The 210,310-nt window shown below is 66.6% G+C and carries 202 protein-coding genes, 3 tRNA genes and 1 pseudogene (1 of these 206 only partly in view); 111 read left to right on the forward strand and 95 right to left on the reverse strand.

Annotated elements, in window-relative coordinates; translation table 11 throughout:
* From BRO63_RS32740 to BRO63_RS32770, 7 genes are all read right to left on the reverse strand, one after another.
* Positions 1-26 carry the start of a dipeptide ABC transporter ATP-binding protein gene (locus BRO63_RS32740; protein WP_088143679.1) on the reverse strand. The gene continues 1,702 nt to the left of window position 1, outside the view, so only the first 26 of its 1,728 coding nucleotides appear in the window; the start codon lies at positions 24-26; the stop codon falls past the left edge of the window.
* Between the two features lie 7 nt (positions 27-33).
* Complete coding sequence (locus BRO63_RS32745; protein WP_088143680.1) at positions 34-960, reverse strand: ABC transporter permease; 927 nt, start codon at positions 958-960, stop codon at positions 34-36.
* A gap of 10 nt (positions 961-970) precedes the next feature.
* A complete protein-coding gene (locus BRO63_RS32750; protein ID WP_088143681.1) occupies positions 971-1,942 on the reverse strand; it encodes an ABC transporter permease in 972 nt (323 codons plus the stop codon).
* A 117-nt stretch (positions 1,943-2,059) separates the two neighbouring features.
* Positions 2,060-3,667 (reverse strand): ABC transporter substrate-binding protein, encoded by a 1,608-nt coding sequence (locus BRO63_RS32755; RefSeq protein ID WP_088143682.1) that lies wholly within the window; start codon positions 3,665-3,667, stop codon positions 2,060-2,062.
* A gap of 351 nt (positions 3,668-4,018) precedes the next feature.
* Positions 4,019-5,407, reverse strand: coding sequence for a GTPase/DUF3482 domain-containing protein (locus BRO63_RS32760; protein ID WP_088143683.1), 1,389 nt, complete (start codon positions 5,405-5,407; stop codon positions 4,019-4,021).
* Positions 5,400-6,842 (reverse strand): DUF2868 domain-containing protein, encoded by a 1,443-nt coding sequence (locus tag BRO63_RS32765; protein WP_088143851.1) that lies wholly within the window; start codon positions 6,840-6,842, stop codon positions 5,400-5,402. Before BRO63_RS32765 ends, BRO63_RS32760 begins: the two co-directional genes overlap by 8 nt.
* An 87-nt stretch (positions 6,843-6,929) precedes the next feature.
* Positions 6,930-7,820, reverse strand: coding sequence for a helix-turn-helix domain-containing protein (locus BRO63_RS32770; protein ID WP_088143684.1), 891 nt, complete (start codon positions 7,818-7,820; stop codon positions 6,930-6,932).
* Positions 7,821-7,968: 148 nt separating this feature from the next.
* Here BRO63_RS32770 and BRO63_RS32775 point away from each other — a divergent pair, with 148 nt between their 5' ends.
* The gene (locus tag BRO63_RS32775) at positions 7,969-8,862 is read left to right on the forward strand and encodes a DMT family transporter (RefSeq protein ID WP_088143852.1); all 894 of its coding nucleotides are present in this window, start codon (positions 7,969-7,971) and stop codon (positions 8,860-8,862) included.
* A 49-nt stretch (positions 8,863-8,911) separates the two neighbouring features.
* On the opposite strand, the gene BRO63_RS32780 is transcribed toward BRO63_RS32775, so the two are convergent.
* The 12 genes from BRO63_RS32780 to petA all read right to left on the reverse strand — a co-directional run bounded on the left by BRO63_RS32780 (position 8,912) and on the right by petA (position 17,523).
* The gene (locus BRO63_RS32780; protein WP_088143685.1) at positions 8,912-10,108 is read right to left on the reverse strand and encodes an aminotransferase class V-fold PLP-dependent enzyme; all 1,197 of its coding nucleotides are present in this window, start codon (positions 10,106-10,108) and stop codon (positions 8,912-8,914) included.
* A gap of 17 nt (positions 10,109-10,125) precedes the next feature.
* Entirely contained in the window at positions 10,126-10,599 is a 474-nt protein-coding gene (locus BRO63_RS32785) for a RidA family protein (RefSeq protein WP_088143686.1), read from the reverse strand.
* Positions 10,600-10,695: 96 nt separating this feature from the next.
* The gene (gcvA, locus tag BRO63_RS32790) at positions 10,696-11,610 is read right to left on the reverse strand and encodes a transcriptional regulator GcvA (protein ID WP_088143687.1); all 915 of its coding nucleotides are present in this window, start codon (positions 11,608-11,610) and stop codon (positions 10,696-10,698) included.
* A 134-nt stretch (positions 11,611-11,744) separates the two neighbouring features.
* Positions 11,745-11,820: transfer RNA gene (locus tag BRO63_RS32795), tRNA-Asn, on the reverse strand.
* A gap of 167 nt (positions 11,821-11,987) precedes the next feature.
* Positions 11,988-12,194, reverse strand: a complete 207-nt coding sequence (locus BRO63_RS32800) for a sulfatase (protein WP_088143688.1) — start codon at positions 12,192-12,194, stop codon at positions 11,988-11,990.
* Between the two features lies 1 nt (position 12,195).
* Positions 12,196-13,104 (reverse strand): GAF domain-containing protein, encoded by a 909-nt coding sequence (locus tag BRO63_RS32805; RefSeq protein WP_256943454.1) that lies wholly within the window; start codon positions 13,102-13,104, stop codon positions 12,196-12,198.
* A gap of 70 nt (positions 13,105-13,174) precedes the next feature.
* A tRNA-Thr gene (locus BRO63_RS32810) sits at positions 13,175-13,250 on the reverse strand.
* A 67-nt stretch (positions 13,251-13,317) separates the two neighbouring features.
* Complete coding sequence (locus BRO63_RS32815; protein ID WP_088143690.1) at positions 13,318-13,767, reverse strand: ClpXP protease specificity-enhancing factor; 450 nt, start codon at positions 13,765-13,767, stop codon at positions 13,318-13,320.
* 12 nt (positions 13,768-13,779) lie between these two features.
* Positions 13,780-14,391, reverse strand: a complete 612-nt coding sequence (locus tag BRO63_RS32820) for a glutathione S-transferase N-terminal domain-containing protein (RefSeq protein ID WP_006388039.1) — start codon at positions 14,389-14,391, stop codon at positions 13,780-13,782.
* Between the two features lie 152 nt (positions 14,392-14,543).
* A complete protein-coding gene (locus tag BRO63_RS32825; protein WP_088143691.1) occupies positions 14,544-15,395 on the reverse strand; it encodes a cytochrome c1 in 852 nt (283 codons plus the stop codon).
* Between the two features lie 23 nt (positions 15,396-15,418).
* Positions 15,419-16,807, reverse strand: coding sequence for a cytochrome b (locus tag BRO63_RS32830; RefSeq protein ID WP_088143692.1), 1,389 nt, complete (start codon positions 16,805-16,807; stop codon positions 15,419-15,421).
* Positions 16,808-16,881: 74 nt separating this feature from the next.
* Positions 16,882-17,523 (reverse strand): ubiquinol-cytochrome c reductase iron-sulfur subunit, encoded by a 642-nt coding sequence (petA, locus tag BRO63_RS32835; RefSeq protein ID WP_088143693.1) that lies wholly within the window; start codon positions 17,521-17,523, stop codon positions 16,882-16,884.
* Between the two features lie 140 nt (positions 17,524-17,663).
* On the opposite strand from petA, the gene mscL reads away from it, so the two are divergent.
* Positions 17,664-18,110 carry a large conductance mechanosensitive channel protein MscL gene (gene mscL / locus BRO63_RS32840; protein ID WP_088143694.1) on the forward strand — a complete coding sequence of 149 codons (447 nt, stop codon included), beginning with the start codon at positions 17,664-17,666 and terminating at the stop codon, positions 18,108-18,110.
* Between the two features lie 120 nt (positions 18,111-18,230).
* Here mscL and BRO63_RS32845 read toward each other — a convergent pair whose 3' ends face one another.
* Complete coding sequence (locus tag BRO63_RS32845) at positions 18,231-18,992, reverse strand: aldolase (protein WP_088143695.1); 762 nt, start codon at positions 18,990-18,992, stop codon at positions 18,231-18,233.
* A 144-nt stretch (positions 18,993-19,136) separates the two neighbouring features.
* Between BRO63_RS32845 and BRO63_RS32850 the strand changes: the two genes are divergently transcribed.
* Entirely contained in the window at positions 19,137-20,165 is a 1,029-nt protein-coding gene (locus BRO63_RS32850) for an AraC family transcriptional regulator (RefSeq protein WP_088143696.1), read from the forward strand.
* A 33-nt stretch (positions 20,166-20,198) separates the two neighbouring features.
* Here BRO63_RS32850 and BRO63_RS32855 read toward each other — a convergent pair whose 3' ends face one another.
* From BRO63_RS32855 to BRO63_RS32865, 3 genes are all read right to left on the reverse strand, one after another.
* Entirely contained in the window at positions 20,199-21,530 is a 1,332-nt protein-coding gene (locus tag BRO63_RS32855) for an MFS transporter (protein ID WP_088143697.1), read from the reverse strand.
* Positions 21,531-21,580: 50 nt separating this feature from the next.
* On the reverse strand, positions 21,581-22,207 hold the full coding sequence (locus BRO63_RS32860) for a glutathione S-transferase family protein (protein WP_088143698.1): 627 nt from the start codon (positions 22,205-22,207) through the stop codon (positions 21,581-21,583).
* A 269-nt stretch (positions 22,208-22,476) separates the two neighbouring features.
* On the reverse strand, positions 22,477-23,253 hold the full coding sequence (locus BRO63_RS32865) for a Nif3-like dinuclear metal center hexameric protein (RefSeq protein ID WP_088143699.1): 777 nt from the start codon (positions 23,251-23,253) through the stop codon (positions 22,477-22,479).
* A 19-nt stretch (positions 23,254-23,272) separates the two neighbouring features.
* On the opposite strand from BRO63_RS32865, the gene BRO63_RS32870 reads away from it, so the two are divergent.
* Positions 23,273-24,433: a trypsin-like peptidase domain-containing protein gene (locus BRO63_RS32870; RefSeq protein ID WP_088143700.1), complete on the forward strand. Its 1,161-nt coding sequence runs from the start codon at positions 23,273-23,275 to the stop codon at positions 24,431-24,433.
* Positions 24,434-24,459: 26 nt separating this feature from the next.
* Here the strand turns inward: BRO63_RS32870 and BRO63_RS32875 are convergent, their stop codons facing one another.
* From BRO63_RS32875 to BRO63_RS33000, 26 genes are all read right to left on the reverse strand, one after another.
* Entirely contained in the window at positions 24,460-24,828 is a 369-nt protein-coding gene (locus BRO63_RS32875; protein WP_088143701.1) for a helix-turn-helix domain-containing protein, read from the reverse strand.
* A gap of 77 nt (positions 24,829-24,905) precedes the next feature.
* Positions 24,906-25,697: a twin-arginine translocase subunit TatC gene (gene tatC, locus BRO63_RS32880; protein WP_088143702.1), complete on the reverse strand. Its 792-nt coding sequence runs from the start codon at positions 25,695-25,697 to the stop codon at positions 24,906-24,908.
* Positions 25,694-26,218: a Sec-independent protein translocase protein TatB gene (gene tatB, locus BRO63_RS32885; RefSeq protein ID WP_088143703.1), complete on the reverse strand. Its 525-nt coding sequence runs from the start codon at positions 26,216-26,218 to the stop codon at positions 25,694-25,696. Before tatB ends, tatC begins: the two co-directional genes overlap by 4 nt.
* Positions 26,219-26,289: 71 nt before the next feature.
* Entirely contained in the window at positions 26,290-26,520 is a 231-nt protein-coding gene (tatA, locus tag BRO63_RS32890) for a Sec-independent protein translocase subunit TatA (RefSeq protein ID WP_088143704.1), read from the reverse strand.
* Positions 26,521-26,534: 14 nt separating this feature from the next.
* Positions 26,535-26,903: a histidine triad nucleotide-binding protein gene (locus BRO63_RS32895; RefSeq protein WP_088143705.1), complete on the reverse strand. Its 369-nt coding sequence runs from the start codon at positions 26,901-26,903 to the stop codon at positions 26,535-26,537.
* Positions 26,904-26,920: 17 nt separating this feature from the next.
* On the reverse strand, positions 26,921-27,271 hold the full coding sequence (locus BRO63_RS32900; protein WP_088143706.1) for a phosphoribosyl-ATP diphosphatase: 351 nt from the start codon (positions 27,269-27,271) through the stop codon (positions 26,921-26,923).
* Positions 27,268-27,672 (reverse strand): phosphoribosyl-AMP cyclohydrolase, encoded by a 405-nt coding sequence (hisI, locus tag BRO63_RS32905; protein ID WP_088143707.1) that lies wholly within the window; start codon positions 27,670-27,672, stop codon positions 27,268-27,270. The genes BRO63_RS32900 and hisI overlap by 4 nt, the downstream gene beginning before the upstream one ends.
* Before the next feature lie 135 nt (positions 27,673-27,807).
* The gene (gene hisF, locus BRO63_RS32910) at positions 27,808-28,626 is read right to left on the reverse strand and encodes an imidazole glycerol phosphate synthase subunit HisF (protein WP_088143708.1); all 819 of its coding nucleotides are present in this window, start codon (positions 28,624-28,626) and stop codon (positions 27,808-27,810) included.
* Positions 28,623-29,363 carry a 1-(5-phosphoribosyl)-5-[(5-phosphoribosylamino)methylideneamino]imidazole-4-carboxamide isomerase gene (gene hisA, locus BRO63_RS32915; protein ID WP_088143709.1) on the reverse strand — a complete coding sequence of 247 codons (741 nt, stop codon included), beginning with the start codon at positions 29,361-29,363 and terminating at the stop codon, positions 28,623-28,625. The genes hisF and hisA overlap by 4 nt, the downstream gene beginning before the upstream one ends.
* Before the next feature lie 57 nt (positions 29,364-29,420).
* Positions 29,421-30,119 (reverse strand): imidazole glycerol phosphate synthase subunit HisH, encoded by a 699-nt coding sequence (gene hisH / locus BRO63_RS32920; RefSeq protein WP_088143710.1) that lies wholly within the window; start codon positions 30,117-30,119, stop codon positions 29,421-29,423.
* A gap of 34 nt (positions 30,120-30,153) precedes the next feature.
* A complete protein-coding gene (gene hisB, locus BRO63_RS32925) occupies positions 30,154-30,741 on the reverse strand; it encodes an imidazoleglycerol-phosphate dehydratase HisB (RefSeq protein ID WP_013390948.1) in 588 nt (195 codons plus the stop codon).
* Position 30,742: 1 nt separating this feature from the next.
* On the reverse strand, positions 30,743-31,831 hold the full coding sequence (gene hisC / locus BRO63_RS32930; protein ID WP_088143711.1) for a histidinol-phosphate transaminase: 1,089 nt from the start codon (positions 31,829-31,831) through the stop codon (positions 30,743-30,745).
* Positions 31,828-33,132, reverse strand: coding sequence for a histidinol dehydrogenase (hisD, locus tag BRO63_RS32935; RefSeq protein WP_088143712.1), 1,305 nt, complete (start codon positions 33,130-33,132; stop codon positions 31,828-31,830). The genes hisC and hisD overlap by 4 nt, the downstream gene beginning before the upstream one ends.
* Positions 33,133-33,185: 53 nt before the next feature.
* Complete coding sequence (gene hisG / locus BRO63_RS32940; protein ID WP_088143713.1) at positions 33,186-33,863, reverse strand: ATP phosphoribosyltransferase; 678 nt, start codon at positions 33,861-33,863, stop codon at positions 33,186-33,188.
* The gene (gene murA / locus BRO63_RS32945; protein ID WP_088143714.1) at positions 33,860-35,125 is read right to left on the reverse strand and encodes a UDP-N-acetylglucosamine 1-carboxyvinyltransferase; all 1,266 of its coding nucleotides are present in this window, start codon (positions 35,123-35,125) and stop codon (positions 33,860-33,862) included. Before murA ends, hisG begins: the two co-directional genes overlap by 4 nt.
* A complete protein-coding gene (locus BRO63_RS32950) occupies positions 35,125-35,370 on the reverse strand; it encodes a BolA family protein (protein WP_013390953.1) in 246 nt (81 codons plus the stop codon). Before BRO63_RS32950 ends, murA begins: the two co-directional genes overlap by 1 nt.
* A 5-nt stretch (positions 35,371-35,375) precedes the next feature.
* Complete coding sequence (locus BRO63_RS32955) at positions 35,376-36,188, reverse strand: ABC transporter permease (RefSeq protein WP_088143715.1); 813 nt, start codon at positions 36,186-36,188, stop codon at positions 35,376-35,378.
* The gene (locus tag BRO63_RS32960) at positions 36,185-36,997 is read right to left on the reverse strand and encodes an ABC transporter ATP-binding protein (RefSeq protein WP_088143716.1); all 813 of its coding nucleotides are present in this window, start codon (positions 36,995-36,997) and stop codon (positions 36,185-36,187) included. Before BRO63_RS32960 ends, BRO63_RS32955 begins: the two co-directional genes overlap by 4 nt.
* Before the next feature lie 167 nt (positions 36,998-37,164).
* Positions 37,165-37,794 carry an MlaC/ttg2D family ABC transporter substrate-binding protein gene (locus tag BRO63_RS32965; RefSeq protein ID WP_088143717.1) on the reverse strand — a complete coding sequence of 210 codons (630 nt, stop codon included), beginning with the start codon at positions 37,792-37,794 and terminating at the stop codon, positions 37,165-37,167.
* Between the two features lie 39 nt (positions 37,795-37,833).
* Positions 37,834-38,652, reverse strand: a complete 819-nt coding sequence (locus BRO63_RS32970; protein ID WP_088143718.1) for an MlaA family lipoprotein — start codon at positions 38,650-38,652, stop codon at positions 37,834-37,836.
* 81 nt (positions 38,653-38,733) lie between these two features.
* Entirely contained in the window at positions 38,734-39,231 is a 498-nt protein-coding gene (mlaD, locus tag BRO63_RS32975) for an outer membrane lipid asymmetry maintenance protein MlaD (RefSeq protein WP_088143719.1), read from the reverse strand.
* A 12-nt stretch (positions 39,232-39,243) separates the two neighbouring features.
* The gene (gene mlaE, locus BRO63_RS32980) at positions 39,244-40,032 is read right to left on the reverse strand and encodes a lipid asymmetry maintenance ABC transporter permease subunit MlaE (RefSeq protein ID WP_088143720.1); all 789 of its coding nucleotides are present in this window, start codon (positions 40,030-40,032) and stop codon (positions 39,244-39,246) included.
* Entirely contained in the window at positions 40,029-40,865 is an 837-nt protein-coding gene (locus BRO63_RS32985; protein ID WP_088143853.1) for an ABC transporter ATP-binding protein, read from the reverse strand. Before BRO63_RS32985 ends, mlaE begins: the two co-directional genes overlap by 4 nt.
* A 242-nt stretch (positions 40,866-41,107) precedes the next feature.
* Entirely contained in the window at positions 41,108-42,169 is a 1,062-nt protein-coding gene (locus BRO63_RS32990; RefSeq protein ID WP_088143721.1) for an NAD(P)H-dependent flavin oxidoreductase, read from the reverse strand.
* An 18-nt stretch (positions 42,170-42,187) separates the two neighbouring features.
* Positions 42,188-43,165 carry a Bug family tripartite tricarboxylate transporter substrate binding protein gene (locus BRO63_RS32995; protein ID WP_013390962.1) on the reverse strand — a complete coding sequence of 326 codons (978 nt, stop codon included), beginning with the start codon at positions 43,163-43,165 and terminating at the stop codon, positions 42,188-42,190.
* 25 nt (positions 43,166-43,190) lie between these two features.
* A complete protein-coding gene (locus BRO63_RS33000; RefSeq protein ID WP_088143722.1) occupies positions 43,191-44,408 on the reverse strand; it encodes a YbfB/YjiJ family MFS transporter in 1,218 nt (405 codons plus the stop codon).
* Positions 44,409-44,473: 65 nt separating this feature from the next.
* Here BRO63_RS33000 and BRO63_RS33005 point away from each other — a divergent pair, with 65 nt between their 5' ends.
* Entirely contained in the window at positions 44,474-45,346 is an 873-nt protein-coding gene (locus tag BRO63_RS33005; RefSeq protein ID WP_088143723.1) for a LysR family transcriptional regulator, read from the forward strand.
* 35 nt (positions 45,347-45,381) lie between these two features.
* Here the strand turns inward: BRO63_RS33005 and BRO63_RS33010 are convergent, their stop codons facing one another.
* From BRO63_RS33010 to BRO63_RS33025, 4 genes are all read right to left on the reverse strand, one after another.
* Positions 45,382-46,020 carry an OmpW/AlkL family protein gene (locus BRO63_RS33010; RefSeq protein WP_088143724.1) on the reverse strand — a complete coding sequence of 213 codons (639 nt, stop codon included), beginning with the start codon at positions 46,018-46,020 and terminating at the stop codon, positions 45,382-45,384.
* Positions 46,021-46,214: 194 nt separating this feature from the next.
* Positions 46,215-47,681: a glutamate synthase subunit beta gene (locus BRO63_RS33015; protein ID WP_088143725.1), complete on the reverse strand. Its 1,467-nt coding sequence runs from the start codon at positions 47,679-47,681 to the stop codon at positions 46,215-46,217.
* An 8-nt stretch (positions 47,682-47,689) separates the two neighbouring features.
* Positions 47,690-52,429 (reverse strand): glutamate synthase-related protein, encoded by a 4,740-nt coding sequence (locus BRO63_RS33020; RefSeq protein ID WP_088143726.1) that lies wholly within the window; start codon positions 52,427-52,429, stop codon positions 47,690-47,692.
* A gap of 365 nt (positions 52,430-52,794) precedes the next feature.
* Positions 52,795-53,556, reverse strand: a complete 762-nt coding sequence (locus BRO63_RS33025) for a hypothetical protein (RefSeq protein WP_088143727.1) — start codon at positions 53,554-53,556, stop codon at positions 52,795-52,797.
* A 234-nt stretch (positions 53,557-53,790) separates the two neighbouring features.
* Here BRO63_RS33025 and fghA point away from each other — a divergent pair, with 234 nt between their 5' ends.
* From fghA to rpoH, 3 genes are all read left to right on the forward strand, one after another.
* Positions 53,791-54,657 (forward strand): S-formylglutathione hydrolase, encoded by an 867-nt coding sequence (fghA, locus tag BRO63_RS33030; RefSeq protein ID WP_088143728.1) that lies wholly within the window; start codon positions 53,791-53,793, stop codon positions 54,655-54,657.
* Positions 54,658-54,750: 93 nt separating this feature from the next.
* On the forward strand, positions 54,751-55,440 hold the full coding sequence (locus tag BRO63_RS33035; RefSeq protein ID WP_088143729.1) for a hypothetical protein: 690 nt from the start codon (positions 54,751-54,753) through the stop codon (positions 55,438-55,440).
* A 208-nt stretch (positions 55,441-55,648) separates the two neighbouring features.
* Positions 55,649-56,533 (forward strand): RNA polymerase sigma factor RpoH, encoded by an 885-nt coding sequence (gene rpoH, locus BRO63_RS33040; protein ID WP_054455457.1) that lies wholly within the window; start codon positions 55,649-55,651, stop codon positions 56,531-56,533.
* A gap of 344 nt (positions 56,534-56,877) precedes the next feature.
* Here the strand turns inward: rpoH and cpdA are convergent, their stop codons facing one another.
* Entirely contained in the window at positions 56,878-57,717 is an 840-nt protein-coding gene (cpdA, locus tag BRO63_RS33045; protein WP_088143730.1) for a 3',5'-cyclic-AMP phosphodiesterase, read from the reverse strand.
* A 184-nt stretch (positions 57,718-57,901) separates the two neighbouring features.
* Between cpdA and BRO63_RS33050 the strand changes: the two genes are divergently transcribed.
* Entirely contained in the window at positions 57,902-60,616 is a 2,715-nt protein-coding gene (locus BRO63_RS33050) for a cation:proton antiporter (RefSeq protein WP_088143731.1), read from the forward strand.
* 42 nt (positions 60,617-60,658) lie between these two features.
* Here BRO63_RS33050 and BRO63_RS33055 read toward each other — a convergent pair whose 3' ends face one another.
* Positions 60,659-61,471 (reverse strand): NUDIX hydrolase, encoded by an 813-nt coding sequence (locus BRO63_RS33055; protein WP_088143732.1) that lies wholly within the window; start codon positions 61,469-61,471, stop codon positions 60,659-60,661.
* A gap of 290 nt (positions 61,472-61,761) precedes the next feature.
* Between BRO63_RS33055 and coxB the strand changes: the two genes are divergently transcribed.
* The 5 genes from coxB (at position 61,762) to BRO63_RS33075 (ending at position 65,936) form a co-directional block, all read left to right on the forward strand.
* The gene (gene coxB, locus BRO63_RS33060) at positions 61,762-62,919 is read left to right on the forward strand and encodes a cytochrome c oxidase subunit II (RefSeq protein ID WP_054455449.1); all 1,158 of its coding nucleotides are present in this window, start codon (positions 61,762-61,764) and stop codon (positions 62,917-62,919) included.
* Between the two features lie 104 nt (positions 62,920-63,023).
* Entirely contained in the window at positions 63,024-64,631 is a 1,608-nt protein-coding gene (gene ctaD, locus BRO63_RS33065) for a cytochrome c oxidase subunit I (protein WP_088143733.1), read from the forward strand.
* A 31-nt stretch (positions 64,632-64,662) separates the two neighbouring features.
* Positions 64,663-64,788 carry a cytochrome oxidase small assembly protein gene (locus tag BRO63_RS34375; protein ID WP_013390977.1) on the forward strand — a complete coding sequence of 42 codons (126 nt, stop codon included), beginning with the start codon at positions 64,663-64,665 and terminating at the stop codon, positions 64,786-64,788.
* 9 nt (positions 64,789-64,797) lie between these two features.
* Positions 64,798-65,022, forward strand: coding sequence for a DUF2970 domain-containing protein (locus BRO63_RS33070; protein WP_043541919.1), 225 nt, complete (start codon positions 64,798-64,800; stop codon positions 65,020-65,022).
* A gap of 38 nt (positions 65,023-65,060) precedes the next feature.
* On the forward strand, positions 65,061-65,936 hold the full coding sequence (locus tag BRO63_RS33075; protein WP_042795688.1) for a cytochrome c oxidase subunit 3: 876 nt from the start codon (positions 65,061-65,063) through the stop codon (positions 65,934-65,936).
* A 101-nt stretch (positions 65,937-66,037) separates the two neighbouring features.
* Here the strand turns inward: BRO63_RS33075 and BRO63_RS33080 are convergent, their stop codons facing one another.
* On the reverse strand, positions 66,038-66,238 hold the full coding sequence (locus BRO63_RS33080) for a twin transmembrane helix small protein (protein WP_006224570.1): 201 nt from the start codon (positions 66,236-66,238) through the stop codon (positions 66,038-66,040).
* Positions 66,239-66,277: 39 nt separating this feature from the next.
* Between BRO63_RS33080 and BRO63_RS33085 the strand changes: the two genes are divergently transcribed.
* The 5 genes from BRO63_RS33085 to BRO63_RS33105 all read left to right on the forward strand — a co-directional run bounded on the left by BRO63_RS33085 (position 66,278) and on the right by BRO63_RS33105 (position 70,383).
* Positions 66,278-67,084, forward strand: coding sequence for an SURF1 family protein (locus BRO63_RS33085; protein ID WP_088143734.1), 807 nt, complete (start codon positions 66,278-66,280; stop codon positions 67,082-67,084).
* A gap of 90 nt (positions 67,085-67,174) precedes the next feature.
* Complete coding sequence (locus BRO63_RS33090; RefSeq protein WP_088143735.1) at positions 67,175-67,756, forward strand: SCO family protein; 582 nt, start codon at positions 67,175-67,177, stop codon at positions 67,754-67,756.
* Between the two features lie 62 nt (positions 67,757-67,818).
* Complete coding sequence (locus tag BRO63_RS33095; protein WP_088143854.1) at positions 67,819-68,853, forward strand: COX15/CtaA family protein; 1,035 nt, start codon at positions 67,819-67,821, stop codon at positions 68,851-68,853.
* 13 nt (positions 68,854-68,866) lie between these two features.
* The gene (gene cyoE / locus BRO63_RS33100) at positions 68,867-69,760 is read left to right on the forward strand and encodes a heme o synthase (RefSeq protein WP_088143736.1); all 894 of its coding nucleotides are present in this window, start codon (positions 68,867-68,869) and stop codon (positions 69,758-69,760) included.
* A 17-nt stretch (positions 69,761-69,777) separates the two neighbouring features.
* Positions 69,778-70,383 carry an SCO family protein gene (locus BRO63_RS33105; protein ID WP_088143737.1) on the forward strand — a complete coding sequence of 202 codons (606 nt, stop codon included), beginning with the start codon at positions 69,778-69,780 and terminating at the stop codon, positions 70,381-70,383.
* 18 nt (positions 70,384-70,401) lie between these two features.
* Here BRO63_RS33105 and BRO63_RS33110 read toward each other — a convergent pair whose 3' ends face one another.
* Positions 70,402-70,620: a DUF3717 domain-containing protein gene (locus BRO63_RS33110; RefSeq protein ID WP_059376882.1), complete on the reverse strand. Its 219-nt coding sequence runs from the start codon at positions 70,618-70,620 to the stop codon at positions 70,402-70,404.
* A gap of 131 nt (positions 70,621-70,751) precedes the next feature.
* On the opposite strand from BRO63_RS33110, the gene BRO63_RS33115 reads away from it, so the two are divergent.
* The 6 genes from BRO63_RS33115 (at position 70,752) to BRO63_RS33140 (ending at position 77,596) form a co-directional block, all read left to right on the forward strand.
* Positions 70,752-71,432 carry a glycine zipper 2TM domain-containing protein gene (locus tag BRO63_RS33115; protein WP_088143738.1) on the forward strand — a complete coding sequence of 227 codons (681 nt, stop codon included), beginning with the start codon at positions 70,752-70,754 and terminating at the stop codon, positions 71,430-71,432.
* Between the two features lie 44 nt (positions 71,433-71,476).
* Positions 71,477-72,259 carry a PhaM family polyhydroxyalkanoate granule multifunctional regulatory protein gene (locus tag BRO63_RS33120; protein ID WP_088143739.1) on the forward strand — a complete coding sequence of 261 codons (783 nt, stop codon included), beginning with the start codon at positions 71,477-71,479 and terminating at the stop codon, positions 72,257-72,259.
* 75 nt (positions 72,260-72,334) lie between these two features.
* On the forward strand, positions 72,335-73,708 hold the full coding sequence (gene glmU / locus BRO63_RS33125) for a bifunctional UDP-N-acetylglucosamine diphosphorylase/glucosamine-1-phosphate N-acetyltransferase GlmU (protein WP_088143740.1): 1,374 nt from the start codon (positions 72,335-72,337) through the stop codon (positions 73,706-73,708).
* Complete coding sequence (locus tag BRO63_RS33130; RefSeq protein ID WP_088143741.1) at positions 73,681-75,093, forward strand: MFS transporter; 1,413 nt, start codon at positions 73,681-73,683, stop codon at positions 75,091-75,093. Before glmU ends, BRO63_RS33130 begins: the two co-directional genes overlap by 28 nt.
* Positions 75,094-75,218: 125 nt before the next feature.
* A complete protein-coding gene (locus BRO63_RS33135; protein ID WP_088143742.1) occupies positions 75,219-76,541 on the forward strand; it encodes a UDP-glucose dehydrogenase family protein in 1,323 nt (440 codons plus the stop codon).
* Complete coding sequence (locus tag BRO63_RS33140) at positions 76,538-77,596, forward strand: glycosyltransferase family 4 protein (protein ID WP_088143743.1); 1,059 nt, start codon at positions 76,538-76,540, stop codon at positions 77,594-77,596. The genes BRO63_RS33135 and BRO63_RS33140 overlap by 4 nt, the downstream gene beginning before the upstream one ends.
* A gap of 12 nt (positions 77,597-77,608) precedes the next feature.
* Here BRO63_RS33140 and BRO63_RS33145 read toward each other — a convergent pair whose 3' ends face one another.
* The gene (locus tag BRO63_RS33145) at positions 77,609-78,097 is read right to left on the reverse strand and encodes an Lrp/AsnC family transcriptional regulator (RefSeq protein ID WP_088143744.1); all 489 of its coding nucleotides are present in this window, start codon (positions 78,095-78,097) and stop codon (positions 77,609-77,611) included.
* A gap of 152 nt (positions 78,098-78,249) precedes the next feature.
* On the opposite strand from BRO63_RS33145, the gene glmS reads away from it, so the two are divergent.
* The 12 genes from glmS to BRO63_RS33205 all read left to right on the forward strand — a co-directional run bounded on the left by glmS (position 78,250) and on the right by BRO63_RS33205 (position 95,855).
* Positions 78,250-80,082 carry a glutamine--fructose-6-phosphate transaminase (isomerizing) gene (gene glmS, locus BRO63_RS33150; RefSeq protein ID WP_088143745.1) on the forward strand — a complete coding sequence of 611 codons (1,833 nt, stop codon included), beginning with the start codon at positions 78,250-78,252 and terminating at the stop codon, positions 80,080-80,082.
* A gap of 588 nt (positions 80,083-80,670) precedes the next feature.
* Positions 80,671-81,930 carry a nucleotide sugar dehydrogenase gene (locus BRO63_RS33155; RefSeq protein ID WP_088143746.1) on the forward strand — a complete coding sequence of 420 codons (1,260 nt, stop codon included), beginning with the start codon at positions 80,671-80,673 and terminating at the stop codon, positions 81,928-81,930.
* A gap of 39 nt (positions 81,931-81,969) precedes the next feature.
* Positions 81,970-84,450, forward strand: coding sequence for a hypothetical protein (locus BRO63_RS33160; protein ID WP_088143747.1), 2,481 nt, complete (start codon positions 81,970-81,972; stop codon positions 84,448-84,450).
* Positions 84,447-86,501, forward strand: a complete 2,055-nt coding sequence (locus BRO63_RS33165; protein WP_088143748.1) for a glycosyltransferase — start codon at positions 84,447-84,449, stop codon at positions 86,499-86,501. The genes BRO63_RS33160 and BRO63_RS33165 overlap by 4 nt, the downstream gene beginning before the upstream one ends.
* A gap of 41 nt (positions 86,502-86,542) precedes the next feature.
* A complete protein-coding gene (locus BRO63_RS33170) occupies positions 86,543-87,697 on the forward strand; it encodes a polysaccharide biosynthesis/export family protein (RefSeq protein ID WP_088143749.1) in 1,155 nt (384 codons plus the stop codon).
* Between the two features lie 7 nt (positions 87,698-87,704).
* Positions 87,705-89,045: an ABC transporter permease gene (locus tag BRO63_RS33175; protein ID WP_088143750.1), complete on the forward strand. Its 1,341-nt coding sequence runs from the start codon at positions 87,705-87,707 to the stop codon at positions 89,043-89,045.
* Between the two features lie 9 nt (positions 89,046-89,054).
* Positions 89,055-89,771 carry an ATPase gene (locus tag BRO63_RS33180; RefSeq protein WP_088143751.1) on the forward strand — a complete coding sequence of 239 codons (717 nt, stop codon included), beginning with the start codon at positions 89,055-89,057 and terminating at the stop codon, positions 89,769-89,771.
* A complete protein-coding gene (locus tag BRO63_RS33185) occupies positions 89,749-90,924 on the forward strand; it encodes a sugar ABC transporter (protein WP_143218542.1) in 1,176 nt (391 codons plus the stop codon). The genes BRO63_RS33180 and BRO63_RS33185 overlap by 23 nt, the downstream gene beginning before the upstream one ends.
* The gene (locus BRO63_RS33190) at positions 90,917-92,821 is read left to right on the forward strand and encodes a Vi polysaccharide transport protein VexE (protein ID WP_088143752.1); all 1,905 of its coding nucleotides are present in this window, start codon (positions 90,917-90,919) and stop codon (positions 92,819-92,821) included. Before BRO63_RS33185 ends, BRO63_RS33190 begins: the two co-directional genes overlap by 8 nt.
* A 12-nt stretch (positions 92,822-92,833) precedes the next feature.
* On the forward strand, positions 92,834-94,054 hold the full coding sequence (locus tag BRO63_RS33195) for a pectate lyase family protein (RefSeq protein ID WP_088143753.1): 1,221 nt from the start codon (positions 92,834-92,836) through the stop codon (positions 94,052-94,054).
* Positions 94,055-94,237: 183 nt separating this feature from the next.
* Positions 94,238-94,498: a helix-turn-helix domain-containing protein gene (locus tag BRO63_RS33200; RefSeq protein ID WP_088143754.1), complete on the forward strand. Its 261-nt coding sequence runs from the start codon at positions 94,238-94,240 to the stop codon at positions 94,496-94,498.
* A gap of 4 nt (positions 94,499-94,502) precedes the next feature.
* A complete protein-coding gene (locus tag BRO63_RS33205) occupies positions 94,503-95,855 on the forward strand; it encodes a type II toxin-antitoxin system HipA family toxin (protein WP_088143755.1) in 1,353 nt (450 codons plus the stop codon).
* A 26-nt stretch (positions 95,856-95,881) separates the two neighbouring features.
* On the opposite strand, the gene BRO63_RS33210 is transcribed toward BRO63_RS33205, so the two are convergent.
* Complete coding sequence (locus tag BRO63_RS33210) at positions 95,882-96,649, reverse strand: AraC family transcriptional regulator (RefSeq protein ID WP_088143756.1); 768 nt, start codon at positions 96,647-96,649, stop codon at positions 95,882-95,884.
* Between the two features lie 92 nt (positions 96,650-96,741).
* Here BRO63_RS33210 and BRO63_RS33215 point away from each other — a divergent pair, with 92 nt between their 5' ends.
* Positions 96,742-97,881: an MFS transporter gene (locus tag BRO63_RS33215; RefSeq protein ID WP_088143757.1), complete on the forward strand. Its 1,140-nt coding sequence runs from the start codon at positions 96,742-96,744 to the stop codon at positions 97,879-97,881.
* A gap of 55 nt (positions 97,882-97,936) precedes the next feature.
* Here the strand turns inward: BRO63_RS33215 and BRO63_RS33220 are convergent, their stop codons facing one another.
* Positions 97,937-98,431, reverse strand: coding sequence for an Ohr family peroxiredoxin (locus BRO63_RS33220; protein ID WP_179215276.1), 495 nt, complete (start codon positions 98,429-98,431; stop codon positions 97,937-97,939).
* 289 nt (positions 98,432-98,720) lie between these two features.
* Here BRO63_RS33220 and BRO63_RS33225 point away from each other — a divergent pair, with 289 nt between their 5' ends.
* On the forward strand, positions 98,721-99,371 hold the full coding sequence (locus BRO63_RS33225; RefSeq protein WP_256943457.1) for a DUF1629 domain-containing protein: 651 nt from the start codon (positions 98,721-98,723) through the stop codon (positions 99,369-99,371).
* On the opposite strand, the gene BRO63_RS33230 is transcribed toward BRO63_RS33225, so the two are convergent.
* The gene (locus BRO63_RS33230; RefSeq protein ID WP_256942826.1) at positions 99,368-100,117 is read right to left on the reverse strand and encodes a Crp/Fnr family transcriptional regulator; all 750 of its coding nucleotides are present in this window, start codon (positions 100,115-100,117) and stop codon (positions 99,368-99,370) included. The genes BRO63_RS33225 and BRO63_RS33230 overlap by 4 nt on opposite strands.
* A 140-nt stretch (positions 100,118-100,257) precedes the next feature.
* On the opposite strand from BRO63_RS33230, the gene BRO63_RS33235 reads away from it, so the two are divergent.
* The 3 genes from BRO63_RS33235 to BRO63_RS33245 are packed head-to-tail and all read left to right on the forward strand — an operon-like array spanning position 100,258 to position 103,190.
* On the forward strand, positions 100,258-101,481 hold the full coding sequence (locus tag BRO63_RS33235; RefSeq protein WP_373557811.1) for an ABC transporter substrate-binding protein: 1,224 nt from the start codon (positions 100,258-100,260) through the stop codon (positions 101,479-101,481).
* A gap of 5 nt (positions 101,482-101,486) precedes the next feature.
* Positions 101,487-102,401: a 3-keto-5-aminohexanoate cleavage protein gene (locus tag BRO63_RS33240; protein ID WP_088143759.1), complete on the forward strand. Its 915-nt coding sequence runs from the start codon at positions 101,487-101,489 to the stop codon at positions 102,399-102,401.
* A gap of 12 nt (positions 102,402-102,413) precedes the next feature.
* Positions 102,414-103,190: an SDR family oxidoreductase gene (locus BRO63_RS33245; protein ID WP_088143760.1), complete on the forward strand. Its 777-nt coding sequence runs from the start codon at positions 102,414-102,416 to the stop codon at positions 103,188-103,190.
* 47 nt (positions 103,191-103,237) lie between these two features.
* On the opposite strand, the gene BRO63_RS33250 is transcribed toward BRO63_RS33245, so the two are convergent.
* Complete coding sequence (locus BRO63_RS33250; RefSeq protein ID WP_088143761.1) at positions 103,238-104,686, reverse strand: DUF1254 domain-containing protein; 1,449 nt, start codon at positions 104,684-104,686, stop codon at positions 103,238-103,240.
* Positions 104,687-104,724: 38 nt separating this feature from the next.
* Positions 104,725-105,960, reverse strand: a complete 1,236-nt coding sequence (locus tag BRO63_RS33255; protein ID WP_088143762.1) for a cation:proton antiporter — start codon at positions 105,958-105,960, stop codon at positions 104,725-104,727.
* Between the two features lie 270 nt (positions 105,961-106,230).
* Between BRO63_RS33255 and BRO63_RS33260 the strand changes: the two genes are divergently transcribed.
* The 3 genes from BRO63_RS33260 (at position 106,231) to BRO63_RS33270 (ending at position 108,507) form a co-directional block, all read left to right on the forward strand.
* Positions 106,231-107,214 carry a TerC family protein gene (locus BRO63_RS33260; protein ID WP_088143763.1) on the forward strand — a complete coding sequence of 328 codons (984 nt, stop codon included), beginning with the start codon at positions 106,231-106,233 and terminating at the stop codon, positions 107,212-107,214.
* 23 nt (positions 107,215-107,237) lie between these two features.
* The gene (locus tag BRO63_RS33265) at positions 107,238-107,657 is read left to right on the forward strand and encodes a universal stress protein (protein ID WP_088143764.1); all 420 of its coding nucleotides are present in this window, start codon (positions 107,238-107,240) and stop codon (positions 107,655-107,657) included.
* 70 nt (positions 107,658-107,727) lie between these two features.
* On the forward strand, positions 107,728-108,507 hold the full coding sequence (locus tag BRO63_RS33270) for a fused MFS/spermidine synthase (RefSeq protein WP_088143765.1): 780 nt from the start codon (positions 107,728-107,730) through the stop codon (positions 108,505-108,507).
* 35 nt (positions 108,508-108,542) lie between these two features.
* Here the strand turns inward: BRO63_RS33270 and BRO63_RS33275 are convergent, their stop codons facing one another.
* A complete protein-coding gene (locus BRO63_RS33275) occupies positions 108,543-110,564 on the reverse strand; it encodes a C1 family peptidase (protein WP_088143766.1) in 2,022 nt (673 codons plus the stop codon).
* A gap of 178 nt (positions 110,565-110,742) precedes the next feature.
* The gene (dkgB, locus tag BRO63_RS33280) at positions 110,743-111,546 is read right to left on the reverse strand and encodes a 2,5-didehydrogluconate reductase DkgB (protein ID WP_088143767.1); all 804 of its coding nucleotides are present in this window, start codon (positions 111,544-111,546) and stop codon (positions 110,743-110,745) included.
* A gap of 122 nt (positions 111,547-111,668) precedes the next feature.
* Here dkgB and BRO63_RS33285 point away from each other — a divergent pair, with 122 nt between their 5' ends.
* Positions 111,669-112,568 carry a LysR substrate-binding domain-containing protein gene (locus tag BRO63_RS33285; protein WP_088143768.1) on the forward strand — a complete coding sequence of 300 codons (900 nt, stop codon included), beginning with the start codon at positions 111,669-111,671 and terminating at the stop codon, positions 112,566-112,568.
* A 4-nt stretch (positions 112,569-112,572) separates the two neighbouring features.
* On the opposite strand, the gene BRO63_RS33290 is transcribed toward BRO63_RS33285, so the two are convergent.
* From BRO63_RS33290 to BRO63_RS33300, 3 genes are all read right to left on the reverse strand, one after another.
* On the reverse strand, positions 112,573-113,517 hold the full coding sequence (locus tag BRO63_RS33290) for an ornithine cyclodeaminase family protein (protein WP_088143769.1): 945 nt from the start codon (positions 113,515-113,517) through the stop codon (positions 112,573-112,575).
* 91 nt (positions 113,518-113,608) lie between these two features.
* Entirely contained in the window at positions 113,609-114,541 is a 933-nt protein-coding gene (locus tag BRO63_RS33295) for an N-carbamoyl-D-amino-acid hydrolase (RefSeq protein WP_179215283.1), read from the reverse strand.
* Between the two features lie 254 nt (positions 114,542-114,795).
* Positions 114,796-115,221 carry an Lrp/AsnC family transcriptional regulator gene (locus BRO63_RS33300; RefSeq protein WP_088143770.1) on the reverse strand — a complete coding sequence of 142 codons (426 nt, stop codon included), beginning with the start codon at positions 115,219-115,221 and terminating at the stop codon, positions 114,796-114,798.
* A 124-nt stretch (positions 115,222-115,345) separates the two neighbouring features.
* Between BRO63_RS33300 and BRO63_RS33305 the strand changes: the two genes are divergently transcribed.
* Positions 115,346-116,386: an ornithine cyclodeaminase gene (locus BRO63_RS33305; protein ID WP_088143771.1), complete on the forward strand. Its 1,041-nt coding sequence runs from the start codon at positions 115,346-115,348 to the stop codon at positions 116,384-116,386.
* An 87-nt stretch (positions 116,387-116,473) separates the two neighbouring features.
* On the opposite strand, the gene BRO63_RS33310 is transcribed toward BRO63_RS33305, so the two are convergent.
* From BRO63_RS33310 to panB, 3 genes are all read right to left on the reverse strand, one after another.
* Positions 116,474-116,686, reverse strand: a complete 213-nt coding sequence (locus tag BRO63_RS33310) for a DUF1059 domain-containing protein (protein WP_088143772.1) — start codon at positions 116,684-116,686, stop codon at positions 116,474-116,476.
* A 194-nt stretch (positions 116,687-116,880) separates the two neighbouring features.
* Positions 116,881-117,990, reverse strand: a complete 1,110-nt coding sequence (locus BRO63_RS33315; RefSeq protein ID WP_088143773.1) for a YcjF family protein — start codon at positions 117,988-117,990, stop codon at positions 116,881-116,883.
* 55 nt (positions 117,991-118,045) lie between these two features.
* Positions 118,046-118,891, reverse strand: coding sequence for a 3-methyl-2-oxobutanoate hydroxymethyltransferase (panB, locus tag BRO63_RS33320; RefSeq protein ID WP_088143774.1), 846 nt, complete (start codon positions 118,889-118,891; stop codon positions 118,046-118,048).
* A gap of 320 nt (positions 118,892-119,211) precedes the next feature.
* On the opposite strand from panB, the gene BRO63_RS33325 reads away from it, so the two are divergent.
* Positions 119,212-120,204: a hypothetical protein gene (locus BRO63_RS33325; protein WP_088143775.1), complete on the forward strand. Its 993-nt coding sequence runs from the start codon at positions 119,212-119,214 to the stop codon at positions 120,202-120,204.
* The gene (locus BRO63_RS33330) at positions 120,201-121,325 is read left to right on the forward strand and encodes a glycosyltransferase (protein ID WP_088143776.1); all 1,125 of its coding nucleotides are present in this window, start codon (positions 120,201-120,203) and stop codon (positions 121,323-121,325) included. Before BRO63_RS33325 ends, BRO63_RS33330 begins: the two co-directional genes overlap by 4 nt.
* Positions 121,326-121,350: 25 nt before the next feature.
* On the opposite strand, the gene BRO63_RS33335 is transcribed toward BRO63_RS33330, so the two are convergent.
* The 3 genes from BRO63_RS33335 to BRO63_RS33345 form a co-directional block, all read right to left on the reverse strand.
* Positions 121,351-123,273 (reverse strand): bifunctional metallophosphatase/5'-nucleotidase, encoded by a 1,923-nt coding sequence (locus BRO63_RS33335; RefSeq protein WP_088143777.1) that lies wholly within the window; start codon positions 123,271-123,273, stop codon positions 121,351-121,353.
* A 170-nt stretch (positions 123,274-123,443) separates the two neighbouring features.
* Entirely contained in the window at positions 123,444-124,553 is a 1,110-nt protein-coding gene (locus tag BRO63_RS33340; protein ID WP_059377025.1) for an S-(hydroxymethyl)glutathione dehydrogenase/class III alcohol dehydrogenase, read from the reverse strand.
* Between the two features lie 29 nt (positions 124,554-124,582).
* Positions 124,583-124,873: a metal-sensing transcriptional repressor gene (locus BRO63_RS33345; protein WP_041652083.1), complete on the reverse strand. Its 291-nt coding sequence runs from the start codon at positions 124,871-124,873 to the stop codon at positions 124,583-124,585.
* Between the two features lie 210 nt (positions 124,874-125,083).
* Between BRO63_RS33345 and hutC the strand changes: the two genes are divergently transcribed.
* The 7 genes from hutC to BRO63_RS33380 all read left to right on the forward strand — a co-directional run bounded on the left by hutC (position 125,084) and on the right by BRO63_RS33380 (position 133,491).
* Positions 125,084-125,827: a histidine utilization repressor gene (hutC, locus tag BRO63_RS33350; protein ID WP_179215277.1), complete on the forward strand. Its 744-nt coding sequence runs from the start codon at positions 125,084-125,086 to the stop codon at positions 125,825-125,827.
* Positions 125,824-126,426 carry a HutD/Ves family protein gene (locus tag BRO63_RS33355; protein WP_088143778.1) on the forward strand — a complete coding sequence of 201 codons (603 nt, stop codon included), beginning with the start codon at positions 125,824-125,826 and terminating at the stop codon, positions 126,424-126,426. The genes hutC and BRO63_RS33355 overlap by 4 nt, the downstream gene beginning before the upstream one ends.
* A gap of 200 nt (positions 126,427-126,626) precedes the next feature.
* Positions 126,627-128,306, forward strand: coding sequence for a urocanate hydratase (hutU, locus tag BRO63_RS33360; RefSeq protein ID WP_088143779.1), 1,680 nt, complete (start codon positions 126,627-126,629; stop codon positions 128,304-128,306).
* 66 nt (positions 128,307-128,372) lie between these two features.
* Entirely contained in the window at positions 128,373-129,791 is a 1,419-nt protein-coding gene (locus tag BRO63_RS33365) for a purine-cytosine permease family protein (protein WP_088143780.1), read from the forward strand.
* 27 nt (positions 129,792-129,818) lie between these two features.
* A complete protein-coding gene (gene hutH / locus BRO63_RS33370) occupies positions 129,819-131,348 on the forward strand; it encodes a histidine ammonia-lyase (protein WP_088143781.1) in 1,530 nt (509 codons plus the stop codon).
* A gap of 26 nt (positions 131,349-131,374) precedes the next feature.
* The gene (hutI, locus tag BRO63_RS33375) at positions 131,375-132,592 is read left to right on the forward strand and encodes an imidazolonepropionase (RefSeq protein WP_088143782.1); all 1,218 of its coding nucleotides are present in this window, start codon (positions 131,375-131,377) and stop codon (positions 132,590-132,592) included.
* Between the two features lie 149 nt (positions 132,593-132,741).
* Positions 132,742-133,491 (forward strand): carbon-nitrogen hydrolase family protein, encoded by a 750-nt coding sequence (locus BRO63_RS33380; RefSeq protein ID WP_088143783.1) that lies wholly within the window; start codon positions 132,742-132,744, stop codon positions 133,489-133,491.
* A 7-nt stretch (positions 133,492-133,498) separates the two neighbouring features.
* Here BRO63_RS33380 and BRO63_RS33385 read toward each other — a convergent pair whose 3' ends face one another.
* Positions 133,499-134,908 carry an MFS transporter gene (locus BRO63_RS33385; RefSeq protein ID WP_088143784.1) on the reverse strand — a complete coding sequence of 470 codons (1,410 nt, stop codon included), beginning with the start codon at positions 134,906-134,908 and terminating at the stop codon, positions 133,499-133,501.
* A 182-nt stretch (positions 134,909-135,090) separates the two neighbouring features.
* Here BRO63_RS33385 and BRO63_RS33390 point away from each other — a divergent pair, with 182 nt between their 5' ends.
* Positions 135,091-136,068 (forward strand): tripartite tricarboxylate transporter substrate-binding protein, encoded by a 978-nt coding sequence (locus BRO63_RS33390; RefSeq protein WP_088143785.1) that lies wholly within the window; start codon positions 135,091-135,093, stop codon positions 136,066-136,068.
* A 28-nt stretch (positions 136,069-136,096) separates the two neighbouring features.
* Here BRO63_RS33390 and BRO63_RS33395 read toward each other — a convergent pair whose 3' ends face one another.
* Positions 136,097-137,047 carry a LysR family transcriptional regulator gene (locus BRO63_RS33395; protein WP_088143786.1) on the reverse strand — a complete coding sequence of 317 codons (951 nt, stop codon included), beginning with the start codon at positions 137,045-137,047 and terminating at the stop codon, positions 136,097-136,099.
* Between the two features lie 122 nt (positions 137,048-137,169).
* Between BRO63_RS33395 and BRO63_RS33400 the strand changes: the two genes are divergently transcribed.
* The 3 genes from BRO63_RS33400 to BRO63_RS33410 are packed head-to-tail and all read left to right on the forward strand — an operon-like array spanning position 137,170 to position 140,134.
* Positions 137,170-138,150 carry a Bug family tripartite tricarboxylate transporter substrate binding protein gene (locus tag BRO63_RS33400; protein ID WP_088143787.1) on the forward strand — a complete coding sequence of 327 codons (981 nt, stop codon included), beginning with the start codon at positions 137,170-137,172 and terminating at the stop codon, positions 138,148-138,150.
* A 26-nt stretch (positions 138,151-138,176) separates the two neighbouring features.
* Positions 138,177-139,370: a M20 aminoacylase family protein gene (locus BRO63_RS33405; RefSeq protein WP_088143788.1), complete on the forward strand. Its 1,194-nt coding sequence runs from the start codon at positions 138,177-138,179 to the stop codon at positions 139,368-139,370.
* Positions 139,371-139,396: 26 nt separating this feature from the next.
* Complete coding sequence (locus BRO63_RS33410) at positions 139,397-140,134, forward strand: phosphoribosyltransferase (protein WP_088143789.1); 738 nt, start codon at positions 139,397-139,399, stop codon at positions 140,132-140,134.
* A gap of 27 nt (positions 140,135-140,161) precedes the next feature.
* On the opposite strand, the gene BRO63_RS33415 is transcribed toward BRO63_RS33410, so the two are convergent.
* From BRO63_RS33415 to sorA, 3 genes are all read right to left on the reverse strand, one after another.
* Entirely contained in the window at positions 140,162-141,853 is a 1,692-nt protein-coding gene (locus tag BRO63_RS33415) for an MFS transporter (RefSeq protein WP_088143790.1), read from the reverse strand.
* A 147-nt stretch (positions 141,854-142,000) separates the two neighbouring features.
* Positions 142,001-142,339: a SorB family sulfite dehydrogenase c-type cytochrome subunit gene (gene sorB, locus BRO63_RS33420; protein ID WP_088143791.1), complete on the reverse strand. Its 339-nt coding sequence runs from the start codon at positions 142,337-142,339 to the stop codon at positions 142,001-142,003.
* A 10-nt stretch (positions 142,340-142,349) separates the two neighbouring features.
* On the reverse strand, positions 142,350-143,585 hold the full coding sequence (sorA, locus tag BRO63_RS33425; RefSeq protein ID WP_088143792.1) for a SorA family sulfite dehydrogenase catalytic subunit: 1,236 nt from the start codon (positions 143,583-143,585) through the stop codon (positions 142,350-142,352).
* A 124-nt stretch (positions 143,586-143,709) separates the two neighbouring features.
* On the opposite strand from sorA, the gene BRO63_RS33430 reads away from it, so the two are divergent.
* Positions 143,710-144,105 (forward strand): DUF2809 domain-containing protein, encoded by a 396-nt coding sequence (locus tag BRO63_RS33430; RefSeq protein WP_088143793.1) that lies wholly within the window; start codon positions 143,710-143,712, stop codon positions 144,103-144,105.
* A gap of 79 nt (positions 144,106-144,184) precedes the next feature.
* On the opposite strand, the gene BRO63_RS33435 is transcribed toward BRO63_RS33430, so the two are convergent.
* Positions 144,185-144,400: a hypothetical protein gene (locus tag BRO63_RS33435; RefSeq protein WP_013391054.1), complete on the reverse strand. Its 216-nt coding sequence runs from the start codon at positions 144,398-144,400 to the stop codon at positions 144,185-144,187.
* A gap of 237 nt (positions 144,401-144,637) precedes the next feature.
* Between BRO63_RS33435 and BRO63_RS33440 the strand changes: the two genes are divergently transcribed.
* The 4 genes from BRO63_RS33440 to BRO63_RS33455 all read left to right on the forward strand — a co-directional run bounded on the left by BRO63_RS33440 (position 144,638) and on the right by BRO63_RS33455 (position 146,422).
* Positions 144,638-145,369, forward strand: coding sequence for a TenA family transcriptional regulator (locus tag BRO63_RS33440; RefSeq protein WP_054455904.1), 732 nt, complete (start codon positions 144,638-144,640; stop codon positions 145,367-145,369).
* A 71-nt stretch (positions 145,370-145,440) separates the two neighbouring features.
* Positions 145,441-145,740, forward strand: coding sequence for a 2Fe-2S iron-sulfur cluster-binding protein (locus BRO63_RS33445; protein WP_054455328.1), 300 nt, complete (start codon positions 145,441-145,443; stop codon positions 145,738-145,740).
* A gap of 5 nt (positions 145,741-145,745) precedes the next feature.
* On the forward strand, positions 145,746-146,075 hold the full coding sequence (locus tag BRO63_RS33450) for a ferredoxin (RefSeq protein ID WP_088143794.1): 330 nt from the start codon (positions 145,746-145,748) through the stop codon (positions 146,073-146,075).
* A complete protein-coding gene (locus tag BRO63_RS33455; RefSeq protein WP_088143795.1) occupies positions 146,072-146,422 on the forward strand; it encodes a 2Fe-2S iron-sulfur cluster-binding protein in 351 nt (116 codons plus the stop codon). The genes BRO63_RS33450 and BRO63_RS33455 overlap by 4 nt, the downstream gene beginning before the upstream one ends.
* Positions 146,423-146,532: 110 nt before the next feature.
* Here BRO63_RS33455 and BRO63_RS33460 read toward each other — a convergent pair whose 3' ends face one another.
* Together BRO63_RS33460 and BRO63_RS33465 are read right to left on the reverse strand one after the other, a co-directional pair.
* On the reverse strand, positions 146,533-147,252 hold the full coding sequence (locus tag BRO63_RS33460; protein ID WP_088143796.1) for a GntR family transcriptional regulator: 720 nt from the start codon (positions 147,250-147,252) through the stop codon (positions 146,533-146,535).
* A 79-nt stretch (positions 147,253-147,331) separates the two neighbouring features.
* The gene (locus tag BRO63_RS33465) at positions 147,332-148,075 is read right to left on the reverse strand and encodes a sulfite exporter TauE/SafE family protein (protein ID WP_088143797.1); all 744 of its coding nucleotides are present in this window, start codon (positions 148,073-148,075) and stop codon (positions 147,332-147,334) included.
* Positions 148,076-148,302: 227 nt separating this feature from the next.
* Here BRO63_RS33465 and BRO63_RS33470 point away from each other — a divergent pair, with 227 nt between their 5' ends.
* The 4 genes from BRO63_RS33470 to BRO63_RS33485 all read left to right on the forward strand — a co-directional run bounded on the left by BRO63_RS33470 (position 148,303) and on the right by BRO63_RS33485 (position 153,011).
* Positions 148,303-149,835, forward strand: a complete 1,533-nt coding sequence (locus tag BRO63_RS33470) for a hypothetical protein (RefSeq protein ID WP_088143798.1) — start codon at positions 148,303-148,305, stop codon at positions 149,833-149,835.
* Between the two features lie 176 nt (positions 149,836-150,011).
* On the forward strand, positions 150,012-151,472 hold the full coding sequence (locus tag BRO63_RS33475) for an aldehyde dehydrogenase family protein (protein WP_088143799.1): 1,461 nt from the start codon (positions 150,012-150,014) through the stop codon (positions 151,470-151,472).
* A gap of 39 nt (positions 151,473-151,511) precedes the next feature.
* Positions 151,512-151,991 (forward strand): GlcG/HbpS family heme-binding protein, encoded by a 480-nt coding sequence (locus tag BRO63_RS33480; RefSeq protein WP_013391063.1) that lies wholly within the window; start codon positions 151,512-151,514, stop codon positions 151,989-151,991.
* 12 nt (positions 151,992-152,003) lie between these two features.
* Entirely contained in the window at positions 152,004-153,011 is a 1,008-nt protein-coding gene (locus BRO63_RS33485; protein WP_088143800.1) for a 2Fe-2S iron-sulfur cluster-binding protein, read from the forward strand.
* A 10-nt stretch (positions 153,012-153,021) separates the two neighbouring features.
* Here BRO63_RS33485 and BRO63_RS33490 read toward each other — a convergent pair whose 3' ends face one another.
* Positions 153,022-153,459, reverse strand: a complete 438-nt coding sequence (locus BRO63_RS33490; protein ID WP_088143801.1) for a universal stress protein — start codon at positions 153,457-153,459, stop codon at positions 153,022-153,024.
* 241 nt (positions 153,460-153,700) lie between these two features.
* On the opposite strand from BRO63_RS33490, the gene ssuE reads away from it, so the two are divergent.
* The 9 genes from ssuE (at position 153,701) to BRO63_RS33535 (ending at position 161,438) form a co-directional block, all read left to right on the forward strand.
* Positions 153,701-154,321 carry an NADPH-dependent FMN reductase gene (gene ssuE / locus BRO63_RS33495; RefSeq protein WP_088143802.1) on the forward strand — a complete coding sequence of 207 codons (621 nt, stop codon included), beginning with the start codon at positions 153,701-153,703 and terminating at the stop codon, positions 154,319-154,321.
* Between the two features lie 3 nt (positions 154,322-154,324).
* Entirely contained in the window at positions 154,325-154,816 is a 492-nt protein-coding gene (locus BRO63_RS33500) for an ABC transporter permease subunit (protein WP_088143803.1), read from the forward strand.
* Complete coding sequence (locus BRO63_RS33505) at positions 154,813-155,709, forward strand: ATP-binding cassette domain-containing protein (RefSeq protein ID WP_088143804.1); 897 nt, start codon at positions 154,813-154,815, stop codon at positions 155,707-155,709. Before BRO63_RS33500 ends, BRO63_RS33505 begins: the two co-directional genes overlap by 4 nt.
* 63 nt (positions 155,710-155,772) lie before the next feature.
* Positions 155,773-155,988 (forward strand): TOBE domain-containing protein, encoded by a 216-nt coding sequence (locus tag BRO63_RS33510; protein WP_006227327.1) that lies wholly within the window; start codon positions 155,773-155,775, stop codon positions 155,986-155,988.
* 123 nt (positions 155,989-156,111) lie between these two features.
* On the forward strand, positions 156,112-157,539 hold the full coding sequence (locus tag BRO63_RS33515) for a DUF3300 domain-containing protein (protein WP_088143805.1): 1,428 nt from the start codon (positions 156,112-156,114) through the stop codon (positions 157,537-157,539).
* Between the two features lie 5 nt (positions 157,540-157,544).
* On the forward strand, positions 157,545-158,411 hold the full coding sequence (locus tag BRO63_RS33520) for a DUF2950 family protein (protein WP_088143806.1): 867 nt from the start codon (positions 157,545-157,547) through the stop codon (positions 158,409-158,411).
* A 174-nt stretch (positions 158,412-158,585) separates the two neighbouring features.
* Positions 158,586-159,566: a YVTN family beta-propeller repeat protein gene (locus tag BRO63_RS33525; RefSeq protein WP_179215279.1), complete on the forward strand. Its 981-nt coding sequence runs from the start codon at positions 158,586-158,588 to the stop codon at positions 159,564-159,566.
* A 103-nt stretch (positions 159,567-159,669) separates the two neighbouring features.
* Positions 159,670-160,428 carry a polysaccharide deacetylase family protein gene (locus BRO63_RS33530; RefSeq protein ID WP_088143808.1) on the forward strand — a complete coding sequence of 253 codons (759 nt, stop codon included), beginning with the start codon at positions 159,670-159,672 and terminating at the stop codon, positions 160,426-160,428.
* A gap of 2 nt (positions 160,429-160,430) precedes the next feature.
* Positions 160,431-161,438 (forward strand): sterol desaturase family protein, encoded by a 1,008-nt coding sequence (locus BRO63_RS33535; protein WP_088143809.1) that lies wholly within the window; start codon positions 160,431-160,433, stop codon positions 161,436-161,438.
* A 79-nt stretch (positions 161,439-161,517) separates the two neighbouring features.
* On the opposite strand, the gene BRO63_RS33540 is transcribed toward BRO63_RS33535, so the two are convergent.
* Complete coding sequence (locus tag BRO63_RS33540) at positions 161,518-162,021, reverse strand: acyl-CoA thioesterase (protein ID WP_013391074.1); 504 nt, start codon at positions 162,019-162,021, stop codon at positions 161,518-161,520.
* A gap of 50 nt (positions 162,022-162,071) precedes the next feature.
* Positions 162,072-163,538 (reverse strand): DUF1254 domain-containing protein, encoded by a 1,467-nt coding sequence (locus BRO63_RS33545; protein ID WP_088143810.1) that lies wholly within the window; start codon positions 163,536-163,538, stop codon positions 162,072-162,074.
* 296 nt (positions 163,539-163,834) lie between these two features.
* On the opposite strand from BRO63_RS33545, the gene fdnG reads away from it, so the two are divergent.
* The 7 genes from fdnG to BRO63_RS33585 all read left to right on the forward strand — a co-directional run bounded on the left by fdnG (position 163,835) and on the right by BRO63_RS33585 (position 173,009).
* Positions 163,835-166,903 carry a formate dehydrogenase-N subunit alpha gene (gene fdnG / locus BRO63_RS33555; RefSeq protein ID WP_143219536.1) on the forward strand — a complete coding sequence of 1,023 codons (3,069 nt, stop codon included), beginning with the start codon at positions 163,835-163,837 and terminating at the stop codon, positions 166,901-166,903.
* Between the two features lie 10 nt (positions 166,904-166,913).
* Complete coding sequence (gene fdxH / locus BRO63_RS33560) at positions 166,914-167,813, forward strand: formate dehydrogenase subunit beta (RefSeq protein ID WP_088143812.1); 900 nt, start codon at positions 166,914-166,916, stop codon at positions 167,811-167,813.
* The gene (locus BRO63_RS33565; protein ID WP_088143813.1) at positions 167,806-168,438 is read left to right on the forward strand and encodes a formate dehydrogenase subunit gamma; all 633 of its coding nucleotides are present in this window, start codon (positions 167,806-167,808) and stop codon (positions 168,436-168,438) included. The genes fdxH and BRO63_RS33565 overlap by 8 nt, the downstream gene beginning before the upstream one ends.
* A gap of 140 nt (positions 168,439-168,578) precedes the next feature.
* Positions 168,579-169,523: a formate dehydrogenase accessory protein FdhE gene (fdhE, locus tag BRO63_RS33570; RefSeq protein ID WP_088143861.1), complete on the forward strand. Its 945-nt coding sequence runs from the start codon at positions 168,579-168,581 to the stop codon at positions 169,521-169,523.
* Positions 169,523-170,959 (forward strand): L-seryl-tRNA(Sec) selenium transferase, encoded by a 1,437-nt coding sequence (selA, locus tag BRO63_RS33575; protein ID WP_088143814.1) that lies wholly within the window; start codon positions 169,523-169,525, stop codon positions 170,957-170,959. The genes fdhE and selA overlap by 1 nt, the downstream gene beginning before the upstream one ends.
* Positions 170,956-172,890 (forward strand): selenocysteine-specific translation elongation factor, encoded by a 1,935-nt coding sequence (gene selB / locus BRO63_RS33580; RefSeq protein ID WP_088143815.1) that lies wholly within the window; start codon positions 170,956-170,958, stop codon positions 172,888-172,890. The genes selA and selB overlap by 4 nt, the downstream gene beginning before the upstream one ends.
* A gap of 23 nt (positions 172,891-172,913) precedes the next feature.
* A tRNA-Sec gene (locus BRO63_RS33585) sits at positions 172,914-173,009 on the forward strand.
* Between the two features lie 14 nt (positions 173,010-173,023).
* Here the strand turns inward: BRO63_RS33585 and BRO63_RS33590 are convergent.
* Together BRO63_RS33590 and BRO63_RS33595 are read right to left on the reverse strand one after the other, a co-directional pair.
* Entirely contained in the window at positions 173,024-173,563 is a 540-nt protein-coding gene (locus tag BRO63_RS33590; RefSeq protein ID WP_088143816.1) for a TlpA disulfide reductase family protein, read from the reverse strand.
* 31 nt (positions 173,564-173,594) lie between these two features.
* Positions 173,595-174,695, reverse strand: a complete 1,101-nt coding sequence (locus BRO63_RS33595; protein WP_088143817.1) for a transglutaminase-like domain-containing protein — start codon at positions 174,693-174,695, stop codon at positions 173,595-173,597.
* A gap of 139 nt (positions 174,696-174,834) precedes the next feature.
* Here BRO63_RS33595 and selD point away from each other — a divergent pair, with 139 nt between their 5' ends.
* On the forward strand, positions 174,835-175,899 hold the full coding sequence (gene selD, locus BRO63_RS33600) for a selenide, water dikinase SelD (RefSeq protein ID WP_088143818.1): 1,065 nt from the start codon (positions 174,835-174,837) through the stop codon (positions 175,897-175,899).
* A gap of 15 nt (positions 175,900-175,914) precedes the next feature.
* Here selD and BRO63_RS33605 read toward each other — a convergent pair whose 3' ends face one another.
* Together BRO63_RS33605 and BRO63_RS33610 are read right to left on the reverse strand one after the other, a co-directional pair.
* A complete protein-coding gene (locus BRO63_RS33605) occupies positions 175,915-177,981 on the reverse strand; it encodes an LTA synthase family protein (RefSeq protein ID WP_088143819.1) in 2,067 nt (688 codons plus the stop codon).
* Between the two features lie 99 nt (positions 177,982-178,080).
* Positions 178,081-178,998: a LysR substrate-binding domain-containing protein gene (locus tag BRO63_RS33610; protein ID WP_088143820.1), complete on the reverse strand. Its 918-nt coding sequence runs from the start codon at positions 178,996-178,998 to the stop codon at positions 178,081-178,083.
* Positions 178,999-179,169: 171 nt separating this feature from the next.
* On the opposite strand from BRO63_RS33610, the gene BRO63_RS33615 reads away from it, so the two are divergent.
* A complete protein-coding gene (locus BRO63_RS33615) occupies positions 179,170-179,382 on the forward strand; it encodes a DUF2917 domain-containing protein (protein WP_088143862.1) in 213 nt (70 codons plus the stop codon).
* Between the two features lie 23 nt (positions 179,383-179,405).
* Complete coding sequence (locus BRO63_RS33620) at positions 179,406-180,059, forward strand: 2-hydroxychromene-2-carboxylate isomerase (RefSeq protein WP_088143821.1); 654 nt, start codon at positions 179,406-179,408, stop codon at positions 180,057-180,059.
* 241 nt (positions 180,060-180,300) lie between these two features.
* Here BRO63_RS33620 and BRO63_RS33625 read toward each other — a convergent pair whose 3' ends face one another.
* Together BRO63_RS33625 and adh are read right to left on the reverse strand one after the other, a co-directional pair.
* Positions 180,301-180,678, reverse strand: coding sequence for a DUF779 domain-containing protein (locus BRO63_RS33625; RefSeq protein WP_088143822.1), 378 nt, complete (start codon positions 180,676-180,678; stop codon positions 180,301-180,303).
* 57 nt (positions 180,679-180,735) lie between these two features.
* On the reverse strand, positions 180,736-182,265 hold the full coding sequence (gene adh / locus BRO63_RS33630; RefSeq protein WP_054455268.1) for an aldehyde dehydrogenase: 1,530 nt from the start codon (positions 182,263-182,265) through the stop codon (positions 180,736-180,738).
* A 307-nt stretch (positions 182,266-182,572) separates the two neighbouring features.
* Between adh and BRO63_RS33635 the strand changes: the two genes are divergently transcribed.
* The 8 genes from BRO63_RS33635 to BRO63_RS33670 all read left to right on the forward strand — a co-directional run bounded on the left by BRO63_RS33635 (position 182,573) and on the right by BRO63_RS33670 (position 191,408).
* Positions 182,573-184,438, forward strand: coding sequence for a sigma-54-dependent Fis family transcriptional regulator (locus tag BRO63_RS33635; protein WP_088143823.1), 1,866 nt, complete (start codon positions 182,573-182,575; stop codon positions 184,436-184,438).
* 164 nt (positions 184,439-184,602) lie between these two features.
* Positions 184,603-185,040, forward strand: a complete 438-nt coding sequence (locus BRO63_RS33640) for a MaoC family dehydratase (protein ID WP_088143824.1) — start codon at positions 184,603-184,605, stop codon at positions 185,038-185,040.
* A gap of 10 nt (positions 185,041-185,050) precedes the next feature.
* Positions 185,051-185,443, forward strand: coding sequence for a MaoC family dehydratase (locus BRO63_RS33645; RefSeq protein ID WP_088143825.1), 393 nt, complete (start codon positions 185,051-185,053; stop codon positions 185,441-185,443).
* A gap of 39 nt (positions 185,444-185,482) precedes the next feature.
* Entirely contained in the window at positions 185,483-186,460 is a 978-nt protein-coding gene (locus tag BRO63_RS33650) for a Bug family tripartite tricarboxylate transporter substrate binding protein (protein ID WP_088143826.1), read from the forward strand.
* 37 nt (positions 186,461-186,497) lie between these two features.
* Entirely contained in the window at positions 186,498-188,576 is a 2,079-nt protein-coding gene (locus tag BRO63_RS33655) for a 3-hydroxyacyl-CoA dehydrogenase NAD-binding domain-containing protein (RefSeq protein ID WP_088143827.1), read from the forward strand.
* A 35-nt stretch (positions 188,577-188,611) separates the two neighbouring features.
* On the forward strand, positions 188,612-189,856 hold the full coding sequence (locus BRO63_RS33660) for a CaiB/BaiF CoA transferase family protein (protein ID WP_088143828.1): 1,245 nt from the start codon (positions 188,612-188,614) through the stop codon (positions 189,854-189,856).
* Positions 189,853-190,239 (forward strand): Zn-ribbon domain-containing OB-fold protein, encoded by a 387-nt coding sequence (locus tag BRO63_RS33665; RefSeq protein ID WP_088143829.1) that lies wholly within the window; start codon positions 189,853-189,855, stop codon positions 190,237-190,239. The genes BRO63_RS33660 and BRO63_RS33665 overlap by 4 nt, the downstream gene beginning before the upstream one ends.
* Complete coding sequence (locus BRO63_RS33670) at positions 190,236-191,408, forward strand: thiolase (protein ID WP_088143830.1); 1,173 nt, start codon at positions 190,236-190,238, stop codon at positions 191,406-191,408. The genes BRO63_RS33665 and BRO63_RS33670 overlap by 4 nt, the downstream gene beginning before the upstream one ends.
* 9 nt (positions 191,409-191,417) lie before the next feature.
* Here the strand turns inward: BRO63_RS33670 and BRO63_RS33675 are convergent, their stop codons facing one another.
* Genes BRO63_RS33675 through BRO63_RS33690 form a run of 4 tightly spaced genes read right to left on the reverse strand, consistent with a single transcriptional unit; the run spans position 191,418 to position 194,698 of the window.
* The gene (locus BRO63_RS33675) at positions 191,418-192,281 is read right to left on the reverse strand and encodes a LysR family transcriptional regulator (RefSeq protein WP_088143831.1); all 864 of its coding nucleotides are present in this window, start codon (positions 192,279-192,281) and stop codon (positions 191,418-191,420) included.
* Between the two features lie 18 nt (positions 192,282-192,299).
* Entirely contained in the window at positions 192,300-193,088 is a 789-nt protein-coding gene (trpC, locus tag BRO63_RS33680; RefSeq protein ID WP_088143832.1) for an indole-3-glycerol phosphate synthase TrpC, read from the reverse strand.
* Positions 193,085-194,116, reverse strand: a complete 1,032-nt coding sequence (gene trpD, locus BRO63_RS33685; RefSeq protein ID WP_054455246.1) for an anthranilate phosphoribosyltransferase — start codon at positions 194,114-194,116, stop codon at positions 193,085-193,087. Before trpD ends, trpC begins: the two co-directional genes overlap by 4 nt.
* A 12-nt stretch (positions 194,117-194,128) precedes the next feature.
* On the reverse strand, positions 194,129-194,698 hold the full coding sequence (locus BRO63_RS33690; RefSeq protein ID WP_088143833.1) for an anthranilate synthase component II: 570 nt from the start codon (positions 194,696-194,698) through the stop codon (positions 194,129-194,131).
* A 540-nt stretch (positions 194,699-195,238) separates the two neighbouring features.
* Between BRO63_RS33690 and BRO63_RS34105 the strand changes: the two genes are divergently transcribed.
* The 15 genes and pseudogenes from BRO63_RS34105 to BRO63_RS33760 form a co-directional block, all read left to right on the forward strand.
* Positions 195,239-195,592: a hypothetical protein gene (locus BRO63_RS34105; protein ID WP_128457255.1), complete on the forward strand. Its 354-nt coding sequence runs from the start codon at positions 195,239-195,241 to the stop codon at positions 195,590-195,592.
* A 228-nt stretch (positions 195,593-195,820) separates the two neighbouring features.
* A complete protein-coding gene (locus BRO63_RS33695) occupies positions 195,821-196,567 on the forward strand; it encodes a hypothetical protein (protein WP_088143834.1) in 747 nt (248 codons plus the stop codon).
* Positions 196,568-196,686: 119 nt separating this feature from the next.
* Entirely contained in the window at positions 196,687-196,899 is a 213-nt protein-coding gene (locus BRO63_RS33700) for an AlpA family transcriptional regulator (protein ID WP_003050427.1), read from the forward strand.
* A gap of 42 nt (positions 196,900-196,941) precedes the next feature.
* The gene (locus BRO63_RS33705; protein WP_003090095.1) at positions 196,942-197,817 is read left to right on the forward strand and encodes a ParA family protein; all 876 of its coding nucleotides are present in this window, start codon (positions 196,942-196,944) and stop codon (positions 197,815-197,817) included.
* Positions 197,801-198,070: a hypothetical protein gene (locus tag BRO63_RS33710; protein ID WP_003050422.1), complete on the forward strand. Its 270-nt coding sequence runs from the start codon at positions 197,801-197,803 to the stop codon at positions 198,068-198,070. The genes BRO63_RS33705 and BRO63_RS33710 overlap by 17 nt, the downstream gene beginning before the upstream one ends.
* Complete coding sequence (locus BRO63_RS33715) at positions 198,063-199,736, forward strand: ParB family protein (protein WP_088143835.1); 1,674 nt, start codon at positions 198,063-198,065, stop codon at positions 199,734-199,736. The genes BRO63_RS33710 and BRO63_RS33715 overlap by 8 nt, the downstream gene beginning before the upstream one ends.
* Positions 199,737-199,750: 14 nt before the next feature.
* Entirely contained in the window at positions 199,751-200,311 is a 561-nt protein-coding gene (locus tag BRO63_RS33720; RefSeq protein ID WP_003090097.1) for a DUF2857 domain-containing protein, read from the forward strand.
* Positions 200,312-200,314: 3 nt separating this feature from the next.
* Positions 200,315-201,547 carry an STY4528 family pathogenicity island replication protein gene (locus tag BRO63_RS33725; protein WP_088143836.1) on the forward strand — a complete coding sequence of 411 codons (1,233 nt, stop codon included), beginning with the start codon at positions 200,315-200,317 and terminating at the stop codon, positions 201,545-201,547.
* A 419-nt stretch (positions 201,548-201,966) separates the two neighbouring features.
* Entirely contained in the window at positions 201,967-202,761 is a 795-nt protein-coding gene (locus BRO63_RS33730; RefSeq protein WP_003050396.1) for a PFL_4669 family integrating conjugative element protein, read from the forward strand.
* The gene (locus BRO63_RS33735) at positions 202,758-203,285 is read left to right on the forward strand and encodes a DUF3158 family protein (protein WP_003050393.1); all 528 of its coding nucleotides are present in this window, start codon (positions 202,758-202,760) and stop codon (positions 203,283-203,285) included. The genes BRO63_RS33730 and BRO63_RS33735 overlap by 4 nt, the downstream gene beginning before the upstream one ends.
* A 73-nt stretch (positions 203,286-203,358) precedes the next feature.
* Positions 203,359-203,811: a single-stranded DNA-binding protein gene (locus BRO63_RS33740; protein WP_003050391.1), complete on the forward strand. Its 453-nt coding sequence runs from the start codon at positions 203,359-203,361 to the stop codon at positions 203,809-203,811.
* A gap of 276 nt (positions 203,812-204,087) precedes the next feature.
* Positions 204,088-206,112 carry a DNA topoisomerase III gene (locus BRO63_RS33745; protein ID WP_088143837.1) on the forward strand — a complete coding sequence of 675 codons (2,025 nt, stop codon included), beginning with the start codon at positions 204,088-204,090 and terminating at the stop codon, positions 206,110-206,112.
* A 289-nt stretch (positions 206,113-206,401) separates the two neighbouring features.
* Positions 206,402-207,544, forward strand: a pseudogene (locus tag BRO63_RS33750) (DNA topoisomerase); the annotation flags it as partial.
* Positions 207,545-208,079: 535 nt separating this feature from the next.
* Entirely contained in the window at positions 208,080-209,681 is a 1,602-nt protein-coding gene (locus tag BRO63_RS33755) for a DNA cytosine methyltransferase (protein ID WP_088143838.1), read from the forward strand.
* Positions 209,682-209,925: 244 nt separating this feature from the next.
* Positions 209,926-210,310 (forward strand): hypothetical protein (locus BRO63_RS33760; protein ID WP_088143839.1); only part of this gene is annotated, 385 nt, incomplete at its 3' end.

Raw genomic sequence — 210,310 nt, forward strand, 5'->3', positions numbered from 1 at the left:
ATGTCTTCGATGTTCAACAGGGCCATGGCTTCCTCAGCGCAGCTTGGGGTTGAGCGCGTCGCGCAGCCAGTCGCCCAGCAGGTTGACCGACAGCACCAGCGCCACCAGCGCGATGCCGGGGAAGATGGAGATCCACCACATGCCCGAGAACAGGTAGCTGTTGCCGATGCGGATCAGCGTGCCCAGCGACGGCGCCGTGGGCGGCACGCCCACGCCCAGGAACGAGAGCGTGGCTTCGGTGATGATGGCGATGGCCAGGTGGATGGTGGCGATGACCAGCACTGGTCCCATGACGTTGGGCAGGATGTGCCGGCGCAGGATGGTGATGGGGCCGATGCCGATGAGGCGCGCCGCCTGCACGTATTCCTTGTTGCGTTCCACCAGCGTGGAGCCGCGCACGGTGCGGGCGTACTGCACCCAGCCGGAGATGCCGATGGCGAAGATCAGCACATACAGCGCGAGCTGGTCGTGCATGTCGCGCGGCAGCAGGCCGCGCGCCACGCCGTCGATCAGCAGCGCCACCAGGATGGCCGGAAACGACAGCTGCACGTCGGCGATGCGCATGATGAAGCTGTCCACGCGGCCGCCGGCATAGCCGCTGATGAGGCCCAGGGTCACGCCCAGCACCATCGAGAACAGCACGGACGCGAAGCCCACCAGCAATGACACGCGCGATCCGTACAGCACCGCCGACAGGATGTCGCGGCCCTGGTCGTCGGTGCCCAGCAGGAAGTCGGGGCTGCCGCCCTCTTCCCAGGACGGCGGCGTGTTGGCGTCCATGATGCTCAAGGAAGCCAGGTCGAAGGGGTTGTGTGGCGCGACGACGGGCGCGAACAGCGCGCCCAGCAGGATGGCCAGCGTGACGATCGCGGCGATGATGGCGCCGGGGGAACGCTTGAAGCTGTGCCAGAGGTCGCTGTCGGCGGCGCGGGCGAAGAAGGGAGCGATGCGAGCAATCATGATGAGTCCTTTATTTGCTCTGCACGCGCAGACGCGGGTCCACGGCGAAGTACAGCAGGTCCACGACCAGGTTGATGACCACGAACATGAAGGCGATAAGAACCAGATAGGCCGCCATGACGGGGATGTCCACCATGCTGATGGCCTGGATGAACAGCAGGCCCATGCCAGGCCACTGGAACACGGTTTCCGTGATGATGGCGAAAGCGATGATGGAGCCCAGCTGCAGTCCGGTGATGGTGATGACGGGCACCATGGTGTTCTTCAGCGCATGGCGGAAATTTATCAGCCGTTCCGGCAGGCCGCGGGCGCGCGCGAACTTGATGAAGTCGGCGCGCAGCACTTCCAGCATTTCGGCGCGCACCAGCCGCATGATCAGCGTCATCTGGAACAGCGCCAGCGTGATGGCGGGCATGATCAGCGCCAGCCAGCCTGATTTGGTCAGGAATCCCGTGGTCCACCATCCCAGGCTGACCACGTCGCCACGCCCGAAGCTGGGCAGCCATCGCAGCTGCACGCCGAAGACCAGGATCAGCAGGATGCCGATGAGGAAGGTGGGCAGCGAGATGCCGGCCAGCGAAATCGCCATGAAGGCCTTGGACAGCACGCCATGGCGCTTGAGCGCGGTATAGATGCCCATGGGTATGCCCAGGGCTAGCGCCATCACGGCGGATACGAAGGACAGTTCCAGCGTGGCCGGCATGCGTTCTTCGAGCAGTTCGCTGACGGGCCGGCGGTGGCGGTACGACATGCCGAAGTCGCCGCGCACGGCGTTGGCCACGAAGTGCGCGTACTGCACCACGAAGGGATCGTCCAGGCCCAGCTGTTCGCGCAGTTCCGCGCGTTGTTCAGGGGTGGTGTCCTGGCCCACCATGCTGGCTATCGGATCGCCCACATAGCGGAACATGGCGAACGCGATCAGCGCCACCGTCAACATCACCAGCACCGACTGGATAAGCCGTTGCGCAATAAAGGAAAGCATTATCGGGAGCCCTCGGATTCAGATGACGCCGGGCCGCGTTTCCCTCGGATAGTGGGAACCGGGGCTGGGCCGGGCGCGCCCGGGCGGCATGCGCCGCCCGGGGCTCGCGTCGCCGGTTTACGGCAGGACGACGTCGCGCAGGTCGAGCACGTCGTCGGCGCGCTGAATGACCTGGATGTTGTCCTTCACGCCCCAGGACATGGGCTGCTGGTGCAGCGGCAGGTAGCCATAGTCGTTGCGCACGATCTCGAAGGCTTCCTTGATCATGGCGTTGCGCTTGGCCTGGTCGGTTTCGACGCCGATCTTGTCGGTGAGCTCATCGACCTTCTTGTTGCAGTAGCCGCCCAGGTTGAACTGGCCCGCCGCCGTCTTGGCATTGCGGCACGAGGTCAGGTTCAGCAGCGTGTTGTGCGCGTCGGTGGAGCTCGGCGTCCAGCCCAGCATGTACATGCTGGTCTGGTTGCCGGCCTGCAGCAGGATCTTGCCGAAGTACTTCGACTTGGTCTGCGCCAGCAGGTTGATCTTGATGCCCACGCGCGCCAGCATGCCGGCTACGGCCTGGCAGACCTTTTCGTCGTTGACGTAGCGGTCGTTCGGGCAGTCCATGGTGACCGTAAAGCCCTTGGGATAGCCGGCTTCGGCCAGCAGCTTCTTGGCGCGTTCGGGATCCGGCTTGTACGGCGCGCCGAAGGAATCGTCATAGCCGTTGATGGCGGTGGCGATGAGCGAGCCCAGCGGCTTGGCTGCGCCGCGCATGATCTTCTCGTTGATGGCCTTGGTGTCCACGGCCAGCACCACGGCTTCGCGCACCTTCGGATCCTTGAAGGGGTTCTTGCCCTTCACGTCCGAGAACAGCAGCTCGTCGCGGTCCTGGTCCATGCCGATAAAGATGGCGCGCGCTTCCGGCGCGGTCAGCGGCTTGACGCCCTTGGCGTCTTCGAGCCGTTTCCAGTCCTGCACGGGCACCGGCTGCACCAGGTCCATTTCGCCCGAGATCAGGGCGGCCACGCGCGTCGCTTCCTGCGTGATGGGCTGGAAGATGACTTCGTCGACGTTGGTCTTGATGTTCTTGTTCCAGTAGCCGTCGTAGCGCTTGAGCACGGTTTTCACGTCGGGCTGGCGCGAGGCCAGCATGAAGGGGCCGGTGCCGTTGGCATTCAGGTTGGCATAGTTGCCCTGGTTGTCGCCCTTGACGTTGGTGGCTTCGGTGGTCTTGTTCTTTTCCGACCAGGACTTGCTCATGATGTACAGGAACACCCATTCGCGCGGCAGGATGGGGTTGGGCGTGGGCGTGGTGACTTCGATGGTGTAGTCATCCACCTTCTTGATGTCCGATGCCTTGGCGCCGTAGCCCTTCATGTCGGAGCCCGGGGTCAGGCTGCGCTTCCAGGAGAAGATGACGTCGTCAGCCGTGAACGGCGAACCGTCGTGGAACTTCACGCCCTTGCGCAGCTTGAACACCCACTTCGTGGGTTCGGGGTTTTCCCAGCTTTCCGCCAGTAGCGGAGTCAGTTTCAGGTTGCCGTCGTAGCCGGCAAGCGTTTCGTAGATGTTGCCCTGAAAGCCGAGCGTGAACGTTTCGTTCAGGGCCATCGGATCCATGGACGTCGCATCGCCTTGATAGGACCAGTGAAAGGTCTTGGCGGCCGCGCCGGCGCTGAATGCCAGCGATGCGGCGATGGCAGCGGCGAGCGCAGCTTGCTTCAGGTGGGGAAAAGTACGCATAGCCCTCATGCTCCGTGTGGTGCGCGGATAGCGCGACAGAAGTGACAGGGCCCCGGCCCCATGGGGATCCGGGGCATGGCGTTGCTGCTTACGACGAAAAACGGATTGGGGTCTGGCGGGACGCAGCGCGAGCTGCGTGCGCGCCGGTGATGGCGCTGCCGGGAATCACTGCGTAGGACTTCGACTTCACGATAGACCCAACCCCTTTGTGATTATCATGACGGGGACAGACCCGCGCCTATCGAATCTTATAGACGCATTCGTTTAAGCGTCAATCGGTTTGGATTGGGGTTAGTACTTGCTTGCCGGCGGCGTGGAATGGTGCGTTTGGCAAGGCTGGCGGCTGTGGGCTCAGGCGCCGGGCGGCGGCGCGTCGGCAAGGGTTTTCGCCAATTCGCGCACCACGCGCTTGCGGCGGTCGCTGTCTTCGTAGTGCTCGCCCAGGGCCGACCACTCGGGCCGGCTGCGGGCTTCTTTCAGCGCTTCGGGCAAGGGCCCTTTGCGCCAGGCTTCGTCCTCCGGATGGTCTAGCCTCAATGGCTCGCGCGCGGCATGGCCGCGGCGCTCCAGCGCTTCGATCAGTTGCCGCTGGCGCAGGGCCAGAAGACGCAGTACCGCGTCATCGACGCTGATCTCGCGCCAGCCGCGCAGCTTGCCCGCCACGCGCTTGCCCAGCTTTTCCACACCTTGCCACAGGCCGCCGGCGGCGGCGCCGATCAGCATGCCGGTGCCCAGGCTCAAACCCGCGCTGAACAGGTCCACCGCCGCGCCGGCCATGGCGCCTGCGGCCGCGCCCATGCCTACCTGCACGCCCATGTCCTTCAAGGCCTGGGGATGGAACAGGTCCATGCCCCAGCGCTCGCCTTGCAAGGGCAGCGCATCATCGGTGAAGTCCGTCGCGCGGAAGTTGTAGAGCGCCAGCAGGGCGTTGACGCAGGTCTGCTCGCGTTGGCGCACCTGGTCGCGCAGCTTGCCCGAGGCGGCCGCGAGCGCCGCGTCGTCGCTGGCGCTGGAGACGTGCAAGGCCGCCACGTCGATCAACAGATCGGCCAGCAATTCGTAGGCGGCGCCACGGCGCGCGCGGCGCTGCTCGGACAGGTTGGCGGACAGCCGGGCCAGCGCGGCGGCGTGGCGGTCCAGCAGCACGCCGAGCTTGGCGTAGAGCTGCTGTTCGCCATCCAGCGGCGGCGCGACGGTGTCGAACTCAACGACTGCGTGCAGGCCCAGCCGGGCCATGGCGGCACGCCATTCGTCGGCGCGGTGCGCGGGCGCGTTGACGAAGTTCAGCACAGGGAGCAGGGGCCGGCCGCAAGCGGCCAGGATGGCGAGTTCGTCGCGGTGCTTGCCCAGCACCGGGTCGCGCGCGTCGATGACGTAAAGCGCGGCGTCGCAGTCCAGCATCTTGGCCAGCACGCGGGCTTCCTGTTCGTAGCGGCCGTGCGCCTCGGGCGTGTCCAGGAAGCGGCGGATGCGCGCCGGTCCGTCCAGGCGTTCCTGCGGGCTGTCGAGTTTTTCCAGGTACTCCAGCAACGAGATGCTGTCTTCCATGCCCGGCGTGTCGAACCATTCGAGCACGGCCCGCCCTTCGAGCCGCAGGCGCGCGCCTTCCACGTGGCGGGTGGTGCCGGGGCGGTCGGCCACTTCACCGAAGGTGGTGTCGCGCGTCAGCGTGCGCAGCAACGAGGTCTTGCCGGTGTTGGTATGGCCGACCAGCGCGATCTTGATGATGTCCTCAGCCATGGCCGGACTCCAGCCACGCGAGCGGCGGCATGGGCGCCTGCAGCACGGCGTCGGCGGGCAGGCCCAGCGCCAGCAGGCGTTCGCGCCATAACGAGGCGCGGGTGGCGGGGGTATCGGCGTCCGCGCGCGGCGTGACCAGCCAGATGCGCGTCTGTTCCGCGTGCGCCGCCAGTTCGGCGATCAGCGACAGCGTGCCGCGGTCCGGCGTCTGCCGCGCATCGCAGGCGATCAGCAGGCGCGTGGCGGCCTGGCCGGCCAACGCGTCCAGCACGCGGTTGCGCTCTTCGCGGGTATCCAGATTGCCCGCCTGCTGGATGCCCGCGGGCATGTCGGCGGGTGGCCAGGCCAGGTCGGGCGGCAGCTCCAGCCCCAGCAGCACGGGCTGGCCGCCCAGGCCCGCGAGCGGCGGCGCGCCGACGCGCGGTTCGTGCAGGGGATCCACGGGGCGGTCTATGCCGGTGGACTGGGCGGGCGGCTCCAGGCGGTCGCGCAACGCGGCGTAGCCAGGCAGCGAGAGATCGATGCCCAGGCCGCGCAGGGCGCGCAGCGATCCCGCCACGCACAGGGCGCCGGCCAGCAGACGCGGCAGGATGCCGTAGACCACCAGCACGCCGATCAGCCAGAGCGACCACTGCGCCTGCGCCGCGGCGGGCAAGGCCTGTGCGCCGTCGCTGGCGCGGATCATGGCCGCATCCGGCATCGGAAAGCCCAGTTGCGCCGGCAGCCAGCCGATGGCCTGCGTCAGGCGCACGAAGGTGTCGGGCGCCAGCAAGGTGGTGGCCCAGATGAAGCGGTAGCTGGCGGTGGACAGCACGGCCAGCAGGACCGCCAGCGCTGCGCACAAGGCCGTCAGCCACAACAGGTGGCTGATGCTGCCGAACAGCCAGCGCAAGGCGCCTGCGCGGGCCAGCAGGTTGAGAAAGGCCTGCGGCACCAGCGCGCTGTCGGGGCCGCGGGCCAGCTTGCGCGTGGCCCAGAGCCAGAGACGTCCCAGTCCCGTGACGGAGGATGCCCGCAGCAGGAAGCTGGCCAGCCAAAGCAGGAAGGTGAGCGCATGCAGACCCAGCAAGGCGCCCAGCGCCCACAGCACATTGACTGGGCGAGAGCCGTCGCCCAGGGCGCCGAGCGCGGCGCCCGCGCCGGAAATCGCGGCCAGCAGGAACAGCGCGACCAGCATGGCGAGCGCGCTGCGGCGCCATGTGTCGACCAGGGGAATGAGGTTCTCGCGTTGCGCCAGCAGCGCGGCGCGGGCCAGGATGCGCGCGGGCAGATCGACGTCCAGCTGGCGCACGCGCCGCACCGCGCTCGCGTCTTCCAGCGGTCCCCAATGCGCTTCGCGCAGGCGGATCAGCTCCGCCAGCCAGTGCGTGCGCAAGGGGCCGGCGCCGAGGGGTTCAGCCGTGGGGTTGGAATCGCGAGAGGTCGTAGACGGCATCGCGTCAGGCAGCGGTACGGTCAGGCCCTGGGGGCGGTGGGCCATTGTAGACCGGGCGGACCGGGAAACGGGGCCGCAGCGCTTGTATCAGTGTCTGGCGCGGGCGCCGCGGTACTGTCCGGGCGTGACGCCGACGGCGTCGCGGAAGACCCGCGCCAGATGGCTGGCGTTGCCGAAGCCGCTGGCCTGGGCGATGCCGGCCAGATCGCCCTTGCCGGCCGCCAGCAGCTTGCGCGCATGCGCCAGCCGGCGCGCCCGCACCCACGCGTGCGGCGGCTCGCCGAAAGAGGTGTGGAACATGCGGGCGAAGTGGTAAGTGGATAGCGCCGCCACGCCTGCGAGTTCGTCCAGCGTTAGCGGTTCGGCCAGGTGCGCGTCCACGTAGTCCATGATGCGCCGGCGCACGGCGGGCGCCAGGCCGCCACGCAGCGTCGCCGCGGACTTGCGCGCCACGCCCTGGTTCAGCAGATGGTGCAGCACGGTCTCGGCCGCGCTGCTGGCCGCCAGCCGGTCGGCGGGCTGGTTCCAGTCGGTGCCCAGCAGCTGCCGGCAGACGTCGATCAGCGATTCGTCGTGGATGTAGGTGCGGTCGCGCAGTTCCAGCGTGCGGGGTTCGCAGTCCAGCCGCATGACGGCTTCGCGGGCCAGGCGTTCCGGAGCGATGTACAGGTGCAAGAATTGCACGCTGTCGTTCATGCTCCAGCGCGAGTAGTGCTCCGAGGGCAGCACGCAGAATTTGCCGGCGCCGCCGTGCAGCCTGTCCTGGCCCAGGCGGAACGACTTGTCGCCGCCGTGCAGATAGAGCGACAGGGTGTGATGGCCCGGGTTGTCGTAGCCCATGGTCTCGTGGGCGCTGCGCGACCATTGCGAGATGGCGATGCCCTCGCCCAGCGCGGCGGCGCGCCCCAGCGTCGCGGTGGAGCCCGCCAGGGTGCGGAAGACGGAGAAATCGGCCGGGGCCGAAGCGACGGTAGCCATATGAGTGGAATGCTACTGCGATCTCGCGCGCGGCGCGCGCGCGCGGGAAGAAAACCGCAAGAACCGGCAATCGTCGCCGGCCGGGCGGGCGCAAACTGGATTCCCGGGCGGTTTTCCGGACCGTCGCTCCTTGTTTCAGCACCGCATCGTGAACCTCTTCCTGTATTTCCTCACCGTCGTCATCTGGGGCACCACCTGGATCGCCATCAAGCTGCAGCTGGGCGTGGTGGCGATTCCCGTCTCCATCTTTTACCGGTTCGCGCTGGCCGGCCTGATCCTGTTCGCGGCCCTGGCGCTGACCCGCAAGCTGCAGAAAATGGACCGTCGCGGCCACTGGCTGTGCGTGGGCCAGGGCCTGTGCCTGTTCTGCCTGAACTTCCTGTGCTTTTACACGGCGACCCAGTGGATTCCCAGCGGCCTGGTGTCGGTGGTGTTTTCGGCGGCGACGCTATGGAATGCGCTGAATGCCCGCCTGTGGTTCGGCACTCGCGTCGCGCCGCGCGTGATGGTGGCCGGCGCGTTGGGCTTTTCCGGCCTGGTGCTGCTGTTCTGGCCCGAACTGGCGGGGCAGGAGGCCAGCCATGAAACCCTGCTGGGCCTGGGCTTTGCACTGCTGGGTACGTTCTGCTTTTCGACGGGCAACATGCTGTCGTCGCTACAACAGCGCGCCGGCATCCGGCCCTTGACCGGCAACGCCTACAGCATGCTCTATGGCGCAGCCATCCTGCTGGCGGGCTGCCTGGCGGCGGGCCTGCCGTTCGAGTTCGATAGTTCGGCCTCGTACGTGGGCGCCCTGCTCTACCTGGCGATTCTCGGATCCGTGGTTGGCTTCACCGCCTATCTGACGCTGGTGGGGCGCATGGGGCCGGCGCGCGCCGCCTACTGCACGGTGCTGTTTCCGGTCGTGGCCCTGAGCGTGTCCACCTTTGCCGAAGGCTATCAGTGGACGGCGCCGGCCCTGCTGGGCCTGGCGCTGGTAATGCTGGGCAACTTGCTGGTCTTCACGAAGTGGACGCCGTTCGCGCGGCGCATGGCGGCTTGAGGGCTACCCCAGGGGCTGTCCATACGAAAAGGATACGTGCGCAGGCCAGCTATCGGGCCAGGGCGCGCAGTCCCTCGAGCAGCCGGTCGATTTCCGCGTCGTTGGTCAGATAGCTGACCGAGGCCCGCGCAATCTGCGTCAGGCCGCGCGCCTGCATGTCCAGCGGGGTATAGGACACGCCGTTGCTGCCGATGGTGATGCCCTGCGCCGCCATGGCGCGTTGCACGGATACGGCGTCCTGGTCGGCGAAGTTGAAGGACACCAGGCCCGAGCGTTCGCGGCCCTGGTCCAGCACCGTGATGCCGGGGATGGTTGCCAGTTCGGTCCGCAGGGCCTGGGCCGTGGCGGCGATGCGCGCGCGGATGGCCGGCAGGCCGATGTCCAGGGCTTCCTGCAAGGCGTTGGCCAGGCCGCAGCGCAGCGCCAGCGAGGCCTCCGCCGATTCCAGGCGGGCGGCGTCCTGGCGCAGCATGGGCTCGCCGTCCACGCCCAAGGGCGCGGAATGAGTGTCGACGAAGGCGGGCGTGAGCCGGTCCAGGAAAGCGCGCCGCACATACAGCAGGCCGGTGCCGCGCGGACCGCGCAAGGCCTTGCGCCCGGCCCCGCTCAACACGTCGCAGCCAATTTGCGCCACGTCCACCGGCAACTGGCCGACGGCCTGCGCCGCATCCACGAAGTACGGGATGCCGTGGCGGCGCGCCACGCTGCCGACGGCGGCGGCGGGATTGATCAGGCCGCCATTGGCCGGCAGCCAGGTCAGCGCAATCAGGCGCACCCGTTCATCCAGCATGGCCTCCAGCGCCTGCGCATCGACGCAGCCGCTATCGTCCGAAGGAATGGTCTCCAGCGTGGCGCCGGCACGCTGCGCCGTGAGCCGCATGGTGGCCAGATTGCCGCCCCATTCGTGACGGCCCACCAGGATGCGGTCGCCGGCGCGCCATGGTTCCAGCGCCGCGAAAGCCGCGCCCCAGCCGGGGGAGTTGCCGCCGGTCAGCGCGATTTCGCCTGGGTCCGCGTTGAGCAGCCGGGCCGCCAGCGCGCGGGCCTTTTCGGTCAGTTCCCGGGATGTGACGCCCGCTTCCATCGGACCCTGCGTGGCTTCGCGCTGCAGATGCGCGTGGATGGCTTGCAGTGTCGCGGCCGAGGGCAGCGATGCGCCGGCGTGATTGAAGTGGACAGTGGTTTGCGTGCCCGGCGTGTGGGCGCGCAACGCTTCCACGGCGCTGGGGGTCAAGGGGGCGGACATGGCGGCTCCGGCTGGAATCAGGCTTGCGTGAGCGCGATGACGGCTTCGATCTCGACCGACACGCCCTGCGGCAGGGACGCCACGCCGACGGCGCTGCGCGCATGGCGGCCGGCGTCGCCAAAGACCTCGACCATCAGGTCCGAGGCGCCGTTGGCGATGGCGCTCTGGCGGTTGAATTCCGGGGTGCTGGCCACGAATACCCCCAGCCGCACCACGCGGGCCACGCGGTCCAGCCTGTCGCCGGTGGCGGCGGCGATCTGCGACAGCAGGCCCAGCGCCGACAGGCGCGCCGCTTCCACCCCGTCGGCATCGGAAACCTGGTCGCCCAGGCGGCCCAGATAGGCGGCCTTGCCGTCCTTGCGGGAGATCTGGCCGGAGATGTACAGCAGATTGCCTTCCTGCACGAAGGGCACGTAATTGGCGGCGGGCGCGGCGGCGGCTTCGAGGGTCAGGCCAAGTTCGGCCACGCGGCCGGAGATCGAGCGGGTCATGAGGGGCTCCAGATATGGAAAGGAAGGGCAAGCCTCATGCTATCGGCCGCTGCCGGCCCTGACCAATCAATTTTCGCGCAGTACACATGAGTAAAACTAATGTGTGTCGTCCTGCTGCGCGGCAGCCTGCGCCAGCCATGCGTGGAAGCGCTCTGCCGCGTCGCCAAGTGCGCCGCGCGGCGTCACGAACCACCAGCCGATGCGGGGAGCTTCGAGCGCGGCGTCCGGCAGGGCCTCCACCAGCGCGCCGCTGGCGAGCTGGGCGGCGATAAGGCGGTGGCGCCCCATCGCCATGCCTTGCCCCGCCAGCGCGGCTTCCACGACGATGTTGTAGTCGTGCAGGCGCACGGGCCGAACGCCGCCCAGGTCCACGCCATGATGCCGGGCCCAGGCGTCCCATTCGAAGGGATGGCGAGCATGCGAGGCCAGCAACGGGAATCGCAGCAGATCCTGCGGCGTGCGCGGGCGTTTCCTGCCCGCGATCAGCGCGGGTGCGCAGACCACCGACAGCCGCTCCGCCATGATCAGCCGCGCCCGCACGCCGGGCCACACGCCGCGCCCATAGCGGATGGCGACGTCGACCTCGCCGCCCGCAACGTCCGCCAAGCCGATATCGGGCTGCAATTGGAGATCGATGTCGGGATGGGCGGCGGCGAACGCCGCCAGGCGCGGCGCCAGCCAGCGCGTGGCGAACGAGGCCAGCAGCCCGACGCGCAGCGTCTGCCGCGCCATTTCGGGCGCTCGGACCTCGTCGGTACCCTGGCGCAGCAGCTCGAAGGCCGCATGCACGCGCTCGTAATAGGCCTGACCCGCCGCGGTCAGCGCCACGGCGCGGGTGCGCCGCTCGAACAGCGTCACGCCCAGTTCCGTTTCCAGGCGCTGGATATGGTGGCTGATGGCGCTCTGCGTCACGAAGAGTTCCTGCGCGGCCAGGGAAAAGCTCATGCGCCGCGCGGCCGCTTCAAAGGCGCGCAGGGAAACCAGGGCAGGCAGGGATCGCGCGGAACGCATAGGGACAGGCGAAGTCGTGACGAGGGAATGCGCATCATCGTACGCCGCGCACGCCTCGGCAAACAGGCCGCGTGCGCCGCGTTCCAATGCAAAAGGCCCGCAACAAGTTGCGGGCCCTTCAGTACTGCATTCTTTGGCTCCCCGAGCTGGGCTCGAACCAGCGACCTGCGGATTAACAGTCCGTCGCTCTACCGACTGAGCTATCGGGGAACAGGTAGAGGGGGCGAATTATGCACAAAAAAACGGAAGAATGCAAAACGGGGCGGACGCAACGCGTCGACGCGCTGAATATTTGCCTGTCTCACCAGGACGCGAGTGCATGCAGTGGGCATCTGCCGTATCGAAAAGCAGCCAAACCGGGCGCAGTACAAGTGGGGTCAGGCAGGAGCGATTCCTCTCAGCGGCGACGGTGGGCCAGCTTCTTCAATGGCCCCTTGCCGGATACCCGTGCTTCCACTGGTAATGGCACGTAACCCGTATTCGGTGAGTATCAGTTCCCGAACCTGGATTACCGCGCCCGGCCGGGAAATTAGCCGGGATCCCTTGAAGAATGCTTCAGGTTTCTTGCTGGTGGCAGCGTTCATATCAATACCTTTTGCTGACGAAGTCGCTGATCGCTTTGGTGCCGGTGCCTACGATTTCCGCAACGTCGTTGCGTTCGAAAAGCGCACGGTCGCTCGAGTCCAGGTAGATCACGCCTATGGGATGTTGGCCTGAACGGTCCAGGACGGGCACCGCCATAGCCGAATAGCGGCCGGGTCCAAGACGGCGGGCCTGGGCCGCGGTATACCCCCATTCAAGCACTAGTGCCGTGCGGAGTTGATCTTCCGTTCTGTGCTGGCTGGACATCACCAGTGGTGTCTTGCTGCGGACAGCTCTGCCCGCGATGCCGGTGTGCACGGGAAAGGTTCGTCCTGCACCCTCGCCGCCAGCGCCCGCGTAGTTGATGATCTGCTCGATTTCCTGCGGTTCATGAACGGGAGGAACGACCCGGTGGAAGGTGGTGCGAAGGTCGGTTCCACATTTGCGCTTGTCGCACCATTCGGCAAGCATGGTGTGCATCGTGGAGACTGCTGCATCGAGACCTTCGTGGACGGCGTCCGGTCCATCCATGTCGTCTTCGGCGCGTGCAGCAGCCACGCGAACCAGCGCAGCCAGAATCAGCCAGACGCTGGTGGCGGCTGTCAGGCCGAACATCCAGGGCTCAAACAGCGGTTCGCGCCAGCTCTTCACCGCGGCGGTTCCGGCGACGAGGAGTGGCGGCCCGTTGAACAGGACTTCTCTAGGCCACCTCTTTTGCCAGAGGCGCTTTTGCCGCACGCCGGGGAGATGATTTGTCTGCATGGGGAACCGCGCCTCCTGAGGCCAGAACTTGGCGCGATTGTAGGCAGCGATTTCGAGGAAAAGCCGGTTTTCGGGATACGGGATCGCGTAAATAGGACAAAGCGCAATGGGCTGGCTTGGCCCCAGGTTTTCCGTTCCTGAAGCAGGCAATAAAAAACCCGCGCCGTCATAGCCGGAGCGGGTTTTCAGACCGCCCGTGGACGGATCTGCATCTGGAATTTGGTGCCGGTGAAAGGAATCGAACCCTCGACCTTCTCATTACAAGTGAGCTGCTCTACCAACTGAGCTACACCGGCGCTGCGTGCCAGGGGCACGCGAAGGGCTGCATTGTAATGAAAAAAACGCAGACCTTGCGTGGGCGCCTTATTTGACGATGGTCAGGCGCGGACGCTTGGGTTCGTCGTCGTCTCCGCCGTCGTCGCCGGGGGCGGCGTCGGCGTCGGAGCCTTCGGGCGCGGCGGTGGCCGTCGCGCCCTGGGCGCCTGCTTCCGGCGGTTCGTAGGGCTGCACTTCGAAGCCCATGCCGGCGCCGGTTTCGCGCGCGTAGATGGCGCTGACGGCGCCCACCGGAACGTAGACGTTTTCGGTCACGCCGCTGAAGCGGGCCTGGAATTCGATGAATTCGTTGCCCAGCGTCAGCCGGTTGGTGGCCAGCGTGCCCACGTTCAGCGTGATCTGGCCGTCGCGCACATGGGCGACGGGCACCATGGTGTGCTCGTCGACCTGCACGGTGATGTAGGGCGTGTAGCCGTTATCGGTGCACCATTCGTGCAGCGCGCGGATCAGGTACGGTTTGGTCGAAGTTTCACCCATCACGCAACAGCCTTAGCGACGCATCACTTTTTCCGAAGGCGTCAGCGCTTCGATGTAGGCCGGACGCGAGAAGATGCGTTCGGCGTACTTTTGCAGCGGAGCCGCGTTCTTGGGCAGTTCGATGCCGTAGTGGTCCAGGCGCCACAGCAGCGGAGCCACGGCCACGTCGAGCATGGAGAATTCCTCGCCCAGCATGTACTTGTTCTTCAGCAGCATGGGGGCCAGCTGGGCCAGGCGGTCGCGGATGTTCTGGCGGGCGTTGGCCAGCTTCTTCTCGTCGGGCTTGGCGCTGCGGTCTTCCAGCGTCGAGACGTGGACGAACAGTTCCTTCTCGAAGTTGTAGAGGAACAGGCGGGTGCGGGCGCGCATGACCGGGTCGGCGGGCATCAGCTGGGGATGCGGGAAGCGCTCGTCGATGTACTCGTTGATGATGTTCGACTCGTACAGAACCAGGTCGCGTTCGACCAGAATGGGCACTTGACCGTACGGGTTCATCACCGAGATGTCTTCGGGCTTGTTGTACAGGTCGATGTCGCGGATCTCGAAATCCATGCCTTTTTCGAACAACACGAAGCGGCAGCGTTGCGAAAACGGACACGTGGTTCCGGAATAGAGCACCATCATGGCGGTAAGTCCTTTATTGAAAAACGAAAGGCCAGCGCCTTAATCTAGCAGGCGCTGGCCCCAATTGCCAGGCGGGATAGGCGTACAGCCCTATCCGCCGATTCCGTCCCTATTTGTAATAAGTGACGGATAAACCTGGCGGGGCGTTGCGGTTAGCGCACGTGTTTCCAGTACGAGGCATTGAGGCGCCAGGTAACCAGGAAGAACAGCAGCAGGAACAACATGACACCGACGCCGAGACGGACGCGGAATGTCTGGACGGGTTCGGCCATCCAGGACATGAACGCGGTCAGGTCGGCGACGTCGTTGTCGTATGTTGCGACTTGGGCCGGGTTGGCGGCCTTGAATTTGGCATCGAAGGTGGCATGGCCGTGGTAGTTGGCTACCGGTTCGGCCTTGACCGTGGCAAAACCCTGTGCATCGTACACCGTGGTGACGCGTTCCCAGGTTTTGGGGGCGTCCGCCTTGCCTTCGACCTCGTGCATGGCGACGGTCGTGAGTTCGCGCGGACCCTGCACTTCCCAGAGGGCGTGGGGCATGCCCACGGCCGGGAAGACCAGGTTGTTCCAGCCCGTGGCGCGCGACGTGTCGCGGTAGAAGGTGCGCAGGTAGGTGTAGATGTAGTCGGCGCCCGAGGGGCCGGCGTTCACGGATTTGGCGCGCGCGATCACGGACAAGTCCGGGGGCGTCGTGCCGAACCACTGCTTGGCGTCCTTCGGGGTCATGGCGACGTTCATCATGTCGCCGACCTTTTCGCCGGTGAACAACAGGCTTTCCTTGATTTGCTGGTCGGTCAGCCCGATGTCCTTGAGCTTGTTGTAGCGCATCGAGGACGCGCTATGGCAGTTCAGGCAGTAGTTGACGAACAGCTTGGCTCCGTTCTGCAGCGACGACATGTCGTTGACGCGGTACGGGGCCTTGTCCAGGGGGTAGCCGCCTCCGGCGGCAAGGGTAACGGTACACGTGAGCATCAAGGCCACGGCACCAATCAGCTTCTTGATCATGGTTAATCCGTTATCTGGTGGGCTCAGTGGGCGTGGAACGTGACGCGCTCGGGCACTTTCTTGAAGGTGCCCAGGCGGCTCCATACCGGCATCAGGAAGAAGAATGCCAGGTACAGCAGCGTGCCGATTTGCGACGTGATGTTCAACGGCGGACTGGGCGGCTGCGTACCGATGTAGCCGAGCACCAGGAAGTTGACCATGAAGATGCCGTAGATCCACTTGTGCCAGGTGGGGCGGTAGCGGATCGACTTGACCGGCGAATGGTCCAGCCACGGCAGGAAGAACAGGATGACGACCGTGCCGCCCATGGCGACCACGCCCCAGAACTTGGCGTCGATCACGCGCAGCAGCACGGCCACGACGATCAGGATGCCGGGGACGGCGATGCGCATGAAGCCCTTCAGGTTGCTCTTGACCAGCAGCGCGATGGCGCCCAGCACGGAAGCGCCCGCCAGCACCCAGGTGAACTCGTCGGTGGTGGCGCGCAGCATCGAGTAGAACGGCGTGAAGTACCAGACCGGCGCGATGTGCGGAGGTGTTTTCAGCGAGTCAGCAGGGATGAAGTTGTTGAACTCGAGGAAGTACCCGCCCATTTCCGGTGCGAAGAACACGATGAACGCGAACACCAGCAGGAAGCCGGCCACGCCCATCAGGTCATGCACGGAGTAGAACGGGTGGAACGGGATACCGTCCTTCGGGCGGCCGTACTTGTCCTTCGGGCCTTGCTTGATCTCGATGCCGTCCGGGTTGTTCGAGCCGACTTCGTGCAGCGCCACCAGGTGGGCCGCGACCAGGCCCACCAGCACCAGCGGGATGGCGATGACGTGGAAGGCGAAGAAGCGGTTCAGCGTGGCGTCCGACACGACGTAGTCGCCGCGGATCCAGATGGACAGCTCAGGACCGATGAAGGGAATGGCCGCGAACAGGTTCACGATCACCTGCGCGCCCCAGTAGGACATCTGGCCCCAGGGCAGCAGGTAGCCGAAGAAGGCTTCCGCCATCAGACAGAGGAAGATCGCGACGCCGAAGATCCACACCAGCTCGCGCGGCTTGCGGTAGGAACCGTAAAGCAGCCCGCGCAGCATGTGCAGGTACACGACGACGAAGAACATCGACGCGCCGGTGGAGTGCATGTAGCGCACCAGCCAGCCCCACGGGACTTCGCGCATGATGTATTCGACGGACTGGAACGCGCGTTCGGCGTCCGGCTTGTAGTGCATGACCAGGAAGATGCCGGTCACGATCTGGAGCACCAGCACCAACAGGGCCAGTGAGCCAAAGAAGTACCAGAAGTTGAAGTTCTTCGGTGCGTAGTACTCGGACAGATGGGCTTTCCAGGTGGAGGTCACCGGGAAGCGCCGGTCCAGCCAGCCCAACAGGCCTGTCGTCTCGACGGTTTTCTCGCCAGCCATGTAACGGCTCCTTCTCTCACGTGGCGTAATGCGGATTTACTTACGTAGTTCGGGAAAAAAGCACGACGCGCGCGTCAGGCCTTGTTGTCTTCATCGACGCCCACGATGATGCGGGTGTCGCTGAGATATTGGTACGGCGGGACTTCGAGGTTGTCGGGAGCGGGCTTGTTCTTGTAGACACGGCCGGCCAGATCGAAGGTGGAGCCGTGGCAAGGACAGAGGAAACCGCCCTGCCAGTCGGCGCCCAGGCCGCCACCGCCGCCCGTCTCGAAGTGCGAGGTGGGCGAGCAGCCAAGGTGGGTACAGATGCCGACGCAGACGAAGAGTTCGGGCTTGCGTGAACGGCCTTCGTTTTCGGCGTATTTGGGAGTGAAGCCGGGACGCTTGGAATCAGGATCGGCCAGCAAGGCGTCCTGGGTCTTGAGACCGGCAAGCTGTTCAGGAGACCGGTGGATGATCCAGACCGGCTTTCCGCGCCATTCAACCGTCTTCATGGTGCCGACGGGAATGTCGCCGACGTCCACTTCAACGGGAGCCCCGGCAGCGCGGGCTTTTTCGGAGGGAGAAAACGTGCTCACAAGCGGCACTGCCGTTGCGACACCTGCTACGCCACCCACAGCACAGGCGGTGGTAACCCAGAAACGTCGCGAAGGATCGGGTGGCAGGTTGGGATCAACCGCACCGTCATCATCGTGCACCAGCGTATCCTGACTCATCTTCCTATCCTTGTTGATGCGCCCGCTCTACGAGTAGCATCACTTCTGCGGCATCGGGTTCGCGGGAATTTGTAACAACATAGCAACCGCGTATTATAGCGCCAGCCCACTCACGGGCGTATCACGAAGGGAGTGCTTTTATGAGCAAAGCGACTGGTTTCGTCAAAGAATTCCGAGATTTCGCTGTCAAAGGCAACGCAGTGGACCTGGCGGTCGGTGTCATCATCGGCGCGGCGTTCGGCAAGATCGTCGATTCGCTGGTCAGGGACATCGTCATGCCGCTGGTCAACTTCATACTCGGCGGTTCGGTCGATTTTTCGAACAAGTTCCTGGTCCTGTCGATGCCGGCCGGCTACAACGGACCGATGACTTTCGCGGAACTGACCAAGGCGGGCGCCAACGTATTTGCGTGGGGCAACTTCGTCACCATCATCATCAACTTCGTGTTGCTGGCGTTTGTGATCTTCTGGATGGTCAAGGCCATCTACAAGGCCCGCACCAAGGCCGAGGAAGCGCCGGCACCCGCCGCGACGCCGGAAGACGTGGCGCTGCTGCGCGAAATCCGCGATCTGCTCAAGAAGCCCTGATCCGACGCTGCCGCAGGTCCGGGATCCGCGCAAGCGCGGATCCGGGCCGCGGCAGGCGGACGTTCCCGCCGGCGCACGCCGGCTGCGCTGAACGATCCGCTGCTTGTTCTCCCCCTGGTTCTATTCCGCGGCCATTTGCCGCTGCACGCGGCGCGCAAACATGGCGAAGCTTGCACGCACGATGCTGGGCTTCAACAGGAAGTCATGCGACTCGGCGGCCAGCGCATCATTCACCGGTTTCACTTCGCCATAGGCGGCCGCCGCCTGCAGCTGATTGCGGGCGGCGCGTTCGATCAGCACCGACAGGTACAGCGCTTCCTCGATGCACGAGCCCGCCGCCAGAAAACCGTGGTTGGCCAGCAGGATGCTGCGCTTGCCGCCCAGCGCCGCCGAGATGATCTCGCCTTCCTGGTCGGCGATGGGCAGGCCGGGCCATTCCTTCAGATGGGCGCAGTCGTTGTGGAACGGCGTCGCGTCCATGTGCGCGACGACTAGCGGCTGCCCCGTCATGGACAGCGTCGAAACATGGGGCGGGTGCGTGTGGATGATGCACTGCACGTCGGGGCGTTGGCGATAGACCCAGAAATGGAAGCGCACGGCCGGGTTGGGCGTGCCCGGGCCGTCGAGCACCTCCATGTCTTCGTTGATGCGGATGACCGAGGCCGGAACGATCTCGTCGAATGCCTGGGCCAAGGGTGTCGTCAGGAATGTGCCATCGGCCTGGCGCACCGTGATCTGGCCCGCCAATGTCTCCGAATGGCCTTCGCTGGCGAGAATGCGGCAGCTCAGCGCCACCTTTTCCTCTACGCTCCAGTTCCCGAAGTCGAGCTTGTTCGCGGAGCGCGCAAAGAAGGCGTCGGCATGGGCTTGTTTTTCCAGCATGGGGTCTCCTTGGGATAATGGCTCAATTACACGCCCGCCTCCGTCGCCCGCGATTGACCGATCACGAACGAGGGTTGACTCAATGCGACAGGAAGACGGGCGCTTTTCGGCCAGTGTTGGCCGGCCCGACAGAGTGTTCCGAGCATGCCACGCGCCAGCCAGACAGTGAATCCATCCGCCCGGCCCGCCTGTTCCGAGGCGGATCTGAACTTTGCGCCTCAGTTCCGCCCCTTCTATGCGCAGGAGATCGCCGGCTACGAGCGCGAGCTGGACAAGCTGGTGCTGCCGGGCGAATTCCGGGCCCTGACGGAGCAGCCCAGGCTGCAGCTGCAGGCCTGTAGGCTGCGCGCGGGCGGGCTGGTGGTGAGCCTGGAGTCCACGCCGATCAGCGTGCACCACCGCGCGGAGCATGCGGCCGATCTGGAGCATGCGGAGTTCCTGGCGAGCTTCGTGATCGCGGGGCACGGCGTCATCGTGCAGAACGAGGCCACGCTGCCGCTGGAGCCGGGCGACATCATCTTCCGCACGACCGCGCTGCCGTCCGAGATCCGCATGTATACCGATTCGCGCATCGTGGTGGTCAAGGGGCCGTTGTCGCGCCTGCTGGGCGCGCACAGCCTGGCGATGTCGCAGTTCACCGCGCAGCGCGGCGTGGCCGCCCTGCCCATGGTGCAGACCGCCCATCGCTGCCTGCACCATGTGTTCTTCGACAAGTCGGAATCGAATCCCACGTCCTCGCTTTTTGCCGAGCAGGCGCTGCTGGCGCTGCTGGCCTCGATCTACACCAGCCAGGCGCTGGAGAAGATACCGGGCGACGCGCGCGCGCCCGCCGACAACTGGCAGGTGCTGGCGAGCTACATCGATGCCCACATTACCGATCCGGAACTGTCGGTGCAGGCGGTGGCGGACGTGCTGCGCGTCACTACGCGCTGGGTGCACCGGCTGTTCAAGATGCGCTCGCTGCAATACACCAGCTATGTGCGCGAGCGCCGCCTGCAACTGGCCAGGGAGGCGCTGGAGGACCCGCGGCGCGCGCACGTAGAGGTCAAGGAGATCGCTGCGTCTTGTGGCTTTCAGCACGCCAGCCATTTCATCCGCCGCTTCCATGAACGCTTCGGCATGTCTCCCGCGCTGTACCGCAAGACGGCCAGAAGCGGCAGCGGCGGCGCGTAGTTCCGCGCCGCCTGCTCTTGCTGCTTCTGCGTGTCAGCCGCGGCGCAGATCCTGCGGCGTGGGCTTCATGAGAAACGCCGACGTGCCCGCGACGATGCCGAGGAAGGCCAGATAGACGCCGACGGGAAGAATGCTGTCGAACTTCTGCACCAGCGTGGCCGAGATCAGCGGCGCGAGCCCGCCGCCTATCGCCGCGGAGAACTGGACGCCGATCGACAGCCCGGAGTAGCGCAGCTCCGCCGGGAACTGCGCGCTGTAGAGGCTGGATTGGGGCGCGATCATGATGGCGTAGTTGAAGGCCATGGCGACGAAGACGGCCAGGCTGTATGCCATCAGCGAACCGCTGCCCACCGCCATGAAGATCGGAATGGCCATGAGCGCCAGGAACATGCCGCCCCAGCCACAGACGCGGCGCGCGCCGATGCGGTCGGCCAGCACGCCGAACAGCGGGATGGTGAACATCAGCACGCCGGCGCCGTAGAGCAAGGCATGCAGCGCGTCGGCGCGGCTGAAACCCAGCTTGGACACGGCATAGGACACCGAGAACACCAGGAAGGTGTAGATCAAAGTGACCTCGGCGATCTTGCAGCCTATGCACAGCAGCAGCGATTTGCCATGCTTGCGCAGCAGCTCGCCCAGGGGCATCTTGTCTTGCAGGGGCTGCCTGGCTCGCGCCTTCTCGCGCTTGACCGCTTCGAACTCCGGTGACTCGTCGATGCCGTGGCGGATGAACAGGCCGACCACGATGAGCACGGCGCTTGCCAGGAACGGCAGGCGCCAGCCCCAGGACAGGAAGTCCTCTTCCGGCAGCCGCGTCACCAGAGCGAAGGAGCCCACCGACAGCAGGATGCCCAGGGGCGCGCCCACCAGCGGCAAACTGCCGAAGAAGGCCTTCCATTTCGGCGGCGCGTGTTCGACCGCCATCAGCATGGCGCCGCCCATCTCGCCGCCGAACGACAGGCCCTGGCCGATGCGCAGCGCCACCAGCAGCACGGCTGCCGAGATGCCGATCTGTTCATAGGTCGGCAGCAGCCCGATGAGCACGGTGCATATGCCCATCAGCAGCAGGCTGAGCGTCAGCATGGACTTGCGGCCGATGCGGTCGCCGAAGTGGCCGAAGAGAATGCCGCCGATGGGCCGCGCCAGCATGCCGCTGGCGAACGCGCCGAAGGCCGCCAGCGTGCCGGTCACGGGATCGAACTGCGGGAAGAAGATCTTGTTGAACACCAGCGCCGCGGCGGTGCCGTAGGCAAGGAAGTCGAAGGCTTCCACTGCGGTGCCGATGACCGTCGCGACGGCGACGCGGAACAGGTTCGGTTTCTTGTGTGATTGGGCAATAGGCTGCGCGGCCTGGATGGCGTCCATGTCGTTCCCTCTTGTCTTGTAATAGTGGTTTTTGTCGTTGTGCGCGGGGCTCAAGGGCCTGGCGGCACATACCCCGGCAACTGCTGTATGCGTTGGCGCCACGCCGCGATGGCGGGATAGGCGGCGATGTCGATGGCGGCTTCCTCGGCCAGCGCCAGATAGCCGTAGCAGGCAATGTCGGCGACGGTCGGCGCATCGCCGCCGGCCAGCCAGGCGTGGTCCGCAAGGCGTTTTTCCAGGCGCTGCAGCATGCGGTCGGTGCGGGCCTGCATGCCGGGCGCGTCGAGCAAGGCCTCGCTCACGCCCAGGTGGTGCGCGGCCTCGGCGTTGCTGACCACGCGCGTCAGGCGCAGCGGCTGCAGGCTGTTGGCGATCTCGTTGGCGGACACCGATATCCAGGCGTGCATGGCGCCGATGCGAGGCGGCGGCGCCAGCCATTCGGGGGCGTAGTGATGCGCCAGATGCAGCAGGATGGCGTGGCTGTCCCAGATGGCGGTGCCGCCGTCGGTCAGCGCGGGAATCTGCTGGAAGGCGCTGACGCGCTCGAACTCCGCAGTTTGGTTCTTGCGGGCCAGCACGTCGACGAACCTGCTTTGGTAGTCGCGGCCGATGAGCGCAAGAAAGAGGCGAACCTTGTAGCAGTTGCCGGAGCGCGGATGGTCGTAGAGGGTCAGCATTCAATGGCTCCGTGTGTAGGAGGCCCGGCCGGAAAGGACCGGCAGCGGGCGGCTGCATGGAATGCTAGGGCTGTGGACTGCGCCCGGAATTGACAGGGAGAGAACCGCGATTGACCAGATGCGACGCACAGGCGCCGCCTTGATCCCGCCCTCTGGTTTTCCCCTAGCCAAGTCATGCCGATTCGGCGCGGGCTGCGCGGGGCCGCCGTTGGCGCCGCGCAATGAAAACGCCCCCTTGCGGGGGCGGTGTGGCGCAGGGGCGGAGCCGTTTATGCCGGGTTGTCGATGTCGACGAATTCGACCTTGATGCCGAAGCGTTCCGCGACCGCCTGGCCCAGGGCCTGCGCGCCATAGCGTTCGGTGGCGTGGTGGCCGGCCGCGATGAAGCCCACGCCGGTCTCGCGCGCCAGGTGCACCGTGGATTCAGAGACTTCGCCCGTGATGTAGGCGCTGGCGCCCGCGTCGGCGGCGTCGCCCAGCATGCCTTGCGCGCCGCCCGTGCACCAGGCCACGCGGGCCAGCGGCATGTCCGGGTCGCCCACCACCAAGGGCTGGCGGCCCAGGCGCTCGGCCACGCGCGCGCCTAGTTGGCCCAGCGTTGCCACGCCTTGCGCGGCGCCCAGCCAGACCAGGCTATCGGGGCCACAGGTTTGCGGCGCGCCATCGTCGCGCAGCGCGGGCGTCAGGCCCAGCACGCGCGCCAGCTGCGCGTTATTGCCCAGCGTGGGGTGCGCGTCCAGCGGCAGGTGGTAGGCGTACAGGTTCAGGTCGTTTTTCAGGGCCAGTGCCATGCGCGCACGCCGCGTGCCGATGACGCGGCGGTCTTCGTTGCGCCAGAGCCAGCCGTGGTGCACCAGCACTGCGTCGGCGCCGCGTTCGACCGCCACGCGCAGCAGGGCTTCGCTGGCCGTGACTCCGGCGATAATGTGTGCGATTTCGGATCGGCCTTCCACCTGCAGCCCGTTGGGGCAATAGTCCTTGAAGCGCGCCGCTTGCAGGGTGTCGTCCAGCCAGTTGGCCAGGACGTGGGAGTCCACTTTACTCATAGCTAGTCCTATCAGAATCATGCGCCGATATTGGCTGATCTTTGCTCAGGCCGTCACGGTCTGCCTGGGTATTCTATTCGTGGTGACGACCTTGCGGCCCGACCTGCTGCGGCTGGCCGGGCCGGCGGCGGGGCCTCAGTCCGCCGCGGCGGCCGCCAGGCCGCCGGCTGCGCGCGCCCAGGCCACGGCGTCCTATGCCGACGGCGTGGCCCGCGCGGCGCCCTCGGTGGTCAACGTATACACCACCAAGCACGTGAACGTGCCGCTGATTCCGCTGCCCGACGATCCGGTGCTGCGCCAGTTCTTCGGCCAGGTGCCCGGGGTGACGCGGCGCCAGGCCACGACCAGCCTGGGCTCCGGCGTGATCGTGAACCAGGACGGCTACGTGTTGACCAACTACCACGTGGTGCAGGCCGCGGACGCGATCGAGGTCGCGCTGGCGGATGGCCGCCGCGACGCGGCAAAGGTGGTGGGCGCGGATCCGGACACCGACCTGGCCGTGCTGAAGCTGGCTACCCTGCGCGCCTTGCCCGCGGCCACGCTGGCCCCCGACCGGGGCCTGCGCGTGGGCGACGTGGTGCTGGCTATCGGCAATCCGTTCGGCGTGGGGCAGACCACCACGCTGGGCATCGTGTCGGCGCTGGGCCGCAACGGACTGGGCCTGAACACCTACGAGAACTTCATCCAGACCGACGCGGCGATCAATCCCGGCAATTCGGGCGGCGCGCTGGTCGACGCCGCAGGCAATCTGGTGGGCATCAACACCGCGATCTACTCCGAATCGGGCGGGTCCATGGGCATAGGTTTCGCCACGCCCATCGAGATCGCGCGCAAGGTCATGGACGAGATCGTCAAGACCGGCGGGGTCAAGCGCGGTTGGCTGGGCGTGGAGCCGCAGGACGTGACGCCGGAGCTGGCACGCGCATTCGGGCTGGATCGCGACACCACGGGCGTGATCATCGCCGGCGTGATGCGCGACGGGCCGGCGGCGCGCGGCGGCTTGCGGGTGGGGGACATTGTGCAGTCGGTCAACGGCAAACGCATGATGGATACCGCCAGCCTGTTGTCGGAGATCGCGCAACTGCCGCCGGGCCAGAGCGCCAAGCTGGGCATATTGCGCAGCGGCAAGCCGGCCGAGCTGGCCGTGGTGGTGGGTACGCGCCCGGGCAAGCCGCGCTAGAGCGTGGCGCTGGCCGCGGGCGGGAGTCAGGTCGCGGCGGGGTCTTTGGCCATCAGGCGCACCGCCGACACGATGGCTTTCTTGGTGCTTTCGGATTGGGTACGCAGCAGCGCCCATATTTCCGTGCAATAGCCGTCTGGGCCGTCGTCCGGCGGGGACGCGCCGTTGTGCGATGCATCCCCGCCCGGCCCCACGCCGTCGGTCAGCCACGGCACGCTGGTGTTTAGCGCGCGCGCCAGCCGCAGCAAGGTGGCGCGAGACGGCGAATAGCAGTCTTCGCGCATGAGGATCCGATGGATGCAGGACTGTGGCACGCCGGAAATGCGTGCCAGCTGGTTCTGGCTCTTGATGCCGCGCCATCGCATCAGGGTGTGCAGTCTTTGGGCGAGTGACATAGGGGCAATGTAGAGTTGCCGCGGGCCGCCCACAAGGTGAAACGGTCCTGCTTTGTGGGCAGGACCGTCCGGGGGGATCAGTGGCGCTCTGTCAGCGAGTCCGAACCGGCCTCGCTCTCTGCTTCTGGTTTGGGCGTGACCAGCCGGGCGCAGATCAGCCCGACCTCATAGAGCAGGCACAAAGGCACCGCCAGCATGAACTGGCTGACCACGTCGGGCGGCGTGACCACGGCGGCGATGATGAAGGCGCCCACCACCACGTAGCCGCGGGCGGCCTTCAGCTTGGACAGCTCGACCACGCCCATCTTCACCAGCAGCACCACGGCCACGGGTACTTCGAAGGTGATGCCGAAGGCCATGAACATCGTCATGACGAAGCTCAGGTAGGCCTCGATGTCAGGCGCGGGGGTGATGGACTGCGGCGCGAAGGTGGCAATGAAGTGGAACACCGTGCGGAACACCACGAAATAGCAGAACGCCATGCCCGCGATGAACAGAAAGGTGCTGGAAACGATGAGCGGCAGCGCCAGGCGCTTCTCGTGCCGGTACAGGCCGGGCGCCACGAAGGCCCAGGCCTGGTACAGCACCACGGGCAGCGCCACGATGAACGCGGCCATCATCGTGACCTTGACCGGCACCATGAACGGCGTGATGACGCCGGTGGCGATCATGCGCGTGCCCTCCGGCAGCGAAGCCAGCATGGGCTGGGCCAGTACGTCATAGATGGCCGACGCGCCCGGGTAAATGAACAGCACGATGAACACGACGACCACGGCGCCAACGGCGCGCAGCAGGCGGGTGCGCAATTCGACCAGGTGGGAGATGAAAGTCTCCTGCTGGCCCTCTTCTTGGGTGGCGTCCTGGGTCACGTCGGTGTTCCGGAGGGCGCGACGGGCTTGGCGGCGGGCGCGGCGTCGTCGGCCTTGGGCGCGCTGGGCGCCGGTTGTTGGGTTGCGGCGGGAGCGGGCACGGCCATCGGCGGCAGGTCCAGATCCAGGCTATGGTTCTGGCCGGGCGGTGGCGCGATGCTGCGCTCGGGCTCGGCCGGCGCGTCGCCGGCGGCGGCCGGCTCGGTCTTGAGGCTGGCTTCGCGCGCGACTTCGTCGAGTTCCGCGCGGAACTGCTGGACGGGCTCCTGCAGCGAAGCCTGGGTTTCGTTCAGCGACTTCTGCACGCCCTGGGCGGCATCTTCCATTTCGCTCTTGAACTTGCGCAGTTCGTCGAGCTCGATTTCGCGCTGGATATCGGATTTCACGTCGTTGACGTAACGCTGCGCGCGCCCAAGCAGGTGGCCGACGGTGCGGGCAACCTTGGGCAGGCGTTCGGGGCCGATGACGATCAGGGCGATGACGCCGATCACCATCAGTTCAGTGAAGCTGACATCAAACATTCGACGGCCGCTCGGGAGTGGATGCAATAAGGGCCGGCCTGTTCAGGACGGCCCGGGAGCCGAACAGGCGCTCAGGAGTTGGATTTTTCCTTGGCCTGCACGTCGATGGTTTCGCCGGACACGCGCTGCTGCGCGATCGGTTCGGCCGGCTTGTCGCCGCCGTTGGCGTCCTTCATGCCTTCCTTGAAGCCCTTGACCGCGCCGCCCAGGTCCGAGCCGATGTTGCGCAGCTTCTTGGTGCCGAAAATCAGCGCCACGATGACCAGGACAACCAACCAATGCCAGATGCTGAAACTACCCATGATGTTTCTCCGAATTACGCGTTGGGGGCCACGCGCCCTTTCCAGGGTCGCGAGCCGCCGATGATGTGGAAATGCAGATGCGGGACTTCCTGGCCGCCTTCGACGCCAGAATTGATCATGATGCGAAATCCGCCATCAGGGCCCGGACGGCAACCGTTTTCAGCGGCTAACCGCGGCGCTAACGTCATCATTCTACCCAACCATTCTGCGTCCTCCCCCTTAATATCCTGCATGGATGTGACATGACGTCGAGGGATCAGCAATAAATGTACCGGTGCGGCCGGATTAATGTCGTGGAACGCAACAAAGTCCTCGTCCTCGTGGACTTTCTTGGACGGGATCTCGCCAGCGGCGATCTTGCAGAAGATACAGTTGTGGCTCATTTTTCCGGGTTCCGGGTTCAGTCTTGCGGGCGGCTCGCCTTTTCCGCCAGGCCGGACAGGCCCTCGCGGCGGGCCAGTTCAGCCAGTACGTCTTCGGGCCGCAGCTTGAAATGCGTCAGGGCCACCAGGCAATGGAACCACAGATCGGCGGTTTCGCTGACGATGCGGTCGGGCACGCCGTCCTTGGCGGCCATGACCAGTTCGGTGGCTTCCTCGCCGATCTTCTTGAGAAAGGCGTCCGGGCCCTTGGCCAGCAGCTTGGCGGAATAGGAGGCTTGGGGATCGCCGCCGTTTTCGGGGCGGCGGGTTTCCAGGGTATCGGCGATGCGCGCCAGGATGTCGGCGGCGCTTGCGGCTTGAGCGGTCATTTGTAGATCAGTTCGGGGTCTTTCAGCACGGGGTCCACCGTGGTCCAGGAAGCCTGGTCGGTCTGGCCTTCCAGGCGGCGGTAGAAGCAGCTGGCGCGCCCGGTATGGCAGGCGATGCCGCCTTGCTGGTGGATCTTGAGCAGGATCACGTCGCCGTCGCAGTCCAGGCGCAGTTCATGGACTTCCTGGGCATGGCCGGACTCTTCGCCCTTGCGCCACAGGCGTTGGCGGGAACGCGACCAGTAGACGGCGCGCCCGGTGGCGGCCGTTTCGGCGAGCGATTCGCGGTTCATCCAGGCCACCATCAGGATCTGGCCGTTTTCGGCGTCCTGCGCGATGGCGGGTATCAGGCCGTTTTCGTCGAAGACGACGTCGGCCATCCAGGCGGGTTCGTTGCTCATCTCATTCATCCGTTGTCCTCGCGCGGCGCCTTGCAGGCCGCCACTGGCGCGTGGGGACTCATCATCTTACGGCAATACCTTGTTGCACGCCTGACCGGGGTTCCCCGAAGCGCCGCAGGCGCCCGGGGGCAGGGACTACATCCGGACTGGGATGCCCTGATCGGCCATGAAGCGCTTGCACTCGCCCACGGTGTGTTGGCCGAAGTGGAAGATGCTGGCGGCCAGGACCGCGCTGGCGCGGCCGGTGGTGACGCCATCGGCCAGATGCTGCAGGTTGCCCACGCCGCCGGAGGCGATGACGGGCACCGGCACGGCGTCCGAGACGGCGCGCGTGAGTTCCAGGTCGAAACCGGACTTGGTGCCGTCACGGTCCATGCTGGTCAGCAGGATTTCGCCGGCGCCGTAGGCGGCCATGCGGCGCGCCCAGGCCACGGCGTCCAGCCCGGTGGCCTTGCGGCCGCCGTGCGTGAAGACCTCCCAGCGGGCGGGTTCGCCGGCGGCCGACACGCGGCGCGCGTCGATCGCCACCACCACGCATTGCGAGCCGTGGTAGTCCGAGGCGGCTCGGACCAGTTCCGGATTGGCCACGGCGGCGCTGTTGATGCTGATCTTGTCGGCGCCGGCATTCAGCAGGCGCTGGATGTCGGACACCTGGCGCACGCCGCCGCCCACCGTCAGCGGAATGAAGACCTGCGAGGCCACCTGCTCGATGATGGGCAGGATCAGGTCGCGGCCGTCGCTGGTGGCGGTGATGTCGAGGAAGGTGAGTTCGTCGGCGCCCTGCTCGTTGTAGCGGCGGGCGATTTCCACGGGGTCGCCCGCGTCGAGCAGGTTGACGAAGTTCACGCCCTTGACGACGCGGCCCGCGGTGACGTCCAGGCAGGGGATGATGCGGCGGGTCAGCGCGCTCTGTGCGGGCGCGCCGGCCGCTGGGGTGCTGCTGAAGGTGGTCATTTTGCCAGTTCGTCGGCGCGTGCCTGCGCCGCTTGGAAGTCGAGCGTGCCTTCGTAGATGCTGCGGCCCAGGATGGCGCCTTCGACGCCTTCTTCCTCGACGGCGCAGAGGGCTTCGATGTCCTGGATGCCGGCGATGCCGCCCGACGCGTAGACCGGGATGCGCACGTGCTGGGCCAGGCGGACCGTGGCTTCGACGTTGACGCCGGACAGCATGCCGTCGCGGCCGATGTCGGTGTAGATGATGGCTTCGCAGCCGTAGTCCTCGAACTTCTTGGCCAGGTCGAGCACGTCGTGGCGGGTCAGCTTGCTCCAGCCGTCGGTGGCGATCTTGCCGTCGCGGGCGTCCAGGCCGACGATGATCTGGCCGGGGAAGGCGCCGCAGGCGTCCTGCAGGAAGCCGGGGTTCTTGACCGCCGCGGTGCCGATGATCACGTAGGAGATGCCGGCGTCGAGGTAGCGTTCGATGGTGTCGAGGTCGCGGATGCCGCCGCCGATCTGCACGGGGATGTCGTCGCCGACAGCGTCCAGGATCGCCTTGATGGGGGCTTCGTTCTTGGGTTTGCCGGCAGAGGCGCCGTTCAGGTCGACCAGATGCAGGCGGCGCGCGCCTTGGTCGAGCCAACGTGTGGCCATGGCGGCGGGGTCTTCAGAGAACACCGTTGCATCGTCCAGGTCACCCTGGCGCAGGCGCACGCAGCGCCCGTCTTTGAGATCGATGGCGGGGATCAGCAGCATGGTGGGCAGCGAAAAAATATATGGGTTGAAAGGGCTGGCGGGCGTGGGCCTCGGGGCCTACGGCTGCCAGTCTACAAAATTGCGATACAGGCGCAAACCGTGCTCGGCGCTCTTTTCGGGGTGAAACTGCACCGCGAAAATGTTAGCCGCCGCCACCGCGCAGGTAAAGGCGAGGCCATACTCGGTTTCACCAACAGTCAGGTCCGGATCTTCCGGGTCGGCGTAGTAGCTATGGACGAAATAGAAGTGCGTTTCGTCCGGAATGCCGGCCCAGATAGGATGAGAGCGCGTCTGGCGCACTTTGTTCCATCCCATGTGCGGGACCTTGAGGCGTTCGGGGCGGGTGTCGGCCATGCCGGCGGCGCCGGTATCGGCCAGGCAGGCTTCTTCGTCGCCGCTGACCGGTTCCGCGAAACCCGGGCCCGAGAAGCGGCGCACCACGCCGCGGAACAGGCCCAGGCAGGAAGTGCCGCCTTCCTCGCTGGAATCGAACAGCATCTGTTCGCCCACGCAGACGCCCAGCAGGGGCTTCTCGCGCGCGGCGCGCACGACGGCCTCGCGCAGGCCGGATTCGTTCAGGGTGCGCATGCAGTCCGCCATGGCGCCCTGGCCGGGAAACACGACGCGGTCGGCCGCGGCGATCTCCTGGGGCTGGCTGCAGATGCGGATGTCGGCATCGGGGGCGGCGTATTTGAGGGCGCGGGCGACGGAATGGAAATTGCCCATTCCGTAGTCGACGATGGCGATAGTGGTCACTTCTTTCTGCCTGCTGCGGGGTGGATGGCGGAGGTTACAGCACGCCCTTGGTGGAGGGCACGACGTCGCCCATGCGCGGATCGACTTCCATGGCCATGCGCAGGGCGCGGCCACAGGCCTTGAAGACCGTTTCCGCCTGGTGGTGGGCATTGACGCCGCGCAGGTTGTCGATGTGCAGCGTGATCAGGGCGTGGTTGACCAGGCCCTGGAAGAATTCACGGGTCAGGTCCACGTCGAAGTCGCCAATGCGGGCGCGGGTGAAGGGGATGTGGTATTCCAGGCCCGGGCGGCCGGAGAAGTCCACTACCACGCGCGACAGCGCTTCGTCCAGCGGCACGTAGGCGTGGCCGTAGCGGCGCAGGCCGGCCTTGGTGCCGACCGCCTTGGCGATGGCCATGCCCAGCGTGATGCCTACGTCTTCCACCGTGTGGTGCGCGTCGATGTGCAGGTCGCCTTCCGCCTTGATGTCGAGGTCGATCAGGCCGTGGCGCGCGATCTGGTCCAGCATATGGTCCAGGAACGGCACGCCGGTGTCGATCGTCTGCTTGCCGGTGCCGTCGATATTGACGGCCACGCGGATGCGGGTTTCGTTGGTGTTGCGGGTGATCTCAGCGGTACGCATGTTAAGCACTCAAAATCTCTTGCAGGGCGGATAGCAAGGCGGCGTTTTCAGCCGGGGCGCCCACCGAGATGCGCAGGCAGTTGGCCAGTAGCGGATGGGCGTTGGAGAAGTTGCGAATCAATATTTTGCGCGTTTTCAGGGCAAGATGCACGGCGTTGCCGTCCAGCTTGCCGGAAAAGCGGGCAAGAACGAAGTTTCCGGCGGAAGGGAATACCCGCACCCCGGGCAACTGGGCCAGCGCGGCCGCCAGCGGCTCGCGGTCCGCGCGCAGGCGGGCGGCCTGTTCGTCCAGCACCGGCTTGTGGCGCAGCACGGCCGACAGCGTGGCCTGGGTCAGCACGTCCAGGTTGTAGGGCGGGCGGACCTTGTTCAGTTCCGCGATCCAGGCGGGGTGGCCGCCCAGATAGCCGAAGCGCAGGCCGGCCAGGCCGATCTTGGAAACCGTGCGCATGACGACCACGTTGGGTGCGTCCAGCACTTGCGGCATCCAGGTGCGGTCGGCGAAGGGCTGGTAGGCCTCGTCCAGCACCACCAGGCCAGGGGCGGCGGCGATGATGGCCGCTACGTCCTCATCGGACCAGAGGCCGCCGGTGGGATTGTTGGGCACGGCCAGGAACACCACCTTGGGCTGGTGTTCCTGGATGGCGGCCAGCATGGCCGGCAAATCCAGGGTCAGGTCGGCCGTCAGCGGCACGCCGACGAAGCGGGCGTGGTCGAAGCGCGCGGCCATGTCGAAATAGACGAACGACGGCCAGGGCGACAGCACCGCGTCGCCCGGATTGCAGCAGGCCTGCACCACGATGTGGATGAGTTCGTCCGAACCGTTGCCGAACAGCAGGTCCGCCGCGTCGGGCACGCCGAAGGCCGTTTTCACGGCCGCTTGCAGCGCCGACAGGTCGGCCGCGGGATAGCGGTTCAGCGGCGTGTCGCGCACGGCGCGGGCGATGTCGTCGCGAACCGCCTCGGGCAGTTCGTAGGGGCACTCCATGGCGTCGAGCTTGATGCAGCCCTCGGCGTTGGCCACCGGGTAGGCGGCCAGTTCGCGGATGTCCGTGCGGACCGTGCTGGCGATGCGGTCCGGCAGGCTCATGGCTGGTCGATCCGGTATTGGGCGCTGGCGGCATGCGCCTGCAGGCCCTCGCCCAGCGCCAGTTCGGCGGCGATGCGGCCCAGCTTCTGGGCGCCCTGGTGCGAAACCTGGATCAGGCTGGAACGCTTCTGGAAGTCATAGACGCCCAGCGGCGAGGAAAAACGGGCCGTGCGCGAGGTCGGCAGCACGTGGTTGGGGCCGGCGCAGTAGTCGCCCAGCGATTCGGAGCTGAAGCGGCCCATGAAGATGGCGCCGGCGTGGCGGATCTGCGCGGTCCATTTCTCGGGGTGCTCGGTGGAGATCTCGAGGTGCTCGGGCGCGATGTCGTTGGCGATCCGGCAGGCTTCTTCGAGGTCCCGGACCAGGATCAGCGCGCCGCGGTTGGCCAGGCTGACGCGCAGGATGTCGGCGCGCGGCATGGTGGGCAGCAGGCGTTCGATCGAGGCCTGCACTTCTTCGATGAAGGCGGCGTCGGGGCACAGCAGGATGGATTGCGCGAGTTCGTCGTGCTCGGCCTGCGAGAACAGGTCCATGGCGATCCAGTCGGCCGGCGTCTTGCCGTCGCAGATGACCAGGATTTCGCTGGGGCCGGCGATCATGTCGATGCCGACCACGCCGAACACGCGGCGCTTGGCGGCGGCGACGTAGGCGTTGCCCGGGCCGACGATCTTGTCCACGGCCGGCACGGTGGCGGTGCCGTAGGCCAGCGCGCCCACGGCCTGCGCGCCGCCGATGGCGAAGACGCGGTCGACGCCGGCAATCGCCGCGGCGGCCAACACGATGGGGTTGCGCACGCCGTCGGGCGTGGGCGTGACCATGACCAGTTCCTGCACGCCCGCGACCTTGGCCGGGATGGCGTTCATCAGCACCGAGGACGGATAGGCGGCCTTGCCGCCCGGCACGTACAGGCCCACGCGGTCCAGTGGGGTCACCTGCTGGCCCAGCATGGTGCCGTCGGCGTCCGTATAGGTCCAGGTCTCGGCGCGCTGGCGTTCGTGGTAGCTGCGCACGCGGTCGGCGGCGGCTTCCAGCGCATTGCGCTGGGCGGCGGGCAGCGCGGCCAGGGCCGCCTGCCAGTCCGCCTTGGGGATCTCCAGCGTCTGTGCCGATGCGCCGGGCATGCGGTCAAAGCGCTGCGTGTATTCCACCAGCGCGGCGTCGCCGCGGGCGCGCACGTCGGCCAGGATGCCGGCCGCGGCGCGGTCGATGGATTCGTCCTCGGCGGCCTCGAAGGCCAGCAGCGTGGACAGGGCGGATTTGAATCCGGGATCGCGGGAGTCGAGACGATTGATCAGGGCCATGGCGTCATGCAGCAAGCAGGTAACGGCCGCCGCGGCGTCGCGGCGGGCGAGGGTCAGGCGTTGCGGGAGGCGGCTCTCTCGAAGGCGTCCAGCAGCGGTTGCAGGCGGGCGCCGCGGGTCTTCAGCGCGGCCTGGTTGACGATCAGGCGCGAGGAAATCGGCATGATGTCTTCCACCGCGACCAGGTCGTTGGCGCGCAGGGTGCCGCCGGTGGACACCAGGTCCACGATGCAGTCGGCCAGGCCCACCAGCGGCGCCAGTTCCATCGAACCATACAGCTTGATGATGTCCACGTACACACCCTTGGCCGCGAAGTGTTCACGGGCTGACTGCACGTACTTGGTGGCCACGCGCAAACGCGCGCCCTGGTGGACGGCGCCTTCGTAGTCGAAGCCCTTGCGCACGGCCACGGCCAGGCGGCACTTGGCGATGTTCAGGTCGATCGGCTGGTACAGGCCGCCAGGCTGTTCCTTGGCGTGCTCGATGAGCACGTCCTTGCCCGCGATGCCGAGATCGGCCGCGCCGTACTGCACATAGGTCGGGACGTCCGAGGCGCGCACGATGATCAGGCGCAGGCCGGGATCGCTGGTGGGCAGGATCAGCTTGCGCGAGCTTTCGGGATTCTCGGGGACTTCGATGCCGGCTTCGGCCAGCAGCGGCATGGTCTCTTCGAAGATGCGCCCTTTGGACAGGGCCAGGGTCAGGGGGGGGACGACGGTGGCATCGTTCATGCCTGTTCCTTGGTGACGCGTTGGATGTTCGCGCCCAGGGCGCGCAGTTTCACTTCCATCTGGTCGTAGCCGCGATCCAGGTGGTAGATGCGGTCGACCAGGGTTTCGCCTTCGGCCGCGAGGCCGGCGATGACCAGGCTGGCCGAGGCGCGCAGGTCGGTGGCCATGACGGTGGCGCCCGACAGCTTCGGCACGCCGCGCACGATGGCGGTGTGGCCGTCGATGTCGATGTCCGCGCCCATGCGGCGCAGTTCCTGCACGTGCATGTAGCGGTTTTCGAAGATGGTCTCGACGACGACCGAGGTGCCGTCGGCCACGGCGTTCAGCGCCATGACCTGGGCCTGCATGTCGGTGGCGAAGCCGGGGTACTCCAGCGTGCGAAAGCCCACGGCGCGGGGGCGCGAGGACATGGCGCAGCGGATCCAGTCGGGGCCGGTCTCGATGGTGAGGCCGGCCTCGGTGAGCTTGCCCAGGGTGGCGCCCAGGATGTCGGCGTCGGTATTGCGCAGGACGATGTCGCCGCCCGCAGCGCCGACGGCGCACAGGAAGGTGCCGGCTTCGATGCGGTCGGAGATGACGCGGTGTTCGGCGCCGTGCAGCCGGTCCACGCCGTCGATCACGATGCGGCTGGTGCCGTGGCCCTGGATGCGCGCGCCCATCTTGATGAGCAGTTCGGCCAGGTCCACCACTTCCGGTTCGCAGGCGGCGTTTTCCAGCACGGTCCGGCCTTCGGCCAGCACCGCGGCCATCAGCAGGTTCTCGGTGCCGGTGACGGTGACCATGTCGGTGCGCACGGAGGCGCCCTTTAGGCGCTTGGCGCGCGCCACCACGAAGCCGTGTTCGATGCTGATTTCGGCGCCCAGGGCGGCCAGGCCCTTGATGTGCTGGTCCACCGGACGCTGGCCGATGCTGCAGCCGCCAGGCAGGCTGACGCGGGCTTCGCCGAAGCGCGCCAGCAGCGGGCCCAGCACCAGGATGGAGGCCCGCATGGTCTTGACCAGTTCGTAGGGCGCTTCCAGCTTGTCGACCTGGTTGGCCTGCAGCGTGACCGTGCCGTCCGCGTCGCGCTCGGCGCGCATGCCCATGCGGCCCAGCAGGCGCAGCATGGTGGCCGTGTCGTTCAGGTGCGGCACGTTGCTGAGGGTCAGCGCGTCGGCGGTCAGCAGGCCGGCGCACAGGATGGGCAGGGCCGAGTTCTTGGCGCCGGAGATGGAGATTTCGCCTTGCAGGCGCGAACCTCCGGTGATGCGTAGCTTGTCCATTACTTGCCTGCTTGCTGGTATTCGGCGGGAGTCAGGGTGCGCATGGACAGCGCATGGATCTCGGCTTTCATGCGGTCGCCGAGCGCGGCGTACACCAGCTGATGGCGCTGGATCAGGCGCTTGCCTTCGAAGGCGGTGCTGACGATGACCGCGTCGAAATGCGAGCCGTCGCCTTGCACGTCGAGATGTTCACAGGGCAGGCCGTCCGCGATGTATTGGCGGACTTGCGCGGGAGTGGGAAGCATGGACGTCAGTTCCTGAGTTTGTAGCCGCTGGCCAGTAGCCGCAGCGCATAGAGCGATAGCGCGAGGAACACCCCCGTCACCACCGCCAGGCTGCGCCAGGGGGAGACGTCCGACACCGAGAAGAATCCGTAGCGGAAGCCGTCGATGGTGTAGAAGATGGGGTTCCAGTGGGACACGCCCTGCCAGAAGGCGGGGAGCGTGTGGATGGAATAGAACACGCCGGACAAGAAAGTCGCCGGCATGATGAGGAAGTTCTGGAAGGCCGCGAGCTGGTCGAATTTTTCGGACCAGAGGCCCGCGATCAGGCCCAGCACGCCCATGATGCCGCAGGCCAGCACGGCAAAGATGGCCAGCCACAGCGGGTGCGCCGGGATCAGCGACACGAAGAACAGCGCCACCACCCACACGCACAGCCCGACCGCCAGGCCGCGCACGATCGCCGCCAGCACGTAGGCGGCGAAGATGTCGCGGTGCGACAGCGGCGGCAGCAGCATGAAGACCAGGTTGCCCGTGATGCGGCTCTGGATGAGCGAGGACGAGGGATTGGCGAAGGCGTTCTGCAGCATGCTCATCATCATGAGCCCGGGAATCAGGAACGCCGTGTAGGGCACGCTGCCGTACACCATGACGCGCCCTTCGAGCACGTGGGCGAAGACCAGCAGGTACAGCAGCGCGGTGATGACCGGGGCGGCGATGGTCTGGAAGCTGACCTTCCAGAAGCGCAGCAATTCCTTGCGCAGCAAGGTCGGGAAGCCGGAGCCCGCGTCCAGGCGGGGCTGCACCAGCGGTTGGCTGGCGGTCGCGGCGGGCTGGGTCATGACGAGATCTCTTCGGGTTGCAGGGCGGGCGCGGGTTGCTCGTCGCCTTCGTGCATGATGCGCACGAAGGCGTCTTCCAGGTCGACCCCGCCGACGCGGGCCATCAGGGCCTGGGTGGTGTCCAGCGCCACGATGCGGCCGCGCTTGAGCATGGCGATGCGGCCGCACAGGGCTTCCGCTTCTTCCAGGTAGTGGGTGGTCAGCATGATGGTGTGGCCGGCCTTGTTCAGGCGCGAAATGAATTCCCACAGCGTGCGCCGCAGGTCCACGTCCACGCCGGCGGTGGGTTCGTCCAGCACGATCACGGGCGGGCGATGCACCAGCGCCTGGGCCACCAGCACGCGGCGCTTCATGCCGCCGGACAGCGCCCGCATATTGGAGTTGGCCTTGTCGGCCAGCCCCAGGTTGAACAGGATTTCGTCGATCCAGTCGTCGTTCTTGCGCAGGCCGAAATAGCCGGACTGGATGCGCAGGGTCTCGCGCACCGTGAAGAACGGGTCATAGACCAGTTCTTGCGGCACCACGCCCAAAGCCCGCCGCGCCGACTTGTAGTCGGCCACGACGTCGTATCCACAGACCGTGGCGCGGCCCGAACTGGCGTGCGCCAGGCCAGCCAGGATCGAGATCAGCGTGGTCTTGCCGGCGCCATTGGGGCCGAGCAGGCCGAAGAACTCGCCGTGCTCGATGTTCAGGCTGACATTGTCCAGCGCCTGGAAGCCGGCGGCGGGCGTGCGCCCGAGCAGCTTCTGCCAGCCGCGCTGGCGCGGGGAGTAGACCTTGGAGACGTTTTCTAGACTGACGGCGGACATGACGGCGGGGGATGGCCCGAAAAGAGCGAATTGATCATTATATAAGCGCGTCGCTGCTGTTCCGGCCGGTAGCCCTGGCATTCCCCCGGGTATCCGGTTGGTCTGTCCCTAAAAATCGGCCCGGCGGGCCACTAGGGCGCGCCGGGCCGCGACAGCCGCAAGGCCGATCATTGGTTGCGCTGGTTCAACGCCTTGATCAGGCCGTCGATGCCGTCGCGGTTGATCTGCTGCGCGAACTGGTTGCGGTAGTTCTCGATGAGCCAGATGCCTTCGACGTTCATGTCGTAGATCTTCCAGCCCTGGGCGGTCTTTTCCAGGCGGTAGTCGACGCCCACCGGCTGGTCGTTGCCCTGGGAGATCAGGGTACGCACGACCACGTCGTCGGCCTTGGGATCGCCGCGGAACGGCAGCGCGCGGACCGTGGTGCTGGACGTGACGCGGGTCAGCGCGCCGCTGTAGGTGCGCACCAGGGTGCCGCGGAAGGCGTCGGCCAGCTCCTTTTTCTGCACATCGCTGGCCTGGCGCCAGTAGCGGCCGGCGGCCAGCCGCGTGGTTTTCTGGAAGTTGACGTAGGGCAGGATGTGTTCGTTGACGACCTGATTGATGCGGGCGGGGTTGCCGGCCTTGACGGCGCCGTCGGCCTTCAGCACGTCCAGGGCCTCATTGGCCGCGGCGAGCACGAACTGGTCGGGAGAGCCGTTGGGGTCGGGTTTGGCCTGCGCGCCAGCGGTCAGGCCCAGGGCCAGCAGGCCCGTGAAAGCCAGACGCTGCAGCAGGGAAACAAAGGGTACTCGCATCAAAACTCCTTACTTGTACTGATGGCGCAACGCTACGGCTTACTTGGCTGCAGGTTGCGCGGCGGGTTGCGCAGCGGGCTGTGCCGCCGGCTGCGCGGCGGGGGCAGCGTCGTCCTCGTCGTCTTCGTAGTTGGGCAGCGAGGACTCGTCGTCCACCTTCTGGCCCAGCACCATGGCGGCGCGGCGCTGCAGATAGGCGTCGCGCACGAAGCTGTAGGGGTCGAGCGCAACGCGGTCGATGGTGTCGGTGGCGCTCAGCAGGCTGGCGCGGGTATCGACCACGCGCAGGCCCCACAGCGAATTGCGCAGGCGGACGTTGTCGATGGAATCGACGCCCATGTAGCCGTAGGTGGTGCCGGCGTAGTCGCCGATCAGGCCTGCGCCGTCGCGCACGGACGACGAGCCGAAGAACGGCAGCACCAGGTACGGACCCTGGCTGAAGCCCCACACGCCCAGCGTGGTGCCGAAGTCGTTCGGGATGCGGCGGGCGCCGTTGGCCGAGGCGACGTCGAAGCAGCCGCCCACGCCCATGGTGGTGTTGAACAGGAAGCGGCCCAGCGTGTTGACGAAGTCGTGGCCGCGGCCCTGCAGGAAGCTGTTGGCGCCGGACCAGAGGTCGCCGACGTTGCTGAAGATATTGTGCACGCAGCTGCGCACCGGCTGCGGCGTGACGAAGGTGTAGGCCTGCGCCACCGGCTTGAAGACAGCGCGGTCGACGGTGTCGTTGAACTTGTAGACGCCTCGGTTGAAGCCTTCCCAGGGGTCGCGCGGATCCGGGTTCTGCGGCGCGGCGCAGCCTGCCATGAGCGCGCCCGCGGCGGCGACGGTGGCAATCCTGCTAATAGCTTTCTTGTTCATGATCAGGACATCCCTATCAACGATTCTTATGATATTGCGTACCTTGGACGCGCTGCTGTTACCGCGTCTGTCGCATTGTCTTTAATTTGGCGTTTTCGCGGCGGGTTCCGGCGCGCTCGTGCCTTGCTTCTCTGCCGACCCGTACAGGAACTGGCTGATCAGTTGTTCAAGCACCACAGCGCTTTGCGTGTAGCGGATCTTGCCGCCGTCGGCAAAGTTTTCCTCTTCGCTGCCCGCGCTCAGGCCCAGGTATTGCTCGCCCAGCAGGCCCGACGTCAGGATGGACGCCGAAGTGTCCTTGGGGAACTGATAGGCCGTTTCCAGGTTGACCGAAACGACCGCCTGGAAGGTCTTGTCGTCGAACGAGATGCCGGCAACCCGGCCCACGACGACCCCCGCGCTCTTGACGGGCGCGCGCACCTTGAGGCCGCCTACGTTATCGAAGTTGGCCGTCAGCGTATAGGTCGGGGCGAAAGAAAAGGTGCTCAAGTTGCCGGCGCGCAACGCCAGGAACGCCAGCGCGACCGCGCCCAGCAATACAAACAGGCCTACCCAGAAGTCGGTTTTTTCGCGAGACATGATCGATCCGTATCAATTTCCAAACATCAAGGCGGTGAGCAGGAAGTCCAGCCCAAGTACCGCCAGGGAGCCCACCACCACGGTGCGCGTGGTCGCGCGGGCAACGCCTTCAGGGGTGGGCTTGGCCTGCCAGCCCTCGTAGAGCGCGACCAGCGTCACGGTGACGCCGAAGACCAGGCTCTTGATGACGCCGTTGGCCACGTCTTTCCAGACGTCGACGCCATTCTGCATTTGCGACCAGAACGCGCCGGCATCCACGCCGATCAGCAGCACGCCCACGACCCAGCCGCCCAGGATGCCCACCATGGAGAACACCGCCGCCAGGATGGGCATGGCGATGATGCCGCCCCACAGGCGCGGCACCAGCACGCGGCGTATGGGGTCGACGGCCATGACTTCCATGGCCGCCAGTTGTTCGCCGGCTTTCATCAGGCCGATTTCCGCGGTGAGCGAGGTGCCCGCGCGGCCCGCGAACAGCAGCGCCGTGACCACGGGGCCGAGTTCCCGCACCAGCGACAAGGCCACCAGCAGGCCCAGGGCTTCTTCGGAGCCGTAGCGGTTCAGCGTGTAATAGCCCTGCAGTCCCAGCACGAAGCCCACGAACATGCCGGACACGGCAATGATCAGCAGCGAGTAGTTGCCGATGAAATGGACCTGCTGCGACACCAGTCGCGGGCGCGACAGGGCAATGCCGCTGCGCCCCAGCATGGCGCCGAAGAACCGGGTGAAATAGCCGATGCCGGAAACGCGGGTGCGTACCCAGCCGCCCAGCGCGCCGATGGCGTTGTTGGATCCGCTCATGCGCGGCGCCCCTCCTGTTGGGAAAGCCACTTCTTGAAAGCGGGCGTTTCGGGATACTGGAACGCGACCGGGCCGTCGGGTTCGCCTTTGAGGAACTGCTGCACGTAGGGGTCTTGCGAGGCCGACAGCATTTCAGGGGTGCCGGCGGCGGCAAGCTTGCCCTGTCCGACCAGGTACACCTGGTCCGCGATGGCAAACGATTCATGCACGTCGTGCGTGATCAGCACCGAGGCGCAGCCAAGCCGGTCGGCCAGGTTGCGGATCAGGCGGGCGGTAATGCCCAGCGAGATCGGGTCCAGCCCGGCAAACGGTTCGTCATACAGAATGAGTTCGGGTTCCAGCACCACGGCGCGGGCCAGCGCCACGCGCCGGGCCATGCCGCCGGAGATTTCCGCCACCTTCAGGTGCGCGGCCGCGCGCAGGCCGACGGCGTCGAGCTTGTCCAGCACGCGCTCGGTGACTTCGGGCTCCGCCAGCTTGGTGTGCTCGCGCAGCGGGAAGGCCACGTTCTCGAAGACATTCAGGTCAGTGAAAAGCGCGCCCTGCTGAAATAGGACACCCATGCGCGTGCGCAGCGATTGCAGTTCGGCGCGGCTGACGTGGGCCATGTCCTGGCCGAACGCCAGCACCCGGCCGCGCTGCGCGGTGAGCTGGCCGGTGGCCGCGCGCAACAGCGTGGTCTTGCCCGATCCCGAGCCGCCCATGATGGCGACCACCTGGCCGGCGCGCACGTCCATGGAAATGTCGCGCAAGACGGTGAAATCACCATAGCCTAGCGCCACACCTTCCAGGCGCAGGGCGAATTCAGGGGTCTTGCTGGTTTGAGCGGGCATGGGCAACGAAAGGGTGTTTCGGCGGCGGAGCTTGCCCTGCTGTCCGGTCGATGCGACCGGCAAAATTCATAGCCGGCGCGGCGAAGACAGGCGGCGTCGGGAAGCGCCCTGTTACTCATATGCCGGGGGCGAGGTCGGGCCTGGGCTCCCGGCGGCGAGGCGCCATTGTAGCCCGACGCTTTGTAATCACAACGCGATAGCCCGCGCGTGGAACAGTGTTTTCGATTCAGGGAACAATATATTCAGCGGCGCGCCTGCGCCGCCACGGTCTCCCGGGCCAGTCGCGCCACCAGGTCGGCGGTGCTCTCGCGCCGTGCGAGCGGGGCGCCCTGGCCGGCCCACAGGGACAGCACCTCGGTATCGCCGGCCTTGCCGCCCGCCGTGCGCATGGGGCGCGTCAGCGCGTTCTGCAGGGGGTATGGCAGGATGTCGGTCGCCATCGCGTCGGCCTCGCGCATGAAGGCGTTCTCGATGCCGCGTGCCGGCCGGCCGGAAAACGCCCGGGTCACGCGCGACTGTTCCGCCCGGGAGGCGGGCAGCAGCGCCTTGTAGGCTTCATTGATGCCGGATTCCTCGGTGGTGAGAAAGGCCGTCCCCATTTGTGCCAGATCGGCGCCCAGGGCCAACGCGGCGGCGATGCCGCGGCCGTCCATGATGCCGCCGGAAGCAATAACAGGGACAGAGACTGCGTCGGCCACCTGGGGCACCAGCGCCATGGTGCCGATCAGCGATTCCTCGAAGCCGCCCAGGAAGGTGCCGCGGTGGCCGCCGGCCTCGGCGCCTTGCGCCACGATGGCGTCCACGCCGTCCTGCTCCAGGGCGACTGCTTCGCGCACGGTGGTCGCGGTGCCCACGGTCAGGATGCCCAGTTCGCGGCAGCGCGCGACGGCCGTGGCCGGCATGCGGCCGAAGGTGAAGCTGAAGACGGCCGGACGCACCCGCAGAATGGCCTCGATCTGCTGCGGCAGCGGGTCGGCCTGCGGGCCGGGCGCGGCGGGCGCCGGCAGACCCAACTGCTGGTGATAGCGCGCCATCAGCGCCAGCATGCGGCTGGCGTCGCCGCGCATGGGTTCTTCCGGCACCGATGCGAACAGGTTGATGGCGAACGGCAGCGGCGTGCGCGCGCGGATGTCGCGCGCCGCCGCCTCGATCTGCTCGGGGCTCATATAGGCCGCCCCGAGCGAACCCAGGACTCCCGCCTTCGATGCTTCGGAAACCAGCTCCACCGTCGTGGCGCCGCCGGCCATGGGGGCCTGGACGATGGGATGGTGCAGCTTGAGCAGATCAGTCAGACGGGTAGCCATGGCATTACTCCTGGAAGGTTACTGAAGCTGGATGTTCCCAGCCTTGATGACGTGGGCCCACTTCTCGGTTTCGCTCTTGATGAAGGCGCCGAATTCCTCGGGCGTGCCGCCGCCGGCCTGGCTGCCGGTGTCGGCGATGGCCTTCTGCACGTCCGGCTCCTTCAGGATGCGGTTGAACTCGGCGTTGAGCTTGGCGATGATGGGCGCGGGCGTGCCGGCGGGGGCGACGATGCCCTGCCAGTTGTAGGACTCGAAGCCCGGCAGGCCGGATTCGGCCATGGTCGGCACATCGGGCAGCACGGCCAGGCGCTTGGCGGACGTGACCGCGATGGGGTGGATCTTGGCGCCCTGGATTGCGGGCAGCGCGGAATAGCCCATTTCGAACATCATCGAGATATGGCCGCCCATGAGATCGGTCGCGGCCAGGCTGCCGCCCTTGTAGGGCACGTGGACGATGTCGATCTTGGCCTGCTCGCGGAACATTTCGCCGGACAGGTGGTGCGCGCCGCCCACGCCGGACGAACCGAAGGACAGTTTGCCGGGTTGCTTCTTGGCCAGCGCGATCAGGTCCGCCAGCGTTTTCACCGGCAGTTCGTTGTTCACGCTCAGCACCAGCGGGCTGTTTTCGATCAGGATGATCGGGGCCAGATCCTTCTGCGGGTTGTACGGCATGTCCTTCATCAGCGTCGGATTGACCGCCATGGGCGCCAGATTGCCCGTGCCGATGGTGTAGCCGTCCGGCGCGGCGCGCGCGATCAGGTTGGTGCCGACCACGCCGCCCGCGCCTGCCTTGTTCTCGACCACGATGGGCTGGCCCAGCGAATCACCCAGCTTGCGCGCCAACAGGCGCACGCGGGTGTCGGCGAAGCCGCCCGGCGCGTAGGGCACGATCATGGTGATGGGCTTGGCCGGCCAGTCGGCGGTCTGGGCCTGGGCGGCGCCGCTGAAGGCGGCGGTGGCTGCCAGGGCGGCAATAAGGGGACGCAATGCTTTCATACAGATGACTCCTGGTTTTGTTTTTTTAATGTGAACGGGCCCGCGGGCCGATCGCATTATGCCCAGCGTCTACATCATCTGTCGTGATCTTTCCCAAACGCCATGCGGACAGCGCCAGCAGCGCCGCGCTGGCCGCCAGCACTTGCGGCAGGCCGGCGCCCCAATGCGCCGACCAGGACGCCAGCAGCGGTCCCAGGATCTGCCCGGCGGCGAAAGCCGCGGTCATGAGGGCAGCCGCGCGCGGCGCGGCGGCGCCGGCCGAGCGCCTGGCGGCCAGCATGCCCGCCTGCGTGATCACCATGAAGGTTCCGCCCACCAGCACTGCGGCCACGATCACGGCCGCGATGTGGTGCCAGGCCGCCACCGTCAGCATGCCCAGCGCCATGAGAGCCTGGGCGGCGCGCCAGACCTGCACGCTGTCGCGGCCTCGCGCCAGCCGCGGAACCAGCAGGCAGGACACGGCCGCCGCCAGGCCGAACAGGGGCCAGGCCCAGCCGAAAATGGCCGGATCGGGAATGATCTCCTTGGCCATCGCCGGCAGGAAGGTGGCGGGAATGATGTAGCCCACGCCGAACGCGCCATAGTGCAGCGCCAGCCGGGGGATATCACGCGGCAGCGGGGCGGCGGGCGCCTCGCTGGCCGCGCGCGGAGAAGGCGTCGTCTGGCGGCGCAACCCCGGCCAGGCGATCGCGGACAACGCCAGCGCCAGGCCGCCCAGCGCGATCCAGACCGTGTTGGCGCGCGCGTTCCACGCGGCCAGCGCCAGGCAGGCCAGCCCCGTCAACGCGATGCCCGCGCCCACGCCGGCATAGGTCACGGCGGAGGCCTGGGCTTCGCGCGCGTCACCCGCGGGCACCGCGCGCCAGGCCGCCACGCAGATGAAGGCGCTGGCGCTGGCGTAGCCGGCGGCCAGGCGCAGCGCGCACCAGACCGCCATGCCGTGCCAGAGCGGCATGGCCAGCGTCAGCAGCGCCACCGCCAGCAGGCTGGCCGCCAGCGTGCCCCGCAGCCGGCGGATGGGCCAGGCGACGGCCGCCAGCGCGCCCAGCAGATAGCCTGCATAGTTGGCCGACGCCAGCCAGCCGCCCTGCGCCAGCGACAGGCCGGCCTCCTGCGCCATCAGGGGCCAGACCGGCGTGAAGGCGAACCGGCCTATCCCCATGGCGGCGGCCAGGGCCAGCGCCGCCGGCCATGCAAGGGCGGCGGCGCTGCGCGAGGAGGAAGGGTAAATGGGCGTTGACATGGCCCTTACTCTACGGCTGTACTAATATCATTAATAGTGAATTATTAAGATAGCGAGTTCTCAAAATGAGAAACTTGGACCTCGATGCGCTGCAGATCTTCAAGGCGGTCGCCGATCAGGGTGGCGTGGCGCGCGCGGCAGCACACCTGAACCGCGTGCAGTCCAATGTGTCGACGCGCCTGAAGCAGCTGGAAGCCTCGCTGGAGGCGCCGCTGTTCCGGCGGCAGAACCGCCGGCTGGTGCTGTCGGACCAGGGGCGCGTGCTGCTGTCCTATGCCGACCGCCTGCTGCGCCTGGCCGACGAGGCCCAGGCCGCGGTCCGCGACGGCTCGCCGCAAGGCGTGTTGCGCATCGGCACCATGGAAAGCACCGCGGCCGCGCGCCTGCCGCCCATTCTGGCGGCCTATCACGCAGCTTGGCCGCAGGTGCGGATCGAGCTGGTGACCGGCACCTCGGCGGCGCTGGCGGCCAAGGTGCGCAACTACGAGATCGAGGCCGCGTTCGTGGCGCAGCCCTTTCCGGCCGAAGGCCTGGCCACGATGGATGCGTTCAAGGAAGAACTGGCGCTGATCTCGCCCTTGGCCTGGGACCCGATCGAAAGCCCCAGGGACCTGGGCGACCGCAGCGTGATTGCCTTCGCGGCGGGCTGCTCATACCGGCGCATCCTGGAGTCCTGGCTGAACCAGGAAGGCATTGCGCCGGGCAAGGTGATGGAGTTCGCCTCGTACCACGCCATGGTCGCCTGCGTGGCGGCCGGGTCGGGCGTGGCCATCGTGCCGCGCTCGGTGCTGGCGGTGTTGGGGGCGGAGCACACGGTGCGCATCGGCGCCCTGTCCGGCTCGCATGGCCGGGCCCTGACCCAGTTGGTTTGGCGCGCCGACGACGATACGCCGGCGTTGCAGGCCCTGCGGCACAAGCTGGCGGCGCCGCAAGGCTGAGGAGGGCCGCGCAGGGTGCGCGGCCCTTTGCGCTTTTAGAAGCGGTAGCCGACGCCGATCGTCGCGACCCAGGGGTCGATGCGCGCGGTGCCGATGTGCTGGCCATCCAGCTTCACCTTGGAGCGGATGTCGATGTAGCGGATGTCCGCGTTCATGAACCAGCGCTCGTTGATCTTGAAGTCCGCGCCCAGTTGCGCGGCGACGCCCCAGGAGTCGCCCAGCTTCAGGTTCGAGCCCTTCAGCGCGCCTTCCGCCTTGGTGTCGAAGAAATGGGTGTAGTTGATGCCCACGCCGATGTAGGGCTGGATCATGCTGTCGGGCAGGATGTGCCATTGCAGGCTCAGCGTCGGCGGCAATTGCTTGGTCGAGCCGATCTTGCCCAGGCCGCTGCCGCTGATGTCATGCTGGAAGGGCCAGGCGCCCAGCAGTTCGATGCCGATGTTGCGCGTGGCCATGTAGGTCAGGGTGAAGCTGGGGCGCACGTTGTTGTTCACGTCGAGTCCGACGCTGCCGTTGAGCACGGTGCCATTGTTGGACGAGGGGCGAACCTGCGTCACGCCGACCTTGAACAGCACGTCGCCCGCTTCGTGGGCGTGCGCGGGGGCGGCGAGCGTGCCAGCGGCGAGCAGGCCGGCGATGGCGGTGGCGCGGATACGGCCGTTCAGCGAAAACATTCTCTTCTCCGATCTTTCCATTGGGTGAGACGACAGGTTCTCAAACCTGGCGTCCTACCCGCTTGATGTGTGTCAAATCGTGAAAAGACCGCAATCGAAAAGTGGTTATGTTGCAACAGGCGGAGCGCAGGCAAAGAAAATCGCCGCCGGCGCAATGCGTCCGGCGGCGATCTGGCCAGGCCTGATCGTGGCGATCAGCGCGGCAATTCGCTGCTGCCCATGAGGTAGGCGTCCACCGAGCGCGCGCACTGGCGGCCCTCGCGGATGGCCCAGACCACCAGGGACTGGCCGCGGCGCATGTCGCCGGCCGTGAAGACCTTTTCGACGTTGGTGCGGTAGTCGTCGGTATTGGCGCGCACGTTGCCGCGCGCATCGCGATCCACGCCGAAGGCATCCAGCACCGTCTGCACGGGCGACACGAAGCCCATGGCCAGCAGCACCAGGTCGGCCTTGATCTCGAATTCAGAGCCCTCGACCTCGCGCATCTTCATCTGGCCGGTGGCTTCGTCCTTGAACCATTCGACGCGCGCGCCGACCAGCTTTTCGACCTTGCCGTTGCTGCCCTGGAGCAGCTTGGTGGTCACGGACCAGTCGCGGTCGCAGCCTTCCTCGTGCGAGGAGGAGGTGCGCATCTTCAGCGGCCAGTACGGCCAGGTCATGGTCTTGTTCTCGCTTTCCGGCGGCTGGGGCATTAGCTCGAACTGCGTGACCGAGGCCGCGCCGTGGCGGTTGCTGGTGCCGACGCAGTCGGACCCCGTGTCGCCGCCGCCGATCACCACCACGTGCTTGCCCTTGGCCAGCGTCTGGTTGGTGAGCCGGTCGCCCGCCACCGCCTTGTTCTGCTGGCGCAGGAAATCCATGGCGTAGTACACGCCCGACAGCTCGCGGCCGGGCACCGGCAGGTCGCGCGGGGTTTCCGAACCGCCGCTCATCACCACCGCGTCGAACTCGGCCAGCAGCGATTCCGGCGTGCGCACCGTCAGGCCGTCGGCCACGGGATCGCTGGGGTTGCCGATGTAGGTCGACGGCGCGAACTCCACGCCCTCGGCTTCCATCTGCGAGATGCGGCGGTCGATCTGGTGCTTTTCCAGCTTGAAGTCGGGGATGCCGTAGCGCAGCAGGCCGCCGATGCGGTCGCTCTTTTCGAACAGCGTCACCGAATGGCCGGCGCGGGCCAACTGCTGCGCGCACGCCATGCCGGCGGGGCCGGAACCCACCACGGCAACCTTCTTGCCGGTCTTGCGCGCGGGCACTTGCGGCGAGACCCAGCCCTCGGCCCAGCCCTTGTCGATGATGGCGTGCTCGATGGACTTGATGCCGACAGCGTCGCTGTTGATGTTCAAGGTACAGGCGGCTTCACACGGCGCCGGGCAGATGCGGCCGGTGAACTCGGGGAAGTTGTTGGTGGAGTGCAGCACGTCCAGCGCGCGCTTCCAGTCCTGGCGGTACACCAGATCATTCCAGTCCGGGATGATGTTGTTGACCGGGCAGCCGTTGTTGCAGAACGGGATGCCGCAGTCCATGCAGCGCGCCGCCTGCTGCTTGGCCTGGTCGTCGCTCAGGTGCAGCACGAATTCGCGCCAGTTCTTCAGCCGCTTCTGCGGGGCCTCGGAGGCCTCCTGCAGACGCTGAAATTCCATAAAGCCGGTAATCTTTCCCATGGTATCCCTCACGCAGCCAGTTGTTGCGGGTTGGCTGCACGCCACATTTCACCCAATGCGCGGCGGTAGTCCGTCGGCATGATTTTCACGAATTTGCCGCGCGAGGCTTCCCAGTCGCCCAGGATTTCGCGGGCGCGGAAGCTGCCGGTGTAGCGGAAGTGGTCTTCCACCAGGCGGCGCAGGATGGTTTCGTCCGTTTCGCGTTCGCCGCCACGCTGCGCGCTGTGCCAGACGTCGATGTTGTTCTGGGCAAGCTGTTCCGCGTGCGGCACGATGCTTTCCAGTTCGACCATGGACAGGTTGGCGCGCTGCTTGAGCGTGCGTTCCGGATCCCACACATAGGCCACGCCGCCCGACATGCCTGCCGCGAAGTTGCGGCCCGTGGCGCCCAGCACCACGACGGTGCCGCCGGTCATGTATTCGCAGCCGTGGTCGCCGGTGCCTTCCACGACGGTGGCGGCGCCCGAGTTGCGCACCGCGAAGCGTTCGCCTGCCACGCCGTTGAAGAACGCCTCGCCCGCCAGCGCGCCGTACAGCACGGTGTTGCCGGCGATGATGTGGTCGGGGCCGAAGCCGCGGAAGTCGTTGGGCGAGCGCACGATGATGCGGCCGCCGGACAGGCCCTTGCCGACGTAGTCGTTGCCTTCGCCCACCAGGTCCATCGTGATGCCGTGGGCCAGGAACGCGCCGAAGCTTTGGCCGGCGGTGCCGTTGCACTGGATGTGGATGGTGTCGTCCGGCAGGCCCTCATGGCCGTAGCGCGCGGCCACCGCGCCCGACAGCATGGCGCCGATGGTGCGGTTGCGGTTGCGCACCGGGACGATGAAGGACACCTTCTCGCCGCGTTCCAGCGCGGGCTTGCTGCGCTCGATCAGCTGGTGGTCCAGCGCGCCGGCCAGGCCGTGGTCCTGCTCTTCGGTCTGGCGCACGTCGGCGTCGGACTGGGTCTGATGGAACACGCGGGCGAAGTCCAGGCCCTGGGCCTTCCAGTGTTCCACGCCCGAACGCATGTCCAGCAGATCGGCGCGGCCGATCAGGTCGTCGAACTTGCGGATGCCCAGCTGGGCCATGATTTCGCGGACTTCCTCGGCGATGAAGAAGAAGAAGTTCACGACGTGCTCGGGCTTGCCCTGGAATTTCTTGCGCAGGACCGGGTCTTGCGTGGCCACGCCCACCGGGCAGGTGTTCAGGTGGCACTTGCGCATCATGATGCAGCCTTCCACGACCAGCGGCGCGGTCGCGAAGCCGAACTCATCGGCGCCCAGCAGCGCGCCGATGACGACGTCGCGGCCGGTCTTCATCTGGCCGTCGGCCTGCACGCGGATGCGGCTGCGCAGGCGGTTGAGCACCAGCGTCTGCTGCGTTTCGGCCAGGCCCAGTTCCCAGGGCGTGCCGACGTGCTTGATGGACGACACCGGGGATGCGCCCGTGCCGCCGTCATGGCCGGCGATCACGACGTGGTCGGCCTTGGCCTTGGCCACGCCCGCGGCCACCGTGCCCACGCCCACTTCGGACACCAGCTTGACCGACACCGAAGCCTTGGAATTCACGTTCTTCAGGTCGTGGATCAGCTGGGCCAGGTCTTCGATCGAGTAGATGTCGTGGTGCGGCGGGGGCGAGATCAGGCCCACGCCCGGCACCGAGTAGCGCAGCTTGGCGATGTACTCGGACACCTTGTGGCCGGGCAGCTGGCCGCCTTCGCCGGGCTTGGCGCCTTGCGCCATCTTGATCTGGATCTGGTCGGCCGATGACAGGTATTCGGCGGTCACGCCGAAACGGCCCGAGGCCACCTGCTTGATCTTCGAACGCAGCGAGTCGCCCTTCTTCAGTTCGACGTCCGCTTCGATGCGGTCCGTGCCCAGCACCGAGGCCAGCGTGTCGCCGTCCTTGATGGTGCTCTTGCCTTCGCGCATTTCGGCGCGGTAGCGCAGTTCGTCCTCGCCGCCTTCGCCGGTGTTGGACTTGCCGCCGATGCGGTTCATGGCCACGGCCAGCACCGAGTGCGCCTCGGTGGAGATCGAGCCCAGCGACATGGCGCCGGTGGCGAAGCGCTTGACGATGTCCTTGGCGGATTCGACGTCGTCCAGCGGGATGGCGCGCGACGGGTCGAAACGGAACTCGAACAGGCCGCGCAGCGTCATGTGGCGGCGGCTCTGGTCGTTGATGATCTGCGCGTACTCCTTGTACGTGCGGTAGTTGTTGGCGCGCGAAGCATGCTGCAGCTTGGCGATGGAATCCGGCGTCCACATGTGTTCTTCGCCGCGCACGCGATAGGCGTACTCGCCGCCCGCGTCCAGGTCGTTGGCCAGCACCGGATCGGTGCTGAAGGCGGCGCGGTGCTGGCGCAGCGCTTCCTCGGCCACCTGGAAGATGCCGATGCCTTCGATGTTGGAGGCGGTGCCGGTGAAGTATTTGTTCACCAGCGCGGTCTGCAGGCCCACGGCTTCGAAGATCTGCGCGCCGGTGTAGGACATGTACGTGGAAATGCCCATCTTGGACATGACCTTGTTCAGGCCCTTGCCGATGGCCTTGATGAAGTTCTTGACCGCCTTTTCGGGGTCGTTCATCTTGCCCAGCGATTCCAGCGCCAGGTAGGGGTGGATGGCTTCCGCGCCGTAGCCGCCCAAGAGCGCGAAGTGGTGCACTTCGCGCGCCGAGCCGGTTTCCACGACCAGGCCGGTGTTGGTGCGCAGGCCGGCGCGGATCAGGTGCTGGTGGACCGCGGACGTCGCCAGCAGCGCGGGGATGGCCACGCGCTCGCTGTCGACCAGGCGGTCGGACACGATCAGGATGTTGTAGCCGCTGCGCACCGCGTCGACGGCGCGCGCGCACAGCGCGGCCACGCGGGCTTCGATGCCCTCGGGGCCCCAGGCGGCGGGATAGGTGATGTCCAGCTCAAAGCTGCGGAACTTCTTGCCCGTGACCTGCTCGATGTCGCGGATCTGCGCCATGGCGGCGAAGTCCAGCACCGGCTGGGACACTTCCAGGCGCAGCGGCGGGTTGACGTTGTTGATGTCCAGCAGGTTGGGCTTGGGGCCGATGAAGGACACCAGCGACATCACCAGCTGCTCGCGGATGGGGTCGATCGGCGGGTTCGTGACCTGCGCGAACAACTGGCGGAAGTAGTTGTAGAACGGCTTGGCGCGGTCGGACAGCACGGCCAGCGGGGCGTCGTTGCCCATCGAGCCGATGACTTCCTCGCCCGTCGTGGCCATGGGCTCCAGGATGAACTTGTAGTCTTCCTGGGTCCAGCCGAAAGCCTGCTGGCGGTCCAGCAGCGACACCGACGACTGCGTGGCGACGGCGGCCTGGCGCGGCGCCGGCAGCGATTCCAGCTTGATCTGCAGGCGTTCGATCCACTGGCGGTACGGCCGGTTGTTGGCCAGTTGCAGCTTGATCTCGGCGTCGTCGATGATGCGGCCCTGTTCCAGGTCGATCAGGAACATTTTGCCCGGCTGCAGGCGCCACTTCTTGACGATGCGGTTTTCGGGGATGGACAGCGTGCCGGCTTCGGAAGCCAGGATGACCATGTCGTCATCGGTGACCAGATAGCGGGCCGGGCGCAGGCCGTTGCGGTCCAGCGTGGCGCCGATCTGGCGGCCATCGGTGAACGCGACCGCGGCGGGGCCGTCCCACGGCTCCATCATGGCGGCGTGGTACTCGTAGAAAGCGCGGCGGCTTTCGTCCATCTGCGTGTGCTGTTCCCAGGCTTCCGGGATCATCATCATCATGGCGTGGGCCAGCGAGTAGCCCGAGTTCACCAGCAGTTCCAGGCAGTTGTCGAACGTGGCGGTGTCCGACTGGCCTTCGTAGACGATGGGGTACAGCTTCTTCAGGTCGTCGCCCAGCACGGCCGACTGCATCATGCCTTCACGCGCGCGCAGCCAGTTGAAGTTGCCCTTGACCGTGTTGATTTCGCCGTTGTGGGCGATCATGCGGTACGGGTGGGCCAGCGGCCAGGCGGGGAACGTGTTGGTCGAGAAGCGTTGGTGCACCAGCGCCAGCGCCGACACCGTGCGGGTATCGGCCAGGTCGCGGTAGTAGCGGCCGACCTGGTCGGCCAGCAGCAGGCCCTTGTAGACCACGGTGCGCACCGAGGCCGAGGGCACGAAGTATTCCTTGCCGTGCGCCAGATGCATGTTCTGGATGGCGTGGCTGGCGGTCTTGCGGATCACGTACAGCTTGCGCTCCAGCGCGTCCGGCACCATCACGTCGGCGCCGCGGCCGATGAACAGCTGGCGGATCACGGGCTCGCAGTCGCGCACGGTGGGCGACATGGGCATGTCGACGTCCACCGGCACGTCGCGCCAGCCCAGGACGACCTGGCCTTCGGCGCGCACCGAGCGTTCCAGTTCCTGTTCGCAGGCCAGGCGCGAGGCCGTTTCCTTGGGCAGGAACACCATGGCCACGCCGTACTCGCCGGGAGGCGGCAGCGTGATGCCTTGATGGCTGAGTTCGTCGCGGTAGAGCGTGTCGGGAATCTGGATCAGGATGCCGGCGCCGTCGCCCATCAGCTTGTCCGCGCCGACCGCGCCGCGGTGGTCCAGGTTTTCCAGGATCTTCAGGCCCTGCTGGATGATGGCGTGGCTTTTCTTGCCCTTGATGTGGGCCACGAAGCCGACGCCGCAGGCGTCATGCTCATTCTTGGGGTTGTACAGGCCCTGGGCGGCAGGCAGCCCGATGCGGCTGGCATCGATGGGGGTCGCCTTGGGCGGGGGACAGGAGTCGATCGGGGTAATTTGGGGCATGGCGCGCTCCGCAGTGGGCCTGCGTCGTAATGTTGCAGTGCAGGAGACGGACAATACCCCCGCCATGAGTAGGGTGCAATAGTAATAAATAGGGTGTGTCCCTATTTATATATATGGCTTGTCATTCTCCGTTAATTCGGTGACGCATCAATAGCCGCGCCAAATGGGGCTTGCCAGAGGGGTATGCACCAGGAGGGTGCGCCGGCGGCGGGTAAACGGCCGTTTTTCTCTTTATGTGTCCCTAATTTATTAGAGAATATGGCGGGCCCAAAATGATGCTCGGCGTTGCGGAAATGCAAATGCGTCCGCCGGCCTGCGCCGCCGCGGCCGGAAAAATGAAGAACCCGCCGTCCGGCGGGTCCATATCAGGAAGAGGTCGACGTAGGCGTCGTTGTGGGAGGCGCGGAACCAGGCTCGGCATCGGACGATGCGGCGGCCGGTTTCTTGCGCGGACGCCCGCGCTGGCCGGGGGCGACCCGGCGGCTGGCGGTATGGGCCAGGCTGGCGATGAAAGCGGGACCGCCCAGCGCCCATTGTCCGGAGACGGCCTGGTCGATGCGCTGGGTTTCCTCGCGCGACAGGCCGTCCTGCAAACGCTTGCGGTAATTGGCCTGGCGGTCGAACGGGGTATTGCCGCAAGCCCAGTAGTCCGCATGGTCCGACTGCCATTGCGCGGGCGCGGCGGTGGTGTTGCCCGTATGGCTGGAAGCGGAAGACCAGGGCCAGGAATCGGGATCCTGCGAGGCGCCGCTGCGCACCGGGTAGGTTTCGAGCCAGACCAGCGACGGCAGCACCCAGGCGCCCGGCTCCAGCAAGGCGGAGCGGTAGCGGCCTGCAAAGACGCGGCCGCCGCGCAGGCGCGCCGCGAGGTTGCGGCCCAGCGTCTGCATCAGGCGCGGCAGGCCTTCCTCGTCCGCGGGCGTGGCCAGCAGCAGGATGCGGTCGTTGGCAAGCAGCCAGCCGTGAACCGAGACGCGGTGGCGTTGGGCGGATTCGCCCAGCCACGTGGCCAGTTGGTTCAGGATGTCGGCCGGCGCGGGTTGCGACGGCGCCGCCAGCGGCTGGATGAAGTTGGCCTGCACCAGTTGGGGCAGCCCAGGGGCGTACAGACGGGGCAGACGGGCCATAGTGTCAGGACTTGCGTATTTGGAAGAACGGGTTGTCTTCGCTCACGGTATATAAATAGTGCCACGGTGGGCGCTGGTCAAGTCCCGTGATCATGGTCAGGGCAGGAAATCGCTTTTTTTCTGTCGTTCGTACCCCATAAAGCCCAGGTTAACATTCGGCGACGGAACGTCGTACCGTGGATATCCCCTAATCCGCGGGACGTTTTTTCCCATCATTTCGACCGGAGAAAAGCAATGGCAGTCGCCCTGGAACTCATTTCGCAGCATCGCTGCTTCGGCGGCTGGCAGCGCTATTACCGCCACGAGTCCGCGGAGATCGGCCTGCCCATGCGCTTCTCGGTCTACATTCCGCCGCAGGCCGAGCAAGGCCCGGTGCCGGTGCTGTTCTACCTGGCGGGCCTGACCTGCACGGAAGAGACCTTCATGATCAAGGCGGGCGCCCAGCGCCTGGCCGCCGAGCTCGGCGTCATGCTGGTCGCCCCGGACACCAGCCCGCGCGGCGCCAACGTGGCGGGCGAGGACGAAAGCTGGGACCTGGGCACCGGCGCGGGTTTCTATGTGGACGCGACCACCCCCGCCTGGCGCGGTCACTACCGCATGTACAGCTACGTGACGCAGGAATTGCACGCCATCGTCACGGGCGAGGCCCTGCCCGGCGACGCGTCGCGCACCGGCATTTTCGGCCACTCCATGGGCGGCCACGGCGCGCTCGTGCTGGCGCTGCGCAACCCCGGCAAGTTCCGCTCGGTGTCCGCGTTTGCGCCCATCGCCGCGCCCAGCCAGTGCCCCTGGGGCAAGAAGGCGTTCGGCGCCTATCTGGGCGACAAGGCGGAGGACTGGGCCGCCTACGATGCCTCGGCGCTGATGCGTAGCGCCACGAACCCATTTCCCGCCGGCATCCTGATCGATCAGGGCGAGTCGGATCAGTTCCTGGCCGAACAGTTGTATCCCGAGGTATTCGAGGCGGCCTGCGCCGCCGCCGGCCAGCCGCTGGACCTGCGGCGCCAGCCGGGCTACGACCACGGCTATTACTTCATCTCGACGTTCATTGAGGATCACATCCGGTTTCACGTCGAGCGGCTTGGAAAACCGGCGCCCTGAAGGCGCGCTTCTATACTGGCGAGCCCGCCGCGGCAGGCTGCCTGCGCGCCCCGGCGCGCCGCCTGCGGTCTGCGCTCAATAGGAACGCCTGATTTGGTCAACGGAATCGCTCCCTTCGTCTGGATACTGCTGGGCGCCGTCGTCGTCCTGCTGCCCGGCATCGTCATGCTGTTGGGTCGCGGCGGCCCGCGCGACGAGCGCGGCCGCCGGATGTTCCAGTTCCGGCCGGTGCGCCGCCTGTTCGGCCTGATGCTGGTGCTGCTGGGATGCGTGTCGGGCCTGCTGGCCCTTTCGCTGGTGCAGTTCTTCCGCCTGACGGCCGACGAGCCGGTGGCGCATGTAGAAGTGCGCCAGGTGGCCGACGGCCAGTTCCAGCTCAGCGCCAGCGCGCCCGGCACCGGCACCAAGCAGTATGTCCTCTATGGGGATCAGTGGCAGATCGATGCCCGCGTCGTGCGCTGGCGGCTGCCTGCGCTGATGGCCGGCGTGCCGCCGCTGTATCGGCTGGAGCGCTTGTCCGGCCGCTATAGCGATGCGGCGCGCGAGGCCTCGGCCACGCGTTCGGTCCACGCGCTGGATGATTGGCCGGCGCCGGATCTGGCATCGCTGAAGAAGAATTTCCCGAACTGGTTCCCGTTCGTCGATGTCCAATTCGGCAGCGCCGCGTATATGCCGCTGTTCGACGGCGCCCGCTACCAGGTGCTGATGGATCCGCGTGGGGCGCTGTTCGTGCGGCCCGACGGCGAGGCCACGGCCGAGGGCCTGAAGCGCCTCGGCTGGTAGGCCAAACCGCAGCCGTGCCCGAATGCAGGGACCGGCCGGCAGCGTGCGCTTGTCCCCATAGCGACGCCCCGCCTCAAAAAAATAAACGGGGACACATATAGTCAAAGGAAACTTTGACGCGCCGCAATAGTCGAATTAGCACTCCCAATACTAGAGTGCTAACATCGAATCCATGTCGTTATCCCTTCGCCATCCGGAGACCCCCGCTATGAAGCAACCCAGTACCTCGTTGGCCGCTTCCGGCAACGCCCTGGCGTTGGCCATTGCCAATCCGGGCGCACTTGGCACGATCGACGCTTATATCTCCTCGGTCAACCGCCTGCCGGTCCTGTCCGCGGAACGTGAAACCGAGCTTGGCCGCCGCCTGCGCGACCAGGAAGATCTGGGCGCCGCGCGCGAACTGATTCTGTCGCACCTGCGCCTGGTGGTGTCGGTGGCCCGCCAGTACCTGGGCTACGGATTGCCGCATGCCGATCTCATCCAGGAAGGCAACGTCGGCCTGATGAAGGCCGTCAAGCGCTTCGACCCCGAGCGCGGCGTGCGCCTGGTGTCGTTCGCGGTGCACTGGATCAAGGCCGAAATCCACGAATACATCATCCGCAACTGGCGCCTGGTGAAGGTCGCGACCACCAAGGCCCAGCGCAAGCTGTTCTTCAACCTGCGCAGCATGCGCCCCGACGGCCAGACGCTGGACCCGGAACAGGTTGACCACATCGCGCGCGAACTGAACGTGCGCCGCGAAGACGTCAGCGAAATGGAAGTGCGCCTGTCCGGCCGCGACATGTCGCTTGAAAATCAGGACGATGACGACGACAGCTACGCGCCCATCGCCTACCTGTCCGACGAGGGCCGCCAGGAACCCACCCGGGTGCTGGAGCGCGCCGCGCGCGACCAGCTGCAAAGCGCCGGCCTGACCGACGCGCTGCAAGCGCTGGATCCGCGTTCGCGCCGCATCGTCGAGGCCCGCTGGCTGCAGGACGACGGCGGCGCCACGCTGCACGAACTGGCGCAGGAGTTCGGCGTGTCGGCCGAGCGCATCCGCCAGATCGAAGCGGCCGCCCTGAAGAAGATGCGCGGCAACCTCGCGTCTTGAGGCGCCTCTCGATGGACCACGAAAGGGCCGCTGGATAGCGGCCCTTTTGCTTTTCCGGCGCACGGCGGCCGCGCGTGAATAAATTGATACAAATTCGGGCGGAAAATTTGCGCGGCGCAAGAAACTTAATGAGGATCGCACCGCCTAACTTCATGTAGACCGCGAACTTCGGTTAGCAGTCTTGTCATCCGTCTCGGCTTCTCCTCTTTCCCCTCCCCTATGAGACGGATGCTTGCGGGGCACCATGCATACGTGGTGCCCCGTTTTTTATGCGCGCGCGCTTTGCGCCTGCCGAGGGAGGGTGCGGCGAACGCCGTTCGCCGCCAGGGCGAAGCGCGGCCTGCCTAGGCCGCCTGGGCGCTGTCGGCGGCCGTCCTGGCGCCATGCCACAGCGCGTCCTGCACGCGCCGCACGCCCGTCGCCATCGAACCGTCCTGGTACAGCTTGATCCAGCGGTAGCCGGGCGCCATGTTGTCCACCACGTGCTTGCCGTCGCGGATGCTGAACTGGAAGCAGGTCGACGGCGTGGCCAGCAGGCGCAGGTTGTGGCGGCGGCGGTCGAACTCATGGTGCACATGGCCCCACAGCAGCACGCGGACCTGCGGCCAGCGCGTCAGCAGCTTGAACAGGGCCTGCGGGTTGTCGATCATCATCGAATCGTGCCAATGGCTGTCGATCTGCATGGGGTTGTGATGCATGGCGATCAGCGTGTGGCGGCCCGGGGCCTCGGCCAGCGCGGCCTCCAGCAGATCGAGCTGGCTCGTGGGCAGATGGCCGGCGTTGGAGCCTGGCACGGTGGTGTCCAGCGCCACCACGCGCCAGGCGCCCACGTCGGTCACCGGAACCGACCATTGCGGCAATTCCTGGCGCATCACGGCGGGCAGGTCATGGTTGCCCGGCAGGCAGCGGATGCAGGCCCGCTCCAGCGCCGGCGCCTCGGACAGGACGCGCGCCAGCCGCTGATAGGCCGCGGCTTCGCCGTCCTGGGACATGTCGCCGGTGGCCAGCAGCAGATCGGGGTGCTTGCCGTCCGCCTCGATCTGGCGCAGTACCGCGCGCAGACTGGCGTCCGTGTTGACGCCCAGCATCGAGGTCTCCGGTTCGCCGAACAGATGGCTGTCGGTCAGCTGGACCAGCATGGCGGGCGCGTCGTCGCGCCGGGTCAGGGAGTGGATCCGGGCCAAGTGCCGCTCCTGCAAAGTTTGTGCGATTCCACATTACCCAAAAAACAGGGCGCGGCGCGTATCGCTTGTCCGCATTGGGGTAACGAAACGTGCATTCTCCACGATTCCTGACGGTTTCCGCCCCGGTGCGGGAGGAAAAAGCCGCTATTCTTGTGGAACTTCACACAAGCTCCGCCCACAGAACATGGATGTAGGTTTTCTCGTATTCGGCCTGGCAGGTCTGCTGACGCTGGTCTGTTTCATGCCGCCCCTGGCCGGACGCCTCAAGCTGCCCTACTCGGTGCTGCTGGCCATCGTCGGCTGTCTGCTCGGCATCATCGTGCACGTGCACGGCTGGGCGCCCAGCTGGATCGGCGACTTCCTGGATTCGCTGGAACGCTTCGAGATTTCGTCCGAAACCTTCCTGATGGTGTTCCTGCCGGTGCTCCTGTTCGAGACCGCGCTGTCCATGAACGTGCGGCGCCTGATGGACGACATCGGCCCCATCCTCATGATGGCCATCGTGGCCGTGGTGGTCTGCACCGTGGTGGTCGGGGTCACGCTGGATGCCATCTCGCCCTACGGCCTGGTGGTCTGCCTGCTGCTGGGCGCCATCGTCGCCACCACCGATCCCGTGGCGGTGGTGGGCATCTTTCGCGAAGTGGGCGCGCCCAAGCGCCTGACCACCCTGGTCGAAGGCGAAAGCCTGTTCAACGACGCGGCGTCCATCGCCCTGTACTCGGTGCTGCTGGCGGTGCTGGGCGGCCATGGCGAACTTACCGCCAGCGGCATCTTCAACGACTTCATCGTGCACTTCATCGGCGGCGGCGTGGCGGGCTTCGCCATGGGCCGCCTGGCCTGCTTCCTGTTCGCCTGGCTGCGCGGCTTTCCCACCGCGGAAATCACGCTGACCCTGACGCTGGCCTATCTGTCCTTCTTCATTTCCGAGCACTACCTGAACGTGTCGGGCGTGGTCGCCACGGTGATCGCCGGCCTGGTGGTGGGATCCACCGGCCGCACGCGCATGTCGCCCACCACCTTCGAGTACCTGTCCAGCGCCTGGGAGCAATTCGGGTTCTGGGCCAACTCGCTGATTTTCCTGTTCGCGGCCATGCTGATCCCCAAGCTGATGGCGGCCGCCGACTGGCAGGAGCTGGTGCTGGTCGCCGTGGTGTTCGTGGCGACGCTGGTCGCGCGCGCCATCGTCGTCTTCGGCCTGTTGCCCTTGCTGGGGCTGACCCGGCTGGGGACCAAGGTCAGCAATCCCTACAAGGTGGTCATGCTGTGGGGCGGCCTGCGTGGCGCCGTATCGCTGGCGCTGGCGCTGGCGGTCACGGAGCAGACAGGGGTGGCCGAAGAGGCGCGCCAGTTCATCGCGGTCGCGACCACCAGCTATGTGCTGCTGACCCTGTTCATCAACGGCATCAGCCTGCGCCCGCTGATCCGCATGCTGGGCCTGAACCAGCTGTCGCCCGTGGAGCGCACCATCCGCAACCAGGCCCTGGCCGTGGCCCTGGAAGACCTGCAGGGCAAGACCGAAGAGGTGGCCCGGGCCGAGCATATCGGCACCGAGGTCCGCGACCGCATCCGCTCCGTGTTCGACGCCAGCCTGACCAGCGTGCACGACGGCCAGGTCAGCCAGATGACGGACGACCAGCGCGTGGCGGTGGGCCTGGCCATCGTGGCGCAGCGCGAAGAGGAAATGTTCTTCGACATCCTGAAGGCGCAGATCGTGGACTGGCGCATGGCCGAAACCCTGCTGGCGCGGGCGGAACGGCTGGAGGATGCGATCCGGCTGGGCGGCATACCCGGCTTCGAGCGCGCCATCGTCGCCGACGTGCGCTATTCCACCGGTTTCCGCCTGGCCCTGCGCCTGCACTACCTGTTCGGCTTCCAAGGCTGGCTGGCGCGCGAACTGGGCCAGCGCTTCGCCAATCTGATGAGCAAGCGGTCGGTCGCGCAGCGCCTGATCGCCTTTGCGCGCGAACAGATCACGCCCCTGCTGGGCGAGGAAGCCACGCAGCGCATCGTGTCGCTGCACCAGCGCCGGCTGGACCTGATCGAAAACGCCATGCAGGCCCTGAACCTGCAGTATCCGTCCTACGCCCAGTGGCTGCAGGAAAGCTACCTGGGCCGCGTGGCTCGCGAAATGGAGCGCATCCGCTACCGCGACATGCTTGAGCAGTTCCTGATCAGCGGCGAGGTCTACGCGGACCTGATGGCGCAGTTGAAGAGCCGCTGGGCCCACATCGACAAGCACCCGCCGCTGGACATCGAAATGAGCGCGGCCGAACTGATCAAGCGCGTGCCGCTGTTCGAAGGCCTGTCCGCGGATTCGCTGCGGGCCATCAGCAAGCTGCTCAAGCCGCGCCTGGCGCTGCCGGATCAGCGCGTGCTGACCAAGGGCCGCCATGGCGAAGAGATGTGTTTCGTGGCCTCGGGCGCCGTGGCCGTGCATCTGCCGGACAACACCATGATCGAACTGGGCAGCGGTGAATTCTTCGGCGAACTCGGCCTGCTGGGCGAACAGCAGCTGATGCCGGAGGTGACGTCGCTGGGCTACAGCAAGCTGCTGATGCTGTCCTCGCGCGATTTCCACGCCCTGCTGGCGCGTGACGAGCATCTGCGTGAACGCATCCAGGTCGTGGCCAAGCAGCGCCTGCGCGCGATCGAGGTATGGAAGCAGTTTTCGCAGGCCAATGCCGCGCCGGCTCCGGTGCCCGCGCCGGCTTCGGCGCCGAGCCCGGCCCAGGCCGCCGAAGCCGCCGAAGCGGCGGGCGCGTCGTCCGGCACCGATGCCCTGGCGGCCCGCGAGGCGCGGGAAACGGACGCGCCGGCGGCAAGCGATGCCGTGGGCAATCCTGCCGATAGCCCCGCACGCAACCCCGCCCTGGGCGAGCCGGGCATCGTCCCGCGTTAGCGCTGGATCCCGTGGATGCCTCCGCATCCGCCGGACGGCATGCTAGGCCGGGATTTCGCCGGCCGCGCGGCGCTGCATGATGTCTTCGAGGATCACCAGCGCCGCCTCCAGCGTGAATTCGCCTTCCGCGACCTGGCGCACGGCCGTGGCCGCGTCGATGGTGGCGATCTCCATCACCTCGCCGTCCCGGTTGGCGGGACGCGCATCCGCCGCCAGCACGCAGGTGCTGGTCAGGACATCCTCGACCTGATAACCCTCGGGCAGCCGGCGGTGGATGCGCAGAATGGTGCGCAGGGGCGAGCGCCGCGTCAGGTCGGGCGCGTCCAGCCCTGCTTCTTCACCGCATTCGCGCACCAGCGCCAGTTCCAGGTCTTCGCGGCTGCCCGCCAGACCGCCGACCAAGGTGTCCCACATACCGGGATCGGTGGACTTGCTGAGCGCGCGGCGCGCGACCCACAAGCGGCCGTCCGGCGTCCAGGCGTTCAGGTGCACGGCCTTGGTGAGCAAGCCCAGCGGCCGCACTGCGGCGCGTTCAATCACGCCCAGCGGCTCATCTCCGTCCAGAACGTCCAGCAATTCGTCGCGCCAACCGCGCAAGCAGTTGGCTTGGCGCAACAGTTGCGCCGCGTGTTCGAGCACGTTGTTCAGGCTCGCGCCCGGTTGCAGGTCCGTGCCGATGCGCAGGCTCTCGCCATCCGCCGCGATGCCGGGCGCATCGCGCAATGCGTCGCACGCCGCGTGCGTGGCCCAGCCGCAGCGACGCCCCGCTACATATAGAGCGCGCGCGCCTTGCGGGGCGGGCTCTTGCGCGCGGGCGCACAGGTCGGCGTACAAGTCGGACAACTGCTTGGGCATCGTGGAACCATGGTGATGAGGTTGCCGACGATTTTATGCCACCCTGTTTTACGGCGCGTGGTCAAGGGGGCGCGGCCAGATGGGGGCAGGCTGGATGAATTCAAGGGCGCTAACTTACATCTGTTTGCGCGTCCGCTATAATCCGCCAGTTTCTTTGTGATTTCGAGTGGGAACGACAGGGGCCGCTCTATCTCCCCGTCACGCCCTACCATCTAATAATTGCGCGTTGCCCGGTTCCGGCGACTTCCGCCACTAGCGAACGGACCTTCGCGCCGTGTTTCGAGGTAAGCATGAAGAAGTGGAGAGGGATACTGGGGGCTTGTGCGATGCTGATTGGCAGCGTGGCAGGTGCTCAGGTGCAAGACATGCCCGGCGGCCCGAAGGTCAATCAGCTCAACCTGCATGAAGGTGTCACGGCAATCTCGCGCGACATCATGTGGTTGCATTGGATGTTGCTCACGATCTGTATCGTGATCTTCATCGGCGTCTTCGGAGTGATGTTCTACTCCATCTGGGCGCACCGCAAATCCCGTGGCCACAAGGCCGCGACCTTCCATGAACATCTGGGCGTGGAAGTTGCCTGGACCGTCATCCCGTTCATCATCGTCATCGCCATGGCGCTGCCCGCCACCAAGACGGTGGTCGCGATGAAGGACACCTCCAGCGCCGACCTCACCGTGAAGGTCACCGGCTACCAATGGAAGTGGGGCTACGAATACCTCGACGGCTCGGCCACCGGCATCAAGTTCCTCTCCACGCTGTCGACGCCGCGCGCCCAGATCGAGAACCGCGAACCCAAGGGCGAGTTCTACCTGATGGAAGTGGACAACCATCTGGTCGTCCCCGCCAACAAGAAGGTCCGCATCGTGCTGACCGCTGCCGACGTCATCCACTCCTGGATGATTCCGGACTTCGGCGTGAAGCAGGACGCCATCCCCGGCTTCCTGCGCGACACCTGGTTCAACGCCGACAAGCCCGGTATCTACCGCGGCCAGTGCGCGGAACTGTGCGGCAAGGATCACGCATTCATGCCCATCGTCGTGGAAGTCATGGCGCAAGCCGACTACGATAAGTGGGTTGAAGACCAAAAGAAGAAGATGGCGGCAAACGCCGACGATCCCAATAAAGAGTGGACGGAAGCCGAACTGGTTGCCCGCGGCGAAAAGGTTTTCGCGGCGAATTGCGTTGCCTGTCACCAGGCCAACGGCAAGGGCATCCCGGGCAGCTTCCCCCCGCTCGACGGAGACAAGGTTGTTCTGGGCCCGAAGGCGGAACAGATCAACACCGTGCTGAAGGGCAAGCCCGGCACCGCGATGGCGGCATTCGGCGGGCAGCTCAACGATGTCGAAATCGCAGCGGTCATCAGCTATACGCGCCATGCCTGGAGCAATGCAGGCAAGGGGCAGGACCCGACGGTTCTACCGAAGGACGTGCAGGCTGCGCGCTGATTGCGCGCGCCTCGGCACACCCTCGCAGAACCGGTTCCGTTTAGTTAGAGATACCCTGCCGGCCCCGTAGACCGGGCCCGGCACTCAGCAGGAAGGAGTCCATCATGAGCAGCGTCACTGTAGACCACGTGTCGCCGGGCCACGGCCACGGTCACGATGACCACCACCACGCCATCCCCACCGGCTGGCGCCGCTGGCTTTTCGCCACGAACCACAAAGACATCGGGACGATGTACCTCATCTTCTCGTTCGTCATGCTGCTGGAAGGCGGCACGCTGGCGCTGCTGCTGCGCACCGAGCTCTTCGAGCCGGGCCTGCAGTTCTTCCGCCCCGAACTCTTCAACCAGTTCACCACCATGCACGGCCTCGTCATGGTGTTCGGCGCGGTCATGCCGGCCTTCGTGGGCTTCGCCAACTGGATGATCCCGATGCAGATCGGCGCCTCCGACATGGCCTTCGCCCGCATGAACAACTTCAGCTTCTGGCTGCTGCCGGTGGCCGCGATCATGCTGACCGCGTCGTTCTTCGTGCCCGGCGGCGCCACCGCGGCCGGCTGGACGCTGTATGCGCCGCTGTCGCTGCAGATGGGCCCGGGCATGGACCTGGCGATCTTCGCGCTGCACATCATGGGCGCCTCGTCCATCATGGGCGCGATCAACATCATCGTCACCATCCTGAACATGCGCGCGCCCGGCCTGACGCTGATGAAGATGCCGCTGTTCTGCTGGACCTGGCTGATCACCGCCTTCCTGCTGCTGGCCGTGATGCCGGTGCTGGCAGCCGCCATCACCATGGTGCTGACCGACCGCCATTTCGGCACGGGCTTCTTCAATGCCGCCGCCGGCGGTGACCCGGTCCTGTACCAGCACGTGTTCTGGTTCTTCGGGCACCCCGAGGTCTACATCATGATCTTGCCGGCGTTCGGCATCGTGTCGGCCATCGTGCCCGCGTTCGCCCGCAAGAAGCTGTTCGGCTACGCCTCGATGGTCTACGCCACTGCTTCGATCGCCGTGCTGTCCTTCATCGTGTGGGCGCACCACATGTTCACCACCGGCATGCCGGTGACGGGCCAGCTCTACTTCATGTACGCCACCATGCTCATCTCCATCCCGACCGGGGTGAAGGTGTTCAACTGGGTCGCCACCATGTGGCGCGGCTCCATGACGTTCGAGACCCCCATGCTGTTCTCGATCGGCTTCATCTTCGTGTTCACGATGGGCGGCTTCACTGGCCTGATCCTGTCGGTGGCCCCGATCGACATCCAGGTCCATGACACCTACTACGTGGTTGCGCACTTCCACTACGTGCTGGTGGCGGGCTCGCTGTTCGCCTTGTTTGCCGGCGCCTATTACTGGGTGCCCAAGTGGACGGGCCGCATGTACAGCGAAAAGCTGGGCAAGCTGCACTTCTGGTCGACGCTGATCTCGTTCAACGTCACCTTCTTCCCGATGCACTTCCTGGGCCTGGCAGGTATGCCGCGCCGTTACGCCGACTACGCCGGCCAGTTCACGACCTTCCACCAGATGGCCACCATTGGCGCGTTCTGGTTCGGCCTGTCGCAGCTGATTTTCCTGTGGGCGATGGTGCGTTGCTACCGGGGCAAGGGCGACGTCGCCGCGGCCAAGCCGTGGGAAGGCGCCGAAGGCCTGGAGTGGACCGTGCCTTCGCCGGCGCCGTTCCATACTTTCGAAACCCCGCCCGAAGTGAAGTAAGGCAGCCTTTCATGTTTCAGGTAGCACAGCAATGACACCCGAGCAGCGCCGCCGCAACAAGATCGCAGGTCTGGTCCTGCTGGCTTTCGTCATTGCCGTGTTTGCCTGGACCGTGTTGCGCGGCTCGGCCCTGCTGTCTGGCGTCGCGGTCAGTTAGGCGCGGGCCATGAGCGACGACCTGCGCCAAACCTCCCAGCGCAAGCTGAGTTTCCTTCAGACCATGAAGGCGGTGGCGTGGGGATTCTTCGGCGTGCGCAAGGGGGCGGGCCATCGGGAAGACGTCGCCAAGCTCAACCCGGTCCATGTGATCGTGGCGGGGCTGCTGGCAGCGGCCATCTTCGTTACTGTGCTGGTATTAATTGTGCGTTGGGCCGTTTCCAGCCTGACTTGAATCACTTAATTCTATAAATCTGTACCAGGGAGAAAGCCATGAGTGCAAGCCACTCGGTTCAAGGTAAAGAGGCACCGTATTACTTCGTGCCCGCCGACTCGGGGCATCCCGTGCGTACGGCTGTGGCGCTGCTGTTCATGGGTCTGAGCGCCGCGGCCTGGATCAACGGCGTCAGCTGGGCCAAATGGACCCTGCTGGCGGGTTTCATCGGCCTGATCGTGGTGCTGTACTACTGGTTCGGCGACGCCATCCACGAATCCGAGATCGGCCTGAACAGCAAGCGCATCGACGGTTCCTACCGTTGGGGCATGAGCTGGTTCATTTTCTCGGAAGTCATGTTCTTCGCGGCGTTCTTCGGCGCCCTCTGGTACACGCGCACCATCACCACGCCGTGGCTGGGCGACATGGACCACCGCCTGATGCTGTGGCCCGACTTCCAGGCGGTGTGGCCGAACTTCGGCCCTGCCGGCGTGGTCGAGCACTTCCAGACCGTCGGCCCGTTCTGGCTGCCCACCATCAACACCGCGCTGCTGCTGAGCTCCGGCGTCACGCTGACCATCGCCCACCATGCGCTGCGTGAAAACCATCGCGGCAAGACCATCTTCTGGCTGCTGGCCACCGTGGTCCTGGGCTTCGTCTTCGTGGCCTGTCAGGCTTACGAATACCACCACGCCTATACCGAGCTGAACCTGAAGTTCAATTCGGGCGCCTACGGGTCGCTGTTCTACATGCTGACGGGCTTCCACGGCTTTCACGTGCTGCTGGGTGCCACCATGCTGACGGTCATCCTGATCCGCCTGATCCGCGGGCATTTCACGGCTGACCATCACTTCGGTTTCGAAGGCGCCGCCTGGTACTGGCACTTCGTGGACGTGGTGTGGCTGGGCCTGTACCTGTTCGTGTACTGGTTCTGAGCGTTACGCGGAATCAATGAAGCGCGCCAGTTCCTGTGTGAGAACTGGCGCGTTTTACTCATCTGCGATCGTGCACTTGCGGGAACCCGCGGCCCGGATGCCTATCTAAGGCCTGTGCTTTCGATCCAGCCCATGTGATGGGCGAACAGCACGAACAGGAACAGGGCCACCGATAATCCGATGCGCACCGTCAGCGCGTTGACCGTGCGGCTGGTGGTTCCCTTGTCCCGCATCAGGTAGACCAGGGCCGATGCCAGGCTGGCCAGAATCCCGATAAAGGCCAGGACGACGAAAACGCGCATGGTGGTCTCCGGACGAATCAGAGTAGTTATTGTAGAAATATGGCCCGACCGCATTCAACCCGATACACGGTAGCCGCCTTGCTGTTGCTGGGCGCCGCCGTGGTCATCCTGGCATCGCTAGGTCAATGGCAATTGCGTCGCGGCGATGAGCGACGCGCCATTCTGGCCGCTATCGAAGCGGGCCGCAAGCAAGCGCCGCTGCCTTTGACTCCGGCCACCGACCCTGCTCAGATGACCGCCTGGCGTTCGGCCCAGGCTAGCGGGGTCTGGCTGCCGCAATTCAGTGTACTGCTGGACAACCGCAACCACGACGGCAAGCCCGGCTACTGGCTGGCCACGCCGCTGCTGCTGGACGCCGATGCGCGCCGTGCCGTGCTGGTGCTGCGCGGCTGGATTCCGCGCGTCATGGGAACCCAGGGCCAGGGCCCCGCGCAGCCGCCGCTGCCCGCCACGCCCGAAGGGCCGCAGACGGTGACGGGCGAACTGTCGCCGCGCGTGCCGCGCCTGTTCGAGATCTGGTCGCTGGGCGGGGCGGAGCAGTCCGCCTTGCCGGCCTCGCTGCCCGTGGCGGGCGGCGTCTTGCCGCAGGTGCAGAACCTGCCGCTGGACGCGTATGCCAAATCCACTGGCCTGGCCCTGCTGCCCACGGTGCTGTCGCAGGCGGCCGGCAACGCGGACGATGGCCTGGTGCGCGACTGGCCGCAGCCATCCGTGGACTTCCAGCAGAACACGTCCTATGCCGTACAGTGGTTTGCTTTTGCCTCGATTGCCGCCGTCGCATGGCTGGTGGTGCTGGGGGGCGCCATCCGGCGCATGCGGCGCGCGCAGAACGCGCCCGGCGCCTGACCGGGACGCCGACTCTTAACCCGCAAGACGACAGGATACAAAGTGGCTCGCGACCTTTCCTCTACCAAGCCCGCACGCAAGCGCTCCTTGATGCCGATGCTGCTGGTGTTCCTGTGCTCGCTGGCGCCCATCGTCGCGGCGGTCGTGGTGTATATGAATCCGCAGTGGTGGCCCGACGAATCCAGCAATTACGGCACGCTCCTGAATCCGCAGCGGCCCATGCCCGTGGCCGAGGCCTTGAGCCTGACCACGCTGGATGGCAAGCCCTTCGACCTGCAGAGCCTGAAGGGCAAGTGGCTGCTGGTGGCCGCCGATGGCGGCGCCTGCCCGGAGAGCTGCGCCCGCAAGCTCTTCATCGCGCGCAACAGCCACGCCAGCCAGGGCAAGAACGTCGACCGGCTGGCGCGCGTCTGGTTCATCACAGACGATGCGCCCGTGCCGGACAAGGTGCTGGAAGCCTACAAGGGCACGGTCATGGTGCGCGCCAACCCCGACCAATTGGCGCGGTTCCTGCTGGCGCGCGATACTGCCGCGGGCCAGCCCGGGCTGGAGGCGCCGATCTGGGTGATCGACCCGCTGGGCAACCTGATGATGCAGTACCCTGCCGAGGCTGATGGCGTGAAGGTGCGCAAGGACATCAGCAAGCTGGTCTACAGCTCAAGAATAGGCTGAGCCTCGGGCAGGCATGGTTTTAATGCGTCGCGCGCGGCGCCGCAGAGTGGATGTTTATGGATATCGAACGCATCAAATCGCGTTATCGCAAGCTGGTTTTCTTTACCTGGTTCCTGACGCTGGACCTGATCATGTTCGGCGCCTTTGTGCGGTTGACGGACTCCGGGCTGGGCTGCCCCGACTGGCCTGGCTGCTACGGCAGCGTGACGCCGCTGGGCGCGATGGGCGATATCCACGAAGCATCGCAGGCCATGCCTTTCGGCCCGGTCACCTTGTCCAAGGCCTGGATCGAAATGATCCACCGCTATGTCGGCACCATCCTGGGCATGCTGATCATCGCCATCGTCTACATGGCATGGCGCTACCGCAGCCAGTTGGGCCGTTCGCCCAAGTTGGCGGTCGTGACCCTGATCGCGGTCTGCGTGCAGGGCGCGTTCGGTGCCTGGACCGTGACCCACAAGCTGATGCCGGTCGTCGTGACCGCGCACCTGGTGTTCGGGCTGTCGGTGCTGGCGCTGATGACCTGGCTGTCCGCGCGCGAGCGTCCGCATCTGGCCGTGGCCGCGGCGGCCGCGCGCTGGAAGCCCTGGGTGGCCGGCGGCTTCGCCCTGCTGCTGGTGCAGGTGACCCTGGGCGGTTGGGTCAGCACCAACTACGCCGCGCTGGCCTGCATGGATTTCCCCATGTGCCACGGCGCATGGGTGCCCGAAATGGACTTCCATGGCGGCTATTCGATCATCCGCGCCCTGGGCGAATTGCCGTCTGGCGAGATGATTTCCCAGCCGGCGCTGACCGCAATCCACTGGGTCCACCGCAACTTCGCCTTCGTGGTGTTCCTGTACCTGGGCATACTGGCCTGGCGCCTGCGCGCCGAGCCCGGCCTGCGCGGCCCGGCCACGCTGATGCTGGCGCTGCTGGGCGCGCAGCTGCTGACCGGCCTGACCACGATCTTTTTCCAGTGGCCGCTGTTGATCGCGGTGCTGCACAATGGAGGCGCCGCCGGCCTGACCCTGGCCGCGGTGGTTTTGATGGTGCGTTTGTCCACGGCTGGACGTGCGCCCGCCGGGGGCTACGGCCCCAATTCGGTGCGCGTTTAAAATAGGGCCCACTATGACCAGTATTGCCGCTCCTCATCCCGGATTGTTCCGCCAGTATTTCGTCCTCACCAAGCCGCGCGTGACGCAATTGGCGGTGTTTTGCGCCGTGATCGGCATGTTCCTGGCGGCGCCCGGCATTCCGGACATGCGTCGCGTGCTGTTCGGCACGCTGGGCATCTGGCTGCTGGCCGCGGCCGCTTTCGCCATCAATTGCCTGATCGAACAGGAAATCGACGCCCGCATGCTGCGTACCGCGCGCCGCGGCACGGCGCGCGGCACGATTTCGGCGTTCCAGGTGCTGAGCATGTCCGGCCTGCTGGGCGGCGCCGGCATGTTCGTGCTGTATCACCTGGTCAACCCGCTGACCATGTGGCTGACCTTCGCCACCTTCGTGGGTTACGCCGTCATCTACACCGTCATCCTGAAGCCGCGCACGCCGCAGAACATCGTCATCGGCGGCCTGTCGGGCGCCATGCCGCCGGCCCTGGGCTGGGCCACGGTGGCGGACTCGGTGCCGGCTGAGGCCTGGATCCTGGTGCTGATCATCTTCATCTGGACGCCGCCGCACTTCTGGGCGCTGGCGCTGTACCGCAATCACGATTACAAAAAGGCCGGCCTGCCCATGCTGCCGGTCACGCACGGCAACCAGTTCACGCGCCTGCACATCCTCTTGTACAGCGTGGCGCTGGTCGCCACCACGCTGCTGCCCTACGCCATCCGCATGAGCGGCGAACTCTATCTGGCGTCCGCGCTGGCGCTGGGCGGCATGTTCGTTTCCTACGCGTGGCGGCTGTACCGCGCCTACAGCGACGAGCTGGCGCGCAGCATGTTCCGTTTTTCCATACTCTACCTGGCGCTGCTGTTCGGCGCCCTGCTGGTGGACCACTGGGTCGGCCTGCTGCGCTGATCCCCTGGAGGTTGTCGATGTCCGTGTTTTCCACCAGCCGCCGGCTGGTCCTGCGCTTGGGCGCAGCCGCTGCTGTCACCGCCGCCCTGGCCGCCTGCGGCGACAGCAAGCCCGTCTTCAAGGGCAGCGACATCAGCGGTACCCAGTTGGGCCGCGCGATGGAGCTGGTCGACTACAACGGCAAGACGCGCCAGCTGTCCGATTTCGCTGGCAAGGTGGTGGTCGTGTTCTTCGGCTTCACGCAGTGTCCGGACGTGTGCCCGACCTCGCTGGCCGAGCTGACCGAAGTCATGAAGAAGCTGGGTCCGGATGCCGACCGCGTCCAGGTGCTGCTGATTTCGGTGGATCCCGAGCGCGATACGCCCGAGGTCCTCAAGCAGTACGTCACCGCCTTCGATCCGCGCTTCCTGGGGCTGACCGGCACGCCGGACCAGGTCAAGAAGGCTGCTGCGTCCTTCAAGGCCTATTACGCCAAGGCGCCGACCAAGGACGGCAGCTACACCATGGACCATACGGCCGCGTTCTACCTGCTGGACGGCAAGGGCGAATCGCGCGTGCTGGCCAATAACAACATCGGGGTGGAAGCCCTGACGCAGGACATCAAGGCGCTGCTCAAGGGCTGATCTGGCGGCCGTGCTGGCTTACTTGCCGGCTGCGGCCCAGCCGGCCAGCGCGGCGCGGGCCGGCTCGCTCAGTTCCGCGGCAGGGATCTCGCGCCGGTGCGCCATGATCATCAGCGCGTAGGGCGTGGCCAGCGCGGCAGCCTCGGGGCACAGGCGGGATTCGTCGCCCACCGACGGCGAAACATTGCGCCAGTAGTTGATGGCCTGTTCGAGCTGGGGCAGGGTTATGGGATCCATCCGCCTATTGTCCACGAATGGGAAAGGCTGTCCACCGGCCTGCGTCCTGCAAAGAAGCGTCACCATCGCAACACGCCGAAACCGTGCCCGGGTGCTATACCACTGCCGGTTAGTAACGATGGAGCATCGTCATGAATACATCCGCCAAAATTGAATCCGCGCGCCGGGCCATCCATCCCCTGGTGGCAGCGGCCGCAATCGCCGTCATCGTCATGTGCTCGGTAGGCGTGGCCGCCGTGATGGGCTGGCTGCCCTCGCCTTCGGCCAATCCGCACGCCGACGAACCCGTGGCCGAGGCCGGTCCGGAAGGCGCCAATCTGGCACCCGCGCCGCAGGCCGCCGTGCCGCCCGCGCCCGCCCAGCAAGGGGCCCAGGCGTCCGCCGCGCCCCGTTCCCAGACCCAGGCCCAACCGCCTGCGCCTGCCCAGCGCACCGCCCCTCAATCGCCCGCGCCGCAAGCCTGCGCGACCTGCGGCGTGGTGGAATCGGTCCGACAAGTGCAGGTCCCCGTCAAGGACAATAGCGACCACCTCATCGGCACCATCGGCGGCGGCGTGGTCGGCGGCGTCGTGGGCAACCAGTTCGGCGGCGGTAGCGGCAAGACGGCCCTGACCGTGCTGGGCGCGGTGGGCGGTGCTTTGGCAGGCCGTGAAGTTGAGCGTAATATCAGACAGCAACAAACGGTGACGCACTATGAACTCACGGTGCGCATGAATGACGGCAGCACGCGCCAGTTCCGCAGCGCGCAGCCGTTCGCCTTCGCGTCGGGCGATCATGTGCGCGTGGAGAACAATCAGCTGCTGCGCGGATGATCCCGCCTGCCGGCGACCATCATCTGTCTTAGGGGAGACCAGGAATGAGCGACCAACACACGAACCCGTTCGTTCTGCCCGGCATGGGCCAGCATTCCGACCTGTCGGGCAATCCGCTCCTGGCCAGCATGGAAATGATGCGCCAGGCCTGGGCGGGCCTGACCGGACCTGGCGGCCTGGCCAGCAGCCTGCCCATGGCTCCTCCGATGAACCTGGAAGACCTGGACCGCCGCATCGCCGAATTGCGTTCGGTGGAAAACTGGCTGCGCATGAACCTGTCCATGCTGTCCGGCACGATCCAGGGCATGGAGGTCCAGCGCTCCACCATCAGCACCTTGCGCGCTTTCGTGGACAGCGCGGCCAATATGGACATGAGCGCCTTCCAGGACAGCGGCGCGGCGTCGCCGCTGGAAGTGGTGCTGGGCCTGAAACCCGCGCCCAAGTCCGCAACCAAGGCAGCGGCCTCCGGCTCCGCCGCGGAGGGCGGCAAAGCCAAGGGCGAGGAAGCCGCCGGCGCCGCGGGGCAGCAGCAATCCGCCGCGCCTGGCATGAGCGAGCAGATGGGCGCCGCGGCGCAATCGGCTTCCAAGGCCTGGTGGGATCTGCTGCAGCAGCAGTTCAACCAGATCGCCGCCGCCACCGCGGCCTCCATGCCGGCGGCGCCTGCCGCTTCCGGCGCCGATGCCGCGGCCAAGCCCAATCCCAATCCCAAGCCGGGCGAGTCCAAGGCGGCGGCCGCGCCCGCAGCCAAGGCGTCCAAGCCGGCGGCCCGCAAGTCCGCCGCGCCCCGCAAGGCCGCCAAGAAAACCGGACCGGACGCCAGCTAGCGGCGGTCCTCTCTTTAAATCGTCGGGCGAGACGGCCGCAAGGCCTCTCGGCTGCCACTCAACATACTGGAACTTATGCTTAACGTAGTAATTCTTGCCGCCGGACTGGGTAAACGCATGCAGTCCGACCTCCCCAAAGTTCTGCACACGCTGGCCGGCAAACCGATGCTGGGCCATGTGCTGGACAGCGCGCGCCAGTTGAAGCCGGCGCGCATCGTCGTCGTGGTCGGCCATGGCGCTGACCGCGTCAAACAGGCTTATGAAGGCCAGGCAGACCTGCACTTCGTGTTGCAGCAGCCGCAGCAAGGCACCGGCCACGCCGTGCAGCAGGCCGTGCCGCTGCTGCTCGAAGGCGATGGCAAGGACGACGTGACCCTGGTGCTGTATGGCGACGTGCCGCTGGTGCAGCCCGAAACCCTGCAGCGCCTGCTGCAAGCACGCGGCGCGGGCGCCGCCGTGCTCACCGAGGTGTTGGACGATTCCACCGGCTATGGCCGCATCGTGCGCGACGCCAGCGGCAACGTGTGCCGCATCGTCGAGCACAAGGACGCCTCCGACGCCGAGCGCGAGATCAAGGAAGTGAACACCGGCATCCTCACCGCGCCGACCGCGAAGCTGAAGGACTGGTTGTCCCGCATCGACAACAACAACGCCCAGGGCGAGTACTACCTGACCGACGTGGTCGGCCTGGCGGTGGTCGACGGCGTGCCGGTGGGCGCGGCTCAGCCGGGCGCGTCCTGGGAAACGCTGGGTGTGAACAGCCGCGTGCAGCAGGCTGAACTGGAGCGCCGCTGGCAGGCCGAACAGGCCCGCCGCCAACTGGAAGCCGGCGTCACGCTGGCCGATCCGGCGCGCTTTGACGTGCGCGGCTCGCTCACCTGCGGGCGCGACGTGTTCATCGACGTGGGCTGCGTGTTCGAAGGCCAGGTGTCGCTGGCCGACGGCGTGCGCGTCGGCCCGCATTGCGTGCTGCGCGACGTCAGCGTCGGCCCGGGCACGCACATCGAGGCCTACAGCCATCTGCAGCAGGCGCAGGTCGGCCGCGATGCGCGCGTCGGCCCCTATGCGCGCCTGCGTCCGGGCGCCGAGCTCGGCGACCGCAGCCACGTCGGCAACTTCGTCGAGATCAAGAAGAGCGTGCTGGGCGCCGACAGCAAGGCCAACCACCTGGCCTACATCGGCGACGCCGACATCGGCGCACGCGTGAACGTGGGCGCGGGCACCATCACCTGCAACTACGACGGCGTGAACAAGCACCGCACCGTCATCGAGGACGACGCCTTCATCGGCTCGGACACGCAGCTGGTGGCGCCGGTGCGCGTCGGCCGCGGCGCCACGCTGGGCGCTGGCACCACCCTGACCCGCGACGCGCCGGCCGAGAAACTGACGGTGTCGCGCGCCAAGCAGGTCACCGTCGACGGATGGCAGCGCCCGGTCAAGAAATCGTGACGGGGCAGAGCGGAGAGGCGCCGGCCAACGGCGCCAGGCCCGCCCCGCCCGACGGTCTGCCCACGCCGCGCCGCTACTGGGCGGCAGCCACGGTGATGACAGGCATCAGCCTGTCGGTCCTGGACACCACCATCGCCAACGTGGCGCTGCCCACGATCGCCGTCGACCTCAACGCGTCGCCGGCCCAGGCGGTCTGGATCGTGAACGCCTACAACCTGGCGGTGGTGATGATGCTGCTGCCCCTGTCGGCGCTGGCCGAGCGCATCGGCTTTCGCCGCATGTTCACCTTCGGCCTGATGCTGTTCACCCTGGCCTCGCTGGGCTGCGCGCTGGCCGGCACGCTCTGGCAGTTGACGGCGGCGCGCGTGTTCCAGGGCATAGGCGCGGCGTCGCTCATGTGCATGTTCGGCGGGCTGGTGCGCAACATCTATCCGCTCAAGCTGCTGGGACGCGGGATCAGCATCAACGCCACCACCGTGGCCATCATGTCGGTGCTGGGGCCGACCATCGGTTCGGCCATCCTGTCGGTGGCGCCCTGGCCCTGGATCTTTGCCGTCAACCTGCCGATCTGCGCGCTGACGATGCTGGGCCTGCGCCATCTGCCGGAAGTGCCGCGCAACGACGTGAAGCTGGACTGGATCAGCGCCCTGCTTTGCATGCTGACCCTGGGCGTCTTCATTTCGGGCGTGGACATGATGGGCATGGACCTGCTGCGCGGCATCGGCCTGGTGGCGATCGCCACGGTCATCGGCTTCGTGCTGGTGCGCCGCGTCGGCAAGCAGCCGGCGCCGCTGGTGCCGGTGGACCTGCTGCGCATCCGTCCGCTGGCCTTCGCGGTGGGCGCCTCGGCCTGCACCTTCGCCGCGCAGATGGCGTCCTACGTGTCGCTGCCGTTCTATTTCCAGCAGGTGCTGGGCCGGCCCTATCTGGAAGTGGGCATGCTGATGGGCGCCTGGCCCGTGGGCACCGCCATCATCGCCCCGCTGGCGGGGCGGCTGTCCGACCGTTACTCGGCCGCCACGCTCAGCGGCATGGGCGCGGCCGCGATGGTGGTCGGCATGCTGTGGCTGGCGGCGCTGCCCGCCACGGTCTCGAACTGGCCCATTGTTGCGGGCATGTTCGTGGCGGGGATGGGTTTCGGCTTTTTCCAGACGCCCAACAACCGCGCCATGCTGTCGGCCGCGCCCCGTTCGCGCAGCGGCGCGGCGGGCGGCCTGCAGGCCACCACCCGGGTGTTTGGCCAGAGCTTCGGCACGGCTCTGGTCGCGATCGCGTTCAGCATCAGCCTGGCGCATGGCCCGGGCCTGGCGCTGGTGCTGGGCACCATCTGCGCCGGGTTGGCGGTGGTGGTCAATACGGTCCGCTTCAGCAAGCTGCGGACCTAGGGCGCTCCCTCGGGACCGCCTTTGCGGCGCAGGCGGCTCCGGCCCCCGGCCGCTTCTATAATGACGGCCGGCGCCGGGTTTCAGTCACCCGGCGCAACGATTACCTATTTTGAAGGCGTTCAGGCATGAAGATCACGGTCGTGGGTACCGGTTACGTGGGGTTGGTGTCGGGGGCGTGCCTGGCCGACATGGGCAACGACGTCATGTGTCTGGACGTGGACGCGGCGAAGATCGCCCTCTTGCGCCAGGGCGGCATTCCCATCTATGAGCCGGGCCTGGAAGACCTGGTCCGCCGCAACGTGCAGGCGGGCCGCCTGCATTTCACCGATGACGTCGCGCAGAGCGTGGCTTTTGGCGACGTGCAGTTCATCGCCGTGGGCACTCCGCCCGGCGAGGACGGCTCCGCCGACCTGAAGTACGTGCTGGCCGCCGCGCAGAACATCGCGCGCCACATGACTTCGCGCAAGCTGATCGTGGACAAGTCCACCGTGCCGGTGGGCACGGCCGACAAGGTGCGCGCCGTGGTGGCCCGCGAACTGGCCGCGCGCGGCGTGGACATCCCGTTCAGCGTGGCGTCCAACCCCGAATTCCTCAAGGAAGGCGCCGCCATCAATGACTTCATGAGCCCGGACCGGGTCGTGGTCGGCGCGGACGACGACTACACCATCGGCGTCATGCGCCGCATCTACGAGCCCTTCCAGCGCACCCACGACCGCCTGATGGTCATGGACGTGCGCTCGGCCGAGCTGACCAAGTACGCCGCCAACGCCATGCTGGCCACGCGCATTTCCTTCATGAACGAAATGGCGAACCTGGCCGAAGCGCTGGGCGCCGACATCGAACAAGTGCGCCGCGGCATCGGCGCCGATCCGCGCATCGGCTACCACTTCCTGTATCCCGGCGCGGGCTACGGCGGTTCCTGCTTCCCCAAGGACGTGCAGGCGCTGGTCAACACCGCCGCCGAGAACTCCCTGCCCATGCGCGTGATCGAGGCCGCCGAGGCCGCCAACCACGCGCAGAAATTCCGCCTGTCCGAAAAGCTGGTCGCGCGCTACGGCGAGGACCTCAAGGGCCGCAAGATCGCGCTGTGGGGCCTGTCCTTCAAGCCCAACACCGACGACATGCGCGAAGCGCCCAGCCTGACCGTCATTGCCGAACTGACGCGCCGCGGCGCCGAGGTGCGCGCCTATGACCCCGTCGCCATGCACGAGGCCGCCCGCGCGCTGGCTGGCAAACCCGGCATCAGCTTCGCCACCGACATGTACGACGCGCTGGACGGCGCCGACGCGCTGCTGATCGCGACCGAATGGAAGGTCTTCCGCGCGCCCGACTTCGACCGCGTCAAGGCTCTGCTCAAGACGCCGCTCATCATCGACGGCCGCAACCTCTACACGCCCGCGGACGTGCGCGGCCTGGGCTTCGAGTACTCGGGCATCGGTCGCGCATGAAGATCCTGCAGCTGAACTTCGAGAAGGGCTGGCGCGGCGGCGAACGGCAGACGCTGTACTGCATGCGCGCATTCCGCAAGGCCGGCCACGACGTCGAAGTGATGTGCCGCGAAGGCGCGCCCTTGGCCGAGCGCGCGCGCCAGGAGGGCTTCGTGGCCCATACCTGCCGCAACGTGCCGGGGCAGCTGGCTTTCTTGGCCGGCGCTGGCCGCTATGACATCGTCCACGCCCAGACCGCCAACACCATCACCTGGGCGGTCCTGACCAAATGGCTGCACCGCCGTCCGGTGGTCTTTTCCCGCCGCACGTCCTTCGTGGTCAAGCCCGGCGACGAATGGAAGACCGGCTACAAGTGGCGCCATGCCAACCTGTTCGTGGCGATCAGCGAGATGGCCGCGGGCGAGCCGCGCCGCCTGGGGATCGAACCCGTCATCATCCGCAGCGCCGTCGAGCCGCATCAGATCAACGCCGAAAACGTCGCCAACCTGGTGCGCGAATTCGACCTGGCCGGCAAGAAGGTCATGGCAACGTCCGCCGCGCTGATCCGCGACAAGGATCCGGTCACCCTGGTGCGCGCCGTGGGCGAACTGGCCAAGACGCGCCGCGACTTCGTGTTCCTGCACTTTGGCGCGGGCGGCGACCGCGAGCAGCAGGCCAGGGACGAGGCCCGCAAGCTGGGCATCGAGGACGTCTATCGCTTCGCCGGCTTTCGCAAGGGCGTGGAAGATTTCTACAGCATCCTCGACGTGTTCGTCATGAGTTCCGAGGAAGAGGCCCTGGGCAGCAGCGTGCTGGATGCCTTCCTGCAACGCGTGCCGGTGGTGTCCACCGATGCCGGCGGCCTGAAGGAAAGCCTGGCCGACGGGCGCGGCGTGCTGTGCGCCGTGGGCGACTTCCAGGCCATGGCGCAAGGCATGGCGCGCTGCCTGGACGACGCCGCCTTCCGCCAGGAAGTCACCGAACGCGCCTACGCCTACGTGCTCGACGAGCACGACGTGCAAAAGATGGGCAACCGCTATCTGGCGCAATTCGAGCGCCTGATCGCCCGCCGCTGATCCGCCCGCGGCTCAGGCCCGCAGATCTATCCGGGTCTCGAACTTGGCGCGATGCACCGAGAAGAACGTGCGCACGTTGCGCACATTGGCCTGCGCGGTAAAGGCCCGGTGCACCAGCGCGTGATAGGCCGGCATGTCCTTGACCTGCGCGATCACCACGAAATCCGGCCCCGGCGACACCCGGTAGCACTGCAGCACCGCGGGCTCGGTCAGCATGCTTTGCTCGAACGCGTCCAGGCTTTCAGCGGCCTGCACGTCCAGCGTGATCTCGACGATGGCGGTCAGCGTGCTGCCCAGCTTTTCCGCCGCCAGGATGGCCACCTGCCTGTCTATCACCCCTTCGTCCACCAGCCGCCGGACCCGCCGCAGGCAGGTCGGGGGCGAGGCATGCACGCGTTGCGCCAGCTCCTGGTTGGTCAGCGAACTGTCGTCCTGTAGCTGTTCAAGAATGCGCCGGTCCAGATCATCCAGCTCCGGCAGGGGAATCTGTGCGTTTTGCATGATTAATTTCAAAAATCTAGTTCAGAAGAAATATTATTTAATCACAATCATGTAAGGGAATTAACTTCCATTTAATGGCACATAAAGAAATCAAATTTCTTGCAAGGGCGAGCACAATGCGTCGGTACACGAACTTACCGGAGCACTCTCCTATGTGCGGCATTGTTGGCGCCGTCGCCCAGCGCGACATCACCCCGATCCTCGTTGAAGGCCTCAAGCGCCTTGAATACCGCGGCTACGACTCCTGCGGCGTCGCCGTCTACGCCGACGGCCATCTGCGCCGCACGCGCAGCACGCAACGCGTGGCCGAACTGGCCGAACAGGTTGCGCAGGACAAGGTTAGCGGCTTCACCGGCATCGCCCACACCCGCTGGGCCACGCACGGCGTGCCGGCTACGCACAATGCCCACCCGCACTTCTCGCGCCTGGGCAACGACGAGCCGCGCATCGCGTTGGTCCACAACGGCATCATCGAAAACCACGACGAACTGCGCGCCGAGCTGCAGGCCGTGGGCTACGTCTTCGAAAGCCAGACCGACACCGAAGTGATCGCGCACCTGGTCAACCACCTGTACGCCGGCGACCTGTTCGAAGCCGTGCAGAATGCCGTGCGCCGCCTGCATGGCGCCTACGCCATCGCCGTGTTCTGCCGCGATGAGCCGCACCGCGTGGTCGGCGCGCGCCAAGGCTCGCCGCTGGTGGTGGGCGTGGGCCAGAACGAGAACTTCCTGGCCTCCGACGCGCTGGCCCTGGCTGGCACCACCGACCAGATCATCTACCTGGAAGACGGCGACGTCGTCGACCTGCAGCTCTCGCGCGTCTGGATCGTGGACGCCAACGGCAAGAACGTGGACCGCGAAGTCCATACCGTGCACGTGCATACCGGCGCGGCCGAACTCGGCCCCTACCGCCACTACATGCAGAAGGAAATCTTCGAACAGCCGCGCGCGGTCGGCGACACGCTGCAGGACATCGAAGCCATCACGCCCGAACTGTTCGGCGACCAGGCCTACAAGATCTTCAAGGACATCGATTCCCTGCTGATCCTGGCTTGCGGCACCAGCTACTACGCCGGCCTGACCGCCAAGTACTGGATCGAGTCCATCGCCAAGATCCCCGTGGCCGTGGAAATCGCCAGCGAATACCGCTATCGCGACAGCGTGCCCAACCCGCGCTCGCTGGTGGTCACCATCTCGCAGTCCGGTGAAACCGCCGACACCCTGGCCGCGCTGAAGCACGCCCGCTCGCTGGGCATGGAAAACACGCTGACCATCTGCAACGTGTCCACCAGCGCCATGGTGCGCGAATGCAAGCTGTCGTACATCACGCGCGCCGGCGTCGAAATCGGCGTGGCTTCCACCAAGGCCTTCACCACTCAGCTCACCGCCCTGTTCCTGCTGACGCTGGCGCTGGCGCAAGTGCGCGGCCACCTGACCGAAGAGCAGGAAGCCGAACACCTGAAGGCGCTGCGCCACCTGCCCGTGGCCATCGGCTCGGTGCTGGCCCTGGAGCCGCAGATCATGGCCTGGGCCGATCGCTTCGCTTCCAAGGAAAACGCCCTGTTCCTGGGCCGTGGCATGCACTATCCGATCGCCCTGGAAGGCGCGCTCAAGCTCAAGGAAATCAGCTACATCCACGCCGAAGCCTATCCGGCCGGCGAACTCAAGCACGGCCCGCTGGCCCTGGTGACCGAGCACATGCCCGTGGTCACCATAGCGCCCAAGGACGAGCTGCTGGAAAAGCTGAAGTCCAACATGCAGGAAGTGCGCGCCCGCGGCGGCGAGCTCTATGTCTTCGCCGACGCCGACAGCAAGATCCAGAGCGCCGAAGGCATGCACGTGATCCGCATGCCGGAGAACTACGGCAAGCTCTCGCCCATCCTGCACACCATCCCGCTGCAGCTGCTGTCGTACCACACGGCCTGCGCCCGCGGCACGGACGTGGACAAGCCCCGCAACCTGGCCAAGAGCGTGACGGTCGAGTAAGGCCGGACTGCCGCAGCCGTATCGAGCAAAAGCCCACCCCGCCCGGTGGGCTTTTTGCTTTTGGAGCGATGGGTATGCGAATACTTACTTGTGCGGCGAGCGGGAGTCAGTCTTTGTTATTTCTGAATAATGACTGTAGCCAGGCTGTTTGGGAATATGACATTGCCTCGGGCCATTAATAAATAACCCCGCGGCAGGATTATGTTTTTTCATTTTGGTTAAACCGGACCAACAAAAACCCTTTTATATATTTGCTAACAATCTCATCAGCGCTCCATGTTGCGATTTATGTAATGAATGTAATTGTTTGAGGGATTTCCCTGGGTTTATTGCGACGAATTCGACTTACTTGCACAGCAATAAAAATATTTAGAAAGAATTTCGCTGTTTGCGCCCTATACGATTCGTTGGCTCGCCGCTTGGCACGCATATTCGCGTATCGAGCTGTAAATATTCTTAAGCAATACGCCCGCCCGAATCGGGACAAACATATTCGATTCTGCATCGATTCCATGTCCCCGGGTGTCAATTTCTAGTGTCTACGACACGACGAAAACAGTGAGGTCCCCCGTGGTAAAGAGAATCGCAGTGTGTGGCCTTGGATATGTCGGCCTGCCCGTAGCCGTCGCATTTTCCAAGCGCTTTGATGTCATCGGCTTTGATGTGGACAAGCGCAGAATCGCACGGCTGAAAGAGGGTGACGATTGGACCGGCGAGATCGAACGCGACGTGTTGCTTGCCTCCCCCATGCAGTTCACCGACCAGGTCTCGGAACTGGAAGGCTGCGATTTCTTCGTGGTCGCCGTCCCGACCCCCGTGGACGAGAAGAACAACCCCGACTTTTCCCTGCTGGTGCGTGCCTGCCGCTCGATCGGCCCCGTGCTGCGTCCCGGTTGCATCGTGGTCTTCGAATCCACCGTCCATCCCGGCGCCACCGAGGAAATCTGCGGGCCGGAACTGGAGAAAGTGTCCGGCCTGCGATGCGGCGTCGATTTCAAGCTGGGCTACAGCCCCGAGCGGATCAATCCGGGCGACCGCGAGCATCCGCTGGAGAAGATCGTCAAGATCGTGTCCGGCCAGGACGAAGAATCGCTGGAAGTCATTGCCGGCGTCTACGAGCAGATCATCGACGCGGGCGTGCACCGCGCTTCCTCCATCAAGGTTGCCGAGGCGGCGAAGGTGCTGGAGAACACCCAGCGCGACATCAACATCGCGTTGATGAACGAAATGTCGAAGATCTGCGATCTGGTCGGCATCCGTACCTCGGAAGTGCTGGCGGCCGCCGGCACCAAGTGGAACTTCCTCAAGTTTTCGCCCGGTCTGGTGGGCGGTCACTGCATCGGCGTCGATCCGTACTACCTGACGTCCAAGGCGCAGGAGCTCGGCTACCACCCCGAAGTCATCCTGTCGGGCCGCCGCATCAATGATGGCATGGCCAGCCACGTGGCCTCGCGCGTGGTCCAGACCCTGGCCCGCAACGGCCGCCTCAACGCCACGACCCGTGTCGGCATCCTGGGCATGACGTTCAAGGAAAACGTGCCCGACATCCGCAATTCCAAGGTGGTCGATCTCTACAACGCCCTGGGCGCATATGGCATTACGCCGGTCGCGTGCGATCCGATGGCCGATCGGGAACAGATGGAGCACGAGTACGGCATCAAGCTCGTCGAACGCGACCAGTTCCGCGACATGGATGTGCTGATCCTGGCGGTGCCGCACCGCGAAACCATGGACACCTTTTGGGACGACCTGCCGACGCTGGTCAAGAGCGACGGCATGGTGTGCGACCTGAAGTCCGTGCTCGACAGCAAACGGCTTCAGTCCGACCTCCTGTACTGGACTCTTTAAGTTCAGGCTCACTATCGATCACTAGAGGAGAGCCTCCGAATGGCTGCTTTTACCACCGCTCCGATTGGAACCTGCCGCATCCATACGCCGCTGCGCGATGCCGTGGGCCGCTACCCGATCAAGCTGCAACTCGGGCGCAACTACGGCTTCGTGCACACCAGCGCCGAGGCGCTGCAGCAGGCGCGCTTCATGTTCGGCCAGGGCGATATCCCCGCCGACGTCCAGCGCGTGATTTTCCGGCCTTCGAATGGCGAGCAGGCGCGTAAAGGCGCCCACAAGCCGGCTGACCTCTACGTGGTCGAACTGTCCTCGCGCAAGCTGCTGGCGATAGACGGCTATCCGATCCAGTCCAATTACCTGGTGCGCTACTTCAGCGAGTTCTTCGCCGACCGCACGCGCACCCGGATGTTCTGGTCCATGGCCCACGCCGACCGCCTGGCCGAGCGGCGCGCGCTGCTGGATCAGGACCCGGTCTTCAAGGGGCTTACGCCGGATGACCGCGACCTGCTCGCCCGCATCGTCAAGCGCGATCAGACGGACGAGGAGATCGAGCAGGAAATGAACCAGCTGGTCGAGCTGCTGGGCCGCGACAAGGTGGTGTTCGTGACCCACGTCAATGCCCTGACGCCCGACAATGCGCCCATCGAACAGCGGCAGCAGCTGATCGCCGCGGTGACGGCCAGTGCGCAGCGTATTGGCGTGCCTTGCTACGACCCGACGCCCTTGATGAACAAGATCGGCCAGGGCGAAGCGATGGAAGATGGCGGGCTCGACCTGACCCATTACACGCCGGCCTTTGCCGAACGCCTGTGCGCCGAGTGGTTCAAGACCTACATGCGTCCGCGCATGGATGCCTCGACGACGCAGCCTTCCGCGCCCAAGCTTGCCGCCGACGAAAGCGCGGACCGCATCGAAAAGCTCTGGGACTCGGGACAACTGCGCGAAGCTTCGCGCCGCGTGCGCGAGGTGCTGCGCCGCCATCCCGGCCTGCCGGACCACACCCTGCTGTTTGCGCGCATCCAGGAAGAACTGGGCGACTATGAAGGTTCGCTGGCGCTGCTGGGCAGCGCCGATGGCGCGGTGGCTTCCGGCAGCAAGGCCGAGCAGATCCTGATGCGCAACCAGTTCAAGCTGGGACGCCATGAGGTCGCATACTCGCTCGCCGCCGGCCTGCTGGGCGATGAGATCGAAACGCCGGAAATCGTGCGCATCGCGGCATTCTCCGCTGGACACCTGGGCTATGTGGACGAGGCCCTGGGCAACTGGAAGCAGCTTTTCCGCATTTCTTCCCCGCAAGATGCGGTAGCGGTGGAAGCCGCCGACACGGTGCTCGCGCTGCTGCAGGCCAGTGGCGACATGGAAGCCGCCATACGCTGGGTCAACGAGGTACGCGCGGTCATGCCCACGCATGGCTGCGGCTTTGCGATGCTGTGGCGCGACCGCCTGCTGGCTGGCGACCGCGTCGGACTGCGCAACATGGCGTCCGAATCGCCCGCGCTCAATGACATCCAGGTTCTCGAACTCGTCAAGGAAGCGTCTTGGCGCGGCTGCATCATGGCAGCGGCGACGCTGGCGGTCTCGTGCAAGCTGGCGAACAGCGACCAGGAGGATATCGCTTCCTGGTTGAAGTCGCAGTCGCAGGCCTGGGCCGACGAAGGCGATCGAGCCCTGGAAGAAGGGCGTCTGCGGGACGCGGCGGAGCGCATCTGCGCGCACCGTCTGCTGACGCCGGATCTCCTGGCCGGTGTGCGCGCACAGCGTGCGTTCGAGCGTGCCATGCGCCTGGGCGTGCGCGCCGCGCTGGTGGCGGGCAATCACAAGGAGGTCATCGACCTGACGGATATCGCGCTGGACACCCAGATCGATTTCCCCGAACTGCACGCCATGCGCGGCCGCGCGGCCGACGCATTGGGAGACAAGCAAACCGCCATGCGGCACCTCGAGCAGGCTGCGGCAGGCGATTCCGCCCCGTTCAGCGCGAAGCTGCATTTTGCGCGCGTGGCCTTCAATGGCGGCTGGTACGGCGAAGCCATCGACGCCTACAAGACGGTGCTGGACCACGAGGGCGCCGACCAGGGCGCCCGCGACGAGGCCGAGCGTCAGCTTGGCAGGCTCGGACCGCGCGCCATCCGTGGCGCCCGCGAGATCCTGTCCGCTGGCGACCACCAGGCTGCCTGGAACCTGTTGGACCGCGTGGCGCAATCGTGGCCCGCAATGACGGAAGTCGACCACGAAAAGCGGCGCATCCTCGCGGTGCTGTACGCGGAATCGCGCGCGCTGGATCCGGCGAGCACGACCGAACGCCTTGCCCTGGGCGAGCGCATCGTGAAGCTGGTGCCCGATGATCCCATCGGCCTGCGCCTGGCCGCGGTGGGCGCCATGCGCCTGCACCGCTTCGAGCAGGCTTTGCCCTACTGGCGCAAGCTGCAGGAACGCTCCGAAAATCCGGCGCAGTTCGATCACTACATTCAGCGTTGCCAGGTTTGGATCGAGAAAATCAATCGGAGGAAGGCCGCATGAATCCGCCATTGACTACCGAGCTAGCGGAGGCTGCGTCCGACCTTAAATCGGTGCAAGCCCAATTGGAAGAGATCGTCACGGCGTCGGTGCGGGTTCAAGTGGCCCAGGAAAACCTGGAACGCGCTCAGGCGCTGGCGGGCGATCACCTGGCAGACTCCAAGGTCCGCTTCCTGCTGCTCAGGCTGAAGGAAGCGGCGGGCCTGAACGAGGGCATGGCCGAGCAGTGGGCCACGCTGCTGGAAGAGTGCCCAGACGACTTCCAGATCGTCCGGTATTGCGCGACCCGGCTCGTGAAGGAACGGAAGATCGATGAGGCGTTGTCTCTGGTCGATCGCCATCTGCCGCCGTCGACGCAGAACCCGGACCGCTTGTTCTCGCGCGCCAAGCTGCTTAGCGACATCCGCGCGCACGAGCAGTCCGACGCGCTGTTCCGCCGCTTGATATCGGAGAACACCGATCGCAACATGCGCGTCGAGTTCGCCAAGCGCCTGCGCAAGCGCGGCCTGCTGGCCGACGCGTTCGACGCCATCGCGCCCGTCATGAAGCACCTGACGCCCGGCAGCAAGGCGGCGGAACTGGCCAACGAACTGGCCAGCGACTATGCCTTCTACCAGCGCTTCGAGTCCGAAGAGGGACTAATCGGCAAGGACGTCAGGATCGTGTCGATGAAGCATGCGATCCTGCACTTCCGCGATCGCCAGATCGTCGAGCAGTCGGCGGAGAAGCCGGTGTCGGTGGCACTGGTGACGGGCAGCCTCGGGCCCGGCGGCGCCGAGCGCCAGCTGACGCGGCTCGCAGGCGAATTGACCCGTCTGGCGGAGTCTCCCGAGCGCCGTCCGGCCGATGTCATCATGATGCCGAAGAAAGTGGAAGTCATGGTGAAGCAGCACACCGAACCCGCGGGCTCCACCAAGAAGCAGGGCTTGGACTTTTTCCTGCCCGTGCTGGTGAAGGCGCAGATCCAGGTCACGGAAATCAACAAGCTGCCGGCGGTCTCGGTCGCGCATCAAGCCGTTCCTGAAGGCAGCCTGAGCCGTCTGCTGGAGCAATTGCCGCCTCCGGTGCACTACGGCGTCACGCGGCTGGCGCCGGTGCTGCGGGCCAACCCGTTCGATGTGGTGAGCTTGTGGCAAGACGGCACCTGCCTGTTCGGCGCGCTGGCCGCGCTGCTGGCTGGCGCCCCGACCATACACCTGGTCTTCCGCGGGCTGCCGCCCAACATCCGCAAGGACCGATTCCGCGAAGAGTATCCCGAGCTGTACCAGGCCCTGGCGCAGGTTCCCGGCGTGGTGTTCGTGAGCAATAGCTGCAAGGCCGCGGAAGCCTACGCGGAATGGCTGGGCATCCCGATCACGCGTTTCCACATCCTGTACAACGGCGTGCCGGATCTGGCGACCGACGCGTCGGCGGCGGACGAGGAAAAGTGGAAGGCTTTCCACGAAAGCACCACCGATGCCACGGAGACCATCGGCGGCGTGTTCCGCCTGGAGCCGGACAAGCGGCCTCAGTTGTGGATCAAGCTGGCGGCGATGTATCTGAAGGATAGGCCGCAGGCGCGCTTCGTCATCGTGGGCGACGGACGCCTGCGGGAGAACATCGAGGCGCTGGCCGAAGAGCTGAACGTGACGGACAGACTCTTGCTGGTGGGCCTTTCCAACCACGTGGGCTATTGGTATTCGCAGATGGATGCCAGTGTCCTGCTGTCGCGCTATGAAGGCCTGCCCAACGTGCTGATCGAAGCCCAGTTGGTGGGCGTGCCGGTGATCTCGACGCCCGCCGGCGGCGCCGGCGAGTGCTTTGTGGAAAACGAAACCGGCCATCTGCTCAGCTGCGTCGATCACCCGGATCTGCACGAGGCATGCGAGAAAGTCGCCTCCATGGTGGACCAGGTGCGCGACAACGAGCAATTGAGGGAGCACAGCCGCCACCGGGCGCAGAAGCTGTTCTCGCTCGATGCCATGCTGACCAAGTTCATGGGCTTGTGCATGCCCGTGGTGTCCGAGAACGACGAACGCATGGATATCGAGCCCATGCGCCTGATGCAAGCTTGATTGGTCTTCATCCCATCAAGCTGCTGAAACGAAAGGATCTTATGCATATGTACGTCCCGGGTTCAGGGCTGCGGCGCAAAGCAGCCCTGACCATGGTGGTTCTTGCCACGCTGACTCTCGCGGGGTGCCAGTTGCCCCGTTCCGGCCCGATGTTGAGCGAGATGACGGGCGCGCATGATGACAAGGACGTCATCGTGATGCCCGTGTCGCGCCAACTGGTGCAGGCCAGCCGGGTGCCCGACGTGGCCGACTTTCCCGTGCGCTACCGCGACCTGACGCAGGCTGGCTTTGACCGCCTGGTGCCCGGCGACGGCATCAACGTGAAGGTCTGGGAGCGCGGCGGGCTGGGCGTGTTCGCGGCGGATCCGTCCGGCGTGAGCGACCTGGGCAATCAGGAGATAAATTCGGCGGGGAACGTGAGTTTCCCCATACTCGGAAAATTCCAGGCCGCCGGCATGACCCTGGCGCAGCTCCATGATGCCGTCGTGGCGCGCCTGGCCCGGCTCGTCGTCGGCGCGGATGTCAGCGTGACGCGGGCCGCGGACGCGCGCGGGCAGATGGTGACCGTGCAGGGCAACCTGACCAAGCCCGGCATGTATGCCATCACCCAGACCTCGCAGCGCCTGAGCAGCGCGCTGGCCCAGGCCGCGCCGGTGCAGACGAATCCCGAACAGCTCGTCATCAGCCTGCGCCGCGACAATCAGGTGGCGTCGGTGCGGCTATCGGACATCTACCGCAACCAGAACAACGACATCCTGCTGCGCGCGGGCGATGTCATCACGGCCTATGACTCGAAGGAGTACCTGACCGTGCTGGGCGCGGCCGGAACCCAGGGGCGCGTGGCCATCAGCAAGCGCAACTACAGCGTGCTGGATGCGTTGGCGGATTCGCGGGGCCTGGACGACAAGCTGGCGGATCCGCGCTCCGTTTTCCTCTTCACGCCGGCCAAGGCTGGCGCCGAGGGCAAGCCGGATCTGTTGCCGGTGGTCTACCAGTTCGACCTGACGCGGCCGGAGCAGGTGGCGCTGGCGCGCGAGTTCACCGTGCATGAAGGCCAGGCCATCTATATCTCGGATGCGCCGTTCACGCAGGTGCAGAAGGTCTTGTCGGCGTTCCGCGTCACCATGAGCGCAGGCTTCAGCGCCACGCGCGCCATCGACAGCGATTCGGGCGGCTCGTCCGGCATAAGCCAATAGCGTGTCGATGAGCAACGAGGACAGAATCAAGGGCTGGCGGTCGCGCCGTAAGGACAGTAGCTACTCAGTGGGATCCGGCGTCGCGGCCTGGCGCCTGGATCCGGCGGCATTGTTTGAAGCAAAGGCCCCGCCGGCCGTCCTGCTCAAGCCTCTGGTCGCGCGCTTGCAGGGCGAGCCGCACGATTCCGTGGCTGCGCGGCGGGCGGTCTACGAGGCGGTGCAGGCGGAGCTGGATGCGGAGATCACGCGCAGCGCCGTCGACGAGACGCTGGCCGATTTTTCGCGGCGGCGCCTGCGCGTCATCGTGCGCCTGCTGGAAATGGACATCCGCGATGGCGTCGAGGTGTTCGCGCCCGGCTACATGCCGGCCAAGCTGGTGGCGGAGGACGAGCGCCTGGCCGCGGCGCATGCGCGACGCGTGGATCGCAGAAAGCAGGACGAGGCGCGCGAAGCGCGCCGCCACGCCTCGCGCAACGACATCGCGCTGGAAGTGGAAGTGTCGCAGGACGAGGCCGGTGACCTCGCGATACTTCGGGATCGCCTGCAGGGCCTGCATGAGGGGCATGATCCGAGCCATTCGGTGAAGTTCCGGCCGGTCGGGCGCACGCTGTTGGCGATGTTCATCTACCAGCTGCGCGTAATGCATGGCGAGAGCCGGATCGCGCTGGTGTGGGCGCTGGTGGGTCCGGTTGTGCTGCTGACGTTGATCTCGTCGCTGTACATCCTGATGGGCACGCACTACATCATGGGCATGGATGTGCAGACGTTTTCCCTGCTTGGCGCCACGACCTGGATCATGTTTCGCCAGATTGTCTTCCGCAGCAGCACGGCCTATGTTTCGGCGCGGGGTTTGCTGAACTTCCAGGGTGTCACGCCGTTGATGTGCGCGTTGGTGCAGGCGTTCATCTACGTGTCGGTGTATCTGGTGGTGTTCCTGGTGCTGATTAGCGCAGGCCACGCATTGGAGCTCATCACGCTGCCGAAGAGTTGGCCGGGTTTTCTGCTTTACGTGGTGCTGATGGGGTGTTTCGGAGTTGCGTTGGGCGTGCTGTTCGGATCGATCGCGACCTACTGGCATTTCTTTCTCAGGCTGGCGCCGATCATTGAACGCTTTCTGCAGATATTCGCGGCCGTGTTCTTTGTATCGGAGCAGCTGCCTGAGAACCTGCGTCCCTGGATGCTGTGGCTGCCGCTGGCGCATGGCATGCAGCTGCTGCGATCGGCCTATTTCGAGGCCTACACCTCGCACGATGCGAGCTTGGGGTATTTCCTGACCTCTTTGGTTTTCCTGATGGTGCTTGCATTGGCGGCCGAGCGTCTGGCTCGTCCCAATGTCCAGCCGATGTGAGGCAAGTAGATGATCCATTTCAATGGCGTCACTGACGAGCCGTATGCATTCGGAAGCAGGCAGGCGCTGCTTTCCAATGTTGATCTCGATATCCCGGTCGGGCGCTATGCCTTGCTGTCGCCCGCGCCGGAACTGCATCGCCAGATCGTCGATGTGCTGTGCGGCCTGCGGCCGCCGCGCCAGGGCTTCGTCAAGCACGACGGCAACGTGTCTTGGGCCATAGGCCGGCAGGGCTTCATCCGCGGCAAGGCAAACGGCCTGAGCATGATCGACTTCGTCAGCGAGATGTACGAGATCGACGCCGATGCCACGCATGAACTTGTCGCCGACCTGGTCAGCGATCCCAGGACCCTGGCCAAGCCCATGGAGCACTGGCCGCTATACGCGCGGCAGGAGTTCTCCTTTGCGCTGGCGCTCGCGCCGGCATTCGACGTCTATGTGATCGAAGGGGCCATCCCCTTCGAGCCTTGCCGTTTCACCCGCCTCTGGCTGGCTCTTTTCGAAGAGCGGCTGGTTGGCCGGACACTCATTCTTTCCAGTTACCGCCAGAATCAGTTGGCGGACTATTGCTTCAAGGGTTTGATTTATGAACGAAGCGCGCTCAGCATCGAAGACGACCTCGACCAGTGCATCCGCAGGTATCCCCCGCGACGCTCAAGGAGCGAATCCGGCACAGGCGACGACGTCTTCGGAGGCGGCTTCGATGAGGGCGGAATCGGCCTCTGAGGGCAGGTCCGAAATCGAACGCCGCCGCCGCGAGCGCCAATCGGCGCTGCGCGAGCGGCGCCGCCACCGCTGGATCAACACGCTCATGGTGTTGGCGCCGGTGGTGTGCGCCCTGATCTATGTGTCGCTGTTTGCCACGCCGCGCTACGAGGCCGAGTCGCGCTTCTTCGTGCAGTCGGCCTCCGGCCAGCAAGGCGGCGGTGGCGCGGCGGCCAGCCTCCTGACCACGGGCAACGCGGGCGGCATGCTGGGCGGCTTCGTGGACGGATGGGCGGTCGCTGATTTTCTCAAGTCGCGGGATGCCATGCAGCAGCTCGACAGGAAGGTCGGCCTGCGCCAGTACCTGATCCGCTCGGGCATGGATCCGATGAACCACCTTGCCGAGGATTCCAGCGAGGACGATCTCTTCCGTGCCTACCAGGCCGCGGTCAAGGTCTCTTTCAACGCGCTGGAGCAGATCGACGTGCTGCGCGTGAGCGCATTCTCGTCGGAGGACGCCGCGATGCTGTCCAAGGCGCTCATCGAGCTGGCCGAGAATTTCGTCAGCTCCATGAATGAAAAGGGCGTCGCGGACAAACTGAAAGTGAGCGAGGAAGCGGTGAAGCTCGCCGAGCAAAAGGCGCTTGCCGCCCGCGAGACTTTGACCGCGTGGCGGACCACCCACGGCAATATCGATCCCACGGCCACGGTGACGATGCTGCTGAACCTTTCCAGCCAGCTGGAAGGGGAGCTCAACACCGCGCAGATCAATCTCGACAAGATCCGCGCGCTGGGCAACAAGGACCATTTCATGCTGCGGCCCGCCGAGATGCAGGTGACTTCCCTGAAAAAACGGATAGCGGCGGTGCGCCAGCGCCTGAGCGGCGGCGGCAATACGGAAGCGAAGCAGCTCAAGTCCTACGAAGCGCTGAGGAATGCCCAGGTGTTCGCGGATTCGAACCTGACCCTGGCGCAGCAGACCTACCAGCAGGCCATGACGGACACGCTGCGCCTGCAGCGTTACCTGTCCATCATCGCGCAACCGGTGCCCACGGACCGTCCAAGCAGTCCGCGCACGGGAATCCTGCTGCTGCAGGCGCTGGCGCTGGGCTTTGTGCTGATGTTCATCGCGCGCGTGGCGATGGCTTTGTTGAGGGGGTTGCGTCATGGTTGATATGGCAATTGCGGATCGTCCCGCCGGTATTGATGCCACGGCGCGCTTGCGTGACGTGATCAAGCAGATTCATGCCTCGGCCGAACCGCTGAACGGCATGCCCATGCTGGAGCCGGCGCTGCGGCGGGCCGCGGACGGATGGCGCGATGCGCGCCGCTTGCTGGTTTCTCCCTTGGTGCGGGAGGGCAAGCTCGTCCCCGCGATCGCCGCGCTGGAAATCATGGTTGCGGTCTATCCCGCGCGCGCCGACGAGCGCCGCCTGCTCGCCAGCCTTTTCGGGCGCACCGAGCAATGGGACCGCGCCATCGCCGAAGCGGACGCCGCCGCCGGCATCGAGCCGGACACCGCGGCGCTGCACGCGGCGCGCATCCAGTTGCGCGTGCAGGCCGGCCGCGCGGCCGAGGCCGCCGAGGTCGCCCGCGCGACCAGGAGCCTGGCGGAGAACGAGCCTGGCGAGGCCTATCCCTGGCTGATGGCCTTCGTGCGCAACGGCGATGCCGCCGAGGCGGCCGGCATGGCAATGGCTCTGGACCCGCGTGAACTGCCCAACGAGCGCGTGGCGACGATGGCGGTGCGCGCCCTGCTGGAAGACGGCCGGGTCGAGGCGGCGATCCGGTTCGGCGGCGCGGCCTTGGCCGCGGGCCACGATTGCGCGGTCCTGCGCTCATCCCTGGGCCTGGCGCACTTGCGGCGCGGCAACGAAGAGGACCGCAAGGTGCATGCCCTGGCGCACTTCGAGGCCGGCTTGGGCGCGGCGCCCGATGACGTGAGGCTGCTGACGCTGCATGGCGAGACCCTGCTGCGCGCGGGACGCTACAAGGAAGCGCTGACGCCGCTGAAGCAGGCCATAGACCTGGCGCCGGATCTGGAGCAGACGCGGGCCTTCTATGCGCGCGCGCTGCGCTACACGCTGCAATACGATGCCGCGGCCGACCAGATGATGCATCTGCTGGAGAAGTCGCCCGAAAAGCAGCTCTGGCAGCGTGCGGCCATCAGCGCGCTGTCCCAGGCCGGGCGCAAGCAGGAGGCCGAGGCGCTATTTGGCCAGTACGTGGCGCAACGCGGCCAGCGGCTGCCGGCGACCTTCCAGGAAGCCATGGCGCAGCTGGAGGAACGGCTGCACACTGCCCCGATACCGCAGGCGCGCCTGGACTGGGCCTGGTCGATGCGCGGCGACACCAGCATCGACCGCGCGCAGTGGGAACGCCGTGCGCGCTGGGGCCATCTGGTGGACCATCTGCTGTTCGACTGGCTTGAGTGCCGCGAAGAGAGCGTCGAAGAGGCCATGCAGGTGTTGGGCGAACTGGATACCGGCGAGCGCTTCTTTGCGCCGCTGCTGGCGGGGGGCAAGGGCGTGGTGGTCGCCACGGCGCACGTAGGCCCCATGTATGCGGGGTTGATGGCGCTGGAACTGGTGGGCATCCCGTCGCGCTGGCTGGCGACCGCGCCCAGCATTGCGCAGAGCAGCTATTCCGCCGCCTTGATCTCCACCGCGGACCAGACCGAGGCGCAGGTCGCCAAGGCCTGCATGCGCGCGCTGACCTCGGGCTATGTGCTGTGCCTGGCGATAGACGGCGCGGCCAATCCGGCGGCGCCGCGCACCACCTTCGAAGGGCAGGACGTGACGTACTCCAGCTTCGCGTCCCATCTGGCGCATCGCATGGGGGTGCCCTCGGTGTTCTACGCGCCGCGCTGGGAGAACGGCCACGTCGCCTATACGCTGGAGATGCTGCCCGCTGCCCAGCCCGGGGAGGACGCCGATGCGTATTCCTTGCGCTGGCAGCAGGCCTATTTCGAACGGCTCAGGGAGCATCTGGCCGGCCCGCCGGAGAACCTGCGCCTGAGCGGAGGCATCTGGCGCCACGTCACGGCCGCGGACCGGTCCGATCAGCAATAGGAGCAAGCGTCGATGAAGGCTGCAATGAATTCCGCGCGTTGGCTGCTCGCCCTGGCCATGCTGTACGGCGGGGCGGCCGCGGCCGACGAAGCGTGCGCCAGTCCGGACGAGCATTGCCCGTCCATCGCGGCGCTGCTGCAGCAGCGCGAAGGCTACGGCGCCCGGGCCACGGGAGGCCTGGGCGGCAAGTTCATCGACGTTACATCCGACCAGGACTCGGGTCCTGGAACACTGCGCGCCGCGCTGGCGCAGGCGAAGAAAGGACCGACCTGGATACGCTTCGCCTCCGACATGACCATCGTCCTGGATAAGCAGCTGCGCGTGCCGTCCAATACGACGATAGACGGACGCGGCAAGCGCGTCACCCTGATAGACGACGGGCTGGGCGTGTACGGCAGCAGCAACGTCATCCTCACGCATCTGACGATAGACGGGCGCTTGTCGCGGCTGACGCAAGCCGTGAACGTGGCCAACAACAGCCGCGACGTATGGGTCGACCACATGGACCTTTCACGCATGTCGGACCGGCTGCTGAACGTCAAGAACGGCTCGACCGACGTCACGATCTCATGGACCAAGTTCCACAATTCGAACAAGGTCATGCTGCTCAACAACATCACGTCGAAGAACCTTTACGCAAACTACGACCGCGATTCGATCGCGCGCGTGACGCTGCATCACAATTATTTCCTCAACACCGTGCAGCGCAATCCCCGGGCGCAGTTCGGCACCTTCCATCTCTTCAACAATCTGCTGGAAGACTGGGACTTCTACGGCATGAGTTTCAGCCTGGAAGCCCGGGCGCTGGTCGAAGGCAATATCTTCAAGAATTCCACGCAACGCAAATGCGTGGAGCCCGAATTCTTTCCGACGGTGGAAGGAATCAATGTGAATTACTGCCACTACATTCCCATCGCCGCCAAGCGCAGTGCGCTGGAAAACGGCGAGTCCGATCGCGACGCCTATGAGAAGCTGAAATCCCAGCATGGTTATACCCGGGACTACAAGGCCTTCCTGCGCCTGAAGGACAATCTGTATCTGGGCGATGCCAAACCGGTGCTGCAGGATTACCGGGCCGAGTCCGCGCCGACGCCGCCTTATTGCTACGGCTACGAAAAACCCACGCCGGAGCTGGCGGAGAAGATCCGTAAGTTCGCGGGGAATACGGGCGGCGATACGCCGTTGCCGGCGTCCAGGATCGGTTCGGATTGCGAGGGCTCACGCGGGCGGTAGTCCCGCCGTTCGCAGGAGCGGAGCCGGACCATGCGGGTCGAAGCTTGGCGCCGCTCGTGAAATACAAGCTATGGTTTGTATTTAAAAAATACAAATCAAAATTTGTGAAAAATCACAACCGCATTGTGTATTTCAGATTAACAGTCTAGACTTTGTATATCTGAAATACAGCGTGAGACTTGTATTATGGATTTCACCGTACGCACCGCGACACAATTACCGGCCCTGCTCCGGGGGTTCCGCAAAGAAGCCGGCCTGACCCAGGCGGCGACGGCCTTGCGCCTTGGGGTTACCCAGCAGACCTTGTCCGCCCTGGAGCGCAATGCCGATAAGGTCAGCGCCGACCGGCTGCTGCAGCTGTTGAGCATCCTGGGGGTCGAAATGGTCCTGCGCCAGCGAGGCGCGCAGCCGGGACCCGAAACAACATCCAAACCCAGCTGGTAAAGCCATGGGGCGGCGTTCACATACGCAGGTCCTGGGTCTATGGATGAATGGCACCTATGTCGGAGAGTGGAGCAATCGACCCCACGCCGGCGAGGTCCTGCAGTACGACAAGGACTGGGTCGCCTCCGCGCCGGGCAGGCCATTGTCGCTGTCCCTGCCCTTCACGCCGGGCAATGGCCCGCATCGCGGCGACGTCGTCCGCGCATACTTCGAAAACCTGCTGCCCGACAGCAAGGAAATCCGCGAACGGGTTGCGCGCCGGTTCCGGGCAGGCTCGTCCGACGCGTTCGCCCTGCTTGCCGAGATCGGCCGCGATTGCGCGGGCGCCTTGCAGATCCTGCCCGCCGGAACAGCGCCTGCAGACGTGACGTTGGTGCAAGCCTCGCCCTTGAACGATGCCCAGGTGGCGCAGCTGTTGCGCAGCGTTCTGGCGCCGGCGCCTCTTGGCGGCCTGGACATCGCTGAGGACGATTTCCGCATTTCCATCGCAGGCGCGCAAGAGAAGACCGCCTTGCTGCGGATGGACGGACAATGGTGCTTGCCCCAAGGCGCCACGCCGACGACTCACATCCTCAAGTTGCCATTGGGGCTGGTCGGCAATATGAAGTTCGACCTGAGCGAATCGGTGGAAAACGAATGGCTGTGTTCGGAGATCCTGGCTGCCTACGGCATGCCCGTGGCGCGCACGGAAGTACTGAACTTCGAAGGCATGAAGGTGCTTGCGGTGGAACGTTTCGACCGCCGCTGGCGGGACGGCGTAGCCGGAACCCGTAGTCTCATCCGCCTGCCGCAGGAAGACATGTGCCAGGCCACCGGCACCCCGCCGCACCTGAAGTACGAGGCGGATGGCGGGCCTGGCATGGACCGCATCATGAGTCTGCTCGAAACCTCGCGTCGCTCGGAGCATGACCGGCGGACGTTCTTCCAGGCTCAGGTCCTGTTCTGGATGCTGTGCGCAACGGACGGCCACGCGAAGAACTTCAGCCTGTTCCTGCGGCCCGGCGGGGCCTACGAACTTACGCCGCTATACGACGTGTTGTCCGCCTATCCGATCCTGGGCGAAGGGCCAGGCAAGCTCTCGGCCGTCCGCGCGAAGATGGCGATGGCCGTGCGTTCGAAGAACCCGCATTGGCGCATGCGCGACATCCAGCGGCGCCACTGGCTGACGGTGGGCGCGCGTCACGGCGTCGTGGCGCCGGACGGCCAGGGAGTCCAATTCGTCTTGGACGACTTGATCGCGCGTACGCCAGAGGCCGTGCGCGAGGTCCGCGCCAGATTGCCGCAAGGATTTCCGCAGGCGCTGGCGGACAGCATCCTGGACGGCTTGCAGGCCGCGGCGGACAGGCTCGCTGCGTAGCTTCGAGGCGCGGCGACTGCCGCAACTCATGGCTCGCTGAGCACATACCGTCCCGGCGTCTCGCCCGTCATCTGCCGAAAGTAGGCGATGAATGCGCTGTCGCTGGCGAAGCCGAGATCGAACGCGATCGAGGTCACGCTGCGGCCGCAGGCCAGCAGATCCACCGCGCGCAGCAGGCGCCAGAGCTGCCGCCAGGCCTGATAACTCATGCCGGTCTCGCGTTGGAATATCCGGGTGATGGTGCGCGCGCTCGCGCCGACACGTTGCGACAGGGCTTCCAGTTCGGGCGGCAGTTCCTCCAGGTCCAGGCCGGCCAGGCGGCGGTCCGTGGGTACGGGCAACAGCATGGGTTCCCGCCTTGCCGCGCGCAATTCGTCCATGCAGACGGCCAGCAGGTTGCGCGGCGCGCCCTGGGTCCAATCGGTGTCGAAGGGTTCCAGGCTGATGCGTTCGAACACCTCGCGCAAGAGCGGGGTCATCGAAAGTATGGCGACAGCGGCCGCGGGCGCCGCGAGACGCGCGGTGTCCAGATAGATCGAGCGGTATTCGACTTCGCCGCGGATCAGGACGCGGTGCTCGGTGCCGGGCGGAATCCACGCCACGCGGATGGGAGGCAGCACGGCGATCTGCCCTGGCATTGCGAGACGGATGGAGCCCGCATGGGCAAAGAGCAGTTGGCCCCGGCCGTGGCTGTGCAGCCCGGAGTCGTGCCGTATCAGGCGCGACGCAATGCCCGTCACCGGCTGCGCCATGGTGTCGGGGTTGAACGCGTCGGTGGGTGCAAGCCTGGCCATTTGTCCGGGTTCCGATATTTATTGTCTGCCGAGCTACAACGGCGATGGCGGCGTCCGGCTAAAAAACGGGCTCTCTGTTTACCGATGCCGCCATGTTCCGCCGTCCACCTCTGCCGCTAGTCATTCTGCTGCTGAGTTTTCCGCAGATCGTCGAGACGATATACAGCCCCGCCTTGCCGCTGATCGCAGCGGCCTATCAGGCCGCGCCCGAGGACGCGGCGCAGACGTTGTCGCTCTGGTTCGTGGCCTTTGCCTTTGGCGTGGTGGCCTGGGGCCGCCTGTGCGATCTGTGGGGCCGCAGGCCGGCGCTGCTGGCTGGGCTGGCGCTATACGCGCTGGGCGCGGGCTGGGCGATGGCGGCGGGCGATTTCACGCAGCTGCTTGCGGCCAGGTTGATCGCCGCCTTTGGCGCGGCCGTGGGCTCCATCGTAACGCAGACAGCCCTGCGGGATAGCTATCAGAGCCTGGAGCTGGCGCGCGTCTTCTCCATGCTGGGGATGGCACTGGCCGTGAGTCCTGCGGTGGGAATGTACGCCGGGCAAGAGATCGCGGCCGCGGGCGGGGTCCGGGGCGTCTTTCTCGCGCTCGCCATGCTTGCCGTCGCGCTGCTCGGCGCCAGCGCGTGCCGCTGGCCCGAGACCCGGCCAGAACCGCGCGCGGCGCCACCCTTCTGGGCGACGCTGCGTGCCATGCTGCAAGACCGGGAAATCTGGCGCAGCGCGGCGCTGATAGCTATCTTCAATGCCGCGATCTTCGGGTATTACCAGCTAGGTCCCTTCCTTTTTGCCAGGTTGCAGGATTCCTGGATTGGCTTCGGCGAAAGCGGCCTGGCGTTGGCCGCGGCGTCGCTATGCGGGGCGTTCCTGAACACGGCCTTGCTGAGGCGTGGATGCTGGTCTGAACGCCTGGTGCTGTTGGGCATCGTTCTGCTGGCGCTGGGCGCGACGCTGGTTGCCGCGCTTATGGAGGGGCCCGCTTTTCTCATCGGCATGGCGCTGATTTCCGCAGCCTATGCGATTGCGATTCCCAATATTCTGGCCCATGTTTTGCGCGCTTATGCCCACGCCGCAGGCACTGCCGGCGCGGTTCTTAGCCTGATCTACTACAACCTGCTGGGGGCTGCGCTGGTGCTTGGCGGACTGGGGCAAAGGCTGGATGTGTTGCTGGGCTGTTGTGCAGCGCTTGCGGCCGCAGCATATGCGACGAATCCGCGGAAAATCCAAGATCAATGACGGGATCGCTGCCAGTGGCGTCTCTGATCCCGTTCAGGCAATCGCCGTCGGGCCTTCAGCTCAGATGCACCGACGACGCGATTCCCTGATCGGCCATCTTCGAATACGGGCAGATCGATTCGGTCTCGTGGACCAGCGCCAGGGCCAGGTCCTTGGCGATCCCCGGCAGGGAAATCTCCAGCCGGGCCTTGATGCAGAACAGGCCGTCGAACGCTTCGCGCGCGAAGGTGGTGGTGCAGTGCACGGCGAAATCCGCGGGCAGCGGGACACGGTTCTTGAGAGCAACCAGCCTCATGGCGCCATGAAAGCATGCGGCGAACCCAGCCGCGAACAATTGCTCGGGATTGGTGCCGCCGCCGTTGCCGCCCAGTTCCTTGGGTAGCCTGAGTTCGAGTTCCAGTTCGCCGTCGTTGGAGATCGCGCGGCCCGACGATCTGCCGTGTCCGGAGGCGCCGCCGGTCACGGAGACGGTGGTTGTGTACAGGGGCAGGTCTTCTGTGCCGACATAGGGTTCCAGAAGCGAGACAGAGGGCGTGGACGGGGCTTTCATGGGGGATTCCTCGGTGCGGATAAGCGGCGTGTTGTTTTTTCCGCGGCCACTATAGAGTTGTCCCCGTCAGGCGAAAAGACAGAATTTCTGTTCAGATCGGCATCTTTTCTGATAGAGGTGACGCCAGGCTTCCTAGAGCGTGTCATGAACTTTGGAGTAGGTTGGCGGCATTTCCCAGTATCAGCCTGCCGAAGACCACGTCGACGGAACTTGTGGCTGCGCCAAAGCCCCGCTAGCATCGGCTCAAAGCATTTCCGTTCTGCCCCCCGCATCCATGATGGAAGCCACCGTGACCGAACCGACCGCCATTGAAGTTTCAGCCGAAGCCGCATCTCATAAGGGCGAATTTTTCCTGATAGACGCCAGCTTCTTGGGAAACGGCAGGGTTCCCGGCATCGAAATCGTCAACGAAGAGAAGCTGATCGATCCGGGGATGAATGTCGTCTCGCGTCCTAATGGAATGCCGGATCAGTATCCGGAGCGTCCCCGCCTGGTTCATGTGCCGGAGAAGGGAGGAATGCCACGCGATCTGGAAGAGCTCGCTGGCATATGGATTGTGTCGGAGCCGTTGAAGCAACTGTTTGAGCAGTTGGACGCCGAGGCGTTTGCATTTGTGGCATGCGACTTCAGCCTTGCTGACGGCAGCCCCGCCCCTCGGTACTACCTAGGCAATGTGCTGCGCAGACTCGATGCCCTGGATGAAGCCTCTTCTCGCGTGAGGATCAAGCTCGACCCCAATTATCAGATCGGCGAGGACGAGAAACGTTATAGCCTCGTCGGCGGAGCCAGCTTGGTGTTCAAGCAGGATATTGTGGGAGATGCCCATATCTTCCGCCAGGATCGCATGGGAGCGCCTCCCATCTGCGACCGCGCGATGTTTGATGCATTGAGTGCGGCCAACTTTTCCGGCGTACGGCTGCGCGATGTAGCCGATATTTAGGCGCCCTTGTTGACCTTGGCCAGCCTGTGCAGCTCGTCCGCATCGAGGATGGCCAGTCCGCCATAGTAGGTTTCCAGCACGCCCGCGCGGGCCAGTCTCGCAAGCGCGGCATTGCAGCGTTGCCGTGAAATGCCGCACAGGCCTGCGATTTCCTCCTGGGATACCTTCAGGCGTCCATTTGTGCCCGAATGCCGTTCCGCGTTGAGCTGCGCGGCGACGGCGCGCGCGACCGTCGTGTCGACGTCGAGCAGCACGTTGGACGTGAAGCTGCTCATCAGCCAGTCCACGCGCTGCGCCAGGTGCATCATCAGCGCCTTGGTGAATTCGATGTTGTGGTTCCAGAGGCGCTCGCAGGTCTCGCGCGGCAATATCACGATCAGGCTGGGCCTGAGCGCGACCACCTCGTATTCAAACCGTTCGCGGCGGATCATGGTGGCTTCGCCGAACCAGCTGCCGGTGCTGAATCCTGCGAGCGAAAGCGACTTGCCGTCGGCGCCGGGCGACGACCATTTCACCAGCCCCTGCACCACGCCATACCACCCGGGCGACCGATTGCCCGCGCGGAACAGGAATTCACCCGCGTCCAGCGACACGACACGCAATTCCGCGCGGATCAGGTCGCGTTCGAGCTCCGGCAGGCCCTTGTACCAAGGGACGACGTCGAGCATCTTGTCCACCGCGCTTTGCGCGCGCCGCCGCCGTGCGTTCAAGGGTTCGTTGCCGGCGTCGGCCATCCGTTCGCGCATGTGTGCCTCCTTCGTAGCCGTTGTGATACCGCTCAGGTAAACCCTAGGGTGCTTTGTCGCCATGATGACTGTCCGCTGTCTTGGGCCGGCACCAGAATAGTCGAGGTTCCAAACGCCAAAACCCACAAGAGGAGACAAGCATGTTGCCCATGCAAGGCATGATGTCCCGCGGCGCCCTGGCCTGCGGCCTGGCCGTGTCGCTGCTGCACGCCCCTGCGGCCCAGGCGCAGATTTCAGACGATGTTATTCGAATCGGCTTCATCACCGACATGTCGGGCGTGTACTCGGGGCCGGATGGTCCCGGTGGCGCCGAGGCCATCAAGATGGCGATCCAGGAGATGGGCGGCGAAATCAACGGCAAGAAGATTGAGCTGCTGACCGCCGACCACCAGAACAAGGCGGACATCGCCTCGGCCAAGGCGCGCGAATGGTTCGACCAGGCGGGTCTGGACATGCTGATCGGCGGCACCAATTCCAGCACGGCGCTGGCCATGTCCAAGGTCGCGGCCGACAAGAAGCGGCCCATCATCGTGGTGGGCGCGGGCGCTCCGGCGCTGACCAACGAGCAGTGCACGCCTTACACCTTGAACTATGCCTACGATACCGTGGCGCAGGCGCGCGGCACCGGGGCGGCGGTGGTCAAGGCAGGCGGCAAGAGCTGGTACTTCCTGACCGCGGACTATGCCTTCGGTCATGCGCTGCAGGCGGACACGACCAAGGTGGTCCAGGCCGGCGGCGGCACGGTGGTGGGATCGGTCAAGCATCCGCTGTCGGCCAGCGACTTTTCTTCGTTCCTGTTGCAGGCGCAAAGCAGCAAGGCCGAGATCCTGGCCCTGGCGAACGCCGGCGCGGACGCCACCAACTCGATCAAGGCCGCCAATGAATTCGGCATCACCAAGACCATGCGCCTGGCCGGCCTGATCATGTTCATCAACGATATCCACGCCATGGGGCTGCCGGCTTCGCAAGGCATGTACCTGACGGACAGCTGGTACTGGAACGCGTCGGACGAGACCCGCGCCTGGGCCCGCGCCTTCTTTGAAAAGCGCAAGGCGATGCCATCCTCGCTGCAGGCGGCCGACTACTCCGCGGCGCTGCAATACCTGCGCGCGGTCAAGGCCACGGGCACGGATGACGCCGACCGCGTGCTGGCCTATCTGCGCGAAAACAAGCTGAACGACGTCTATATCAAGAACGGCGTGGTCCGGCCGGACGGGCGTGTCGTGCACGACATGTACTTGCTGCAGGTCAAGACGCCGGAACAGTCCAAGGAACCCTGGGACTACTTCAACGTCGTGCAGACCATCGACGGCAACCAGGCCTTCACCACCAAGGAAGAGAGCCGCTGCGCGCTCTGGAAGTGAACCTCATGAGCAAACGTAAAGTCATCGTGACCATCGCCCCGACCGGGGGCATGGCATTCAAAAGCCAGAACCCGCACCTGCCCACGCAGCCGCTGGAAATCGCGGAAGACGTGTACCGCTGCTATAACGCAGGCGCCAGCGTGGTGGCGCTGCATGCGCGCCGTCCCGACGACCAGGCGACCTGCGACGCGTCGGTGTACCGGCAGATGAACCGGCTCATCCGCGACCGCTGCGACATCGTGCTGAACAACTCCACCGGCGGCGGCGTGCATGGCGACATGGTCAAGGAAACCTCTCCGGGAACGTGGGAGATCCTGTGGGAAGAACGGCTCAAGGGCATGGACGCCGGCGCCGAGATGTGCACGCTGGACGCCACGACCTTGAACCTCGCGTTCGGCGATCGCGAATACCTGATGAACACGCCGCTCACCAAGGCCCGCGAACTGGCCGCCGGCATGCAGGCGCGCGGCATCAAGCCAGAATGGGAGGTCTTCAGCCCCACTCACATCCTGCAGGACGCCACGACGCTGATCGAGGAAGGACTGGACGAAGGGCCGCATTTCATCAATCTGGTCATGAACGTGCACCGCAACTTCCAGAATGCCATGCCGTTCTCGGTGCGGCATTTGCAGATGATGGTGGATTTGCTGCCCAGGAACAGCATCTTCTGCGTCAGCGGCATCGGTCCCGCGCAGCTGGAGGCCAACATCGCAGCCCTGCTGCTGGGCGGCCATGCACGGGTCGGCCTGGAGGACAACCTGTACTACCGCCACGGCGAACTGGCCACCAACGTCCAGCTGACCGAGCGCGTCGTGCGCGTCATCCGCGAAATGGACATGGAGCCCGCCACGCCGGCGGAGGCGCGCGAGATCCTGGGCCTGCCCCTCAAAAGCGGCATCCGGCCCGAGTTCGCAATCTGACGAGGAAACGCCATGAGCCATTCACTGCAAGGAAAGCGCGTCCTCGTCACTGCGGGCGCGCAAGGCATAGGCCTGGCGATCGCGCGCACGTTTCTGGAGGCGGGCGCCGAGGTGCACGTTTGCGACGTGGACGAAGCGGCGTGCAAGGCCGCCGCCGCCGCGCATCCGAGCCTGGGCGTCAGCGTGACGGACGTGTCCAGCGAGGCGCAAGTCCAGGCCATGTTCGGCGAGCTGGCGCGGAAATGGAGCAAGCTCGACGCCCTGGTCAACAACGCGGGCGTGGCCGGTCCGACCAATCGGCTGGAAGAGACTACGCTCGACGCGTGGCAGCGCACGCTGGATGTCAACCTGACAGGGACCTTCCTGTGCGCGCGCAGCGCGGTGCCGTTGCTGCGCGCGGCAGGCGGCGGATCCATCGTCAATATCTCGTCGGTGGCGGGCCGCCTGGGCTTCTCGTTGCGCTCGCCCTATAGTGCCAGCAAGTTCGGGCTGGCTGGCCTGACGCAGACCTGGGCGATGGAATTGGGGCCGTCGAATATCCGTGTCAATTCCGTGCTGCCGGGCGTGGTGTCGGGCGACCGCGTCGAACGGGTCATTGCTGCCCGCGCCGCGGCCGGCGGCGTGAGCCACGAGGCGATGCGCGAGCAGCTTGTGGACAAGGTGTCGTTGCGCCGCATGACCAGCCCGCAGGACGTGGCCAATCAGGTCGCTTTCCTGTGTTCGGACGAAGGCGCCATCATCAGCGGCCAGAGCATTTCCGTCTGCGGCAACGTCGAGTATCTGGGCTGAGCCGCCGATCGCGCCATGGCCGTTGGCGCGATCGAAGTCTTGCCGCGCTATTGGCCGCTGCGCTGGAAGTCGCCCGGCTTCCAGCTCTTGTCGAAAGCAGCTGCTTCGGGGCCGTAGATGCGGATGTAGGCGAACCAGCCCTGGCCGGGATGGGTCTTGATCCAGCGGTTTTCCTGGCCCGCCGGAGCCTTGGGACCGAAGTAGAGCGTAAGCGGCTTGCTCTGGTCCACGTCCTTGAGTTCAAACAGCGAGCGCAGCGCGGCCTTGTCCTGGTCGGTTTGCACCTGTGAACGGGTCTTGCTGTCGTACACCGTGACCGACCAGAACAGCTTGCCTGGCACTGGCTGCGGCACGCTGAGCGTGTACTGCTTGCCGCCGTCCAGATAGGCGCCCTGCGCGTCGCGTGCGCCCAGCCAATAGAGCGAGCCGGCGCCAGGGTCGCGGCGGAACATGGCGGGTGAAGTCACGATGGCCTGCGCGAACCAGCGGTCGCGCGCGTCCAGGTCTACGCCGGCGGGGGTTTCGAACTGCGCGCTGCCGGGTACGAGACCTACCCATTCCCAATGGCGATCCGGCCATGCCTTGCGGTCTGGCCGCTCGCTGTCGAAGGCGGCTACCAGCATCTGGTCCCGGCCCAGGCGCGCGGCCTGGGTCAGCGTTTCCTTGAGCTTCGCATCCGGCTTGAACGGTTTGCCCTTCTCTATGCCCAGCTCGGCCAGCAAGCCGTACATCGGGCGCGCGGCGGCTGCGACGGGTTCTTCCTGTATGACCTTGTTCAGCACTTCCCAGAAGCGGAAGTTGTCTTCCCATTTTAGCGAGGAGCTGTCCATGGCCAGGCGGCTGGTGTCGACTGGTGTCAGCGGCTGGCCCGCTGCGCCTTGTTCTGACCAGGGATGGATCTTGACCGCGCGCAAGGCGTCGAGCGCCTTGGGCAGATCGCCGCCGACCGGTAGGGCACGCAGCGCGAGCAGGTTCTTCAAGGACGGAGAACGGCCCACGTAGTAGCCGTCGGGCACCTTGCCTTCGTATCCAGGCGGCAGCACCAGATGCTTGCCCCCCTTGCCGGCGTCAGGCCCGGGCAGGCCCAGGTCCTGCACCCAGCCTTGGTTGTGGTCGTCGACCAGGCCGATGAATGGGCCGGGCGGCAGGTCGATGACCATGGGTCCCTGGCTCAGGTCAAGGACGGCCGAACCGTAGGGCGTGTCGGAGTTGAGGGTGAAGCCGACCTGGCGCGGCCCCGTCGCGGCGATGCCCCACTGCTTGCCGTCTTCGATGCCGACGGAGCGGTTGCCGTTGAAAATGCCCTCCACGGAAACGGTGGGATACCAATACCGATAGGCGATCAAGGCGCGCTGCAGCGTCTGGTCGCTGCGCACCTGCTGCGAGGTCTGCGGCGTGGGATAGCCGCGTTCGAAGCGATAGGGCGCGGCATCCTTGGCATATGCGGCGCCGGCGCAAGCCAGCGCCAGCATGGCGGTCAGGGTACGGTTCATCATGGTGTTGCAGTCTCCAGGCAGGGGGGAGGAAGCGGGAATCAAACCGTAGCCGTATCGATCCGCCGTCGCGGGCCGGACAGCCTGTCGGCGAATCGCTGCGTCAACAAGGGCGCGCCCAACGAGGTCAGGACGACCAGCATCAGGATCACGTTCAAAACCGGCAGGTCTATCAGCGGCCGGCCGGCCGAATTGACCGTCTTGTAGGCGACGGTGGCGGCCGCCAGCGTGGCGGCAACCTGGGGCAACGTCAGGCTCCATACCAGCCCGATCTCGTTGCGGCTATAGCGGAACGGCAGTCCCACTCCGATCGCCGCCAGGAGCTTGGCCAACAGCAGGGCGGCCAGCAGGCCGAACGCCAGCAGCGGCTGTTCGACGAAGGTGCGCAGCGCCTCGATGGGATGCAGCAGCATGCCGGTCGCCATGAAGAAGGCTGGAATCAGAAAGGTGTCGCTCAGCACCTTGAGCACGCCGGCGTTGCCCGGGTGAGGCGTGGCCTGGCGCGCCGCGATGCCCGCCAGGAAGGCGCCGACGATACCGTCCAGGCCGAACAGCTCGGCCCCCTGCGTGGCGCACGCCACGGCCAGGAACAGAATCATGAGGCGCGATTCGTCGCGACGCATGCGGGCCAGCAGCCAGCTCAGCACCCAGCGCCCGCCGAAGATCACCAGCGGAATGAAAACCGCCACCTGCAGCATCTGCATGTCCAGTTCCGCCACCGAGAATCCGCGCCGGTGCGTCACCAGGCATACGGCCAGCACCAGCATGGCGGCGATGTCGGTGAAAACGGTGGCGCCCGAGGTCGCCATGACGCTCAGGCGCTCGCCCAGTCCGAGGCGCGCGGCCACCGGGTAGGCCAGCAGCGTGTGGGAGGCGATCAGCGATCCGATCAATAGCGAGGCGTTGACGGTATAGCCGCAGCCGCGAGCGATCGCATAGCCCATCGCCAGGGGCAGGCCGAAGGTCAGCAGGCCGAACCAAAGTACCTGCGCCTTGGCTGCGCGCAGCTTGGAAAAATCGATGTCGTAGCCGATGAAGAACAGCAGCAGCGCCACGCCCAGTTCGGAAATCAGCTGGGTCAGGGGCGTGTCGGGCTGCAGCAGTCCGATGCCGGCGGGTCCCAGGATCAGCCCGGCGATCAGGAAGCCGATGACCCCGGGTATGCGGGCGCGTTCGCAGAGCAAAGGCACCAGCAGGAACAGCAGCAACCACAGCAGGAAGCGCGTGAAAGGCGCCAGATGGGTGAAGAATTCGACCGCCGTTTGCGTCCAGGACATGACCGGCTCCGGCTAGGACTCTGGGGAACAACCGCGACAGCACCTGAATCTTGCTGCGCGAGTTTGTGCCGGAAGCGGAAAATGGTCAAGAAGCGCCGTTCGGGTTTGGCGCCGCCGCAACGGGCGGGCCGATGGTTCCGGAAAACCTGAGCGTCAGTTCGATCCAGGCGAATTGTTCGGCGTTGCCGGAAGTTCTAGACTGGATTCGTACATGCATTGTGTACCGCTGGCTGTCGCATAGCGGTTTTGCAGCGACGGCGGGAGGTCCTGATGAATCAGGTCGAGACCTTTGCCACCATGCCGATGTGGGCGGGGTTCGTAGGCTTCGTGCTGGTCGTGCTGGCGCTGGATCTCTATGTGCTGGGCGGCCGGCATGCGCACCGCGTGCGGCCCCGGGAAGCGTTGTTCTGGGTGGGCGTATGGATGGCGCTGGCCGCCTTGTTCGGCGCCCTGATGTGGTGGTATCTGGACGCCACCCTGGGGCGCGATATTGCGCACCGGAAAACGCTGGAGTTCTACACCGGCTACCTGATCGAACTGTCCCTGTCCGTGGACAACATGTTCGTGTTCTCGCTGATCTTCGGTTATTTCGTGGTGCCGCTGGAATTGCAGCGCCGGGTACTGCTGTACGGCGTGCTGGGCGCCATCGTGATGCGGGTCGGCATGATCCTGGCGGGCGTCTGGCTGCTGTCGAAATTCGACTGGCTGTTCTACGTGTTCGGCGTGCTGCTGGTGGCGACGGGGGCGAAGATGCTGGCGCGGGCCGACCACCAGCCTGACATTGCCCGCAATCCGCTGGTGCGCCTGCTGCGCTCGTCCTTGCGCATCACCAAGGACTATCACGGCGAGTCGTTCTTCGTGCGCATAGGCGGCCTGCGGCATGCCACGCCCATGTTCGTCGTGCTGCTGATGATAGAGGCGAGCGACGTGGTGTTCGCGGTCGACAGCATCCCCGCCATCTTCGCCGTCACCACCGACCCCTTCCTGGTCTTTACTTCCAACATCTTCGCCATCATGGGCCTGCGGGCGCTGTACTTCCTGCTGGCCGACATGCGGGAGCGCTTCCGCTACCTCAAGCACGGACTTGCCGCGGTGCTCATCATCATCGGCGGCAAGATGCTGGCCGCGCCATGGTTCCATGTGCCGGTGCAGTGGTCGCTAGGGGCGGTAGGCCTGATCTTGCTGGCATCCGTGGGCGCCAGCCTGATTCTGCCCAAACGGGCCGCGGCCAGGGCCGCGCGCCACAAGGGTTGAGTCCCACGAACCGGAGATCTGTCATGAACACGATCATTCTTGCCACCGATGGGTCCAGCCACAGCGATGCCGCGGCGCGCTATCTGGTCGACGGCCCTTTGCTGAACCGGGATTTCACGGTGCATGTACTGCATTGTGAACCCGACGTGACCGGCGACGTCAAGGCCTTCATCGGCCAGGCCGACATCGACGCTTGGCATCACGAAGAGAGCGACAAGGCAATGAAGTCCGTGGTCGAAATCCTGCGCGCGGGCAACGTCGGCTTCGAATGCCACGAGCTTACGGGCCATACGCCGGACAAGATCGTGGCGCATGCGGTCAAGGTGGGCGCCGCGGCCATCGTGATGGGTTCGCACCATCGGGCGCCGTTCCTGGATGCATTGCTGGGGTCGGTGTGTTCGCGGGTCATCGCGCACGCGCCCTGCCCCGTGCTGCTGATCTGAAGGATCGGGGGGCGGCGCCGGGCCGGGCAGTGGTATCTTCAGCGTATTTCCTTGCAATACGCTGCGCTTCATGCCCGACGACGTCTTCCATTCTTCCAGTACTTCGCCTGCAGGCGAGCCTGCGGCGCGCCCGCGGCCTTTCGTCCAGAATTCCGGCGCCCGGCGCACCCTGCATTTCACGCAGCAGGAGATCCAGAGCAGCATGTCCGTGCTCAATCCCGATGCGCTCGAGCTGGAGTACACGCGGATGATGATGGGCTTCGTGCTGTTCAATCCCGATCCCGCCCGCATCCTGATGGTGGGGCTGGGCGGCGGTTCGCTGCCCAAGTTCTGCCACCGCTACCTGACGGACAGCGCCATCGAGGTGGTCGAGATAGATCCCGCGGTCATCGCCTTGCGCGACGCCTTCATGGTGCCGCCCGACGGCGAGCGGTTCCGCGTGGTCCAGGCGGACGCGGCCGACCACGTGCGCGGCTTGTCGGAGCATGCCGACGTGATTTTCCTGGACGGATTCGGCGTCGGCGGGATACCCGGTCCGCTGTGTTCGGCCGAGTTCTATGCCGATTGCCTGCGCGCCCTGCGCGAGGACGGCATCCTGGTGATCAACTTCCACGTCAATCACCCGGATCACCACGAGTACATGGACCGGGTGCGCGCCTCGTTCGGTTCGTCCATGTTCGAGGTGGTGGACGACGACATGACCAACAGCATCGTGTTCGCCTGCAAGGGTGATCTGCTGGACGATCCTGCCGCGGCGCAGCTGCGGCGGCCGGCGTCCATGTCGAAGGACGCCTGGCGCCAGCTGATGCCGACGATGAAGGTCATCGGCGCGACGCTGGAGTTGAGATAGCGCCCCAGCCGGCCCGCATTGCGCCGGCCCCGCCTTCAACGCTTGATGAACGCAATGATCTGCTGTTGCGTGCCCTTGTCATTGTCGAAGCCGCCGTGCGTGCTGGCCGCCACGGGCGGATTGGCGGAGCCGGGCGCTGGGCTGCCGGCGGGCGAGACGTGCACGGCGTCGCAAGGAATGCCGGCGTTGTTGAAATAGCGTTCCATGCCCAGCAGCGGCGTGGTGGTGCCGCCTTCGAAGGATTCGCTCACCAGGTAGAGCAGCGAGCGCCGGTATGGGCCGCAAGTGGGATCGTCTTCCTCGGCGCGGTCGGAAAGGTGGAATTGCTGATAGCGCTTGACCCGTGTCTTCAGGTTCGGCACGACCAGCTTTTGGAAGGTGTCCAGCCTGACCGCCGGGGCCATCAGATTGAGCGACTCGAGTTCGCCGCCGTCTGCCGCCAGCCGGTGCACGAAGTAGCTGGCGACGATGGCGCCGGCGGAATGGCCGACGATGTGCAGGCGCACGCGGCCCTGGCTGACATGCGTCTTGAAGTGCTTGTACAGCATGATCATCGCCGCCTCTTCCTGCGCCATGCCCTTGGGGACCGGTTCGCTCATGGCCTGGGCGTTCTGCTTCATTTCGCCCCAGATCACCGTGCCCGGCCGGGCCAGCCAGCGTTCCAGGCGCTGGTTCCACCAGCGCTCCAGCCGTTCGCCCAGGCCGCCCGTGGTGCGCGGCACGCTGTGGGCGGCATCCTGGATGATGTTCTTCACGGTGGTGATGAAGTCCGTCTCCCACATCAGGAACACCGGAAAGATCTGTTTCTCGTAAAGCAGCGGTATCCACTCGGCGGCGGCTTGCGCCGCATCCTCTTCGCCCACCAGGCCGCCGTGCGCATAGACGCATACGTCCATGGGCTTGTCCTTCAAGCCCCACTTCTCGCGTGCGGCGTTCATGTGCACGTCGACGATGGCGCGCAGATCATCGGGCGTGGTGCGGAACGTGCCGCTGTTGCTGAGCTTGCCGTTGTTGCCCACGTTGACGATGAAGGGCGAGATCTCGCGGTTGCGCAGCACGGTTCCCGCGGCCAGCGTGACCCTCTTGCCGTCGGTGCGCAGCGTGATGCTGTTCGAGATCCTGGTGTGTTCGTGCGTGACCACGCCCAGCTGGACTACCCAGCAGTCCATGGCGTTGCGCAGCCAGTCGTCGTAGGTCAGCACCGCCATGCCGCGGGTACCCCACTCCTCGCCCCAGGAGTTCTGGATCAGGAAGCCGTCCTGCGTATAGCCGACGATGACGAAGGCGTGGCCGTCGGTGGCGGCGTCCTGTTTGTCGGGCGGAATGATCCAGAACGGCTGGACTCCCGGCGTGGACGGGGCTTTCGGCGGGGTGACGCCATGGCCGTCGTCCCAGCCGGCATGGCAGCCCGCGCTGGCGTAAAGAATGCCGGCCTCGTTGAGCGCCGCGTGCATTTCGACGATGTTGCGCGTGTCGATGCGGTAGTAGGCGCCCAATGGGCGTTTGACGGCATCCAGCCACCAGTCGTCGGCGGTATTGTTGGCCGCCGCCGGCATGGCAAGGGCAGGAAACAGTTCCTGGGCGCAGGCGCCGTGCTTGAACCAGCCCTTGAGCGCGCCGCGCAGGCTCGATCCGGTGTCGTCGACGGAACCCGGAAACTCGTCATAGCGCCTGGCCATGGAATACAGCATGAACGGCGAGATGGCCGGGCGTGGTTCGCGCTCCGATTTGCGCAGCAGGAATTCGACCACGGTGGACAAGGCGAAGCCGGTGCAGGCCGAGGTGTCTTCCTGGTGTTTCACCGTCAACCCCATGGCGGGGATCATCTCGGTCTTGGGCGTGACCGAGATGTTGGGATGAAACGGGAGATCGCGGGCATCGAAGGCGTCGGGTTTGGCCGTGCGGCGAAACGGCAGCGCGGGCGGCAGCGCACGGCTCTTGCGCTTCGGGGCGGACCGGGACGGTTTGGCCGCCGCCGCGGGGGCGGCGGCGGGCTGCCGCTTTGCGGCCGTCTTGCGTGCCGGGGCGGCACGCCCCGCTTGCTTCTTTGTAGCCATGGCGTACTCCAGGGGAGACAGGCTTTCAGCGCGAGGGCGGCGTTTTCAGGCAAGACGACATGAGGATAGCGATGGTTGCGCCCGTAGCTGCGATGTATAGGCGCGCCGGAACCGGCACGCCAGTATCCGAAAGTATTACTCCATGAATTTGCAATAGTGCGTTTGCACTATCAAAGTCCTAATCCCACGCTGCGGCCAGTCCTTCTGGACTGACTTCGCGCCCGTTGCGCTCCAGCGCCGCGATCTGCGCCATGTCCTCGTCCGTCAGCCGCAGATCCCGGGCGAGCAGGTTGCTGGCCAGGTTTTCGCGCTTGGTCGACGAAGGAATGACCGCGTAGCCCAGCTGCAGGGCCCAGGCCAGCGCGACTTGCGCGGGCGTGGCGTCGTGGCGCTGGGCGATCTGGCCGATGACCGGATCCTTCAGCACCTTGCCGTATGCCAGCGTCATGTACGACGTGACCGGGATGCCTTGTTCCTGCAGGAAGGCGGTGAGCTTGTGGTTCTGCAGGTAGGGGCTGAGTTCGATCTGATTGGTGGCGATCTGCTCGCGGCCCACTGCGGCGATGGCGGCGCGGGTTTCGGCGATGGGGAAGTTGGAGATGCCGATCTGGCGGGTCAGGCCCTGCGTCCTGGCTTCGGCCAGCGCGTTCATGAATTCCTCGACGGGCACGCCGTTGCCGGGCGCAGGCCAATGGATCAGAGTCAGGTCCGCGTAGTCGCTGCGCAGCTTGGCCAGGCTGTCCTTCAGGCTGGGGATGAGTTTGTCGCGGGCGTAGTTGGGAACCCAGATCTTGGTCGTGACGAACAGCTCATCGCGCGGCACGCCGGATTCGGCCATGGCCTGGCCGACTTCGGCTTCGTTTTCGTAGATCTGCGCGGTGTCGATGGCGCGGTAGCCGAGATCCAGCGCGTTGCGCACGGAATCGATGACGGTCTGGCCCTGCAGACGGAAGGTGCCGGCGCCAAAGGCGGGAATGCTCATGGGTAACTCCTGGGGAGGTTCGCGGATCCGGGCGCGGGGCCCGGGAATGCCTGCAGTGTGCCCGTCGGATACTTGCGGAAAAAGTCCGGTATGCACGAAAGACTTTTGATATAAATGCAAGAATGAAGACGACGCTCGACGAAATGCAGGTCTTTATCGCCATCGTGGACAGCGGTTCCATCACTGCTGCCGCGGACGTGCTGGGACAGACCGTTTCCGCCGCCAGCCGGACCATGAGCCGGCTGGAAGAGAAGCTGCAGACCACGCTGATGCGCCGGACCACGCGGCGGCTGGAATTGACCGAAGAAGGCCGGACCTATCTGGAGCAGGCGCGCAAGATCGTGGCCGCGGTGGAAGAAAGCGAGGAACTGATGAGCCTGCGCCGCAACCAGCCGGCCGGGCGCTTGCGGGTGGATGCGGCAACGCCCTTCATGCTGCACGTGATCGCGCCGCTGGCGCCAGGCTATCGCAAGCGCTATCCGCAGGTAGAGCTGGAGCTGAACAGCAACGAGGGCAACATCGATCTGCTGGAGCGCCGCACCGACCTGGCCATCCGCATCGGGCACCTGAAGGATTCCTCGTTGCACGCGGTACGGCTGGGCCATAGCCGCATCCGCGTGCTGGCCAGCCCCGGCTATCTGGCTGCTCACGGCACGCCGCGGCGGGTGGCCGATCTGGCCTCGCACACCTTGCTGGGCTTTAGCCAACTGGAGGCGCTGAACGAATGGCCCTTGCTGGAGGCCGATGGCCAGGCCCTGCACATCAAGCCGCAGGTGCGCGCGTACAGCGGCGAAACGCTGCGGCAGCTGGCCCTGAACGATGGCGGCGTCGTTTGCCTGTCCGACTTCATGACGCGCGGCGACCGCGACAGCGGCGCCCTGCAGCAACTGCTGGTGAAACAGACGCAGGACGTGCGGCAGCCGATCAATGCGGTGTATTACCGCAATACCGCGATCTCCTCGCGCATCAAGTCCTTCATCGACTACATGGCGCAGGCGCTGGGCCCGCGCGGCTTCGAATAGCGGTTCAGGCGCGTTCGCCGCTGACCGCTTCGTACACCAGCGTTGCCAGCGTCAGGTCTTCCAGTGCGCTGCCCACGGCCTTGAACACGGTGATTTCCTGGTCGTCGCGGCGGCCCGGCAATTCGCCGGCGGCCAACTGGTGCAGGTCGCCGCGGATGTCCTCGCGCTTGAGGGCGCCGGCTTCGAAGGCGGCCAGCAGGTCGCCGGACTTGGTGGGCGCCTCGCTGGTGTCCACGTAGACCGAGGTGCCGTCGAAGCAGGCCGCGTCCGTCTCGCGCATTTCGGGCTTGAAGCTGCCGATCAGGTCCAGGTGCACGCCGGGACGCAGCCAGGCGCCTTGGATCAGCGGCACGGTGGACAGGGTGGCGCAGCTGATGATGTCGGCCTGGCGCGCGGCGCTTCCCAGGTCGGCGGCGGATTCGGCGTCAAAGCCCTGCGCGCGCAGCTCGCCGGCCAGCTTCTCGGCGCCGGCCGGACGCACGTTCCACACCAGCACGCGCTGGATCGGGCGCACGGTGCGCATGGCTTGCGCCACCAGGCCCGCAATGCGGCCGGAGCCCACGATGAGCAGCGTGCTGGCGTCGGCGCGCGCCAGGTAATCCGCGCCCAGCGCGGCCGCGCCCGCCGTGCGGTACACGGTGACGATGTCGCCATCCACCTGGGCTATCGGGACGCCTGTAGTGGCGCTGTACAGGTTGTAGGTGGCGTGCAGGCCGGGCAGGCCCAGGTGGGTGTTCTCGGGGAAGATGTTGATGATCTTCACGCCGAAGTAGCCGCGGTCGCTCCAGGCCGGCATGATCAGCGAGGTGCCGTGCGCGTTGCCCGACTGGATGGCGTGGACATGCCGCGGCGGCACGGTGGCGCTGCCGCGGAAGGCCTCCCGCAAGGCGGGAATGGCGGCGTCGAAGGACAGGGCGTTGCGGGTTTGTTCGGTGTCGATGAGGCGCATGGGTTGTTGCCTGCTGCGGGTCGGTCTGTGGGCCAGCAGGCAGTCTAGCAGCGCGGACGGCGCCTGCCCGCGCCGCGGGCAGGCGCGGCCTTCAGTCGATGGCCGCCGTGGGCAGCGGATCGCCCGCGCCGGTGCGTTCGACGATCAGCTTGTAATGCTGCGGGTTGCGATGCTTGGCGAAGTTGAACACGTGGTCGCGGAAGGCCTGGCCCATGGCCAGGTCGATGCGGGCGGTGATCACCTCGTCTTCTTCGCCGCTGGAACGCGCCACGATCTCGCCGGAAGGCGCGACGATCATGGAGCTGCCTATCATGTGGTGGCCGTCTTCATGGCCGCATTTGGCGGCCGCGCCGACCCAGACCGCGTTCTGGTAGGCGCTGGCCTGCAGCACAATCTCGTGCGTGGTGGTGCGCAGGTGCGCGGGCTCGTCCCAGTGGATGTTCAAGGACGGCGTGTTGTAGCCCAGCACGATCAGCTCGGCGCTTTGCAGCGACATGACGCGATACGTTTCGGGCCAGCGGCGGTCGTTGCACAGGCACATGCCGATCTTCACGTCGTTGGTTTCCCAGACGCCAAAGCCCAGGTCGCCGACTTCGAAGAATTTCTTCTCCAGGTGCTGGAGTGGCGCGCCGATCTTGTGGTCGGAGTGGCCCGGCAGGTGGATCTTGCGGTACTTGCCGATGATCTTGGCGCTGCGGTCCACCAGGATGGCGGTGTTGAACTGGCGGCCTTCGGGCGTCAGTTCTGCGTAGCCCAGGTAGAAGCCTATGCCCAGTTCGCGCGCGGTGTCGAACAGCGGTTGCACGTCGGCGTTGGGCATGCTTTTTTCGAAGTAGCGCTCCACCGCTTCGGCGTCTTCCATCCAGTAGCGCGGAAAGAACGTGGTCAGCGCGAGTTCGGGGAAGACGACGAATTCCGCGCGGCGGGCGGCGGCCTCGCGCATCATGTCGACCAGGCGCCGGACCACGGCCGCGCGGCTATCGGCAAGGTTCACTGCGCCCATCTGGGCGACCGCCAGGCCCATCTTGCGGGCGGGGTATGCATTACTCACGATGTGGATCTCCAGGCTGAAGGCGCCAGCATGCATGCGCGGGCGGAAATCCGGAACCGGGGGCCGCGTTGGCGCCGCGCGCCGCGCAGGATCGCCCCGCTATCCGCCAAGGCCATGATTCAGCGGGGAATTCCGCCGGTTGGCGAGAGGCCGCCGCCGCGCCATGCATAACGCGGTGTCATCGAGGCCATGCAAAGTTTTATATCGGGTTTCCCCGTATGCCCGCCCTAAAACGCCTTGAAGGTCTTGAGATGGATGCTGGTTTCGGTGGCGGCGATGCCCTTGAGGGTGCGCAGGCGGTCCAGCACCTCGGACAGCTGGTCGATGGTGGGCACGCGCAGTTCGGCCAGCAGATCCCAGCGGCCGTTGGTGTCATGCAGGCCCGCCACGGCGGGTTCACCCATCAGCAGGCTCACGATCTTGCGGGTTTCGTGGCCTTCGACGGCGATGCTCATCCAGGCGACGATGTCTTCGGTTTCCACCTCAGGGCGCAGGCGCACGGTATAGCCGCGGATGATGCCGCGCTCTTCCAGCTTGCGGATGCGGTTGTCGATGGTGCCGCGCGAGACGTCCAATTTCTTCGCCAGGGTGGCGACCGACATGCGGGCATCGGCGCGCAACAGGCCGAGCAGGTTCTGATCTAGCGTGTCCATTGTTAAAAGTGCTAATTATTGCTGTCAGAATGGCAGAATCTTAGCGTTTTGTGTGGATTGTTGTCACTATTAATTGGTTTGCCCATCCCCCAGAATTTCTGTTCCATAACTCGGGGAGAACAAATTGACGATGCTGCTTTCAACTTCCGACGTGGCCCACATCGTGGCCCTGCAAGGCCCGCAACAGGTCTTTTCCGGTCTGCTGGACTATCTGCTGTCGGACTTTCTTCGATGGCAGGAATTCGACAAGAGCGCGCGGGTGGCCAGCCACTCGGCAACCGGCGTGATCGAATTGATGCCCACCGCCGACGGCGAGTACTACACCTTCAAATACGTGAACGGCCACCCCGGCAATCCGCAGGCCGGCCTGTCCACCGTGATGGCATTCGGCGCGCTGGCGCAGGTCGGCACGGGCGAGCCGCTGCTGATCAGTGAACTGACCTTGACCACCGCGCTGCGCACGGCCGTGACTTCCGCCCTGGCGGCGCGCGCACTGGCCCGCCCGGACTCGCGCAAGATGGCGTTGATCGGCAACGGCGCGCAAAGCGAGTTCCAGGCGCTGGCCTTCCACCACCTGCTGGGCATAGACACCCTGCACGTCTACGACGTGGACGCAGGCGCCACACGCAAGCTTGAAAGCAATCTGGCTTCAGTGCCCGGCTTGCGCGTGGTGCGCTTCGATAGTGCGGCGGATGCGGTCAAGGGCGCGGACATCGTCACCACGGTGACGGCGGACAAGGCCTACGCCACCATCCTGACCGCGGACATGGTCGAGTCGGGCATGCACATCAACGCCGTCGGCGGCGATTGTCCGGGCAAGACGGAACTGCACGCGGACGTGCTGCGCGCGGGTCCGGTGTTCGTGGAGTACGAGCCGCAGACGCGCATCGAGGGCGACCTGCAGCAGATGCCTGCCGACTTCCCGGTGACGGAATTGTGGCGGGTGCTGACGGGCCAGGCAGCCGGCCGCAAGAGCGCATCCGAGGTGACCATTTTCGATTCGGTGGGCTTTGCGCTGGAGGACTTCTCGGCGCTGCGCTGGCTGCGTGACGCCGCCAACCGCCATGGCGTGGGCGCCCGCATCGAGGTGGCGCCGCAACTGCCGGATCCGAAGAACCTGTTCGAGGTGGTGCGCGCGGCTGCGCCGGTCTTGGCCCGGGCCTAGCGCCCGCGCTTTCGTCGCGGGTCCGCGGTTGCAGCGCCGGCGTGGCGGGCCGCGCCTGCGCTGCTCCGGTTGCGGATGGGGCCGCCGTCAGACGCGGCTGGGCATTTCAGCCGGCGGCGTGCCATCGTGGAACAAGGACTTCAGCTGCGTGCGCAGCTCAGGGGTGTCGGCGTGCTTGTGTACCGTGGTCGCGTGCTGCACCGCGGCTTCCAGCAATTCACCTTCGGAATCCGCTGACAAGGCTACCGTGCAATTCATTGCGCTGGGGTATTCGCGGCAATCGATGTATTTGCGAGTCATGAACCTCTCCCTGCGCGCAGGCTGCCTGGGCCTGCGCAAGAGCATCCGGCGCGCGGCGCGGGACGTCCGGGCCGTTGGCGCGTCACAGCGGCGGGGGCGGTTCGAAAAGTATAGATCTGGCGCCGCGGCCGCGGCGCAATTCACAAGCGGCGGTTCGCGCTAGTGCACAGGCACCGGTGCGGGCGCAGCGCGCCTCAGAAGGTGACGCGCTGCTTCAAGGCCTTGGCGATCATCGCGATGTCGATGTCCTTGCCCGGGTTCTTCAGGCAGAAGTCGTACAGCACGGCCACGTAGGCATTGCCCAGCAGCTTGGTGATGGCGCCGGCGGTGGTGGCGGCAATGGTGCCGCCCACCGCGCTGCCCGCGCCGGGAATGAACTTCAAGAGCCCGGAGACCACCGAACGGCCAATCAGCGTGGCCGCGGACGCGCCCAGCGTGGAAGTGACCAGCGTGGTGATGGCGGCGGTATTCAGTTCCATGCCGAAGGTGATGCCGATCTTGGCGATCATGCCGACCTGGATGGGCACCAGCGCAACGGCGTCCGAGAACGGAATGGGTGCGGCCGCGGCCGAGGCGGCCAGCCCGGCGGCCACGTTGACCTCTATCTCAGCCCGCTTTTTTTTTACTTCCAGGGCCTTCTTGTTGCGGGTGGACAGGGCGTTGGCATAGGCCCGCTGCTGTGCTTCGGGGATGTGCAGGGCGGTGGCCTCGATCAGGTTGTCCAGGCCCATGGGCGGCAGCTCCGCGTCCAGCTCCTCGATCCATTCCGGCAGCGCGCGCACCGCCACCACCTGCTTGGCGCGCGGCAACAGCTTGCGCGCCTCGTCGACGAAGGGGCTGTTCTTGCGCGCCTTGGTCAGCACCGTCACGACGGGGATGCCGGCATCGGACAGCATGTTGCACAGCTCGATTTCGGCGTCTTCGACGCGGTGGCTGCTGTCCTGGATGCAGAGCCAGGCCACGTGCAGGTGCCGGTCCTGGTCGTCGGAGGCGGAGCGCTCCTGGATCAGGTCCGCCAGCTGTTGGCGCGAGCGCTCGTAATCGCCGACCTCCAGGCCGCGCGTGTCGATGATGGTGAGCGGATGGCCAGCCCGGGTGAATTCCTGGGTGGACTGGGTGACGGGCTTGCCCGCGCCGGTCTTGGCCAGGTCGCCGCGGAACACGGCGTTGATCAGCGTGCTCTTGCCCACGCCGGTCTTGCCCGCGACCAGGATGTTCACGCGCCCCGCGCCGCGCGTCGCGGTGCTGATGGCGTCCGCGATGGCGTCCTGCAGCTGGGGCGTGTCCATGCGGGGCGTGCTCATGAGTGGTGTGCGTAGAAAGGCATGGGAGGATTCTAGCGAGAAACGCGCGCCGCCATCAGGCGCCGCCGGGCACGCCGTAAAGATGGGCCGATTCGGGGAAGCTGCGCGCGCGGACTTCGCCGGCATAGGCCTGCGCGGCTTGCTGGATGCGGCCGGCCAGGTCGTCGTAGCGCTTCACGAAGCGGGCGGTGCGCTCGAACATGCCCAGCATGTCGTCCACCACCAGCACCTGACCGTCGCAGCGCGCGGATGCGCCTATGCCTATGGTCGGGCAGGCGACGGCCTCGGTGATCGACGCCGCCAGCGGCTCGACCACGCCTTCGATCACCAGCGAGAACGCGCCGGCATCCGCCACGGCGGCGGCATCGGCGGCGATGCGGGCGTACTCGGCTTCGCCGCGGCCGCGCGCGCCGTAGCCGCCCAGGATGTTCACCGCCTGCGGCGTCAGGCCCACGTGGCCCATGACCGGGATGCCGCGCGCCGACAGATAGGCGACGGTGGCGGCCATGCTCTGGCCGCCTTCCAGCTTGACCGCGCCCGCGCCGGTTTCCTTCATGATGCGCGCCGCGGAACGGAAGGCCTGTTCGGGGCTTTCCTCATAGCTGCCGAACGGCATGTCGACGACGACCAGCGCCCGGCGCGAGCCGCGCACCACGGCGGCGCCGTGCGCAATCATCAGGTCCAGCGTGACGGGCACGGTGGAAGGCAGGCCGTAGATCGTCTGCGCCAGGCTGTCGCCCACCAGCAGGGCGTCGCAATGCGGGTCCAGCAGTTCGGCCATGCGCGCCGTGTAGGCTGTCAGCATCACCAGCGGCTCCTGGCGCTTGCGCGCGCGGAATGCGGGCACGCTCACGCGGGGCGGACTGGCCGCAGCGGCGTTCAGGGTGGCGGTCGTAGACATCGAAATCCTTCCTATCCAGGGTTGAGTGCTTGAATCGGGATATTGCGATACCCGCATCGTAGCGGAAGGCCGCGAGGGCGAGCCTCGCGTTAGCGCATGGCGCGATCCCGCAGGCTAATCTTTGCGGCAAAACGTAATCGAAGTTTCGGGCGCGGGCGAGGCCGCGCCCAGCGGAAACTGTACGGTATGAATTTGGGGACGTTTTGGCGGTTCCCCAAAAGCGTTACATCTTCAAGAGTTCTTTCGCTTTTTCGATAGGTCCGCCTGCGTAGAATTCGCCGCTTACAAGGTTATTTCGCGGCTTCCGCGCAACACTGCTCATGCCTAGTCCCGGGCTCATTCCACGCTTGCTGCGTTCGCGCCCGCTGACCAAGGGCCTGCGCTACTTCTATCGGCACAGCCGGCCCGCCGCCTGCCGGCACAACGAAACCCTGTGGCCCTTCGTGACAGTGCGGCGCGATGCGCAGGACCGGCTGACCGGCTGCGAACTGCGCGGCGTGCAGGGCCCGGCGGTCACGCCGATGGATCAGCTGCCGCGCGGCATCGGCGCGGACGCCCACCTGATACTCAGCGGCCCGTCCGTCGCCCAGATCGACTATGCCCGTTGCCGCCTGGACGTGGCGATGGGCGTCAACGGTTCGATCGCGCTGCGGCGCCAACATCCGTCCCTGCGTTTCGACTACTACGCGATGCTGGATGCGGGTTTCGTCAACCGCAGGCGCGAACTGGTGGCGGAAGTGCTGGCGCAGGACCTGACGCTGTTCGTCACGCCCGAGGTCTATCGCTGGATCGGCTTCCTGTTCGATCGCAACGCCGTGCGCTGCCGCATCGCGCTGTTCGAAGAAGTGCACCAGCGCGCGTTGCAGCCGCGCGCGCGGCCCGAGGAGCTGGAAGCGCGGCTGGCGGCCGATCCCGGGCTGGTGCTGTTCGACGCGCGCAATCCGGTGCATGCGCATGGCTTCAGCCTGGACCCGCCGCGCGGCCTGTTCGGCGGCGGCACCGTCGCCTACACGGGCCTGCAGTTGCTGGCGTGGCTGGGCGCGAAAACCATTTACCTGCACGGCCTGGACCTCACGGCCGCGGCAGGCCCACGATTCTATGAAAGCGCGGCCACGCAGCTGTCCACCGCGCTGGACCGGCAATTCTCCGGGCACATCGAACCCGCCTTCCGGCAAGCCAGCCGGCTGCTCGGCGAACGCGGCATCAAGGTCTACAACCTGTCGCCCGCCAGCCGGCTGGGGGACGATGTGTTCGAGAAGCGCGACTGGAGCTGCCTGCTGCCCGAGCAGCCGTTTTCGAGTACGACCCCATGAAGATTCTGTACACCAATTTCCACCAAGGCGATGGCGGCGGCCACACCACCTACGTGATGTCGCTGGCGCGCATCCTGTGCGAGAAGTCGGAGGTGACCGTGGCGGCGCCGGCCAGCAGCCGCCTGCTGGCCGAGGCCGCCGCCCTGCCCGGCGTGCGCACGCTGGCCCTGGAGTTCAAAGGCCGGCCGCTGCAGCAGCTGCGCGCGCTGCGGCGCCTGCGGGCCCTGCTGCGCGACGAACGCTTCGACGTGGTCCACGCCAACGGCTCGGCCGATCACCGCCTGTGCATGCTGGCAACCATGGGCATGGGCGCGCGGCGTCCCTTCATGGTCTACACCCAGCATACCGACCGCAGCGCCAACAGTCTGGGCGCGCGGGTGCGCGCCAAATGGGGCACCAACCGCGTCATCTGCGTGTGCACCCACACGTTTCGCCGCATGAAGCAGTCGGTGTTCCGCAACGAAGACCTGCGGGTGGTGCACAACGGCGTGGACACGGAAAAATGCAGTCCGGCCTCGCGCCGCGAGGCGGCGCAAGCGCGCGACAGCCTGTTGCCCGAGGGCATGCAGGGCCGGCTGGTCATCGGCAGCAATGCCGGCACCGCCGTCTACAAGAACTGGCTGGACATGGTCACTGCCGTGTCCATGCTGCCCGAGAACAAGCGGCGGCAGGTGGTGGTGCTGATCGCGGGCAAGCTGCCGGACGCGGAGCAGATGCGCCGTGTCAGCGAACTGGGCATGTCGGAGCAGGTGGTGTTCACCGGTCTGCTGGACGACGTCGGCCCCTTCCTGTCGGCGCTGGACGTCGGCTTTGTGCTGTCGTCGAAGCTGGAGACGATTTCCTTCGCCTGCCGCGAGATGATGGCGGCAGGCAATCCCGTGATCGTCAGCGCGGTGGGAGGGTTGCCGGAGAATGTCACCGACGGCCGCGACGGCTGGGTGGTGCCGCCGGCCTCGGTGGACAGCATTGTCGAGGCGCTGTCGAAGATCCTGGAAAACCGCGAAGCCTTGGGCGTGATGGGCGCCGAGGCCCGCAGCACGGCGCTGCGGGAATTTTCGCTGACGACATTCGTCGGCAAGACCGAGCGGGTCTATCACGAAAGCCGGGCGCAGCCGGCCTGACGGCCGCGCCCGGAGACTGCTGCCGCTATTCGCTGTACGTCTTGGTGCTGTACAGGCTCACGGGCAGCAGGTTCAGCACCGGCAGGCCGCTGACCGGGTCCTTGGCCTGCTTGTCGATGTAGGCTTGCAGCACGTCGGCGTCCAGCACGCCGATGTCCTGCCGGCGCGAGGCAGGCACGTTGGCCAGGGTCTTGTAGCCGTCGCCGCCGGTGGCGTTGAAGCTCAGCACGAAGAGCTTGTAGCTGCGGCCCGCGTCCAGCGGCAGCCAGTTGCCGCTGGCCTGATCCCGCACTTCGATGTTGGACACGCGGCTGCCCTGGGCCTGGGCCGCATTCACGTCCCAGCGCAGGCCGCCGGCGTAGGGATACGGGCCGGTCGAGCCGCCCGCGCCATAGACCGCCTGCATGCCGTCTTCCAGCATGCTCTTGACCTCGGCGCCGGTCACGTCCAGGCGCCAGAGCATATTGCCGAAAGGCACCACCTCGATCACGTTGGCCGCCGTCACGTTGCCCAGGAGCGGCACGCGCACGCCGCCGCCGCTTTGCAGCGAGATGTCGGCGCCGCCATAGCTGGCGTTGGCCACGTCCAGGTAGGCCTGGGCCACCAGCTGCTGGATATCGCCGCCGCGCAGGCTGACGCTCCCCAGCGTATTGCAGGCCGCGCTGGAGCGGCTGTAGTCGCGCGAACCGGGGCCGCCCGGCACGCGCCGGGAGCATAGTTCCTGCGGCACCGAAGCGACCAGGCTGCGGCTGAACTGGTCGACCTTGGCCTTGAACGGCTGCAGCACGGCCGTGGCCTGCGCGTCCGGCGCCTGCATGCGCAGGAAGCCGCTGGCCTGGATGTCGGCCTGGATCGCCGCCTCGTCCGCAGCCGAAGGCGCGACGCCGGCCACCTTCAACGGGCCGTCCATCAGCACGTGCGGCGTGCCGGCGCAGGCGGTGACGTCGCCATTGGCGTCGAAGTTCACCTTCAGCTCACCCACCACTTGAGAGTATTCCCAGGCCTGCACCAGGCAGACGCGCTTGCCGTCCTTGTCCTGCAGCACGGTGGGGTAGGCGCCCGCGGGCGAGCCCACGCCATAGTCCGCCATGGCGGCGGGGCCCAGCAACGTGTGGGAATCGCCGCCCACCACCACGTCCACGCCGCTCAGCTGCGCGATCACCTGCTTGTCATAGCCGTAGCCGATGTGGCTCATCACCACGATCTTGTTCACGCCTTGGGCGCGCAGCGCGTCGATCTGCTGCTGCGCGGCGACGGTCTCGTCGGAGAACAAGGTGCCGGCGTCCGGGCTGGACGACTGCTGGGTCTTGGCGGCGATGGTCAGGCCGACCAGGCCGATATCCTGGCCGTCGCGCTTGAGGACCACGGCGGGCTTGACCATGCCGGGGGCGCGCGAGGGGTTCAGCGCCGAGCCGGCGGCGAACGTGACGTTGGCGCTCAGCACGGGCGTCTGGCAGGCGCCTGCGTGCAGCAGTTCGATGAAGCGTTTCAAGCCGCTGTCGCCCTTGTCGAACTCGTGGTTGCCCAGGGTCATGGCGTCGAAGCAGACGGTGTTCATCATGGCCGCGTCGGCCTCGCCTGGCTCGCCCGCGCGGTTGAAGTACAGCGTGCCGGTGGTGGCGTCGCCCGCATGCAGCTTGAGCACGTTGGCGGATTGCGCTGCCAGCGCGTTGATCGCGCCGGTCACTCGCGGGAAGCCGCCGGTGTCGGCGTTCACGGCGACGCGCGCGCCGGCGGCGTTCTTGAGCTTCAGGTCCTTCTTCTTGCTGTCCAGGTTGGAATGATGATCGTTGATGTGCAGGATCGTCAGTTCCATCGGCCGGCCGGGCGCCGGCTGTTCGGGCTGTTCGACGGGCTTGTCGTCATCGTCGTCGCCGCCGCCGCAGCCGGCCAGCAGCGCCAGCGCGCTCAGCATGGCCGCGCCCGCGTTCCTCTTCCACGTGTTCATTCGCGTGTACCCCTCTGTCATCGGAGGGCGAATGGTCGCGGGTCAAGATGACGCGGAAATGAATGACAGTGTTGTCATGTTGCGCGACGACATGTCGCATGCCTGTCATGAAAAAAACAACGGGCCCGGCGCATGCGGCGCCGGGCCCGTTGTTGCCGCAAGATGCGGGCTTAGTAGTGGATGACCGTGCGGATCGACTTGCCTTCATGCATCAGGTCGAAGGCTTCGTTGATGCGTTCCAGCGGCAGCGTGTGGGTCACGAACGGATCCAAGTCGATCTTGCCGCTCATGGCGTCTTCGACCATGCCCGGCAGCTGCGTGCGGCCCTTGACGCCGCCGAAGGCCGAACCGCGCCAGACGCGGCCGGTGACCAGCTGGAACGGACGCGTGCTGATTTCCTGGCCGGCGCCAGCCACGCCGATGATGATGCTTTCGCCCCAGCCCTTGTGGCAGCATTCCAGCGCGGCGCGCATCACGTGCACGTTGCCGATGCATTCGAACGAGAAGTCCACGCCGCCGTCGGTCATTTCGACGATCACGTCCTGGATCGGCTTGTCGTGGTCCTTGGGGTTGACGCAGTCAGTCGCGCCCATGGCGCTGGCCAGCACGAACTTGTTGGGGTTGGTGTCCACGGCGATGATGCGGCCGGCCTTGGCCTGCACCGCGCCCTGGATCACGGCCAGGCCGATGCCGCCCAGGCCGAACACGGCGACGGTGTCGCCTTCCTTGACCTTGGCGGTGTTGTGCACGGCGCCCAGGCCGGTGGTGACGCCGCAACCCAGCAGGCAGACCTTTTCGTGCGGAGCGGCCGGGTTGATCTTGGCCAGCGAGATTTCGTTGACCACGGTGTATTCGCTGAAGGTCGAGCAGCCCATGTAGTGGTAGAGCGGCTTGCCTTCGTAGCTGAAGCGCGAGGTGCCGTCGGGCATGACGCCCTTGCCCTGCGTGGCGCGCACCTTCTGGCACAGGTTGGTCTTGCCGGACAGGCAGAACTTGCATTCGCGGCATTCGGCCGTGTAGAGCGGAATGACGTGGTCGCCGGGCTTCAACGAGGTCACGCCCTCGCCGACTTCGACCACCACGCCCGCGCCTTCGTGGCCCAGCACGGCGGGGAACAGGCCTTCAGGGTCGTCGCCGCTGAGGGTGAAGGCGTCGGTGTGGCAGACGCCGGTGTGGGTGATCTTCACCAGCACCTCGCCGCGCTGCGGCGGCGCGACGTCGATTTCAACGATTTCCAGCGGCTTGCCGGGTCCGAATGCGACTGCTGCGCGTGATTTCATAGCTAGGGCTCCACGTATGTCAGATAGCGTTATTTCAAATAGGAACGGACCAGGCGCATCAAGAGATCGATCTCCGCCTCGGGTTCGATCGTGGCGTCCTGGCGGCCGCCCTGGGCGGATTGGAGGAAGGTTTCGCGCAGATGGCTTTCCAGCACCTCGGCCATGAGGCCGGTGGCGGCGCCGCGCAAGGCGGCCAGCTGCTGCAGCAGCGCGCCGCATTCCGTGCCCTCGTTCACGGCCCGCTCCAGCGCCAGCGCCTGGCCCTGGATGCGGCGCAAGCGAGTGACGACGCGTTTTTTCTCTTCCGGGGAGTGCGGCACGGCAGGCTCCGATAAATACAGGGGGGGAGTATAGGAAATCTGGCGGTTCCAGTCCACTACCGTACTCCGGGGCGGCGGGTGATGCCTAGGCGGGGCTTGAGTCGCAAACCGCAGTCGCGTTCGCGACGGCGGGCCCTGAAGCCATCTGTACCTGTCTATACTAGGCCCTGACCGTTATCGGCCGCCCAGCGCCGTTCTACAGGATTCCCCGTGGCCTCCAATCCTCCCAAACTGCCCATCCAGGCCAATGCGCCGCCCGCGCCGCTCTATGCGCAGGTCAAGCAGATGATCGCGCAGCAGATCCGCAGCGGCGCGTGGCCGGAACATTACCGGGTGCCTTCGGAAAGCGAACTGGTCGATGAGCTCGGCTTCAGCCGCATGACCATCAACCGCGCCCTGCGCGAATTGACGGCCGAGGGCCTGCTGGTGCGCATGCAGGGCGTGGGCACCTTCGTGGCCCAGCCCAAGGCGCGCTCGGCGCTGTTCGCCGTCAACAACATCGCCGACGAGATCGCGGCGCGCAACCATCGCCACCACAGCCGCGTGGTGCGCCTGGCCGAAGAGCCGGCGGGCGCCGAACAGGCGCTGGCGCTGGATATCCGCGCCGGGCAGCCGGTGTATCACTCGATCATCGTGCACTACGAAGACGACCTGCCGATCCAGCTGGAGGACCGCTACGTCAATGTCGGCCTGGCGCCGGACTACCTGAAGCAGGACTTCACGCAGAGCACTCCATACGAGTACCTGACGCGCGTCGCGCCGCTGAGCGAAGGCGAACACGTGGTCGAGGCCATCCTCGCCAAGCCGCGCGAATGCCAGCTGCTGCAGATCGAGCGCGACGAACCCTGTCTGCTGATCAGCCGGCGCACCTGGTCGGGCGACCGCGCCGTCACGCTGGCTCGTTTGATTCACCCTGGTTCCCGGCACCGCCTGGAAGGCAAGTTCACCTCATGAAGCACCCCGAAGTCCATCTGTACCGCGCCGCCGACTATCCGCGCATGCCCTGGCGCAATGGCGGCGGCACCACGCAGGAAGTCGCCTGCAATCCTGGCGGCAGCTCCACCGCGTTCGACTGGCGCCTGTCCATCGCCGACGTGGCCGAGGACGGCGGCTTTTCCGCGTTCACGGGCTACCAGCGCATCATCACTGTGCTGGAGGGCCCGGGCATCCAGCTGACCGTGGATGGCAGCGAGCAGGCGCCGCTGGCGCCGCGCCAGGCCTATGCCTTCTCGGGCGATGCCCGGGTGCAGTGCCGCCTGCTGGACGGACCGATACGCGACTTCAACCTCATCTACGCGCCGGCGCGCTGCCATGCCCGGCTGCAATGGGTGGCGGGCGCGGGGCCGTGGACCTTTCACAGCGCCGCGCGCCACGTGCTGGTACTGAACGCCGGCCACTCGCTGTCGATCCGCGTCAATGGCACGCCGCACGCGCTGCCCTCGCGCTATGACTGCCTTCATATCGAGTTGGCGGACGGCCTGGCCGAGTACCGCCTGGAGGGCGAAGCCGTGTTGGACGCCTGCGTGATCGAATTGCTGCCGCGGGCCGCCTGATTTCCCAGAGGCCGCCTTGCGCGGCCTTTTTTTCGGCCAATGCAAGGTCGGGGCGCCTGCCGTCCCGGCTTTCTCCATACGGGAAATCCCTAGCCCGGTATTGGTCTTATAAGCTTGTATATACAAGCATAGGCATCCTATGATTCAGACAAGCGCAGCGCCTGCGCAGGCGCGCAACCGAACCGATCAAGGAGAGCCTCTTGGACAACTCGAACCGATACCGCGACGTGGTCATCCGCGCGCCGCGCGGCACGCAACTGAACGCCAAGAGCTGGCTGACCGAAGCCCCCTTGCGCATGCTGATGAACAACCTGGACCCCGACGTGGCCGAGAACCCCAAGGAACTGGTGGTTTACGGCGGCATCGGCCGCGCCGCCCGCGACTGGGACTGCTATGACAAGATCGTCGAGTCGCTCAAGAACCTGAACGACGACGAAACCCTGCTGGTGCAGTCGGGCAAGCCGGTGGGGGTCTTCAAGACCCACGCCAACGCGCCGCGCGTGCTGATCGCCAATTCCAACCTGGTGCCGCATTGGGCCACCTGGGAACACTTCAACGAGCTGGACGCCAAGGGCCTGGCCATGTACGGCCAGATGACGGCCGGCAGCTGGATCTACATCGGCAGCCAGGGCATCGTGCAAGGCACGTACGAAACCTTTGTCGAGGCCGGCCGCCAGCACTACGGCGGCAACCTCAAGGGCCGCTGGGTGTTGACCGCGGGCCTGGGCGGCATGGGCGGCGCCCAGCCGCTGGCGGCCACGCTGGCTGGCGCCTGCTCGCTGAACATCGAATGCCAGCAGACCAGCATCGACTTCCGCCTGCGCACCCGCTATGTGGACGAGCAGGCCCGCGACCTGGACGATGCGCTGGCGCGCATTGCCAAATATACGCAGGAAGGCCGCGCCATCTCCATCGCCCTGTGCGGCAATGCCGCCGAGATCCTGCCGGAACTGGTGCGCCGCGGCGTTCGTCCCGACATGGTGACCGACCAGACCAGCGCGCATGACCCCCTGAACGGCTATCTGCCGCTGGGCTGGACCTGGCAGGACTACCGCGCGCGCGCCAAGCGCGAGCCGGCCGCCGTCATCAAGGCCGCCAAGCAATCGATGGCCGTGCATGTGCAGGCCATGCTGGCATTCCAGCGCCAGGGCATTCCCACCTTCGACTACGGCAACAACATCCGGCAGATGGCCAAGGAAGAAGGCGTGGCGGACGCGTTCGACTTCCCGGGATTCGTGCCCGCCTACATCCGGCCGCTGTTCTGCCGCGGCGTGGGGCCGTTCCGCTGGGCCGCGCTGTCGGGCGATCCGCAAGACATCTACAAGACCGACGCCAAGGTCAAGGAACTGATTCCCGACGACGCGCACCTGCACCGCTGGCTGGACATGGCGCGCGAGCGCATCAGCTTCCAGGGCCTGCCGGCGCGCATCTGCTGGGTCGGCCTGGGCCAGCGCGCCAAGCTAGGCCTGGCGTTCAATGAAATGGTCCGCACAGGCGAACTGTCGGCGCCCATCGTCATCGGCCGCGATCACCTGGATTCCGGCTCGGTCGCCAGCCCCAATCGTGAAACCGAAGCGATGCGCGACGGCTCGGACGCGGTGTCGGACTGGCCGCTGCTGAATGCGCTGCTGAACACCGCCAGCGGCGCCACCTGGGTGTCGCTGCACCATGGCGGCGGCGTGGGCATGGGCTTCTCGCAGCATGCCGGCATGGTCATCGTCTGCGACGGCACGGACGAGGCGGCCGAGCGCATCGCCCGCGTGCTGACCAACGATCCGGGCACGGGCGTCATGCGCCATGCCGACGCGGGCTACGCGGCCGCCATTGAATGCGCGCAGGAGCAGGGCCTGAATCTGCCCATGCTTGCGGGCAAGCGCTGATACCGCGCCGCCCATACCCGCGGGTCGCGGCCGCGCCCGTCCACACGCCATGACCGAGACTACGCAATGACTCAGGACATCCAGGCAGCAAGAGGGCCGCTCATCGAGCGGCGCTCGATCGATTTCATTCCCGAAGAAGAGCGCCACGGCAAGCTCTACAGCCAGTTCACGCTGTGGATGGGCGCCAATCTGCAGATCACCGCCATCATCACCGGGGCACTGGCCGTGGTGCTGGGCGGAGACGTTTTCTGGTCGCTGATCGGGCTGTTCGTCGGACAGGTCTTCGGCGGCGCGGTCATGGCGCTGCATGCGGCCCAGGGTCCCAAGCTCGGGCTGCCGCAGATGATTTCCAGCCGAGTGCAATTCGGCGTCTACGGCGCGGCCATCCCCATCGTGCTGGTCTGCCTGATGTACCTGGGATTCACGGCCACGGGCACGGTGCTGTCGGGGCAGGCCCTGGGCCAGCTGTTCGGCGTGAGCGACACGGCCGGCATCCTGATCTTCGCCGCGGTGATCGTCGGGGTGACGCTGTTCGGCTACCGCATGATCCACATCATCGGACGGATCGCGACCGTGCTGGGCATCATCGCCTTCTTCTATCTGTTCAGCCGCGTAATCGCACTGGGCGATGTGGGCCAGCTGCTGCAGATCCGCCACTTCACCTGGAGTTCCTTCCTGCTGGCGGTGTCGCTGGCGGCCTCGTGGCAGATCGCCTACGGTCCTTATGTGGCGGACTACTCGCGCTACCTGCCGAGCCGGACCTCGTCGTTCAAGACCTTTCTGGCGGTGGGCCTGGGCTCCGTGCTGGGCGCGCAGATCGCCATGGTGCTGGGCGTGTTGGCCGCAGCCATGGCGGCCGGCCAGTTCGCCGGGCGCGAGGTCGCCTACATCGTCGGGCTGGGCGGCACGGGAGCCATGGCCGCGCTGCTGTACTTCACCATCGCGTTCGGCAAGATCACGATCTCGGTGCTGAACTCCTACGGCAGCTTCATGTGCATCGCGACCATCGCCAGCGGCTTTCGCGGGCATGTGGAGATTTCCCGCCTGCAGCGCGCGCTGCTGGTGCTGGTGATCGTCGCGGCGGCCACGGCCGTGGCGCTGATCGGGCAGCACTCCTTCCTGAACGCGTTCAAGTCCTTCATCCTGTTCCTGCTGGCGTTCTTCGTGCCATGGAGCGCGGTCAACCTGGTCGACTACTACTTCGTGAGCCGTGGGCGCTACGACGTGCGGGCGCTGTCGGATCCGGACGGACGTTATGGCCGCTGGAACTGGCCGGGAATCCTCATCTACCTGTTCGGGGTGCTGGTGCAGATGCCCTTCATTTCGACCAAGCTCTACACTGGTCCGATGGTCGAACGCCTGGGTGGCGTGGATATCTCGTGGATCATCGGCCTGGTCGTGCCCAGCATCCTGTATTACTTTTTCGCGCGCCGGGACGCCGCGCCGCAACATCGCGGCGCCGCCCGCGCGACCCACACGCCATGACGCTGGAACGCGCCTAGGAGAAAAACAATGGAATTGCATTTGAAACCCGGCCGCGTGACCCTGGCGGACCTGCGGCGCGTCTACCAGCAGCCGGTGCGCGTGACGCTGGACCCGGCTGCCGCCGGGCCCATCGAGGCCAGCGTGGCCTGCGTCGAGCGCATCATCGCTGAAGGCCGCACGGCCTACGGCATCAACACCGGCTTCGGCCTGCTGGCCACCACCCGCATCGCCCGCGAGGACCTGGAGGCATTGCAGAGTTCGCTGGTGCTGTCGCATGCGGCCGGAGTGGGCGAGGCGCTGGACGATGCGATGGTGCGGCTGATCATGGTGCTGAAGATCAACAGCCTGGCGCGAGGCTATTCGGGCATCCGCCGCAAGGTGATCGATGCGCTGATCGCATTGGTGAACGCCGAGGTCTATCCGCATATACCGCTGAAGGGGTCGGTGGGCGCGTCGGGTGACCTTGCGCCGCTGGCGCACATGTCCCTGCTGCTGCTGGGCGAGAGCAAGGCGCGCCATCGCGGCGCCTGGCTGCCCGCGCGCGAAGCGCTGGCCCAGGCGGGGCTGGAACCTTTGACGCTGGCGGCCAAGGAAGGCCTGGCGCTCTTGAATGGCACGCAGGTCTCGACCGCCTATGCGCTGCGCGGCCTGTTCGAGGCCGAGGACCTGCTGGCGGCCGCGCTGGTCTGCGGCAGCCTCAGCGTGGAAGCGATGCTGGCTTCGCGCGCGCCGTTCGATGCCCGCATCCACGCCGCGCGCGGCCAGCCTGGCCAGATCGACGTGGCGGCCGTGTTCCGCGATCTGCTGACCGAGGATAGCGAGGTCGGGCATTCGCATGCCAACTGCGACAAGGTCCAGGATCCGTATTCACTGCGTTGCCAGCCGCAGGTCATGGGCGCCTGCCTGACGCAGATACGCCATGCGGCGCAGGTGCTGGAGATCGAATCCAACGCGGTGTCCGACAATCCGCTGGTGTTCGCCGAGCAGGGCGATGTGGTTTCGGGCGGCAACTTCCATGCCGAGCCGGTGGCCCTGGTGGCCGACAACCTGGCGCTGGCGCTGGCCGAGATCGGCGCGCTGTCGGAACGGCGCATCTCGCTGATGATGGACAAGCACATGTCGCAGCTGCCGCCGTTCCTGGTGAGCAACGGCGGCGTGAACTCGGGCTTCATGATCGCCCAGGTGACCGCGGCGGCGCTGGCCAGCGACAACAAGGCGCTGGCGCACCCGGCCAGCGTGGACAGCCTGCCTACGTCGGCCAACCAGGAGGACCACGTCTCCATGGCGCCGAATGCGGGCAAGCGGCTCTGGCCCATGGCCGAGAACGTGCGCGACATCCTCGCGATCGAGTGGCTGGGCGCCTGTCAGGGCCTGGATTTCCGCCAGGGCCTGAAGACCGCGCCCAAGCTGGAACGCGCCCGCAGCCTGCTGCGCCAGAAAGTGGCGCACTATGAGCGGGACCGCTTCTTTGCGCCCGACATCGAAGCCGCCAGCCAGCTCATCGCCGGCCAAGGTTTGACGGCGCTGGTGCCGGCAGGCCTGCTGCCCAGCCTTTGAAGCCGGCGCGCAACAGGAGCCAACGCATGAAACAGGTCTGGCGCCATTGCCACGCCGCCACCATGGCGCAGGGCAAGTATTCCGTGATTGAACGGGCCGCCATCGTGACGCGCGAGAACCGCATCGAGTGGATCGGCCCCGAGGCGCAACTGCCGCCGGCGGGGGGCGCGCGGGAGCACGACCTGGGCGGCGCCTGGGTCACGCCAGGGCTGATCGATTGCCACACCCACCTGGTGTTCGGCGGCAATCGCAGCCAGGAGTTCGAGCAGCGCCTGCAAGGCGTGGACTACGCCACCATCGCCGCGCAAGGCGGCGGCATCGCCAGCACCGTGCGCGCCACCCGCGCCGCCAGCGAGGACGAACTCTACGCCAGCGCGCGCAAGCGGGCCCAGCATCTGATGCGCGATGGCGTGACCACGCTGGAGGTGAAGTCCGGCTACGGGCTGGACCTGCCCAACGAGCGCAAGATGCTCAGAGTCGCGCGGCGCCTGGGCCAGACCCTGCCGCTGACCATCAGCGCGACCTGCCTGGCCGCGCATGCGCTGCCGCCCGAGTATGTCGGGCGCGCCGACGACTATATCGATGAAGTTGCGCGCCGCATGCTGCCGGTGCTGGCGGCCGAGGGCCTGATCGATGCGGTGGACGCGTTCTGCGAGCATCTGGCGTTCACGCCGGATCAGGTTGAACGGGTGTTCCAGGCCGCGCGCGAACTGGGGCTGCCCGTGAAACTGCATGCGGAGCAGTTGTCTTCGCTGCACGGCGCGACGCTGGCTGCGCGCTACGGCGCGTGGTCGGCGGACCACCTGGAATACCTGACCGAAAGCGATGTGCTGGCGATGGCGCAGGCCGGTACGGTGGCGGTGCTGCTGCCCGGGGCGTTCTACGCCCTGCGCGAGACCAAGCTGCCTCCCATTGACCTGTTGCGCCGCCATGGCGTGCCCATCGCCATCTCCAGCGACCTGAATCCCGGCACCTCGCCGGTGCTGTCGCTGCGGCTGATGCTGAGCATGGCCTGCACGCTGTTCCGGCTTACCCCCGAAGAGGCGTTGGCTGGTGCCACCACGCATGCGGCGCAAGCGTTGGGCCTGCAGGCCACGCATGGCACGCTGCAAGCGGGCAAGTACGCGGACTTCGTCGCCTGGGAGGTGCAGCATCCTGCCGAGCTGGCCTATTGGATAGGCGGCGACCTGCCCAAGCGCGTGGTGCGCCACGGCGAGCCGATAGACGCCGCGACGCAGGCCTGAGGCAGGCAGATCCGGACAGGATCGCGCCCGCAACGGACGGCTTGCGCCAGCCCGTGTCCGCAACCGTCACAGGCGGTCTACCATGCATGCATGACGCGTCCATCCCGGGGCGCGCGTTCAGATTGGATGTGGGTATGCGGATATGCATGATGGAAGGGCCGACTGACCTGGAGCCCAAGGGCGCGACCTGGGAAGGCATCGCCGAACGCATCGGCGAGCTGGCCCCGGATCTGCTGGTGACCAATGAAATGCCGTTCGGCCCCTGGGTGGCCGCGGATCCGCAGTACGACGCCGCCCGCGCGGCGGCGTCGGTGCGCATCCATGAGGCAGGGCTGGACGCGCTGGCGGCGCTGGGCGTGCCGGCCATCGTATCGTCGCGGCCGGTGCCTGCGGGCGCACGGCTGGCCAACGAGGCGTTCGCCCTGCAGGACGGCCGCTACACGCGGCTGCACCACAAGCAATACTTCCCGGAGGAACCCGGCTATTTCGAAGCGACCTGGTTCCATTCCGCCTTCGACGGCTTCGAGGTGTTCGAGGTGGGCGGCATACGCCTGGGCGTGCAACTGTGCACCGAGCTGATGTTCAACGAGCGCGCGCGCGCCTATGGCCGCGCGGGCGCGGAGTTGATCGTGGCGCCGCGCGCCAGCAGCGCGTCGACGCGCCGCTGGCTGACGGCGGGCGCCATGGCCGCGCTGGTGTCGGGCTGCTATGTGGTCAGCTCGAACCGCGCGGGGCGCACGGCGGCGGGACAGGTATTCGGCGGCACGGCGTTCGCGTTCCAGCCCGATGGCGAACCGCTGGCGCAATCCAGCGATACGGAATCGATCGTGGCGATCGAGGTGGATCCTGCCCGTGCGCGCGCGCAGCAGTCGCTATACCCGTGCTACGTCCGGGAATAGCGCGGCGCTAGCGCGCCGAGCCGGCCTGCGCCGGCTCGGTCGCGGCAAAGCGCAGCCGCGAAAAGCTGGCGGCGCAGGCCAGCGCGGCGCAGCCGCAACCCAGCCACAGCGCGGCGATGGCGCCGTGGCTGCTGGAAACATTGAAACAGGCGGCCACCAGGGCCGCGCCCGAGGACTGTCCCAAGAGCCGCACCGTTCCTATCATGCCGCTGGCGCCGCCGGCTCGCGAGGCCGGCGCCGACATCATGATGGCGCGCAGGTTGGGCGACTGGAAGAAGCCGAATCCGGCGCCGCAGATGGCCATGCGCCAGCAGATGTCCCAGACCGAGGGCGCGGCGGGCATCAGCGCCAGCAGGGCCAGGCCCAGCGCCAGCAGCGCCAGGCCCACGCCGCCCAGGGTGCCGGCCGCATAGCGGTCGGACAGCCGCCCGGCGATGGGCGCCATGATCGCCACCACCACCGCCCAGGGTGTGATGAGAAAGCCGGTCTGCACCTGGCTGTAGCCCAGCATGGTCTGAAGCATGAACGGCAGCGACACGAAAGCCAGCGCCTGGGCCGCGAAGGCGCAGACGGCGGTGGCGGCGGACAAGGCGAACAAGGGCCGGCGCAGCAGGTCCACCGCCAGGATGGGCGCGGGATGGCCCGCCTGCCGGCGCATCAGCAGCCACAGGCTGGCCGCGGCGACGCCCCATTCCAGCGCCACGCGCGGCAGGGGGGCGGCGTGCGCCAGTTCGTTCGCGCCCAGCACGAACAAGCCCAGCGTCAGGGCGCATAGCGCCGCCGCCAGCCCGTCGAAGCGATGCGGCGCGCGTGTGGTTTCGGGCAGCTTGCGCAGGCCCAGCGCGAACGCCAGCAGGCCGATGGGCACGTTGATCAGGAACAGCCAGTGCCAGGATCCCAGCAGCAGGATGGTCGAGGCCACGGTGGGCCCCGCCGCGAAGGCGATGCCCACCACCATGGCGTTCAGGCCCAGGCCGCGGCCCAGCAGGCGCGAGGGGTAGATGAAGCGCAGCAGGGCGCCGTTGACGCTCATGACGCCGGCCGCGCCCAGGCCCTGTAGCACGCGCGCCGTCACCAGCGTGGGCAAGGACGGCGCCAGGCCGCTGGCCAGCGAAGACAGGATGAAGATCGCCAGCCCCACGATGTAGACCCGCCGGTGGCCCAGGATCTCGCCCAGGGCGGCAGCCGGCAGCAGGCCCGCCACCATGGCCAGCTGATAGCCGCTGACGATCCAGATCGATCCCGCGTCGCTGGCCTGCAGGTCCCGCGCGATGGTGGGCAGCGCCGTGTTGGCGATGACGGTGTCCAGGCTGGCCATGCATAGCGCCAGCATGACGGCCAGGAGCGCGCCCGGGCGTTCGGCTGCCGGCAGGCCGACGCCGGCCGGATAGACGGTATGGCGGGAAAACGAGAGCATGTGCAGGACCGCTGGAGAGGGCATCCGGGCGAAGCGCCGGGGAGCCGCGATCACTGATTCTAGAACGTGTTAAGAAACGCGGCCCGCGGACCGCCAGGCGGGCCCGCTTTTCTTGCAGGGCGTTTCTCCTTATCCTGCCGCCTTGCGCGGAGCCGGTCCGCGTCCGCGAGGAGTCGTCGAACATGCGATCTGCCGTATCCCTGCCGCGCCGCAGGCTCTTGCCCGCGCTCGCGCTGGGCGCCCTGGGCGCCGCGGCGGCGGGGCGTCTGCGCGCCGTGCCGCTGACGCGCATCCTGGTCGGTTTTCCGCCGGGCGGCGGGGTGGACGTGATCGCGCGCCTGCTGGCGCGGCAGCTGGAGGCCGGCCTGGGCGAAGTGGTGCTGGTCGAGAACCGGCCCGGCGCGGGCGGCCTGCTGGCGGCGCAGGAGCTGCTGGCGGCGCGGCCGGACGGTCATACCTTGCTGCTCTCCAACGAACATACCCTGGCCATCGTGCCGCATATCGCGGCGGGAGCCGGCTATGCCTCGCCTGACGACTTCGCGGCCGTGGCGCAGGTGACGGACAAGACCGCCATCGCGTTGGCGGTGAAGGCGGATTCGCCTTGGCTGACGCTGCAGGATCTGCGCGGGCACGAGGGGCCGCTGTCCGTGGGCGTGCCGGCGCCCGGCAGCGTGCCGGAACTGGCCGTCGGGCTGCTGGGCGAGCGTTTCGGCGTGGCCGCCAGAGCGGTGTGCTACCGCGGCGGGGCGCCCTTGGTGATCGACCTGCAGGCGGGCTATCTGGAGCTGGGCCTGACGTCCCTGGCCGAATTGCTGGAGCCGGCGAACGCCGGGCGGCTGCGCCTGCTGGCCATATCGGGCCCCGGCCGCCATGCGGACCTGGCCGCCGTCCCCACCTTTGCCGAGCAAGGTTTCGCGGGATTGGAGCGGGGCGGCGTGGCCGGTCTGTTCGCGCCGCGCGGCGTGGCGCCGGCCCGCGTCGAGCGATTGCAGCGGCAGGTGGCGCGCGCGCTCGAATCGGAGGAGGTACGCGCGCAGTTGCGCCTGCAGGGCTCGCGCGTGAATTTTGGCGATGCCGCCACGCTGGCGCGCAACATGAGCGCCATCCATCAGGCCTGGGCGGAACGCGCCGAGGCGTGGCGGGAGCGAACGAGCGGCTGAGAGCAAGGCGCGGCCCGCGCCCAGCGCTCTAAGGCGTCCGGATGGCTGCGCGCTCGCGCAGCAGCGGAGCCAGTTCGGCGTGGCAGAGCCGCACCGCGGCGCGGGCCTGCTGTTCGGGGGCGCGCGCCATCAGGCAGATGCGGCGCGTGAGCTGAGGCCGCTGCAAGGGCACGATGGCCAGGCCGTCCTGGCGCTGTCCCTGCGTGTACAGGCGCGAGATCAGGCCCACGCGCAAGCCCGCGCGTACCAGGCTGTAGAGCGTGTCGGTGTAGTTCAGGGTGTCGGTCGCGGCCAGGTCCGAACCCAGCTGGCGCAGCGTGGCCACGATCATCTCGTAGGTGCTGCCGCGCGACAGCACGGCCAGCGGTTCGGCTTTCAGGTCCTGCCAGGTCACCGCCTGGCGCCGCGCCAGCCGGTGCGTGTCGGCCAGCACCGCCACCAGGTCGTCCTCGGCCACGAAGGCCGCGGCCACGCCGGGCGTGAGGCCGAAGTCCAGGCCCAGGCCGATGTCCAGTTCGCCATTGCCCAGCGCGGCCATCAGCTCGTCGTTGAGGTGGTCGCTGAGGATCAGCACGATTTCGGAATGGCGCAGGCGCCATTGCGCCACCACCGGCGCCAGCAGGTGCATGGTGGACGGAATGCAGCCGATGCGCACCGTGGCGGCCTGCGTGTCCAGCAGGCGCTGCAGGTCTTCGGCGCCCTGCGTGTAGCTGTTGAGCAGCCATTCGATCTGGGAGCGCGCGGCCTGTCCGGCGGCGGTCAGGCGCACGTGGTGGGTACTGCGCTCGAACAGGGCCACGCCCATCAGCGTCTCCAGCTCGCGGATGGCGGCGGACAGGGCTGGCTGGCTCAGCGCCAGAGCTTCGGCGGCGCGGCTGAAGCTGGCGTGACGGGCCACTTCCTTGAAACCGCGCAGCTGGCGCAGCGTGGGCTGGCGGGCGGGGGCGGCGTGGCCATCGGGGGCGGGGCGCTTGGTCATAGATTTGCCTGATGAATCTATAAAAATATAGCATTTCAGTTATCACCAGGATCTGGTTAGGATGGCGCCGTCGCCCTCCTCCGCGCCGCCAATTCCGCGCGCACCTCGATCCCGCTCCTGCCATGTTCAAACGCCTGTTCCTGTCCGTGTCCACGCTGGCGGCCGCGCTGTGCCTTGCCCCCGCGGCCGGCGCCGACACCTGGCCCGACGCCCGGCCCCTGACCCTGATCGTGCCGTTCAGTCCGGGCGGCAACGTCGACACCACGGCGCGCCTGGTGGCGCAGAAACTGTCGGACCGCCTCAAGCAGTCCGTCATCGTCGACAACGTGGCGGGCGCGGGCGGCGTGCTGGGCGTGGCCAAGGCCGTGCACGCCAAGCCGGACGGCTACACGCTGGTGATGGGCTTTGACGGCCCGATCAGCGTGGCCCGGCTGATCAACTCCGCCGTGAAGTACGACGCCGAAACGGACCTGACGCCGGTGGCCCTGGTGACCACCGCGCCCGTGGTGCTGCTGGCGCGTCCGGGCCTGCCGGCGCAGAACATGAACGAGCTGATCGCGCTGGCGCGCGAGAAACCCGACACGCTGACCTATGCCTCGTCCGGCGTGGGCACCGTGCTGCATCTGGCGATGGAGGTGATGCAGGACCAGGCAAAGGTCAAACTGGTGCACGTGCCCTACCGCGGCGGCGCACAGATCACCAACGATGTCATGGGCGGCCAGGTGGACCTGGGCCTGCTGGTGACCACCAGCGCCACGCCGCTGGTGCAGCAGAAGAAGCTGCACGCGCTGGGCGTGACCTCGGCCGCGCGCGTCGATACGCTGCCGCAGGTGCAGGCCTTCGGCGAGACGCCGGCGCTCAAGGGCTTTGAACTCAACACCTGGACCGGCGTGTTCGTGCCGGCAGGCACCGACCCCGCCGTGGTCGGGCGGCTGAACCAGGAGCTGAACGCGGTGCTGCAAATGGACGAGGTGAAAAAGCGCCTGGCCGAAGGCGGCGCCATCCCCGGACAGGGCTCGCCCGAGGATTTCGCCGCTTTCCTGAAGAAGGAAAAGGCCTTGTATGCGCACATCGTGAAGAGCGCCAACATCCAGCAGGAATAAGCCTGCCCCTTGCAGGAAGCCACGCCATGAACATACCCGCCCGCGGCCCCGTGCTGCCCGAGATCCAGGCCATCCAGGAAGAGATGGTGGCGCTGCGCCACCGCATCCACGCCAATCCCGAATTGGCGTATCAAGAGGTCGCCACGGCCGAGCTGGTGGCCGAAAGGCTGGCGGCCTGGGGCTACGAGGTGCATCGCGGCCTGGGCGTGACCGGCGTGGTGGGCACCTTGCGCCGGGGCAGCGGCGCGCGCCGGCTGGGCCTGCGCGCCGACATGGACGCCCTGCCCATCCATGAGACCACCGGCCTGCCCTATGCCAGCCAGAATCCCGGCAAGATGCACGCCTGCGGCCACGACGGCCATACGGCCACGCTGCTGGCGGCGGCCCGCGCGCTGGCCGAGCGCGGCCGCTTCGACGGCACCGTGCACCTGATCTTCCAGCCCGCCGAGGAAGGCCATGGCGGCGCGCAGAAGATGATTGCCGACGGCCTGTTCGAACACTTTCCGTGCGACGCGGTCTACAGCTTCCACAACGAGCCGGGCTACCCGGCCGGGCATTTCGGTTTCCGCTCGGGCGTGATGTACAGCTCGTCCGACACGGTGATCCTGACCGTCAGCGGCGTCGGCGGACATGGCGCCATGCCGCACGTGGCGGTGGACCCCATCGTGGCGGCGGCCAGCATCGTGCTGGCCTTGCAGACCATCGTCTCGCGCGAGATCGATCCCAACGACATGGCGGTGGTGACCATAGGCGCCATCCATGGCGGCGATGCGCCCAACGTGATTCCGAAGACCGTGGAGCTGCGCCTGACGGTGCGCGCGCGCCGGCCCGAGACGCGGGCGCTGCTGCGCGAGCGCATCACGGCGATCGCCAACGCGCAGGCCGCGGTGCACCGCGCCAGCGTCAATGTGGACTACCGCTGGCGTTATCCGCCGGTGGTCAATGACCGCGGCGCCACGCAGTTCGCGGCCGAGGTCGCGCGCGGCTGGCTGGGCGAACAGCTGTTGATCCCCGACCTGGAGCCGCTGCAGGCCAGCGACGATTTCGCCTTCATGCTGGAGGAAGTGCCTGGCAGCTACTTCATCGTCGGCAATGGCGAGGGCGAAGGCGGCTGCATGGTGCACAACCCCGACTACGATTTCAACGACGATATCCTGCCGGTCACGGCCAGCTACTGGGTGACGCTGGCGGAAGCCTATCTGGCCGCCGGCGCGCGCTGACCGGCCGCCGCTACTTTCCGCGACGCATGACTGCCTCACACGACCTGACTGCCGCCGGCGCGCCGGCCTTCGACGCCACCACCGACTATTGGCAGGAAATCGTCAGCGCCGACGCGTTGACCCTGCCGGTCCACCCGCCTTATTCCCGCGCCTATCCCGCGCGGCTGCCGGACGGCCGCTATCTGGTGCTGCCGCTGCGCGGCGTGCCGGGCGACCCTGACCGCTGCGTGGCCTCGCTGATCGCCAACCACGCCAGCCTGGAGGTGGTCGACGCCCTGGCCGGCTTCATGGCCGAACGCGCGCGCGCCTTTGGCGCCGAAGTGGTCGTGGGCCTGCCCACGCTGGGGCTGGCATTCGCGCCCATGGTGGCGCGCGGCTTGGGGTTCACGCGCTACGTGCCCTTCGGCTATTCGCGCAAGTACTGGTACGACGAACGCCTGGCCGTGCCGGTGCAGTCGTTGACCACGCCGGACGCCGGCAAGCTGCTGTACGTGGATCCGAATCTGGCGGGCAGCCTGGCGGGGCGGCGCGTGCTGGTGGTGGACGACGCCGTCAGCACCGGGCAGACGATGCTGTCCGCGCTGGAACTGCTGGCGCGCTGCGGCGCGGAAGTGGCGGGCATCGTCGTGGCCATGTGCCAGGGCGAGCGCTGGCGCGAGCGGCTGGTGGACGCGAACGGTATGCCGATACCGGTGGCCTGCGCGTTCGAGTCGCCGCGCATGCGCCGCACGGCCGCGGGCTGGGCGCCCGAGACGGCCGCCTGAGGCGCAGGCTTTCCCTGGCGCCGGGGACTACAGGGATTCCGGATCGCGGCGCAGCGAGAAGCCCTGCGCTTCGTTCATCGCCAGATAGCTGACATTGCGCGACACCACCGGCGGCTTGTCGCCGGCGTGCAGCGCGCGCACCTTGTCCAGCACCATTTTGTCCTCCAGCGTCATGCGGTCGATCATGCGCAGGTATTGCATCCAGCTTTCCACCAGGAAGACCTCGCGCCAGACGCCCTCGCGCTCCAGGTCGCGGAACAGCTGCCATTGCTGCGCGCCGTTGCGCAGCCGCATGAGGCGCAGCGGGTGCGCCGCGCCGATCAGCGCGGACAGCTTTTCCTTTTCGATCAGGTACTCCACGGCGACCAGCACCGCGCCGTGCTGCGTGTTGAAGCCGACCGCGGCCATCGCCGGCTCGGTGGCGTCCGCCCGCGCCAGCGACGTGGTGTCCAGATGTTCGGGCAGCCGCGAGCGGTACATCAGCGCGACGGTGATGCCCAGCATGATGCCGGCGGTGGCCAGGGCGCCGGAAACGCCCATGGTGCCGGCGAAATGGCCCCACATGAAGGAGCCCGCCGCCAGGCCGCCGAAGATGGCCGTCTGATACAGCGCCAGCGCGCGCGCCTTGACCCAGTCCGGCACCAGCATCTGGACGGTGGTGTTGTAGGTGGCCAGCACGCCGATCCAGCAGCTGCCGGACAGCAGCAGCGCGGGAAACGCCACCCACAGGGTGCCGGTCAGGCCCAGCGCCAGCAGGCATGCGGCCAGCAGGCCCGCGGCGGCGCTGATCAGGCCGCTCGCGCCCCATGCGGCCTGCACCCGGCGTACGACGACGCTGCCGAGGATGGCGCCCAGGCCCAGCGCGCCCAGCATGTAGCCGTACAGCAGGGCGCTGCCGCCTTCATGTTCGTGCGCCAACAGCGGCAGCAAGGCCCACAGCGCGCTGGCGGACAGGCCAAAGGCGAACGACCGCAGCATCACCATGCGGGTGACGGTGGAGTGCTGGGTGTAGCGCAGCGCCGCCACCACGCCTTCCAGGATGCCTTCGGGCGGCAGGCGGCGCAGCGGCAGGTCGCGCTTCCAGCGCCAGATCGCCCAGATCAGGCCGCCGTAGCAGAAGCAGTTCAGCAGGAACACCCAGGGCGCGCCCATGGCGCCCAGCAGCAGGCCGCCGATGGCCGGGCCGACGGCGCGCGCCACGTTGAAGTTGACGCTGTTCAGCAGCACCGCGCTGCCGACATGCGCGCGCGGCACCTGTTCGCCCACCGCGGCCTGCCAGGCCGGGGTGACGATGGCGCTGCCGATGGCGATGCAGAACACCGACGCGATCAGCGTGATCGGATGCAGCAGGCCGGCAAAGGCCAGGATGGTGATGAAGACGCCGCCCGCCAGCTCCAGCAGCATGCCGGTCAGCATGACCTTGCGGCGGTCGTAGTTGTCGGCCAGCACGCCGGTCAGGATGGACAGCGCCACCAGCGGGAAGGCGGCGGCCACCTGGATCATGGCGACCATCAGCGGGCTGCTTTGCTCGGTGGTGATGATCCAGGCGGCGGCGACGGATTGCGCCCAGGTCCCGAGGTTGGCGAACAGGTTGGCGATCCAGATGATGCGGAACGCCGGAAACGCGAAGGGGGACAGCGTGCTGACCTGCAGCACGGGGGCGGGGGCGGCGGGCGCGTCCGCGGGCAGATCGGTGTTGGCCGAAACGGGTTGCAGCATGGAGTTCTTCCGGCGCGCCGGGTAGGCGCTCCTGTCGGACGTGGTCTGGGTCGGGTAATGGTACGCCTAAGCCAGCGACCGATGGGAGCGCGCGCAGCACCCAGGGCGGCCGCGTGCCGCCCTGGGCGCTGCTGCCGCGAACCGCCTCTACTGCTTGGTAACCGGCGCAGGGGCCGGCGGGTAGGCTTGGTTCAGGTATTCGACGATCAGCGGCACCGGGTCCGCCGGGATGGGGGCGCCATAGGTGCCGACCATCTTCTTGACCTCGGCGTCCCAGAAGCCCAGGGGCATGGGCGGCTGGGACGAGACGTAGTCCACCGAATGGCACATCAGGCACAGGGCGGCATGCTGCGCCCCTGCCCCCGTGCCGGGATGCAGCGTGGCGGTTTCCTGGGGCAGCTTGATCTCCAGGGCCTGGGCAGCCGGCGCCAGGCCAGCAAGGGCCAGCGCGAGCGCCGGCAGGCAGCGACGGAAATGGCGGGTCATGGCGCTCTCCTCAGGCGGCGGTGACGCGGACGGCTTCGACCACGTTGCGCATGTAGCCAGCCGGGTTCCATAGCGGGTCCAGCGGCTGGGTTTCGCCGGCCATGTTGGTGGCGCGGACCTTCAGCGTGTAGTCGCCGGCGGCCTTGGGCGTGAAGTCGGCGTGCCATTCGTGGAATGAGTAGCGGCCCAGGTCGCGGCCCAGCTTGGCGGCCTGCCAGGTCTTGCCGCCGTCCGACGAGAACTGGACCTCGCGTATGCCCTTGCCGCCATCGAAGGCGATGCCGCGCACCTGCACCGGCTTGCCGCGGGCGACGCGCGCGCCTTCCGCAAGGCTGGTGATGAAGCTGCGCACGTTGTAGCGGCCGATGGGGCGCGTCTTGTCCGGCGCCTTGCCCGGCGGCGTGCAGGCGCAATCGTTGTCGGGAATGCGGTAGGCCTTCTGCATCCAGAAACCATCGAACTCTTTATCCAGCACCTTGATGTCGGCCAGGTGCTTGACCCAGTAGGTGCCGTAGTACCCCGGCACCACCAGGCGCACGGGATAGCCGTTGAGCATGGGCAGGTCGGCGCCGTTCATGGCGTAGGCCAGCATGACCTCGCCGTCCAGCGCATGGGCGGCGTCCAGCGCCTTGACGAACTCCGGCGTGCCGGGCAGCACCGGGCGGTCCATGCCCTCGAACGTCACCTGCCGCGCGCCAGCGCGGATGCCGGCTTTTTCCAGCACGCGCTTGAGCGGGATGCCCAGCCAGCGGGCATTGCCCATGGCGCCGTTGCCCGACTGCCCGCCGCCCACGCGCGGCGCGAAGAAGCCGCGGCTGTTGCCCGAGCACTGGGTGACCGCCACCAGTTCCACGGGCTTGCCGAATTGCTGCTTCAGGTCGGCCAGCGACAGCTCCAGCGGCTTGTCCACCAGCCCGCTGACCTTGATGCGGTAGGTGTTCAGGTCGATGGCGGTGGGGATGTTGCCCAGGTGGTAGCGCACGAAGAACGCGTCGTTGGGCGTGATGATGTTTTCGTTGAAGACTGCGAACGGCGTTTCCAGCTGCGGCGGGCGCGAGGTCTGACGGATCAGGGGCCGTTTTTGCGGATAGGCGATCAGGTCGCGTTCGCCGTTGGCGAACGGCAGCGTGACGGTGGCCGGCGCCGCCAGGCTGGTCAGCGCATGGCCGGCCAGCGTGCCGGTGGCGCCCAGCGTACAGGCTTGGCGCAGGAAGCGCCGGCGCCCATTCGGGTCGAACGTGCTCATCTTGGTGTCTCCTCGTTCTTGTCAGCGCCCTGCCCCGGCGCGTTCAGACGAGCCTACGCGCGGCGGCCTGACAAATGCGTTAACGTCCGCGCTGCCCGTTTCAATTTCCGCGTTTTCCGCTTCGATGACCCTGACCTTCAACAAGCGCGCCTTTGCCGCGCTGCTGGCCGTAACCGCGCTGGAAGCGCTGATCGCCACCCTTGGCGCGCCCTATCCCCTGTTGCGGGGCTTCGTGGGCGACGTGGTGGCGGTGGGTTGGGCCTATCTGGTGTATCGCAGCTTCATCCGCGCGGACGTGCTGCCGCTGGCGCTGGCCGCGCTGTTCACCGGCTATGCGGTGGAACTGGGGCAGTACCTGGCCCGGCATTTCGGCTGGCGGCTGGAGCAGCCGGTATTGCGCGTGATCCTGGGCAGCGTGCCCGACTGGTGGGACATGCTGGCCTATACGCTGGGATTCTTGCTGGTGCTGGCGCTGGCCGCCTGGAACCGGCGGCGGGACGCCGCGTTGCGCGGCGCCTAGGCGCTTTTCATCTTTTCGCCTGGCCGCAAGGGGCCAGGCTTGCATCTGGGGAATACCCCCCGGGGAACAAGCTCGGAAATCAGCCAGCCTGGCAGACCGGCGCGTCGTCGTGCGCGCGCGCGGCGGGCTTGGCCGCGCGCAGCGGCTGCAGGCGGGCGTTGCGGAACGGCGCGAAGAGCTCGGCCCAGGACGAAGGAAACAGCGGGGTCGCATGGCGCACGGCGTCGCGGCGGGCGTAATGCGTCAGCAGTTGTTGGCCGATCGGGGCGTCTCCCAGGGGGTGGCGGGTATTCATGGTATTTCCGTATTGCATTGAAAGTGTATTCATTGTACCAGCGTCCCGCCATTCAGGCCAGCCCCGGTAAATGCACTCCAAGTCATTGATCCATAAAGACTGTCCCTGTTTATTGGGCAATATCTGGCCGCTCTCCGGGATTGCCCTAGCAGCTCAAAAGAGTAGACGGTATACAATGTTCATCATGCCCGGGCTTAGACCAGCCTGGAATCCTCACCACTGGACCTGGAGCGCGTCATGGCTGAACTGATGAACCGAGATGAATTCCGTACCGCGTTGGAAAACGCGATCAAGGGCAAGAGCGCCAACGCGTCGCCCTTTTCCATCGCCTGGGCAGAAGGCAAGCTCAGCCGCCAGCACCTGCAACGCTGGGCCGAGAACCACTACCACTACGTGGGCCCGTTCGCCGATTACCTGGGCTACCTGTACGCCCGCACGCCCGATTCCTATACCGAGGCCAAGGACTTCCTGCTGGCCAATATGTATGAAGAGGAAATCGGCGGCGATCGCCACACCGATCTGTTGATCCGCTTTGCCGAAGCCTGCGGCACCACCCGCGAACGGGTCACCAACCCCGACAACATGTCGCCCACCACGCGCGCCCTGCAAAGCTGGTGCTACGCCGTGGCCATGCGCGAGGACCCCATCGTGGCGGTGGCCGGACTGGTGGTGGGCCTGGAATCGCAAGTGCCGTCCATCTACCGCAAGCAGACCCCGACCCTGCGCGAGAAGTACGGCTTCACCGACGAGGAAGTGGAATTCTTCGATCTGCACATCGTGTCCGACGAAATCCACGGCGAACGCGGCTACCAGATCGTGCTGGAGCACGCCAACACGGTGGACCTGCAGCAGCGCTGCCTGAAGATCTGCGAGATCGGCGCCCAGATGCGGCTGCTGTACACGACCGCGCTTTATACCGACTACGTGCAGCAGGAAATCACGCTGCCCGAACTGGGCCTTGCCGCCTGAGCACACCGCAAGGCCGTCTGGCGTTCCATGCCGGACGGCCGCGGCCCCGCAGATCCCAGAGCAGAAAACCCATGCCTACCATCGTGTTTCATAAGGGCGGCCAGACCTACACCGACGTGGTGAAGGACAACACCAACCTGGTGGTGCGGGCCGGCATCAAGCAGTTTCCGTATCCGCATCTGCGCTACGAATGCGGCATGGGCAAGTGCGCCAAGTGCGCCTGCCGCGTGCTGGCCGGGGCCGAGCATCTGCCGCCGGTCAACTGGAAGGAAAAGAAGCAACTGGGCGAACGCATCGACCAGGGCTACCGGCTGGCGTGCCAGCTCTGGCTAACCAGCGATATCGAGCTGGTCCAGGACGTGGAGGCATAGCGGCGATGGGCCCCGTATACGTCATCTTGACCAGCAAGCCCGGCGTGTTCCGCACCGACGCGGACGACGGCGCGGTGGACATCCTGGAAACCTACGACTACGCGTTCTATGGCCGCGCGCTGGCGGTCTACCGCATCGCGCGCCTGCACGGCGACACCAAGCTCATCGTCACCGAGGAAACGCCGCCCTACGTGGTGAACCGGGTGCCGTCCAAGTTCCTGGAGAAGTTCGAGTCGGTGGAAGCGGCCCGCAAGGAGCTAGCGCACCTGACGCGCTTTGGCAGCATGGAATCGACCTTGACGCTGCGCCCGGGCGCGGTCGCCGCGGAGCACTGAACGACATGGTCCAGATCACATTCATCTCCAACGGCGGCCTGGTCGCCACGGCGCCCGAGAACAGCAATCTGCTGCGCGTGTCGCTCAAGGAAAAGGGCGGCATTCCCTTCAAGTGCGGGGGCGGCCTGTGCGGCACCTGCAAGTGCCGTATCGAGGAAGGCCTGGAAAACACCGACGCCATCAAGCCGAAGGAGCGCAAGCACCTGCGCCCAGAGGATTTCGAGGCCGGCTACCGCATGGCCTGCCAGACCTTCGTCAACGGCGACGTGAAGGTCTCGTGGGTGATCCAGAACGGCAAGGGCGTGGTGGTGGGCGCGGCGTCCGATCCCGTGGAAGCGGCGACCTGAGAGCTGCTGCCCGCGGGCTGCAAGGCCGCGGCCGGCAGACGAGGCCCCAGGCCCCAGGCCCTTGGCCGCGCGGCCGTCTCGGTGCCGTCAGCTTCTTGCGTGGCCCCGGCTCAGGCCACCGACGCGTGCGGCTGCTGCTGCGCTTCCGTATAAGCCTTGGCGGCGTTGTGCACATGCTGGCTGGCCAGCAGCGCGGCCAGGTCGCCGTTGCCGGCGATGACGGCGTTGAGGATCTGGGAATGCTCATCCCAGTTCTGCTTGGCGCGCAGCATGTTGCTGGGCGCGAACAGCAGCGCCGTGCGATCGCGCAGCGAACGCATCAGGTCGGTCAGCACCACGTTGCCGCCGATGGTGGCCAGCATTTCGTGGAACTGGGAATTCAGCGCCAGGAATTTGTCCAGCTGTTCGCTGCGGGCGGCTTCGGTGCCTTCGCGCAGGAAGGCCTGCAGGCGTTCCACGGTCTTGTCGTCGCGGCGCTGCGCCGCGAGCTTGGCGTTCAGGCCTTCCAGCGTGGCGCGCACCTCCACCATGTCGTAGGCGACGGCGTCGGACAGTACCGACACGGACGCGCCGCGGCGCGGTTCGATGGTCACCAGGCCCTCGGCGGCCAGGGCGCGCAGCGCCTCGCGCACGGGGATGCGCGACACGCCCATTTCTTCGGACAGGCGGCCTTCGACCAGGCGGTCGCCGGGCGTGAATTCACCGCTCAGGATGCGCTCGCGCAGCTTGTCGCGGATGACGGCAAACAACTGCGGATGCTGCTCGCCGATTTTCAGCGAGGCGGAGTGCTGCGTTGCTGCGGCTTGCGGGCTGACGGGTGAGATTGTCATGGCGAGCAGGTTTGGCTTAATGGATACAGTCTCCATTGTATTACCGGGTGTAGCCGCTTGGCGTTGGGGGCGCGGCGCATCAGTGTCCCCCAAAAGCCTTGGCCAGCACGCCCAGCGCGCCCATGGCGCATACCGCCAGCAGCACGCCGCGCACGGCGCGCGGCGGCAGGCGGTGGCGCAGCCGGTTGGAGACCGCGAAACCGGCCAGCAGGAATGGCGCCAGACTAAGCGCCAGCCCGGCGTGATAGCCGGTGTACCGATTGGCCCATGCCAGCATGGCCAGCGAGAAGATCGATCCCAGGAACAGCACCATGCCGAGCGTGGCGCGCAGGCGCGGCGGCGCCGCGTGCTGCATGACGATGGCGATGGGCGGGGCGCCCACCGAGGTCATGGTGCCCATGATGCCCGAGGCCACGCCCGCGCCGGACACGCGTCCGGGCGTGGCGGAAAAGTGCAGGCCGGCCGCGCTCAGCGCCACGGCCACCAGGATCAGGGCGGCGAACAAGACCCCCAGCGCCTGCGGCGCGAAGCGCGTCATGGCGTAGATGGCGATCAGCGTGCCGACCGCGCGCCCCGCCAGCGCGTAGGACACTGAAGGCCAGTCGATGGCGGCGCGTTCGCGCAGCGCGGTCAAGAGCGAAATGAAGCCGCCCAGCGTCAACAGCGGTCCCGGCGCCAGTTGGGGAAAGAACATGGCCGCCACCGGCGCGGCGAACATGGCGAAGCCGACGCCGCCCACGCCCTGCGCGATCGCGGCGCCGAACACCACGGCCGCCATGGTGGCGTATTGCAGGAGGTCGGGATACGGCAGGGAGGATGTCATGCCTGGGACTTATCTACTATGTATACGATAGTCTATTCAGCATTTTCCAAAATTTCATGAACTGCTTCAAAAATAAGGGTAATCACCTGATTTTTCGGCGCTATTCATGGATTTTCAGAATTATCGCTTTCCCTAGGCGCTGCATATTTTGATTGGTATGGCTACAAACGAAATATAGTATACCGAATGTGGCGCCATAACAGCCACGCATACAAGGGGAATAGCACATGCAAGCGGACGTAGTGCTCAACGCTGCTCATTGGATGTACCTGATCAGCGTGGCCGCCATCATCCTGACGATGATTCTGCGGGCCAACGTGGTGGTGCCGTCGGTGATCGGCACCTTTCTGGTGGTGCTTGCCATCACGGGCAATCCGATCAGCGCCCTGATCGGCATTTTCTCGGCCAGCTTCGTGGCTGCGAAGGAGCTGTTCAACATCTTCCTGGTGATCACCTTCATGACGGCGCTGCTCAATGCGTTGAAAACCCTGCAGGCGGACGTGCGCATGGTGCAGCCGTTTCGCCGCGTCATGCGGGGCGGGCATTCGTCCTTCCTGATCATCGCCCTCTGTACTTATGTGATTTCGCTGTTCTTCTGGCCGACGCCGGCGGTGCCGCTGGTGTCGGCCATCCTGCTGCCCGCGGCCATCGCGGCGGGCCTGCCGCCCTTGGCGGGTGCCATGGCCATTGCCATCGCCGGCCAGGGCATGGCACTGTCCTCGGACTACGTGATCGGGGTGGCGCCCAGCATCAGCGCCAAGGCGGCGGGGGCGGCGGTCAGCGCCGCCGTGGTCGCGGACCGCGCCCTGGTGCTGTCGCTGATCACCGGCGCGGTGGCCCTGGTGGCAGCCTACCTGCTGATCCGCAAGCACATCGTGCCGGCCGACGCGGGGCTCCTGTCCGCCTGGCAGGCCCGGGCGCAGGATGGCAGCCTGGCGCGCATCGAGCAGTCCGGCTCCTTCGACAAGGCCGAGCTGGCCCGCGGCACCATGGGGGCGGACCCCGCCCTGCCTAGCGGCCCGGCTCTGAGCGACGAAGAGCGCCGCCGCGTGCGCTGGTCCAAGACCTTTGCCGTCGTGACGCCGCTGGCCTTTCTGGCGGTGATCGCGGTCATGGTGCTGCCGCGCCTGTTCCCGTCCCTGCCCGCGCTGCGCGGCGGCGATGCGGCGGCGCTGGTGGGCGGCGTGGCCTTTGTCGTGATGATGCTGGTGACCCTGGCCGCGGAAGGCCCGCGCAAGATGCTGGACGTCTGTCCGGAGCACGTCACCGACGGCTTTGTGTTCGCCTTCAAGGCCATGGGTTCGGTGCTGCCGATCGCGGGCTTTTTCTTCGTGGGCGCCAACGAAACCGCCGCGCAGATCCTGGGCGTGCCGCAAGCGCAGGCGCCCGGCCTGCTGTTCGAGGTGATTTCCGCTGGCCAGCACCTGATTCCCGAAAACCATTTCCTGGTGGCCTTCGGCGTGCTGCTGGTCGGCATGATCACCGGCATCGACGGATCCGGCTTCGCCGGCCTGCCCCTGACCGGCACCCTGTCCGGCGCCCTGGGCCCGGTGGTGGGCGTGGACCCGGCGACGCTGGCGGCAGTCGGCCAGATGGGCGCGGTCTGGACTGGGGGCGGCACGCTGATCGCCTGGTCCTCGCTGATCGCGGTGGCGGGCTTTGCGCGGGTCAACGTGCTGTCGCTGGTGCGCGCCCTGCTGTTGCCGGTGCTGCTGGCGCTGTTCGTCTCGACGATCTGCGCCGTGCTGATCTGGAGCTGATACCTGTTTGTGGCGCTGCTTTGGGGTCCCTGCGGGGACCCTTTTTTCCAGGCGGCGCCCGGTCCGGAGCAGGGGTTTACACGTATCGATCCATATTGATTAAAGTATACAATGTTCATAAGCCAACCCGCCCAGGCACTCGCGGCCAGCCGGGCGCAGACTAAGGAAGAGCTTCCGTGGACGACCTCTCGCAGCAAACATTCCTGAACCACATCGGCGGCAGCTGGGTGCCCAGCGGCACCGGCAGGACGGCGCCCAACATCAACCCGGCCGATACCAGCGACATCGTGGGCCGTTTCCAGGTGTCGGACGCCGAAGACGCCCGCCAGGCGGTGGCGTCCGCCGAAGCCGCCTTCGCCGGCTGGCGCGATACGCCGATCTCCAAGCGCGCCGCCATCCTGTTCCGCGCGGCCCAGTACCTGGAAGACCATGCCAACGACATCGCCCGCGAACTGACGCGGGAAGAGGGCAAGAGCCTGAACCTGGCCAAGGACGAGGTCCTGCGTTCGGCGCAGACGATCCGCTTCTACGCCGTGGAGGGGCAGTCCTTCACGGGCGAAACCTATCCCAACGACGACCCGGACATGGTGGTCTACAGCCAGCGCGAGCCGCTGGGCGTGGTGACGGTGATTTCCCCCTGGAACTTTCCCATTTCCATCCCCGCGCGCAAGATCGCTCCGGCGCTCATCACGGGCAATACCGTGGTGTTCAAGCCCTCGTCCGATGCGCCCATGTCGGGCTACCGCCTGACCGAAGCCTTCGTGCAGGCCGGCCTGCCGGCTGGGGTGCTGAATTTCCTGACGGGCCCGGCCGGCGCCGTGGGCGAGGCCATTACAGGCGCACGCGCGGTGCGCGCGATTTCCTTCACGGGCTCCACCGCCGCAGGCGAACAGATACACCGGACCGCCGGCCTGACCACCCGCACGCAGATGGAACTGGGCGGCAAGAATCCCCTGATCGTGCTGGCGGACGCCGACCTGGACCGCGCCGTGGACCTGGCCGTGAAGGGCGGCTTTTCGCTCAGCGGCCAGGCCTGCACCGGCACCAGCCGGGTGCTGGTGGACAAGCGCGTGCGCCAGGCCTACACCGACAAGCTGCTGGCCCGCATCAAGACGCTGACCATAGGCAACGGCCTGGACGGCAACTTCGACCTGGGTCCGCTGGCCACCGCCAAGCAGTTGGACAACGTGCTGGGCTACGTGGCGGTCGGCAAGCAGGAGGCCGCGCACCTGTATGGCGGCGACCGCCTCACGGGCGCCGGCTTCGAGCGCGGCTACTACGTGTCGCCCGCGCTTTTCACCGACGTCACGCAGCAGATGCGCATCGCACGGGAAGAGATCTTCGGCCCGGTGATTGCGCTGATCGAGGTGGACGGCTACGAAGACGCCATCTCCAAAGCCAACGACACCGAATACGGCCTGTCGGCCGCCATCGCCACCAGCGATGCGCGTTATGCGCATCGCTTCGCGCGCGATATCCAGGCCGGCACCGTGAAGATCAACCGGACCACCACCGGCAACCTGATCAACGCGCCGTTCGGCGGACTCAAGCATTCCAGCACCTCCACGTTCCGCGAATCGGGGCGCGTGGGACTGGAGTTCTACACGCAGATCAAGACGGTCTACCGCGCCGGCTGAGGCCGCGGTCCCTAAACGCAAGCAAAGGAGGTCATCCCCATGAAGCAGGTCTATCGTCTGGAACTTGAAGAAGCGCGCGTGATGGTGCGCGCGGCCATCGCCAAATCGGAAGAGATCGGCGTGCTGGAGACGATCTGCATCGTCGACGACGGCGGCTATCCCATCGCGCTGGAACGCATGGACGGCGCCCGCATCACCGGCCCGCAGATCGCCTGGAACAAGGCATTCACAGCGGCCGGGCACAAGCGTTCCACGCATCTGTTCAACACGCCGCCCAACGGTCCCGCGCTGCCCGGCAACGAAGCGTTCGGCATCCAGTGGAGCTTTGACGGCAAGTTCGCCGTGTTCGTCGGCGGCTTTCCCATTGTGGTCAACAACGAAGTGATCGGCGGCGTGGGCCTGAGCGGCGGCAACGGCGAACAGGACACCAAGGCTGGTCTGGCCGCGCTTGCGGCACTAGCGACGCTGCTGGAGCCGCGCGGCATGAAAGTGCTGGTCGAGGCTGACATCAAGAAATAAGCGAGGCCGGCCATGGCATACCGCGTGCATATCATGCAAACCGACGAGTCGTTCCAGGTCGAAGAAGGCGAATCCGTGCTGCAGGCCGCCGAACGCTCGGCGGTGAAGCTGCCGCACGAGTGCACCTTCGGCGGCTGCGGCACCTGCCGCATCAAGCTGGAATCCGGCGCCGTGGAGTACGAAGAGTTCCCCATGGCCCTGACACCCGAAGAAGCGGCCGAAGGCTACGCGCTGGCCTGCCAGGCCCGGCCGCTGGGCGATCTTTGCATCAGCGTGGCCAGCAGCCGGCAGTCGTTTCCCGAACCGCGCCGCCTGCCCGCCATCATCCACCGCATCGAGCGCTTCTGCGATGACGTCATCCACCTGACGCTGGCGCTGCCGGAAGCGGGCCTGGAGTACGTGCCGGGCCAGTACATGAACGTGGTGCTGCCCGATGGCGAGACGCGCAGCTTTTCCATGGCTTCGGCGCCCGCCGGCAACCTGGTGGATTTCCACGTGCGCCGCATTCCGGGCGGCCGCTACACCGATCAGTGGCTGGGCCAGGCGCAAGCCGGCGCCGGCGTGGAGATCGAAGCGCCGCTGGGCGTATTCAGCTATCACGAGGAAGACTGGCGGCCGCTCATCATGATGGCTACCGGCACGGGCATCGCGCCCATCAAGGCCATCCTGGAATCGCTGCTGGACAACGAAGACTGCCCGCCCGTCACGCTTTATTGGGGCATGCGCACCGAAGCTGACCTGTATCTGCGCGACGTGATCGAAAGCTGGGCCGGGCGGCTGTACGAGTTCAACTTCGTGCCGGTGCTGTCGCGCGCGGGCGCCGATTGGCAGGGCCGCCGCGGTCACGTGCAGCAGGCGGTCCTTGAGGACCACCAGGATTTGTCCGAGCACGCCTTCTACCTGTGCGGCGCGCCGGACATGATCCACGAAGCCAAGAGCCTGCTGGCTGCGCGCGGCGCCAGCCTGGACCACATGTATTCCGACAGCTTCACCTTCCAGCACGCGCTGGCCGCCGCCTGAGCGGCCGCGCCTAGCGGTACACCAGCACCGGCAGCTTGGTGCGCGCCAGCACGCGCTGGGTTTCGCTGCCCAGCAGGAAGCCCGTCATGCCGTGGCGGCCATGCGAACCCATGATGATCAGGTCGCAGCCCTGGTTCTTCGCCGCCTCGACGATGGCTTCGTGGGGATGGTCGTTGACCGTGACCACGGCGTTGCACGGCACCAGCGCATGGCGCGCTTCCATTTCCAGGTTGTCCAGATAGGTCTGCGCGTTCTTGCGCGCCTGGTCGGTGTGCTGCGCCTGCGTGGTGCCCAGCATTTCGGCCTGGTAGACCAGCAGATGGTCCTCCGGGATGGCGCGGATGAGCGTGATGGTGGCTCCCATTTCCTTGGCGAAAACAAGAGCGCGCTTGAAAGCCGATTCGGACAGCAGGGAGCCGTCCACGGCGACGAGCAGGTGCTTATACATGTTGCCTCTCCTTTAGGGAAAGGAATAGGGAGCAACTCGCCAATCCAGTATAGGCTCGCCGTAGGACGCAATCCAGTCCTGCATAAGGAGGATGATCCGGGCGCCGCGAAACCGCATATTTCCAAAAGAAGTCCAAGCCGGTATTCAACATAACCTCATATCGACTAAGTATTTTTCGGCGCCGCGCGGCAATGACAGAATCGGTTCGACTCCTAGAACCCACAGCCGGAAACGAACTTCCATGTCATCGCCACGCCCCTGGGCTCACGCCCGCGTACTTGCCATCGCGGGCAGTCCGTCGCAGCGTTCCCGTTCCGCGGTGCTGCTGCGGCATGCCGCCGGGATCCTGCGGCTGCGGGGTTTGAACGTCGGCGAACTGGGTTTGCGCGACATCCCCGCCGAAGACCTGATAGAAGGCAACTACGCCGGCGCCGCGGCCAACGCGCTGCGCGCCCGGGTGGCGGCGGCCGATGCGGTGCTGATTTCCTCGCCCGTCTACCAGGCTTCGTTTTCCGGCGGCTTGAAGGCGGTGCTGGACCTGCTGGATCCCAAGGCCCTGGCCGGCAAGGTGGTGCTGCCCATCGCCACGGGCGGCAGTCCGGCGCATCTGCTGGCGCTGGAGTACGGCTTGAAGCCCGTGCTGTCTTCGCTGGGCGCGCGCCATATCCTGGCGGGCGTCTATGCCACCGATGCGCAGGTCCGCGTGGACGAGTTCGGCGCGGGCGAAATCGACCCGGAAGTCCGCCAGCGGTTGGAGGATTCGGTGGAACGCCTGTCCGAGCAGGTACTGCCGCGCGCCGCCATTCTCAATGAATCCTACGATCTGGGCCGCCTCGCGCTTGCGGGCGGCTTCAGCGTCTGAGCGATGCGCCGCGCCCACGCCTACGCCGCTCCCGACACGCCGGCCTTGCGCTGGCTGGGAGGCGCGCTGCTCGCGGCGCTGTGGCTGGGCAGCAGCGAGACGGCCTGGCAGGCGCTGGCGGCGCTGAGCCTGCTTGCGCCGCTGTTGTACCAGACGGTGCGCGGCATACGCGCGGCGGATCCGGCATTGGTCCAGACTGGCCGGTCCCATGACCTGAACGGCTGGTCTCTTTATCGGCACGTGCTCCTGCCGGGCGCGTTGCCGTTCATCCTGACGGGCCTGAGGCAGGGGCTGGGACTTCTATGGCTGACCTTGATTGCATTGGCACTGTTCGGGACGCCAGCGGGTCTGGGCATTCCGCAGTTGCGGGACAGCGGCCCGCCGGGCGCGGCGACGCTGTTGCTGGCGATTGCGCTCTACGCGGTCCTCAGCCTGGGCTCGGGGGCGCTGGTAAGCGCGCTGGAGCGCTGGCTGCTGCGCTGGAGGCCGCGATGATGTTCATCAATCCCAACGAGTTCGAACTGTTGCAGCACCTGGAGGCGCGCGGGCGGACCGAGCCCGACGACGCGCCCGACGCTGAACCTCAATCCGCGCTGCGCGTGACCTTGCGCAAGCTCGCTAAGCGGCATGGCGATCGTATTGCGCTGCAGCCGTTGGACCTGGAGATTGCGGCCGGGGAATTCGTGGCGGTGGTCGGACGCGCCGGCAGTGGCAAGAGCACCCTGCTGCATCTGCTGGCCGGCCAGTTGGCGCCCAGCGACGAGCAGGGCGGCGCGCCCAGCCGTTCGCCGCTGCTGTTCGACAGCTTTCCCAGCTGGGCGCCCGACAGCCGCGTGCGCCTGTTGCAGCCGGACGCGCGCCTCTTGCCCTGGAAGACCGTGCTGCAAAACGTGGCGCTGGGCCTGCCGGGCACGGCGCAGGCGGCGCAAGCCTTGCGGCAGGTAGGCCTGGACGGCCACGGCGGCGATTGGCCCGCGCAGCTGACCGAGCCGCAACGCCAGCGCGTGGCCCTGGCGCGGGCCCTGGCGCGCCGTCCCGGCTTGTTGTTGCTGGACGAACCATTCAAGGCGCTGGACGCATTGAGCCGCCTCGAGGCGCAGCCGCTGCTGGAAGGCCTCTGGCGCCAGCAGGGCTTTACCGCCGTGCTGGCGACCCACGATGTGGCCGAGGCCGTGGCGGTGGCGGACCGGATCCTGGTGCTGGACGAAGGCGGGGTGGCGCTGGACGAGCGCGTCGGGCTTGCGCGTCCGCGCGTGCGCGGTTCGGCCGCGTTCGTCGCGCTGGAGGCCCGCGTGCTGCGCGCCGCGTTGCGCCAGCAGGACACGCCGGACGCTGACCGGCCCCTGGCGCCCGTCATCCAGATCCGGCATCTGAGGCTGGCGGTCTGAGACCGCGGCTGAAGATTCACGCACGGGCGGCATGGCGCTGTCCTTTACTCCAGGAGCAAGAGCATGAGCATTCAATCCATCAACGCCCGCAACCAGTTCCGCGGCAAGATCAAGGAGATCATCCTGGGCCCGGTGGTGTCCGAGGTGGACGTGGATACGCCGGCCGGCATCGTGACCTCGGTGATCACCACCCGATCGGTCAAGGAACTGGATTTGCAGGTCGGCACCGAGGTGCTGGCCTTCGTCAAGGCGACCGAGGTTTCCGTCGCCAAACTGTGAACCAGGACAGATCTCTGCCGGCGCTTCCCCTGCGCCGGCGTTAGGCATATATTGTCAGCGCGATATCCGGCAGTACCCTCCTGGCTTGTGGCTTCTGGCTTTGCGATTCACGGAGAACGGAAAATGCGTCGACTGCAACGGTGGTTCATCGGCTGGTTATGCCTGGGGCTGGCTGTTTGCCTCCCCGCCACGGCGCAGACCAAGCTGGACAACGCGCAACTGGATCAATTGATGGCGCCCGTGGCGCTGTATCCGGATTCGCTGCTCTCGCAGATCCTCATGGGGGCAACCTACCCCGACGACGTCGCGGCGGCCGCCAAATGGTCGGCCGCGCACACCTCGGAATCCGGCGACAAGGCGGTCAAGGCGGTCGAAGGCGAATCCTGGGATCCCAGCGTCAAATCCCTGGTGGCGTTCCCCTCGGTCATGGACATGATGGGCCGCCAGCCGGACTGGGTGAAATCCGTGGGCGACGCCTTCCTGGCGCAGCCCGACGCCGTCATGGACTCCGTCCAGCGGCTGCGCGCCCAGGCGCAGAAGGCCGGCAATCTCAAGAGCACGCCGCAGCAGAAGGTCACCTCCAGCACCACCAACGACAAGACGGTCGTGGTGATCGAGCCGGCCGATCCGCAGGTGGTGTACGTGCCCAGCTACAACCCCACCGTGGTCTACGGCACCTGGGCCTATCCCTCCTATCCGCCGTACTACTATCCGCCGCCGCCGGGATCGGTGTTCGCGACCTCGCTGGTGGCCGGCATCGGCTTCGGCCTGGGCGTGGCCGCGGTCAACTCCATGTGGGGCGGGTTCGACTGGGGGCATAACGACGTCGACATCGACGTCAACCGCTACAACAACATCAACGTCAACCAGCGCATCGACCGCAACAACATCAACAACAACAGGACCACCTGGCAGCACAACCCCGCCAACCGCGGCAACACGCCGTATGCGGACCAGGCCAGCCGCCAGCGTTTCGACAGCCAGCGCCAGGCCGGCGTGCAGAACCGGGCGCAGGGCCAGGGCGGCCGCGCGCCGGGCGCGGCGGCAGCGCCCAACTCCCGCGATGCCGCCCGCGAACGCGCGGCGCAGTCGTTCGAAGGCCGCACCGGACAATCCATCCCCGGCCATTCCGAACCGGGCGCGGGTCGCGGCCAGGGGGCGGGCAGGGGCGATGCCGCGGCGGGCCGCGGACAGGGACAAGGGCAGCGCGCCGCGCAAGGCGGGCAGGGCGGACAAGGCGGACAAGGCGCTCGCGACCGGGCGCAAGGCGGCGGACAAGCGCAGCACAACCGGCCGTCCACCAGCGCGTCCACGCTGGACCGCCAGGCCGCGGCCCAGCGCCAGCGCGCCGACGAAGCGGCCGCGCGCGACCGGGGCCGCGCTTCCAACAGCGCCAATGCCTTGAGCGGCGCGGGCAACGGCGATCAGATGCGGCAGCAGCACAGCCGCAGCGAGATGAGTCGCGGCGGCGGAGGCGGCGGTCCGCGCGGCGGCGGACATGGGGGCGGCGGGCGCGGCGGCGGCGGTGGACATTTCGGCGGCCGGAGATAAGCACCATGGACAAGGGAACTGTCATGACCATTGCTCGTTTGCGCGCGCTGGGCGCCGCGTCGCTGCTGGCCCTGGGCCTTGCGGCCCCCGCCGCGGCACAAAGCCTGTATCCAAGTCCGCAGGCCGCCGCCGACGCCTTCGTCGACGCCATGGCCACCAGCGACCTCGACAAACTGGCCAAGGTGTTGGGGCCGAATCACCGCAAGATCGTGCCGGGCGGCGTGGCGCAGGACGACATCTACCGTTTCCTGGCGGCCTGGTCGCGCAAGCACGAGATCGTGGCCGATGGTGGCCGTTCCTGGCTGGCGGTCGGGGATACAGGCTGGACCCTGCCCGTGCCCATCGTGCGCGCCGGGCAGGGTTGGCGCTTCGACCCGGCAGCCGGCACGGCGGAAATCCGCCGCCGCGCGATCGGCCGCAACGAACTGACCGCCATCGAAACGCTGCGCGAGCTGCAGGCCGCCCAGGGCCGCTACAAGGACGGCGTGGGCCAGGGCCGCTACGCGAGCCGCCTGGTCAGCCGTCCCGGACAACGCGACGGCCTGTATTGGCCCGAGGTGCCTGGCGCGCCGCAGCAGGCCTACGGGTTGGACGCGCTGAGCATGGGGCCGGAGGTGCCGCTGGACGACGCCTATTACGGCTACCGGTACAAGGTGATACCGGGCGCCGACGGCGGCTCGTACCGCATCGTCGCCTGGCCGGCCCGTTATGGGCAGACCGGCATCGACACCTTCGTCGTCGGCCCCGACGGGCGCGTGCTGGAGGCCGACCTGGGGCCCGCGTCCGCAACGCGCGCCGCAGCCTTGCGGGAACGCGATATCAGTGCCGGAACCTGGACCGACGCCGACGCGCAACCCGTTGGCAAGAAATGATTTTTCCGGTTTTCGGGGAGTAATCGGCGTACGCCTGTTGCTGGGTCGCAACAGGCGTGTCCGTTTGTCCGGCTGGCGCGGCGCGGCTCCCTTTTGTCAGCCCGCTATGCCTAAAATGGCGAGCACCGGGACCCTGCCCGATACCCCCTTTGCCGGACCTAGAAATTGAACCCCATGCATTTTGTCCGCTACGCCCTGTTCGGCGTAGGGATGGCGCTTAGCGCCGCGGCGGCCTCGACCCCGATTTTCGTCCTGAACTCCCTGGACGCCAACGTCAGCATCGTTGATCCGACCTCCTACAAGGAAGTGCGCCGAGTGCCCACGGGCAAGGAGCCGCATCACCTGTACCTGACCCCGGACCAAAAGTCGCTCATGGTGGCCAACGCCACCAGCGACTCCATCACGCTGATGGACCCCAAGACCGGTGAAGTGCAGCGCACGTTGACGGGCATCGTCGACCCCTATCAGCTGCAATTCTCGCCGGACATGAAGTGGTTCGTGACCGCGGCCAACCGCCTGGATCACATCGACATCTATTCCTGGCATCCGCTGGAAAAGGGCTTCGACCTCAAGCTGGTCAAGCGCATTCCGGCCGGCAAGACGCCCAGCCACATCATGATCGACAAGAACAGCACCACGGCCTACGTGACGCTGCAGGACAGCGATCAGCTCATCGCCATCGACCTGGCCACGCAGACGCCGAAGTGGACGGTGTCGGTGGGCAAGACGCCCGCCGACGTGTTCCTGACGCCCGACCAGAAGACGCTGCTGGTGGCGCTGACCGGCGACTCCTACGTCGAAGCCTACGATGTCAGCAACGGCCCGGCCAAGCTGGTGACGCGCATCAAGACCGCCGCCGGCGCCCACGCCTTCCGCGCGCAAGGCGACCAGCGCCACCTGTTCGTCAGCAACCGCACCGCCAATTCCATCAGCCGCATCGACCTGCAGACGCTGGCCGTCACCGACACCTTCCCGGTGCCGGGCGGTCCCGATTGCATGGACGTCCTGGCCGATGGCAAGACCCTGCTGGTCACCTCGCGCTGGGCCCGCAAGCTCACCGTGGTGGACCTGGAGCAGAAGAAAGTGGTCAATCAGGTGCCGGTGGGCAAGTCGCCCCATGGCGTCTGGACCTTGAACCATGCTCCTACGCGGTAGTAGGAGCCCCCACGCCGCGCCCGCTTGCGCGGGCTTGCTGCCCCCCAAGGGGGCTGTTTTGCCTTGGGACGGCCCGGCGGCAAAACGCCTCCGCGCCGCGCTGATGCTTGCGCTGGCCTTTCCCGCCATGGGGATGGCCGCGCCCGCCACCTGCGACAAGCCGGTCTACCTGACGTTCGATACTGGCCACATGGGCGTGGCCCCGCTGATCGCCGAGGTGCTGGCCCGCCACAACGTCAAGGTCACTTTCTTCCTGGCCAACGAGCGCACGCTGACCGACGGCTCCAGCCTGGACGACGTGTGGGCGCCTTGGTGGAAGGCGCGCGCCGCCGAAGGCCATGTCTTCGGCTCGCACACCTACGACCACGTCTATTGGCAGGCCGACCTTCCCGGCGGCAAGTTCCGCGTCAAGCCCAGCGCCGGTCCGGACGCGGGCAAGCGCGCCGAATGGACGCCCGAGCAGTATTGCGCCGAGATCAAGCGGTCCGTCACCCGTTTCCATCAGATGACGGGCAAGAACATGCTGCCGATCTACCGCGCGCCAGGCGGCAAGACCTCGCCCGCGCTGCTGAAGGCGGCCAAGGCCTGCGGCTTCGAGCACGTGGGCTGGGCGCCCGCCGGCTTCCTGGGCGACGAGCTGCCCAGCGACAAATACCCCAATGCCCGCCTGCTGGACCAGGCCCTGCGCAACATCAAGCCCGGCGACATCCTGCTGGCCCACCTGGGCATCTGGTCGCGCCAGGATCCTTGGGCGCCGGCCGTGCTGGAGCCGCTGATTGAAGGTTTGCAGCGCAAGGGCTATTGTTTTGCTACCTTGGACACGCACCCGTCCTATCGCGATTGGATCGCTACTCATCACTGATCATGGATACGCTTAGTCAATTGTTCGGAGAGTGCCAGCAATGGCTCTTCGAAACGGCGATTCAGCCCGCGCTGTTCCACCTGGGCATGAGCAACTTCATCGAGGACGGCTACGACGCCACCATGTGGCTGCTGGTCGGCCTGCTGCAGATCGCGGTGCTGGTGCTGGTGTTCGGCCCCTTGCAGCGCCTGCGCCCCGTGGAAGCGGTCACCGACCGCCGCCAGATCGGCATCGACGTGCTGTACACGCTGATCCACAGGCTGGGCGCGTTCCGGCTGCTGCTGTTCTTCACCATCGATCCGCTGTGGGACAGCGTGTTCGGCCAGCTGCACGTCTGGGGCTTCGCGCCGTTCCAGCTGGACCAGTACTGGCCCGGCGTCACGGACAAGGCCTGGGTCAGCCTGATCATCTACCTGCTGCTGTTCGATGCGGTGGATTACTTCTACCACCGCGCCCAGCATCGTTTCGGCTGGCTCTGGGCGTTGCATGCGGTGCACCACAGCCAGCGCCAGATGACCATCTGGAGCGACGACCGCAATCACTTGCTGGATGACATGCTGCGCGACGTGCTGGTGGTGTTCGTGTCGCAGCTGGTGGGCGTGCCGCCCGCGCAGTTCGTCATGGTGGTGGCCATTACCCAGCTGGCGCAGAGCTTCTCGCACGCCAACCTGCGCATGCATTTCGGCGCGCTGGGCGAGCGCCTGCTGGTCAGCCCGCGCTTTCATCGCCACCACCATTCGATCGCCTATGACGCTTCCACGCCGGGTCCGGTGGGTGGCTACAACTTTGCGGCGCTGTTTCCCATCTGGGACGTGCTGTTCCGCACCGCCCGCTTCGGCGTGGGCTATGGCCCCACGGGCATCCATGACCAGCAGGCGGAGCTGGGCGGGCGCGATTACGGCCGCGGCTTCTGGTCGCAGCAGTGGCTGGGCTTGAAGCGCATGGTGGGCCGCGACCGCGAACCCGCCGCGACGCCGCCGTCGCCTCCGGCCTCGGTGGAACGCGCCTGAAATCGGCCTGGCCGCAGCCCGCGCATGAAAAAACGAGCCCTCTGGGCTCGTTTTGTTTTGGATGCGCGAGATTACCGTTTCAGGGCTGGCCGTCGTGCGTGGTTTCCCGCTTGATCTCGCCGTGCCGGCGTTCCATTTCCTGGCGCAGTTCGCGGCGCAGCCGGGCGGCTTCCATGCGCTGCTTCTCCTCCAGGTTGCGCGGCTCCAGCGGCGGCACCGCGGTCGGCGCGCCCTGTTCGTCCACCGCCACCATCGTGAAGTAGCAGCTGTTGGTGTGGCGCACGAGCTTCTTGCGGATGTCCTCGGTGACGACCTTGATGCCGATTTCCATCGAGGTGCGGCCGGTGTAGTTCACGGCCGCCAGAAAGGTCACCAGCTCGCCCACATGAATGGGTTCGCGGAACACCACCTGGTCCACGGACAGGGTCACCACATATTGGCCGGCGTACCGGCTGGCACAGGCGTAAGCCACCTGGTCCAGGTACTTGAGGATGGTTCCGCCGTGCACATTCCCCGAGAAATTCGCCATGTCCGGCGTCATCAGGATGGTCATCGACAATTGGTGGCTAAAGGCTTCGTCCATGGCGGGCGTTCAATCTCGGATAAAACACCTATGGTAGCGGCAGGCGCCTGTCATGGCTGCGTCTTTTCAGCGGCTTCCGGGGTTTCTTGCGTCGCCTCTTCGGGCGGAGCGTCGCGCAGCAGGGCGGGCGGCGTCCACAATCCGTCCAGCAGCGCGGGCTCGGGCGCATAGACGCGCAGCAGCACGCTGACTGCGCCGGCGGCGGGCAGCGGCAGCCAGTTGGACTGTTCCTCGGGCGCGGGCGGCGCATGGCTGATGCGCAGGTCAAGCGAACCGTCGGCGTTGTAGCGCAGCGGGTCGCGGTCGCCCAGCGCATGGCGGTTCAGCGGATTGGCCGACGGCATGCCTTGCGCGTCGTAGGCCGCCAGCGACCACAGCGCCGCGGCGGGCGGCAATTGGCCGCCGGCGAAATGCAGCGTATAGCCGTGCGCGCCGTCCAGCGGCGCGCCCTGGCTGTCGGCGGCCAGCAGCAGCACGCTCAGGTCTTCCGGCAGACCCGCGCCGGGCTGCGCCTGCGCCGCCAGGGCGCGCCGCAGATAGGAATTGCCGTACACGCCGATGCTGGCGGTTTCCTGGTGCCAGCCGTTCACGTTGCGCACCGTGCCGCCTGCGACCGCCGTCATCCGCTCGCGTGCCGCCCGCAGGCCGCGGCGCAGGCCCTGTTTGGCGGGGTGGTCGAGCTGGGCGAAGTCGAACGGCCGGCCGGCAATCAGCCCGGCGCCGCGCAGTTTGGCCAGTATGGGCTGATCGGTAGGATGCGGCGGATTCTTGCGCAGCAGCTCGGCCGCATATTCGAAGTAGGCGTCGGTCGGCATGGATTCGACCTGCTCGCGCACCGGGATCCGCAGATTCAGGGCAGGGTCGGATTTCACCCGCTGGGCCTGTGCGGGCAGGTTCCATTGCGCCAGCGGCGTCAGCACAAAGCCATCCTGCAGGGCGTGGACCGCGGGATAGTCGGCCTGGTTGTCCGCCTGGATCAGGTTTCTGGCCCAAACGTAGGCGGTGGGCGCGTCGATGCGGGCCATGCCCGAGGGCAGCACGCCGTTCCAGCCCGGCGGCACGATCACGGTATTGCCTTTGGCCGTGCCGGTGCTGCGCTTGCCCAGCGTGGCGAACACGTCGGTCCACATGTCCAGCAGCGTCAGCGTGTAGAGCCGGCCTTGGGTATCCGGCACCGACAGCACCACCGGCCCGGAGGTCAGGTCCAGCCAGCCGACGCTGCGCAGCATGTCGGGATTGGCCCAGGGCGTGGCCGCGCCCGGCTGCGGCAGCGCGCGCCCATGCAGAAAGGTATTGGCTGGCGCGCCCTCGGCGCCGCGGGACGGATGGGTGAACTGGCGGCGGGTCAGGTCCATCGTGACCAGCGGGTAGAAATAGAGATAGCCTTCCATGCCCGCCTGGTGGGCGGCCTCGGTGGCGGCCGCCGCCGGGGTCAGGGCGGCGGGGGCCGCGCGGACGAGCGTGGCGGGCGCAAGCGTGGCGGTGATGGAAAAGGCCAGGGCAACAAGGCGGCGCATCGGCGCTCCTACGGTCATGCGGGGGGAGGAAGGCTGGCGGCGCGTCCCCGAAATGGGAGCTGGCAGGCCAGTCCAGGCAGCGGCAGATGGTAGCAGCCGCCGCATCATCCAAAATCTGCGAAAACCCCCGATTTGGCCGCCAAATCTCAGACATAAGGACGGTCGCTCTTAAGACAGGTCCCATGGCGTACCCGTCCCGCAAAGCCTATACTTGGAAAAATATCCTTGGAAACCGTAGGGCTTTTTGCTTCGGCGGGCCAGCGGCTTCCTTCATTTCACCAGGAGAGGAGTGTTTCATGGTCAACATGAATCGCCGCCAGTTCTTCAAGGTGACCGGTGCGACGCTGGCAGGCTCCAGCCTGGCTTTGCTGGGGGCAGCCCCCGGCACGGCCATGGCCGAAGTCCGCCAGTACAAGCTTGCGCGCATGACTGAAACGCGCAACACCTGTCCCTACTGTTCGGTCGCCTGTGGACTGCTGATGTACGGCTTGGGCGACGGCTCCAAGAACGCCCGTGCCAGCATCATGCACATCGAAGGCGACCCCGACCACCCCGTCAACCGCGGCACGCTCTGTCCGAAGGGCGCTGCCCTGATCGACTTCATCCACAGCCCCAACCGCCTCAAGTACCCGGAATACCGGGCGCCGGGGTCGGACAAGTGGGTACGGATGTCGTGGGACGACGCCCTGACCCGCATCACCAAGCTCATGAAGGCGGACCGCGACGCGAACTTCGTCGAGAAGACCGCCGACGGCAAGACCGTCAACCGGTGGCTGACCACCGGCATGCTGGCGGCCTCGGCAAGCAGCAACGAGGTTGGCTACATCACGCACAAGACCGTGCGCAGCATGGGGATACTGGCATTCGATAACCAAGCCCGTGTCTGACATGGCCCGACGGTGGCAGGTCTTGCCCCGACGTTTGGCCGTGGAGCGATGACGAACCATTGGGTCGACATCAAGAACGCGGACGTAGTACTGATCATGGGCGGCAATGCCGCCGAGGCCCACCCTTGCGGGTTCAAATGGGTCACGGAAGCAAAAGCCCATAACAAGGCGAAGCTGATCGTCGTGGATCCGCGCTTTACGCGCTCGGCATCCGTGGCGGACTTCTACGCGCCCATACGCACCGGCACCGACATCATTTTCCTGGGCGGCGTCATCAAGTATCTGCTGGATAACGACAAGATCCAGCACGAGTACGTGCGCAATTACACGGACTTTTCCTTCATTGTGCGCGAGGACTTCGCGTTCGACGAGGGGCTGTATTCCGGCTACGACGCCGAGAAGCGCACCTACAACAAGGCCAGCTGGGACTACGAGCGCGGCGACGACGGCTACGTCAAGACCGATCCGACGCTGGCACATCCGCGCACCGTCTACCAGCTGCTGAAGAAGCACTACTCGCGCTACACCGAGGACATGGTCGAGCGCGTCTGCGGCACGCCCAAGGACAAGTTCCTGAAGGTGTGCGAGATGCTGGCGTCCACCGCCACCACCAACCGCGCCGCCACCATCCTCTACGCGCTGGGCTGGACGCAGCACTCGATCGGTTCGCAGATCATCCGCACGGGCGCGATGGTGCAGCTGCTGCTGGGCAACATCGGCATCGCCGGCGGCGGCATGAACGCGCTGCGCGGGCACTCGAACATCCAGGGCCTGACCGACTTGGGCCTGATGTCGAACCTGCTGCCCGGCTACATGACCCTGCCCAACGAGCCCGAGCAGGACTACGGCAAGTACATCGAGTCGCGCACGCAGAAACCCCTGCGGCCCAACCAGCTGAGCTACTGGCAGAACTACAGCAAGTTCCACGTGAGCCTGATGAAGGCCTGGTGGGGCAAGTCCGCCACGGCCGAAAACAACTGGGCGTTCGACTACCTGCCCAAGCTGGACAAGCTCTACGACATGCTGCAGGTCTACGAGCTCATGAACCAGGGCAAGATGAACGGCTACCTCGCCCAGGGCTTCAACCCCCTGGCGGCCGCGCCCAACAAGGCCAAGCTGAACGCCGGCTTCGCCAAGCTGAAGTTCCTGGTCATCATGGATCCGCTGGTCACCGAGACCTCCGAGTTCTGGCGCAACGCGGGCGAGGCCAACGATGTGGACTCGTCCAAGATCCAGACCGAGGTCTTCCGCCTGCCGACCACCTGCTTCGCCGAGGAAGACGGCACGCTGGTGAACTCCGGCCGCTGGCTGCAATGGCACTGGAAGGGCGCCGAGCCTCCGGGCGAAGCCAAGAGCGACATCGAGATCATGGCGCTGCTGTTCACGCGCCTGCGCAAGATGTACCAGGACGAGGGCGGCAAGTATCCCGATCCCATCGTCAACCTGTCCTGGCCGTACTCCAACCCGCAGAATCCCACCGCGGAAGAGCTGGCCAAGGAGTACACGGGCAAGGCGTTGGTGGAGTTGACCGACCCCAAGGATCCTTCCAAGGTCACCCGCAAGGCCGGCGAGCAGCTGGCCGGCTTCGCGGAACTGCGCGACGACGGCTCCACCATCAGCGGCTGTTGGATCTTCGCTGGCGCCTGGGGCCCCGGCGGCAACCTGATGGCGCGGCGCGACAACAGCGACCCGACCGGCATCGGCCAGACCCTGAACTGGGCTTGGGCGTGGCCGGCCAACCGCCGCATCCTGTACAACCGCGCCTCCTGTGACGTGGCGGGCAAGCCGTTCGATCCGCGCCGCAGCCTGATCTCCTGGAACGGCAAGTTCTGGACCGGCGCCGACATCCCCGATTTCAAGGGCGATGAAAATCCCGACGGCGGCATGGGACCGTTCATCATGAACCCCGAAGGCGTGGCGCGCTTCTTCGCGCGGGCGGGCATGGCCGAAGGGCCGTTCCCCGAGCACTACGAACCCTTCGAGACGCCGCTGGGCTACAACCCGCTGTATCCGAAGGCCAAGGGGGTCACCAGCAACCCGGCCGCGCGGGTCTTCAAGGACGACCTGGCCGCGATGGGCACGGTGGACAAGTTCCCCTATGTGGCCACGACCTACCGCCTGACGGAGCACTTCCACTACTGGACCAAGCACGTCCGCATCAACGCGATCCTCCAGCCGGAGCAGTTCGTGGAGATCGGCGAGGCGCTGGCCAAGGAATTGGGCATCGCCAACGGTTCGCGCGTGAAGGTGTCGTCCAACCGCGGCTACATCAAGGCGGTGGCGCTGGTCACCAAGCGCCTGCGCGCGCTGACCATCGAGGGCAAGACGGTGCACCACGTGGGCATTCCCATCCACTGGGGCTTCGTGGGCCTGGCCAAACCCGGCTTCCTCACCAACACCCTGACGCCGTTCGTGGGCGACGGAAATTCCCAGACGCCGGAATTCAAGTCGTTCCTGGTGCAGGTCGAGAAGGCCTAAGGAGACCGACATGTCCATGCAATCCCTAGACATCAAGCGGCGCTCCGCCACCACCACGCCGCCGCCGGGCATCCGCGAGCCCGTCACGGGCTCGGTGGCCAAGCTGATCGACGTCTCCAAGTGCATCGGCTGCAAGGCCTGCCAGAGCGCCTGTATGGAATGGAACGATCTGCGCGACGAGATCGGCACCAACGTGGGCGTCTACGACAATCCGGCCGACCTGACCGAGCATTCCTGGACGGTCATGCGCTTCTCCGAATACGAGAATCCGCAAGGCGACCTGGAATGGCTGATCCGCAAGGACGGCTGCATGCATTGCGAGGATCCGGGCTGCCTGAAGGCCTGTCCCTCGCCGGGCGCCATCATCCAGTACAACAACGGCATCGTGGATTTCCACGAAGAGAACTGCATCGGTTGCGGCTACTGCATCACCGGCTGTCCGTTCAACGTGCCGCGCATCTCCAAGAAGGACCACAAGGCGTACAAGTGCACCCTGTGTTCCGACCGCGTGGCCGTCGGCCAGGAGCCGGCCTGCGTCAAGGCCTGTCCCACCGGCGCCATCGTCTTCGGCACCAAGGAAGACATGACGCAGCACGCCGAGGAACGGATCGTCGACCTCAAGTCGCGCGGCTTCGACAAGGCGGGCCTGTACGACCCGCAGGGCGTGGGCGGCACCCACGTCATGTACGTGCTGCATCACGCCGACCAACCCGGGCTGTATCACGGGCTGCCCAAGGACCCGCAGATCAGTCCCATGGTCTCGCTGTGGAAGGGCCTGGCCAAGCCCGTGAGCGTGGCCGTGATGGCCCTGACCGCGCTGGCGGGCTTCTTCCACTACGCCCGCGTAGGCCGCAACGAGGTGTCCGAGGAAGACGAACGCCGTGCCGAAGAGGAGGTGCGCCATGAGTGAAGACCGCCATTACCGCCGGATCAAGCGCTATACGCCGGGCGAGCGCACCAACCACTGGATCATCGCTTTCACGTTCATCCTGTTGGCGCTGTCCGGGCTGGCGCTGTTCCACCCGTCCATGTACTGGCTGAGCAACCTGTTCGGGGGCGGCCCCTGGACGCGCATCCTGCATCCCTTCATCGGGGTGGTGATGTTCGCCTGCTTCGTCGTGTTCGCCGGCCACATGTGGCGGCACAACCTCATGACGAAGGCCGACCGCCAGTGGATGCGGCAATTGAACGACGTGGTCGAGAACCGCGAGGAAAAGCTGCCTGAAGTCGGCAAGTACAACGCCGGCCAGAAGCTGCTGTTCTACGTGCTGATCCTGTGCATGCTAGGCCTGTTCGTCAGCGGCATCGTGATCTGGCGCGAGTACTTCGCGTTCTACTTCCCGATCTGGGTCATCCGCGCCGCCTCGGTGCTGCATGCCGTCAGCGCGCTGGTGCTGATCTGCGCCATCATCGTGCACATCTACGCGGCGATCTGGGTCAAGGGTTCGCTGACCGCGATGCTGCGCGGGTATGTCACGGCGGGTTGGGCGTGGAAACATCACCGCGCCTGGTTCCGCGAACAAATCCGGAAATAGAACTGGCGGGACGCGCCTGCTAGGCGCATCCCGCTTGCTCTGCGGCAAATGGGCCTCTCCCGGCCCTCACGCACCCGCCCAACGGCTGCTATCCTTCTCATTGAAGGCTGGCAGCCGTGTTTTTTTATCTGGAGACGCAAGTGCAGCGAATTCTTCCGCGCGGCGAGATCGAAGCGCTAGACCACAACCGCATTCCCCAAGTCAGCTTGCCGGAGCGTGGATCCATTTTCGCCACGCGCGCGGCGCGCCTGCGGCAGCTGGCGGCGGATAGCCCGGTGGCCGACTACCTGCTGCTGATGGCGCATCTGGTCGACGCCCAGCACCGCGCCCTGCAGAATTGCACGGCGCCCGAGGCCTCCGACGAACGTATTTCGCTGGCGCAGGCGCATGGCATGCCGCCCTTGCAGGCGGTGGGCTGGCCGCGCGATCCCCTGTGGCGCGACATCCTGGGCCAGCTGCTTGAGCATGTTGTCGGCGCCAAGGACGTGCCGGCCGAAGCCATCGAAGTCTGCGCCGGCCTGCGCCGCGCGCTGGCCGAGGACCCGGAGTCGCTGGAGGATCTGGCCGAGGCCGTGCTGTCCGAACAGGACCAGGGCGTGGACGGCGCCGCAGCTCCCTTCGTGATGGCGGCCCTGCAAGTCTATTGGACCGACCTGGCCAGCCGCTTCGACGAAAAACAGCTGCCGGTGGCCAGTCCCTTCGGCGTCTGTCCGGTGTGCGCCAGCCTGCCGGTGGCCAGCGTGGTGCGCGTGGGCGGGCAGTTCGAAGGCTACCGCTACCTGTGCTGCAGCCTGTGCGCGACCCAGTGGCACATGGTGCGGGTGAAGTGCTCGCACTGCGAAGACGTGGAGTCGGTGGCGTATCAGGCCATCGAGGGCCGCACGCCCGCCATCAAGGCGGAAACCTGCGACCACTGCCACACCTACCGCAAGATTTTCTACCAGGACAAGGACCTGCAGGTGGAGCCCGTGGCCGACGACCTGGCCAGCCTGATGCTGGACGTGCTGGTCGGCGAGGCCGGCTATTCGCGGGCCAGCGGCAATCCCTTGCTGTGGCACGGATCGGAGCCGGGAGCGGAGCAGTAATGGCCGCGCACGCGCTCGAAGGCGGCGTGGCCGCGGTATCGGAAATCCCGTCGCTGGACCGGTTGCTGAATGCGCCGGCCATGTGCGCCGCGCTGGACGAGTACGGCCGCACCCAGGTGGTGGCGGCCCTGCGCGGCGACCTGGACGCGCTGCGCGAACGCGCGCTGGCCGGCGGGCTGGCGCGCCAGGAATTGGGCGCCGAGGCCGTGGCGGCGCGCGTGGCCGCGGCCCTGGCACGCGCCGCCGAGCCCAGGCTGCGGGCCGTGTACAACCTGACCGGCACGGTGCTGCACACCAATCTGGGCCGGGCGCTGCTGCCCGACGAGGCGGTGGCCTCGGTGCTGCGCGCGCTCACCACCCCCGCCAATCTGGAGTTCGACCTGGACACTGGCGGGCGCGGCGACCGCGACGACCTGATCGACGAACTGCTGTGCGAGCTGACGGGCGCCGAGGCGGCCACCGTTGTCAACAACAACGCCGCCGCCGTGCTGCTAATGCTCAACGCCCTGGCCGACCGGCGCGAAGCCGTGGTGTCCCGTGGCGAACTGGTCGAAATCGGCGGCGCGTTCCGCATTCCCGACATCATGAAGCGCGCCGGGGCCAAACTGGTGGAAGTCGGCACCACCAACCGCACCCACGCCGCCGACTACGAGAACGCCATTGGCCCGCGCACGGCCATGCTGATGAAGGTGCACTGCAGCAACTATGCCGTCACCGGCTTCACCAAAAGCGTGAGCGTGGCCGAGGTGGCGGCGCTGGCGCACGCGCGCGGCCTGCCGGCCACCGTCGACCTGGGCAGCGGCACGCTGGTCGACCTGACGCAGTTCGGCCTGCCCAGGGAAGACACCGTGCGCGAAACCATCGCGGCCGGCGCGGACCTGGTGACCTTCAGCGGCGACAAACTGCTGGGCGGCCCGCAAGCCGGCCTGCTGGTGGGCCGCAAGGACCTGATCCGCAAGATCAAGAAGAATCCGCTCAAGCGCGCCCTGCGCGTCAGCAAGCTGACGCTGGCGGCGCTGGAGCCGGTGCTGGGCCTGTACCGCGCGCCCGAATTCCTGGCCCAGCGGCTGACCACGCTGCGCCTGCTGACCCGTCCGCAGCGCGACATCCAGCCGCAGGCCGAACGCCTGCGCGGCGTCCTGGCGCACGCGGCGGGCGAGCCGTATGCGGTCGAAGCCGTGCCCATGTTCAGCCAGATCGGCAGCGGCGCCTTGCCGGTGGATCAATTGCCCAGTTACGGCCTGGCCGTGCGCTACACGGGCGGCGGCCGGGCCGGGCGGCACCTGGACAAGCTGGAGACGCGACTGCGCCGCCTGCCGGTGCCCGTCATCGGCCGCATCGCCGATGACGCCCTGTGGCTGGACCTGCGCTGCCTGGAAGCGCGCGACGAAGCGGCCTTCACCGCGCAGCTGGCGCAGTTGGCGGAGCAGGCATGATCATCGGCACCGCCGGCCATATCGACCACGGCAAGACCACGCTGGTGCGGGCGCTGACCGGCGTCGACACCGACAGGCTCAAGGAAGAGAAGGCGCGCGGGATTTCCATCGAACTGGGCTATGCCTACACCCCGCTGCCCAATGGCGACGTGCTGGGCTTCATCGACGTGCCGGGACACGAGAAGCTCGTGCACACCATGGCGGCCGGCGCCAGCGGCATCGATTTCGGCCTGCTGGTGGTGGCGGCGGACGACGGCGTCATGCCGCAGACGCGTGAACACCTGGCGATCCTGGCGTTGCTGGGCGTGGCGCGCGGCGCGGTGGCATTGTCCAAGACCGACCGCGCCGACGCCGCCCGCCTGCAGGCGGTGCGTGCTGAGATCGCCCAACTGGCCGCGGGCACCTTTCTGCAGGACGCGCCGCTGTACGCGGTGTGCGCGTCACAGGTTGGCGATGCGGGCGTGGCGCAACTGCAAGCCTATTTGCACGCCGAGGCCCAAGCCCTGCGCCAACGCGACAGCGCAGGCCTGTTCAGGCTGGCCGTAGACCGGGTCTTCACTCTGGCCGGCCACGGCACGGTGGTGACCGGCACGGCTCATGCCGGGCGGGCGCGCGCCGGCGACGAAACTGCCGACCTGCGGCTGATGCCCGCCGGCACGCGCGTGCGCGTGCGCAGCATCCATGCCCAGAACCAGCCCAGCGAAACCGGCGCGGCCGGCCAGCGCTGCGCATTGAACCTTGCGGGCATGGACAAGAACGCCATCGCGCGCGGCGACTGGATCGCGGACGCGCGCTGCTTCCTGCCGTCGCGCCATGTCGACGTGGCGCTGACGTTGCTGGCGTCCGCGGACGCGCCGGTGCGCGCCTGGGCGCCCTTGCATGTGCACATCGGCGCCGCGCGCCACGTGGCCCACGCGGTGCCGCTGAGCGCGGAATCGCTGGCGCCCGGGCAGTCCGGCTGGGTGCAGCTGGTGTTCGACGAACCCGTCTGCGTCATGCCGGGCGACCGCTACATCGTGCGCAATGCGCAGGCCACGCGCACGGTCGGCGGCGGCCGGGTGCTGGACCCGAACGCGCCGGACCGCAAGCGCCGTTCCGCCGCCCGCATGCAGTGGCTGCAGGCGCTGGCGGCCATGCTGGACGGCGCCGGCCTGCATCCGGTGCTGGAGCATGCCGCGCTGGGGCTGGACGAAGCTGCCTTGCAGCGCCTGACAGGCAAGCCGGTGCACGAGATCCCCGCGCCGCACGGGGCGCTGTGGCTGGAGGCGCGCACCGCTCAGGCGCCGCGCACCCTGATCCTGTCGGCCCACTGGGATGCCTTGCGCGCGCGCGTGGAACAGGCTTTGGCGACGTTCCACCAGGGCGCGCCGGACGAACCGGGCCCGGACGGCCCGCGCTTGCGCCGCATGGCCATGCCCGTCGGCCCGGACGGGTTATGGTTCGCCGTGCTGGACGACCTGCAGCGCGACGGCCGCATCGTGCGCAATGGCCCCTGGCTGCATCTGCCCGGCCATAGCGCGACCCTGGCACCCGATGAGTCGGCGCTGGCCGCACGGGTGCTGCCCTTGCTGGCGGGCGGCGCCTTCGATCCGCCCTGGGTGCGGGACCTCGCCCGCACGCTGGCCGAGCCCGAGGACCGCATGCGGCAACTGCTGCGCAAGTTGCTGCGGCGCGGCGAAGTGGCCCAGGTGGTAAAGGATCTGTTCTATCACCGCGATCAGGTGGCGGCGCTGGCGGCGCTGGCGCAAGGCCTGGCGGCGCAGCCGGAGGGCTTGAACGCCGCGTCGTTCCGCGACGCCACGGGCCTGGGCAGAAAGCGCGCGATCCAGATCCTGGAATTCTTCGACCGCGTGGGATATACGCGGCGTTTGCGCGACACGCACGTGTTGCGCCAGGAAAGCGCCTACGCAAGCGCGCGGCAGGCGCAGTAACCGGTATCATGAGCGGCCACCTTGGAAGGCATTCGTGCCCGGTGGCACGGCTGGGCTTCAAACCCAGTTGGGGACGTCAGACGTTCCCAGGTAGGTTCGACTCCTGCTGCCTTCCGCCATTTCCCGCGCAGCGCTAGGCCCGCAGCATGGCCGTCACCACGCCGCCCACCCGGTCCGATTTCCAGTCCAGCTGTCCCAGGTGCCAATATCGGACGGATCCGCCGCGGTCCACCAGATAGTTCGCGGGCAGGCCGACCGCATCCCATTGTTTGGACGCCGTGCTGTTCCTGTCGTGCAGCACGGTGCCCGCGACCGGCCACTTCGCCAGAAAAGTGCTGATCTTGGCCGGCGAATCGCCCACGTTCACCGCCACCAGGCGCAGGCCTTCCTCGCGATGGCGCTTGGCCATGGCGGACATGATGGGGATTTCATCGCGGCAGGGTTCGCACGAGGTGGCCCAGAAGCTGACGATGACCACATTGCCGCGCCAGGCGGAGAGCTTTTTCTCGCGGCCGGAGAGGTCGGGCAGGGCCAGGGGCGGGGTGGACGCGGTCCACGCCGCCCAGTCCGGGCCGGTGGCTTTCTTGAGCGCATCGTCGCTGGCGGCCCGGGCATGCCAGGGCAGCGCCGCCAACGACAGGCCGGACTGCAGGAGTAGGCGGCGGCTGATCATGGCGGGTCCCCGGGGTGGACAGTGGGCGGGCTCAGAGGGAGAGCGGCTTGGCGCTGAGCTTGTAGCTGAAGCTGGCGGGATCCAGGCTGTCCAGCCGGCCGGCCGAGGTTTCTCCGTTGGGATACATCAGGAACGGCACGGGTCCATGGGCGGCGCCCGGCAGGACCACGTCATGGCCATGGTTGTAGGCGACCCAGTTCATCTCCCAGGCGCCGAACAGCATGACGCGCGCGGCGCGCACCTTGGCGTCCGTCAATGGCAGTTCGCCCGGGGGCTCTTCCAGCATGACCTTGCGCACGTCGGCGGGGTCCACCGGCACCCAGCCGTAGCCTGCGGCGTAGAACTCGGCGCGGCAGTGCTGCGCCTTGGTGACGTCGCCCGCCTTGCCCAGGCTTTTGTAGCCGAACTCGGAGTCCGCCACGCGCAGCCCGTAGGCATCGCGGGCAGGTATGCCGGCGGCGCGGGCCAGCGCGACGAACAGCGAGTTGATGTCGGCGCACTTGCCGTTGAGGTCGTTGGCCGTGAGCATGTAGCGCACGTCGCCCACGCCGCAGCCACGGGTGGATGCCGTCCTGCAGGTGTTCTCGACCACCCATTCGTAAATGGCGCGGGCCTGGGCCAGATCGCCGCGATGGCCACGCGTGATACGGTCGGCGGTGCTCTTGACGATGCCGTCGGTGGGCAGCAGCGCGGTGGGCTGGAGGAACTCGCGCAGCGCGGCCGCGCTTTCCTGGGGGGCGCCAGCCGAGGGCGGCTGGCCCAGGTCCACGCGCCGATTGCGGGTCTGGAAGCGGCTGGTGACCGTGACCCGGCGCGGCGCCTGCGCATCCGGCCATTGCACGGCCAGCATCTGCACGCCATAGCCGGGCGCCTGGCTCAGTTGGGCCACGCCGCCGCCGCTGACCTGCCAGGCGCTCTGCGCGCCGCGCTGGTAGGCGGTGTCGGTGGCATAGGGAACCGGGATCCAGATGCGCGCATGCGCGCCTGGATCCAGCACGGTGATGTCGGTGGTCAGTTCGAAGGCGCGCCATCCGGCGCTGACTGGGGCGGGGGCCGCGCGCGCCACGCCTGGCAGTGTCGCGCTGGCGGCGCACAAGGCGCCCGAGAAACGGAGAAAGTGTCGGCGATCCATATAGCCCTCACTCACGGTGAAGATTGGCTGTCGGTGCGCCCGGGGCCGGGCGGCCGTCCGTTGCTGCGTGCTGCCGGATCATCATAGGGCCAATCCCGGGGGCGGTGCTATCCTTTTCCACTGACCTATGGAGATTCAGATGACCACCCAGGATGTTGCCAGCGCGGCGGTGCCGCGATTGACTTCGCTTTCGCACGGCGGCGGCTGCGGCTGCAAGATCGCGCCCGGCGTGCTGTCCGAGCTGCTCAAGCGCTTCGGCCCGGCGGTCAGCTACCCCGATCTGCTGGTGGGCACCGAGACGGCCGACGATGCGGCGGTCTACCGGCTGAACGACGAGCAGGCGCTCATCGCCACCACCGATTTCTTCATGCCCATCGTCGACGACCCCTACGACTTCGGCCGCATCGCCGCGACCAATGCGCTGTCGGACGTGTACGCGATGGGCGGCACGCCCATCATGGCGCTGGCCATCGTGGGCATGCCGATCAACGTGCTGCCGCACAGCGTCATCGCCGACATCCTGCGCGGCGGCGAAGCCGTCTGCAAGGACGCCGGCATTCCCGTGGCGGGCGGCCATAGCATCGACTCCGTCGAACCCATCTACGGCCTGGCGGCGATGGGCCTGGTGCATCCCGGCCGCATCAAGCGCAATGCTGATGCGCGCGCCGGCGACGTGCTGATCCTGGGCAAGGCGCTGGGCGTGGGCATCCTGTCGGCCGCGCTGAAGAAGAACCGGCTGGACGACGCCGGCTACCGCGCCATGATCACCGAGACCACCCGCCTGAACCGGCCGGGCCCGGCGTTGGCCGCGATGGATGGCGTGCACGCCATCACCGACGTGACCGGCTTCGGCCTGTTGGGGCATACGCTGGAAATGGCGCGCGGCGCGCAACTGACAGCGCATGTGCGGCGCGATGCGCTGCCCTGGCTGCCCGGCGTGCAGGCCTTTGCCGCGGACGGCGTCATCACCGGCGCGTCCGGCCGCAACTGGGCTTCCTATGGCGCATCGGTGCGCCTGGGCGAGAGTGTGACTGACACCGAGCGGGCCTTGCTGACCGATCCCCAGACCGCGGGCGGACTGCTGGTGGCCTGCTCGCCGGATGCCGCGCAGGCGGTGCTGGACCTGTTCCGCCAGCACGGCTTCGAACAGGCGGCCGTCATCGGCGACATGCGCGCGGGCGAGCCCGAAGTGCGCGTAGCCTGAAACGCGCCAGCCGCGCTAGCGCTCCCGGCCTGCGCGGCCGAGCGTCTGCACCTGGTAGTTGATTTGCCAGTGCAGCAGCGGCGCGTAGGCGTTCAGCCGCACTTGTTCCTCCCATTGTTCGGCGCTGGCGTCCTGTTCTGCTCCCAGCGCCAGTCCCGACGGACCTGCCCAGGGCAGGATGCGGCCGGGCTTGTCCGGCCGGAATACCCCTTCATCGGTCAACAGCACGTGCGTGTTGTTGAAACCGAAGCACCAGGCCGGATCGGGCCGCGCGGCCAGCAGGTCGCAGCCGCTGCGGAAGTAGGGTGTATCCGGCAGGCTCAGGTGGTACAGCGTGGGCAGGATGTCCTTGTGGCTGCCCACGCGCGCCGGGTCGTAGAGCGCCTGCGCCCGGTAGGCCGGCGGTACGTACAGGTAGAACGGCACGGCGCGGGCCAGCGCCGCGTCCTTCGGATCCTGATAGTCGATGCCCAGGATGTTGTGGTCGCCGGTCACGGCGACGATGGTCCGCGACGCGCTGTCCGACGCTTTCAGGCGCGTCAGGAAGCCGCCCAACTGGTCGTTGGCGTAGCGCAGCGTGTCGAACGCCGCCGCCAGCGCATCCCAGGCCTTGAAGTAGGGCAGGCCGGCCACATCGTCCAGAGGCAGGCCGCCGCGCCGCCCGCCCTCGGGCACGATGAACGGGGGATGGTGGGTGGTGGACAAGGCCACGATGAATAGCGGCCGGCCGTCCCGGGTGCCTTGCGCCAGCCGTTCCTCGATGTAGCGGAACATGTACTCGTCGGGCACGCCCCAGGTTCCCGTCCGTGCCTGCGCGTAGCGCGCCCTGAGGGTCTGCTGGTCCACGAATTCGTGCGCGCCCAGCTGGGTGGCGAAGACGCCGAGGTTGCGCCAGGTAGCGGCGCCGGACGTGACGAAGACGACGCGGTAGCCGCGTTGCAGAAAGGGCGTGAAGGCATTGCTGGCGAAGGGCGTGTCCGCCGCCGAGGACTGGCCGACGGCTGCGATTGGGCTGCGCACCAGCAGCAGGCTCAATGACTCGATGGTGCCATTGCCTTCGGCCACGAAGCGCTCGAATACCCAGTCCTCGCGCCAGTGCGGACGCAGCGCGCCGAGCAGGTCGCGATCGGGACGGTCATATGAGTTCAGATGCGCGCCCATGCTCTCCATGACCTGCAGCACCACGTGGGGCGGCCGTGCCGCTGCCGCCGGATTGGCTCCGGTGACGGCCATGAAGGGCCGCAGGCCGTCGTCCGGCCAGCCCAGGAAGCGCTCATAGAGCTGGCGTCCCTCGCGCGCGGTGACCGGTTCGAAACGCTTGTCGTTGCCGCGGTCCGACAGGGCCCAGGAAAATGCCGAAACGCCATTGGGCGCGATGTCGTTGAGCAGCCGCAGCGACGAGATGCTGGTGTCGTCCTTGTTGAGCGGAAACCTGCCTAGCGAGCCCCTGCAGGCCAGCACGGTGATGCCGATGATCAGCGTGAACAGGAGCAGGCTGGGCATCAATGCGCGGCGCTTGAGCCGCAGGCGCTGCACCCGGCCGCGCCAGCGGCGGCCGAGCCACCAGGTGCCTGCCAGCACCGCCGCCAGCAGCAAGGCGGCCTGCGCCAGCGGGTAGCCGTGCCATAAGGTCATCAGGATGGCGTGGGTATCGTCGTCGACCAGGCCGAACACGAAGATGTCGATCGATCGCGAGAACGTGGCGAAGTAGAAGACGCTGACGATGGTGATGGCGGCGAACAGCGTCGCCATGGCCGCGCCCAGCCCCGGCAGATAGCGCTGCCAGCGTTGTTGCAGGCCGGGCTGGGCGGCGGCGGCCATGGACAACAGGAGCAGCGCCGAACAGGCGATGCTGGCGACCTTGATGTCGAACAGCAGCCCGGTTGCCAGGCTGCGCCGCACGTCCTGGGGCAGCGCGTCGTAGGTGCCCGGCGCGGCATAGCGCCACAGCAGGTAGCCGCGCCCGGCGCTCTGCGCCAGCACGCTGATCAGCCAAGGGGCCAGCAGGATCAGGAAGGATCGCTGAAAACTGGCGAACCAGTCTTGCCATCCGGTCGCTGGACGGATAAGCCTTGTCAACATCTTGGGAGCGGGATTACGGACCAGCGCCGCAATCTACTGGAGCGGCCGTCCCAAGTTATGAAGATCTGTATGGATTTTGTAGCGCGGGGCTGAAGAAGCCTACGTGGTCAGCTCGCGCGCCGTCGCCTCGGCCTGTTCCATCAGCCAGCGCGTGACGACTTCCGCGTCGGGCGTGGCGCGGCGCGTATTGCGCACCAGCCAGTAGGCATGCTCGGTGGCGCTGGCGGCCTGGCCGCCGACGGCCTCCAGGCGCTTGTCCGCCAGCATCGGCGCGATCAGCGCCAGCCGTCCCAGCGCGATGCCGTGGCCGGCCAGCGCCGCGTGCACGATCTGGTCGTACTGGTTGAAGCGCAGCATGCCCCGGGAGGGCACCCGGCCCAGGCCGCGCGCGTTCAGCCATTCCGACCATTGGAGCCAGGGGCGCGTCGGGTCGTCGAACTCCAGCAGCACGTGGCGCTGCAGTTCCTCGGCATCCAGCATGCGGGCCTTGAGCGAAGGGTGGGCCACCGGCACCACCGCCTCGCCGAACAGCCAGGCCGCGTTGTCCGGCACGCCGTCGCGCAGGCTGTAGCGGATGGCGATGTCCACGCTTTCGCGGTCGATGTCGATCAGCCGGTTGTCGGCCGCCACGCGCACGTCGATATGCGGATGCGCCGCCTGGAAGTCCCCCAGCCGCGGCAGTAGCCACAGCGAGGCCACGCCTATGGTGGTGGTCACGGTGACGGGCGTGCGGCGTTCGGGCGCGCGCAGCTGCTCGGTCAGGTCGCCCAGCTGGCTCAGCCATACGTCGGCCATGCGGAACAGCTGCGCGCCTTCGGAGGTGAATGACACGCTGCGGAATCCGCGCACCAGCAGGGGCACGCCCAGGTGGGCCTCCAGCGCCCGGATCTGGCGGCTCACGGCCGACTGGGTCACATGCAGATCCTGCGCGGCCAGCGTGATGCTCATGCGGCGGCCCACGGCCACGAAGCCTCGGACCAGATCAAGCGGCGGGAGTTTGGCCAGTGGATATGGCATTCGTAAAACTCATGCGTATCGGACGGAAATGTTGCTTGAGCAATAGTACCTCCAGGGCGTTCAATAGGACTCAGACGACGGGTGTACGGGCGCACAGCCCCGCAATCCGCCGCGATCGCCGCCGCCGCGGCCCAGGGGTACGCCATGATCCAGGTATGTTGCACTGCGGGAATGTCATTCCGTCTGGCCGGCGGCTCGACTATGCTGCTCAAGCACGCCTCGGGCGTCCGCATCGTGTGTCACGCCGGCACCTTGTGGCTGTCCGAGTACCGGCGCTTCGATGACAGCGTGCTTCAAGCCGGTGATTCCATCACCGTCGGCAGCGATCGCGATGTCGTTCTCAGCGGCCTGCCGGATGCGCAGGTCGCGCTAATTTCTTCGTAGCAACTTGCCCCGGAGCTCCAGTCATGACCGCGCCCCTGCCCGACACGCCCCGCATCGAGATGTGGTTCGATTTCGCCAGCCCGTACAGCTATCTGGCGATCGAACGCATCGACGCCCTGGCGCAAGAGGCCGGGGTGCGGGTCGATCTGCGTCCCTTCCTGCTGGGCCCGATCTTCCAGGCCCAGGGCTGGAACGACACGCCGTTCCGGCTGTTTCCGGGCAAGGGCGCATACATGATGCGCGACATCGCCCGCCTGGCCGACAAGTACGGCCTGGTCTACAACCGTCCCCGCCTGTTTCCGCGCATGAGCGTGCTGCCCGCGCGCATCGCGCTGCTGGGGCAGGATGAACCCTGGGGCCGCGATTTCTGCGTGGCGGTGTTCCGCGCCAATTTCCAGCGCGACCTGGACATCCAGTCCGAGGACGTCGTGCATGGGCTGCTGACGGACCTGGGGCTGGACGCCGCCGTCCTGATCGCCCGCGGCAAGTCCGAAGCCGCCAAGGAGGCGCTGCGCCGTCAGGTCGACCAGGCGCGCAATCTCGGGCTGTTCGGCGCGCCGACTTTCTTTGTGGACGGCGAAATGTTCTGGGGCAACGACCGCCTCGAAGATGCGCTGGAATGGACCCGCCGCGTGGCGCCCGCCAGCGCCTGGACCTCGTCCGCCGCGCGCCCCTGAGGCGCCGCCCGCGCAAGTTTTTTCCTCACGCCACTTTCAGCAATGAAAAATGCCAGCAGTGCCTATCGCGGCGCGCCCATGCCGGGCGGCCGTTCGTTCACGCAATTCCGCGCCGCGCGCATCCGGCGCGTGTCATTCCAGTGGAAACAGGCTGTTGATGCCGGCACGCCCGACAAGGGCAGCCCGCAAGGCGGCCCGCGGGGCCGCTAGGGCCCGCGCGAGACACCGGCAGGGGCACAGGTCAGGCCTTGCTGACGGGCGCCACCCGCGCCCATTCCTCGTCCGAGTACAGCCGCGAGCGCAGCAGGAAGCGCTTGCCTTCCGCGCTGTCCAGTGAGAACGCGCCGCCCCGGCCGGGCACGGCGTCGATGATGAGCTGGGTGTGCTCCCAATAGGCGAACTGGTCCTCGCCCATGTAGAACGGGCAGCCTTCCAGGTCGCCCAGCAGCACGTCCGAACCCCCCACCATGAATTCGCCCTGGGCGTAGCACATGGGCGAACTGCCGTCGCAGCAGCCGCCGGACTGGTGGAACATCAGCGGGCCGTGCTTGGCCCGCAGGGTCTCGATCAGGCTGCGCGCCTCGTCGGTGGCGACCACGCGCGGCGTTTGCTCTGCCATGTCAGGCTCCTTTGAGGCGCGCCGGGCCTCGCGGCCCGGCGCCGGACCATGGCCGGGTCAGAAGAAGCCCAGCTTCTTCGGCGAGTAGCTCACCAGCAGGTTCTTGGTCTGCTGATAGTGGTTGAGCATCATCTTGTGGTTCTCGCGCCCGATGCCCGATTGCTTGTAGCCGCCAAACGCCGCATGCGCCGGATAGGCGTGATAGCAGTTGGTCCACACGCGGCCCGCCTTGATGGCGCGTCCCATGCGATAGCAGGTGTTGGCGTCGCGCGACCACACGCCCGCGCCCAGGCCGTAGAGCGTGTCGTTGGCCAGGGCCAGTGCGTCGTCGGCGTCCTTGAAGGTCGTCACGGCCACCACCGGCCCGAAGATCTCTTCCTGGAACACGCGCATCTTGTTGTGGCCCTTGAACACCGTGGGCTGCACGTAATAGCCGCCTTCCAGCGCGCCCTGCATCTGCGCGCGCGAGCCGCCGGCCAGCACGTCGGCGCCTTCCTGCTTGCCGATGTCCAGGTACGACAGGATCTTCTCCAGCTGCTCGGTGGACGCCTGCGCGCCCAGCATGGTGTCCGCGTCCAGCGGATTGCCCTGCTTGATCTCGGCCACGCGCTTCAGGGCGCGCTCCATGAACTTGTCGTACAGGGACTCCTGGATCAGCGCGCGGCTGGGGCAGGTGCAGACCTCGCCCTGGTTCAGCGCGAACATGACGAAGCCCTCCACCGCCTTGTCGAGGAAATCATCGTCCTGCGCGGCCACGTCGGCGAAGAAGATATTGGGCGATTTGCCGCCCAGCTCCAGCGTGACGGGGATGATGTTCTGCGAGGCGTACTGCATGATGAGGCGGCCGGTGGTGGTTTCGCCGGTGAAGGCGATCTTGGCGATGCGCTTGTTGGAGGCCAGCGGCTTGCCGGCTTCCAGGCCGAAGCCCGTGACCACGTTGACCACGCCCGGGGGCAGGATGTCGCCGATCAGTTCCATCAGCAGCAGGATGCCCAGCGGCGTCTGCTCGGCGGGCTTGAGCACCACGCAGTTGCCCGCGGCCAGGGCCGGCGCCAGCTTCCATGCCGCCATCAGGATGGGGAAGTTCCAGGGGATGATCTGGCCCACCACGCCCAGCGGTTCGTTGAAGTGATAGGCCACCGTGTCGTGGTCGATTTCGGACAGCGAGCCTTCCTGGCTGCGGATGCAAGAGGCGAAGTAGCGGAAGTGGTCGATCGCCAGCGGGATGTCGGCGGCGCGCGCTTCACGGATGGGCTTGCCGTTGTCCCAGGTTTCGGCAGTCGCCAGGCGTTCCAGGTTCGCCTCCATGACATCGGCGATCTGCATCAGCATGCGGGCGCGCTGCGCGGCCGGGGTCGCTCCCCATTTGGGCGCGGCGCGGTGCGCGGCGTCCAGCGCCAGCTCGATGTCGCGCTCCTTGGAGCGGGCATTGCGCGTCAGCACCTGGCCCGTGACCGGCGTGACGTTGTCGAAGTATTCGCCGTCGGCGGGCTTTTGCCATTTGCCGTCGATGAAGTTGTCGTACTGGGTCTTCAGGTCCAGGCGCGTGCCGTAAGAGTCGGGGGTGATGCGGGTCGCGATGTCCATGCTTGTCTCCGGTATTGTGGGGGTGCGGCAGTCGGCTGCCTGTCCTGTATCAAGCAAGGAGCGTGCCAGTCGGGGCTTCCCCGCTGGACAGCCTGCGGGTTGCATGCGAAAGTAGGTTTCCAAAACGGGGCGACGTGCAGCAATGCCCCAGAGGGCCGGCCCGCCGCCGGGCCGCCCCTGGGCGGGTCAGCTCCCCAGGGGGCAGGCAGTCCGCGTAGCGGGCGCGGCGTGAGGGCTCGCTCCCTGTCGCTTTTTGCGACATCGTCGCGGAACAGGTGTCGCAGAATGCCTGTCCCAGGAGACATGCATGGCCACTCATTCCCGTCAGCATGCGCTGACGCAAGCGCGCCTGCTGTTCAACCAGCAAGGCGCGGTGCCCGGCGGCATGGTCGCCGAGCCCATCCTGCGGTCGTGGCGTCGCTGCGCCGACCTGGGCTTCGACATGCGCGGCGTGCGCCGCGCCGAACTCATGACCCAGGGCGAGCTGCGCGAGGCCCAGCAGCGCAACGAGGCGCTGCGCCGGCTGTCCGAGCCCGCCATGTCGCTGCTGCGCCGCCAGGCCGGCGGCAGCGGCGGCTTGGTGATCCTGTCCGACGCGCAAGGCCTGGTACTCGACTCCGACGGCGACACCGGTTTCGCCCAGCGCGCCTCGCGCGTGGCGCTGATGCCAGGCGCGCCCTGGGACGAGGCCGCCGCGGGCACCAACGCCATCGGCACCGCGCTGGTGGAAGGCCGGCCCATCGCCGTGCATGGCGCGGAACACTATTTCGAACCCAACCGCATCCTGACCTGCGCCGCCGTCCCCATTACCGACAGCGAGGGCCGCACGCTGGGCGTGCTGGACCTGTCCAGCCCGGCGCGCGACCTGCGGCCCGACGTGCTGGAACTGGTGCGCGCCGCCGTGGACCTGATCGAGCACCGTTTGTTTGAACAGGCCTACGAGCAGCACGCCGTGCTGCGGCTGCACGTGGACCATGCCGGACTGGGCGCGCCCGGCGAAGGCTTGCTGGCCTTCCAGGGCGACCTGCTGATCGGCGCCAATCGCCGCGCCTTGCAGGCGCTGGGCCTGGCGCCCACCGCCCTGGGCGTGTACCGCTATGCCGACGTATTCGACGGCGACATGGAGCGCTGCCCCGACGCGGCCGGCAGGGTGCAGGCGCGCTCGGGCGCCGTGTACCACGCGCGCCTGCGCTGGCCGCGTTCGCGCGCGCCACGGGCGCCAGCGCGGCCGGCGCTGCCGCCCGCGGCAGGCCCGCGTCCCGCCGCGCCGAATTTCGATGCCGCAACCTTGGGTGCGTTGGCGCGCGCCGTGCACCTGTCGGATGCGGGCGTGTCCATCCTGCTGCAAGGTGAAACCGGCGTGGGCAAGGAAGTGTTCGCGCGCCAGCTGCATGCGCGCAGCCAGCGCGCGTCGGGGCCGTTCGTGGCGGTGAACTGCGCGGCCTTGCCTGAAAGCCTGATCGAATCCGAACTGTTCGGCTACGAAGACGGCGCCTTCACCGGCGCGCGGCGCCAGGGCAGCAAGGGGCTGCTGCGCCAGGCGCATGGCGGCGTGCTGTTCCTGGACGAGATCGGCGACATGCCGCTGATGCTGCAATCGCGCCTGTTGCGCGTGCTGCAGACGCGCGAAGTCTCGCCGCTGGGCGCGGCGCGGCCGGTGTCCGTGGACTTCGCGCTGGTGTGCGCGACGCATCGGCCGCTGGCCCACGAAGGGCCCGACGCGCCGGTGCGCCCGGACCTGTATTTCCGCATCGCCGAATACACCGTCACGCTGGAGCCGCTGCGCGCGCGCGCCGACCGCCTGGAATTGCTGCGCGGCCTGTGGGCGGCGCAGGGCGCGGGGCCAGTCCTGCCGCCCGATATCGAAGCCATCCTGATCGCCTATCCCTGGCCCGGCAACTACCGGCAATTGGTGGCCGTGCTGCGCACGCTGCACGTGCTGGCGGGGCCGGCGGGCATGGTCGACGCCGACATGCTGCCCGCCGACATCCGCGGCGCGGCGGCTGCGCCGCAACCCGCGGGCGCAGAGGCTGATCCGGCAAATCTGCAAGCCATGACGGACGCTGCGATCCACAACGCCCTGGCCGCCCACGGCGGCAATGTCAGCCGCGCGGCGCGCGCGCTGGGTGTGCACCGCAGCACGCTTTATCGCCGCCTGCCGCGTCCGGCCTAGCGAATTTTCCGCTCCCCGCGGGCGCCGCTGGGGCGGCGCCCAGGCGCTTGCCGCATGCGCGCAAGGGCGTGCACAAAAACTATCTTTTGAAGATAAGTTAACTATCCCAGCGCACGGGAAGAACTGCTTACGATGCCCGCATCCCCTTCAACCCAGGTGATGACATGGCAAGCAACGAGCTGTTCTACGACGACTTCGAAATAGGCCGTCTCTTTCCTCCCACCCGCTACAGCATCGGCGCCGCCGACAGCGATGCGTTCATCGGCACCTTCGAACATTCCCCGGTCCTCGACGGCAGCGGCCGCGCCGTCTCGCGGCAAGGCGGCGGCGCACCCGTGCGCAGCGTGCATCCGGTCCTGGTCGGCAGTTTCCAGCCGCAGCACGCGGCCTTTGCCTGGCCGACGGGCGTGCTGCACGCCCGCGAGAAAGTCCGCCTGCTGGCGCCCGTGTATCCGGGCGAGGAGCTGGAGGCCAGCGTGCGGGTGAAGGACAAGTACCTGAAGAACGACAAGCGCTTCGTGGTGCTGGAGATCACCGTCCGCAAACTGGAAAACGCGCGCGTCGCCCTGGTGGCGGAACGCAGCCTGGTTTGGCCCAACTGAGGAGGCCCGCATGGAATTCAAGGTAGGCGACAAATTCCGTTGCTCCGCGCGCGGCGCGGCGCAGGAAGACATCAACCGCTTCGGCGCCTTGCACGGCACCACCGGCCGCACGCACACCGATCCGGAGTACGCGCGCAACAGCGTCTTCGGCGGCGTCATCGTGCAGGGGGCGCTGGTCATGGCGCCGGTGCTGGACATGGTGGCCGACCTGCTCGGCGACGCGCGGTTCGACGGTTGCGAGATCGAGGCGAAGTTCGTGGCGTTCACGCGGCCGGGAGACGCGGTGGACGTGGAGTTCGAAGTGACCCGCAGCGAACCCGGATGGCTGGAGCTGGCGTATGCCTGCGCGCTGCCTGACGGAAAGAAGGTGCAGGTGGGAACCATCACCCGCCGCCGCGGCTGAACGCCGGCCGCAACACAAAACAAGCATAAGGAGACAATCTTGAAACGCATCCTGCAAAGCCTGGTCCTTTCCTGCGCGGCCTTGAGCGCGACGGCCGCGCTAGCCGCGCAATATCCCGACAAACCCATCCGCATGATCGTGCCCGCCGCCGCGGGCGGCGCCGCCGACACGCTGGCGCGCATGATAGGCCGTGGGCTGACGGAGAAATTCGGCCAGCCCGTGGTCATCGAGAACAAGCCCGGCGCGGCCGCCATCGTGGGCATGTCCGCCATCGCCAAGGCGCCCGCCGACGGCTACACCCTGGGCATGACCTTCTCGGGGGCGATGTCCATCAATCCTTCGCTGTACCAGCAGCTGCCCTACGACCCGGTGAAGGACTTCGCGCCCATCACCATCGTGGCGGTCTCGCCGCTGGTCATTGCCGTCAGTCCCAAGCTCGGGCCGAAGTCGCTGGGCGAATTCCTGGCCTTGGCGAAGAAGGATCCCGGCAAGCTGACCTTCGGGTCGGCCGGCACCGGATCGACGCAGCATCTGTCCATGGAGCTGCTCAAGTCGACCGCGAACGTGGACATGCTGCACGTGCCTTACAAGGGCAGTTCGGCGGCGCTGGTCGACGTGCAGTCGGGCTTGATCTCCGCCGTCAGCGACAACGCGATCACGCTGGTGCCGCTGATCCAGTCAGGGCAATTGGTGCCCCTGGCGGTGGAAACCGCGCAGCGCATCCAGTCGCTGCCGCAGGTGCCCACCGTGGCTGAATCCGGCTATCCGGGATTCCAGGCGGCAGGCTGGTATGGGCTGCTCGCGCCCGCCGGCACGCCGCAGCCCATCGTGGCTCAGCTCAACGCGGCGCTGCGCGAGATGGTGGACAAGCCCGACTTCACGCAATGGCTGCGGCAACAGGGCATGGAGCCGCAGACCGATACGCCCGAGGGCTTCGGCCGCTACATCGGCCAGGAAAAGGACAAGTGGGCCCAGGTCATCAAGACGGCCAAGGTGCCGCTGCAGGAATCGCGCTGAACACCGGCGGCAAGGCCGCCATCACTCCAGGACAACCATGCAAGCCGTAACTTCCACGCTTAGCGGAAACATCCGTGTCATCGTCATCGACAATCCTCCGGTCAACGCCACGTCCCAGGCGGTGCGCGCCGGCCTGCTGCAGGCCATGGAGCAGGCGGCGGGCGATGACGACACCCATGCCATCGTCATCGCCTGCGCCGGCGCCACCTTCGTGGCCGGCGCCGACATCAAGGAGTTCGGCAAGCCGCCGCTGGACCCGCACTTGTCGCAGGTGATCCACGCCATCGAATCCAGCGCCAAGCCCGTGGTCGCGGCGATCCACGGTTCCGCGCTGGGCGGGGGGCTGGAACTGGCCCTGGGCTGCCACTACCGGGTGGTGGATGCGCAAGCCCGCCTGGGCCTGCCCGAGTCCACCCTGGGCATCATCCCCGGGGCGGGCGGCATTCCCCGGTTGCTGCGCCTGGCGGGCGTCGAGAAGGCGCTGGACATGGCCGCGGGCGGCAAACCCATAGGCGCCTCCGAGGCGCTGGAAGCCGGCGTGGCGGACGCGTTGGCGCAGGAGGATGTCCGGGCCGTCGCCATTGCGTACGCCCAGCGCTTGCTGGCTGCGGGCCAGGGTGCGCGGCGCACGCGGGAATTGCCGGCGCCGGCCTGCGAACCGCAGTGGTTCGAGGCCGCGCGCGCCAGGTTCCAGGCCAGCCATCGAGGCCAGTTGGCGCCGCAGGCTTGCGTCGACGTGGCCGTGCGCAGCATCGCTTCGAGTTTCGAAGACAGCGTGGCCTATGGCCGCGAGCGTTTCCGGGAGCTGGTGGCGTCGCCCCAGGCGCAAGCCTTGCGCCACGCCTTCTTCGCCGAGCGGGTCGCGACCAAGCCCGCCGGCCTGCCCGCCGAGGAAGCGGCGCCGGTGCGCAAGGCCGGCGTGGTCGGCGCCGGCACGATGGGCACGGGTATCGCCATGTGCTTCCTGAATGCCGGTATCCCTGTGGTGCTGGTCGAGCAGAGCGAAAAGGTGCTGGCGTCCAGCATCGAGACCATAGGAAAGACCTACCGCAACGACGTGGCGAAGGGGCGCATCACCGAAGCCACGCAGCGCGCGCGCAGCGACGCGCTGACGCCGACGCTGCAATACGGCCCGCTGCGCGACTGCGACCTCGTGGTGGAGGCCGTGTTCGAAGACATGGACGTCAAGCAGCAGGTGCTGGCCAGCATCGAAGAGAACCTGCGGCCGGATGCGCTGATCGCCACCAATACCTCGTTCCTGGACATCGATGCATTGGCCGCGGGCCTGCGCCGTCCGGAGAACGTCGTCGGCATGCATTTTTTCAGTCCCGCCCACATCATGAAACTGCTGGAGAACGTGCGCGGCGCGCGCAGTTCGCCGCGCGCGCTGGCCACAGCCCAGGCCTTGGGCAAGCGCCTGGGCAAGGTGGCGGTGATGGTGGGAGTGTCCGATGGCTTCGTCGGCAACCGCATGCTGGCGCGACGCACCCGCGAGTGCTACTTCATGCTGGAGGAAGGCGCGCTGCCCGAGCAGGTCGACCGCGTGCTGTGCGAGTTCGGCTTCCCGATGGGGCAGTTCCAGCTGAACGACCTGGCGGGCCTGGACGTTGCGTGGCGCAACCGCCAAAGCCGGCTGGACCGGTTGAGCGAACGCGAGGTGGCCTGCAACATTCTCGACGAAATCGTCGCGGCGGGACGGCTGGGGCAGAAGACCGGCGCGGGGTTCTATACCTATGACGCGCAGCGCAAACGGTCGGTGGACCCGGCCATTTCCGAACTGATCGTGCGCAACGCGGAACGGCGCGGCATCAGGCGACGCGAGATTTCCGACGACGAGATCCTGGAGCGCTGCCTCTACGCCATGATCAACGAGGGGGCGCTGATCCTGGAGGAGGGCGTCGCCAGCCGGCCGGAGGACATCGACACCATCTGGCTCAACGGCTACGGCTTTCCGCGGTTCCGCGGCGGTCCCATGTTCCATGCGGACCAGATCGGCGCGGTCCGCCTCTGCGAGCGCATCCGCCATTACGCCAGCCTGGCGGGCGAGCAGTACTGGACGCCCGCGCCGCTGCTGCTCGCCCAGGCGCGCGATGGCGGCGGCTTCTACTCCCGCTGAGGTTTTCCCTTTCGTCATCCACGTATACACATCCTATGTCTAACAGAGAACCTCCGCTTAGCGGCATCAGCGTGCTGGACATGACCCGCATCATGGCGGGCCCCTGGTGCACGCAGAACCTGGCCGACCTGGGCGCCGAAGTGCTGAAGATCGAACGCCCGCTGTCGGGCGACGACACCCGGGGCTGGGGACCGCCCAACCTGATGGACGCCGACGGCCGACGCACGCAGGAGTCCGCGTATTACCTGGCCGCCAACCGCAACAAGAAGTCATTGGCCCTGGACATCGCCATGCAGAGCGGCGCGGACGCGGTGCGCCGGCTGGCAGCCGGGTGCGACATCTTCGTCGAGAATTTCAAGGTGGGCGGCCTGCGCAAGTACGGCCTGGACTACGCCAGCCTGCGGGAGCTGAACCCGCGTCTCATCTATTGCTCCATCACAGGTTTCGGCCAGGACGGTCCTTACGCGGAAAAGCCCGGCTATGACTTCGTGATCCAGGCGCTGGGCGGATTGATGAGCATCACCGGTGAAAAGGACGCGCTGCCTGGCGGCGGTCCGCAGAAGGCCGGCAATGCCGCCGCCGACCTGATGGCGGGCATGTACGCCACCAGCGCCATCCTCGCGGCGCTGCATGAGCGCAGCCGCAGCGGCCTGGGCCAGCACATCGATATTTCCATGCTGGACTGCCAGGTGGCGGCGCTGGGCGTGCAGAACTTCAATTACTTCCTGTCGGGCGAGGTGCCGCGGCGCGAAGGCAACGCCCATGTCAACCTGGCGCCGTACCAGGTGTTCGAGGCGGCGGATGGGCATGTGGTGCTGGGCGTGGGCAACGACGGCCAGTTCCAGAAATTCTGCGTCGCCGCGGGACGCCCCGACCTGGCCGAAGATGAACGCTACCTCACCAATACCGGGCGCGTGCTCGCCAAGGGCGCGCTCATCCCCGAACTGGAGCGCCTGTTCCGCACGCGAGGCCGCGACGAATGGGTCAGTCTGCTGGATGCCGCAGGCGTGCCGGTGGGCGTGATCAACGACATCGCCCAGGTCCATGAGAATCCGCAGGTGCGCGCGCGCGGCCTGAAATTCGCGCTGCCGCATCCGGTTTGCGGCAGCGTGCCGCAGGTCCGCAGTCCGATGCGTTTCTCGGGCAGTCCGGTCACCTACCGCAACGCCGCGCCCTTGCTGGGTGCGGACACACAGAGCGTCCTGAGCGCCAGACTCGGATGTACCGAAGCCGACATCGCGGCGCTGCAGCAGTCCGCGAGCCTGGGAGAACCACGATGAGCAGCGCAGCCGCCAATGCAGGCACGCAGAAGCAGTACTTCGACCACCTGACGCAGGGCCGCTTCATGATCCAGCGCTGCGCCGATTGCACGCGCCACGTGTTCCATCCGCGCGAGATCTGTCCGCATTGCGGCAGCGACGCGCTGGGCTGGGTCGCGCCGGCGGGGCGGGCCATCGTCTACAGCTGCACCACTGTCGCGCGCAAACCCGAGGCCGGCGGCGACTACAACGTTTCGCTGGTCGATCTGGAGGAGGGCGTGCGGATGATGTCCAACGTCGTGGGCATGCCGCCCGACCAGGTGCGCATCGGCATGGCCGTCAGGGCCGTGATCGGCGAGCGCGACGGCGCTGCCGCCGTGCTGTTCGAGGAGGCGCGGCAATGAGTTACCAGCAACTGCGGGGCAAGACGGTCATCGCCGGCGTCGGCCACTTCGGCCTGGGCCAGGCGTCGGGCTATACGGACATGGAGCTGCTGGTGCGGGCCGCCCATGCGGCAGTGCGGGACGCGGGCCTGCAGATGCGCGACATCGACGGCATCGCGACCTCCAGCGTGGCGGCCAGCATGTGGCCGATGTCCGTCATCGAGACCCTGGGCATCCGCCCCACCTACATCGATGGAACCTGCCTGGGCGGCTCCAGCTTCATGTCCTACATCCTGGCCGCGGCCCATGCACTGGATTCGGGGCAGTGCAACGCCGTGCTGGTCTGCTACGGCAGCGCGCAGAAGACCGCGTCCGTCGGCCGCTCGGCGATTGCGGCCACGCGCAAGGCGCTGGACCCCCAGCCTTACGAAATGCCTTATGAACCCCTGAACCCGCCCAGTGCCTATGCGCTGGCCGCCAGGCGCCACATGCACGAGTTCGGCACGCGCCGCGAGGACCTGGCCGAAGTCGCGGTGGCGGCGCGCCGCTGGGCGCAACTCAATCCCGAGGCGTACTCGCGCGATCCGCTATCGATCGACGACGTTCTGAGCGCCCGCAGGGTATCGGATCCGCTGACGGTCCGCGATTGCTGCCTGGTGACGGATGGCGCGGGCGCCTTCGTGATGACGCGGGCCGACCGCGCCCGGGATCTGCCGCAGCCGCTCGCCTATATCCTGGGCAGCGCCACCGCCGTCTGGAACCGCCAGATATCCGCGATGGAGGATCTGACCACCACCGCGGCGCGCCAGTCGGGCGCGCTGGCGTTCGAGATGGCCGGGTATCGCCCGGCCGATATCGACGTGGCGCAGCTGTACGACGCCTTCACCATCAACACCATCCTGTTCCTGGAAGACCTGGGATTCTGCGCCAAGGGCGAGGGCGGGGCCTTCGTGCGTGGCGGCGGCATTGCGCCGGGCGGCAGGCTGCCGGTGAACACGAACGGGGGCGGGCTGTCCTGCGTGCACCCGGGCATGTACGGGGTGTTCCTGGTGATTGAAGCGGTGCGCCAGCTGCGCGGCCAGGCGGGCGAGCGCCAGGTCCGGGATGCGCGCCTGGCGCTGGCGCACGGCAACGGCGGCACGCTGTCCAGCCAGTCCACGGTCATCCTGGGCGCCGAGGGGACCTGCTGAGGACTCGCTTCAGGCGGCCCGCGCGATCTCGTAGATGTCCTCGATCAGGGCGGCGCGGACCGATTGCCGGTTCCATAGCAGGCCGACGCTGCGGAAATGCTCGTCGCCCGGCAGGGGGATCTTGCGCAGCCCGGAGTCCGGGCGCAGTTCGCCGGCGCCGTCCGGCACCAGGGACACGCCCAGTCCCTGGCCCACCAGCAGCGCGATGACCTCGATGGACGCCGTTTCGATGCGTATCTTGGGCCGTATGCTGTGCTGGCGGAAGTAGTTGGCGGCGAGCTGTCCGCCCCACAGCTTGCGGTCGTAGCAGATCAGCGGATTGGCGCGCAGCAGCTGGTGCGGGTCGGTCTCGGTGAGCGAGGCGGGCGCCAGCACCACCAGCGGCTCGTCGCGCACCCGCCGCCATTCCAGGTTCTTGGGCATCTGGAACTGCGGCTGCAATATCAGCGCCGCGTCCATCTCGCCGTCGCAGATCTTGCTGTAGAGGTTGACGGAATAGCCCTTGACCAGGCTGATTTCCAGGTTGGGATGCCGGTCGATGAGGCGCGCCAGCAGCGTGGGCATCAGCGTGGTCATGGCCGAATCGAACGCGCCCAGGGTGAGGTGGCCGAACACCACCGGCCCCTGGGACGCGGCCTTCAGGTTGCGCACCTCTTCCATGACGTGCTTGGCCTGCGCCAGGATCTGCGCGCCTTCGACCGTGGGTTTGACGGTGCGGCCGGAACGCACCACCAGCTTGAAACCCAGTTCGTCCTCGACCTTCTTGATGCGCTGATTGACCGCCGCCGGCGTCAGGCCGTTCTTGCGCGCGACCTCGGCGATCGAACCCTGCTCGATGACCTGGATGAAGTTGAGCAGGAAGGTGGTGTCCATGGGCTCCCGGGCGGGCGGTCAGCCCATCAGGCGCGCAAGTTCCGCGCCCGGATCCTTGGCGCGCATGAAGGCTTCGCCCACCAGGAAGGCGTTGACCTTGTGCTGGCGCATCAGTTGGACGTCTTCCGGCTTGAGGATGCCGCTTTCGGTCACGACGCGCTTGCCCGCGGGGATCTGGGGCAGCAGGTCCAGGGTGTTCGACAGGCTGGTCTCGAAGGTGCGCAGGTTGCGGTTGTTGATGCCGAGCAGCGGCGTCTTCATGGTCAGCGCGATGTCCAGTTCCTTGGCATCGTGCACTTCCACCAGCACGTCCATGCCCAGGTCCATTGCCAGCGTTTCATAGTCGCGCAGTTGCGCCGGGCTGAGCGCGGCCACGATCAGCAGCACGCAGTCCGCGCCCATGGCGCGCGCGGCGATGATCTGGTACGGGTCGATCACGAAGTCCTTGCGCAGCACCGGCAGCGAGCAGGCGGCGCGCGCCTGGCGCAGATGGTCGTGGGAACCCTGGAAGAACTGCACGTCGGTCAGCACCGACAGGCAGGCCGCGCCGTGCACCGCATAGGTGGCGGCGATTTCCGGGGGATTGAAGGGGTCGCGCAGCACGCCCTTGGACGGCGAGGCCTTCTTGATTTCAGCGATGACGCCGGGCTTGCCTTGCGCAATCTTGTCTTCGATGGCTTGGGCAAAGCCCCGCACGTCCTGCCGCGCCTGCGCCTCGCGCAGGACTTCGGCTTCGCTGCGCATCTGGCGAGCGGCGGCGACTTCCTCGGCCTTGACGGCGAGGATCTTCGCGAGAATATCGTTCATTTCAGGAATTTCCGGGTATATGCGCAGAATTCTTCCAGCTTGGCTCGCGCCGCGCCGGTGGAGATCAATTCGAATGCTAGTGCTAAGGCTTCGGGAATGGAATCGGCTTTATTGCCAGCATAGATGGCGAGTCCCGCATTGAGCGCGACGATGTCGCGGGCGGTGCCCTCGACATTTTCGAGCGCCTCTATGACAAGCTCGCGCGATTGTTCGCGATTGGACACCTTGATGCTCCGGTTGGACATCATGGATAGCCCGTAGTCCTCGGGGTGGATCTCATATTCGAGGACTTTTCCGTCCTTGAGTTCCCCGACCAGGGTGGCGCCGCCCAGCGAGGCCTCGTCCATGCCGTCCTTGCCGTGCACCACCAGCACGTGACGCGAACCCAGGCGTTCCAGCACGCGCACCTGGATGCCGACCAGGTCGGGGTGGAAAACGCCCATCAGCTGGTTGGCGGCGCCGGCCGGGTTGGTCAGCGGGCCCAGGATGTTGAAGATCGTGCGCACGGCCAGTTCCTTGCGCACGGCGGCCACGTTCTTCATGGCGCCATGGTGGGCGGGCGCGAACATGAAGCCGATGCCGGTGGCCTGGATGCACTCGGCCACTTGTTCGGGCGTCAGCACCAGGTTGGCGCCCAGGGCTTCCAGCACGTCGGCGCTGCCGCTGGACGACGAGGCGCTGCGGTTGCCGTGCTTGGCGATCGGCACGCCGGCCGCCGCCGCCACGAACATGGCGGTGGTGGAAATGTTGAAGGTGTGGCTGCCGTCGCCGCCGGTGCCGCACATGTCCAGCAGGTCGGCGGGGTTGGGCGTGACCACGGGCGTGGCGAACTCGCGCATGACCTGCGCGGCCGCGGTGATCTCGCCTATGGTCTCTTTCTTCACGCGCAGGCCCATCAGCAAGGCGCTTGCGATCTGCGGCGACATTTCGCCGCGCATCAGCATGCGCATGAGATGCAGCATTTCGTCGTGGAAGATTTCGCGGTGTTCAATGCAGCGCGTTAGCGCTTCGGCGGGGGAAATGGTCACGATGCGTCCTTCTTAGGCGAGGTTCAGGAAATTGCGGAGCAGGGCATGGCCGTGCTCGCTGAGCACCGACTCGGGATGGAACTGTACTCCGTATAGCGGCAGGGTCTTGTGGCGCACGCCCATGATGTCGCCGTCTGGCGCGGTCGCGGTCACGGCCAGGCAGTCGGGCAGGGTGGCGGGGTCTATGGTCAGCGAGTTGTAACGGATCACGGTGTACGGGGTGGGCAGGCCGGTGAAGATGTCCGTGCCCGTGTGCGAGATCTGCACGGTCTTGCCGTGCATGATCTGCTGCGCACGCACGATGTCGCCGCCGTAGGCCGCGCCGATGGCCTGATGGCCCAGGCACACGCCCAGGATGGGCTTCTTGCCCGCGAAGGCCTGGATCACGGGCACCGAGATGCCTGCCTCGGCCGGCGAGCAAGGGCCGGGCGACACGCAGATGCGGTCCGGATTCATGGCGGCGATCTCTTCCAGCGTGATCTGGTCGTTGCGCGCCACGCGCACGTCCTCGCCCAGCTCACCGAAGTACTGCACCAGGTTGTAGGTGAAAGAGTCGTAGTTGTCGATCATCAGGAGTCTCATGATTCTAAGTCCTTGATTTCATTAATGTTTTCCATTACACACAACCTCCATTACCCACTTTATTACACACATCGACAGTTGATTGCGATGGACGAAGCGCGAGCATGTGCTGGCTCAAGGTAGCAAGGGCTCCTGAGAGATGTCTTGGCGTGCGCCAGTGCGGTGTACTGACGCAGCGACGGCGCCCGCATGCCAGGGCCAAGTGCTGAGACTGGGCGGACAGACCTACCCCTCGCGGCGACACAGCGCGCGGGGCATCAGTTCTACGACGGGGCTGGGGTGCCAAGGGCATCGGGCAATCTCCTCAAATCTTGGAGCCGCCGTGCCGGGGAGCCTTCTTGAAACCTTGCCTGCCGGTACGGCGGCAAGGTGCGGTCAAGACCGCAACGACATGCCGCTTCCTATTGGAAGCGCCACCACAGAGCGATGTTGGTCGAAGCGGTACGGGTCATGGACAGACCAAAGTGTTGAATTTAAAAGCCAGAACTCGGCCCGAGTACACCCGAACGGAATTCCAAAGTAAGCCAGGGGAATTTTACCATGAGCATGTTAGGCAAAGCCACTTCCTGGAATGCCAGGGCATTCATCACCCCGCCCATCTACCTCGGACCGGACGACAACACTTCCAGTCTCGAAACCAGAGAGCAAGTAGACCAACTGCTACGGACTTGTGAGCATCGAATCTCAGGTTGGCAGTCATCTGGACCTGCGCGGGTGATGCTATATCGCTATATCAGCATCCGGGGCAGATATGACACCGCCGGATTTTCTCTGCCGACCCTAGGTCCCGGAGAACAGAAGCCGTTGATCGCAGCTTCTGAAACCATCGCCGTATCAGACCATACCAAATCGGTTTTGCGGGGAACAGCGCAGCGCATGACGCTGGTACCGTGAGCGCCAATATCGAGCTTTCGTCCTCATCGCTCGATGGGCCGGCAACCGATCGATTCTTGCACAACGAGCAAGACGAGGCCACCTACAGCGGACGCCAAACCAATCACCTCGCCCGTCTACGTTCAGGGCATCTTCCCAGGCACCCGCGGAAGGTCATAACGACACAGCAGCCCTTGGCAGGGCAAGAAAGGAGCCGGTGATGTAGCGCTTCCGAAAGGAGACGAAGACATGCACAAGGACATTCCAACATCGAAGGTGTTCTATCGTCCCATCGAGGCTGCCATACGGTGGGCCGGGTTGCTGCGGTACCTGCCGATGATCCTGGCTGCGATCGCGTCACCGCGCTTCCTGCCTCCATCGTTGAATTGCCCGCGATGGAATGAGTGCCGGCTGTACTCGGAGCGTATCTATGACGGCATCCTCAACGGGGAGCTGCCCTACGGCCAGAACGGCATCACGCTCAATGATCCGAAGCTGCTGCAGTCGCCGGATCTGACCGTTCGCCATGTCGATCTGAAGCGCTGGATGCGCAACCACTATCCCGAGCACCGGCCAGGATTCCTGTTCAGCCGTGGCGAACGCATGACGCATCCTTTTATCACCTTGGAAACAGGACAGGCGATCCTGATCGAGCGACTGGCCCTTCAGGCGGCCCTGGAGCATGCGCGTCGCCAGATGCAGGAATTGCAGGAGCAGCGCGACACCTTGCTCAAGCAGTCCACCGCGCTGCTGGCTTCCAAGCAATGCGAGATCAGCGAGCGAGCGGAGACGACGTATCTCAACATCATCGGCGGGATGCTGACGCTGATGCTGGGCCAGTCCCCTTCGGGTGTGCCCTATTCCAGCTTCAAAACACAGGAGGCACTCGTCTCGGCATTGGTCGCCCACTTCGGCGGCACCATGGGCATCACGGAGCGAACCTTGAACGGCAAGTTCGCCAACGCCAGGAAGTACGTCCGTAGCGCAAGCGCATGAGGTTTTTCCAGCTTGTATGTGCAACCGCGGAGATTGCATTTGCAATGTCTTTCCGCAGCCAGGTCTATTGAATAGAGGTCACGCCAACAAACGCCACCGAGCGTTCAGGAGTGACCGCCATGTCGCAGCCCCCTGTACTCCCGCCGAACGAGCGCCGCATCCTGCGGCTCGATGAAGTCGAAGCCAAGTCCGGCTTCAAACGCGCCCACATTTACAACCTGATGAAGAAGCGCCAGTTTCCCCAGGCGCTGCGCCTGGGCGTGCGCGCCGTCGGCTGGGATTCGATCGAAATCGACCAGTGGATCGCCGAGCGCCTCAACCACCGGACCTGACCCGCTCTCCCGCGGACTTCCCATTCCCAGCCGGAGAGCGCCATGCAGGTCGTGTCCATCATTTCAACGAAGGGCGGCGTCGGCAAGACCACGACGGCCGCCAACCTGGGCGGGCTCGCCGCGGACGCGGGCCTGCGCGTGCTGCTGCTCGATCTCGACGTGCAGCCCACCTTGTCCTCCTACTACGAACTGACCCAGCGCGCGCCGGGCGGCATCTATGAGCTGTTGGCCTTCAACGAGCGCGACCTTGGCCAGCTCGTGTCCCGCACGATCATCGCGGGCCTGGACCTGGTGCTGTCCAACGACCACCGGGGCGAGCTGAACACGTTGTTGCTGCATGCGCCGGATGGCCGCCTGCGGTTGCGGCATCTGCTGCCAGCACTTGCTCCCCTCTACGACCTGGTGCTGATCGACACCCAGGGTGCGCGTTCCGTGCTGCTGGAGATGGCGGTGCTCGCCTCCGATCTCGCGCTGTCGCCCGTCACGCCGGAAATCCTCGCGGCACGCGAGCTGCGGCGCGGCACCATGCAGTTGCTCGAAGATATTGCGCCGTACCGGCACCTGGGTATCGAACCGCCGCCGCTGCACTTGCTCATCAACCGCGTCCACCCGGTGTCCGCCAACGCACGGCTGATCCAGCAGGCCCTGCGCGACCTGTTCCAGGACAGCGCCGGCATCCGCGTGCTCGCCACCGACGTGCCGGCCATAGAAGCGTATCCACGTGCCGCAACGCGCGGCCTGCCGGTGCATCGGGTCGAGCACCGCCAGCCGCCCGGCAGAGTCGCCCCTGCCGCGCTCGACACGATGCGCGCGCTCGCCAGCGAGTTGTTCCCGCAATGGCAGGACCGACTGGCTCAAGTATCCGGCCGCCCGCAGCGACCTCTTGATCCTGGGAGGCCCCATGGCGAACGCACATGAGCTGGCCCGCGGCCACAAGCGGCTGCGCGCCCTGATCGAGTTCGCGGTCGGTGAGGGCTGGCACGTCAAGCGCACGCCGGGCGGGCACCTCAAGTTCACCAAGGCCGGCTGCGCGGCGATCTACACGAGTTCGACAGCGAGTGACCACCGGGCCGAATTGAACGCCCGTGCGCAGATCCGCCGCGCCGAGCGAGAGGCCCGCATGGCGCCGGCCGGCGGTCGTGGGGACTGCGAGGGGTGCGGCCATGGCTGACATGACCTCGCAGGACATGGCAGGCAAGCTGCTCGCGGCCGGCTTCGAGCGCAGCGGCCCAGCGGCTACGGCCTTGAGCGACCCGATCGCGGACACGCCCATGGTCGTGACGCTGGACCAGTTGCGGCCCTACGACCATGACCCGCGCATGAAGCGCAACCCGGCTTACGAGGAAATCAAGGCGTCCATCCGCGAGCGCGGCCTGGACGCGGCGCCGGCTATCACGCGCCGGCCCGGCGGGGACCACTACATCATCCGCAACGGCGGCAACACGCGGCTGGCGATCCTGCGCGAACTCTGGTCGGAGACCAAGGAAGAACGCTTCTTCCGCATATCGTGTCTGTTCCGACCATGGCCGGAGCGCGGTGAAATCGTCGCGCTGACCGGGCATCTTGCCGAGAACGAACTGCGCGGCGGCCTCACGTTCATCGAGCGCGCGCTCGGCGTCGAGAAAGCACGGGAGTTCTACGAGCAGGAGAGCGGCGCCGCCCTGAGCCAGTCGGAACTGGCCCGCCGCCTGGCGGCCGATGGCTTCCCCGTCCAGCGGTCGCACATCACCCGCATGGCCGACGCGGTGCGCTACCTGCTGCCCGCCATTCCCACCGTGCTTTATGGCGGCCTTGGGCGCCACCAGGTCGAGCGGCTGTCGGTCATGCGCACGGCCTGCAAACGCACCTGGGAGCACTACGCCAAGGACCGCTCGCTGCCGCTGGACTTCGACAGCTTTTTTCAGGAGGTGCTGGCGCAGTTCGACACGCAGGGCGACGAGTTCGCGCCGCAGCGCGTGCAGGACGAGCTGATCGGCCAGATGTCCGAGCTGCTGGGCATCGGCTACGACGTGTTGGCGCTGGACCTGACCGAATCGGAAAGCCGCCACCGGGCGCTGGTCAGTGACCCGACGCCACCTGCGGCGCCGCCGGCGTTGCCTTCGCCCACCGCCGGCACGCCGCCTCCCCCGGGCGTAGCATCGTCCATCGCCAAGCCTGCAGCGGCGGCCAGTCCTCCACCCGCCAGCCCTCCGGCGTCCGAGCCCACCTTGCGCGAGGATACGGCCCGAGAGACGACAACGGAAAGCCCCGCGGCCGCACCAGGCGATCTGCTTCTCGAGCACATCGTCTCGCCGGCACCGACGACCGAACGGCTGCAGTCGATCCAGCGCATGGTTGCCGACCAGTTGGGCGATGCGCTGCCGCCCGACTTCTCGGCGAGCGTGCTGCAGTCCATCCCGGTGCAAGCCGGCGGGCTCTATCCGATCTCCGACGTCTGGTACATCGACGCCGGCCTGGACACGCCCGATCGGCTGCGCATCCACATCGCGCAGTTCGCGCGCGAGATCGCCGGGGAGGCAGCCCTGGACGAGTGCATCGAGGATCGCTCCGATGGCATCGGCTTCGTTTGCTGCGCGCCCGCCCATGCACCATCGCCGCTCGGCCGGGCGGTGCTGGCGCTGCTCATCACTCTGACGGGTCAGCCCACTGCTGAAGCGGGCGTGGATGGCGCGCAGCTCGCCGCCGACTTGCCAGCACTGCTGCACGGCCAGGGTCAACACCACGGCGACTGCACAAGGCGCTTGAGCGACACGGCGTTGGTCAAGCTATTTCGGCTGCTCCGCCTGGCCCGGCGTCTGCTGGACCTGGAAGCCGGCACCACGGCGCCCGGGACGTGAGCGAGGGAGGCCGCATGTCCACATCGCATCCGCTCAACCAGGCCGTGATTGCCCAGGCGCTGTATGACCTTCGCAACGGCCAACTGCGCCGCTGCAAGGCCATGGGCTTCGGCGAGGCCGAGCTGGATGCGCTCAAGCACCCCGCGCTGATCAGCGTGCTGGCCAACGCCAGCGTCTCGTGGTGCTCGGTCACGGTCAACCGCGAAGTGCTGCAGCGCCTGCTCAACCAGGCACAGGACGTGGAGAAGGAAATCGCCACGGTCGATCGCATGCTGCGGCTGGGGGCCAGCACGGAGATGGTCAGCCGCTTCTATGGCCTGACCCATCAGGAAGTCGCCCTGCGGCGGGAGATCCTCGGCCTGCCCAAGCGCAAGGGGCGCCACCCCGTCCTGGACGAGACCCAGGACACCGAACTGTGGCGGCAATGGAAAGCCGTGACCAGCAGCAGGAACGTCGATCTGGAGGACGAGACCTCGATTCTCGATGCGGCCATGGACCTGGCCGAGGGTATGTCACTGCCGCTCTCGGTGGTCTGGGCCGCGATCAGGAACTGGGTCGATCAGGGATTGGGCTAGGCCATGGCCGTGGACGACACCGCCCCACGAGCCCCGCGTCAAGGCCCCGTCGCACTCGCCGACCTGTTCGACGCTGCGCTGAAGGACCTCACGCCCAATCCAAATCCCCGCGCGCCAGCGCCCATGGCAGTGCCCACGCCTGCCGCGTCCGGCGACGCCTTCCTATTCAGTGGCAATCGGCACGAGAGCGTGCCGCGGCGGCTGTTCCTCGACCGCCGCCTGACACCGCTGGAGCGCAACGCCTGGCAGGTGTTCCGGCTGATGCTCAACGACGACGGCGTCACGACGTTCCCGACCTATGAGCAGTTGCGCCCATGGCTGGCGTCCATGCCCTGCGCGGGACAAGCCTCCCACGAGACCGTCGCGCGGGCGCTGACGCTGCTGCGCCTGACGCGCTGGCTGAGCCTCGTGCGACGACGGCGCGACCCCAAGACCGGCCGCATCCTCGGAAACCTCTACGTCCTGCACGACGAACCCCTGACACTGTTCGAGGCCATGCAGCTCGACGCCGACTACCTGGCCCTGGTCAGCCAGTCGCTGGGGCATTCCGCCAAGGCCGTCCAGGTGGTGGGACTCAACACCCTCCAGGAGATCGCGGACGACCCGATGTTGTCCGGACGCACCTTGCCGTCGCGGCTGCAAGTGCTCGCCGAGCGCCTGGCCGACCAGGGCATCACCGCCACCGCAAGTTATCCACAGGAGGATGCGATCCACGATTCCGAAGAAGGGCCCGCCAGCCTTCTTCGGAATGGCGAACGCCCTTCTTCGGAATCCGAAGCAGGGCCGAAACCCGCGCCAGACGGCGCTCTTCGGAATCCGAAGCAGGACCGTACAGTACGTAGTAGTCGTATTGATGAAGTACGTACTACCGCGCAGGCGCGCGCGCTGGGCGACCTGCAATGGCCCAAGCGTTTCGCGGAACTGAAGGCGGAACAGCAAGCCGGCGCCAGGATGGCGTTGCAGCAAGTGGACGCTGCCCTGCGGCAGGCTGTGCTGGACGAGTGGGCCGCACGGTGCGGCAAGCATGGCATCCGCAACCCCGCCGGGTACCTGTTCGGCATCATCCAGCGCGCCATGCGCGGCGAGTTCAATGCGTGGGCCAAGCAGACCAGCCCGGCAGCGCCAACACCATCGGCGGCGCGAGCGCCACCGCCCGAGCCGCCGCGCAACGTCGTGCCGCCCGCGGTGGCCCGGCAGCACATCGAGCGCCTGCGCGATCTGCTGCGCAAATCCTGAGCGCAGGGCCTGGCAAGGCCATGAAGCAGACCTCCTTGGCGGTCGGCAGAAACGGTCCCCAGGGGACGGCTGTGTGGTGAAACGCCGGACGACGGCGCGACATGCTGCGCAAAACCTGAGTAGAGCGCCTGCAAGACCATGAAGCAGACCTCCATGGCGCTCAACGGAACGGTCCCCTGGGGACGGCTGCGCGGCGAAGGATCGTGTCGAACGGCAGCGCGACGTGCGGTGCAGTACGCATACCGTCAACGACCGAGGCACGGAGCGCCAACGTGAATGCTCCGGCCTCCAAGGGACCGTTGCGCGCTGCGCCGCCAGCGCGCATAGAACCGGGGGCCGGCTCATTTCGGTTTGTTGACTGACTGCCTTCCGCTGCATGCGGATGCTGGCGGCTCCCTGTCCAACTGCGAGCGCTCACCATGGCAACCAGCAACGAACCATTGCAACTCAACCTCGGCTCCCTGCGCAGCGCGATGTCGCTGACGCTGCACACGCATCACGCTTCCCGCATCTGGCACGGCCGCGCCGCCGCCGAAGGGCGACCCGGCATCGTCGGCCTGAACGGCTACATCGCGGTGATGAATAAGATGAAGCGCGGCTCGGAGCAGGACGACCCCTACAGCGACTGGTGGATGCTGCGCATCGAGGACAAGCTCGACCAGACCAGGACCACGCTGCAGACCTTGCGCAAACAAGTGGACCAGGCACTGGCGGGCGTGCCTGCGGCATTGAGCCTGGGCGAGAACCTCAACGTGCAGCCCGTCAAGCTGCCGCTGTTCGTCAATGCGCAGTTGGGCTTTGCCGCCGTCTATCTCCTGGCCGACTACGACGACATCGCGCGCAAGCTGATCCTCGCCCACCACACCGCGCTGATCGACCGCAGCACTTTGGAGCGCTGGCTCAACGAGGGCGCGCACGCGCTGCGCAGCCTGTTCTCGCTGGCCCAGCAGTACCGCTACTCGGGCTGCACCCGCGACGATTTCGCGGCGAAGAATGCCGCAGCGCGGGTCGCGCTGGAGAAGTTCGGCGAGTTGCCGCAGGACGTCCTCGAAGGCACGCGCCGCTCGACGTTTGCGCCACCCATGGTGCGCCGTGGTCTGCAACAGCGCGGTGAGAATCCTGCCGCAGCCGCTACCAGCGTCGATGGTGATGCGGCCGCTGCTGCCGACCCGTCCGAAGGCGCAGCCACTGCCGGCGAGGACGAATCCGCATGAGCGATCTGAACCAGCCGACCCGCTACTTCCGGGGCCTGCAACAGGGAGCCTTCATGCGCCTGGAACACGCGGCCTCTCTAAAAGGCCTTTTAAAGCCTTTTAAAGGTAAAGGGGACTTGGAGGCCTGGGCCAGCCAGTGCTTCGCCATGCGCGACGAGTTGATCGGCCTGGCGCAGCGACAAGTGCTGCAACAGGCCGGTGGGCATCCCTTCCATCTGCTGCCCGTGGAACTGGCCCAGCAGACCACTGGCGCGGGAACGACGTTCCTGCGCTGGCGCAGGAACGACCGCTCGGCCATGGGCGTGGCCCTGTGGCAGGAGCTGATGGCGAGCACCAGCACGCCGGTCAACCTGCTGGCCGACCTGCACGCGATCGAGCTGCAGCGCATCACGCTGAACATGCAGATCAGCCTGTTGCACACCCTGGGTAGGCAGGCCCAGGAGTGCGCCAGCAAGGCCGCCGAGGCGGAAGACGCCTACCTGCGCCGGCTCGCGTCCATACCCCCCGGAGTGCGCGATCGGTGATCGCGTCGGGCACCCCAGCACGCGCCCGACGCCGACATGGCACGGGTATTTCAACCACCAAGGAGATTGCACCATGAGCACGCATTTTTCGGGCGAAGGCAACATCGGCTCGCCCCCCGAGTACCGGGAGTTCCCCAACGGCAACGACGAACCGCGGCGCTTGTTGCGGCTGAACGTGTATTTCGACAACCCCGTTCCCACCAAGGGCGGTGACTTCGAGGACCGCGGCGGCTTCTGGGCGCCGGTGGAAATCTGGCACCGCGACGCCGCACACTGGAAGGACCTTTACCAGAAGGGCATGCGCGTGCTGGTCGTCGGCCGCATGGAGCGCGAACCCTGGACCGACAACGAGGATCAGCCGCGCGAGACCTGGCAGATCAACGCGCGCAGCGTCGGCATCCTGCCGTTCCGCATCGAGTCCGTCGTTCTGAGCCCCAAATCGCAGGAGACCGCACAGGACGCGCAGCCCAAGCCCCAGGCCGCCCAGGAACCGGCAGCGTCGAAGGAGCCCAAGCGCAGGAAGTGATCCGGCGTGGGGGCGGCCGCAGTACGTTGCCGCCCCCCATGTCCTCGCGAGCTATCCCCAGGGGATAGCTCCATCAGCGTCCACCGGCTTCCGCGCGCTCCCGAACATCGCGGCTCCCGGCTCGCACACCGCCGGCCGCACGCCATCCCGCCCAAGCCGTTCCATCGGCGTGAAAGCGGTCGCTGCCGCATGCAGCTTGTTTGCTGCTGCCCCAACAGGCGCTCGGCATCCTCGATCCCAGCAACTCCATGAACAACGGGAAGCGGATGGACGGACATGCGGCTGTTTCTGTGCGAGAAGCCCTCCCAGGGCAAAGACATCGGCCGGATTCTCGGCGCCACGCAGCGCGGTGAAGGCTGCCTCAACGGCTCCGGTGTCACGGTCACCTGGTGCATCGGCCATCTCGTCGAAGCGGCAGCACCCGAGGTCTATGACGCGGCGCTCAAGCGCTGGTCGCTGGAACAGCTGCCCATCATTCCCCAGCAGTGGCGGGTCGAGGTCAAGCCGAAGACCGCCACGCAATTCAAGGTCGTCAAAGCGCTTCTGGCGAAGGCGACCCAGCTTGTCATCGCCACTGACGCCGACCGCGAAGGCGAACTGATCGCACGCGAGATCATCGACCTGTGCGGCTACCGCGGTCCCATCGAACGCCTGTGGCTGTCGGCGCTCAACGATGCGTCCATCCGCACCGCGCTCGCCAAGCTGCGGCCCTCGGCCGAGACGCTGCCGATGTATTACTCGGCGCTGGCGCGCTCGCGCGCCGACTGGCTCGTGGGCATGAACCTCAGCCGGCTGTTCACCGTGCTCGGGCGGCAGGCCGGCTACGATGGCGTGCTGTCGGTCGGGCGTGTACAGACCCCGACGCTCAAACTCGTGGTGGACCGCGACCGAGAGATCGCGGCCTTCGTGTCCGTGCCGTACTGGGCCATCGACGTGTCGCTGTCCGCAGGCGGTCAGACGTTCACCGCGCAGTGGGTGGCACCCGATGCCAGCACCGACGACGCCGGCCGCTGCCTGCGGCAGCCCGTCGCACAGCAGGCCGCGCAGCAGATCCGCGCCGCGGGCAGTGCCCAGGTGGTGTCGGTCGAGACCGAGCGCGTGCGCGAAGGCCCGCCGCTGCTGTTCGACCTGGGCACCTTGCAGGAAGTCTGTTCCAAGCAGCTTGGGCTGGACGTGCAGGAAACCTTGGAGATCGCCCAGGCCCTGTACGAGACGCACAAGGCCACGACGTACCCGCGCTCGGATTCGGGCTACCTGCCCGAAAGCATGTTCGCCGAAGTGCCCACGGTCCTGGACAGCCTGCTCAAGACCGATCCCACGCTGGCCCAGATCATGGGCCAGCTCGACCGCACCCAGCGCTCGCGCGCCTGGAACGACGGCAAGGTGACGGCGCACCACGGCATCATCCCGACGCTCGAACCCGCGAATCTCTCCGCCATGAGCGAGAAGGAACGGGCGTTGTACCGGCTGATCCGGGCACATTACCTGGCCCAGTTCCTCCCGCACCACGAGTTCGACCGCACCGTGGCGGATCTCTCCTGCGGCCAGCAGAAGCTGGTGGCTACGGGCAAGCAGGTCGTCGCCCGCGGCTGGCGCCTGGTGCTGGCCGAGTCCGAACGTGAAGGCAGCGCCGATGAGGATGGCGACGCCCCCGTGCGCACCCAGGTGCTGCCTGCGCTGCGTGACGGGATGGCATGCCAGGTCGCCGGGGCCGACATCAAGGCCCTCAAGACGATGCCGCCCAAGCCCTATACCCAGGGCGAACTGGTCAAGGCGATGAAGGGCGTTGCGCGTTTCGTGACCGACCCGCGCCTGAAGCAGAAGCTCAAGGACACGACGGGCATCGGCACCGAGGCGACCCGGGCCAACATCATCAGCGGGCTGATCGCCCGCGGCTACATCGTGAAGAAGGGACGCTCCATCCGCGCATCGGATGCGGCGCTCACGCTGATAGACGCCGTGCCCGCGGCGATTGCCGACCCCGGCACCACCGCCGTCTGGGAACAGGCGCTGGACATGATCGAGGCCGGACAACTCACCCTGGATGTGTTCATCGGCAAGCAGGCTGCATGGATTTCGCAGTTGATCGCGCAGTACGGCAGCACGTCCCTGTCCATCAAGGTGCCCCAAGGACCGGCTTGTCCGCAGTGTGGCGCGCCCACGCGCCAACGCACCGGCAAGAGCGGCCCGTTCTGGTCGTGCAGTCGCTATCCCGACTGCAAAGGCACGCTGCCGGTCGAAACCGGCACGTCCAAGCGTGGTGCCTCGCGCCCACGCAAGAGCGGCCGCAAAGGCTCCTGACCGACCCCCGTTCCCCGTGAGCCGTGCCCGCCATCGGCGGCGTGGCCCGTGTTCCGCATGCCCTGCGGGACGCCCAGCGCGCAACGCCTTCTTGTCCGTGTGCGCGTCCCGTTCAGCCGCCCCCGGCCGCGGGACCTGAAGGTAGCTTCTCCGCGAACCGCACCCCGCGCGTTCTCCCCGTCCGCATCTCTTCCGCACGCTGCGAAGGGTCCCCCGATGGCTTGCCTGTGCGAGCCACCCGGAGACCCTTCGTGGTCAGCGGTATTCGGTGCCGGTGCTTTTTTTTTTGGTTTGTTCCAAGCAGCTTGGACTGGACGTGCAGGAAACCCTGGAGATTGCCCAGGCCCTGTACGAGACGCACAAAGCCACGACGTACCCGCGTTCGGATTCCGGCTACCTGCCCGAAAGCATGTTCGCCGAGGTGCCCGCGGTTCTCGACAGTCTGCTCAAGACCGATCCCTCGCTGCGCCCGATAATGGACCAGCTCGATCGCTCCCAGCGCTCGCGTGCATGGAATGGCGGCAAGGTCACGGCGCACCACGGCATCATTCCGACGCTCGAACCGGCGGACCTCTCGGCCATGAGCGAGAAGGAGTTGGCGGTGTACAGGCTCATCCGGGCCCACTATCTGGCGCAATTCCTTCCTCACCACGAGTTCGATCGCACCGTGGCGAACCTCGCCTGCGGCCAGCAGAACCTGGCGGCCACGGGCAAGCAGGTCGTGGTGAAGGGCTGGCGCCTGGTACTGGCCGAGCCTCAGCCCGACGAGGACGGCGACGCTGCAGCGCGCAGCCAGGTGCTTCCCGCGCTGCGTGAGGGCCTGGCATGCCAGGTGGCCGACGTCGATCTGAGGGCGCTCAAGACGCTGCCACCCAGGCCGTACACGCAGGGCGAACTTGTCAAATCCATGAAGGGAATCGCCAAGCTGGTGACGGACCCGCGCCTGAAGCAGAAGCTCAGGGACACGGTCGGCATCGGCACCGAAGCGACGCGAGCCAACATCATCAGCGGCCTGATCGCACGCGGCTATATCGTGAAGAAGGGGCGCGCCATCCGCGCATCCGATGCTGCTTTCACACTGATTGACGCCGTGCCCGCGGCGATCGCCGACCCTGGCACTACCGCTGTCTGGGAACAGGCGCTCGACATGATCGAAGCTGGACAGCTTACGCTGGACGTATTCATCGGAAAGCAGGCTGCATGGATTTCGCAGTTGATCGCGCAGTACAGCATCGCGTCCCTGTCCATCAAGGTTCCCCAAGGGCCGGCATGCCCGCAGTGCGGCGCACCCACGCGTCAGCGCAGCGGCAAGAGCGGCCCGTTTTGGTCGTGCAGTCGTTACCCCGACTGCAAAGGCACGCTGCCGGTCGAATCCGGCACGTCAAAGCGCGGTGCCTCGCGCCCGCGCCGCAGCGGCCGCCAAGGTTCCTGACCCGACCCCGTTCCCCGTGAGCCGTGCCCGCCATCGGCGGCGTGGCCCTTGTCCCGCACGCCCTGCGGGACGCCCAGCGCGCAACGCCTTCTTGATCCGTGCGCGCGTCCCGCCTGGCCGCTCCGGCCACGGGACCTGAAGGTAGCTTCTCCGCGAACCGCATCCCGCGCGTTCTGCTGATCTGCATTTCTTCCGCCCACTGCGAAGGGTCTCCGGGTGGCTTGTCGAACTGGACGAGCCACCCGGAGACCCTTCGTGGTCAGCGGTATTCGGTGCCGGTGCCCGCCGGCGCAAAAACGGGCTCCCTTTGTGCGCGGATGTGCGCCAGACGATGCCGGCCCCAGCCACGACATGGGCCGGGTGTGATTGCTGACAGCAGACGGTTTTAGCGACGACCGGGCCTGCCAATCAGCCCACGGGTGGTTCCTCTTTCCTCCCGAGCCGAAGGCCGCAGGGCCTTCGGCGCCTTTCTCCTGCCCATCAACGTCCCGGCCCCCGCCCAACGGCCCTGGGCCACACGAACAGGAGACCCGACATGAACCCCCATCCTTGCCCCCCAACACACGGCAGGCCGCGCAACGCGCCGCTGCTCTACGGCAGCGTGTGCAGCGGCATCGAGGCCGTGAGCCTCGCCTGGCAACCCCTCGGCCTCGAAGCTGCGTGGTTCGCTGAGGTCGAGCCGTTCCCGAGCGCCGTGCTCGCCCATCGTTACCCCCACGTGCCCAACCTGGGCGACATGACTGAGATCGCCCGCCAGGTGCGCGCCGGCACCGTGCCGGCGCCCGACACCCTGGTCGGCGGCACACCGTGCCAGTCGTTCAGCGTAGCCGGCGCTCGCCAGGGACTGAATGACCCGCGCGGCGCCTTGACCCTTGCCTATGTGGAGCTTGCAAATGCCATCGACCAAACCCGCCACCAAGACCGCCGCCCGTCGGCAACCCTCGTCTGGGAAAACGTCCCCGGCGTCCTCAACGACCGCAGCAATGCCTTCGGGCATTTCCTGGGCGCACTGGCCGGAGAAGGCTGTGCGCTCCAACCGCCAGGGGAAAAATGGGCGCACGCAGGTTGTGTGTCTGGACCCCGGCGCCGCATCGCCTGGCGCGTGCTCGACGCTCAATATTTCGGTGTCGCCCAACGCCGCAAGCGTGTGTTTCTTGTGGCAAGTGGTGCAGATCGCCTCGATCCCGTCGAAGTACTTTTTGAGCGCACAGGCCTGCTCGGGGATTCTTCTGCGGGCAGCGCGCCGTGGCAAGAAGCTGCCCGTGCTGCTGGATCGGGTGCTGAAGCAGCAGGCGGATACGCAGGACTGGAGCAGCCCTACGGCACGGTCACGATGACCTTCGGATTCAGTGGCGGCACCGGCCCCGTCGATGTGGCGGCATGTCTCATGGCCGCAGGCCCCAAGCACGACATCCGCACGGAGACGTTCATGGTGCAGTCGATCGCCGGCAGCATCGCCCACACCCTCGACACTGCCAACGGCGGCAAGGGCAGCAGCGAAGACGGTACGGGCAAGGGTGTGCCGATCATCGCTTTCACCGCACAGGGCAGCGGCGCGGATGCCACGATGGATCGGGCTCCGACGCTGCGTGCAGGTGGGCACCGCAACAGCCATGCGAACGCCGGTGTCGTGCCCGCCATCGCCTTCGCGCAGAACAACCGCGGCGAAGTGCGTTTCGAGTCGGGCCATGGGCAGGTAGCTTGCACCGTCCTTTCCAACGGCAAGCCGGGCTATGGCGTGCCGATGGTGGCCTGCGTTGCCCTACGGGGACGGCAGCAGGGTCTTACCGCGGAACTGGGCGGCGGCGTATCGGACGCACTGCGCACCAGCGGCGGCGGCGCTGACAAGCCCCATGTGCTGGCACCCGACTTCGAGGCGCATTTCCGGTACGACTGCAATGACCCCGGCCCCGGAGATTGGGCGCACTGGCGGGTGCGGCGGCTAATGCCCGTGGAATGCGAGCGGCTGCAAGGCATGCCCGACGACTACACGCTGATCCCGTACCGCGGCAAGCCCGCCGCGGATGCTCCGCGCTACAAGGCAATCGGCAATTCCATGGCGGTGCCGTGCGTTGCGTGGCTTGGCCAGCGGCTGGTGCAGTGCCTGCACAAGACGGGATCGACAGCTCCGGATTGATGCACGACGTCGCCAGCGGGCCACGCCATTCTTCCTCCTGCATTGCCGACGTGTCGGCAGCAGCCAGCAGCCGGGGTGTCCAGGCTGCCGTGGGTTCTACCCGCGCCACCCACCAGTTCGCCTCGGCATCTCACCGGCGAACGCTGCCCACCGGGGCATCGATGCCTCTTTTTTTCCAACCCACGGGATGGCCGCCACGTCCCGTCGGGGGCATGTCGCCACCCGGTCGATTTCAGGACTTCCCATGGATAACATCACCAAGCAAGACCGCATCACGCTGAAGAACCTCAAGGTGGCCGACTTCGCCAGCGAGGAAACGATGTGCTTCAGCGCCACCGTCGTGTTCGACGGCACTCCCATCGCCGAGGCCCGCAACGACGGCCACGGCGGCTCGACGTTCCTCCGCGCGCTCAATGGCAAGGCGGCGCTGCTGGCGCAGGCCGAAGCCTTCGCCAAGGGCCTGCCGCCTGCACCGCTCGACCTCGGCCACGAGGGTGAAGACCCTCATTACATCGACATGACGCTCGACTTCCTGATCGATGAACTGGCCGATGCCATGCACGCCGAGCGCAAGGTGCGAGCCGCGTTCAACCGCGACATCGGCAACAAGGTGCTGTTCATCAAGGACG

The organism is Achromobacter xylosoxidans (assembly GCF_002192695.1).
Lineage (GTDB): Bacteria > Pseudomonadota > Gammaproteobacteria > Burkholderiales > Burkholderiaceae_B > Achromobacter > Achromobacter xylosoxidans_C.

Excerpts from the sequence above, each read along its gene's own strand:
- BRO63_RS32745 (WP_088143680.1), bottom strand. The coding sequence starts at position 960 with ATGATTGCTCGCATCGCTCCCTTCTTCGCCCGCGCCGCCGACAGCGAC.
- BRO63_RS32750 (WP_088143681.1), bottom strand. The coding sequence starts at position 1,942 with ATGCTTTCCTTTATTGCGCAACGGCTTATCCAGTCGGTGCTGGTGATG.
- BRO63_RS32755 (WP_088143682.1), bottom strand. The coding sequence starts at position 3,667 with ATGCGTACTTTTCCCCACCTGAAGCAAGCTGCGCTCGCCGCTGCCATC.
- BRO63_RS32760 (WP_088143683.1), bottom strand. The coding sequence starts at position 5,407 with ATGGCTGAGGACATCATCAAGATCGCGCTGGTCGGCCATACCAACACC.
- BRO63_RS32765 (WP_088143851.1), bottom strand. The coding sequence starts at position 6,842 with ATGCCGTCTACGACCTCTCGCGATTCCAACCCCACGGCTGAACCCCTC.
- BRO63_RS32770 (WP_088143684.1), bottom strand. The coding sequence starts at position 7,820 with ATGGCTACCGTCGCTTCGGCCCCGGCCGATTTCTCCGTCTTCCGCACC.
- BRO63_RS32780 (WP_088143685.1), bottom strand. The coding sequence starts at position 10,108 with ATGTCCGCCCCCTTGACCCCCAGCGCCGTGGAAGCGTTGCGCGCCCAC.
- BRO63_RS32785 (WP_088143686.1), bottom strand. The coding sequence starts at position 10,599 with ATGACCCGCTCGATCTCCGGCCGCGTGGCCGAACTTGGCCTGACCCTC.
- gcvA (WP_088143687.1), bottom strand. The coding sequence starts at position 11,610 with ATGCGTTCCGCGCGATCCCTGCCTGCCCTGGTTTCCCTGCGCGCCTTT.
- BRO63_RS32800 (WP_088143688.1), bottom strand. The coding sequence starts at position 12,194 with ATGAACGCTGCCACCAGCAAGAAACCTGAAGCATTCTTCAAGGGATCC.
- BRO63_RS32815 (WP_088143690.1), bottom strand. The coding sequence starts at position 13,767 with ATGGGTGAAACTTCGACCAAACCGTACCTGATCCGCGCGCTGCACGAA.
- BRO63_RS32820 (WP_006388039.1), bottom strand. The coding sequence starts at position 14,391 with ATGATGGTGCTCTATTCCGGAACCACGTGTCCGTTTTCGCAACGCTGC.
- BRO63_RS32825 (WP_088143691.1), bottom strand. The coding sequence starts at position 15,395 with ATGATCAAGAAGCTGATTGGTGCCGTGGCCTTGATGCTCACGTGTACC.
- BRO63_RS32830 (WP_088143692.1), bottom strand. The coding sequence starts at position 16,807 with ATGGCTGGCGAGAAAACCGTCGAGACGACAGGCCTGTTGGGCTGGCTG.
- petA (WP_088143693.1), bottom strand. The coding sequence starts at position 17,523 with ATGAGTCAGGATACGCTGGTGCACGATGATGACGGTGCGGTTGATCCC.
- mscL (WP_088143694.1), top strand. The coding sequence starts at position 17,664 with ATGAGCAAAGCGACTGGTTTCGTCAAAGAATTCCGAGATTTCGCTGTC.
- BRO63_RS32845 (WP_088143695.1), bottom strand. The coding sequence starts at position 18,992 with ATGCTGGAAAAACAAGCCCATGCCGACGCCTTCTTTGCGCGCTCCGCG.
- BRO63_RS32850 (WP_088143696.1), top strand. The coding sequence starts at position 19,137 with ATGCCACGCGCCAGCCAGACAGTGAATCCATCCGCCCGGCCCGCCTGT.
- BRO63_RS32855 (WP_088143697.1), bottom strand. The coding sequence starts at position 21,530 with ATGGACGCCATCCAGGCCGCGCAGCCTATTGCCCAATCACACAAGAAA.
- BRO63_RS32860 (WP_088143698.1), bottom strand. The coding sequence starts at position 22,207 with ATGCTGACCCTCTACGACCATCCGCGCTCCGGCAACTGCTACAAGGTT.
- BRO63_RS32865 (WP_088143699.1), bottom strand. The coding sequence starts at position 23,253 with ATGAGTAAAGTGGACTCCCACGTCCTGGCCAACTGGCTGGACGACACC.
- BRO63_RS32870 (WP_088143700.1), top strand. The coding sequence starts at position 23,273 with ATGCGCCGATATTGGCTGATCTTTGCTCAGGCCGTCACGGTCTGCCTG.
- BRO63_RS32875 (WP_088143701.1), bottom strand. The coding sequence starts at position 24,828 with ATGTCACTCGCCCAAAGACTGCACACCCTGATGCGATGGCGCGGCATC.
- tatB (WP_088143703.1), bottom strand. The coding sequence starts at position 26,218 with ATGTTTGATGTCAGCTTCACTGAACTGATGGTGATCGGCGTCATCGCC.
- tatA (WP_088143704.1), bottom strand. The coding sequence starts at position 26,520 with ATGGGTAGTTTCAGCATCTGGCATTGGTTGGTTGTCCTGGTCATCGTG.
- BRO63_RS32895 (WP_088143705.1), bottom strand. The coding sequence starts at position 26,903 with ATGAGCCACAACTGTATCTTCTGCAAGATCGCCGCTGGCGAGATCCCG.
- BRO63_RS32900 (WP_088143706.1), bottom strand. The coding sequence starts at position 27,271 with ATGACCGCTCAAGCCGCAAGCGCCGCCGACATCCTGGCGCGCATCGCC.
- hisI (WP_088143707.1), bottom strand. The coding sequence starts at position 27,672 with ATGAGCAACGAACCCGCCTGGATGGCCGACGTCGTCTTCGACGAAAAC.
- hisF (WP_088143708.1), bottom strand. The coding sequence starts at position 28,626 with ATGACCACCTTCAGCAGCACCCCAGCGGCCGGCGCGCCCGCACAGAGC.
- hisA (WP_088143709.1), bottom strand. The coding sequence starts at position 29,363 with ATGCTGCTGATCCCCGCCATCGATCTCAAAGACGGGCGCTGCGTGCGC.
- hisB (WP_013390948.1), bottom strand. The coding sequence starts at position 30,741 with ATGCGTACCGCTGAGATCACCCGCAACACCAACGAAACCCGCATCCGC.
- hisC (WP_088143711.1), bottom strand. The coding sequence starts at position 31,831 with ATGAGCCTGCCGGACCGCATCGCCAGCACGGTCCGCACGGACATCCGC.
- hisD (WP_088143712.1), bottom strand. The coding sequence starts at position 33,132 with ATGGCCCTGATCAATCGTCTCGACTCCCGCGATCCCGGATTCAAATCC.
- hisG (WP_088143713.1), bottom strand. The coding sequence starts at position 33,863 with ATGAACGATGCCACCGTCGTCCCCCCCCTGACCCTGGCCCTGTCCAAA.
- murA (WP_088143714.1), bottom strand. The coding sequence starts at position 35,125 with ATGGACAAGCTACGCATCACCGGAGGTTCGCGCCTGCAAGGCGAAATC.
- BRO63_RS32950 (WP_013390953.1), bottom strand. The coding sequence starts at position 35,370 with ATGCTTCCCACTCCCGCGCAAGTCCGCCAATACATCGCGGACGGCCTG.
- BRO63_RS32955 (WP_088143715.1), bottom strand. The coding sequence starts at position 36,188 with ATGACCCAGCCCGCCGCGACCGCCAGCCAACCGCTGGTGCAGCCCCGC.
- BRO63_RS32960 (WP_088143716.1), bottom strand. The coding sequence starts at position 36,997 with ATGTCCGCCGTCAGTCTAGAAAACGTCTCCAAGGTCTACTCCCCGCGC.
- BRO63_RS32965 (WP_088143717.1), bottom strand. The coding sequence starts at position 37,794 with ATGCGAGTACCCTTTGTTTCCCTGCTGCAGCGTCTGGCTTTCACGGGC.
- BRO63_RS32970 (WP_088143718.1), bottom strand. The coding sequence starts at position 38,652 with ATGAACAAGAAAGCTATTAGCAGGATTGCCACCGTCGCCGCCGCGGGC.
- mlaD (WP_088143719.1), bottom strand. The coding sequence starts at position 39,231 with ATGTCTCGCGAAAAAACCGACTTCTGGGTAGGCCTGTTTGTATTGCTG.
- mlaE (WP_088143720.1), bottom strand. The coding sequence starts at position 40,032 with ATGAGCGGATCCAACAACGCCATCGGCGCGCTGGGCGGCTGGGTACGC.
- BRO63_RS32985 (WP_088143853.1), bottom strand. The coding sequence starts at position 40,865 with ATGCCCGCTCAAACCAGCAAGACCCCTGAATTCGCCCTGCGCCTGGAA.
- BRO63_RS32990 (WP_088143721.1), bottom strand. The coding sequence starts at position 42,169 with ATGGCTACCCGTCTGACTGATCTGCTCAAGCTGCACCATCCCATCGTC.
- BRO63_RS32995 (WP_013390962.1), bottom strand. The coding sequence starts at position 43,165 with ATGAAAGCATTGCGTCCCCTTATTGCCGCCCTGGCAGCCACCGCCGCC.
- BRO63_RS33000 (WP_088143722.1), bottom strand. The coding sequence starts at position 44,408 with ATGTCAACGCCCATTTACCCTTCCTCCTCGCGCAGCGCCGCCGCCCTT.
- BRO63_RS33005 (WP_088143723.1), top strand. The coding sequence starts at position 44,474 with ATGAGAAACTTGGACCTCGATGCGCTGCAGATCTTCAAGGCGGTCGCC.
- BRO63_RS33010 (WP_088143724.1), bottom strand. The coding sequence starts at position 46,020 with ATGTTTTCGCTGAACGGCCGTATCCGCGCCACCGCCATCGCCGGCCTG.
- BRO63_RS33015 (WP_088143725.1), bottom strand. The coding sequence starts at position 47,681 with ATGGGAAAGATTACCGGCTTTATGGAATTTCAGCGTCTGCAGGAGGCC.
- BRO63_RS33020 (WP_088143726.1), bottom strand. The coding sequence starts at position 52,429 with ATGCCCCAAATTACCCCGATCGACTCCTGTCCCCCGCCCAAGGCGACC.
- BRO63_RS33025 (WP_088143727.1), bottom strand. The coding sequence starts at position 53,556 with ATGGCCCGTCTGCCCCGTCTGTACGCCCCTGGGCTGCCCCAACTGGTG.
- fghA (WP_088143728.1), top strand. The coding sequence starts at position 53,791 with ATGGCAGTCGCCCTGGAACTCATTTCGCAGCATCGCTGCTTCGGCGGC.
- rpoH (WP_054455457.1), top strand. The coding sequence starts at position 55,649 with ATGAAGCAACCCAGTACCTCGTTGGCCGCTTCCGGCAACGCCCTGGCG.
- BRO63_RS33050 (WP_088143731.1), top strand. The coding sequence starts at position 57,902 with ATGGATGTAGGTTTTCTCGTATTCGGCCTGGCAGGTCTGCTGACGCTG.
- BRO63_RS33055 (WP_088143732.1), bottom strand. The coding sequence starts at position 61,471 with ATGCCCAAGCAGTTGTCCGACTTGTACGCCGACCTGTGCGCCCGCGCG.
- coxB (WP_054455449.1), top strand. The coding sequence starts at position 61,762 with ATGAAGAAGTGGAGAGGGATACTGGGGGCTTGTGCGATGCTGATTGGC.
- ctaD (WP_088143733.1), top strand. The coding sequence starts at position 63,024 with ATGAGCAGCGTCACTGTAGACCACGTGTCGCCGGGCCACGGCCACGGT.
- BRO63_RS34375 (WP_013390977.1), top strand. The coding sequence starts at position 64,663 with ATGACACCCGAGCAGCGCCGCCGCAACAAGATCGCAGGTCTGGTCCTG.
- BRO63_RS33070 (WP_043541919.1), top strand. The coding sequence starts at position 64,798 with ATGAGCGACGACCTGCGCCAAACCTCCCAGCGCAAGCTGAGTTTCCTT.
- BRO63_RS33075 (WP_042795688.1), top strand. The coding sequence starts at position 65,061 with ATGAGTGCAAGCCACTCGGTTCAAGGTAAAGAGGCACCGTATTACTTC.
- BRO63_RS33080 (WP_006224570.1), bottom strand. The coding sequence starts at position 66,238 with ATGCGCGTTTTCGTCGTCCTGGCCTTTATCGGGATTCTGGCCAGCCTG.
- BRO63_RS33085 (WP_088143734.1), top strand. The coding sequence starts at position 66,278 with ATGGCCCGACCGCATTCAACCCGATACACGGTAGCCGCCTTGCTGTTG.
- BRO63_RS33090 (WP_088143735.1), top strand. The coding sequence starts at position 67,175 with ATGCCGATGCTGCTGGTGTTCCTGTGCTCGCTGGCGCCCATCGTCGCG.
- cyoE (WP_088143736.1), top strand. The coding sequence starts at position 68,867 with ATGACCAGTATTGCCGCTCCTCATCCCGGATTGTTCCGCCAGTATTTC.
- BRO63_RS33105 (WP_088143737.1), top strand. The coding sequence starts at position 69,778 with ATGTCCGTGTTTTCCACCAGCCGCCGGCTGGTCCTGCGCTTGGGCGCA.
- BRO63_RS33110 (WP_059376882.1), bottom strand. The coding sequence starts at position 70,620 with ATGGATCCCATAACCCTGCCCCAGCTCGAACAGGCCATCAACTACTGG.
- BRO63_RS33115 (WP_088143738.1), top strand. The coding sequence starts at position 70,752 with ATGAATACATCCGCCAAAATTGAATCCGCGCGCCGGGCCATCCATCCC.
- BRO63_RS33120 (WP_088143739.1), top strand. The coding sequence starts at position 71,477 with ATGAGCGACCAACACACGAACCCGTTCGTTCTGCCCGGCATGGGCCAG.
- glmU (WP_088143740.1), top strand. The coding sequence starts at position 72,335 with ATGCTTAACGTAGTAATTCTTGCCGCCGGACTGGGTAAACGCATGCAG.
- BRO63_RS33130 (WP_088143741.1), top strand. The coding sequence starts at position 73,681 with ATGGCAGCGCCCGGTCAAGAAATCGTGACGGGGCAGAGCGGAGAGGCG.
- BRO63_RS33135 (WP_088143742.1), top strand. The coding sequence starts at position 75,219 with ATGAAGATCACGGTCGTGGGTACCGGTTACGTGGGGTTGGTGTCGGGG.
- BRO63_RS33140 (WP_088143743.1), top strand. The coding sequence starts at position 76,538 with ATGAAGATCCTGCAGCTGAACTTCGAGAAGGGCTGGCGCGGCGGCGAA.
- BRO63_RS33145 (WP_088143744.1), bottom strand. The coding sequence starts at position 78,097 with ATGCAAAACGCACAGATTCCCCTGCCGGAGCTGGATGATCTGGACCGG.
- glmS (WP_088143745.1), top strand. The coding sequence starts at position 78,250 with ATGTGCGGCATTGTTGGCGCCGTCGCCCAGCGCGACATCACCCCGATC.
- BRO63_RS33160 (WP_088143747.1), top strand. The coding sequence starts at position 81,970 with ATGGCTGCTTTTACCACCGCTCCGATTGGAACCTGCCGCATCCATACG.
- BRO63_RS33165 (WP_088143748.1), top strand. The coding sequence starts at position 84,447 with ATGAATCCGCCATTGACTACCGAGCTAGCGGAGGCTGCGTCCGACCTT.
- BRO63_RS33170 (WP_088143749.1), top strand. The coding sequence starts at position 86,543 with ATGCATATGTACGTCCCGGGTTCAGGGCTGCGGCGCAAAGCAGCCCTG.
- BRO63_RS33175 (WP_088143750.1), top strand. The coding sequence starts at position 87,705 with ATGAGCAACGAGGACAGAATCAAGGGCTGGCGGTCGCGCCGTAAGGAC.
- BRO63_RS33180 (WP_088143751.1), top strand. The coding sequence starts at position 89,055 with ATGATCCATTTCAATGGCGTCACTGACGAGCCGTATGCATTCGGAAGC.
- BRO63_RS33185 (WP_143218542.1), top strand. The coding sequence starts at position 89,749 with ATGAGGGCGGAATCGGCCTCTGAGGGCAGGTCCGAAATCGAACGCCGC.
- BRO63_RS33190 (WP_088143752.1), top strand. The coding sequence starts at position 90,917 with ATGGTTGATATGGCAATTGCGGATCGTCCCGCCGGTATTGATGCCACG.
- BRO63_RS33195 (WP_088143753.1), top strand. The coding sequence starts at position 92,834 with ATGAAGGCTGCAATGAATTCCGCGCGTTGGCTGCTCGCCCTGGCCATG.
- BRO63_RS33205 (WP_088143755.1), top strand. The coding sequence starts at position 94,503 with ATGGGGCGGCGTTCACATACGCAGGTCCTGGGTCTATGGATGAATGGC.
- BRO63_RS33210 (WP_088143756.1), bottom strand. The coding sequence starts at position 96,649 with ATGGCCAGGCTTGCACCCACCGACGCGTTCAACCCCGACACCATGGCG.
- BRO63_RS33215 (WP_088143757.1), top strand. The coding sequence starts at position 96,742 with ATGTTCCGCCGTCCACCTCTGCCGCTAGTCATTCTGCTGCTGAGTTTT.
- BRO63_RS33220 (WP_179215276.1), bottom strand. The coding sequence starts at position 98,431 with ATGAAAGCCCCGTCCACGCCCTCTGTCTCGCTTCTGGAACCCTATGTC.
- BRO63_RS33230 (WP_256942826.1), bottom strand. The coding sequence starts at position 100,117 with ATGCGCGAACGGATGGCCGACGCCGGCAACGAACCCTTGAACGCACGG.
- BRO63_RS33235 (WP_373557811.1), top strand. The coding sequence starts at position 100,258 with ATGTTGCCCATGCAAGGCATGATGTCCCGCGGCGCCCTGGCCTGCGGC.
- BRO63_RS33240 (WP_088143759.1), top strand. The coding sequence starts at position 101,487 with ATGAGCAAACGTAAAGTCATCGTGACCATCGCCCCGACCGGGGGCATG.
- BRO63_RS33245 (WP_088143760.1), top strand. The coding sequence starts at position 102,414 with ATGAGCCATTCACTGCAAGGAAAGCGCGTCCTCGTCACTGCGGGCGCG.
- BRO63_RS33250 (WP_088143761.1), bottom strand. The coding sequence starts at position 104,686 with ATGATGAACCGTACCCTGACCGCCATGCTGGCGCTGGCTTGCGCCGGC.
- BRO63_RS33255 (WP_088143762.1), bottom strand. The coding sequence starts at position 105,960 with ATGTCCTGGACGCAAACGGCGGTCGAATTCTTCACCCATCTGGCGCCT.
- BRO63_RS33260 (WP_088143763.1), top strand. The coding sequence starts at position 106,231 with ATGAATCAGGTCGAGACCTTTGCCACCATGCCGATGTGGGCGGGGTTC.
- BRO63_RS33265 (WP_088143764.1), top strand. The coding sequence starts at position 107,238 with ATGAACACGATCATTCTTGCCACCGATGGGTCCAGCCACAGCGATGCC.
- BRO63_RS33270 (WP_088143765.1), top strand. The coding sequence starts at position 107,728 with ATGCCCGACGACGTCTTCCATTCTTCCAGTACTTCGCCTGCAGGCGAG.
- BRO63_RS33275 (WP_088143766.1), bottom strand. The coding sequence starts at position 110,564 with ATGGCTACAAAGAAGCAAGCGGGGCGTGCCGCCCCGGCACGCAAGACG.
- dkgB (WP_088143767.1), bottom strand. The coding sequence starts at position 111,546 with ATGAGCATTCCCGCCTTTGGCGCCGGCACCTTCCGTCTGCAGGGCCAG.
- BRO63_RS33285 (WP_088143768.1), top strand. The coding sequence starts at position 111,669 with ATGAAGACGACGCTCGACGAAATGCAGGTCTTTATCGCCATCGTGGAC.
- BRO63_RS33290 (WP_088143769.1), bottom strand. The coding sequence starts at position 113,517 with ATGCGCCTCATCGACACCGAACAAACCCGCAACGCCCTGTCCTTCGAC.
- BRO63_RS33295 (WP_179215283.1), bottom strand. The coding sequence starts at position 114,541 with ATGGGCCTGGCGGTCGCCCAGATGGGCGCAGTGAACCTTGCCGATAGC.
- BRO63_RS33300 (WP_088143770.1), bottom strand. The coding sequence starts at position 115,221 with ATGGACACGCTAGATCAGAACCTGCTCGGCCTGTTGCGCGCCGATGCC.
- BRO63_RS33310 (WP_088143772.1), bottom strand. The coding sequence starts at position 116,686 with ATGACTCGCAAATACATCGATTGCCGCGAATACCCCAGCGCAATGAAT.
- BRO63_RS33315 (WP_088143773.1), bottom strand. The coding sequence starts at position 117,990 with ATGAGCACGCCCCGCATGGACACGCCCCAGCTGCAGGACGCCATCGCG.
- panB (WP_088143774.1), bottom strand. The coding sequence starts at position 118,891 with ATGTCTACGACCGCCACCCTGAACGCCGCTGCGGCCAGTCCGCCCCGC.
- BRO63_RS33325 (WP_088143775.1), top strand. The coding sequence starts at position 119,212 with ATGCCTAGTCCCGGGCTCATTCCACGCTTGCTGCGTTCGCGCCCGCTG.
- BRO63_RS33330 (WP_088143776.1), top strand. The coding sequence starts at position 120,201 with ATGAAGATTCTGTACACCAATTTCCACCAAGGCGATGGCGGCGGCCAC.
- BRO63_RS33335 (WP_088143777.1), bottom strand. The coding sequence starts at position 123,273 with ATGAACACGTGGAAGAGGAACGCGGGCGCGGCCATGCTGAGCGCGCTG.
- BRO63_RS33340 (WP_059377025.1), bottom strand. The coding sequence starts at position 124,553 with ATGAAATCACGCGCAGCAGTCGCATTCGGACCCGGCAAGCCGCTGGAA.
- BRO63_RS33355 (WP_088143778.1), top strand. The coding sequence starts at position 125,824 with ATGAAGCACCCCGAAGTCCATCTGTACCGCGCCGCCGACTATCCGCGC.
- BRO63_RS33365 (WP_088143780.1), top strand. The coding sequence starts at position 128,373 with ATGACTCAGGACATCCAGGCAGCAAGAGGGCCGCTCATCGAGCGGCGC.
- hutH (WP_088143781.1), top strand. The coding sequence starts at position 129,819 with ATGGAATTGCATTTGAAACCCGGCCGCGTGACCCTGGCGGACCTGCGG.
- hutI (WP_088143782.1), top strand. The coding sequence starts at position 131,375 with ATGAAACAGGTCTGGCGCCATTGCCACGCCGCCACCATGGCGCAGGGC.
- BRO63_RS33380 (WP_088143783.1), top strand. The coding sequence starts at position 132,742 with ATGGAAGGGCCGACTGACCTGGAGCCCAAGGGCGCGACCTGGGAAGGC.
- BRO63_RS33385 (WP_088143784.1), bottom strand. The coding sequence starts at position 134,908 with ATGCTCTCGTTTTCCCGCCATACCGTCTATCCGGCCGGCGTCGGCCTG.
- BRO63_RS33390 (WP_088143785.1), top strand. The coding sequence starts at position 135,091 with ATGCGATCTGCCGTATCCCTGCCGCGCCGCAGGCTCTTGCCCGCGCTC.
- BRO63_RS33395 (WP_088143786.1), bottom strand. The coding sequence starts at position 137,047 with ATGACCAAGCGCCCCGCCCCCGATGGCCACGCCGCCCCCGCCCGCCAG.
- BRO63_RS33400 (WP_088143787.1), top strand. The coding sequence starts at position 137,170 with ATGTTCAAACGCCTGTTCCTGTCCGTGTCCACGCTGGCGGCCGCGCTG.
- BRO63_RS33405 (WP_088143788.1), top strand. The coding sequence starts at position 138,177 with ATGAACATACCCGCCCGCGGCCCCGTGCTGCCCGAGATCCAGGCCATC.
- BRO63_RS33410 (WP_088143789.1), top strand. The coding sequence starts at position 139,397 with ATGACTGCCTCACACGACCTGACTGCCGCCGGCGCGCCGGCCTTCGAC.
- BRO63_RS33415 (WP_088143790.1), bottom strand. The coding sequence starts at position 141,853 with ATGCTGCAACCCGTTTCGGCCAACACCGATCTGCCCGCGGACGCGCCC.
- sorB (WP_088143791.1), bottom strand. The coding sequence starts at position 142,339 with ATGACCCGCCATTTCCGTCGCTGCCTGCCGGCGCTCGCGCTGGCCCTT.
- sorA (WP_088143792.1), bottom strand. The coding sequence starts at position 143,585 with ATGAGCACGTTCGACCCGAATGGGCGCCGGCGCTTCCTGCGCCAAGCC.
- BRO63_RS33430 (WP_088143793.1), top strand. The coding sequence starts at position 143,710 with ATGACCCTGACCTTCAACAAGCGCGCCTTTGCCGCGCTGCTGGCCGTA.
- BRO63_RS33435 (WP_013391054.1), bottom strand. The coding sequence starts at position 144,400 with ATGAATACCCGCCACCCCCTGGGAGACGCCCCGATCGGCCAACAACTG.
- BRO63_RS33440 (WP_054455904.1), top strand. The coding sequence starts at position 144,638 with ATGGCTGAACTGATGAACCGAGATGAATTCCGTACCGCGTTGGAAAAC.
- BRO63_RS33445 (WP_054455328.1), top strand. The coding sequence starts at position 145,441 with ATGCCTACCATCGTGTTTCATAAGGGCGGCCAGACCTACACCGACGTG.
- BRO63_RS33450 (WP_088143794.1), top strand. The coding sequence starts at position 145,746 with ATGGGCCCCGTATACGTCATCTTGACCAGCAAGCCCGGCGTGTTCCGC.
- BRO63_RS33460 (WP_088143796.1), bottom strand. The coding sequence starts at position 147,252 with ATGACAATCTCACCCGTCAGCCCGCAAGCCGCAGCAACGCAGCACTCC.
- BRO63_RS33465 (WP_088143797.1), bottom strand. The coding sequence starts at position 148,075 with ATGACATCCTCCCTGCCGTATCCCGACCTCCTGCAATACGCCACCATG.
- BRO63_RS33470 (WP_088143798.1), top strand. The coding sequence starts at position 148,303 with ATGCAAGCGGACGTAGTGCTCAACGCTGCTCATTGGATGTACCTGATC.
- BRO63_RS33480 (WP_013391063.1), top strand. The coding sequence starts at position 151,512 with ATGAAGCAGGTCTATCGTCTGGAACTTGAAGAAGCGCGCGTGATGGTG.
- BRO63_RS33485 (WP_088143800.1), top strand. The coding sequence starts at position 152,004 with ATGGCATACCGCGTGCATATCATGCAAACCGACGAGTCGTTCCAGGTC.
- BRO63_RS33490 (WP_088143801.1), bottom strand. The coding sequence starts at position 153,459 with ATGTATAAGCACCTGCTCGTCGCCGTGGACGGCTCCCTGCTGTCCGAA.
- ssuE (WP_088143802.1), top strand. The coding sequence starts at position 153,701 with ATGTCATCGCCACGCCCCTGGGCTCACGCCCGCGTACTTGCCATCGCG.
- BRO63_RS33500 (WP_088143803.1), top strand. The coding sequence starts at position 154,325 with ATGCGCCGCGCCCACGCCTACGCCGCTCCCGACACGCCGGCCTTGCGC.
- BRO63_RS33505 (WP_088143804.1), top strand. The coding sequence starts at position 154,813 with ATGATGTTCATCAATCCCAACGAGTTCGAACTGTTGCAGCACCTGGAG.
- BRO63_RS33510 (WP_006227327.1), top strand. The coding sequence starts at position 155,773 with ATGAGCATTCAATCCATCAACGCCCGCAACCAGTTCCGCGGCAAGATC.
- BRO63_RS33515 (WP_088143805.1), top strand. The coding sequence starts at position 156,112 with ATGCGTCGACTGCAACGGTGGTTCATCGGCTGGTTATGCCTGGGGCTG.
- BRO63_RS33520 (WP_088143806.1), top strand. The coding sequence starts at position 157,545 with ATGGACAAGGGAACTGTCATGACCATTGCTCGTTTGCGCGCGCTGGGC.
- BRO63_RS33525 (WP_179215279.1), top strand. The coding sequence starts at position 158,586 with ATGCATTTTGTCCGCTACGCCCTGTTCGGCGTAGGGATGGCGCTTAGC.
- BRO63_RS33530 (WP_088143808.1), top strand. The coding sequence starts at position 159,670 with ATGCTTGCGCTGGCCTTTCCCGCCATGGGGATGGCCGCGCCCGCCACC.
- BRO63_RS33535 (WP_088143809.1), top strand. The coding sequence starts at position 160,431 with ATGGATACGCTTAGTCAATTGTTCGGAGAGTGCCAGCAATGGCTCTTC.
- BRO63_RS33540 (WP_013391074.1), bottom strand. The coding sequence starts at position 162,021 with ATGGACGAAGCCTTTAGCCACCAATTGTCGATGACCATCCTGATGACG.
- BRO63_RS33545 (WP_088143810.1), bottom strand. The coding sequence starts at position 163,538 with ATGCGCCGCCTTGTTGCCCTGGCCTTTTCCATCACCGCCACGCTTGCG.
- fdxH (WP_088143812.1), top strand. The coding sequence starts at position 166,914 with ATGTCCATGCAATCCCTAGACATCAAGCGGCGCTCCGCCACCACCACG.
- BRO63_RS33565 (WP_088143813.1), top strand. The coding sequence starts at position 167,806 with ATGAGTGAAGACCGCCATTACCGCCGGATCAAGCGCTATACGCCGGGC.
- selA (WP_088143814.1), top strand. The coding sequence starts at position 169,523 with ATGGCCGCGCACGCGCTCGAAGGCGGCGTGGCCGCGGTATCGGAAATC.
- selB (WP_088143815.1), top strand. The coding sequence starts at position 170,956 with ATGATCATCGGCACCGCCGGCCATATCGACCACGGCAAGACCACGCTG.
- BRO63_RS33590 (WP_088143816.1), bottom strand. The coding sequence starts at position 173,563 with ATGATCAGCCGCCGCCTACTCCTGCAGTCCGGCCTGTCGTTGGCGGCG.
- BRO63_RS33595 (WP_088143817.1), bottom strand. The coding sequence starts at position 174,695 with ATGGATCGCCGACACTTTCTCCGTTTCTCGGGCGCCTTGTGCGCCGCC.
- selD (WP_088143818.1), top strand. The coding sequence starts at position 174,835 with ATGACCACCCAGGATGTTGCCAGCGCGGCGGTGCCGCGATTGACTTCG.
- BRO63_RS33605 (WP_088143819.1), bottom strand. The coding sequence starts at position 177,981 with ATGTTGACAAGGCTTATCCGTCCAGCGACCGGATGGCAAGACTGGTTC.
- BRO63_RS33610 (WP_088143820.1), bottom strand. The coding sequence starts at position 178,998 with ATGCCATATCCACTGGCCAAACTCCCGCCGCTTGATCTGGTCCGAGGC.
- BRO63_RS33615 (WP_088143862.1), top strand. The coding sequence starts at position 179,170 with ATGTCATTCCGTCTGGCCGGCGGCTCGACTATGCTGCTCAAGCACGCC.
- BRO63_RS33620 (WP_088143821.1), top strand. The coding sequence starts at position 179,406 with ATGACCGCGCCCCTGCCCGACACGCCCCGCATCGAGATGTGGTTCGAT.
- BRO63_RS33625 (WP_088143822.1), bottom strand. The coding sequence starts at position 180,678 with ATGGCAGAGCAAACGCCGCGCGTGGTCGCCACCGACGAGGCGCGCAGC.
- adh (WP_054455268.1), bottom strand. The coding sequence starts at position 182,265 with ATGGACATCGCGACCCGCATCACCCCCGACTCTTACGGCACGCGCCTG.
- BRO63_RS33635 (WP_088143823.1), top strand. The coding sequence starts at position 182,573 with ATGGCCACTCATTCCCGTCAGCATGCGCTGACGCAAGCGCGCCTGCTG.
- BRO63_RS33640 (WP_088143824.1), top strand. The coding sequence starts at position 184,603 with ATGGCAAGCAACGAGCTGTTCTACGACGACTTCGAAATAGGCCGTCTC.
- BRO63_RS33645 (WP_088143825.1), top strand. The coding sequence starts at position 185,051 with ATGGAATTCAAGGTAGGCGACAAATTCCGTTGCTCCGCGCGCGGCGCG.
- BRO63_RS33655 (WP_088143827.1), top strand. The coding sequence starts at position 186,498 with ATGCAAGCCGTAACTTCCACGCTTAGCGGAAACATCCGTGTCATCGTC.
- BRO63_RS33660 (WP_088143828.1), top strand. The coding sequence starts at position 188,612 with ATGTCTAACAGAGAACCTCCGCTTAGCGGCATCAGCGTGCTGGACATG.
- BRO63_RS33665 (WP_088143829.1), top strand. The coding sequence starts at position 189,853 with ATGAGCAGCGCAGCCGCCAATGCAGGCACGCAGAAGCAGTACTTCGAC.
- BRO63_RS33670 (WP_088143830.1), top strand. The coding sequence starts at position 190,236 with ATGAGTTACCAGCAACTGCGGGGCAAGACGGTCATCGCCGGCGTCGGC.
- BRO63_RS33675 (WP_088143831.1), bottom strand. The coding sequence starts at position 192,281 with ATGGACACCACCTTCCTGCTCAACTTCATCCAGGTCATCGAGCAGGGT.
- trpC (WP_088143832.1), bottom strand. The coding sequence starts at position 193,088 with ATGAACGATATTCTCGCGAAGATCCTCGCCGTCAAGGCCGAGGAAGTC.
- BRO63_RS33690 (WP_088143833.1), bottom strand. The coding sequence starts at position 194,698 with ATGAGACTCCTGATGATCGACAACTACGACTCTTTCACCTACAACCTG.
- BRO63_RS34105 (WP_128457255.1), top strand. The coding sequence starts at position 195,239 with ATGAGCATGTTAGGCAAAGCCACTTCCTGGAATGCCAGGGCATTCATC.
- BRO63_RS33695 (WP_088143834.1), top strand. The coding sequence starts at position 195,821 with ATGCACAAGGACATTCCAACATCGAAGGTGTTCTATCGTCCCATCGAG.
- BRO63_RS33700 (WP_003050427.1), top strand. The coding sequence starts at position 196,687 with ATGTCGCAGCCCCCTGTACTCCCGCCGAACGAGCGCCGCATCCTGCGG.
- BRO63_RS33705 (WP_003090095.1), top strand. The coding sequence starts at position 196,942 with ATGCAGGTCGTGTCCATCATTTCAACGAAGGGCGGCGTCGGCAAGACC.
- BRO63_RS33710 (WP_003050422.1), top strand. The coding sequence starts at position 197,801 with ATGGCGAACGCACATGAGCTGGCCCGCGGCCACAAGCGGCTGCGCGCC.
- BRO63_RS33715 (WP_088143835.1), top strand. The coding sequence starts at position 198,063 with ATGGCTGACATGACCTCGCAGGACATGGCAGGCAAGCTGCTCGCGGCC.
- BRO63_RS33720 (WP_003090097.1), top strand. The coding sequence starts at position 199,751 with ATGTCCACATCGCATCCGCTCAACCAGGCCGTGATTGCCCAGGCGCTG.
- BRO63_RS33725 (WP_088143836.1), top strand. The coding sequence starts at position 200,315 with ATGGCCGTGGACGACACCGCCCCACGAGCCCCGCGTCAAGGCCCCGTC.
- BRO63_RS33730 (WP_003050396.1), top strand. The coding sequence starts at position 201,967 with ATGGCAACCAGCAACGAACCATTGCAACTCAACCTCGGCTCCCTGCGC.
- BRO63_RS33735 (WP_003050393.1), top strand. The coding sequence starts at position 202,758 with ATGAGCGATCTGAACCAGCCGACCCGCTACTTCCGGGGCCTGCAACAG.
- BRO63_RS33740 (WP_003050391.1), top strand. The coding sequence starts at position 203,359 with ATGAGCACGCATTTTTCGGGCGAAGGCAACATCGGCTCGCCCCCCGAG.
- BRO63_RS33745 (WP_088143837.1), top strand. The coding sequence starts at position 204,088 with ATGCGGCTGTTTCTGTGCGAGAAGCCCTCCCAGGGCAAAGACATCGGC.
- BRO63_RS33755 (WP_088143838.1), top strand. The coding sequence starts at position 208,080 with ATGAACCCCCATCCTTGCCCCCCAACACACGGCAGGCCGCGCAACGCG.